Here is a 213,178-nt window from a genome sequence, read left to right on the forward strand (position 1 = left end):
AGAAGGTTTTCTATCTGTCGTTTGGGTATCTTTTGATAGCTTCAAGGTTGTTTGAGCTGAGATTTGCTGACCTGTAATCTTATACCCACGGCGAGCGTTGGTGATTTTTCTTGCGATTAGTGAGGTCACAGATCTTAGGAAGTTCTGAAAGCCCTCGCGGTACTTGAATTTAAGCTTGATGTGAAGGTGATTCCCGACATTGACGACTTCTGCGATCTGTACACCCCATTTTTTTGATTTGGATTTAAGGATTTCGCGGATGATTTGTTGATTCTTTGGAGTGAGGAAGTTCCATGGGCCTTTTGCTTTTTCTGACTTAAGGGTGAGGTGAATCCATTTCTTTTCTGAAAGTGGACGGTATTCTTTACGGCGACCTTTTGATTCTATTCCCCCATGAGTGGTTCTTCCGTACTTATGTTTTGTAGCACCAGAGTCATGATAATCAAAAAGTGGGGAGGTGGATTTCTTCATTCACGGGCAATATAATAATTTGTTGATATGGGGTCAATGGATTTAGTGCTAAGTAAATGATTTATAAGAAGATTTAAGATTTCTACTTCTCTCTATTCTTTCTTCTCTCTACGTAATTATTTGAATTCATCAGCTCCTTAAGAGGCATGTTGAGAGTTTCAATTTTTCCGTGATGTGCGATGAGACTTGCGTGCTCGCCCAGTCGCTTACTTTGCGTGGGCCATCCGTCCGTGAGAACGGGGCTGTCCGACCATCGTGGTCGGCCAGGCGAGGTTAGTTGGGGCGATTTAGATATTTTTTGGGATCGGTGAAAAGGTACCAGGTCGCTTTTCCGGATCAGATCTTGTTGGTTTGATGTGAGCTTGGTTTGGGATTCATTCCTTGCGCCTGCCTAGGTGTCGTGGCTCAAAGACGTGGGTTGCTATTTATTCGGTCTGATCAGCCGAAGGCTCACTGAGAGCCGTTAGGCGATGCTCGGTGTGAGCTTCTGCTACCTTTTCGAGGAAGATTTGCGGGCGGCGGGGCTACTTCAGGCCGAGGAGGAGGTCGAAGTCTGCTTTGCTGAGGGCGTTGCTGCCCGGGCCGACTTCGGTTTCTTTTTCGGTGTTCGTGAACAAAACTTGGAATTTGCGATCCTTGCGGTCCTTCAAGAGCTCAATCTTTTCTTCGAGCGATTCATGCATGATGTATCTAAACACCTGGACGGCTTTGCTTTGACCAATACGATGCGCGCGATCCGTCGCCTGATTTTCAACCGACGGATTCCACCAAGGCTCGAGATGGAAAACATAGCTCGCCTTCGTAAGGTTCAAACCCACACCGCCCGTTTTGAGCGTCATCACAAGGACCGCTCCCCCCGGAGTTTTATTAAACTGCTGCAAGATCGTCTGACGCTGCTTCGTCGGAATCCCACCATGCAAAGCAAATACCGGAATGCCGGCGGCTTTCATGAGAGCCACAGTGCGCTCCAGAGTTTGCAAGAACTGAGTAAACACCAAAGCGCTTTCCCCCGACTCAACAATCTCAGTGACTGAATCCATCAAGGTCTCAAGCTTGGGCGGAACTTTTTCGTATTTCACATTCGGTAACGCCGCCGGGTCCGAACACGCCTGCCGCAATCTCAATAATGCCGTCAACATCTGCAATTGCACACTGGCTTCGCCTTGAGCGGCCATAGTTTCCTGAACGCGCTGATTGTAAGAAAGCGCAATGTCACGATAGATCGACTTTTGCCGCTCTTCGAAAGCGATACTGACCTTGGTTTCTTGCTTTTCAGGCAACTGATCGAGAATTTCTTTTTTTGTACGACGAAGCATGAGTGGTTTGATTTTGAGCTTCAAATCATCCATCTCTTCACGCGTGACCATTTCGCTATTGACGAACTGGCGGCGGAAATCGTCGATCTTGCCAAGGCTCCCAGGCACGAGTAAGTCCACCAAAGAATAGAACTCGCCATAGTGATTTTCCATGGGCGTTCCGGTCAGACAAATCTTAAACTGTGCCGTCAGCGCACGGGCACTGCTCGTGCGTTTGGTAGTGATATTTTTTAAATTCTGAGCTTCATCAAAAATCAGAACTTTCCATTTGTACTGATTCAGGAAGCTCTCATGCTCCATCAAAAGTCCATAGGTCGTGATCACCACAATTTGTTCTTTGTGTTCAAGACGGCGGCCAATGCGGCCCATTTCTTTATTCGAGAAAACTTCCAGTGGAATTTCCGGCGTGAACTTTTCCACTTCTGATTGCCAGTTAAAGATCAAAGATGATGGAACGACGATCAGCACCTGCCCCATCTCGCCCTTCTCACGCAGATCATCAAGAAACGCCAGCGTCTGCAGAGTCTTACCCAAACCCATATCATCGGCGAGAAGCGCCCCTAAACGGAGCTGATAAAGATCCTGCAGCCATAAAATGCCACGCGACTGGTAAGGTTTTAACTCCGCCTTCATCGAAGACGGTAATGTTAACAACCGGCTTGCGCCCCCAAGACTGTCATAGAATTTGCAAAGCTTATCCCACTCTTCATCGCCGCGAATTCCAACACCCGAAGCGCGAAGGGCCAATAACTCCAAAGTCTGATGGCGCGGCAGATGATAAACCTTATCACCGGCTTTGCGCTTGGAGTTTTCCACTTTGCCTTTTTGCAGTTTCTGCCAGAAGTTTTCAAGACGACGCAAAGACGGCATCTGTTTTTGCGGTACCAGGAAAAGCCTTCCTTCGTACTCAATCACGCCGCCCGCACCAAGACTCAGGAATTTATCCGGGTCAACTTCTTCCCCACGCAGGAAGAATTTAGGATTCAGCTCAAACCAGTTAAAGTTCTTTTGCTCGCCCTCGACCTGCAATAAGAAATCGACATGGAATTCATCATCCTGCAGTTCCTGTAAAGGCTGATCCTTATAGTAAATGCGATAGCCATGTGGAATCACGGACTGCAAAGACTCCAGCGCTGTGTGCACGCCGCCCGCCTTCTTTTCGCCTTCCGCCGCCGGGAAATGGAAACTCACTTCATTCCACGGCTGACCCTCATCGGATTCTTGATTAGAAATCTTAGATAGCAACGACGTGCGTGACTTTTTAAAGACCTCGCCACCCGTGACGAGGGCCATCTTTTTCAGGATCTCATACAAAAGACGGAACTCACGTTCAATCACGCCCTCAAGAATAACTTCGCCATACTCTGAGTAAAAAGCTTCGCTATTATTCAGCGCTTTAAATGTCAGTTGCACGAAATCTTCAAAGCACGCAAGCACTGGACGAGAGCAAAGCTCCGTCAGCGCCAGGTCTTTGACAAAAACACCGCCTTGGCCCGCAATCAACAAACTCTGCACACGTGGATGCAAAGAGAAAAACAAATCTTCTTTCTTTACAACAGAGCCATCCGTCAGATGACCGTCAAAATGCAAAGACAGAGTTTCCAGCAAAACATATTGAAGAATGCCCAAGTGTTTGAGCATCTTCATATCCCACTCGCGCTTGGTCCGAATGCGGGTCGCAAGATCTTTCGCGTCCACGTTCAATAAGTAAGGTAACCCCTGAGACAAGGCTTTGAGATAGAGAACCGTCTTCGTGGACCAGCCACGACGAACAAGATCCTTTTGCCCGTTCACGCGCGCCTGATGCTGGATATAGAAACTGCCGTTTTCCTGCAGACGGATTTCCGTTAAACTCTGATGCGGCTGAAGCGTGCGGCTTTCGCCGTCGATCTTCACCGGAATGGCGCGTGTGCGCAGATAGCGGAGCAAAGTTTTGACTTCGAGTTCGCCGGTCAAATCCACAGTCGGCATCTGACGCTCGGTTAAGACGAGATCTTCGGAAATTCCAGAAAGTGTTTCTTGCAGCTGACTGAACTCACGCATCCACGGATGCACGAGCACCACTCCATCGACAGGATCAACGGCAAAAGACTCGTAAAAATTGAATGGCCGTTTGCGGAAGCTCATAAGCTTAAATTCCGCTTCAAGCTCTTTGCGTTCGCGGAAATCCACCCGCCAGTCGACTTCATTCACCGGATCAAATTCCACCGATTGAATTTTCATCGCTTTCTGAGCCGGGCTCTTTGCTTGCAAATAGAGGTCTATTTTACGGCGATTGTGATAATTCACGACATTCGCTAAAAGCGCCTGCATGATCTCTTCAAGTTCATGCAACGCCTGGCTGATGAATCCCGCACCGGCCTGCTGAATCAACGGCCACTGCACAAAGACCGAAGTCGGAAGCTTCGCCTGTGGCAACAACTCACCAGGCACCATGCGCTGCAGAGGATGACGTAAAATTTCGCGCGCACTGATCTGTTGGCCGTTACTGAAGTTGTAACGGATCATATCGGCCATGCGGTTTTGTTTATTCACTTCATTAAAATAATGTTCAGAGTACGCCGTGAGTTTTTTGCGAAAGACTTCTGGCAAATTCCACAGGCGTGGCGAAAGAAGCTCTTTGCCTTTTTCGACTTCAATCAGTTTGTACTTGGCAAAATGCACATCGAGCAACTCACCCAGCATCGGGCCTTTTAAAAGCGGTTGTTCATCCAGGACAAGACTCAAAGACTCCAACAACACACCCACCGTAGAGGGATCGTTATAACGAGGATTATCAAACGCGCCGAGGAAATCAGGCCCTTTGATTTCCCCCGCAAGGAGTTTCAAATCCGGGTGCTGAATATCCTCAGCCTCCATGGTGGTTGCCTGCCACAAAAGAATAAAACTCGCCCACTGGTGCGGGCACGTCGTTGCCGAGCGGCCGTTTTCTACACACTGAGAGCAAGAGAAGTTCAGGATTCCCTGGGGTTTTTCTTCCACAATCCGGACCGTGGCTTTGCGTTCGGCGTTCCAGAAGAAAATCAAGGTCATGATTCCAGGCTCGACACTTTTTAGTTCATAGCCTTCGAAAGCACCCCCCTCGATGAGTTTGAGTGCCTCCTCATAAGGCATGCGCTCGCCCAAGGGCACCCGTTCGCTCGGGTCCTTCAGATGGGAAACGCCTTGTAAAGTCATTGGAATCAGAAACAATTTAAGCCCTTCAGGCCTTGTCAGAAGCCATCCGGTAGAATGCCCAAAGAGGGTCTCAAAGTCACGCGCCATTTACAGACTAAAGACATATCTGATTACGGACCTGAGACCGTTTCTAAGGAGTCTTGAGGCGCCACAGAAAGAAACGTTCGATTTACAGACGTTGGGGAAGCCTATTTACTTTAAAAATCAGCAGCTTATGCCGTTAGTAAAGGTATATGGACCACGCAAGGGTTGAATCTTCCAAGACTATGCTGATTTTAAAGGCGCAAACTTATAGTTTGGCGGCGACGGAAGTTTTCTTGCGCAATCGCGGTTGGAAGCTTTTTATTACAACCGACGTCAAAGAAGCTTTGCTAAAGCTTGTCGAGCAAAAATTTACATACGTTCTTCTCAGCGTCGATCATCCGAATAAGAAAAACTCTCTCTTGCCACAGCTGATCCGTCACAAGTTTTCAACAGTGGTGATGTGCTATTCAGAAAACTCATCGACTCTGTCTTACAACCGCCTGAACGCTTCTGACAGCGAATACAAAATCTATGCACCGGTGACGGGCCCTGCCGTTGAGCGCTCCATCACCAAGTACTTGCGTGACTTGCAAACCCGCAGCTTGCTCACGATTAAACCCGAGGCCACTGAGTCCCTGCTCTATCGTCAGCCCCATGAAGAGCCGCGCGTAGAATCGGTCGGCGTGTTCGTTAAAGGCAAAGGGCGTTCGCGTGATTTTGGCTCCGTCACGGCAAAAGGCCGAAACTTCAACGACATCGAAGGCCGCATCCGCAATGAGCCCCGCAAAGATCCCGAGTTCCAACAGCGCCACTTTTCGCAGAGGAAGAAACGCAGTGATGCTCTGGATACCATCATCGCGCGCGGTTCGCAGCTATCATTGCTAGAGAATGTGGACTTCCAGGATGGTATTATTGAGCATCCGGTTGAGTCCACCATCAATTCCGGTTGCATCATCGTCGAATCCGAACGCTTTTCAGGCTATCTCGTCACGGCCATGGGCCACAACGAGCAAATCAGTGAAGAGTTCCTCACCGGCGTAAAGAAGAAGCTCTTTAAATACCTCAAAGACAACGGCGAGCACCTCACCGAGAGCGAAGCCTTGGATATTAAATTAAAACCCGTGGCGTTTGAGCCTTGGGCCCTTGAGTACGCGGACTTCTTAAGAACATCCGTGCACAAAGGCGATGAGGTGGCAATTGCCTTCTTCCCTCGCCGCCCGGTGCATGTGACTTTAGAAAATTCAGTCCACAAAGACATGGCGACGATTCACCTCAAAGATCTTAAAGGCGATCGCCAAGTGAATTTCGATTTGTATTTATACTTAGCTACGAACAAGAAATACGTGCTTTACACGCCTCAAGGAGGCGTTTTCTATCAAAAGCAACTGGATCGTTTGAAACAACAGGGAGTGACTCATATGCACATCCCGAAGACAGCCACAGACGCGGTGGCAAAGTACAATGCTCAGAACTACTTAAATGACCTCGTCGATGCCTTTGACCAGAGCGAGTATGCCACTCCGGCCAAAGCACCTGATAAAAGCGCCTAAATTACTGCACGCCTAAATCTTTAATCACGCCATCCACCCACTCACGGTATGCATTGATGCGCGTATAAACCCCGTCTTTATCGCAATTCCCGGCACCACGGCTGGTAACACCCCAATAGAGCAACTCACCGTTGACTTGAACAAACGCCGGACCGCCAGAGTCGATATTGCAAGTACCTGAACGGCGCTCATCGGTTTGCACTTCAGTGTCTGAGAATTTGATATCCTTAATTGGCGACTGCGTCTTTCTGAGGGTTCCATCACCCTTTTGGCTGCGGCCGTTGGTCACACCGTATCCAGCGAAAGTCACCATCGTGCCGTTTTGCAAAGCAGAGTCGTCATTTAAGAATTTTGCCGGAGTATAACCCGCCGGAGCTTCACCCTCGAACTCAACGATCATCAGGTCTTTCCAGTTTTCACGAGGACTTCCCATGGCTTTTTCATGGCCCGGGATCAAACGGTAGTTCGTCACTTGGTGACGCTCAACCTGATCGAGGGTGCCTTCAGAAACCTCAAGACCGAAAGCAACATACATTGCCTCGCCTTTGGTTTCACAGTGAGCGGCTGTCAACACCAGGTTCTTTGCGATCAAAGTACCTGTGCAGTTTTCCCATTTATTGTCGGTGATAGCGACTAAGTGCTTCGCAATTGGATCACTGGATTGAACTGGCTGACCATTAATAATGCCGGCGCTGAATTCGCCGGAAATAGAATTTTTTGGTTGAGAACACGCCCCAACAACGAACAAAGATGCAAGAACAACAACGATTTTCATCGATCCCCTCAGCTTGAAAATTGGAATTTGTAAGGGGCCTATTAATCAGCTATCGGCCCAAGATTCAAGCCGATTATTTCATAAGAAAATTATTCAATGCTTAGAGTCGACCGTCGACCCAAGGGTCGCGAGTTTTTTAGCGTCGTAAGATTTTGAGACTCGAGATCGCCGCCATCAGAACTTCAGGCTGCCAGATGGCGACTTCGACGTAGTTGTATTCAAGGCCAGCGTAAGACTCCATGAGATCCGAGAGCTCGAAGGTGAGCTCAACCACTCGGCCTTCGCCACCCCAGAGTTTTGCGGCCTCTTTGCTCGGAGAAAAAAACACGGCGTCCTTGCGGGCGGTAAAGAGTTGGTTAAGAACTTCCGTGTCGCCTTTTTTGAGTCTGGCAAAAAGCTCTGCCTGCTCCGCACTCAAGCCGCGATAGAGCTTCACACGATGACCATCGGCCATCAGAAACGGCGTCAGCAAAGGCTTCACCGTGCCGCCTCGGCGTTCTTGATAGGTGCCACTTTCTGGATGCCACTCAAACCAGGTTTCGGTTTTTGCGATGTCGGCGGTTCTGACTTTGGAGTCATAAACAACCACCTTCTGCTGGCGGAAGTTTCCTTCTGCAAACATGTTGTAGTGGAAAAACCCCACGCCCCCGGCCATGAGGCTCATTTTATTCCCGAGATACGTCGGCGCCGTTTTGCTATCTTCGATTCGTTGGGCAAAATTATAAACAGGATTTGCCAGAATCCCGATCTCTTCCTGCCTCCAGTTCGGCTCATAAAAATACTTGGATTCCGCTGGCTTCTGTAAGAGACCCGTTAAAGCCGCCACCACATGATGCATATTCGGGACGGAATGAGGAACCGGAAAGACCTGCCCACAGAGTTCCGCTGAAGCCCAAACCGGGCCTGCCAAAACCAGCACCAAAAGCCCGCTCAGCAGGCCTCGAACAAGATGGATGGTGATGGGCGAACGATACTTTTCCACTCTTTCATGATTAGCAAATGCCTGGCCTGGGATTTTCTGTTCCCAAAGAATTGCTTCCAGATAAAAGGCATTATATTGAATGCCACGAAAAGTGGCGGTCACTGTCTAAAACACCAACACCAGGTCAAAATATTTTGAATTGACCCCCTAGAGCCGGTCCCCGAGGATAGACACCAATGAAGCTCTTACTGCCCTTGCTATTGTTGTTTACTCAAGCCTCTGTTGCGGCCCCTGCCGTGGTGGCGCCGAAATCCTTTGAAGCCTATTCCGGCATGACCGAGGACTTTCCTCCATTTAACTACACCGAAGACGGCAAAGTCGTTGGCTACTCCACTGAGGTGATTGAGCTGGCTTTCGTCAAAGCGGGCCTCAAAACCAACTTCACTCTGTGGCCGTGGCTGCGAGCCTTTAACCAGGCAAAGGACACTCCAGGACACTATGTTTTTTCAACCTCCCGCTCGGCAGAGCGCGAGAAGCTCTTTAAATGGGTCGGCCCCATCACTCGCGATAGTGTCTACTTAATGGTTCTCAAAGACTCGCCAATCAAAGAGGTCTCAGACTTTAAGGCTCTGAAAAAGTATTCCGTTTCTGGCCAGCTCGGCGATCAGCCGGTGGTGTTTTTGCAGCAAAATGGCTTTGATGTTTTCATCAGTGCCGACGAAGAAGCCCGCATGAAAATGTTCAAAGATAAAAAGATGGACATGGACATCATGACCGCGGCCTCGCAAGAAACTTACGAGAAAAACTGGAACCTCAAATACCGCCGGGTTGCCTTCCTTTACGATACCGAATACTGGGCTGCCTTCAACCGCGCAACCCCCGACAGCGTCATCAACAAACTCAACAAAGCCATCACCGAACTCCGCACCAACGGCACCCTCGAAAAGCTCGCTATTAAATACAAAGCCAAATAATCGGCCCAGCTGAAAATAAAAAAGGGGGCGGTTTCCCGTCCCCTCGTTTTCTCAGTCCTTTTGGACTTACTTTGTCTCGTGTTCCTGATTTTCCTCACTCATGATCTTAGCAAGGGCCTTGTCCACGGCCTGGGCGATTTGCAGTTTCTTCTGATTCGCCATCCAGCCGGAGTTTTCTGCACGAACCTTGACGAGCTCTTGCTTCGCAATAGGATCTTTGAAGAAGTTCAGCGCATTGGTACCGGCTTCTTTAAGGTCCTTGTCGCTGGATCTCAGCAAATCCAGGATCTGAGGCAACGCCGGAGCTCCGATCTTACCAAGAGTCTGACTACACCACTTACGCACTTCAGAATCTTTATCACGCGCGCACTTCACCGCTGTTTCGAGAGTCGCATCAGGCTCTTCGGACTTAACATCCATCTCAGCCAAAGCCCGGGCCGCAATCGGCTTGTTCAGACGTTTCGGCTCGGTGACTTCCTGACGAATTGCCAAGAAGCCCGGATGTCCCAAACACTCCAGAGCATCAATCGCCGGGTCATTTTCGTCGCCAGTTTTGATGGCCGCCACGACACTCTCAATGTGCGGCTCCGCCATTTTACGACTTTCCTTCGGCAGTGAGCAAATCATGCTGATCGCACGACGATTCGACGTTGGATTGCCACCGAGATTCGTAGAAACGTACTCCGCCACCAAGTCTTCACGCTTTAAGTTCTTCACTAAGACGTGTGAAGCCACTCCGCTTGTTTTATCGTTATCCAAAAGGCCCGTCAGACGCTTCATCGTCCACTTCGCCTCATCCTCGCCGAGCTTCGGCAAAACCACCGCTGCGGCCTCGATCACTTCGAGGGGCTCTTTTTCAGAAATTCTTTTTACGATCAAGTAGCCAATGCGCTTCACGTCTTCACGCGGAAATTTCATCATGGCGCGAATCGCAGCCGCACGCACCTGCGCGCTCGGATGATCGGTCATGATTTTTGCAAGCTTCGGCAAACCCACGACGGATTTGATCTCAATACACTTCATCGCCGCAATCGCCCAGTAGACCGTGTCTTCAGGCCCGTTCGGGATCAGATTTGCTTGAACGGCTTTGCTCTCATCCTGACAAGGCTTGCCAGATTTCGCCGCTTCCTGGAACTCAATCGCAAGTTCGCTCTTGGCAACGACTTCTGTTTTCGGAGCTTCCTCTTCCGCCGGAGCTTCTTTTGCCGCTTCACCTTCCGCTGCAGATCTTGCCTGTGGAACCATCACGAACTCAGGACGGCTCGCCACATAAGCATTAAAAACCATGTTGCCGAGGAAAATCGCCGTGATCGGAACCAAAGCAAAAACTGGAATGCTTAACAAGAATGCAGAGAAGCGGCTAAACGCCACACGCGAACACCACACAAGGATCGGGCCCATGATGCTACGAACGACGACAAACAAACAGATTGTGCAGATTCCAGGCACCACAGCGCCATGCCAGATCACCGGAGCCCAAGGAGTTTGCCCGGCCATGTAGAAACCAAAAGCAATCCCCGCAGCTAAAACTGCGCGCAGCAACCAGCCCCATGGGGATCTTTTCAAAGCACTTGGAAGGGAGTGAGCAATCCAAATTCCGGCTTTACTGAGAGTTGCGAAGTTTGCATAGAGGCAGGTCGCAACCCCTACCCAGAGAGCGTACCAAACGTACGGCGCATATTTATGCTGAAAGTGGAAGTTCATCCCATCACTCACGATTGCTGCAATAATCATCACAAACAGCAGAAACCATGGGACAAGCAATGCCCGCAGCACATTCATTTTCATTAAGGCCTCCAGTTAACTCAAACCTCAAAAATAAATGAATTCGCGGGCCTAGGTCCAGCATTGATGACCTTTTGACGCGCCCCTTTATGGATGAAGGGCTCCATGAATGAGAGATTTCTCGCCGGCCGCGTACTTTTTCGCGTCTTCTTGGCGGATTCGCTCGAGAGTTTCACGCAATTGGGTGTTGGTCATCGGGCGCTGATGCTTTTGGAAATAGGCCTCGTCTTGTTTGCGAATCTCCTCCAAAAGGTTTTCAGCCACACCGTTTAGAACCGTCATAACGCCCAAAGTTTTTGCCGGAATCTCTTTGTCGATGTTGGGTGCCCCGGTCACCAGGCGCACCAGCGGCCAGAGCGGCGTCCTGCGGCTTGGCTGTACCACGTACTTCGCAGCTTTGGACTTCAGTGTGTCGTGAAAGTTATAATGCAAATCACTCATCCAGCGCATGAGCTCTGAAAGAATCGCATCCTTATGGCGAGAATCACGCATCAGGCGGTAGTCCTTCCAATCCAGCACAAGTTCAAAGTTTGGATCGGTCTCAAGATCATCCGGTGTAATGATGTTGCCTTTTTTTAGATTCATTTTACTGAGGAAGTCTGGATTATTCAGAGTCAAGTTCGCGGGATTCGTTGGAATCTTGATCTGTCCCTGCGAAGCTTTATCGTAAGCGTAAATCGCAAGCTCTACACACGACATCTTTGAATAGTCGGTGAAATCCATGCTGTAATCGTAACGGATTTTATCTTGCACGGCTTTGTTGGCAAAATAAGTGGCCTTCTGCCCTGCCACCGTGTCTTTAGGTCTTAAAACCAGCAGTCGCGCATTTTCGTTTTTAAGCGCAAAATCGATATCATAGTGAGCAACACCCGCGCCTACATAAGATTCCACCGTCCCGACTTTTTGCGTTTTTGCATCGACGTCGACAAACACCACGTGGCTGTAGTGCGAACGATTGTCACTGATTTGCGAGATGATCGCACTAATGAAAGATACGCCACGAGCCAGCATCAAGTCGCCGGCATGAAACTTAAACTGAGGATCATTCAAATCCGGACGCACAAAATACGGCGGATAAGCTTTGCGATCATAAATCGGCACGGGCTGCTTTTGGAACTCGAGCTTTGCCGGATCCTCTTGTTTTACTGAGTATGCAAAATCCCCAAGGTAATCTTCACCATCACGAAGTTTATGAAAAACATCGCGCGCAAGCAGCACGCAATCTTTATTCACTTCAGAGAGTTTTCTGTGAATATTCAAGCGAAGCTGCCAGAAGCTATTAATGGTATCCAACGCATGGGCTTTTAAGTCAGCGTTGGTGTAAGCATTCCAATCAATATTACGCAAATTTTGTTGCAAAGAAGTGAGTGTTGCTGAACACGTATTGCGGTCATAATTTGCCGAGGTCACCTCAGCTAGAAATTTTCCCATGTCTTCTTGAATGGTTCCAGAATCCACAGACGAAGGCTTCCGCAACGTCGAAGCACATCCCAAGCTGACGACCAACAAACCAAAAACCACATGACGAATCATGGAACCTCCGAACTCTACTTTCCATTCTCTATTCATCTATTTTCCAGGGCGAAGCCCTTGGTGTCTATGCGACCAAAGAAGTGATTCGTCGCCCTGCATTCGCATGGACATCGAGGGGCTGTTTGTTATGCTTAGAGGCTATGAAAAATACCGCTAAACTCGTACTCCTTCTGACACCATTTATTCTTTCAACCTCTTTTGCTGCCAAAGACACCTCGACAAAAGGTCCTGTCGCCTCTTCGGATATTCCGGCAAAGCGAGAATTCCCGCTGAACACCGACATCAACCCTTGCCAAGATTTCCATGGCTATGTTTGCTCGAAAGTCGAAAGTTCGTTCAAGCTTCGTGAAGACCGCAGCAATCACATGTTCTCATTCAGCGATTCGCGCGAAAGATTGCTTGAAAGCAAGAAGAAGTACATGAACGAAATCGGCAAAAAGAAAAACCTCGATCCGCGCACAGAGCAGATTCGTGATTTCTACATGGCTTGCATGAACGAGCGCGCCTCCGCCGTGGCTGAAAAAAAAGAGGTCGCAAACACGGTGAAGGCGGTTTCCGCATTGAAGGATTCAGCCTCCGTCATGGCTTTCTCGAATGAGAAAATGCCGAGCTCTTTTGGCAATTTCGTCTACGTCTGGACTGGTGCAAACCTCGATGATCCGCACAAGTACGATGCGATCATGGGTGCGGACTTTATGCGCCTTCAGGATCACAAGTACTATGAAAACGCCGACCTCGTAAAAGACTACGAAAACCTTCTGACCGAGTTCTTTAAGACGGTTTACGGCAGCAAGCTCACAACCGCTCAGGCGCAGAAGAAAGCCGAAGCTGTTGTTGCCTTTGAAAAAGATTTTATTCAAACCTATCCGAAAGCTGCGGTTCGCCGCCAGCGCTGGAGCGAAAAACGCGTTCAAACTCAGGGAGAGTTCTTAAAGAAGTATCCAAACTTGAAGGCCGAGATGATTTTCAAGAACTTCCCAGCAACGATGCTCGTGAATACGCCCATTCCGGAGTCTTTAGAGTTTGTGAATGCGAACTTAAACAAATACCCGGTTGAAGTATGGCAGGATTTGTATTTACTGAAAAATCTCGATGACGTTTTGGATGACGGCTACAAAAAGTACTTCACGCAGAACTTCGACTTCGAAAAGAAATACTTCGGGGGCCCGGTGAAACGCTCAGATCGCCAAGAGCGCTGCACGAAGATGTCGATGAATTACTTCACCAAGGAATTGGATGCGACACTGCTTGAGCAGCTCTTCCCTAACTTCGACGAAGCTCAAGTGCAAGAAATGGGTCAGCGTATCCGCGAAAGCATTCTGCGTGGCCTTGCCAACAACGACTGGCTCTCGAAAGATGCAAAGAAACAGGCCACTGAGAAAATTAAAACCGCGCGCTTACAACTCGTAAAACCCCACAATGACCGCGAATGGGATTTTAATCTTGTTGGCAAGTACTCAGAGACTGACAAAATAGCCAACCAGCATCAGTTCAATGAACTGCGCTGGAAAAAGATGCTAACGGAGGCTCAAGGCCCGGTAAACCAAGATGCTTGGGGTATGGGACCGCTCACCGTGAATGCGTACTATAGCGAAAACGAAAACAAGTTCGTCGTCCCTATCGGAATTTTGCAATATCCATTCTTTGACTCAAAGCAGGCCATCTATGAAAATTTGGGGGCCATTGGCACAGTGATGGGTCACGAACTCGGCCACAGTATCGATGACAATGGTTCGAAGTACGATGCCAGCGGCAAACTCAACCCGTGGATGCCGATGAAGGATTTGAATGAATTCAATAAGCGCTCTGAGCGCTTGGTGGAGTTCTTTAATAAATCCGGCCACGACGGCAGACTGACACTTGGTGAAAACGTTGCGGACCTTGTGGGCCTGACTTTCTCATACAGTGCGGCCTTCCCGACAACGAAGCCGACAAAAGAAGAACAGCAGAAGTTTTTTGTAGCGTATGCAAAGTCTTGGTGTGCAGTGACTCGCCCGGATTATGAGAAGCTCATGATGAAGACGGATCCGCATGCAATGGGCTGGGCGCGTATTAATGAACAAGTGAAGCACCAGCCGGCCTTTGCTGAAGCATTTAGCTGTAAGGCCGGGGATGCGATGAATTTACCGGATAAAGAGCGTGTCAAAATCTGGTAGAGCTAGTGAACATCTTGGCAGTTCAGGCGGTAAGTAACAGTCTTGCCGTCTGCTGATTTCATTGTGAAGCCGTCTTGATTTTCTTCATCGAAATATCTCCACAACTCAACGCCATTTTTTCTTTTTGCATCGATATTGTAAACCACATCAGCTGAAGTTGCGACAGCGTTGAATGACTGCAATTGAGTTCTTTGACCGTTTTTGATTTCGTTGATTTGAACTTTTACTTTCCAAACAGCGTCGTAGTCGATGCCATAGGCAGCCTGGCTGCGGATGTTGGCGATTTCTTCAATCACAACTTCTTTTTGAGTTGATGTCGTAGCATGTGTCTCTTTGCAGACTGTAGTGGCTGCTTGAGCTTGGAATGTCATCATGACAATTGTGAATGCTAGTGATGTAACGAGTTTCATAAATCCTCCCTCGTGTTGATAAAGAAGTTATACGCCCGCTCCTTCAAAACGTGAAATGCATGATATGACAGTTATTATTCATTTTAAGGGTTATATAAGTAGTTGAAACTACGGACAATTGGTGATGTTGATTCCGCCCTAGACCTAGTCATTCGTCTGTAACGTAATTTTATGGATAAACCGCATCCCAGCGAAGGCGGTTCTTTAGTTTTCTTATTTCGGTGCAGATCTGAAGCTCACGAGATCTTCGAGAGCGCCTAAGGTCCTCTCGAGAATTTTCACCATTTGCACATTGGGTGCATCGATTTGTTGTTTCTCGAAAAGTTTATTCAAAGTGTCCGCCATTCTTCGGCCCGCCAGAAAAACACGGGCGTCGATGGTGGGACTCGCTTTGCCATAGTAAGAATCTTGATCCTTTAAATACTTATCGTCGTAGGCGGTGTCTTGGAGGGCCATCGATTCGTTGTACCATCCACTCACATTCTCAAGGCGCTCTTTCGGAATGGCTGCGGCTTCAAACTTTGTCATGAGCTCGCGGCCATAGACAACGCTAATGTCGGGGCCTCCTTGAGTCATATTAGGTGCTAAGCGCTCCATGATAATATCAGAGTCCCACACGCGGTGCAGGTTCGTATCTTTACTGCGCCACTTTAGCGCAATCGAATTACCGCCGCGGTTCTCAGCTCGCCCTGTGTGCAAAGGCTGATGTAAATCACCGATAAAATGGATCAAGAACTTCAACGAAGATTGCTTTTCATCGCGTGTGACATTCGGATTTTGCAGGTTTTTCTGGGCGGCTAAGATCGCTTCGACAACACCGGGATTATAATTGCCGTTGGGATCCAGACCTTCGATTCCTTTTTTGTAGGCGTTTTGATTTTTACGAAGTACATCGCCTTCGATATTCGGCATATTCTGATAGTGATACGGGAGTGTGTGGGAATACTCCGCTTGGCCACGAAGACTATCGGCCCAGTTCACGGCATCAACGAGTCTCTGACCATCGAGAAGGTCTTCAACGGCGGCACGGGTTTGCGGCGTCAAATAGGCTTCCGCAATCAATGCTGTCGTCTTATGGCCGACCGGGCCCCAGGCAAAGCCTTGAGACAAACAAAATGTTGCAGACAAAACTCCAACGGCTTTAAGAATTTTTACTTCAAGAAATTTCACAGCGCCTCCCGGTATTCGCTTTTATTGCCCACGATAAAAAAGCTTTTATTAAACTTTTCCCCTCTCGAAAAAACGCCTTTCTTTGGCTTGAAAGAGCCGATTCATGACTCTTCAAAATGCATCCGTTGCAGATGAGGGCTCCAAGTCAGAGCAAAGATCACATAGAGCAAAAGCAGTGCCTTCGAGGTCTCAAGAGCCCTCATCAGAGTGAATTCGTTTCCGGGATGTTTATCAGTTCGACACTCACAGAAAAAGCCTGAGCCTTAAATCTTTCTTAGAATTTTCAGGGGGTTATCTTTCTGGATCGTCAGAGCGCGCCGTGCTCCCGCGGTTCTTAAAAAGCTTTTGGTTGCTTTATTATCTGCAGAAATTAGCATTCCCGCAGAGCTTCGCTTAAATTTTTTCTGCTTATATTTCATTTACTAATTGAAGGAGCTCTCAATGAAAAAACTTATTCTCGGCGCTTGCCTGTTAATCTCTATGAACGCTTTGGCTTTGGATCTGAGCAATGATCAAGTTGCGAACCCTGTTCAAGATGCAACGAACATCACAGCATCAATCGGTGCACGTGGTGCGATTCTTTTGTCTTCTGTGACTTGCAGGCAGTCCGGCACTGCGGATCATTTCTTTCTGACTTGCAGTGTTCAACGTCGCTTGACTTATCAAGATGGCAACATCAAGGACGAAGGCTTTGGTTGTATGATGGAGTATTCTTTGAACAAGAGTGGCCAAGACTATACTCGTGATACTTGGGAATGCCCGATCTTGTAATTGAAATAAAAAAGGGGACTTTACTGTCCCCCTTTTTTTTATTCAGCAGCGATGCGCAGTGAGTGCGCCCACTGATAGAGCATATTCTTTGCCTTCGGGAACTCGCGAAGGCCTTTTACGTAGCGAACATCTCCTTGGAAGTTCTCGCTGTGGTTCGCCCAGGCATAGTTGTCTAACCCAATAATGCGGCTCTCAGTCTGAGCATAGTCATAATGCATCTTCATACGATCCGCGATGATCTGATCACGTTGCGCTTCGGGATAGTTTTGCAGGAACTGGTCCGTACCGTCTGGAACAAGCACGATTGGCAGTGAGCTGATTCTTTTTAAACGCTCTACCGTGTCGATGACTTTGACCTTAAAGTAGTGAGCATCCGTATCCGGTGTGCCGTTCAAGTACCAATCAAAGCCCACCCAATCGAGACCCTTTGGAATCCCCCGCTGGCCTGGCAAACCGCAAGTCGCATCAAGCTCCGGTGCATTGTCGAAACAAAAACGATTCCACACGATGTAAGTCGGAATTCCTTTAAAGCGCGCCTTGAGCTCCGCAATCACCAGTTCCAGTGACTGGCGAGTGATATCAAAGCCCGATGGTTCATCAGCGATATAGAATGCAAGGATTTTGCTTTCGTGACCGTCGAAGTACTTCTTTCCTAGGTCATTGAGAACGGCTTTGTAGTTCGGATAAAGACGGCCATTGGAGTGATCAAACATGTGATCGGCAAGATCGATGAAAGCTTTCTTACCTTGAAGCGTGTGGCGGATTTTTCCAAAATACTCCGGGCCAAAGTGAGTCGCCGTCAAATGCGTTGTCGTTTCTTGCGCGTAGACGTTGCTGTCAGGATTCATCGTGCCCGGTTGCAAGTACGTAGCGATAAATTTCAGCGACGGTTTATTTGCTGAGTGCGCACTGCTCGCAAACACTGGCATTGCAAAAATAAGCGATAATAAAAGAGTGATCAGTTGAAATCTGCGCATGTAGCCCCCTCACGCGTTGAATGCGCAGGTATCTTCCACAATTGCAATTAGAGCAACGACTTTATTTTGATATTCTCTCAACACATGCTGCGAACCGCTCATGACTTGTTCCGTGAGTACTGTGTTTTATTGCGGTATTCTCTCCGAAACAGTTTTGAACTAACAACAGTTGTCTTGCTTGAGTTCAGACATCTTTGCCGCCCAAGTGCCCATCTCGCGCTGATACCGGTCGAAAACTTTCCAATCAATGCAGTAACGGGAGCGTGGGCCATCAATCGTGCCTTTAATCAAGCCAGCTTCCTTCAAAGCTTTGAGATGTTGGCTCACTGTCGATTGAGCCAGGGGAAGATCCGCCACTAACTCTCCGCAAATGCACTCACGCTTTTCCGCCAAAACTTTCAGAATCGCGATCCGAGCTGGATGCGACAAGGCTTTAGCAAAATCCGCTATTTTTAGATTTTTGTCAGGAAACTCATTTACTCTTGGCACTGCCATGGACACATTATATATCGTAAACATACGATTAAAGACAAGGGCAAATATGAAAATACTATTTATGTGTATTGCGAACTCGGCCCGCAGTCAGCTAGCTGAGGGCTTGGCGCGCGAGATTTTTCCTCACGCAGAAATTGAGAGTGCTGGCTCGAATCCCGGTAAGTTAAATCCATTTGCCGTTCAGGTCATGAACGAAATAGGCATTGATATTTCGAAACACTTTTCAAAAACGGCTGACAATTTGAGTCCAAAGTTTTTAGCTGGCCTTGATTATGTTATTACTCTCTGCGCAGAAGAAGTTTGTCCGGTCCTTCCTTCTCCCACCGCCAAGAAACTTCACTGGCCGTTTACAGACCCGGCCACCAAAGAGATTCTTCCCAACGAGGAAATGCTCAGGCGTTTTCGCGAAGCCCGGGACCACATACACTCTCGCCTGCTCGAGTTTAAAAAAGAATTGGCACAATGAAACGACGGCTGCTCTCAGAATTTCTAGGGACTGCGGGCCTTCTGATCGTCATCGTTGGGTCCGGCATTATGGGCGAAACTCTCTCGCAAGGAAATGCAGCTGTTGCAATTCTTGCGAACTCTCTTGCTACGGGCGCGGGACTCTATGCACTTATTCAGATCTTCGGACCGATATCAGGTTCCCACTTTAACCCGGCAGTAAGTTTCGCAGAATTTTTATGGAAAAAGCTCAGTGGCCGTGAAACTTTGGCGTACATAGTTGCTCAGATTCTGGGGGCTATTACCGGCGTTTTGTTGACTCACTACATATTTGGCCTAGAGATCTTCCAAACTTCCCAACACGATCGAGGAGACTTAAGATTTTTTGTCTCAGAGGTCATTGCCACTTTCGGCTTGCTGATGGTGATTGCGCTCTCCGGAAAACGAAACGTCGAAACCACTCCAACGGCGGTCGCTTTGTACATTACAGCTGCTTACTGGTGCACCTCTTCGACATCTTTTGCAAATCCCGCCGTGACCATTGCCAGAAGTATGACCAACACCTTTTCTGGGATCTTATGGACAGGTGCTCCAGGGTTCATCATCGCACAACTGGTAGGAGCTTGCCTCGCCTTACTCACGGTGCGCTTTTTAACGAAATAGGAATCCAAAAGAGGTCAAAGAACTCGGTATGAAAGAGCTTTACTCGCTCGTCGACACGAGCAACTTAACTTCGATGAAAATGCATCAGAACTTCGGTTATGTTGAAGTCTCGCCGAGGAATTTTATATAAAGATGGCAACCCGGCCGGCAAGAGCCTCCAAGATCTAAAGAGAGACCTGCCATTTCCCATTATCTATACGCAGATAGATGGGATCGACATGCAAGTGATGATACCTTACGAAAAATCCATTACTCTTCGCTTGGTCAACTCAATGAATAAATCCGAGAGTACGACGTTGACGATAAAAAATTACACCCAAGATAAAGACTTCAGCGTGAGTGCCGACCTGTCAACGTCTTCTGGAATTTATAGAATTGTTTGTAAGTAGATAAAACCTATAGAGCGCCCTACTCAAGGCGCTCATGCCCGCGTTTGCGGACGTTGTGATCACAGGTACCGGTAAAGGCGTGATCGGCCGAGCGATCTTTCGGTGCCATCTCAAAGAATCTTCTGAGACCCGGAACATTATCGGCAATAAGTTTCTTCATCTGATTTGAGTTCGGATCATGGGTTGTGCCCATTTCAAAAAGCAAAGACCAGATCCCGTGCTTCCAGTATGCATAGTCCTCAAACGCGCCATCAGCCGCATAGAGAAGTTCTTTCGAATTCCCGATGTCGTAGTGGCTCTCAACCGTTGCGGCTTTGCTGAGGCCGATAAACGCGCTGTCGTCTTTGGTCTGAGTGTCATTGGTTGAAAAGCCGAAGGGATACAATACTGCCGGAGAAAACGTGTGCAAAGTCGCAGAAGCGATAATATTTTTCGTCGCGATAAAGTCTGCAAGCAATTTCGTGTCCTTCAAACGGTGCGGTGTCGTTTGAATGCAGGGACCGGGATAATCGCGATTTGGATCGACATAAGTGCGACCCACCGGCTCTTCCCGCTCATCCGTATTGTAGCCAGTGATATTTAAAACCGGAATCACGTACACTGTGTGCCCTGGAATAGGATCTTTTGCGAAAGCCTCCGCAGTTCCCATCGCCACTGCGGTTGAGCCGTACTCATTCCCATGGTGAGTTGCCACAACAAGATCTGCCCTGTCGCCGGAGCCGATTTTAAGTCCGACGATCATTTTGCCTGAGTCCGACACCCCCAGATTGAACATCTGTGCATTTTGCGGATTCGCCTGAGCGATTTTTTGCAGATTGCTAACGACGGTGTCGTAGTTGTTAGTGGCTGCGTTTGCGGAAGGGAGGAGGAACAAGGATAATAAAGAATGTATGAGCATTCCTTAAGGCTGGTCCCGTTTCCCCAGGCTGTCAAAAGAGGCCCCCACAAACTGGATGTAAGCCACGGGACAAGTCGACACCGCGACTGTTTATCCCACTGAAAATCATTTGGATGTGCAAGAATATGGAAGCACCCATTGCCCCTGTCGAACTCCCAGACACCCTGGTAAATTTTATTCTTTCTGTCTTTGCACCTACCAAGAATTTGAATTCAGCAACAAGCTAATGTACCTTCACCGCCATGTAATTTGAAGTTGGATCCGAATTCTTCAACGGTTTCTTTCCCGTTCGGATCTGTTAGAAACTCAAATTTCTGAAAGAGACCTCTATTTGGCATCATTATGCCCAGAGGTTTCTATGTCCCAGTTCCATAATAACACTGCAAAATCTATTTCAACAGTTGCCGCTGCCTTGTTAGCGCTTGCCACGATCTTTGCACCAAAGGCATCGTTGGCCATTTCAATGCCTGGCGATGATTCAAAGCCCGTGCTCATTAAAACCGGCACGTTCACACGCGACCAAATGCGCTTTGAGGCTACCATCGTCAGCACCGGTTTTATCTGCGAGCGCGGCTGGGATTTACCGTCGGACCAATCTGGCAATATCGTTTTTGATCCAGACCACTGCAAAAACACGGGCTACAGCTGCGCTGTAATTTTGCAAACTCCTTTTAATGACGGCACAAGTCGCCCGGTAGGAATAGCTCGTCATGACTACAGCGCTGACGAAAACACCACGGACGCCGCTTGCCAAAAGAACATCGCCGATTTCTACAATTCGCTTGGTTCAGCGCCACTTCACTACTCTATTTACCGCGTTGACGAAAACGTCCGATTCATCAGCATCCCTGGCGTTGGCGAAGCCAATTATTACTTCTACAGCGGCAAATAAGTCGCGTGCCTATGTAGTTCCACATCGCGAAGGGTTGGCTGCTCCGCCAGAGTTGCCAACCCGCTTGATTTGTTGAAAGCTTTTTCTAAAGACGATCAAGATTGCAATCGGAGAGCGCGATGGAAAACGAGACTACAACGAGCCATGAAAAGACAGCGCACGAAACAAAAGGCGTGACGGTACAACTTCTCAAATCAATGGATCTCGGCCTTGAAATTCCCGGCATGGAGGGACATGAACTACGCATGCGACTCGTAACGATGGAACCCGGAGCTATTTTTGGCCCAGCTCATGACCATAAAGAAAGACCTGGCCTCGTTTATATTCTGCAAGGAACGATCACAGATTTTAGAAATGGTATCGCAACGGAATACGGTCCCGGTTTAGGTTGGCCCGAAGACCATAACACTTTTCACTGGCTTGAAAACCGCGGCAGGGTGCCTGCGATCGAAGTCTCTGTCGACATCATAAAAAGACAGCTGAAGTAAACTACTTCATAAAAAAGTCATAGCGATAGCCATAACCACCATGCCCATCGCACTTGTAAAGACCTCGGATCATCCGCATATCAACGACCGGCAGGTATTCCTGGCGAATGGGGATGCGCATCTGGCCGTTCCAGTCACCGCTTTCAGCAAAGTACTTATCTGAGAGCTGAAATGGCATGCCAAAAAGTGTTTTTGAAACCAACCCCACCAAAGATTGCAGGCGTTTTCCCAAAGCCGCTTGATCTAAGTTTTCAAGCTTCACGTTGCAGTTCTGAGTGATCAGCGTAATTTGGTCGACGGTCTTTTGGTCTTTGTAAAAAACCTGTACGTGAGACCAAATCCATTCTTTGCTTTGATCTGTCTGTGGCTTATCCGTCGGCAATTGCAAGTTAAACTCAGTCCCCGTTTTTGGAAACGGCTGCGTCTTTGCGCCCTCTATAGCAATCGTCTGAAGCTTTGCATAGATCTCTTCGGGAGTGTGGTCACCCGGCGCTTTAAAAAGGCCTGGCTTCATCGAGGCCTCCGTTGCCGCCGCGATCTCGCCGTCAGAACCACGTCCCGCTTCGGTTGCATTTTGAGGTTCTGTTCCTAACCCTGCACAACCGAGGATCAAAAAGCAAAGCGCCAGTAAATATCTCACAGCACCACCTCGGCCGGTGGATCTTGCAAGTTGTAATCAGATCTCATGACAAAGCCATAAGCACCGACATCGGCAATCACGACAAAGTCGCCCTCTTGAATTTCTGGCAATGTACGATCGGTGGCAAGGAAGTCGCCGGATTCACAGATGGGCCCTACGACATCGTATTTTTTTGCAACCCCCTGGCCTTCTTTCAAAGTCCAAACGCGGTGATGAGCTCCGTAGAGCGTCGGACGCATGAGGTGATGCATGCCTGTATCGACAATAATGAAATTCTTAACTGAGGTTTGCTTTAAATACTGCACTTGCGTCACCAGCACCCCTGCGTGCGCCACAAGCCAACGGCCTGGTTCGGTTTGGATTTTGGCTTTCAGGCCCTTGAGCACATCAAAGACAATCGCCGAATAGTCGCTCAAAAGCTTTTCTTCAGCTTCAAGCTCCTGCTCTTCGTAATAGATTCCAAGACCGCCACCGATATCAAAGGTATCGACGGAAGGAAATTCTTTTTGTAGCTCCTCATAGACCGGGCGAAGCAATTGCAAAGCATCTCTGAATCCCGATAGATTGTGCATCTGTGAGCCCAAGTGCAAACTCACCCCACGGAAGTCGACGAAGTCGGTGTTCCCGTGCAAAATTTCTTTCAGCTGTGGCAGATCCGTCAGCGCCATGCCAAATTTATTATTATGCAAACCGGTTGCGATATACGGATGGGTCTCAATGCTCACGTCAGGATTTAAGCGGAATACCACGCGGGCTTTTTTCTTCATCTCGCGGGCAATGGTGGCGATCCGGCGCAGCTCAGAAATACTTTCGACGTTGATTTGGCGGATGTCGATCTCAAGCGCTTGTCGGACCTCTTTGACAGTCTTTCCCACGCCACTATAGATCATTTCACCGGCCTTAAACCCCGCCCCCATCGCGGTGCGGATTTCTCCGCCACTGACCACGTCAGCACCAATTCCCATTTTGTGAAGGCAGCGTAAAACCTGAGGATGAAAATTGGCTTTCATCGCGTAATAAACCTGCACACCCGGCAGAGCTTTTTGCAACAGGCTTACGCGCTCTTTCAGAATGTCGAGATCATAGGCGTAAACAGGTTTTTCGTAGTTCTTCGTGAGGGATTCCAGCGATTTTTTTTGGGGGCCTAGCACCAATTTGTGATTCTCGTATTGCAAATACAACTTCGCTTTTGACATCTCTCACCCTCATGAGGTTCTATAAGGGCCTTGATTTTAGGCCCTGATTTTTAAGCTTAACGGGAGGGTGACATCGTATGCAAACATCTGTTTTTGGATATAGCTCTTTGGGACTACCCATCATAGCTTATGAATTCCGCAATTCGGGTCCCGAAGTTTTAATCCTCGGAGGCGTTCACGGCGATGAGGTCGAAGGCGTTTTGGCCGCTCAAGCTCTGCTCCACCGGTTTATGACCTCATTTCCCTATCATTTGAACCTGGTTTTGGTGCCGCAATTCAATATCGAGGGAGTTTTAAACAAAACCCGCGGCAATGCGCGCGGAGTCGACCTCAACCGCAACCTGTCCACCAAGGACTGGTCGCCTGAAGTAAAAACTCCAAGATACCATCCGGGGCCGGCCGCCGGCAGTGAGCCTGAAAATCAGGCTCTCATGAAATACATCAATGAGAAAAAACCAAAGTGGATTTTATCACTGCACTCTTGGCACCCTGTTTTGAACGTCAACGGCGATTGCCGGGCTGAGGCTGAAGTTTTGGCAAAACACACAGGTTACAAGATCGACGACGATATTGGCTACCCGACGCCGGGTTGCTTGGGCACCTATGCGGGACTTGAGCGCCAGTCGCCGACACTGACCTATGAAATTCAACGTGGTCAGGATCACGCCGAGATTTTAAAAATCCACGTGCCTGCGATTTTAGAAGCTCTGAAAGAAACTGAGAAAAGGAAATAAAAAAATGTCACTAGCCATCTCCATCCAATCTATCTGGGACGAAGCTCAAGCTGGAGTAAAGATCGACGATCTTTCTGCTGAAAAGAAAAACGCGATCGAGCAAACCATCGCAGGTCTTGATAGCGGCACCTTGCGTGTGTGCGAAAAAGGAGCAAACGGCTGGATCACGAATGAGTGGATCAAAAAAGGGATTTTGCTTTATTTCCGTTTGATGAAAATGTCTTTAATGAAGGCCGGCGATTTTAATTACTTTGATAAAATCCCCGTGAAGCACTGGACTGGCAACGAAGGCGTTCGCGCGGTTCCGCATGCAATTGCTCGCCGTGGTTGTTTTATTGAAAGCGGCGCGATCTTGATGCCATCTTATGTAAACATCGGCGCCTTCGTGGGCTCTGGCACGATGGTGGACACATGGGCGACGGTTGGCAGCTGTGCGCAGATTGGTAAAAACGTGCACTTGTCTGGCGGTGTCGGTATCGGCGGCGTGCTTGAGCCGATTCAGGCTTCTCCGGTCATCGTTGAGGATAATGCTTTCATTGGCAGCCGTTGTATTGTCGTGGAAGGAGCTGTGATCGAAGAAGGTGCGGTTCTCGGTGCTGGTGTGACAATCACGGCTTCAACCAAGATCATCGACGTGACGGGCTCTCAAGAAAAAATCTATAACGGCCGCGTTCCGAAGAACTCGGTGGTGATTCCAGGGACTGTGATGAAGAAGTTCCCGGCGGGCGAATACGGCACTCCGTGTGCGCTCATCATCGGTCAACGCAAACCAAGTACGGACTTGAAGACGTCACTGACAGACGCACTTCGCGACTTCCAGGTTTCGGTTTAGGAACTCACTGTGCACACCATGCATGGCAGTTGCTACTGCGGAAACATCACCTTCACTGCGGGGCTCACGGCCCCGGCGGAGTCTTTCGAGCCCCGCGCCTGTGACTGTGATTTCTGCACCAAGCACGGCGCTGCCTGGGTGACCGACGCCCAAGGCACGCTCGAGATTTCTGTTCGTGACGGAAGCACGCTCGGAAAATTCCGCCAAGGAAGTGAATCCGCGGATTTTCTTTCTTGCACGAAATGCTCTGTTCTTTGCGCTGTCGTTTACAATGAAAACGGCGTGAATTACGGTGCGATCAATAGTCGTGCCGTGAACCAAGTATCGTTTCCACCGGCAAAAACCGTTTCACCTAAAAAACTTCCAAACCTAGAAAAAATCGCCCGTTGGAAAGAGATCTGGTTTAAAAACGTTCGTATTACTTTTTAGCATGCTTACTTCAAAAACTGTTCGGATATGTTCGGCTGAGGGATCTTCATTGAGAATCTCATCGCCTCGTTCTCATCGTGAGAACAAAATATATCCCCGTTTTATAAACTAGCCTTGTTGAGTTTTTCCACCAACCGATAAAATCAAGAGTAATGGACGAAACCATCAAGGAGAAAATATGAAACCTATCGTAATACTTGGCGCCCTACTAATGTGTGTTTCCGCATTCGCTTCGACACTGAATAAAAGCCGCCTTCCCGCCAATGTCAACTCAGTCGCCATTCAGTGCTCGACGCCCAAAGGCTTCGCGGGACTTTCCGCCAACGTTTCCGGAAGTTTGAAATTGTCACCGATGCCAAATGGTGCCGCAAAAGCAACTGGCAAGTTAAAGATCTCCCTTATGAACCCACGCAACCCCTGGAGTGAAGAAAAAATGGTGTTGGGTCAGTACGACGACCTCACAAGTGTCGGCAGTGACCGCTACTTCCACGGCGGCGCGACTGTCAAGGATGCCAACGACATCATGGAGATTTTCGTAAACTTCACCCGCGGCGGCTTAAGCTTTGTCGAGTATGACGGTACGAACTACAAAATGGATTGCAAATAAATATAAAGATCTCTTTTCATCGTTCCCACGCAAGGGATAGATACATTATAGTTTGACCACCTCAGGGCTGACCCGCCAAAATAACAGAATGAAATTTATTTTGGCCCTGGCCCACTTTCTTTTTTCGACATCCATTTTCGCCGCCGCAAAAGGTGACGACTTCAAAGAGAAATACCTCTTTACTCACCTGCCGAAAGCAAAAGCTCATCCATCAAAGGATGAGGTCTCGAAGTGTTTCAAATTCAATAAGCCCTCGAAAGAGGTTCTACAAAGCTATCAGTCCTGCCGTAAAGATCCAAAGCTTCCGGCTCCGCTAGATGAAGCCATGGGCACGTGCGTGCGTAAAGATGGCGCCAATGCGTATTTCTTTGAAGACATGCAAGAGTGCAATGCAGCTCGTGATGAGCTGGTTGAAGCACTTGCCGACAAAGAAAACTAGTTTTTAATTCTGAGCGCTTGAGCGGGCTCGATCTCACTGGAAGTGCGCGCCGGGTACCAGGCACCGCCTAAGCAAACAAAGAAGCCGACAATGAGGACTCCCCAGATGAGCCATGGATCGACCAAGGCCGGAATCTGAGAGTCATAGTAAATATCCGGCAGAATGTTCACCGGATTTTTTTCGATATAGTAACTAATCCCCGTGCCGAGGACCAGTCCCGGAATCAAACCAAACGCCGCAAGCATCATCCCCATTTGAGTAAAGATCTTCACTGTGCGCTGATTTGATAAACCAAGAGTTTTGAGGATCGCAATATCGCGTTTCTTTTGCGACATCAGAAGGGCTAAGACCGACAAGATGGAACTTGCCGCGATCAAACCCGCGAGCCCCAGGAACACGCCGATAATAATTTTCTCGAGGCGCAACGCAAAGAACAAAACGGAGTTTCGGTCCATCCAGGTCTCAGCAATCACGTCGGAAAATTTTTCGACCTCTTTTTTGAGGTCGTTCAAGTTCTTGCCTTCCGGAGTCCACACTTCGATACCGACTTTGCGGCTCGCAGCTCCCGCCAACGTGTTGAGCGTCATGTTTCTTTGGTAAAACACAAACTGCGAATCAAGATCCGCCAGGTTCGTTGAAATGATTTTACTGACGCGAACTTTTTCAAACTTCGGAGATTCTCCCGGAGGCAGCAACAGGCCTTCGGGCGGCACGACCGTCAGGAAGTCGCCCTCAAATACGCCGAGGGAGCGTGCCAGGTCCACACCGACAACGACTTCGCCTTTGCCGGGAAGCTCTTCGGGTCTCCAAAATTGAACATTGTCGTGGCGTTTTTTCTCTTCCATCTGGTGGATTTGCTCGACCATGAACTTCAAGCTCTCGGCACTGACTCCGCGGGCGATAGCACCATGGAACTGCCCATCCATCGTGCGCAAAATCACGTCCTGAGTTTCATAGACATAGGCTTTATTCAGAGGGTTTTCTTTGAGGCGCTGAAAAACCGGGTGGAGCTCAAGAGTCGATCCACGGTTCACACCGTTCACTGTGACATAGAGATGCGGTTCGAGCGCAAGGATGCGTTTATGGATGCTCGCATTCATGCCATTCATAACAAATAGAACGACAAGGAAGGCGGTCACACTGAGAGCAATAGCTCCCACAGAGAGCCACGCGAGGCGTTTTACCAGCGCTCCCGCACGTTTTGAGAAGATAAAATGACTGAAGAAATCCCGAACGAGCATCGCTCTTATTCTGAAGTCAAAGAGGGGTCTTTTCAACTAAAGTGAAACGACCGCCCGCGCTAATCGGGTGCAAGGCAGGCGTTTTTCCGCCCCTGACTGACTTTTTGACGTTCTCAAGCTTGTGCCCCCTGGTTTATGTGCCTTTTATGGTGGCACAGGCTGTGCTTTAGAGTTTCCCGAACTAAACATAAATACAACCCCTCTTTAAGGAGAGACCCCATGAAAAAAATCGTAATGACAATGGCCCTTGTTCTTTCAGCTTCTTCTGCATTTGCGGACCAGTGTGCGTACATCACAAAAGATCAAGCAGCTAAAGCGGTTACGACATTGTTGAACGCTCAGAAGATCCAATCGCTTTGTGAGCCTTGCGGTGAAGTACGCGCAACGAGCGTAAAATCAGTGAACACGATCGCCATCAGATCTACAGGCGTTGATAACACCGTAGAAATCACCCTTGATGGCAAAGGTATCGACCTTGCTTACACATACGTCAACGGTGTGAACTTGGCATTGACATCTTCATGCCCAGCCGAAGGCGTAAGACCTTCAATCAAATAATCTGTTTTTGCGGACACCCAAAAAAGGGACTGAGCAATCAGTCCCTTTTTTTTGGCAAGAATGAAGCTCCCCCCAGAGGCATGCCGACGGCCGCTGAAACACCTCAGCCCTTCGCAGAGTTCCGCCGACCTCCAAAAACAGCACCAGAATCTCACCGAGCCTCGCCTAACGGCTCCCAACGAACCTTCCCCTGATCAGACCGAATAATAGCAACCCACGTCTTTGAAGTACGCCACCTCGGCACGCAAGGAATGAATCCCAAACCAACCTCATATCAAACCAATAAGATCTCATCCGGAAAAGCGACCTGGTACCTTTTCACCGATCCCAAAAATATGCAAATTGCCCCCACAGAACCTGACACCTCTCCCCTCCAAAAATATTTGAATCACCTCCCCCACATACCTCACCTGGCCGACCACGATGGTCGGACAGCCCCGTTCTCACGGACGGATGGCCCACGCGAAGTAAGCGACTGGGCGAGCACGCAAGTCTCATCGCACATCACGGAAAAATTGAAACTCTCACCAGGTTTCTTAAAGAGCTTATGAGTTCAAATAATCACGTAGATAGAAGAAAGAAATATAATAGAGAAATAGAAGAAAGATATAGAAAATAGAAAGAAGAGAGAGAGGTAGAAACCTTAAATCTTCTTATAAATCATTTACTTAACACTAATTCTATTGACCAACTATAAGCAAATAATTATATTGCCCTCGAATGAAGAAATCCTCCTCTCCACTTTTTGATTATCATGACTCTGGTACTACAAAACGTAAGTACGGAAGAACCACTCATGGGGGAGTTGAATCAAAAGGAAGAAGAAAAGAGTATCGACCACTTTCAGAAAAGAAATGGATCCATCTCACACTAAAATCTTCTAAAGCAAAAGGCCCATGGAGCTTCCTAACTCCAAAGAACCAACAAATCATCCGCGAGATCCTTAAATCCAAATCAAAAAAATGGGGCGTACAAATCGCTGAAGTCATCAACGTCGGTAATCACCTTCACATTAAGCTTAAATTTAAATACCGCGAGGGCTTTCAAAACTTCCTAAGATCCGTAACAGCACTCATCGCAAGAAAAATCACCAACGCTCGCCGTGGGTATAAGATTACAGGTCAGCAAATCTCAGCTCAAACAAACTCAATGCAAGGTAAAGCCAATAAAGCGGCAAACAAAACCCCATCAGAAAACAAGTTCTGGCAGGGCCTCGCCTTCACTCGCGTGATCAAAACCCGCATCGAAGAACTTCAGCTCCGTGGCTACTTCAAAGCCAACCGCCTTCAAGCCGCCAAAGGCCAGAAAGCCCGCGAGGAGTACTTACAGAAATTCAACGACTGGATCACCCGAATGCGGCAAGGGACTGCGTAAGCGCCGAGGCCGTGTGGGAGGCGAGGCGGACGGAGGCCGCCGGCGATTCGTGGGGGTGCGAGCTTCGGGGCTCGCTCCTATTATTTCGTTGGTTCAGGTGAAGCTGGCTTGCGATTTTTTGCGGCTTCTTTGGCTGCTGTGGCCGCTTCTTCTTCGCGGACTTCTTGGACACTGCCGCGGATAAACATGCTCTTCTGCATGGCTTTTAACATCACCACAGTCTCATTCAAGGCTTCCACGGCGCGCTTCGTGGCCTGTGGCAGCTCCGGTCCTACGGCATTCAGCGCCGGGCCCAGTACACGGAAGTCTTTGGTCAGACCCGCCAAATTTTTGCTCATCTCCGCGACGTCCTTCGCAAGCTCAGGATTTGCGCGGTTCAGTTCTGGCAAGATATTGTTGAGCTCTTGCGTTGTCACTGCCAAGTTGCTCACCACGTTTTGCAAGTTACCCTTGTAAGTCGCCTGACGGCTCAACTTCGTCATCTCATTGGCCATAATTTCGATATTTGCCAACAGCGGATCCAAACGGTCAAAAATACGCACCAATGATTGCGTACGATCTTTGCTCGTCAGAGCCTCCACCATGTGAGCCAAGTTTTCCAAAGTCGTGCTGAGCTTTGCCAAGTTGCTGCCCAGGGCCTTTCCGCTCAACAAGGTCATGATATCCATCGTCTCAGCCGATGCCAAAGACTGATGCTGAGGCATCTCCGGAGAAAGCTCCGAGCCCACCGTCACTTCAAGGACACGGTCGCCGATGATGAAAGGACGAATCAACGACGCCATACTGTCACGACGGATGCGCGGCTGGAATTTATCCAACACATAGAAACTCACTTTGATCTTATTGTCTGCTTGAAGCTCCACATCTTCAACGGCGCCGGCACGAAGACCCGCCATCTGCACGATGGTGCCTGGATGAACCCCGTCAGCGACTTCAAACGTTGTTGAATAGTAACTCTTCGTTGCAAACCAGCCCTGTTTAACCGCAACACTGACGGCTGTGAGGAGAACTCCGCCGACTGCTGCCAGAACAAACGCACCGGCCACTCGTTCATATTTATTGAACTTGTGCTTCATAGGTGAACTACCTTCTTCTCGTGATCCACTGTCTGCTGATAGATCTGTCCGTCATCGATATGGATAATTTGATAGTTAAAAAGACTCATATACTTTTCATCGTAAGAACTCATAAAGATATGCTTCGCAAAGCCGTCTTTACGCATTTGATGGATATAGTCCACAAAAGTGTACAGTGTATCTTGACCAAGCCCCACCGAGGGATCATCCATCACGAGAACTTGTGGTTGCATCACCAAAGCGCGTAGCAAACACGCCAGTTTTCGGACTCGGCCCGGAATATGCGCCGGTCTTTCGTTTGCAAATTTACCGATGTCGAATGTTTTAATGATCGACTCAACACGGGCTTTAGCTTCTTTCATTGGGATGAGTTTATGATACGCCAGTGGCAGCATTAAATTATCATACACCGTTTGATTACTAATCAATCCGCCGTAATCAAACGTGTAGCCGATCGCCAAACGATAAGGCAGAAATTCCTCAAACGACATCTCAAGAACGTTTTGATCGTTGATATAGAAAAAACCCGACTGCGGCACAAGCAGACCTGCAAGAACTTGCAAAAGACTCGACTTCCCCTGCCCTTCGGTGCCTTTCACCCAAACAACTTCATTCATTGGAAATTCAAAATCCGCATTTTGCAAAAGCGGAGACTGTCCCTCATGAGCAAAGGTCACATGTTCAAACTTAATAGTATCAATTTTTCCAATGCGATCTTGCTTATCCATTTAGACAACTCCTAGGCTCTGCAACTGGTTCAAATAGAACAACGTCGTGACCGTGAGATTGAAAACAATCACGTAGATCACGCTATTGACCACAGCTTGTGTGGTGACTTGTGGCACTTCATGAGGACTTTTCTTCACCGAAAGACCTTGATAACAGGAAACAACGAAAATAATCATTCCGCTAAAACTGTTCTTCGCAAAGAAAATCAAAACGTCTTCCTTCGCGAAAGCTCTCATGAGTGAATCCATATAGAAAGAAAACGGCATATCTTGCATAAACTTGGTGATAAAAAAACCACCTATCAAAGCCAATACGTTAAAGTAAAAGGCCAGACACACCACACTGATCACGCCGCCCAACACGCGGGGGAAAACAATGTAGCTCAGAGGATTAATTCCAAGACTTTCAAGAGCCTCAATTTCGCGATTGGCGCGCATATTGCCGATTTCACTGGCGACGGCTGTTCCTGAACGGGCAATCACCACCAGAGCAACAAGCAAAGGGCCTGCTTCACGCATCACCACAGCGATCAGGAAGTTTCCGATCATCTGTGTACCGCCAAGCAAACTTAAATTCGTCATGGACTGAAGAACGACCACACTGCCCGTGGCTAGTGCCATCACAGAAACCAGCGGCAAAGCCTGCCAGCCAGTGAAATAGATTTGTGCCGAGATCACGCTGACGATGGTGCGAAAGCCTTGAGCTTGATCAAGAACGGCCGCTCTCATTGACAGGTATACCATCAACAAGACACGCAAAGTATATTCAATATTTTTTGTTACGAACTGCCCGAGAGCGCACACTCTGGCATCGATCGCTGCCCATAAACTTCCCATGTTTTTTTATCGGATTTGCCACTAAAAAAACACACGGACCTAGGTCCTTTAGTAGGCCCACAGCGAATAAAAAAGTGATTTTAGTGCTTCAAAACCTGCTTCGACAAAACCGACCTCATATCGACCTGCAACAACAGCGTGTTTAAAGATCTCAATATTCTCCGGGAACGCCCCTCTAAAGGTCTTGTAAGAGCGATGCATGTGAAGCCGAGACGTGACCAAAATGATATCGCGGCAGCGAAGAGCTTCAACGATACTCAAACTCTGCTGAGCATTTCCATAGGTGGTTTCAGAGCGTTTCTCGATGACGACGTCGTCTTCTTTGAGGTTTCCGTAGAAGCTCCACACCGGCATGATTTCACGCAGCCGCGAGTTTGGATTCACACCCGAGATAATTAATTTTTTAACGTTTTGATTTGCGAGGAGATCAAAGCCCTCGCGGACCCTGCCCGCGCCGCCCGTCAGTACGACGGCACAGTCGGCATTTTGAGATTTCGTCCAATTCACCACCGGTTCGTCGATGACGTCGCGGTATTCAGCACTGAAACGAAAGACCACCGCCAGAGCGAGAATGAGCAAGGCCCAAAAAGTTCTTTTACGAAAAAAAGATTTGGGCTTTGGGGCTTCCGGCGGCTGCATAGAAAGAACCTACTAGCGATGAGCCAAGACTTCGATTTCTACGTTCACACCTTTTGGCAACGCTGCCACAGCTACAGTTGAACGAGCCGGTGGGTTTGTCGCAAAAGATTTGCCGTAGATTTCATTCACAGTCGCGAAATCAGACATGTTCGTCAAAAAGATCGTCGTCTTTACAACGTTGCTGAAGTTCATGTCAGCGGCTTTCAAAACGCCTTCGATGTTTTTGATAACCATCTCAGTTTGAGTTTTGATATCGCCAGTGAAAACTTCATTTGTTTTTGGATCGATAGGAATCTGACCAGAGCAGAACAAGAAAGAATCCATGAGAACTGCTTGAGAGTAAGGGCCGATCGCTTTAGGAGCACTGTCTGTAGAAATAATTTTTTTCATGTTTCAAATCCTCTTAGAAAAACTTTTAGAAATAGAAAGTCACAGCCGCTTGCATAGGTGTGTCGCCGACAGTTCTGAAGCGAACGTCTTTCAAAGACACAACGCCCACGCCCCCTTGGAAACTCAAGCTCAAGTTCTCAAGACCAGCGAAGAAGAACTCCGCTCCGAAAAGACCGCTCAAGTAGAATCCGGACTGCTTATCGCCCGATACTTCACGGTTGATCAAACCGAGTTCGCCACCCATGGTGAAGTTCAGGTTGTCTTCTTTGAAAACGATCCGACGAACGCCGCCGCTCAAAGCAAAGCGCGAGTTGTCTTTTTCAGTGTCGATTGCCAAACCGCCGGTCAAACCGATCTCTGTCGTTGGCCAATAGTTCACAGACAAAGCTGGAATGTTGATAGAAGTATCGTTTTTCACACCGATACCGAGGCGGTTCACAAGTTCCTTCGCTGAAGCAACATTGGCAAACGCAGTCAAACCCACGAAAATGCTTAGAATAGCAGCTGAAAAGCGCATAAGTTTCTCCTTAAACAGCTGCATATTAAAGTCGACAATCATGCGAAAATTCAAGCGTAATCAAAATATGCCCAAAAAATGGGCCCTATTTGAGAAATACCGAGTCATGCGACACTTAAAAGCGCGTTATTCATCATCCAGGGATATTCGTAAAAGCGTCAGGCCCTGCAACCCAGGGCCTTTTTTATTTCTGCAAGTGCTTGATTCTAGGGGCTTATCTTCGTCAGCCAGCTTCAGTGGGAGTTTTTGCCAGATCCTTTATTATTCCTTTCATCGGTAACGATAACAAACCAAACCAAGGAATATAAAATGAAACTCTTAACAACACTCATGACAGCAGTTCTTATGACGATGGCTCTGACGGCTCAAGCACAAACTCAGCAAACATCTCTCCCAGAATTAAAGGAAGTTCCAGAAGCTCTGCGCTTCAATATGGAGCAAGCGGTCTTCGAGCAAATCAAAAAGCAAGGCATCGAATGCCAAACTCCAAAAAACTTCATGCAGCCACAAATGTACTCTGGTCAAAAACGCTTCTACGCTGCTGAGTCTGCTGACAGTTTGACTATCATCATTGCTCACCTCTACAGCGGCCGATCTTATAACTTCGCAATCCACACGGCGGCAGATAAAAAGACGATCATCGCAATGGAAGCCTACGAATTGAAAAACACTTACCACAACAACGGAACTTTGACGAACCCACAGCCTTCTTACGATTATGATATGGTTCCAGGCTCTGTTGTCTCTTGCAAAATCACTTCAATGAAATAATGGACTCGAAAATGAAACTTTTAACAACACTCCTAATTTTACTATCAGCGACTTTCGCCCATGCCGGCACAGTGACCATGAGCGAACAAACTGTAAGAAAAATTGTTTTCACTACGGACGAGAATAAACAAGTCATCAAGCTTCGTCTTAAGAAAACACTGACGATAGCCAGCTGCAATGAATATGAATTAAGAGCGCTCTTTACAAAGACGGAGCGTGATCCCTATATTACAGTGGTTTACTTCGCTGTTAGCGTCACAGAAAACTACTGTCCGACAGAGCCAAAGACCGTGACTATCTACTCGGACGTTTATGAAATGACGCTTTCACAGTGGATCGGTCATGGAAACATTCTCTTGATCCCAAACGGCGTTGAATTAGAATTCGTCCATTAATAAAAAACACTCGGAAACTCACACACCTCAGCGGCCCTTGGAAACAAGGGCCTTGTTTTTTACTGAACGAGATCCTTCATTTCTTGCCATCGATAGATCTTTACTTTGTCCGTGGGATTCTTTGCAGCTCGGATCATGGCCTTTGCAACATCACGAACATCAATGCCTCTGTAGCGTTTCCAATGCCCGCCAAGCAGCGGATTGAGCTTTGGCCAAACTCTCATAAAGATTTTTTCCATGGGACGATGCTCTTTGCGGTTCCCCATCAACATCGACGGCTGAAAAATTTCGGTGTGCGGATAACCGAGGGCAATGATATCCCGCTCGGCCTCCCCTTTGGTGCGCGTATAGAAAATGCTGGAGTTCACATCAGCACCTACCGCCGAGACAAAGTTTACGCACTTGGCACCATTTTCACGGGCAATATAGGCAGCCTCAACCGGATAGTCGTGATCGACTTGGTAGTATTCATGTTCATCTGGAGTGTTTTTCTTGGTGGTCCCCAAGGCGATAAACACATCGTCTGCGATCAACTCGGATTTGATATCCGGCAAGGTTTTAAGATCGCCGATCAGAACTTTCAATTTTGGATTGTTGATTTGCAGAGGTTTACGAACCACCGCGATCACTTGACTATAATCCGGGTTCGCTAATAGCAATTCTAGAAGATGTGATCCAATAAGGCCTGTGGCTCCGAAGATTAAAGCTTTTTTCATAATGCTCTCCTCGGACCCCATTAGATCACTGTTTCTACAACTAGGAAAGACTTCTTAAGCTTTTCGCAATCTGCCGATGCAGGGCTTGCTCTTTGGTATGTTGCCGCTGAACAAGGAACACGCTCTGCTTGCGATCTTTCATCGGAATCGGAGATTCGAGTTCGATCAAACGAGACTCCGGCAAAAGGTGGCGATTGTGAAGACTCACAACGAACTCTGGTAAGTACGCCACACAGAGACCCTGACGACAAAGCTCCATCGCGGACTCCATCATCGCCACACGGTACTGCACCTTACGGACGAACTTGTGATCAGGCCAGCCATCAAGACCTTGTACTTTTGAAGGCGCCCCTTCCGCCGGCATCAATGGAATAGCAAAAGGCATTTCTGTCCAGTCGATGTCTTTGAACTTTTTAAGACCGAAGATGCCCATTTTAGTTTTAGTGACTTCAATGAATTCAACTCCAGCCTTCGGAATCGGCGCGTAGGTAATGCCAATATCCACTTTATCGTCGGCGATCGCTTGCTCTAAACGGCCCGGCCCATATTCATGCAGCTCCAGCGGCCCCAGCTCTACATGCTTTGTCAGATGCCCCAAGAAGTGAGTCGTAAAAACCTCAAAGGATCCAATACGCGTTGGCGGCTTTTCATCCTCCGCCTGCTGAAGGTTCTCTGATATTTTCATCCATTGATCTAAAAGAGCTGCCGTTGAGTTCTTAAAGCGAACTCCTGCGCGAGTCAGCCTGAGTCCACGCCCCTCAGATTCAAGCAATGTGGCTCCGACTTCTTGCTGAAGCAAGCGAAGGGCCTTTGACAGAGCCGGTTGAGAGATATGCAAAACCTCTGAGGCTCTTACCAAAGAGCCGGTTTCTGCAAAGACATGAAAGTAGCGGACGCGATGTATATCCATAGGTTATGGGTATATAACTTTACCAAACTTCCTTTCAAGTAAAATCGCTTCTCAGTAAAATAAGAATGGCCTGGGAATTGTACTCTTTCTCTGCGTTCATCCGTGAGGGCATTAAGCCCCTCGTAAACGCGAACTGAGGCCTCCGCCCGTGTCCAAGCTTTGGCCACCGACGGCGGAATAGGGCCTCAAAGAGAGGAAAGAACTATGAACTACCGTATTCTACTCTTAACAGCGATGTTGGCCGTTTCTATGCAGGCCTGCCAAGGTGGCAAAAGCAATGAAAAGGCAGCCCGTGCGAATGGCGCAGCGGCTGGAGGCGATGCCAATAAGACATCTCCTGGTGCTGGCAAAAGTGCCGATGGCGATACGGCCGCTCAAAAGACTTCCGCGCTCAACCTTAAGGGCGACTGCACAAACCCTATCGAAATGACAGTACAGCCTGGCGAAAAAGAGATCCAACTAAAAGACCTCGTCACCGGTAAAGACGGCTCTTATCAGCTTATTTCAACAGAGCTCTTCACGGCGATTCAAAGCGACAAGGATACCGCCAACAACCTGCACTTCTTAGGAAGTGAAATCACTGCAGACGACAATCTTAAAGAAGAATCCACAAGTGATGATAAAATCGAAGTGGTTTGTGCGACAAAAGCAAAAGAAGGCCAAGATCTGCGTCTGACAGGGTCTTTGGATGTGCCAAACGCTTTTGACACGAAAGATGGAGCTGTTCGTATCTATCGCCATGACGGAATGCAAATCGAAAATGGCAAAGAAACTCCCCTTTCAGTGGTTCTCCCAAAAACTGCGAAAATCGGTGATACACAAGAAAAAAAGCCAGAAGGTCTTAAACTTCTCGTTGTTAAAAAAGACAACTCAGATGTGACGATCAAAATGCAGTACGAAACTGTCGACCGCCAGCAAAAACACATGAGTGCAATCATTGCTGCCACTTATCGCCTGAAAAAATAGTTCTTAAATAAAAAAACGCCCTCGGGCCCATGATCCCGAGGGCATCCCCCTATAACAAACCCCATAGAGGGAGATTAATTAGTTTTGTCAAAATCACAATAGATGACTGACTTCGGATCCGCGACCCACTCGCTGGATTCCTGCGGCTCCGCCAACGTACCGACGTTCACAGATACTAGGTTTACTACAGCCCCAATCGCATAGATAATGGTCTTTTTATCAGACTTCGTGCGAACATTGTAAAGCACGGCACGATCACCGCGCTGTCTTCGAATGGTAATCGAAGTTCCCTCGTCCGTGATAAAAACCTGATGGGCATCAGCCCATTCTTGAGATCTTTCAAGTTTGTCGCCTTTAAACAGCGGACATTTCGCATCTTGTGCTTTTATTTGAGCAATTACAGCATTGATATAGAGACGTGTTTTTTCTTGAGGAACCTCTTCCGCTTTCGCAGTGAGAGCCGTTGCCATCAAGATCGTCGCCATCAGTGTCTTTAAGAGTTTCATTTTATATTCCTTGGTTGGGTTTATTGTTGTTACCAATGAAAGGAATAATAAAGGATCTGGCGAAAACTCCCACTGAAGCCGACTGACGAATATAGAGGCCTGGAATCAAATACTTGCGATCGCTTCCGACAGACGATAGCTTTGACCGTCGAACACAATCAAGCCCTTGGCTTTTCTTTGCACCCGCTGGACCAGCTGATGGAAACGGTCATCGAGGAACATCACTTCCGTGTCTGCAGGCCATAGGCTTTCACAAAGAACTTTCTTACTACGAGGGCCATCTGCGAGTAGTCGAATCAGCTGCCCTTCAAGAGACTGTGATTTCACTTTGCCAACAAGACTGCGGCCCCGCGAAAGAACACCGGTTTTAACGCTCCATAAGAGCTTTGCAGACGCTTTCGCGGCCTTCGGAGCACTAGCGCTGACCTCAAAACCTGCGCGGCGATAACGCTCGCGCCAGTGATCTGTCACGACGGCAAACGAATTCAAATCCAAAGGTTTCTGCCAAAGCTTTGCTTCGATCACCGCACGCGGGAAGCGAACACGCTCATCCACGGATTCAGGAACTTGGTCAAAGTATAAAAGCGCCTTCCGCAGATCACGCATTTGCCAGAAGCAGTCAGCAATATGGAGTAATGCCAGTTGCGAATCACTTTTCGTGAGCGCGTCCTGGCGAGCCGTCCACACGATCAGGACATCAATGGCCTCCTGATAATCGCCGTCTTCAAACAAGCGCAAGGACTGATGGCGATCACAGAGAAACTGAACCTTCGCAATATCATGCTCCACCGCGAGCGCACGGATTTCTGCAACGCGTGCGTTTTCATTCAGCATCTTTGTCGGTAAATATGTCTCGGCGATAAAGGCATTAAACAGGCTGAGAGTGTATTTTTCGAAATTCTTGTCACTCAGGTAATAACCCGCAGCTTTTACAAAGCTCGCAGCTGCGAACTCATGGCGCGAGGTCTGGGCAAAATAAGTGGCTTTTACAAAAAGGATTTCCGCTTTTAAAAAGACATTCTTTGTGAGAGATTCATCGAGGTTTTCCATTGAGTCCTGAAAATTTCCCGCCTTCATTGCCAGACGAAAAGCAATCAGATTGCGTTCAAGGGCCTCATCCGGAGACTTCTGCCACTCATCGCGATCGGCATAGGCTTGGGCCGCCGCCTCATCACGGGCGCCGCTTAAAAGCTGGTTCACTGAGGTTTGATACTTTTTGCTCATAAACCCTCCAGAATTTCGATTTCACCTAAGGCCATCTTCGCAGCCGCAGAACAAGCAAGCTTCTTGATTTGCACACTCATCACACGGTTTTTCGTATTCAACTCGATACTGAGGCGGTTTCCACCGTCGCTGTACTCCACAAGCCACGGCGTCACGCCGATAAAGCGCTCAGGCGCAAGACGGATCAGACATTGCGAACCGAGGCTCACCAGCCCCTGCCATTGCTGATTCTGATACTGGAGCTGCAACATCGACGCTTCTTTCGAGAACGTGTTTAAGCGCGTCTCTAGTGAAAGACTTTGCTTCGTCACTAATAAGCGCCCCACCGAAGGGGACCCCTTTGCTAAAACATTCTTAAAGTAATCATGGCCCGCTGGTCGCCATTCTGCCTGCTGGGAAGAAATCTTATGATTCACGGACAGATCTCTATTCTCAGACGTACCCTCCGTCATATTGAGACTAAATGCCGGCGTAGTTTCATAGCGGCCATAGTGTTGAATCAAATCCAAAGCGCGCCCTTGGTAGCGCAAATAGAACTGGCGAAGGTCTTCATTGGTAGAAAGACGAATCGCTTTTTCTCCTGGGATTTGAACGGTATTCAGAAGCTTCTGACCGCTCCAAAGACCTTGCTGACGACAGAGCCCTTTTTGCAGATAAAGTCCCATTGAAGGAACTCTCTCGAGCGCACGATAGTCTAAATTCAGATTATTGAAGCTTCCAATCGAAGTCAGCGACGTCAGGAATTCGCTGCCCATCATCGCAAAGCCATCACCACCCTCGCCGTACTCACCACCGCCATAAAGAGATTTACCCGGAGGATCTTTCGGCATCGGAACTGATTTCTTTTCTTTTAGCAGATTTTCTTTAGGGTCTAAGAAAATACGCATCTTCTGACGATCTTCAAGTTGCTTTTGAAGTTTTGGATCAATAGTAATTTTAAACTCCGCTGAATTTCTGTACTCTTCAGAGCAGGTCTCAACAAAAGACATCGCGGTATTCGCATTCTTTAATGTTAAATAACTTTGCAGGCGCGTGCGCTCCCCTTCAGCAATCGCCTGGTAGTGAACTTCAAGCCCCCGCACGATGTTCGCTGGCTTCGCCAGCACTCTCTCTTCAAGGAAGTCATAGATATCCCCGAGGGAAAGTGCCACGGTCTCTGCACCGTTATTTTTAGTTTTTACAACCATTCCAAGCACAGCCTTCGGAAGAACTTCGAGCGGCGTTATGTATTCCTCAGGCACACCAAACAATGGAGCTCCAGAAAGACCCGGCCGAACCCCGAAGTTTTCAACCCGAATCATTTGCTTCGCAAAGGCTTGGTCTTTATCGATGACTGCATGAACAAGGTCCTTAGAAAGAGCCGACATTAAAACCGGCATCTCAGAATCTTTCTCGGCAGAAACGGCAACACCGTAGCCACTCATTTTCTGTAAAATACCCTGAAGCCCCGTCGTCAATGCAAAGTGTGGCAGATTCATAAGCCAACGATTGCGCTGAATATCCGGTGAGGTAAAGAGCCTCCCATAAGCTGAGGGATTCTTCGCATCTTCAATGAACACCAACGGCGAAAGAACTTTGGCGTGAATAAGGCCCGTATGAACCAACTGCAAATAAGCGATATCTTTTTCACCGTCCACAGCTTTTGGCGCCAAATCAAAGAACTGACCGCGGCATTCGCCAACAACGGCATCCGCATTGACCACCACGTGGAAAGGCGTAACCACTCCCAAACCTTGGGGGCCAGCGACCATCCAACCGAGACCCTCTTGATGTTGAAGGCTGCCGTCCTTCGCTTTGAAAGCGCTGTGTACTTTTACGACACTGCAAGGATCCGAGGACTTTCTTGAAACAAGGTTTGTCGGATGGATATAAAAATCAAAAGCCATTGCGAAGGATGTATGGAAAAGCAAGAGCATGAGGCATCCCGCAGCCTTGATGAAAGACTGTAGAACACGACAATTTACGGCGGCACGCGCACGCGCCCACTGCAATAGATACATTATCCACCTCATTCACCAACATCTCTGCAAGCACAACGCCACGAGGGACGGAATCGCTGTCTCAAAATGAGACTCGAGCAAATTCCCGCTCCAGGCCGGAAGCGGCCACTGTGCATTTCCCTAACACCACGGTGACGTTTTAGATTTCTGGCAAGCTTGCCCGCACTGGCCCGGCCACGGCACCCGCGTAAGCCTGCAAAATATTTCGTAATTTCTCGGTCGCCCCAACAATCCGCCCGGCGCACGGATTGCTGAGTACTCAAGTACGAGGTGAACCTTGAAAACATCTATTATATTCATTTTGGCGCTCACAGCATCTTCAGCCCATGCCCAAATGATGTGCTCCGATGTCATGAAAGCACAGGTGACTGTTGCGGAGTTTGAGACTATCACCGGCAAATCGGTACAGCAGTATGTCGAAGCATTTAAAACCACGATTCGCCCTGAGGTTCTTTCGAGCAAAGAGGCTCCTCAATGGCAGGATTTCGAAAATATTAAAGGCCTCATCCTCAGCTTAAAAACTCTCCAGCAAGAATTAAAAGACAAGCCCGAGACCGCGCACTTCTTAGATTCTATTGCGACAGAATTGAAACAAGCCCTCGCTGCGGATCCTGCGTTCCAAAACCTGACGGCGCTTCATAAAGAAGTGAAAGAAAATAAGCAAACGACTTTTCAACCGACAGAACGAGAAATGAAACGTGCTTATCAGTTTTACGTGATGGAGCTTAATAAAGTTCTACCGCGCGAACTACGTATTCCGATGCTTCACCTGTACTCAGAAGGCCGTGTGCAGTCTTTAAATAAAGAGGCGGTCGAATTCATGAAACGCCTTGAAGAAAAGTATGTTGATTATTTGAAAGCACCGGAAATCGAGTCTTACGAAAAGTTTGTTGAAACCCTTCGCAAGAGTGAAGATCCAGACGTGAAACTTGCAATCAAGCTCATTGACCAAAACAAATTGCAAGTGGCTATGCGCCGGCCTGAGAACGCCCGTTTCTGGGTTCCTAAGGTCGGCTTTCAAAATCAATTCATCACCAAATCATCGCGTGGCTCTTTAAGTCCGGATGGCCGCAACAGTGCAGAAACAGCCTTGTATGCTTTGGAAGACGTGACGGCTTACTCAGCCCGCGATCCAGAGTTCAAGCCAAAATACGGAACTCTTTCTTTAAAGCCAAGAACCTCGGCGATTACGCCGGACATCTCTAGTAGCTATCAATACGGACCTGATGTCTATGGATTCAAAACTGAAGCGATCCAAGATCGCTTGACATTTTATCCCACAGACAGCCTGGGCCCCGGTTGGAGCATCAGACCTGAATACAAGACTTGGGATGCTTCTCTCATTCCTTGGAAATATCGCATGCTCATGGTTCCATTCATGGTCGAAGCTTTGAAAGCAAAAACCTTTAAAGTAGGTCGCGATGTTTTAAACCTCTTACCCCGAGGCTCTGTGAGCGGCTGGAATATCTATTTTGAAACTCAGATCCTCGGCGCTGTTCGACTTCAAGACGTCGAAACATTTACGTTCACCAATCCAGGCAACCCGCCTCGTGGAGAATTTTTGCGCGAGTTGATCAAACACGGTATCAAAATTTACGACGGCTCCGCGGGACTCGGCCCTAAGCAACTGAAAAAATGGACACCGTCCGCAGAAGATCTGGCAGCGATGTAAATAAAAATCATTGCAAGTCCGCACACAACGTGGTGTCTTGGGAGATATGCGATTTCTCGGAATTCTCCTGAGCACGATCTGTGCGGTATGTATTGCAACAGCGGCCCCCACACCCTCTCCGACTCCTGCAAAACTACGTAAAATCACCTTAGTCACCCATGAATCTGTTCCGTATATGTCTAATTCGATGCCTGAACAGGGAGCTGCTGCGCATTCTCTTCGCAAAATATTTAAGAAAATGGGTTATGACCTGAATGTCGTTATCGTCGGCTCATGGGAACGTGCCAAATATATGGCCGCAAATGATTTTAGCATCGACGGCTATTTTCCCTATACGACCGTTGAGAATAAAGAGCTCTTTGTCTTTTCAGATGGCATTTCCAAAGGACTATGGGTGCTGATCGAACGCAAGGCGAACCCCATTCACTGGAAAAAACTCGAGGACCTCGGAAAATACATCGGCGGCAACGTCGTCGGGGTGGAACTTCGCGGTGGAATGCAAGAACTGCTCGATCAGAAAAAACTCACGATCGAAGATGCTCCAGATAATATTTCAAACCTGCGCAAGCTTGCCACAAAGCGCATCGACTATGCCTTGATGAATCCACCGGCTTTCATCTACCACATCAATACAGAGCCGACACTGGCGCGTTACAAGGATAAACTGCAAGTGAATCCGAAAATCATTGCGAAAAATACTTATGGTGTGGCCTTTAGAAAAACACGTTTTGATAGTGAGTTTATGAAAGAGTTTAACAAGCTCGGCTTGGACGTCGATAAATTCGGCGAAGAATATATCATGCAGCTCTTAAATAAAAAAAAGTGAGATGATGATACCGCTTTTGATCAACAATTTTCTTTAATTCGCTGAAATCTTGCACAATATCCTGAATTCGTCACTGGCGTTGAGAAACTCAAGCCTGTAGCCTGACACTATGTCTGACAACGATATACCGAAGACCGTGAGAGATTTTGTTTTTGAGTACATCGATTCCGTGGAGCAACTAGAGATTCTACTTCTCCTCGAATCGGACTCAAACAAAAGCTGGTCCCTGGCGGAACTGAATGGACTTCTTCGTTCAAATATAAATTCCGTCGAAAAGCGTATTAGCCTGCTTCTTTCGCAAGGTCTTATTATTAAAAACGAAGATTCTCAGTTTTCATTCTTTCTGGATGACGTGGATCTTAAACAGACCATTCACAGTCTGGCTGATATTTATAAAGTTCATCGCTATAGAATCCTTGAAATGATTTTCTCGCCGATGAAGAAAAGTCGTGATTTGGCGGAAGCCTTCCGACTTTCACCCACTAAACCGAACAAAGGAGACTCCCATGGCTGAAACCGTCTATTTGTTATGCGCCGTTATGAGTATACTTTGTACTCTATTTTTATTTCGCGGCTATCGCAAAAGTGCCAACAAACTCCTCCTCTGGACGGCACTCAGCTTTGCGCTGATGGCCTGTAACAATATCTTTCTTTACATAGATCTGGCGATGTTCCCCAATATGGATCTGCACGGACCTTTTTGGCGGAATCTTTTAGGGACATTGTCTGGCGCGACTCTGCTGTTTGGACTTATTTGGGAGCTGACATGACGAGTATTAACTACACGTTCTTTCTGGCCGGAATTAGCATGGCAACGTTTGCCGCTTCAGGTATTTTCTTTTTAAAACTCTGGAAAGCCGCCCAGGATCGTTTCTTCGCTTTTTTCGCCATAGCCTGCGGCCTTTTGTCTTTGGAGCGAGTGATCGCTCTTTTCGTACAGGGTGTGCTTGATCCACAATCAGCCCCACTGCCAGAGTCTACAAGCTGGATTTATCTCATTCGTCTTTTGGCATTTTTGATGATCGTGATCGCAATCGTCGGCAAGAATATGCACAAGAAATAACTATTCCCCGAAGTCAAAACCCATTTGCTCACCTGATTGCGGTGGACGGCGAAAGTGATCGACGGACAAACGAATGCGCTGTTCGTTGAGGTGAAACTTACGGCAATATAGATCAAACATGCCGGCAAGATTGTCGGCCACAGCGCCTTGCCCCTGCATACGGCTTCCGAAGTTTGCGTCGTTGAGTTTCCCGCCACGGATATCTTTAATCAATGACAAGACTTTTTCTTTCTTGAGCGGCCGATGCACTTCGAGCCACTCCGAAAACAGGGGCGCTACAGAAAGCGGCAATCGCAGGGGCGTATAACCGGCAAAAACGGCTCCGGCATCTTTGGCCGCTTTTAAAATCGCCGGCATCTCATGATCTGTCAGCCCTGGAATGACCGGAGCAACATTCACTCCGACAGGTATCCCTGCCTTCGCTAAAGTCTCCACTGCCTTCAGGCGCGCCATCGGATGCGAAGTGCGCGGCTCTAAATCGCGTGCAAGCTCGGCATCGAGGCTCGTTACCGAGAGCATGATCGCAACCCCATTATAAGACGCCATCTCTTTAAAAATCTCAAGATCGCGCAGAATGAGCGCATTTTTCGTAATCAGCCAGGTCGGATTGCGAAACTCGAGTAGAACCTCAAGGCAACGCTTGGTAAGTTCCATTTTTCGCTCAAGCGGCTGATAGCAGTCCGTCACCCCACTCATCGCAATCGGCTCCGGCTGCCAGGATTTCTTCATGAGGGCCGCCCGCAACTGTTCAGGCGCATTTTCTTTCACGAAAATCTTTGATTCAAAATCAAGCCCCGCCGAATACCCCAGGTACTCGTGCGTGGGACGTGCGTAACAATAAGCACAGCCGTGCTCACAGCCGCGATAGGCATTGACGGAAAACCGAAACCCGATATCGGGGCTTTTGTTTTCAGTTAAAATCGTCTTCGAGTGATCCTTTAAGATTTCCGTTTGCAGGCGCGGTTGTTCCTCTTCCTGATAATTGTCAAAATCCTCAGGTGTCGGCTCATAGGAGTGCTTATCAAAGCGGTTTCCCGCGTTGCTGCTGGCTCCTCGTCCTGTGATGTTCTTTCGGAACTCTTTGGTCATCGGGATTTTATATCACAAATCGCGCACCGTGGGAAATCGTCCCTGTTAATCCTAAAATATGAGTAAGCAGATTCATGTGGGCACCGCACACTGGCAGATGCCTAAACAATATTCACACGGATTTTTGGACAAAGGCAGTCACTTGGAACGCTATGCCAGTGTCCTGAACGCCGTAGAAATCAATTCTTCATTTTACAAGGAACATCAGCAGAAAACCTACGAACGCTGGCGAGACAGCGTCCCGGCGGACTTTAAATTCTCTGTGAAGGTCTCGCACATCTTTACGCATGAACTCGAACTGAATGTCAGTTTTGATCTTTTGAAAGAATCCATCAGCCGCATTCTGGCCCTGCAATCCAAACTCGGAGTTTTATTGGTGCAATTGCCGCCGCACTTGGATTTTAAAGTGCATGATGTCGCCGATTTTTTTAATAAACTGAGAAAACTCTATCACGGGCCAATCGCTGTCGAGCCTCGGCATTATACATGGCTAAGACCCGAGGCCCTCGAACTGATGCGCGAACTGAAACTGAGTAAAGTTTTTGCTGACCCGGCTCCGTGCCCGCTGGAACTCAAGGACTCTCCACTGTCAGGGGTCACTTATTTCCGCCTGCATGGCACCCCGGTGATTTACAAATCCGACTACCCAAAGACCTTACTGCAGGAACTGGCACGGGACTTCAAAGAGCTCCCGCATAAAAACATCTGGTGTGTTTTTGATAACACCACCTATGGCTATGCCACTAAAAATGCTTTGGACCTTAGTGCGTCGCTAGGTTTGAGATCTGTGAAATCAAGAGGCGACGATCTATTGGCTTGGTTAAATGATCTGAACAACCAGCCGCCAGACAGCGGTCACGGTCTTCTTTAAGCGCATGCGCTGTTAAAGCGATGATCGGACCATCGTACCCCTTGCCCCGCAATGTGGTCGTTGCTTCGTAGCCGTCCATCTCCGGCATTTGAATATCCATGAGGATGATGCCGTACTGGCCCTTGAGTGCTTTTTCAACACCCTCCACACCGTTATTGGCAAGTTCCACTTGAGCCCCCGCTCCGGTCAGGAAGCGGCTAATGAGAATTTGATTGATAGGTGCGTCCTCAACGAGGAGGACTTTAATACCCTGAAGTGCATTGCTGTCGTTCACTGCTGGAAAATCCTGTCTGGCTTCAATAGTTTCTTGTTCGAGAGTTTCAAAATAGGGAGACAAATCCGCAGGCACACCGCTGACTTCAATCAAGAAGCAACTGCCTTGACCCGCAGAGCTGCTTTCAAGCGAGACACTCCCGCCTAAGGCTTCCGCAAGCTTGCGCGAGAGCGCTAAGCCCAGGCCTGTACCGCCAAAGCGGCGCGTGGTGGAGCTATCAACTTGCACAAACGGCTGGAAGAGCTTTTCTGCCAGCTGCCGGTCAATACCAACCCCCGTGTCTTTTACGTGGAATGAAAGCTTATTATTCTTCCATGACGCTTCCAGGACCACTTTGCCTTTTTCGGTAAACTTGATCGCGTTACTGATCATGTTCAACAAGATCTGGCGAAGACGCGTTGGATCCGTGATCACCTTCTCCGGGATCTTTGTTTTAAAATTAAATTCTAAGCCAATGCCTTTTGCCTGCGCTTTTACAAGCATCAACGTCTGCAGATCACGCAGAAGGCCCGCGAGATTCACGTCGATATTTTCAATGTCCAAGCGCCCGGCTTCGACTTTGGAAATATCCAAAATTTCGTCTATGATTCTGAGCAGCTGCTGGCCGCTACGCATGATCGTATTTAAATTCTGATTTCGTTCCTCCGCGGACATATCGGAATTCAGCATCAACTCGGCAAATCCCAGCATCGCCCCGAGCGGAGTGCGAATTTCATGGCTCATATTTGCCAAGAACTGAGTCTTTGCAACGCTCGCTGCAACCGCCGCCTGCTTGGCATCAAAGATCTCATCTTCAGCGACTTTTCTGTCGTGGATATCCATGCTGGTACCGATCCAAGAAGTCACCTTGTCGAGAATATCAAACTCCGGCACGGCACGCACTGTGTGCCAGCGAAACTCACCATCATGACGGCGAACACGGATTTCGATTTCAAAGGGAGCCCCTTTATTCATCGAATCAATCCAGGCCTTCAAGAAGATTCGTAGATCCTGAGGGTGAATCGCATCCTGCCACCCAGAGCCCACGCTCTGCTCTTGACTGAGGCCGGTGTAGTCGGTCCAAAGTTTGTTGAAATAATCTAAAGCGCCGTCGACCTTCGATTTCCAGATCATGATCGGAACTGCGTCGGCCAGATTGCGGTAACGCTTCAGCGTTTCCATCTCAAACTGCGCGAGTTGGAGGAAACGTGCTTGTCGCTCGGTTTGACGGATCATTTCATTCTGATCCTGCAGTTGCCGCTTTTTCAAATAGAAATCGACGAAGAAATTAACCTTCGATCGTAAAATCTGCGGTTCAAACGGTTTAAAGATGTAATCCACCGCGCCCACTTCATAGCCGCGGTAAATATGCATGTCGTCCTTGTTGATCGCTGTCACGAAGATGATCGGCGTATAGCGGTATTGCTCATTTTGACGAATGCGGCGAGCGGTTTCAAAACCGTCCATCTCCGGCATCTGCACATCCAGAAGAATCACGCCAAAATCAAACTGGTTTAAAAGGCGCAGGGCTTCCGCTCCGGACTGCGCCCGAACTAAGTTGACATTTGGCAAATTCAACACGGCTTCTAAAGCAATGAGTCCATCTAACCGGTCGTCAACGATAAGAATATCAACTGGAGGATGTCGCATATTTCCTATTTTTCCTTCTTAATCCACGAGTACATCACAGCTAATAAATGATTTTCATCCACTGGCTTGGTTACGTAATCCGAGGCACCGGCCTCAAGACATTTCTCGCGATCCCCCTTCATGGCTTTCGCCGTGAGTGAAATAATCGGAAGCTGCCCGAACTCTGCGATCTTACGAATGCCGCGAGTGGCTTCGATTCCATCCATCTCTGGCATCATAGTGTCCATCAAAACCAGATCCGTGTCAGGATTTTCTTTCAGAACGTGGATTCCCTGTTTGCCATTCTCTGCATAGATCACATTCATGCCGCGCATTTTTAAAATACTTGTCAACGCAAAGACGTTACGAACATCGTCATCCACAACGAGAACTTTCTTGCCGGTGAAGTCGGCATCTGCAGGAAGTGATTCCACCTCGCGCGGCGCCTCAGTTGCCTCAAGCATGCCCAAGACGTCCCCCACATATTTCTGTGGCAAGTAAAGAGTAAAGCGGCTGCCATGGCTCGGCTCAGATTCCACCTCAATGATACCACCTAACAGACGCGCGATTTCACGGCTGATGGTTAGACCCAAACCTGTCCCGCCGTATTTACGACTGGTCGTCCCGTCGGCTTGTTGGAAGGCCTCAAAGATCAGTTTTTGTTTCTCAGGCGCGATACCGATCCCGGTATCTGTCACGCGGAACATAAACGTGTTCTTTCCTTTCAGACCTAGCTCTTCAGCATGGGTTTTATCGGCCAAACCAATCTCAAGCTTCACGCTGCCTTTTTCAGTGAACTTAAAGGCATTGGAGAGCAAATTTTTAAGAATCTGCTGCAAACGGTTTTCATCGGTGAACATTGCTTTTGGCAAGTGCGCATCCATTTGAACCTTGAATTCCAGCGCCTTGTGTTCTGCCACAGGACGGAAAGTCTGCTCGAGGTACTCAAGCACGCTTTCAAGTTCCACGGCCTTCGGATTGACAGGCATTTTCCCAGCTTCAACTTTAGAAAGATCGAGGATTTCGTTGATAAGAGCCAACAAGTCCTGACCTGCTGAGTGAACCGTGCTTGCGAACTTAACTTGCTCGCTGCTGAGGTTCTTGTCGCGATTCTCCGCCAGAGTTTTCGAGAGAATGAGCAAGCTATTCAGCGGCGTGCGAAGTTCGTGGGACATGTTCGCCAAGAATTCCGATTTGTACTTCGAAATAAGTGACAACTGTTCCGCTTTTTCTTCGAGCGAGCGCGACGCGAGCTCCACTTCTTGGTTCTTCACTTCAAGAAGCTTTGCTTTGTCTTCGAGCTCTTTGGCCTGAGCTTCCAATTCGGCATTGGAACGTTTCAACTCTTGCAGGAGCTCTTCCGTTCTCATACTGGACGAGATCATGTTCAGGATAACGCCGATGGAATCCATCAACTGATCCAAGAAATTGATATAGTTCTGAGAGAACGTGCGCGTCGAAGCAAGTTCGATCACGGCTTTGAGTTCGCCCTCAAATAGCACTGGCAGCACAATCACATTGCGCGGTTTTTCTTCATGCAAGCTTGAACTGATCACGACGTAATCATCTTGCGGATGAGTTAGCAGAATGCGTTTTTTCTCAAACGCGCACTGACCGACCAAGCCTTCTTTGAGCTTATAGCGGTTAGAAACATTTTTACGTTCCATAAACGCGTAGCTTGCAATGAGGTTCAGGCTTTGCTGTTCTTCAGATTCTGTTTCCAGCATGAAGAAGGTTCCTTGATGCGCATCCACCAGCGGAGTCAGCTCTGACATAATCAACTGCGCCACCGCAGTCACAGAACGCTGACCTTGCATCATGCTCGAGAACTTCGCAAGGTTCGTTTTCAACCAGTCTTGCTCAGTGTTTTTCTGAGTCGTATCTTTCAAGTTACCGATCATGAAGTTGATATTTTCTGAAAGCGCTGCAACCTCACCTTGGGCTTCCACGGTGATGGAACGAGTCAAATCACCTTTGGTTACCGCCGTGGATACTTCTGCGATCGCACGCACCTGCGCGGTCAAGTTTCCTGCCAGCTGATTCACGTTGTCAGTTAAATCTTTCCACGTACCAGCAGCACCCGGAACCTTCGCCTGACCCCCGAGCTTTCCTTCGATACCCACCTCACGGGCAACCGTGGTTACCTGATCCGAGAAGGTTCTCAGAGTATCTGTCATGGAGTTGATAGTTTCAGCAAGGGCTGCCACTTCCCCTTTGGCTTCAAGAACGAATTTTTGATTCAAGTCACCGTTTGCGACGGCGGTTACGACCTTCACGATACCACGCACTTGAGTCGTCAGATTTGACGCCATGAAGTTTACGTTGTCAGTTAAATCTTTCCAAGTACCCGCAACCCCAGGAACGCGCGCTTGCGCTCCAAGCTTTCCTTCGATACCGACCTCACGGGCAACCGTTGTTACCTGATCGGCAAAGATACGAAGTGTATCTGTCATGGAGTTGATGGTTTCAGCAAGGGCTGCCACTTCCCCTTTGGCTTCAAGAACGAATTTTTGATTCAAGTCACCGTTTGCGACGGCGGTTACGACCTTCACGATACCACGGACTTGTTTTGTTAAGTTCGAGGCCATGAAATTTACGTTGTCGGTCAGATCTTTCCAGGTTCCAGAGACACCGCGCACTTCCGCTTGGCCTCCGAGTTTCCCTTCGGTACCTACTTCTTTCGCCACACGAGTTACTTCGGAGGCAAAAGATGAGAGCTGATCCACCATTTTATTGATGACGTCTTTGATTTGCAGGATCTCACCGCGGGCATCCACCGTGATTTTTTGGCCAAGGTCCCCGGAGGCGATGGCTGTCGCCACTTTAGATACGTCACGAAGCTGAACCGTCAAGTTCGAAGCCATGACGTTGACATTATCTGTTAAGTCTTTCCAAGTACCAGAGACTCCTTTTACTTCCGCTTGGCCGCCGAGTTTACCCTCGGTGCCTACCTCTTTCGCCACACGAGTGACCTCGGATGCGAATGAATTCAACTGATCCACCATCGTATTGATGGTGTCTTTGAGTTCCAAGATCTCGCCACGGGCATCCACCGTGATTTTTTGTGACAAATCCCCTTTTGCGACGGCGGTCGTAACTTTAGCGATGTTACGAACTTGAGTGGTTAAATTATTCGCAAGACCGTTTACGTTGTCGGTCAAATCTTTCCAAGTACCGGCAACACCTTTTACGTCCGCTTGTCCACCCAAACGACCTTCAGTCCCTACCTCTTTTGCAACACGAGTTACTTCGGCAGCAAAACTTCTGAGTGTATCCACCATGGTATTGATGGTGTCTTTCAGCTCAAGGATTTCACCTTTGGCATCCACGGTGATTTTCTGAGACAAGTCACCCTTCGCAACGGCAGTGGTTACTTTTGCGATGTTACGTACTTGGGCTGTCAAGTTACCGGCAAGACCATTCACATTGTCGGTCAAATCTTTCCAAGTTCCTGAAACCCCTTTTACCTCAGCTTGTCCACCGAGACGGCCTTCAGTTCCAACTTCCTTCGCAACGCGCGTTACTTCGGCAGCGAATGAGTTCAGCTGATCCACCATGACGTTGATAGTATTTTTAAGTTCGAAGATCTCGCCCTTCGCATCCACCGTGATTTTTTGTGACAAATCCCCTTTGGCAACGGCGGTTGTTACTTTTGCGATGTTACGTACTTGGGCTGTCAAGTTACCGGCAAGACCGTTCACATTATCCGTGAGATCTTTCCAGGTCCCAGACACACCTTTTACTTCCGCCTGGCCGCCGAGTTTTCCTTCAGTCCCCACCTCTTTCGCCACACGAGTGACCTCTGAAGCGAATGATGACAACTGATCCACCATCTTGTTGATCACGTCTTTGATCTGCAGGATTTCGCCTTTGGCTTCAACTGTGATTTTTTGTCCCAGATCACCATTCGCGATCGACGTCGCAACTTTAGATACGTCACGCAACTGCACTGTCAAATTGGATGCCATCGCATTTACGTTGTCGGTCAGATCTTTCCAAGTACCAGACACACCTTTTACGTCTGCCTGACCACCGAGTTTACCCTCAGTACCAACCTCTTTCGCCATACGAGTTACTTCGGCAGCGAAACTTCTCAGTGTATCCACCATGGTATTAATGGTGTCTTTCAGCTCAAGGATTTCACCTTTGGCATCCACCGTGATTTTTTGTGAAAGATCGCCATTCGCAACGGCAGTGGTTACTTTTGCGATGTTACGTACTTGGGCTGTCAAGTTACCGGCAAGACCATTCACATTGTCGGTCAAATCTTTCCAAGTCCCAGACACCCCTTTTACATCGGCCTGACCACCCAGTTTACCTTCAGTCCCTACTTCCTTCGCCACACGAGTTACTTCGGATGCGAATGAGTTTAACTGATCCACCATGACGTTGATGGTGTTTTTCAATTCAGAGATTTCACCGCGGGCATCCACCGTGATTTTTTGTGACAAATCCCCTTTGGCAACGGCTGTTGTTACTTTTGCAATATTACGAACCTGAGCGGTCAAGTTGTTCGCAAGACCATTCACGTTATCTGTTAAGTCTTTCCAAGTACCAGAGACGCCCTTAACGTCGGCCTGACCACCTAAGCGGCCTTCGGTACCTACTTCCTTCGCCACACGAGTCACCTCGGCTGCAAACGATGACAACTGATCCACCATGACATTGATGGTGTTTTTAAGTTCAAAGATCTCGCCTTTGGCATCCACCGTGATTTTTTGTGAAAGATCGCCTTTGGCAACGGCTGTTGTTACTTTTGCGATATTACGTACCTGATCCGTCAAGTTTCCTGCGAGGATGTTTACGTTATCAGTCAAATCTCTCCAGATACCAGAAGCACCGCGAACGTCGGCCTGACCACCGAGCTTTCCTTCGGTACCCACCTCTTTCGCAACACGAGTTACTTCGGAGGCAAACGAATTCAGCTGATCCACCATGGCATTCACCGTGGTACCGATGCGGAGGAATTCTCCTTTGACCGTCCGGCCGTCGATCTCGAGGGACATCTTTTGTGACAAGTCCCCTTTTGCGACGTGGGTGATAACGCGCGCGACTTCGGTGGTCGGCTGCACAAGGTCACCAATCAGTAAGTTTACGGAGTCGACACTGGTCGCCCAGGCGCCGCGAACAGTTCCCATGGAAACACGCTCAGACATCTTACCTTCTTGCCCGACGGTGTTTCGCACACGGGAAAATTCATTCGCCATGCTTTCATTCATTTCAATGATATCATTTAAGACTTCACCGATCTCGGCAATGATACCTTCATGAAGATGCGGCATGCGCACATTGAACTCGCCTCGACGAACTGCTTTTACAGTAAAAAGCAGCTGTCGAAGCTGTTCATGAGTTGTGCTTGAGGAAAAATCGGCTTCAGGAACTTCCCGATAAAAAGCAGTGTTGGCCGTGGGAGGGGCATTTAGTTTTTTAGACTTTGCAACACTGGCTTTTTGACTTTTACCAATCTTTGGTTTTTTCAGTTCGCCATTTTGTGAAGACTTCACTGATGATTTTTCCATGAAATCCGATCCCCCTTGAATTTTTTATATTTTTCTATGGCTAACATGGAGGACGCGTTAAAAAGTAATGACGATTTCTTCACACGGACTAAATTGTTAAGGAATTCATCTAAACTCGTCTTATTTATTTAAAGACTTTGAAGACGACGTGATGTTTTCTTCAAACAACGTGTCATTGCGCAATAGCTAAGCGCATAAATAAGAATAAAAAAAGCCCGAGAAAGACCCGGGCTTCAAAGTTTAATCTCTAGCTTATCACTAGTAAATTTCGTTACACACGGCTTCCGCATTACTATCAACCAGCGCTTGCACACTCTTCAACATTGTATTGCAAGCAGGAACCACTTCCGCTTCGAGGCGGTTGATAGGTCCATAGTGAGTGCGGCTCAAACGCAGCATCGTCATTGCATACTCCGCCGCAAATGCCGGGCAAGCTTTATTGAAAGCCTGGTAAGTCGCGCCAGCGCCTTTCCCGAGAACACTCTGAGCTTTGCAGCTCGCGCCCTGCTTAAACACGTTCAGCATGCAGCGGCCGGTGGTGCCTTGATACTCTTCGTACAGACGCTTGAGTTCGTTTGAAACTCCCATCGAGTCATAACTTGTTTGGAACAAGCCGGACTCAGCTTCTGCAGACGTGCGATTTGAGCCCGCAGACTTATCCCAGCCTTCGCAGTAAGTGCCGGAGCTTTCACGCATCCCCAGACCAATACCAAGCGTATACAGCGCACGCAAAGTGGCTTCACCAGATGTGGACACGCTCATTCCGCGCATGGCAAACGTCGATTGATAGTGAGCAATGGCGTCCTTCTTAGCGTTCTGAGTATTTGCCTGAGCCATGATGCGGGCTAACGCCGGCACAGGACTCAGACGCGTACGACAGGCACTGCGCGCAAACGAAAGTGCCATGCCTTTGATATAGCCGGCCGGCGCGCGGCCGCGGTTTTTCCAATTGTAGCTAGTGCAAGTTGAATTCGAAGCAATGGAGGTGATTTGGTCTGTGTAACGTCCGCTGATGACAGCTTCTGAGGTGAGTTGCGCAGAGGCAACATGCGCTACAGACATTACGGCGATTTGGAGAACGAGGGTTTGTATAAGTTTTTTCATACCCAATGTTTCGGATTTCTCCCATCAGAAGGTCAGGAGACGTTCATCCAGTTTTCTATTACTTTTGTGTTACACTTCACGACCAAAGAACCGTTTGTCCACCCTGGACCCGGTTTTCCCGGGCAGTTGTCCTAAGATAAATAAATGAAGTTTTTGCTGCATTTCTTTGTCCTTTTGAGCCTGGGCTTGCCCGCCTTTGCTAAGACAAAAAATAAATCCAAATCTCCGCTTCAAGCCGATGCCGTGTGGGTCGAAAAAGAACTCACCCGCATGGGACTTTCAAAAAGCTATATTGCGGAGTCGATGAAGTACTACGAGCCTGCGAGCTTTGACTCGACAGTGACGTTGAATTTATTAGGCTTCCTGCGCCCTGCCGGCGAGCACATGAATCGCGTGAACGCCGAGGCCGTGCGTGAAACACAGAGCTTTGTGCGCGAGAACCAGCCGGCGTTTGCCATTGCCGAACAAAAATACGATGTGCCTGCGAATGTGATTTCAGCTCTGCTGTGGATTGAAACCCGCCACGGCGACAATATGGGAAAATTCCATATTAACAGCGTCTATCTACACCTCTTGCAAGCCGATATTAAAAAGAACCGCGTGCTTCTGACGAAGCTCGCGTTTGAGAAAAATAAAAAAGAACAGCGCTTTACAAAGAAAGAACTTCGTAAGCTCATGGCGGAGAGAACAAAGAAAAAAGCTAACTGGGCGCGTGAGCAGATCATGGCCATGGCTGCAATTCGTAAGAAAAAGCATCTCGACATCACCACCTTGCGGGGCTCTTACGCCGGCGCCTTTGGTTTGTCGCAGTTTATTCCTTCAAGCTATTTAGAGTACGCAAAGCCCTCTAAGCCCGGCACCGTAGCAAAGCTCACCGAAGCACCGGATGCGATCATGAGTGTTGCCTATTACTTGCATCGCAGCGGCTGGAAAAACGCCAACCCCGACTCCCATGTCGAGGCTCTGATGAAATACAACAATAGCCGCGACTACGCGGACAGTATTTTGGAAATTTCAAGACAGGTTCTTGCCGCGAATCCAACAGCTGCGAAAAATCGTGGCGTCTCTTCCGTGAAAGAAAAAAATTAATATTTCTGAGTGCAGGATTGCAGGCAACCTGCAGCGTCGACTTGGGACTGTCCCATCTGTGCGCCCTCGACAGTGGCGTCGAAATCGGCGTGTTCGAAGTGAGTGCCCTTGTTGCAGTCTTTGATGTCTTTTTCTTCTTTATACCAAGCGACGTATTCCGCCGTACGGTAATCAAGCTCTTGTGAAATGCGGCAGCCGACGTAACAGTGAGCACGCTTATCGCGGGTCATTTTCTCAGCCACGGCTTTTTCCTTAGAATAAACCGCGTAGGCTCGGGCTAAAGCAATAAACCCCGGGCTTTGTGGCTCGCGGTACTTCCACTCCATGGCGGCCGAGTTGTATTCCTCTTGGCTCGCAAAGATCTTCTTTGTCTCAGGGTTGATTTCGTGCAAATAGCAATCCTCTGCCGCCAAAGCTGAGGTTGCTGCCAATGAAAGAAAAATACTTAGAAAGATTTTTGCCATTGGAAGGTTATATCATATTCCATCTAAAATCCCGCCTGTCAGGATTTTCGACAGGAGATTGCTTCACGGTGGTGACAGAAAAGGGCCTAGGTCAGCATCCCCCAGGTCTGCAGCAGATCACTATCGCGGTGCCAGCGCTCGCCGATATCGGTCCGATAGAACATATTCGGCACCTGGATGTTCTTGACCCGGGAATAGGCCTCGCGACGGGCATCATCCATGGTCGATCCGGCTCCCGTGACCACCATCGAATATCCTGAGGTTCCAGTGAGCAGCCACTCGCCGTCGACCAGCTTGATCTCACACGGATAGACGCCTTCATTGGTCGGTCGCTTAAAGACCACCGGCGCATCTTCTGAGAACTTTTTAAAGGTGTCATAGTCGGAAAACGGAAACGGCGGCACGGCCACGACCACCGCGACCTGCAGGCCTTTTTTCGTGCGAAGCTGAAAATCAAGTCCCGCGGCAAGCGCATACATGAACTCGCCCCATTTCGACAAAATGCCTTCCAGCTGCAGATTCAGCGTTGGATAACCAAAGCGCGGAGTGAACTCGAGTGGATAAATGCCACGGTTATTCACGATGCAGTTGATATCAAAATAACCAACGTAATTGCCGATACGAGATTCCATCTTGCCGAGAGTTTCCTTAAAGAGTTTTGTATCACGTGCCCAGAAACCACTGGTTCCCATCTCTCCGGTGGAGGGGCCAATATCGTTATTCATCATTTTCTTGTGCTCGAAATTGACCAGTGCCGGCAGAATAAATTTCTTGCCGTTGTAAAACGCTCCGATCGCCACTTCGACGCCCGAGACGAATTTTTGAATCTGAAAGCGGCGAATTTTTTTGCCCCAGCCCTTGCGATAGCGTTCAAGAATCGTGATGACGTCTTTGCCGTCTTCTTCCTGCCCGACATACGAGAGCACTTTGTCATTCTGAGCTTTACCGCTCGGCTTCACCACATAACGGCCCGGAGTGGTTCTGACAAAGTGGATGGCGCTGTCAAAATCGGTGAACTCCCATGACGGAATCGTCGTGAGCCCCGCGGCTTTCATCTCTTCCGTTCCGAACTCGCGGTCAAACTCAAGGCGATCTGAATAGCGCGTGCCACCGACGACCTTACAGCCTTCTTTGCGCAGCCGTTCACAGATTTCGCCGAAATCAGAGTCATCAAAGATGATGGTGTCGGCCCAGGTTTTGTACTCTTCCCAGTTTTCAACTTTTTCCACAAAACCGTCGCCGATTTCCTTCTCAGGTTTTGAGAGCACGGCGTACTTCACTTCGTGCCCCTCTTTCAGGATTTGAGTGGCTAAGGCATGCAATGACGACCAGCGGGTTACAAACAAGAATTTCATCCATCCACTTTATCGCCCCCCCCGACCCAGACGAAGGTTTTCGCTCCATTTTTGCAGATTTGCATACCGGATTTCCACGGATATGAAAAACATCGTCAGCCAATAGCTCCCCCCCTCAATCAGTGGATCCTCAAAGCCCTCTGTCCCCCTCTGATTATTGTAAACCTATAAGTTGACCATAATCAGAGGGGCCCGCGACAGCTCTGGCATGGACTTGCCTTTCACGCCTTCGGCAATCATCCTCTTGCCGGCCTCATCTATGATTTTGAGGTTGGCCGATAAATCCGACATGAAGGTCTTTTAGTTCGCCTTTCGGAAGACCGCCATAAAGTAAACCTATAAGTTGACCCTTATCTGGGGAGACCTTTAGGGTTCGCACTATGAAAACGGAATTGAATAAGGCCGAATATATTTGGCGGGAACTCCTCGCCATGGAAGACATCCAAGAACATTTACCACCGGAAGCCCTAGGCTTCATCACCCCATCAATCCCTAAAGAGGGGTGGCTGAAATACTGCCGCGAGGCTCAACACCTAGGATTGGAGCAGATCGCCCAGATTCTCGAGATTTCCAAGGCTGGGCTCAAGAAACTCGAGACCAATGAAGCCACCGGAGTTATAACGCTAAGGCGCCTGCAAGAGGTCGCAAAGGCTTTGGACTGCGAGCTCATCTATTTTATAAGGCCCCGCCAAAAAAAGACGTTTTCGTCACTGATTTGGCAACAAATTCTGCCCAAAGCACTCAAAACATATCGACGTAGATCTTCCTCTCGGCGCTTCCAGAATATCCAGCCAGCGGCTCTTGCGCGGGTTGCTCAGGAGCTGTTTAGAGATCCGCAAGTTCGACGCGAAATGCAGTGGGTTCGGAACAGGGATTCCTGACGCTCTCGTCAACTGAAATAAGTTGGTTTTTGACAGACTAAATGCTCTAATTTTCGCCTATGAATCAAGAATATTTTGAATGGATCCTCTTATTAGCTCGTTGGTTGCATATCGTTGTGGGTGTCACGTGGATTGGCACATCGATTTTCTTTATGTGGCTGGACCGTACTTTCACTCCCAACCCGAATTCCAAAAATGCCGGTCACGTCGGTGATCTGTGGATGGTTCACGGTGGTGGCTTTTATCATGTTGAAAAACTTTTGATGGGCCCTACTAAAGTTCCAGAGGAGCTTCACTGGTTTAAATGGGAATCTTATTGGACATGGATGAGCGGGATCTTTTTGCTGATTGCGATTTTCTATACAGGTAGCGGCACGTTCTTGCTCGATAGCAGCGTTTCAGGAGTTACATACTGGCAAGCTGTCGGCATTGGTGTCGGTTCGATTTTAGTTTCTTGGTTTTTCTATGATTTCCTGTGGGAGTCAAAACTCACAAAACACAAACCTATGATTGGTCACATTTTGACCATCCTGTGGCTTGCAGGCATGGCGTACTTCCTTTGTCATACACTCAGCGGCCGTGCGGCTTACATTCACATCGGCGCGATGCTGGGAACGTGGATGACAGCAAACGTTTTTCTAAGAATCATTCCACGCCAAGTGAAAATGGTTGAAGCCGCGAAAAAAGGCGAGCCAGTCAACCAAGACTGGGGTAAGAACGCGAAGAACCGTTCAACGCACAATACTTACTTCACTCTGCCGGTGATTTTCTTGATGCTCAGCAATCACTTTTCGCAAACCTACGGCAATCAGTGGAACTGGCTCATTTTACTTTTGATCAGTGCCGCCGGCGCCGCGATTCGCGAATTCTTTGTTGTGCGCCTCAAGAACCCGACGCGCTCAAAAACTTTTGGCGCAATTGGCATCTGCCTGATTCTTGGCGTTGTGATCTTTACCCGCGAGAACACTGGGAACACGGCCGTAGCTCAGGAATCTCATCACGATGCTCCGGCAGCTCAGGCGGCGGTGGCAACGACATCTGCTGAAGGCATGGGTCTTGTCAAAGGCGTTGTCGAGTTTGACGGCGATGCTCCTCAGACCGAGAAACTCCTTCTGCCATTTGCCTGCGCATCTCATTACAATGGCGATGCTTATTCCAATGAGATCCTGATTAAAAACGGTAAACTCAAAAACGTTCTTGTCCGTGTCGTAAAAGGTCTTGAAGGCAAAACGTTTACCGACGTGCCAGCAGAACCGGTCATCGTCGACCAAGTCGGTTGCCAGTACGAACCGCGCGTAGCTGCTGCTCGCGTAGGCCAGAAAGTGGAGTTCATCAATAGCGATGCTCTTTTCCACAACGTCCGTTCTATTACAAATAGCAACGAAGTGTTCAACATCGCGATGCCGAACAAAAATGATCGCTTCACCAAAGTCTTTCAGAAGCCAGAGATGTTCGTGCAAACCAAGTGCAGTGTGCATCCATGGATGAATGCTTACGTCGCCGTCATGGATAATCCATTCTACAGTGTGACTAATGAGAATGGCGAGTTCGCAATTAAAGATCTGCCGCCAGGTCATTACACTCTCGAAGCATGGCATGAAGTCTTTGGCACTCAGACCAAAGAAATTGATGTCAAAGCCAATGACACGACCAAAGAAGAATTTGAATTTAAGAAGAAGGACTAGCCATGATCAGCACTCACATTCTCGACACCAGCATCGGCAATCCTGCGGCGGACGTTTCAGTTCGCCTGCAGAAAAAAGACGGCGATGCATGGAAAGACGTTGGCAAAGGCGTTACGAACTCCGACGGCCGTTTTGTTTTTGACTGCGAAAAAGTCGCCGGCACATATCAGATTGTTTTTGATATCGAAGAGTATTTTAAAAAATCCGGCCGCGAGAGCTTCTTTATGAATACACCGGTGATTTTTAAAATCTCCGACACCGGTCGCAAATATCATGTGCCTCTTTTGTTAAATCCCTTTGGTTATTCCACCTATCGCGGAAGTTAAGGCGCTCACCATCATGTCTAAACGAGAAATCCCCTATTACCTGGACTATGCCTCTGAAAATCTTTTGAATTATTTGAAACCGGAGTTAAAGCCTGTTCCCGGCAATCCGGAATTGCAGCAAGTCGGCAGCATGGGGGGACTTGAAACACCCGAGTCCTTAAAGTTTTTGTGTGAGCTTTATGATGCGGTAAAACCAGAACTGCAAAAAGTCCTTGAGCAACGAATTGTCGATCGCAAGTTTATCGATGAACGCACCAAAGCCTGCTTTGAACTGAACAAATCGTTAGGCATTGATTTTCTCGATCAACGCTATCATACGATCCTCGGCCAAGAAGATGCCGGCGGCCGTATCGTCATGGGTCCTAAGAATGATTTTTACTGCAAGCCCGGCGGCGGAAAGCCCGTTGCTGAGATTCCAAAATTCTTGCAGGGCAATCATGTGACTTTGTTCGGTCCTCCTGACGATGCCAAGCTTTCGATCAATGCCATGAATGCTTACCATCGTAAGCTCAAAGATGAGCCTGCGGTGGTGGCTGAGCTTTTAAAAACTCACACGAGTGAAGCTAAATGGGGTGCCGACGACGAAGACTCTAAAACTCCCCTTCGCCGTGATTTGATTTCAGCCGGCGAAAACCTCACGGGATGCTTTAATAAAAACCTCCACTTCGTCGACCCAAAATCACAGAAGGAATACAAACTCGAAAAAGATCATCTTTCACTGCCGATCAAACGCTTCCCAGGTTTAGCACTGCCTTGTTTGTTCTTGTATTACAAAAGTAATCCCCTGCCTTTGCATATGTATGATTTTGCTTTGCACCTCTTTGAGCACTGGCAAAATCCTGAAGCCTTGGCGTTCTACGTGCCGAAACTGGAAAACGAAGAAGAAGCTCGCTACATCCGCGTCATGATTGAGACTGCAGAGAAAATGATCGCGAAGCTTCACCCGGCTTATAAGGTTGGGACGGTTCGCTTACTGATCGTGCTTGAAAATCCGCGGGCGGTTTTCCGCGTGAACGAAATCATGGATGAGCTTTACCCTTACTTTGCCGGCGCTTCTCTCGGCTGGCATGATTACTTGGGGTCCACCGCACGACTCTTTAAAGAGGACGCGAACTACCGCATTCCGGTGAAGGCTGATCCGAATATCGTGATTAAATATATTAAAGGCTCGCATGATCTGCTTGCCAATGTCGTTGGCCCGCGTGGCGGGATTAAGATCGGCGGCATGTACGGCATTCTTCCTGTGGACACGGACCTTGCGAATCCTTCTTTCCAAATCACTATGAAGGGCTTCATCAAAGACGTCGTCACCCAGATGAAACGTCACCTCTCGGGCTTCTGGGTCGCCCATCCCGATTTTGTGCGCTTAGGTCTTGCCTTGATTGAAGCTTGGAAATTCCATGCTTCGGGCGATTCCAGCAAACTCGAGACGATGATTAAATCCTTGCTCGATCCAAAGTACCACAAAGAGATCTTAGATTTTACTTTCGGGAATGACATCCAAGGCCTTGATATCACGGATCCTCTCTATGCCCGCTCGCTGATTGTGGCCGACATCAAGGAGTCGACTTATATTGCGAACAATCATCCGGATGAAATCCGTTACAACGTCTTTCAATCGCTGCAGTATCTGACCGACTGGCTTTCTGGGAATGGCTGCGTGGCCCTGCCAACCCAGATCGAAGGCATCCCCGCCCGCGTGATGGATGACCTTGCAACGGCCGAGCGCTCTCGCTGGGAAGTCTGGCATGAGCTTCACCATGGCCGCTTCACTATCGAAAACTTCTTAAAAATTGCGCACGAAGAACTGCATTTTATTCGTAAAGATCTTTCAAATGGAAAAAAGATCGTTCAAGTGAAGTGGAATGAGCGCACAGAAAAATGGTACCCGGTTGCAATGAATCTGATGATTCACTTAATGACAAACCCGCAACCGGTGGAGTTTGCTTCAGAATTGCTTTTGCCATTCACTTTAGACTCCATCCGCAACTCCCAGGACCCTTGGCAAGCCATCACGAAAATTGATCCAGCGAAATACGCGATCAAACCTTATGTTACGCGCTTTAATTATTACTTCTCGATGTGCGGCAGCCTAGCTTTTGCAACCGAGATGGCAAAGAACCTGACGGTGGACCTTGCGCAAGCTGAAAAAGTCATTCGCCAGTTTGATATGGCTCAAATCCTAGAAGCTGCAAGCTTCCATGGCGATATTGGAGAAGCTAAGAAAACCCTCGATGCCATGGCTTCGAAAGAACAAGCCCTCGTTCATCAAGAGGATCAAAAAATCCAAGAAGAGCTGCTCGCTCAAGGCAAAGCCTATCGCGAAAAGTTCGGCATGAAGTTTTTAATCTCAGCCCAGGGAAAATCCGGTAAGGAACTTCTCGCGGCACTTCTGGCAAGAATGAACAACTCACCGGCGGTTGAAATGGACAATGCGCGCACGGCCCTTTGGGAAATCACCAAAAAACGCCTCGCCGCTCATCCCATGAATCATCTGCAAGAGTTCATAACCGAAGCTCTCGCTCGCCACAAAGTGGATGCGGCTCAGATTTCAATCTCTACCGGCGAAGGCCTTTTACAAAATCTTGCTTTCGGCCACGCAACCACCGAGACCTGGTTTGAAGTCGCATCACTAAGTAAAACCATCGGCAGCTGTTACGCCATTGAATACTTCCACCAGAAAGGCATTCCGCTCGCGACTCCAGTGAATGAAGTCTTTGCAAAAAGTCCGTCAGGCTTTAGGCTAAAATCCCTCAATGCGCAACATCCCGAGTGGGCTGACAAAGTCACGCTGGCTCATTTGATGAGTCATGCGGCGCTCAATATGCACTATGTGATCGGCACTCCGGCAAACGAACCGATGCAGAACTTAAAAGAGCTCATCGAGAGCTCCGCCGGAGTACTGAATGAACCCGGCACGAAGTTTCAATACTCGGGCGCAGGTTTCTTAGTGCTAGAGCATCTCATTGAGGTGCTTGAAGGAAAACGCATTCAGGACCTCACCCGTCCCTTCTTGGATCAGCTGGGACTGACCGATTTTTCGTTTGAACAAAAAGATCTACCGGGCGTGCAATACGCAACGGCTTATGATGTGGCGGGAGTTGCAATCCCAGGCGGCCGTAAGCTCTTCCCGGCTTTTGCTGCTGGCGCCATGGGGACCGCCCACTCGATGGAAGTTTTCCTGACCGCGCTCACCAAGGCATTTCATAGTGTGAAGGGTTTTGGGCCAATCTCGCATGATACGGCGATACAAATGCTATTTGGGACGGACAAAGGCTGCCGTAAGTTTATGGGCACCAAAATGGGACTTGGTATTTTCACCGCTGAAGCCGGCCCCAATCGTCTTGCGATCCATCAGGGGGCGAACGACGGCTATCGTTGCTTGTTTGCTCATTGCTACGACGGCCCCGCCAAAGGCCAAGGCTTTACGATTCTTTGTAATGCCGAACTCAACGGTGTGCTTTTCATTTCTGAAGTCGCACAAGCTCTTCTGAAAGAGTTTAATATGGCGGGCATTGATTACAGCCGCTTTAAGAAAACCTTCGTGAGCTCTGAAATTCCGCAAGAGCAGATCGTTAACATCGGCTACCGTGATTTGATTTTCGATGCCTTTGAATCCGATTTACCGGAAGAAATCATCGAAAAAGGACCTCTTGATCCCCTGGCGAAATACAATCTTGCAGTGGGTGGCAAAGTTCTCGAAACCACCAATCAAGGCTTTGCCCGCGCAGCGAATCTGCTGTCGGATCATCTGCCGTTGTTTGACCCAAAACTCTTTGGCCGCCAGGGCAAGATCATGGATAGCTGGGAAACCGTCCGTCACAATCAAAAGCCTTGTGATGAATTGATCTTTGAACTTAAAAAACCTTCGGCCATTCACTACGTCGCTGTTTCCACCAAGTACCATCTTGGCAATCAGGCCCAGTTCACAAAACTTGAGGGTTTGAATAGCGCCACAAACACGTGGCAGGAAATCATTCCAAAGACGGCTCTTGAAGGCCACGCTCTTAAGCGAATGAAAACTTCGACGGGAGCCACGAAATTCAGTCAGATCAAAATGTCTCTCTACCCAGACGGCGGTATTTCACGCCTCGGGCTTTATGACGAGTCTTTGCCGGAAACAGAAAAATCCAAGTACGTTTCACCAGAGTTGGCAAAGAGCGAAGTCTTCGCTGACGAAATTCCAAAAACTCAGCGTTCTCTGGCGCCAAAGTACGATGCCAACGGCAAGGAGCTCGCAGCAAACTGGCAAGCCGCCGGTGACGAAGTCGATGTTGCGAGTCTTGCTTACGGTGCAAAAATAGTAAAAGCAACAAATGAGCACTATGGACCGGCAGCTCAGGTGATTTCGCCCTATCCACCGCTTCATATGTTTGACGGGATGGAGTCCGCTCGCAGCCGTGACAAAGGACACTGTGAGGAAGTTGTCATTGAACTAGCAAAGCCTGCAGCCATTCACCGTTTAGAACTCGATTTTACATACTTTGTGAATAACAATCCGTTAGAAGTTTCAGTCGAGGGCCTCGCCAACGGCGCTTGGCTTTCACTTGTTCCACGCACCAATGTGAAAGCCTATGCTGCGAATAAATTTGCGATGGATCTTTCCCCCATGACAAAAGTCACACAAATAAAACTTACGGCCTTTCCTGACGGTGGTATTAATAGGGTTAAAGCTTTTGCACGAAGGGGTCAGCTATGAAACAAGTCAAACTTGGCAACCAAGGTTTAAAAGTCTCACGCATGGGATTAGGCTGCATGGGCATGTCGGATTTCTATGCCGGCCGCGATGAAAAAGAATCTATTGAAACCATCCATCACGCCCTCGATCTTGGCATTAACTTCCTCGATACGGCTGACATGTACGGCCCTTTTACCAATGAAGTGCTGGTTGGAAAAGCCATCAAAGGCCAGCGCGACAAGTTCGTGGTCGCAACCAAGTTTGGGAATGTCCGTTCGGAAGACGGTCAGTTTCTTGGTATCAATGGCAAACCTGACTACGTGAAAAAATGCTGTGAAGCCTCGCTGAAGCGCCTTGGTGTTGATCACATCGATTTGTACTATCAACACCGCGTGGATCTGAACACACCGATTGAAGAAACCGTGCAGGCCATGGCGGACCTCGTGAAAGAAGGCAAGGTTCGCTATCTGGGGCTTTCGGAGGCCGCTCCAGAAACCATCCGCCGTGCTCACAAGATCCACCCGATCAGCGCTCTGCAGTCCGAGTATTCGCTGTGGACTCGCGATCCAGAGGCCGAGATTCTTAAAACCGTGCGCGAGCTGGGAATTGGTTTTGTGCCGTACAGCCCACTCGGCCGCGGTTTCTTGACGGGACGTTTTAAAACGCCGGCAGACATCCCAGAAGGCGACTACCGCCGCAACAATCCCCGTTTCCAAGGACAGAACTTCACCAACAATATGGAGCTCGTCTTGCGCGTAGAAGATATTGCGCATGAAAAGAAAGCAACGGCGGCACAAGTGGCCCTGGCCTGGGTGATGGCACAAGGTGAAGACATCGTTCCAATCCCTGGGACGAAGTCTCGCAGTCGTTTAGAAGAGAATGCAAAAGCGGCCGAGCTTCAGCTCAGCCAGAAAGATCTCGATTTCCTGAACAAAGAGTTACCTCCGGTTTCAGGAAATCGCTATCCAGATATGAGTACTGTGAATCGTTAGAATGGCATTGCCGTGTGGATTATTGGCAGCTCACGCCAGGCACTTGGATCACGTCATCGATCTTCAGTGTTTGGCTTGAGTTTGCAGTCAAGAACTGGCCGCCACCGATCGAAGAGATGTTTCTCAAGTACTTTGTTTGTGACTCAACGAAAGCTTGAGAGTAGTAATAAACCGTGTTGAGGCTGACTTGGCCTGGAGCCAACGCACGGATCGAAGAAGCATCCGGAATCACATCATCCGGGCTCTTATAATCTGTCGCTTGACCGTCAGACACCATCACAACGGCATAAGCCGCTTTTTGAGCCGCATTGGCAGCAAGGTCTGCACTGATGATACTTTTTGCCATGCTCAAAGCGGCTTTGTAAGGAGTATTACCGCTGTCGGCCGTATTCATGAAGCTGTTATAACCAGCATTCACGACAGACATGTCTTGAGAGAATACACCATTATTGCCCACTTTAATTTGAGCTTTTGCAGAAGTGCCTTGGAAAGAAATCATACCAAAATAAAAGTTACTGCGGCTTTGATAAGCGCTGATGAAATTATTGAGAGTCGCTGAACGCCATTTCTTTTGTGGGTCTGTCGCAACCGCGCCACCCTCGCCAGCGTTGGAACCTGAAGTATCCACGATGAAAAGGACTTTCACGATTTTGCTTGAACTGACCGTCGTCGGACGGCACGAAGCATCGTCGCCTCCGTTAGGATCGCCAGTCACAGCATTTAATGCATTGGCATCAACATCTGTTGTGAACTTAGCATTGGAACAGTTTTGGAAAACGAGAACCAACGAGAAAAACGTCACCCCGAGTGCTATTTTACCAAAGTTGATTTTCATATTATTTCCCCCACCTAGCTTACATTTAAACTATGCAAGTTCCGTGGTACCACATTTGGGAGCCCAGAACGAATCTGGTCGCGCTAAGTTGGTGAATGCGTCCAATAATATGAGGGCCGAAAAAGACTTCGTCGTAACAATGTGAGAATTCAGAGGCTTTATGGGGCCTTTTCAGAGCTTGGGTCGGCCTCGCGAGGGCTTATATTCGATTCCGCTCCATCCTTGAAATCCAAGTTGTGGATCTTTTGCACATCTCGTAAACGTGTCAAAGCTGCAGCCAGCATCTTAGGGAGTGCGCCGAACTGATTTCCCTCTTGGCTTATCGCCGAGCTAATGATGATTTCATTCAGCGGGATCAAACGTGGGACAGGATTGCCTCCGAGTGTCTCACATTCAGACACCGGGGTGACCACAGAATGCTTACGGCAAACCGCCGGGCGATTCTCGTAATTGCGGCAGGCATTGTCGTCGCCAAGAAGCACGCAACGATTCGATTGGATAGCCCCTTCTGCCCACTGAGAATCAAGACGCTGACGTGTCGCCTGAGCTTGCAAGCGCTCTTCATCAATGACGATTCCCTGCTGCAAGATAGATTGTGCCAAACGATCGGCATCGTCTTCGCTAATTTCCACTTCGAGGTGGCAGCAAGCGCCGCAGCCTTTTTGACAAGTCGTCTTGATATGTGAATTCAGAGAAATTTGTTCTTCGATAAGTTCGTGCGTGACAGTCGCACGTTCAGCTCCCGGGCGATAACTCGCCAGCAGATCATGATAGTGATTCAGCAAGCGATTCACTTCACGTTCAAAACTTTCGAATTCTTCAGAGTTCAGAGTTGTTTTATAGACGGCAAGAAGATTGCGGAGCTGAGGAGTCATTTTCATATACTCTTCATATTATCCCGGCGCCTGTTCGGCGGCGAGACCCGTTTTTACAAATAAGGCCGAGGTCTGGTTACTGCGCCTGAATTTCATTTTGTTTGGCCTGAATGGCGTCTTGCAAACGGCGAACTTCCACAGTCTGATTTTCAATCTCACGCTCCGCCTTTGAGATCTGCCCCGTCACCCCTTGAAGGCGGCTTTGTTCGGCGGCCTGCCCCTGTTGAAGGCGATCAATCTCGCTACGCAAAGAATAGATCTGATCTTGAGTATTTGCAGCCCCCTCCCGAAGCTCCGCTTTCGCCTGCTCTGCCAGGGACTGGATGGCCTGGGTATTGTTCAGAGCTGCCGCAGACACATTCACCCGCTCTGCACGGAGCTCTTCCAGACGGGCTTTTTGCTCATTCAACAGGGTCTGCAATCTCGCCACCTCGGCGGGCTGGTTCTGCACTTCTTGGCTTGCGGGGTTGGTCTTCCAGTAATTTAAATTGTTCTGTGTGTTGCGGATATCCTGTTCGAGCGCTTGCACATTGGTGTCGACCTGGGTCCGCGCCAGAGCAGTCTGGCTATCCTGGTCTTTCAACGCCAAGGCCGCCGACTGGTTAATCTGGTCTTCGGCGCGATGATAGCGATCCAGATCATCCAAAAGATTTTGAATTGCCAAGTCACGTGAGTCCATTTGCGAACGATAGGTCGAAGCGCCCACCATTTGGGACTGCTGACGCTGCAACTGATCCAGGGTTTGTTTTTGATTTTCCAGCGCCTGGGACTTGCGCATAAGTTCTGCTTGTAAATTCTCAAGCTCGCTCTTTAACTGGGTCCGGCGAATTTCACTGCGTGCTGGAGTTGACTTCATCGGTGGAGGAGCCGCTGCTGTTGCGGGCAGTGTTTCTTCCACCACAGGCGGAGCCACCGCCGCAAGAGCTGAGGCCTGCGTCCGCACTGCCTGATGGAAAGAACCAAAATACCAAACTCCTAACATGGACGCGATCACGATAAGGATGATCCAGATATTTGTTCGAGGCATAGGGCCCCCTGAAGACTATTTTCTCTCTGGCGCTGAATGAAAACAAGTGACCAAGCGCTGACAAGTGACAGGTACCAAGACGTATTATCTAGAAAATGAGATCATAAGAATTTCGTGGTTTCTCTACGAGCGTCTTTTACTCAATTTTACCAACGGTGCCGCCATTAAAGAACTGACGACGGCCATGACTGTCAGACTTGTAAACAGATGACCGTCAATGAGTCCTAACTTTAAGGCCATTGCGCAGAACAGAATTTCCATCGCGCCACGGGCATTAAGCACCATCGCGATAATTTTAGCTTCTGATTTTGCAATTGAAACCCAGCGTGCACTGGCGTAGACGCCGATCATTTTTGCAACCACCGCAAGTAATAAAATAGTCAAACACTGAAGCAGGTCAAAATTTTCCTGCAAGTGAATCTTCATACCCACGCCAATAAAAAAGATCGGCGCAAAAAAATATTTACTGCTAACCATGAAGCCGCGTAAAACTTTTTCTTTGCGACTGAGCCATGGCGCAAACACGAGGCCGATAAAAAAGAACAGCACCGGCAAATGACTCATGAACCAACGGTCCCGATCCCCCGCCGGAAGTAAGCAACTGAAAATCAGCCACGCCGTAATATCACAGATCGTTGCTGCAGCAATAATCGTATGGCCTAAACGGGTCTCGTACATCTTCAGGTCTTTCAAGATTTGTACAACGACCGGCAAAGCCGAAATCGCCAGTGCCACCGCAATAACCACGGCTCCTTCAGCGTCCCGGCCAAGCCCACTCATCGCATAAGCAAAGCCCACCACAAACGGCAAAGCAAATGCTCCGAGAGCAATTTTCACCGAGGCCTTCAAATCTTCCTGCAAGCGTGAAATATTTAATTCCAGGCCGGCAATAAATAAGAAACCCAAGGAAGCAATACTGAAAATAACTTCAGGCAATTCTATTTTGAGCAGACTCGGCCCCAGAATGAGGCCCACAAGAATATAGATAAAGAGAAACATCACTCGCCTTTTTTATGCTTACGCCACGCAAAGAACACAAGACTGCAAAATGAAAAAGCAATTGCGAGATACAATAGCCATGGCGTTTCATCACTGTCTGCGGACTCAAGACCAAAATACGAAATGACGAGCTTCATAACGATCAACGCTTGAAACGCAGCCCAGATATAAGGAAAGAGCTCACGCGTGCGCTTTTGATCTTCGGTCAAAATCTTTGGTGGTTTCTGCCTCTGCGTGGATTGTCCCCAGTATCGGGCCTGATGAAAGTCTCTGACGATCTTCTGCCACTCTTCCTGAATCTCCGATAAGTTCACAGCCCCACTTCGTGCGGCAAGGGCCCGCCCCAATCGACCGGCCCCTTCGCGGGCCAAATGCTCTTTGGTCTCGTTGCTGAAATAGCCATCGGTTGGCGTGAAATCGCTCTTTTGTTGGCTCGAAAGCTCTTGAAGATACTTCTGAGCGTCGGAATTCAGGCTGGAAATATTGAATGCTTGTTCGAGGTTTTCAGTAAATGCCTTTTCCAGTGAATCCATCTCTAAGACTACTTTCCTTGAATAACCTCGAAGTAGGCCCGGCAGTAATCAGACTCTGTATTAGTCCGGTTGAACTTTAAAACCTGGTCCATCTTGCGCGCCCGGCAGCGGTTCAGTGCCGGCCCAATCAAGCCCGAGGGATGCTCCTTGATGAATTGCGCGAGCTCCGTCTTACATTGAACCTCGGCGCCCTGCCAAGCCGTTTCGCAAAGTGATTTTTCAAGCGTGTAGCAACGTCCCTGAGGGCTGCTCTCTCCGCAGGGTCTTTTAGCCAGCTCTTCTTCCATGGCAGGTTCCATCACGAAAATAGAGGTTAAATGAAAAGCGAACATGATGGTAAACAAAGCCCCCGCCCCGATTTCCCAGTAAGGTTGAATGCGGAATAGCTTGGCGAGCGGCCGGAAGAAGATAAAAACGAGGCCCAAAACGAATAAAACGCTATAAAAAACGGTCATAGTCATAGGCAAAAGCATAGCACCCGAGTTGTCGCGAATCTAGTCACTTTTGGGAAGAAACTTCATGGCCGATTCCCTGTACTCGCACTCAAGGGGCTCTCAGGTTTGGTACTGGGATTGCTATATTCCGGGTGTTGATAAAAATACCCTTGGGAGGATCTATGGGAATGAATCTACTTAAATCGACACTTGCAGCCACTGTAGTTCTTGTGAGCTTAAACGCATGGAGTACTGAGAGCGATCCTGCTCTTTCTACTGAGCTGAACAACACAATGAACTCTATGAACCAACAAAAAGCGACTTTGCACCTTGAGTCTGAAGTTGTTGCTCTTGATAACGAAGAATATCAAGCCGCTGAAAAGCAAACTGTAAACGAAATCAATAAGCTGAACAGCGAGATCAAAGATCTCGAGCGCCAGCAACGTAGTTTGACAAAAGAGGCAGACCGCGCTCGTTTGAACGCAGAACTCGCGACAAAGCGCCTTCAGTTGAAGCAAACGCAAAAAGCCGATGCTCAAAGCCGTTTAGCTCAGGCGAACAATGCGAAGAAAAAGGCTGAGCATAGCCACTCGCAAGTAAAAGCAAAAGTAGAGTTGACCGAACAGCAATTGTCTCAAGCTAAGCAAAAGACGGCTGAAACAATGAATGGTCTTCGTGAAATCGAAAAAGACAATGCGAAATTGAAAAACCGCATTGAGCAAATGAAACGTTCGATCGCTCTTGAAAAGAAAAAGAAGGACAGCCTGCGTGCTAAGCGCACAAAGTTGACTTCTGAAGGTCAGCGTTTGCGCAAGCAAGTAGCCGTTCTTGAAAGACAGTAATTAGTTCCGCCTAAAAGACCGCCGCACTTTCGTCTTCGATCGGTGCGGCTTCATAGATCTCAGCTTCACGCAGGGACTTTTTGTTAAAGTAAAAATACAAAAGCCCTGCGATGATGCCTAAAATAAAGCCCACGAAGTGACTCTCATAACTAATTGAGGCATCAAAAGCTTCGGCCGGCATAAAAAGCAACAAACCCACACCCATGGCTCGTAAAAATCTGTGCATCAGTGTGCGCTTGCGATCAATCATAAAGTACAAAATCAACCACGCCCCGCCCATCCAGAACACGACTCCGGAAAGACCGATGAGGTGAACCTCCGCCGGCATCCCTTGCAGAACATACAGATTAGTAAGACCGCCAAAAATCAACGCGGACAAAAGCACGCGTGTGATTCCAAAGTAACCCGTTAAAAATGTGCCTAAGATAAAAAATAGAAATGAATTACTGAGAAGGTGTTTGCCATCGCCATGAACGAAAAGTGTCGTCCAGGCTTTCCAGTACTGGTGCTTGCTGAAAACAGCGTCGCGGCTGGCACGCATCCACTCTTCAGCTCCTGCGAAGTCTGTCCAAGCTGCGATACTTAAAAGGACAACGACAAGAGTCGCCATCGCCATGGCAACGGGTGCTAATGGATTTGGTTTTCGGCTAAGAAGAGTCTCTCGCAAAACAGAAGATGATGATTGCGCTGCAAACGAGTCCACGGGGCCTCCAGGTCCATAAACAATGGGACCGCCAGCGACTTTGTCAAGATGAGTCAAATAATCACATAAAATCCGCGACCTTAGCGACGAGCTTACCTCGCACTCTATGAGTCGCTAGCCGTTCTAAGCCAAGCGGTATATTTTCAAACGGCAAGATCTCGGTGAGTGTTGAGAATATTTTCTTGTCTTCAATCAGTTTCGAAATTTCAGCGCCGATGATACCGAGATCTTTTTTGTCGTCGTTGGATCCCAAAGTAAAAGCACCGGCTAAAAAGACCATTTGCACAGACAGCGCCTTTTCAAACATCGGTATGTTCGAGATATCCGGCACATCAACGAGGCCTACAAAGTGCCCACCGAATCCCAGCAGTTTGAAATTTTCATTAATGCTCGGGCCGCCTAAGGTATCGAGCACGAGACTCACTCCTCGCCCATCGGTGTAATCCATGACTTTCTCAAAGACATTTTCATCGCGGTAATCGATCACAAACTCGGCCCCCAAATCGCGTACGAATGAAAAATTATCTTTTGAGCACGTGGTGATGACACGAAGGCCCTGGCGTCGCGCAAATTGGATGGCAAAACTGCCGACGCCCCCTGAGCCTGCATGGATTAGTACTTTCTGACCTTCCCGCAAATTCAGTTTGCGGTTAAAAACTTGATAAGCTGTCCAGCCCGCGACTGGCACCGCCGCAGCCTCTTCAAATGAGCTCTTTGCTGGCATCAGCGCCAGAGCACTTGCTGAAGTCACTGCGTACTCGGCAAAACTTCCTGGGCGAGCAATATCAAAAAGCCCATACACGCGGTCGCCGACTCTGAAGTCTTTGACATCCGAGCCGACTTTATCCACAACTCCTGCACCGTCAGCTCCGAGCGTGTGTGGATAAATCCAGGCGACGTGCCCCCAATCCGCGGCTTTATAGTCCACGGGATTCAGCCCCACAGAATGAATTCGCACTCGCACCTCGCCGGATTTCGGCTCGGGCATGGGGACGTTTTCAATATGCAGATTCTCACGATCGCCGGCTTTATCCAACACGAAGGCTTTCATATCAATAATCCCCTTCTTTAACGTACGGTTGACTCCATAGACAAACTTGTAACAGCACCGACTTGATCCAGGCTTGATACATACACTCGACATCTTCGGCATCATGGGTGTGCTTTTTTGCTAGGAACGGCTTTAGTGTCGCTGTCAGAGGATAAGCCAGCGCGAGAATATAGCGGAAGTGGATTTTTTCCACCGAGTCCACATTATCGGTTTGATTTTTTTTCGTCAGATGTCTCAATGCAATTTCATGCTGATAATTCAACCACTTTTGATCATAGTTGGCATCGGCGGTATCTAGGATCCATTGTTTGAAACGTAGGCGAACGGCGTCCATATAGTCTTTATTGAGACGATGATCGTTTTTGTAGCTGAAATAGATCGCAAGCTGTGGCTCTACTTTTATGAAGCTATACCAGACATCGAGGATGTCATCGGTCTGGTCTTCAAGCACTTCGCGGGACATGCGAATGTACTTTTCATCCTCATCGGTCCAAAGGATGGTGTTTTTTAGAAGCTCAAACTCTTTCAGGGACACGGGGCTTCTCGCAACTTCTTTAGTGCCGTAGGTGTAGCCAGGAATCCCCTTCCCACCATGAAGAGGGGCTTTAAATTTTTTAGATCTATCATGATGAGTCGTGCCGGAATGTTGCATCGAAAATCTCCTTATATTTGAATTGCGTACTGCATAAGTGCAATGTTTAGTGAATTCAGAATAAGTTTTCGATGTCGCGAACTCCGCCGAGTTATTGGAAGATATTGGAATACAAAGTCTAGTTCTTGCCTTCGATCCACTAAATAAACCGCTACTTTATATAGCCCTGGAAAGCCTCCCGAGAAACCAGCCCTTCTCAGATTTTGCGGAGAGTTTTTTTCTGTGGTGTCCGGTGGCCCCTTTTACGAGAATTCTTTCATGGGGAAGAGATTTTAGAAATGTGATTAACTACCATGAGCTAAACGATATGGAAGCCCCTACGGAAGTGACGGAATAAGTAGTTATACTACTTCCCTCAGATTAAGGTAAACTTATAGGTTGACCTTATTCAGAGGGTGCCGTTACCTCACGCTAAGACTGACATGCTCTCCACGCCCTAGTACTGCCAAGGAAACTTCGAGAAATCTTTCGGGCGTTTCTCGAGGAAGGAGTCGCGGCCCTCTTTTGCTTCTTCAGTTCCGTAAGCCAAACGAGTGGCCTCACCGGCAAAGAGCTGCTGACCCACGAGACCGTCGTCGATCATGTTAAAGCCGTACTTCAACATGCGCATCGCTGTCGGGCTCTTCGAGTTCATTTCGCGAGCCCATTCCAAAGCCACCTTCTCTAGCTCGGCGTGTGGCACTACGGCGTTCACCATACCCATATCGAAAGCCTCTTGAGCTGTATAGTTCGCACCCAAGAAGAAGATCTCTCTCGCGCGCTTTTGACCGACCATGCGGGCGAGGTATGCGGAGCCGTAACCACTGTCAAAGCTTGCAACGTCGGGATCGGTTTGCTTAAAGACCGCGTGCTCTTTGCTCGCCAAAGTCAAATCACAAACCACGTGCAATGAGTGACCGCCACCCACAGCCCAGCCTGGGACAACGGCCATCACAACTTTCGGCATAAAGCGGATCAGGCGCTGAACTTCCAAAATGTGCAAGCGGCCAAGGCGCGCTAGGTCCATCTTATTCATCGCCGAACTGTCAGAATTTTCGTACTTGTACCCGTCTTTACCGCGGATGCGCTGATCACCACCGGAGCAAAACGCCCAGCCGCCGTCTTTCGGCGAAGGACCGTTACCGGTGATAATCACCACCCCCACATCCGGAGTCACACGTGCGTGTTCTAGAGCCGTATAAAGCTCATCCACCGTTTGTGGACGGAAGGCGTTGCGCACTTCGGGACGATTAAAAGCAATGCGAACCGTGCCCTGATCTTTGGCGCGATGATAAGTGATATCGTTGAATTTGAATTCTTTGATTTCTGTCCAAAGTTCCGGATTGAAAGACATTGCTGGCTCCTTGTTTCGAAGGGCCAAAATTTACCGCCTCCCAAGGGCTTAGGCAATGAGGACTTTTTCGATTTTGTCCAAAAATTCAGCGTTAAAACGCTTTAAAGAGACTTTTTCTTCTTCCCACACCTGCTTACGGACGAAATCATGGGTGATGATGCCGTCTTCAAGGGTGGCACGGACGCGTCGATCCATTAACTCAGAGAACAAAATCAACTTCGCTTCCATCGGAATTTTGTCCGGCGGTACCTGATTTGGAAAACCCTGTTGATCGTTGCGCTCATGAGTGCACACAATGCAGCTCTTCACGTCTTGTGAGACATCCAGGTTACGGAACATCACGCGATTGAGCGAACCCATTGGATGTGACTTCAACTTCTCTAAATCATTTGCATCCAATTGCGATTCAGGTTTCGTGAGAATATTTTTGTAATGGACCGCCGGCAAATCCATCAGCCCGATATCCGCAAGCAGTGTTGTAACGATCAGCGTGCGCGTATCGGTCAATAATTGCGCCTTTTGCGCGATTTGCAGTGCATATGCTAAAATATATATTGCACGTTCGTAACGGCAGAACTTGAAATCCAAAGCCTGTGCAATCACATTCCAAACATCAGGACAATTATTGAGATATCCCGCAAGCTCTTGGGCAGTAACAATGAACTCTTCAATCTTTGCCGATAGAACTTCCTTCTTTGCTACCTCTGAGTCAAGCAGCAACAACAGCATGAGCTCGCTGTAAAGGCCCATCAGTGTCATCATCGTAGCACGGCAGCGTTTTTTTAACGCCGCCCCCGTGGAATCATGATAGGTCTCGATGTACTTACGATACTCTTCAAGGTTCTCGCGGCGGATGTAAATCTGTTTCGCCGATTCGAGCTTACGGTATTTCTTATCACTGAAAGTAAAGCCCGAGAAAAGCACCGGCAAGAATTTCTGATTCAACGAAAGCTTATGATATGCATTGAAGGTCACTTGCGTGCTCGGGAACAAGTCTGTCACCGGCACCGGCAAGTAGGTGCCTTGAATAATCAACGCCGAAAGGTAATACAACTTTGCACTGCCACGGATTTCTTGGAACAAAATCATGTGGTGAGCGCCGGCGCCCCGCATGAAATCGCAGTCTTCAACCGTCTCGCCGCCCTCGACAACAACGACCACTTGCGTGCGCGGGAAGATCTCGCGTAAAAGCCCCAAGATACGCATGCGCTCTTGGATTGTGCTGTCACTATCAAGCTCGATCAATGTCATTAAAGGCGAGCTCTCAGTGCGTGTATCGAGCGGAATGTCTTCGACGGTCGCACACGTTTCTGAGCGGAAGTCGTAGTGTTCAGCGACATCATTGGCCACTGACAAAAGCTCGGCATTCTTAGCGATGACTAAGAATTCGATGCGTTTTGGTATTATCGAAATGACCGTTTCATCAGACATTCTCGAGACACTCCCCCATGGGAACATTTCGGCTTTTCCGAGGGCCTTCTAAATTAAAAACCGCTTTGCTTTAAAAAACGCTTCACTTAAATCCCGCGACGGAGGTCGAGTCTTGACAAGATTTAGCAAACATTGAATAGTTTTATCAACTTTGGAGGTCGCAACTATGGAAATCACTCTGAAAATGAACAGTAAAATGAAGCTTTTTGCTCTTATGGGCCCCCTGATCGCCCTGCTCACGTCCGCTGCCTTTGCTCAGACTGGGACCAGCCAGCTTGAAGGAGTCACACTTTCGACAAATGGCCTCACCAAAGACGGCCAGAAATTGCAATATGTGGGCGCAGGCCTTCGTAACAAAAAAGTGGTTATGGTCAACGTGCGCGTGTATGTCGGCGAATTTTTCGTAGGTGATACTGCGAAATTTAAAAAATCCGATGCACTCAAAACTGTCAGCGACGCCTCCCCTGCTCTGATTCAACTCCATTTCCTCAGAGACGTCGACGCCGAGAAAGTTCAGTCTTCGTTTAAAGAAGCCCTTGAAGCCAACAAGATTGATTTGAAAAAACCGGAGATTCAGAAATTCTTGGACGCGGTGAAAACCGGCGGCGAAGCAAAGAGCGGCAAAATGCTCTCAATCTATGGCGCTAAAAAAGGCGATGGCTCTGAAGTTATCACCTATGAGGATTCAAACTCCAAAGCCACCACTGTTTCAGGAGGGGCGGGATTCATTCAGGAGATCTTCGCGATTTGGCTTGGCACCCCAGCCGACGGCGGAGTTGCCAAACTCAAGGAAGACATCCTGAAATAATCCGTTAGTTCGTCACGCCCCCTTGCTGAGGGGGCTGCATCAGAGCCGTTGGTTGAATGAAAATCTGACTCATCAAATCCACATCCAAATCCAACGCCGCTTTTAAAACTTCATTCACATTCTCTACAAAGACAAATTTCATACTGTTACGAATTTCCTGTGGAACTTCGGCCAAGTCTTTTTCATTTTTCTTCGAGAGAATGACCTTCTCGATTCCCGCACGATGGGCGGCAAGGACTTTCTCCTTGATACCACCGACCGGCATCACGGAACCGCGAAGAGTAATCTCGCCGGTCATAGCCAGTTTCGGATCGACTTTGTGTTGCGAGAACAAAGAGGCCAAACTTGTCAGCAAAGTCACCCCGGCTGACGGGCCGTCCTTAGGTATCGCTCCCGCGGGCACGTGGATATGAATATCCTGCTTGCTGAAATCCACGAGTGGATTGATCAGCGGAAGCCGTGACCTTAACAAACTCAATGCGATCTGCGCGGACTCTTTCATCACTTCGCCCAATTGGCCAGTAATCATCAAATGACCACTCCCCGGCATGCGCGTGCTTTCAATGAACAAAATATCACCACCCATCGGAGTCCAAGCAAGTCCCGTAACGACTCCGGCGGCCGCGGCATTCTCGGCGACTTCGGAGGTATAGCGTTCAGGCCCCAGGATCTCTTCAAGGTCCTTGGTATCAATGGTCACCATGGACTCTTGGTTTTTCAGCACCTTCTCGGCGGCTCTGCAGAGAGCGGCAATTTTACGCTGCAATTCTCGCACGCCAGCCTCGCGGGTGTAGTGGCTGATTAAGTGATGAAGAGCTGCGTCCGTCACTTCTAATTGATCCTGACGGATGCCATGCTCAGCATATTGTTTTGCCAACAAGTGGTTTTTCGCGATGTGGAATTTTTCTTCCGTCGTGTAACCACTGACCTCGATGATTTCCAGACGATCCATCAACGGACCCGGAATGCCTTCAAGGCTATTGGCAGTTGCGATAAAAAATACATTTGATAAATCATAACCGACTTCTAAGTAATGATCTTGGAAGTGATTGTTTTGCTCAGGATCTAAAACCTCGAGCAAGGCCGCGCCTGGATCTCCTTGGAATCCGCGACCGAGTTTATCCACTTCATCGAGAACGAAGACAGGATTGTTCTCACCGGCTTTTTTCATGCCGCTGATAATTCGTCCCGGCAACGCGCCCACATAGGTGCGTCTGTGCCCGCGGACTTCCGCTTCGTCTCGTACACCGCCCAGGGAAATACGCACGTACTGGCGCCCCAGGGCTTTTGCAATGCTCTGACCGAGTGACGTCTTACCGACCCCTGGCGGACCAACAAATAACAGGATGTTTCCTTTGTTATTGTTTTTAAGTTTCATCACTGCCAAGTATTGCAGAATACGTTTTTTAATTTTGCTCAAACCATAATGATCGGCATCAAGAATCTCGCGCGCCTTTTCAAGATCGATCGTATCTTCGTGCGAAGCTTTGCTCCAAGGAAGCGTTGTCAACAAATCCAGATAGTTTTGAATGATCTGGTATTCCGGCGACTGCGGAGAAATATTTTTTAAGCGCTGCACTTCCGCCAGGGCGACTTTCTTCGCCTCCTCGGTCATACCGGCTTCCTCGATGCGCTGGGTGTATTTATCACCGCTGGCGCCTCCGCCCGCTTCTTCTTCGCCCAATTCTTCGCGGATGGTTTTAAGCTGCTCGCGCAAAATATGTTCGCGTTGAGTTTGGCCCAGTTTTGAACTGACTTTGCTGCGAATCTCGGCCTGCACTTGCAAATTCTCTTTAAAATTTTGCATGTGTACGAGAAGCGCCATCACGCGCGACTTCAAATTTGTATTCTCGAGCAATTCTTGTTTTTCACGCAAAGAGACATCAATGTGGGCGGCACAAAGATAAGACAAGAACGCAAGATCATCGACACTCTCGATCATTTCATCGAGTTGTTCGGTGTTGCTTGGAACGTATCGCAGAATTTGACGCGACTGATTCTTGAGGCTTTCCATCAGCGCTTCGCTCGTCGCTGTATCGATATCCACGATATCTTCGAGCGGCTCGGCGATGGCCTGAAAGTATTGATCCTTCAAGGTGATATCAGTGATCTTCATACGCTGGTGACCGCGTAAAATCGCTTGGAATCCGACCTCGGCATTGCCGCGAACGGATTCGACTTTACACAGAGTTCCGACTGTACAGAGATCGTCTGTAGAAAGTGCTCCTTGGTCAGGAGATTTCTGCGCGACGGCTAAAATCCAAGATTGATTCTCGTGAGCTTTATTTAGAGCAAGAATGCTCTTCTCACGTCCAATCCTGAGCGCCTGTCCCACACCGGGATAGATCACGGTATTTTTTAGAGGGAGAACAGGAAGAAAACCAGTTGGAATGGACATTTTTCAACTCCTTTGTAGAAAGGATCACTTTAAAGGATCTTTCTAAAGGTAAAGATGTGTCCAATCTTTAAAACGTCAAGTAGCGTGTTGTAACACAACGCTGCTAGAAGTGTTTATCCCATTGATCTTCTTTGAATCCTAGGAGGCCAAAATCTTTTCCTAAAACAAAGGGACGTTTGATGAGTTTGCCGTGTTTCGCTAAAAGATCCAACGCCTCGGCTTCGCTCATTCCCGACAACTTTTCTGAAATTTTCATTTCTTTATAAAGAACGCCTGAAGTGTTGAAGAGTTTTTTGATCTCTCCGCCATCTGCTTTAACGTGGGCGAGCATTTCCTTTAACTCGACCTTAGTCGGTGGTTGTTCGACGATGGGAATAGTTTGGTATTTTACTTTATTGGCATCGAGGTATTTCAGCGCCTTTTTGCAAGTGCTGCAACCGGCGTATTCATAGACTTTGATTGATGAAGATGACATGCGACCTCCGGAGATGTTGAGGTTTTAGTTTTAATGGAGGCGGCTCAATTAATCTAGAGACTTTGTGAAACTTTGTGCTTATGCTAATCAAAAACAACCCCTTTTGGAGGATTCCCAGACATGAAGTTTGCCAAGTACCTTCTCACGGCAGCATTGATTTTGCCTTTTTTCGCCCACGCTCAAGATAGCTTTCCACCACCGGATGCAGCGGCACCACCAGCAGCTCCGAGCCTTAACGATCCAGCTCTTGACGGTTTGCCTGGCGAAGGTTCTTCTGGCTCAGTAGCTCAACCATCTGCTCCTTCAACTCCGGCTTCCGAACTTGGCGAAACAAAGAAGTCTAAGAAGAAAGCCAAAAAAGAGAAGAAGTCTGCAAAGAAAGAAAAAAAGGGCAAAAAAGACTCCAAAAAAGCTAAGAACAGCAAAAAGAAAAAGAAACACCACTCTTAGTTTCCGAAAAACGAGAGATGCGTTAAAAACCCCGGCCCAAACCGGGGTTTTGTTTTTTGGTGCGGGCGCTGCGCGCTGTGGCTCGGACGGGCTGGTGGTGTGCCTTGGTCAGTACTGGCTCCGCTGGTCTTTCTCCGTCTGTGCTAGCTGCCGCCGGAGTGCCTCCGTCCATGGGACCCGAAGGGCAGCGCAGCTCATCGAGGACCTATCCTCGAGCTCCAGTAAGTCCGGCCATCCGGGCCGGCCTTGAGCTTTTCCTGGCTTTCTTTTTTCTTATAATTAGCCCATATCCCTCTAATTTAGAGTTAACCTATAAGCTCACTTTAATCAGAGGGAAGTAGTAATAGTAAAACTACTTATTCCGTCACTTCTTCGTATGCCTTGATTTCTTTTGAGAGCTTTTAGCTTTTTTCTTAGGTCTTTTAAATCCACGAGCTTCCATGTCGTTGAGTTCATGGTAAGCAATCACATTTCTAAAATCTCTCCCCCACGATAAAATCCTAGTAAAGGGGCGAAGGTCAAAAAGGCCTTTTAAAGATTTTCCTTTTAGTTTTGAAAGTAAACTTACAAGAAGTGAGGTAATCGTTCTAATGAACGCCAAATACGCTTCTCGCGATGGAAGTTTAACTAGTAAATGAATATGTGACCAGTTTAGTGAAACCTCATAGAGCTTAATGCCATATTTTTCTGCATGAGATCTAATAAGACTCTCAATTTTTCTATTGTCTGGAACAAAATAATTACTCCCAGTGCTTTTTAAAATAAGATGAATGGGATTTTTTACTGAAAGAGGTCGTGTAGTCTTTCTTTTTCCAGCAAGTGAACTCCCACCGAATTCTTTCTTATAATCTTTGATAAAACTAAATCCCGTCTGTCTCATAAAACTCCCGATGAATATTTCCTAAGAATCTTCATCTAAACAAATCATTCCCTCTTACATCGCCTGGCCGACCACGATGGTCGGGCAGCCCCGTTCTCACGGATGGATGCACTTCGCGCAGTCAAGCGACTGGGCGTAAAAAGCCCTCACCTCAAAACAGTAAGAAGCTTATAACACATGTTTTTAGAGTGAATTCTAGAGAGCAACCCTAACGCGAATCAAATCACCCACGAGAGTGCGTAATACCTTCGCCCCGAGGAGATCTCTCGTAGAAATAAAAAGACAAAGAGGCGCGCTTAATTTCTGCCTATAGAAGAGATTAAACGCGCTGAAAGTTGGTCAATATTAAATTCAATAATTCGTTTCTCGGACGGGCTTTGCTCGAGTGAATCAGCGTCGCGGGCTTTTCATTCTCTTTGCGCGCCCCGAGGGGTCTCACTACTTCAACGTGAGTAGTGACGAGCCGGTGTAGGCGGTCCAGAAGCTCCAGAGACCGAAACCTAGGAATAAGCTTGCGGCGAACCAGCGCATGTATTTCATGTTCACTTTGTGCGCTAGTTGATCACCCACGAAAACGGCGGCGCCGTCTGTTAACATCATTCCCATGGTCGTGCCCAATGTAACCGCCCACGCTGAATCGAATTTTGCGCCCAACGCCACTGTCGCCAATTGAGTCTTGTCGCCCATCTCCGCCATAAAAAACAAGAACACCGTCGTCAAAAAGGGGCCGTACTTTGAACCCTCTTTCACTTCGTCTGCTTCATCGGGTTTCAACGTCCACAGAGCGAACGCCACGAACAACGCTCCAAGGATGTTTGACATCACCATCGGGCTCACCGTCGTTGCCACCCAATAGCCGCCCCACGAGGCCAATGCGTGGTTCAGAATCGTTGCCACGAAAATGCCCGCTAAGACCGGGATTGGTTTTTTGAATTGCGCCGCAAGCGAGAATGCTAAGAGCTGGGTTTTGTCGCCCATTTCACTGGCCGCAACAAGGAGGAAAGAACTGCTGATGGATTCAAATGACATAGGTACACTCACTTCTTCTATTTTTTTGGGGGAATTTTGTAGAGTGAGGCTTGTTTCGTTAGTAACAAGACGGACCTCACGATACAAAACACCCGAGTTATCGGTTCTCTGTTTTTGTTATCGTTTGGTCAGTCTCGTCGACGGTTTGGGAAACCGCTGCTTGGCCGGAGAATGTCGGCGTTTCCGCCTTACCCTCAGTATGTCGACCAGTCATTTCAACAAATCTTTGTGATTAAAACAAAGTCCTATTTGCTGAACCAACTACTCCCTGAATCTAAGAAGAAAATAGCAAATCCCCGTCAAAACCGTCAAGTTTTGGCATGCTTTGATCTAAATTGAGAGGAGGTCTCAAGTGGAAGACACCTGGCAAATATTTATCGATGACCTGACTGAAGACAACTACACGGAATACGGTGATTTTAAACGCGAGATGGATCATCAGCTCCGCCGGCTGGTAGAGAGCTCTCCACCTTTTACCGATCAGCAAGCCCGCGAACTCTACAGACTTCGCCAGGATTATCTATGGACCGACCATCCTGACGAAGACATCGACATCATCAAACGCGATATCAAAAACCGCGTTGAAAGAATCGCGCAACTACACTGATTCGAGAATCGCCGTCACACCCATACCGCCGGCCGTGCAAACGGAGATCAACCCACGTTTGCCTTTGGTGCCTCGGAGCATTTTGCTGAGCGAGCCCACGATCCGCGCGCCTGTTGCCGCAAACGGATGGCCGGTTGCTACACTGCTGCCTTTGATATTGAGCTTGCTGCGATCAATCGAGCCCAGCGCCTTCGGCAAACCAAGACGTTTTTGGCAGTACTCATCGGATTCCCACGCCTTTAATGTGCAAAGCACTTGGCCAGTGAAGGCTTCGTGAATTTCATAGAAATCAAAATCCTGCAAAGTAAGACCGTTCCGCGCAAGCATCTTGGGTACAGCCACCGTCGGCGCCATCAAAAGACCTTCGCCATGAACGAAGTCCACGGCTGCAGATTGTGAATCCACGAAGCGCGCCCAAGGCTCTAAACCCAAATCCTTCAAACCTTTATCAGAGCACATCAATACCGCCGCAGAACCGTCCGTCAGCGGACTGCTATTTGCCGCAGTTAAAGTTCCCTGACCAGATTTTTTATCAAAAGCCGGCTTCAACTTCCCGAGCTTTTCCATCGTCGTATCACGGCGAAGGATTCCATCCTGAGTATTGCCTTGAAACTCAAAAACAAGGTCTTTAAAGAAACCTTCGTCATAAGCTTTGGCCAAATTCAAGTGACTCGCCAGCGCCAGCTTATCTTGATCTTCACGGGAGATCTTCCACTCCTTTACCATGAGCTCTGTGTGCTCCCCCATAGAAAGTCCGGTGCGTGCTTCGGCATTGCGAGGCGTATCTGGTTTAAAATCTTTAAAACCAAACGCCAAAGCTTTGGCAATGCGAGCCCCCGCATTCGGAGCATCCCGCAGATTTAAAATTTTGTGAGTGAATGAGCGCGGGAAAAGGATCGGCACATCGCTATTGGTATCAAAACCCGCCGCGATTCCCGCATCGACTTGACCGGCAGCAATCTTCAAAGCGATTTGTGCGGAGTTATCCAACGAAGTCCCACAAGCACGCTGAGAAAAATACGCTGGCGTGCATGGATTCAGCTGCGTGCTCAAGATCACCTCACGAGCAATCGGCCATTCCGTGGAACGGTTCATCACAGCGCCGATGGCAACTTCATCAAGAAGTTTTCCTTGAAGTTTGTACTGAGCAACGAGGTGATTCAAACTTCCGAGCATGAGCTCGTAGGTTTTCACATCTCTGTAGTTAGTTCCTGATTTAAAAAATGGAATACGAGCGGCTCCGGCAATGTAAGCCGGCTGTTGAGATCGAGTGGTGGCCATGACATCCTCCATGTTGTCTATGACCTTTATTTTTTCTTATTTTACACTCACTGACAAAGGAATTGTCTTAATCTCGCTGCGATCGATCAACTGAATCCAAATACGGTAGTCACCCTTGCTTGGAAAAGTGGCATGCAGCATTCCCATGGTCGGTTTATCACCTTCCATTGGGTGCACGTGGATCAGATCTTCGCCATTCGGAGACACCGCAATCACATGGGCAAACGCCCCTAAATAGGGCTCAAGCTTCGGCTCTTGTCCGTCATCACGGGAAACCGTAAAGTTTGCCATGACCATCTTCTTTGCTTTAATAAGTTTTTGCTCTAACTCAATCACAGTGCCGCGATCACTGCCTTTTCTGAGATCACCGAGGGCGGCGACCGGCCATGCGGGTTTGCCACCTGAAACCTCTGCCCGCGCCTTGGCCGAAAACTCCGTGCCATCATTGAGGGTTCCTTGAGCCCAGACAAAATACTTCCCGTTCACCGGAAGCTGTAAAGACACCGTCCAGAACTTGCCATCAAACTCCGGATGAGCATGATTGAATTCTCGCAACGAAGGGTCGTAAGCAATAAGATGCAATTTCTGAGTGTGTGAAACCACCAGGTCCTTGTCAGCTAACGGCGCTTTTGTCTTTGTATCGACAACTCGAAACTTGTAGGTGATTTTCCCCGCAGACAGTACCGCCGAAGATTCCGGCTGTAACAAAACGCGGTCCACAGACGCAGAACTCATTGCCTGCGCTGACAAAGATGCCACCAACATCAATACCATCAAAATCGTTTTCATTATTTTCCCTCTGTGATTTTGGTTTTCTTTAATAACAATGAATTACTGACCACCGAAACGGAGCTCATCGCCATAGCCGCCCCAGCAATCACCGGATTCAACAACCCCAGTGCCGCCAGCGGAATGCCAAGAGTGTTGTAGATAAAAGCAAAGAACAAATTCTGACGGATCTTTTTCAAAGTCACTTTAGAAAGTTTCATTGCTAAGCCCACGGAGCGCAAGTCATTCTTCATTAAAGTCACATCCGCAGCCTCAATGGCGATGTCAGTTCCGGAAGACATTGCAAAACTCACGTCCGCCATCGCCAGCGCCGGAGCATCGTTGATTCCATCTCCGACCATTGCCACTCTGTGTTTTTTTCTTTTCAGCATTAAAATCACATTGGCCTTATCCGCCGGGTGGACGCCGTGTTTGAACTCCGAAATACGTGCCTCAGCGGCGATCGCCTTCGCCGTGGCTTCATTATCCCCCGTCAGCATCATGACTCGGACGCCCTGGCTCTGAATCTCTGCAATCGCTTCTTTCGAACTCTCACGGATACGATCTTTGACTTCAAAATTCGCCAGCACGCGATTGTCTAACACCAAGCCCATTGGCGCACGTTCATCAACGCGACCGAGGAAATAGCTCTTTCCATCCACCGTCGCTTGCACACCTTTTCCCGGAATTGCAGAAAACCCCTGAACCGGGCGAGGAGTGAGGCCCGCTTTCCGGGCCTCTTCAATCACCGCATGCGCCAGCGGATGCGAAGAGCCCTGCTCCAGATCCAATGAAATCTGCAGGATCTGTTCGCGCGAATAGGTCTCAGCCATGATCTGCAAATTCGTAACAACGGGTTTTCCCTCCGTGATGGTGCCGGTTTTATCTAAGACGAGGACTTCAATTTTTTCCGCCAACTCAAGCGCTTTGGCATCGCGGAATAATATCCCCGCCTGAGCCGCCTTCCCGATACCAACGACCACTGCCGTCGGCGTCGCCAGCCCCAAAGCACAAGGACATGCGATCACCAAGACAGAAACCGAAGCAACAAAGGCCGCTTGAAGATTCTGAGTTAACACCCATGTTGCAAAGAAAGTGACAACGGCAATCGCCACTACCACCGGCACAAAGATGCCAGAAATTTTATCCGCAAGCCTCTGAATCGGCGCCTTGGACCCTTGGGCCGCCGTCACGATTTTAATAATATGCGCGAGCTGGGTTTGATTGCCGACGCTCGTTGCTTTGACACGAAGACTGCCCTCGAGGTTTAAAGTCGCCGCATACACGGCATCTTCTTGTTTCTTTGTCACAGGCAGGCTTTCTCCGGTGAGCATTGACTCATCCACCGAAGATTCGCCAGAGACGACAATCCCATCGACGGGAATAGATTCGCCGTTTTTGACAACAACAATATCGCCTTTTTTAAGATCGCTCACGCTGACTTCACGAATTTCTCCGGAGGCTTCCACAAAAGCAGTCATCGGCTGTAAGCGAATCAGTCCTTCAACCGCTTCAGAGGTCTTCCCCTTCGCCCGCGACTCCATTAATTTTCCAAGCAGGATCAAAGTAATGACCGCGGTGCTTGCCTCAAAGTACACGTGCTGTTCAGTCCATCCACGCAATGTGACGATGGCACTGAGGAGATACGCCATCGAAGTGCCAAGGGCGACCAGCACATCCATATTGGCTGTTTTTGCGCGAAGGGCGAAGAACGAACCGCGGTAAAAACGGTAGCCAATCCAGAACTGCACAGGCGTTGCCAGAATTAATTGCACCCAGCGCGGCAGCAGTTCGTGGTGCCCACCGGTGAACATGACGAACATCTCCACCAAAAATGGAGCGGTCAAAAGAGCTGAAATTACAAAATGCCTCAAATCGCGACGGTACTCAGCGGCGGCCTCTTCTTTTGCTCGAGCCACCTCAACTTCGGAATTGAGCGGGAATGCCTGGTAACCCACACCTTGGACGGCTTTGATAAGATCCTCAATCTGGATCGCACTCTCCGGCGCAAACACGATGTGAGCTTTCTCTGTTGCGAAATTGACCGTGGCTTGGACACCGTCCAACTCGTTGAGCGACTTCTCGATTTTCGCCGCGCAATTTACGCACGTCATACCTATCAGCTGTAGATCAGTTTCCATAATTCGTTGCTCCGTTCACGGAACATTAGGGAGTGTTTCCCCACTTTGTGACAAAGAAAACGACAATTGTAAATAACTGCCTTTTCGGCCCATGAAAGCACGCGATCTCAATGTAGGACTGGCCTCAAATTCTTTATTTGTTTGCCGATCCACTTGGTATCCTAATTCAGACGACGCAAGGGGGAAGCAATGCGCAGTCAATCCAAATGGTCAGCGGCTCTTACTATCGTAAGTATCAGTTCAATGCTTGTGCTCTTTAACAACTGTTCTAAGAATGGCTTCGGCGAAGTTTCTGTCAACCCTTCTGCCCTTGAAGCGCACGCCGCTGAAAGTGACTTCGCAGTCATCGGTCCCGATGGCAGCATCGTGAACAGCAAATCGAATTTAGACTCCAACGCCATTCACAGCGAAAAAGTTTATTGGAATGGTAACGGCAATGCAGGAACAGCTCCACGCTGGAGAAACGGCGTTGTAAACTGGTACTACAACCCAGCCGGCCAACCGAGCGTTTTCACAACCGACCAAGCTCTCGCGATTTTGCAAAAGAGCATGGCGACGTGGCAGGCGGTCTGCGGTATTAAATGGGTTTATCAGGGAACAACCACTCGCACCACAGCTCAGACTTCAGATCAATATGTCACAATCGGCTGGGGCAGTGCCCACGGTTATACTGGGGGTTACACGACAGTAATGTGGGACGGAAATCTCTATCTAGTTGATAGCGATGCGGAGTTCAGCAGCACAGGTATTCGCGATGCCACTGCTTTCTTTGGTGTAGCAAACCATGAACTAGGACATCAATTGGGACTAGATCACTCTGATGTGGTTGAGTCCATCATGTATGCGAACCCTTACCACGATGTAAATTATATGGCGACACTTCGTAATGACGACGTCACTGGATGCGTTGGTTTGTATGGTCAATCGTTGGTAGCTCCAACGCCGACACCAACACCTTCAGCAACTCCGGTGATGACACCGACGCCGACAGCAACGCCAAAACCGACTGCGACTCCGACTCCAGTGCCTACGGCAACACCGAAGCCAACAGTCACACCTAAACCAACGCCGAAGCCAACTCCACGTTGGCGCGGGCGCTAACTGCTAAAATTACAGCTTATTCACTTCTGCCAAGATGCGAGGAACTTCATCTAAGTGGTTCTTCGCATACTTGATGTACTCAACAGCTTTCGTCTGAAGCAAACGACCATCTGCCATTTTCTGGCAAAGAACCGGCTCCAAAGGATCTGTGATGTTGTAGATAGACTTGTGTTGTGGCCACAAGTTGGATTCGTCATTGCTGCCACCCATGCAAAGGGGGATGTAATGATCGATCTTGAAATCCATACGATTCATCTCACCCGTGCGGAAGCCCAATTGATCGTATTTTACGAACAGGCCTCTCTTCGTTTGAGAATCCACATTGCGATTGCAATATGGGATTTGCTCTGGGTAGCGATGCGCATCCGGATGATCGCAAAGTTTTCCCGGAGTCAGAGTAGCATCTGGTCCTGATGGAAATCTCGCGTTGTTTTGGTATGCGAATGTGTTGATTGAGAAAACGGATAATACGATAGCGACGTACAGCTTGAACAAGTTCCCCTCCAAATAGTCTGCCATTAGTTGGTGGCAGGTAGAAACGTCGGACCGTATTTCCGACATATATTTGCGCGTGCTCGGGAATAAGGACTAACAATCTGCCTAGGCGATTTCAATACATTTTACTTACATGATACAGCACGTTGGAGGACGTTGTTTCGGACGCACCAAGGATGATATGTATCAGATTAGAGGATTTTAATGCTGGAATTTATCGTTGTTATCGCCTGCCTTGTTTTAAACGCCATTCTCTCCGGCACAGAGATGGCTTTCGTCTCGACCGGAAGAGTTCAGCTCCGTGAACTTGCGCGCCAAGGCTCTGCCAGAGCTCAACACTTGATTGAAATGAAATCACGCCCGGAGCGGATTCTTTCCATCATTCAGATCGGAATCACCCTTGTCGGAGCTATTGCTGCCGCGGTGGGGGGAGCTGGTGCCGAAGAGTCCCTCTCTCCTTACTTTGAGTCTCGTTTCCACGTTTCTGCCGACACCGCCGAGAGCATTTCTTTAGCCCTGGTGGTTCTGCCTTTAACAGTTTTTAGTGTCATTTTTGGTGAATTGTTCCCCAAGGCCATCGCTCTTCGCAATCCCAATAAGATTGCCATGATGATGACCCCGTTTTTACGCATTTCTGATAAAATTCTAAGCCCCCTCATTAACCTCTTAGAAAATAGTACGAACCTCTTATTAAGACTTTTTAATATCAAGCAGAGCACAGGAATTGATAGCAGCGGCGAAGGAGAACGCCCCGGTTATGCGGTTTCTTTTGGGATCATGAAACGCCTGAACGTCAAAGACATCATGGTTCCCCTTCGCGAGGTCATCCGCCTGAATTGCAATATGGGAATTCAAGAGGTTTCTAAGATCATCTCAGAGTCAGGCCACACCCGCCTGCCGGTACAAAAAGAAAATCGCATCACCGGGATTTTAAACTCCAAAGAGTTTCATCTTTTTAAAGACTCCAATCAGACAGACTGGCTCGCCATTGTTCGCGGAGCTCTTTACCTCGAAGAAAACACCGACATTATGACAGCCCTCAAGATGCTCCAAGGGCAGCATAAGCACATGGCCATCGTCATTAGCGCCGGTGAGCCCGTTGGTATCGTCACGATTGAAGACATCATCGAGGAATTCATCGGTGACATTTATGACGAAGACGACGATAACCTTGTCAAGCAACTCGTCCGCTCTCGTGCGAACCTTCGCCGCCGCTAAAGGAATGACTATGACAACAAAAAGAATCTGCGTCTATTGTGGTGCCGGAACCGGTAACAATCCACAGTTTGCTGCCGTTGCAAAACAACTGGGCCATGCACTGGCCGCTCATCATATTGAACTCGTCTATGGCGGCGGCAAAGTCGGCCTAATGGGTATTGTTGCCGACGCAGTGATGGAAAAAGGCGGACGCGTGACCGGGATCATTCCGCAAAAGCTGATGGACCTGGAACAAGGCCATACTGGAATCACCGATCTTCGCATCGTCAATGATATGCACGAAAGAAAAGCCGCGATGGCGGCCATGGCGGATGCCTTTATTGCGCTGCCTGGCGGGTTCGGCACTCTTGAGGAGCTCTTCGAGGTTCTGACTTGGTCACAGATCGGCTACCACACCAAACCGGTTGCGATTCTCGATGTGGATAACTACTACCATCATCTTCACCAGTTCATTCAGCATGCACTCAGTACCGACTTGATCAAAAAACAATATGGGCAACTCTTTCAAGTCACCCATAGTATTGAGACGGCTTTAAAAATCTGTCTCGTTTAAATTACTTCTTTTTGCGTTCAGCTTTTTTCTCTTCGATCTCTGCTTTACAACCTGCAGAAAGCTGATCTTTGTGCTCTTTCATGCACTTCATCACGCGGCCGCCACCTTTTTTAACGTCGTGGCAGAAGTTTTCCATATCCGCATGGCAAGCTTCCGAGATCTCTTTCATTGCTTCTTTTGCTTCAGCGATGTGAGCCTTACACTCCGGAGAAAGTTTTGCTTCATTTTCTTTTAAGCATTTTACTTTTTCGCCATGACCGCCGGTCACTTTCGCGCAATAAGTTTGCGCATCCTTTTCGCAAGGTCCGCCGTGGTGGCCTTCTTTGTGATCTGCTTTTGCAATCATCGAAATGCCGAGTACAAATACACAGGTGCTAATAATTTTTGTCATTACTAAGATCCTCCATAAATCGTTGAAGTCTCACGCTAGCATGTCTGTAACGGCTGTCAAAATATGTTTGTAAGCTTATATATTGAGAGTTAGCGCCTGAACACGCGAGCATCAGAGTTATGGGAAAACTCGCTTGGCCCCTTCTCTTGCTTTCATTTCTATCCTGCACTTGATTAAGTCACGTGGAAACGTTTTAAAGCCAATTTCATGTCACTCGTCGTTCCAAATTCACAGCTCTAAGAAAGGTCGTTGCGGGCTTCGTCATAGCGTATGATCTTTCAACGACAAAAAGTGTTTATGATGGCTCGTACCGCCTTCTCTCTTAGAATAGAAGCACCAGAAGAAAGGGGTGCTCTATGACGTTCAACAAAAGATGTCTCCAAGAGATTATTCTCGCTCTTTTACTGCTGATCAGCCTGCCTCTTCAGGCAAAGCTCGAGGCGCAAAGCCAAGAACTCAGCGACCAAGAAATCGTCGACGCGTATAACTACTACTTGGGCCGCCTTTTGGTTTTGCGCCAAGAACAAAATGATTTTGATAAAGACGGCTTTAAATGGAATCAATTCGTTCATCGCGATGTCGGTGGCGTTCAATGGGCAAATCCCAATCTCGATGTCGCTTACAGTGAGGCCTGGATTGCCATCGACAAGCAAAATTGTTCTATTGTCGAAGTTCCAAAAATCACCGGACGCTACTACACCGTTCAAGTTTTAAACGGCTGGGGCGAAACGACGGCAAATATCAACGAACGCAACGACCCCGCCCATCCTAACGGCAAATTCGCATTTTGCCTCAACGAAAGCAAAGTGAACTTGCCGGAAGGAACGGAACGCATCAATCTCCCGAATGAAAAGTCCCGGGTTCTCGCGCGGGTTGAACTTGGGAAAAAGCCCCAAGAGGCCCTCCGTCTTCAGAAAGAGTTTAAAATCTATTCGACAGGAAAGCCAAAAATCAGCGCTTCGCCAAAGATCGCTCACTTCACAAACTCGCGTCTGCCGGGGGCTGAAGCTTTTGCCAATGCTCAGCAGGTCCTCACCAGCGATCCTGATATCAGCGAAGGCATGGCGAACTATCAGGCCAACGTGATGGCCATTTCACGCGCCATCGCCGACCCAAAACAAAAGGCTCGCATCAATTCGGTTATCGAAAAGCAAGCGATCCCGGAATTTCGTAAAAGCTTCGCCGATCTGGGAGCTACACAAAATGGCTGGACTCGTCCAAATCCTATTGGCAACTACGGCGCAAACTACAAAGTACGAACAGCGGTGAATTACGGCGGCATCTGGGCCAATAGCGACAAAGAGGCGGTGTACTTTAAAACCAATGTCGATAGCACCGGCCAAGAGTTGGACGGCTCTGAACACTACAAAATGACATTTCCTAAAGAAGCCTTACCGCAGTCCATGGCCCGCTACTTCTGGTCGGTCATTGTCGTTGATGCTCAAAACTTTCAAGTGATTCCCAATCAGCTGAAGCGCTACAACCTGAACAACTCTTCACCACTGAAATACGACAAAGACGGCTCACTCACTCTGGTCTTTTCCAACCGTCTGCCGTTAAACGAAGCCGAGAGCAACTGGATCCCCACTCCCCTTGGTGAGAACTACTATCTGACATTCCGTTTCTATGGCCCGAATGACAAGCTCCTCAGTGGCAAGTATTTTCCGCCACCGCTGGTAAAACAGACGAGCGCGATTAGTCAGAATACGCTGCGATAGCTATTTAACAAAACCGTCACAGAAATCTCAATGAGCCGTAGTGGTCAAAAACCTAAAATTTTGACAGCTTTGGCTCATTGCAAATGTCATATAAAACGAACGAAGGAGATTTCATGAAAAAACTTTTGATTCTTGCCACTAGCTTGTTGTTTGTAGGTGCTTTGTCGCACGCAGCAGACACTGAACACTCAAGCACCACAACCACAGACACATCAACAAACCCTGTGACAGGCACAAAAACGACGAAGAAAAAAACGAAGAAGAAACACCACGACGAAAAAGGTGAACACACTTCGACAACAACTGAAACGACCAAAGAGAAAAAAGATGGCTCTATGAGCAAATCTACGGACACCGAGACCACTGAGAAAACTGATAAAAAATAGTCCCCAAAACGGGGCGGACAGCGCCATATCGCCCGCCCCGTTTCATTTCGATAAGTCGCTCCACTCTAGGAGCGTAATCAAGTCTAAGTTTAGAATTCTTTGTTTCACTAAAAATGCTCCAAAAATACCATAGAAGAATGAGAACTTTGTTAGACAAAGTTTTAATTCTGACGTTTCTGCTGATGGGTTCCTCGGCGAACTCACAGACTCTTCCTTTTGCATTTCTAAAATCTTCGAGCGGCAAAAGCTGGGGCGTCACAGTTATTCTGACCAGTGGTACAAGCTGGACCGTGCCCGCGGATTGGAATAATGCCGATAACCGTATCCACTGCATCGGTGGTGGCGGTGGCGGCACGGTCTACACCACAAGCTTCTCCGGCGGCGGTGGTGGAGGGGCTGCCTACGCATCCGCCAGTAATATTACACTCACGATCGGAGCTCTGATCCCCTATGCCATCGGCGCAGGGGGCGCCGCCGCGACCGACGGAGGCACCACCACTTTCAACACCAGCACCTGTGTTGCTGCCGGCGGTAAAAAAGGCAGCAATGCCACTGGCGGAGCAGGCGGCACAACGGCGTCTTCAACTGGAACCATCAAATACGCCGGAGGCGCTGGCGGCAGTGCGACCTCAAGTCACGGCGCCGGCGGCGGTGGCGGAGCCGGTGGCCCTAATGGCGCCGGAGGCACCGGAGCTAGCATCAATACCTATTCCACTTGGCTCTATGGTGGAGGCGGAGGCGGTGCCAACGGCGGCGGTACTGGCGGCGTGACTACAGGAACTGCTTACTCCTCTTTTGGGACTGCTGGTGGAAATAGCTTTGCCGGCATCAGCGGCGGAGCCGGCGGAACTTCAGCGACCGTGGCAGGCACTGCGGGTACCAGTGGCAGCGGTGGCGGCGGAGGATATTCCTCAGAGACTGGAACAGCCAATGGTTCCAACGGAGGAAATGGTGGTGATGGCAATGATATCTCCACTTCGCCTGTCGTTGGCGGCGGCGGCGGTGGTGGTGGTGGCGGAGTCGGAATTGGTTCTGGTAAAGTAAGTGGGAATGGTGGCAATGGCGGAAATTACGGAGGCGGAGGCGCCGGAGTGGCACTCGCCTTTTCCAGCGCGACACTGGGAACTCCCGGTAGCGGCGCCCCGGGAGTCATCGTGATTCAGTACAATCCTTAGTTGCCGTGGAAAGTTCCCGGCGGAATCGGCGGATGTTGCAGATCTAAAACGGCATCAAGACGTTTTTGCATTTCTGCAACCGGTAAATCAGAGAACAAAATCCCAACCGCCTGACGAGTGCGAATCGAATCAAGATCTCCTTGCTCAAGTCTTAACCAGCGATAGATCGCCTCGTGCCAGAAAAGAGCGGCCTTATCTACAACTGGAATTTTATAACTGTGCCAGAGGTCTTCACGAACCAAAACGGTGCCAAACGTCGTGTAGTTGGCAAACTGAGTGTACTTCCATTTTCCTTCAGCACAGGAAGAAGCCGGTGGAATAATACGATAGAAAGCATCGTTCACTAACGAAAGCTCGACGTTCACATATTTATCATTTCGCAAAACCTCATCCATCGTCTGCAATAACTGACGGCCTTTTTTAAGACCACTCACGATATTGCCGCGATTATAGATGATTTGAACAACGTCGAGGCTGGAATCCTGAATCGTTGTCAGCTGAAACTCGGCTTTGGCTTCATACAAATCCACAAGCATGCCGTGAAGCAGTTCGCCCTTGGCATTGTAACAAGCCCAGAGGCCTCCCCCATTACCGATTTTATCACCGGCACTTGCAAAAACAGACATGAGCAGAATTGAAAGAATTAAAACTAAACGCATGTAGCCTCCTTCGTTTTTGTCAGAGGAAAAAAGGCCATTGACAGACGATAAACTTCTTCGCCAACGGGAGTTTCAACCTCTTCTGAAAAGCGATCCTGAAAAAGACGGATCATTTCTTTGGCACGAGCCATGTTTTCTTTATTCATTACAAGTGTCATCGACGTGTGGTCACGGAGATCGACAGCGACTTCTTTAATCGCCTTCTCTATCAGCTTCGTATCCTGAATGTGCGCGCTTTGCACAGCACTGCTGACAATTCCATCACTCGTTTTAAGACGGGGATGTTTGCGCACGATTTTGTCGCCGGTTTTATTCAAATACCCCAAACGGAAAAGTCGATCCCAGGCCTCTTCTACCGTGACCAGGCTCATTCCGAGGCGGCTGGCGATCCATTTCGGCTGCGGCTCAAAGTCTTTGGTTTTGACAAGATTTAAAATCGCGAAGTGCCACCACTCAGAAATAAGATGTGTGTGATCTGCATCAAGTAAGTGATATTCAACGCCGTTCTTTTTAAGATGATTTGGCAGTTCTTGTTCAAAGAACTCCATCTCTTCCAGCGGAGACAGATCGAGTTTCTCTGCCACTTTCTTTTTCAGTTGCGCTGAGAGCTTGCGCTTTCCCTGGAAGATCTCTGAGAGAGCCCCGGAGCTCAGCCCCACACGCTTTGCGAAAGCACGCTGAGACCAGCGAGCATTTTTATTTCGCCCTTCAAAATATTTCTTTAAAAGGATTGCGGATGCTTTATCTAATTCTTGCGCCATACGGTGCTTTAAGCGCCGCAAAGCTTGCGAGTCAACAAAACTTCATTTCCATAAATCTTCGCGAGTATTTCGGAAGCACCTTATTGCAATAGAAAGGAATTTTGCTCCTGCTTCGGAGCATTTTTACAATTTCCCCTCTAGAACCAAAACTTGAAGGCGGCCCCAAAGCCCGTCATAGAGCCATTTCCATAGTCGATCGTCGCCGTCGACGTGTATTGCTTCATGCGGATGGCGATATCGCGAATGAAAATCTCAAGTGTGGCGTTATCACTTAGAATGAATCCCCCGCCCCAAAAGATCCCGAGGCTCCCGTAGTAACTGACTCCACTCATATCTTCGGAGATGGTTGGCGCACTGACATTTAAGCCAAAAGGCATATAGAAAGAATCCCAGCGATAAACAGCGTTCATCTCGGCCACGAAAAATGCAATCGTTGAAGAGCTTCCGCTGCTAGTAACCGTTGTGGCGCCCGCGCTGCCTTTGATCGTTGCGGACTTAAACGCCCGCGCGCGTTCATAGAAAACATTCGCCAGATATCCCCAGCCCTGCGGATGCATCGATGCGAAACTCACTCCGACTCCGACACTGCTCTCAAGACCATAGTCCACTTCGACGCTACCCGAAGACGTCGTTGTCGTTACGTTCACGTCCTTAAAGATCAATTCGCTTGCTCCCGAGTAATGAGTCATGACCGAAAAGCGCGTTGGAATCCAGCGATCCATTTTCACTGGCGGATAATAAGGTTCGGGAGAAGCCGCAGGAACTTCGGGCGTGCTCTTCAGCGCCACCGGCTCCGCTGCGGCTACCGTGGTATCAACGAGAGCCACCTCGAGCGGCGAGGTGCGCGTGATTTCTTGAGCATTTGCGCAAGAAGAAGAGTTCAAAGTCAGCAGCGCACCCTTCTTTTCTTTTAAAATGAGCGAGCACTGCTTTTCATTTGCAAACGTCACGAGGAAAGTCTTTCCCGGTGTGATCTCTTCGTTCGGATTCGACGTCTCTGCGACGACAAGGTTTTGCGCTGAAATCACTTGCTTAATTTTATAAGTCGAAGTCGGCGCCGGAGTTGCGACCGGGGCTGGAGCCGTAGCGGGAGCTTCTCCTTGCGCGAAGGAATAGGACGAAGAAAGCAAAATCAAAACCGAAAGAACCTGTGATTTCATAATGAATCCTTTATTTATAAACAGATTTTAATTTTATAACTTTTAAGCTTTGGAGCAATTCAAGATTCCATATTCCCGATGAAGGTCGCGCCTATTCCCTCTTAAAATAGCTGCGAAACAGGTAAATAATCGCCGTAAATACCTGAATCTTTTGCAAAAGCCCTGGGACTGTTGGCAACTCGCCGGGGTTTCGGTCTATGACCTAAACCCATGGGAACTAAGTCATTTCTTCTATTGAGTCTGATCCTTCTCGCCTCTTGCCACCGTGTCGTCGTCCGCGAGGCCGAATTCCTAGAAAACCAAAGCCGCCATATCATCGGTGGCGAAAATGCCTCCACCAAAGAATTCCCGTTCATCGTCAACATCTGGCAAAACAGCCCAAAAGACAGCTTCGTCGATCATCTTTGTGGCGGAAGCCTTGTGGCAAAAAACTGGGTGCTCACGGCTGCTCACTGCGTGCTTGAAGATGTCACTGATAAAACCGTTGGCCCTGTGAAAATCGCAGAGCTCAGTCTTTTTGTCGGCAGCGATTTGATCTCGGGCGAAGGCGGCCACGAGTACAAAGTAAAAAACATCATCGTTCATCCGGACTTTTCTTGGCCAAAGCACGACATCGCTCTCATTGAACTCACGGAAGACGTCACGGACGTAACTCCTATCGTGATGAACGCAAAGAAAGATCTTGGCGCTTCTGACACGGGCCTGGTTGCTACCGTCGCCGGCTGGGGACTTACAGACTCTCAGGGCCGGATCGACGGCAAAAACCTGCAGAAGGTTTCTGTGCCGCTGATTTCACGCGCTCAATGTGACCAAGACTGGTTCCCGCAAAAGCGCGGCTGGAATATTGAATCTGATATGCTCTGTGCTTCCAGCACCGGTGACACGAAATCCGCGTGCCCAGGTGACAGTGGCGGTCCGTTGGTCGTTTCAGAAAACGGCGTTGCCACTCTGATCGGTGTCGTGAGCTGGGGCAATGCCTGCCGAGGCGCCGATGTCCTTCATCGCTCAAATGTAGAAGGTTATGCCGATGTGGCCGATGCGCTCTCGTGGATTCAAAAAACCATCAACAAGAGGTAGACCATGAAAATACTCTGCTTTCTCTTCTCGATGATGCTTCTGCAAACTGCGTTCGCGGGAATTCTTTCGGTCTCGTCTGTCGAAACTAAGTTCGCTTACAAATCAGAATTCCAAACCTCTTCAAAGGCCGATGCAGAAGAGTTAACAACTCAGCACGCGCAATTTTTCTTTGGTTATTTCCAATCTCCGACGATGGCGGAATACTTCCATGTGCCCTCTGCAACTCTCGGTATTGCGGCGATCAAGCTGCCACTACGTTTTCATGTGACAAGCGACGTTGTCGGCAAAAACGGCCAGCGCGTGATCAGTTATAAAGCGGACGGCACTTTGCTGCTTCATAAAAAGGTCGCAAAGCAGATTCTCGAAGGCGGCATCGAAGTGACGCTTCCTTACGATGTGGATAACTTTTACGAGCTCAAATGCACCGATGAGCACTACCCTTCGGCACTCGATTTTTGGTATTTCTATGATCCGTTCCGCGAAGGCTGCGCTCACCTCCGTGAAGCGCCAATGGCCAAACCAACCCTTGTGACCTTAAAGCCCATGAATCCACCGGATGAAACAATCTCAGCAGGCTTCAAGGCCCTTCGTGGCGATAACGGCAATGGTGACATGTTTGAAATCGCGACGATCAACGGTTTTTCTGAAAGCTCCACGAGCTCTGAAGACGACGGTCGTAAAAATTTCGACGACATCAACAACTGGCTTCGCGACCAAGGCTTTCAAGAAAAGACATTGGCAAGCTTCGCCAACCGCCCCGTGCTGGAGTTTACAAAAACTCTCACAAGCCGCGAGGGCCGCACCATCAACGTGCGCATCGTGCGCCTCCTAGCTGAAACCGGGATCGGCTCAAAGAATGTGACCTTTGCGAAGTTCTTCCGCCGGGCGCTTGAGAATTCAGATGTTGTTATCTATAGCGGCCACTCCGGGCTCGGAGGCAATTTGCATATTCCGTCGCTGGAAATGAAATCCGGCGAGATTCAGTTTAACCCTAAAAAACGCCAGCTGTTCTTTTTTGATTCGTGCTCAAGCTATTCTTACGACCTGGCCCCATTTGAAAATAAAAAGACTAAAGGAAAAATTGATATTCTCACGCAAGGACTACCAAGCTACTTCTGGGCTGAGCCACCGACGCACAAGATTCTCTTCAAGTATCTTTTAGACGTCGACAAAGACCCAAGTTGGCTCGAAGTGCTGAAGCAAATGGAAAAGGTCCTCGAAGGCCAAACACAAATGATGAGCGTCGGCTCTGTTTAGTTCACTGAGCAGAACCTCCACCGGACCTATAAATTACATTTAAATCATTCAAAGCGAATGTCGGAAAACTCCGCGGTCATTTCGTTCTCAGCTGTATCTATCTTGCAGTTGGGAGTGAAATGAGCGACGTCCACATGGGGATTGGCGGCCTTCGACGGCGCCTTAATTGGCAAATCGACAACATATTCCGATAAAGCCTTGTGATCTTTCGAGAACACGAATTTCTTTTGCCCCTCGACCCAGTCGAGTCCTAAGAGTGCACTCTCGCCGACCTTGACCGTGCCGAGTTCTTTTTCATAAAGAATACGGCTGGGATTTCTTCCCGGCGGAGTGTGTTCTTCGCGTAAGTAACAAGGAACTTCACACAAAAGCACCACGGCCTTCAGAGTTAATGTATCGGCTGAAGTTTTATCCTGAGATGAGCGCGCAAGACCTATCACTGTAAAAATATCCCCGCGCACATCCCGTGGGTTTTCCGAAAGGGTGTTAAAGAAAAAACCACCGATCGTGGTTCTAAGCAAGCTCTGAACCTGATTGCTATCACAAGGATCCAGCTTCAGACTATCGACGCGAACCCGGGCCTCGAGATGATTGGCGACTTTATTGCCATGACGAAAGCGCGCCACCAAGTGATTTGCCCCGGACCCCGCATCATCTTTGTTCGATGCGCGGGAGTTTAACGACATCAGAACTTTGCCATCATCAATTTTAACTGCATGAACCGGAGAATCTGTGAAAGAGCGAAAAAAGACCTTCCATTGCGGTGTCGCATAAAGAAGCTGCATCGGCTTTTCATAGGCGCTTTTTTCCTTGGGAGGCCCTGCCTTTTGTGTTCCGTGAGACTGATAATAAACCCCTGCACCCGCTAAAACAACTAGGGCCGCGACTCCTATTTTAATGGCAATTTTTTTATTCATAAATATATTCTGCGAAGGCTTCTACAGAGAAACAACTCTTTCTTTCAAGAACTGTTCTTGCTAGCATCGGATCATGATAAAACTGGTAACGCTTTTTTCATGGGTTCTCTATTTTTCTGCCGCGCACGCTTCGAATGCGATGGACTTCGACAAATCCACAAACAACGTTAGAAAACTCACTAGCACTCTCATCGAGCAGAACACGACCAATCCTCCCGGCAACGAAGCAAAAGCCGTTGAAACTCTGACCGCTCTTTTAAAGAAAGCGGGAATCTCCTATCATATCGACGAATTTGCGCCGGGGCGAAAGAGCCTCGTTGCCCGCCTGCCAGGAAGCTCCACGGGACTAAAACCTCTTCTCTTACTTGCTCACTTGGATGTTGTGGGAACAGAAAATCAAGATTGGACGACAGCCCCCCACAAACTCACCGAAAAAGAGGGCTACCTCTACGGCCGCGGAGTGATCGACGATCTTTCGATGGCGGCGGCAAGCGTTGAGATTCTTGTTCTATTAAAAAAATATAACACTCCCCTCAAGCGCGATGTGATTCTCGCGCTGACTGGCGATGAAGAAAGCGGCGGCGCGGGCTTAAGTTCACTCTTAAAGAAACATCCTGAGTGGGTGCAAGCGGGAATTGTCTTGAACGAAGGTGGCTCGCCGTTGCTGGATAAAAACGGCCGTGTTTCCATGGTCCGCTATCAAGTGGCCGAAAAAACCCAGCAGGATTATATTCTGAAAGCCAACAGCAAAGGGGGCCACTCGGCTCGCCCCTCTCAGGACAATGCGATTGTCCGGTTGGCAAAAGCGCTTAAAAATATCAGCGAAATTCAGCACCCTCGAAAACTACAACCTGTGATGAAAAACTTCTTTGAAGAAAAAGCAAAGAACGAAGAGTCCCGGTTCGCAAAACTTTTCCGCAAAATCGCTGCTTCAACAGGTTTGATTGATGAGGAAGATTTTAAACTCCTCAATGATCGCCCCGGAATAGCGGCCTCTCTGACAACGACGTGCACACCGACTTTGATTTCAGGCGGAACGCGCGCCAACGTTCTGCCGTCAGAAGCAAGCGCCACAGTGAACTGCCGGATCGTCCCTGACGAAAATCCTGAAGTGGTTTTAAAACGTCTGCAGGAGGCCACAAAGAACCAGGACATTGAAGTGACTTTGGGGCCTTCCATGGACGGGAACTCCAACATTTCACCCACGGAGGGTGAAGGTCCTGCCGCGATTCGCAAAATCGCCGGCGAAATGTGGCCAGGGGTTCCCGTGGTTGCCGGCAGCCAGCTCGGCATGACGGATGCTCGTCGCTATCGTGCTCTCGGTGTTCCCGCCTATGGTATCAATCCTTTCCCACTAAACGAAAGTGACCTTGTTCGAACCCACGGAGCCGACGAGCGAATGCCGGTCTCGAGTCTGCGCACCGGAGTGGAGTTTTACTATCGTCTAGTTAAGGAACTTTCGTCTCATTAAAAGACTGAGTTGATAAACCACATTTTACCTTCGTACGTTGTGAACTTTGGCATTTCAAATAAGCTTAATAAAGGAGATGCCAATGAAAATGATGTTCGTTTCTACCCTTGTTTTATGTTTGTTCGTAAGCCCGATGACTTTTGCAAAAAGCAAAGGCGCTAAAGCTAAAAAAGCTGAAATGATGAGACTCTGCAAAGAGGAAAATCCAGACGCAACCAACAAGCTTTTGAAAAAATGCGTCCGCGACAAAATGAAAGCCAGCAAAAAGTAATTCCACCTGAATCAACCAAATCCCAAAAGGAGTCCCATGAAAACGCACTTGTTAGCGGTTGCCTGCGCATCGCTTTTGACTTTCGGCCTTGTGGCCTGCAAATCCAACGCCCCTAAAGAAGAAGCTGTTGCAGCGGCTCTTCCAGAACCGGTCGCCACTCCGGTCGTAGAGGCGGCTCCAACACCTGAACCGGTGAAGGAAGAAGCTCCTAAGAAATCTGAAAAGAAAAAATCAAAGAAAAAGAAAAGCGCTAAAACGAGCGGAAGCTAGAAAAAAAGCCCGGTTCAACCCGGGCTTTTTTATTTAAAGACCTTGCACTCGCCCATCTGATTTCGGCGACTCTTTGCCAAACCACTGCATCACGGTCGCATGGGTGTCCATCTGAGTTACCGGATAAGTCAGATCTTTCAACGGCGGCAATGATATCCCCAAAGTCGCAACCACAAAGGGTACGGCCGTGTCGTGATCCGGCCAAGTGTCATGCATTCCAAAAGTCAAAAGCCTATGCCCGCCGTGATCTGAAGTCAGAATCACCAGCCACTCTTCACCTTCTTGAAGAGCGCGCGTTTTCACCACCGTCATAAGATCGCCAATCAACCCATCTGTCGCTGCGATCGCACCGGTATAATATTTATTGCTACCAAATCCGTGCTCATGCCCCGCTTCATCGACCTGATCAAAGACTCCCATGACAAGGCCCATTTGCGGATTTGCCATTTGTTGCTTCATCCATTCTGTCATCTTGGAATCACGTTTGGAATCATCGCTATTCCCTGCGCGACGCTCATCCAAATTACAGGAGGAGGTCATCGCAGGTGAAATCCTCATTGTTCGCGCTTCAGGTGAATCGCATTCATAATCGACAATGCCGGCTTTAATATCTTTTTTGTGGGCACTCACCATAAACGCACCGACACCCGAGGCCGCGACCTTAACACCCGCTTCATCACGCAGACGTTTTAAAAATGTCGGATAAGTTTTTGTGGACTTCATAAAGTTCAAAAACGAAGCATCACGATTGTCGAAGACTTGAGTTTTACTATTATCAACTCCCGTTAAAACCGAAGCCCAGCCTGGAGCTGTCAGCCACTGAAAGCCCCGACCTGTTTTCGGACCGCTATGAGTGCGCGCGCACTGAGTATCATAGACATCTTTGCAAACCGCAAACTTTCCGCTGGCCATGAGCTTTTGCAAATTCGGAGCCCTCTGCTGAACCCAGGCTTGATTGTAAATGAGATCCCCGCGTGCACCATCTATGCCGATGACTAATGCTCGACGAGTCTTCCCAGAGGAAGGCACGGGTTTACTCGCTGCCGTGCTCGCTACAGAAATTGAAGAAATAGTGACAAAGATGAGAAAAATTCTGAACACTCAGAAATCTTCACCACAGAAAATGACTTATTCAATCAATAAGTCTCAAGAGCCCTAAAGAATGCATTGCATCCACGAAAAAAAAGCCCGTCCCTTCGACGGGCTTAGGGGGATTCTCGTGATTATTTCACCGTGCAAACGATGTCAGTATAGAGTTTCTTCCACACTGTTTGGTAGCTCACGCCGGCATCACGATTCAATAACATGTCTGCGATTTGTCGGCCCGTTAGAGTTTCCCCATAAGGCGTTTGGAAGGCGTTGTAGATTTCCAATGAACCGTCTTCTTTGACTTTCACAGAAATAGAGCTGCCCCCGCGGGAGTCAGCGACATAGCTTGTGATTTTATTTTGCTCATCCAAGATGACGTTTTCATCATCTAATTTAAAACCCACTGAGCCCGCTGCCGTTGCAAACGTGCCAGATCCCGTCATCTTCACGGTGTAGATAGCCGGCTTACCTGTGCACCAAGGACCTTCACCATCAGACTCAAAATCACAAGGGTCGTGCTTTACAGGCCCTCCCACTTTCACGTTTTCCAAAGTATAGCTGCAAACTTGACCGTTTTGATCAACACCGTTGTACGTTTTTGCTTGAGCCAAAGACGCTGCTAGCGCTAAGCCCGCAATAGAAATCATCATCTTTTTCATGGGAAACTCCTTTAAGTGTATAGACAGGAGTGATTTATACGCCCTTTTTAGATAATTAAAATGGATGTGTTTTTATATATTATATGCAATAATGCATATATGATGAAGTACCCCCGACACCTCATAGAGTCCTTTGTGACGTTTGCGACATTACGGAACGTCTCTAACACGGCGTCGGCATTAGGTATTTCTCAGCCGGCACTGAGCCGTCAGCTCCAGCAATTGGAGGAGCTCATCGGCGAGAAGCTCTTTGAAAAACAAGGGCGCCAGAAAGTCCTCTCTCCCGTGGGACAGGAACTATTTTCACGGATTCAGCCCACCTGGCAAGATTACGACTCGATGGTTGATGGGGTGATTTCTAAATTCAAAGATTCCCCCCAACACGCAATTCGCATCTATGGCCCCACAGAAATCCTCGAACACATCGCAAGCAAAATACAATTCCCTTACCCCCTTGTCTTCGTACCGACCCGCAGCCACGCCGTGACGGCTAAGGTAATGAAAGAAGATATAAGCCTTGGCATCACACGCCTGGTACCGGATGATCTTCAGACGACGGCACGAAAGCTTTTCGAGGAAGATTTTCAAATTCTGTTTCCAACGGCATGGGATATTTCTGCAAAGAGCTTCTCAGCCCGCTTATTAGGAAAGCTGAGTAACTACCCGAGCCTTTCTTATGGGGAAGACTTCGGCTTTCCCCGCGAAGCGTGGGAGAAATACGATCTCGGAACGCCGCCAACGGTTTTACGAGTGATTCCCAATTGGATGGTTTTACAAAACCTCGTTGAAACCGGTCTTGGCTGGTGTATTGCGCCTTCGAATTTGGTTCGCAAAAGCACGAAGTTCTCGGCGCTGACTGTGCCGTCAGAATTGATGGCACCGGTTGCGTATTACCTTCTCTATAAAAAAGATCTCCACCGCATTCCATGGATGAAGTCTCTGATCAACTCAGCACTGAAATCTTACTAACGGATCTTCAGATTTTTAATTTTGCTGGCAATAAATACACAGAAGACCGCCACTAAAGCCGAAATACCTAGTGAGGTTAAGTCTATAGTTTCAAGCTTAAAGATTTTTGATAGGCTCTCAATAAAAAGAATCGCCATCAATAGAACAAGTGCCGCAAAAGAAATCACGACAAAAAATAGATTTGAGAAAACATGCTTTGACGTTTTATTGACAAATATAAGCCCCACGTTCGATAGCACAAAAGCACTGAAAGCCATAGCTCTGGCCTGAGCCTCTCCCCATCCTTGATGCAGCCCCCATAAAAACAACATAAAAATCCCGGCAAAAACAACCATTCCTTGCAAGAGACTTAAGGCAATGTCTTGAAAAGAAAAAAGCGGCTTTTCGAGTTTTCTCGGTGGGACCTTCATTGTCTTTGCACTTTCAGGCTCGGCCTCAAAAACAAGGGTGCAGGCCGGATCAATGATCAGCTCCAAAAACACGATGTGTATGGGAAAAAGTATTAAAGGACCACCGATGAGGACCGGAAGAATCGCCAATGCGGCTATAGGAAAGTGCACTGCAAACAAATACGACATCGCTCTTTGAATATTATCAAAAATTCGCCGTCCTAAACGGATCCCCGCAACGATGGAGTTAAACTGATCATCTAAAATAATAAGATCAGCCGCTTCGCGAGCCACGTCAGTCCCTCGTCCCCCCATGGCCACCCCGACATCTGCCCACTTTAAGCTAGGCGCATCGTTGACTCCATCGCCCGTCATGGCAACGGTTTCGCCGTTGGCCTTCAAGGCCTTCACAATTCTCAGTTTTTGATTGGGGACTACGCGGGCAAAGACATTGACGTATTTTATTCTGTCCCTAAGATCGTTATCAGTTAATTTCTCGATATCTTCACCTGTTAAAAAGGATCCTGAATCCTTCAGCCCGATATCGCCTGCAATTTTAGATGCAATCGCAGGATGGTCTCCTGTGATCATGATTGTACGGATTCCAGCCTGATAACACTCAGTGATGGCTTCTTTCACTCCCTCTCTGAGCGGATCAATAAAACCAATCAGGCCTAGAAATGAAAATTGAAACCCTTTTTGCTCCTTGGGAAAATCAGAACCGCTTAAGGAAGCCTTCGCAACGCCTATTACACGCAATCCCTGTTCACACATTTTAAAAACTTGCTCGAGAACAACCGATTGAAGCCGAGTTTCGAGATTGCATAAATTCACAATCGCCTCGGGGGCTCCCTTGGAAAATACGACCCGCGACTGATTTATTGGCGACCTCCAAACAAAAGACATTGTCAGCTGATCCGGGCTCAGAGGGTAATCTTTTTCAAGGGACCGTTTTGGCAGCTCATATTTCACTTTTTCGCTTTCGGTTTTAAAAGTTTTCTGAAGAGCTTTTTCCATCGGATCAAAAGAGTTTTCATAACTGGCAAGAAAGCCGGCCTCAAGCACAGAGAATATTTCTGCCGAGAGAGGCTCCACGTTCTTGTGAAAATGATACTGAGAATGCTCAGTCCAAATTTGCTCGACGGACATTTGGTTCAGTGTGAGTGTGCCCGTTTTATCCGTGCACAACGCCGTGATAGAACCTAAATTCTCTGTGGCAGATGGCTGACGAACCAAAACCTGTTTTTTGGATAAACGCCAGGCTCCTAGTGCCAGAAAAATCGTCAACACGACCGGAAATTCCTCCGGCAACAAAGAAAGAGCCGCGACAATACCGGCTAAAAGCGCCTGCAACCAATCATGGCGTGTGAATCCAAAAGCTAAAGTTATCACAATACTTGTGATAACTCCCAGGGTTCCAAAGATTCTGACGAGCCCTGCGATTTCTTCCTGCAATCGGGTTTTAGTATCCTTTGCTTCCTGCATGGTCTTGCCGATTTTTCCAAGCTCCGAATGAAGACCGGTCGCAATGACTTTCCCAGTTGCAAAACCGCGAGTCACCAGTGTGCCACTATAAATACAAAACGCGCTCGGAAATTGAAGGCGCGAACCATCGCTAGAAACAGATTTTGAGATTGGCACAGACTCACCCGTTAGAAGGGATTCGTCCACTTCGAGGCTACGTGATTCCAACAGAAGACAGTCCGCGACGATCCGTTCGCCCTCTTTCACAATCAAGGTGTCGCCGGGTACGACCTCCCGGGAAGGAATCTGAATTTCACGCTGGTCACGCCAGACACGGGCTCGCGGGCTTGATAAATCACGGAGAGCTTCGACCGCCCGTGTGCTTCGGCGTTCTTGAAAAATCGCGATAAACACAATGACGAGCACCGACGCTAAAAGAAGCAGACTGTCGTGGATCTCGCCGATAGCAAGGTAAATACCTGCCCCGGTTAAGAGAAGCAGAATCATCGGCTCCCGGAGAACTTCCCAAATCAAAAGCAAAAACGATTTTTTCTTTGCTTTTGGAAGCTCATTGTAACCATCCTTTTCCAGGAGTGCGCGCGCCTGATCGGACTTCATCAGAGCCTCCTCCGGGCCGTTTAAAAATTTAATGTCCTAAATGTGGACCGCTGATCCAAAGGTTGCATTTCTGCGACGCCAGCAAATCTTGCGTAACGCTGCCTAATGCAATTCTTTCAAAGGGTCCCGCATGGGATGCTAGTCCAATGAGCCCTACTTTTTCAGCCTTTGCAACTCTCTCAATAGCGGCACTGGAGCCTGACATAGATTCTTCAACAATGCTCTGCAATTTAATTTTCATTCCTAGTTTTTGTGCTTCTTTGAGCCACTGCTGAATCCTCTGTTCTGCCCATGCTTTTTGTTCTTCTAAAAAATAATCCGGAACTGGAATGGCGACCCCACTGGCAGACGCTGCACTGTAAGCCGGCAAAGGAAAGTTGATAATGTGACAAAGAATGAGGTCAGACGCCTTATTTTTGACAAACTTTAAAAACTCGTGAAAGGCTTTCTCCGAGCCTTCTGAGAAGTCTGTAGCAAAAAGAACTTTTTCGCCTTTCGCAAATAGTGGCTTTTGATGAGTAATGAAGAGAAGCGGCAGGTCCGACGTCTGTAAAAGCTCTTTAGCAAAGCTTCCAAGAAATAGATTCCCTAGGGCCGAACGCCCATGAGAAGTTAAAATAATAACTTCATCTTGTCTTTGATGAGCAAGTTTTAAAACTTGCTCGGCCCACTCGGCACGTTTACCGGAGTGAGATAAAAAGACATCCGAAGGAAGCATCTCGCCCATAGGTAAGGGCTTTAGAAACTCTCGAACTTTTTCCAGCGCTTTTTCTCTGGAGAGCCGGTCGTCATCATAAATATATGCTGGATGCACATGGGTAAAATCACCGCCTAAAAAATGACGCACGTTTTGCAGCGCCTCAACACTGGGACGAAGTTGAGTCTCTGTGGGATCGATGGCCCACAATGCGGGGATTGACTGAGTTGTTTTTTCCATAAGAAGCCTCCTAGATCGCTTTTTTAAAAAAATACTTCAATGTAACATGCTTTAATTCACAAACTCCGGTACGCCGTCCACAAGTCCTCCCGGTCCTCGGGATGGGCGATCTCGATCAGCGCTTGGGCCCGTTCATGCAATGTCTTGCCGTAGAGATCCGCAATCCCATATTCAGTCACAATAAATTGAACATGCGCTCTTGTGGTGACAACACCGGCGCCAGGCTTTAAGGACGGCACTAGTCGCGAACGCCCGTCTTTGGTTCTTGAAGGAAGCGCTATAATGGGTTTTCCACCTTCCGACAGTGCGGCTCCTCTCATAAAATCCATTTGTCCGCCCACACCGGAAATAATTTTACTGCCGATGGAATCCGCACAAACCTGGCCTGTTAAATCCACCTCCACCGCTGAATTGATCGCCACTACTTTTTTATTTCTGCAAATGACATTGGGATTATTGACATAATCCGATGGCAGCTGAATCACCGAAGGATTGTCATGAATGAAACGGTAGACGCGCTCAGACCCCATAACAAAAGCCGAAACGGTTTTTCCCGGATGAACGGCTTTGTGGGAGTTTGTAATGACTCCTGATTGGATCAGCGACAAGATACCATCGGACCACATTTCGCTATGAACACCCAGGTTTTTATGTGATTGCAATTGCGCGAGAACCGCATCAGGGATGGTGCCAATGCCCACTTGCAGACACGCCCCATCCTCAATAAGACTCGCCACATGACGACCGATTGTTGTGTCTTCGGCTGTCGCCACGTGAGCTTTAGACTCTGGCAACGGCATATCGACCTCGATATACGCATCGAGCTGATCAATATGAACAAAACCATCCCCATGCACCCGCGGCATTTGCTGATTGATTTGGGCAATCAGAATATCCGCACTCTCCACTGCGGCTCTGGCCACATCGACACTGGTACCTAAAGTGCAGTAGCCATGTTGATCCGGCGGTGATAAATGCAAAAGCGCCACATGAATTGGCCTACGGCGCGAACGAAACAATTGCGGAATCTCAGAAAGAAAACACGGCAGATAGTCGATGCGCTCCCCATCCATGTAAGAACGCATATTGGCCCCGACAAATAGATTGGCGATGCGAAAAGACTTCCGAAACGTCTCGGCCGCCTGCAAACAAGGACCTTCGGTGTGAAGATGAATGAGCTCCACATCCTCAAGGCGTGGGGCCTCTTCCACCAGAGCCTTTAATAAAACCGAAGGGGTTGCTGCGGCACCATGAATGAAAACCCTGTGATGAGATTGAATCAAACTTAAAGCTTCATGGGGATAACGACACTTCATTCTTTTTCCTTTTTTATTTTGCCAGGTAGATCCAAACCATCGCAGCAACCGCAAGGGCCATAAAAAACACCGTGGCCCATCCTAAAAATTTTAATCTCGGCCGGATAGTACTGCTTCCCATGATGTCCGGCCGAACCGCCATCAGCATCATCACCGCCATAATCGGTACTGAAATCACTCCATTAATAACCGCACTGATATAAAGTGCTTTAATAGGATCCACCGAGGTAAAACCAAGACCGATGCCGATCAAAGTGGATACCGCAATAATACTATAAAATCTTTTTGCCATTCGTGGATGAAGCTCAAGACTGCGGTTTTCCCAATCGAGGGCCTCGGCAATCGCATAAGCTGAAGAGCCTGCCAACACTGGAATTGCCAAGAGCCCCGTGCCGATAATTCCAAGACTGAAAAGAATGAACGTCAACTCTCCGGCAACGGGCCGAAGGGCTCGTGCCGCATCGGCCGAAGTTTGAATATCAGTCACGCCCTGCATATGCAAAGCAACAGCCGCTGTCAGAATAATGAAATAGGAGATCAAATTAGAAAATCCCATCCCGACATAGGTATCTACTTTAATACGATGAAAGTTCTGAGAAATCTCCGCCGCGGTCCTCGGTGGTTTTGAATGATGTTCACGCAGATGCCGGTCTTCAACTTCTTGCGCCGCCTGCCAAAAAAACAGATAGGGACTGATTGTCGTCCCAAAAACACCGACGACAAAAGAAAAATATTCCGCCGACCAAGTCACATTTGGCAAGAGTGTGCGGGTTAAAACCTCCAACCATGGAATACGCACAACAAATAAAGTTGCCGCATAGGCTAGTAAAGACAATGTCAGCCACTTTAAAAAACGCACATACCGACTGTAAGGAATAAAAACCTGAAGTCCCAGCGAAAGCACCCCAAATCCTGCGGCATACAAGTGCCCCGAGCCACCAAGAACCAGCTTTGCTGCTTCTCCCATCGCTGAGATATCTGCCGCGATGTTAATCGTATTTGCAAATAGTAAGAGTCCGACGATGCTGTACAAAACCCATCTTGGATAATGTTGACGGATATTGAAACTCAGCCCCTGCCCCGTCGTGCTGCCGATCCGGGCGCTGACGATTTGAATCCCCACCATCAAAGGGAACGTGAACAGAACGGTCCAAAGCATGTTGACGCCAAAGAGCGCTCCAGCTTGAGAGTAGGTCGCAATTCCACTGGGGTCATCGTCAGCCGCACCCGTAATAAGACCCGGGCCCAGCTTTTTGAGCAAGGAGTCTTCATAGGAGGCTTTTGAATGCGGCCGACTTTTAAAGTTTATCAAGGAGTAATTGCTACCTTTAAAACACCGTCTCTTTGATTTGCGAAGAGATCATAAGCTTTTTCAATATCATCGAGCTTAAACCGATGAGTGACGAGGGGCTTCATATCGACAAAGCCAGAGGCGACGACATTCATCAAACGGCGCATCCGCTCTTTTCCACCAGGGCATAAAGTGGTCACGACCTTGTGATCCCCGAGTCCTGCCGCAAAAGCATCTAGAGGCAGCGTCAGCTTTCCAGAATAGACTCCGAGACTTGACAGCACGCCGCCGGGCTTTAAGACCCGCAAGCAAGACTCGAAAGTTTGCTGTGTTCCAAGGGCCTCGATGGCCACGTCGACACCGCGGCCGTGGGTCATATCCATGATGATTTTTATGGGGTCTTCATTCTTAAAATTAATCGTGTGAGTGGCACCCATTTTTTTGGACATTTCCAAACGTTGATGGACGGCATCGACACCGATAATGGTTGTCGCCCCTTGCAGCCTTGCTCCTGCGGTGGCGCAAAGGCCGATCGGCCCTTGTGCAAAAACGACGACGGTATCACCGATACGGATATGACCGCTCTCTGCTCCACTGAATCCCGTGCTCATAATATCCGGGCACATAAGGACTTGTTCATCTGTCAGTCCTTGCGGGACCGATGTGAGATTCGCCATCGCGTTGGGGACGAGAACATATTCCGCCTGACAGCCGTCGATGGTGTTGCCGAACTTCCATCCGCCAATCGCGTGCCCGCCGCACTGGGATTGATGACCATCTAAGCAAGGACTGCATTGCCCACAGGGAGTGATGGCGCCCACGATCACTCTTTCACCGATCTGATATCCGGTCACGGCACTCCCGAGAGCTTCAATGACGCCGACAGGTTCATGACCGATGGTGAGGCCTGGCTTGACGGGGTACTCGCCTTTTAAAATATGCACATCCGTTCCACAGATGGTCGTTGTCGTCACACGGACTAAGGCATCCGTTGGACCAATTTGGGGAACGGGTTTTTCTTGGATTTCGATTTTTCCGGGACGGACAAATACGGCCGCTTTCATTGTTTTCATAAACTTAGATCCTCCTTCAATGGCAGTCAGAGTTCTCTCTTCAACTTCCCTTATCCGGGTCTAAAACTAAAGTTTCATGATAATCAAAAACATGTTTGAGACAGAATGCCTCGGGACATTTTGTCCGGAAGCTTGACGCGCATCCAAACTCCATACAGTGCGATCACTAGACCTAATATTTGAATGATCATGTTTGCCGGATTTAAGCGGAGAATGACGTTGTTGCAGGGTTTGCGTTGCCATAAGCATCTCCTTTTTGAAGGAGATGTTACCACAATCAAGTGCTCATGAACTGTGGTAAAACCGCGACTTTCGACAATACTATTGATTATAAACATAGCGATTCTGTACGGGATCTAGAACAATCGTGTTCGGGTGAGCATAAGGCGATAGGCGCCGGACGATGTTTAGAAGAAAATCACACAGGGAGCAACGTTAGCCACCTGTGAAAACAGCGAGCTGTGCCGCAAACGCACGCTGGTACGCAGGCCGAGCTTCGGCACGAGCAATGTAATCACAAATTTTCGGAAAGGCCTTCAGCAACCCTGAACTTTCCAAACGGCGCAGCACCGTGACCATCAAAAGATCACCGGCACTGAAATCACCATCGAGCCACTCCGAATCCCCGAGGAAATCAGAAAGTTCTTTCAAACGCACATTCACGCGCTCATCAAGGACTGCCAATCGCTCGCTATACCAAGGTTTGTTACGCTCAAACAGAAAGCAATTACTGCGTTCAACAACAGGCAGCTCCAAAGTATTCAGCGCTGAGAATACCCACATGATCGCGCGTGCCCGGGCATTGACCTCTTTAGGCAGTAAACCGGGAAGCTTTTCACTGATATACAAAATGATGGCACCAGACTCGAACAACACCAAATCATCTTGTTTAAAAGCAGGAATTTGCCCAAAAGGCTGAAGCTTGCGATAAGGCGACTGCTTCATTTCTTCAAATGTCAAAAGCTCCACATTGTACGGCTGCCCTACTTCTTCCAATGCCCATCGAACACGAAAATCTCGGGCAAGGCCACGCCCACGATCCGGAGAACTTTTAAATGCAGTGATTGTCGGAGTCGAAAAAGCTTGTTTCATCAGTCACCTCTAAGAAAGCAGTATACTGATTGAGTCCCTAGTTCAGTACTTATTTTTGCATTCTCGCAATACCTTTCGTTTTCTTATAAAAAACGCTTTTTCTTCTCATCCATAGATTCCTTCTTCGTGCCTAATAAGCCTTTAGCCGGAGGAACTTATGGAGCCTATTTTTGACAAACGTCGTGAATTTCTTATTTCAAGCGCCACCCTCGGTGCAGGGCTTTTGCTTCCTAATTTTGCCGTCGCAAAGAACGATAATGAGAAAAACTGGTAAACTCTCCGATCTTGTCGAAACGCTCGATATTTAACTCTTGAGGCCGCACCTTTATGCCTTCTCGACTTCCGAGGAAGGAACGACAACGACGGGCACCGGCGAAGATAGAATCATGCCTCTTGTCGAACTGCCAATAAAGTTCTTTAAAAACTTCCGTCTGGAATGAGTGCCCATCACAATAAGATCATAGACACCTTTGACTTCTTTTGAAACCTGCTCCTCAAGTATCCCGGGTTGTTCTAAAAAAAGGCTGTCCACAGAGAAGAGTTTCCGCCGAAGAGAGCTGACCTTCCGCTCTAGGCTCTTCTCGTGTTGCTTAATGTTTTTTTTTGAAAAAACTCTTAAAGAGGGTTTAATACCACGAGAAACGAAGGTTTCTCGCAGCTCATGCAGCATATCACCTGCCGAGTAGCAAACCGTAAGATGCCCGCCTAACTTCTGGCCCAACTTGACGGCCAGTTTCTCGGCGGGAACACTGGCTTTGGTTAAATCCGTGAGGCAGAGAATCTTTAAAGACTCTTCGGGATCTAGTTGGTATTTCAGATTTTGCGCTTCTGGGCCGAAGACAATAACAGGATCGCTCGAGCGTCGTAAGATCTCCTCCGAGACGCTTCCAAGAATTGCCTTTTTTAATCCCCGGTTTCCGCGACTGCCGACAACAACAAACTCGTATTCATTTTTTTGCTCCTCTCTTAAGATGGAAAGAGTGGGATCACCAATTCTAGTGGCAACGTTGGTGTGAAACACGCACCGAGAAAAATGATTTCGCAAGAAGCTTAGAAGTTTATCTTTCTTAAGCGTCAGTTTTTTCTTTTCAATATAAGGAATTTTGTAAGAATTGATATTGTCGACATAGAGAACCTGCAAATCTGAATTCAGTCGGGACGCAAGTTCTTCACAGAAATCTCGCAATAACTTCGATCTTGCAAGACCCGACCTAGAGGTATCTAAAAGGTCATCTGCCAATAGAATTGGTTTCAAGGCCACGAACCCTCCTATTGCAAGACCTTCTTAGCATTCTCAAGGCCTCCGAGATTTTCCAAGTGTTTAAAACCAAGTTCCTGCATGATCGAAACAGCCTGAGTGGACCTCCTGCCGGAGGCACAATAGACTTTATACTCATCTTCACGGCTGAGCTTTGATACTTCAGTTTTAAAATTGGGATTTTTAACATCTATATTCATGGCCGCCGCCACATGATCTTTGGAATACTCCTCGGGAGTCCGCACATCTAGTATGACAACCTTCGCAAATACAACGGAGCTCAGAGAAGAAAATAAAAACAAAAGAAGTAGAATTGCATTACGCATGAAAACTCCTTTTTCTTATAAAAGTTGTATGTTTTATTCTTCACTAAAGATAATTGACTTTTTTTACAAAAGTCATCTTGGCTTTCAACACGCTTATAAATAGAAAAAAGGCCTCTTTTGATTGTAAGCAAAACCGGCATTTTTTTCTGTCACCTCCTTAAATATTGAAAGATCTTTTAGGGATCGGAGGACGATATGCATTGGTTTGTCGTAGCCAGCCAGAAGGAAGTTAGAATCTTTATAAAAACATCGGACCGTAGCAAGATTGAGCTTATTAAAACGGTCACGAATCCTCTAGGTACGGTTAAAAAGCGAGACCTCATTCGAAAAGAAGCTGGACGTGGCACCAAATCATTGGGAGGACACCTGGGATCTACACACTATACGGAAGGCAAAAGACATGATCCCCATGAAGAGGCTGAGATTCAATTTGCAAAAGAAATTGCCCAGTTTCTTGAAACTGAGCGCTTGAAAAATAGTTTTTCATCAATGACCCTCGTTGCTGAACCGCATTTCCTAGGAAAAGTGAAAGCTGAGATGGGCAATAAACTTCAAGAAAGTGTCACTGATTGGATCAAGAAAGACCTTCAGAAAACACCTCAAAGTGAAATTGCCAATTTTATTTTGCCTAAATCCGAACCAAGCTCTTTTGAGAATTCAATATAATACGAAATTTCATACCACTAGTGCAACATCGTCTTATGAGGCAGAGGGATCCAAAAAACAAATGTGGATCCTTCACCTATTTGACTCTGAGCTGAGATTTGTCCGCCATGCTTTTCTACAATCTCTTTTGCGATGGCTAGTCCTAAACCTGTCGAGCTTTCGCCTTCTGTTGGCGACGTGCTCGTCCTGCCAAATTCGGTGAATAATAAATCCATGTCTTGCTCAGGAATCCCCTGCCCGCGATCTTGAATGGAGAAAAACAGTTTCGAATTCTCCGCTCTCACATCAAACTTTATTTTAGTTCCTCTTTTTGAAAACTTAATGGCATTTGTAATCAGGTTATCAAGGACGCGGCGAATCCTCATCAAATCAAACTCTGCCTCATCAGGAAGATCAAATCTTGGCACCCAATCAAAACTAATTTCCTTGGCTCGACCAAGGACTTCCCCGGTTTCAGTCACGTCGTTTATAAAGTCGATAAGATTCACTTTTTGAATATCTAAGGAACTGCTCGTGTCTTTTACTCTGCGTAACTCGAGAAGCTCTTCTAAAAGAACCAACATTTCTTGGGTGGTGCTATTCAACATCTGAAATACTTCTTTAACCGGCTCTTGCAGATCTTGGTACCAATCTTCCGTCGCTGCATAGTTCAAACACGCTTTAATCGTGCTGACCGGAGCCCTTAAATCATGCATCACTCTTGCAAGAGCCCTTTCCCGAGACTCACTGGCTTCAAAGTATTTTTTCAAATGGGCTTGCTCTACAACAATCGACAGCTGATCCGAGATTGCAGAGAATATTTGCACATGCTGATTTTCATACATATACGGCTGGAAACTTGAAAAAAACACAAAACCGACGGGTTTATCACCGGCTCTCAACGGACACGTCAAGCTAGACAATATTCCATCTTTTAATGCCAGGGCCGTCGACTCAGAGGTCGGGTGAAGAGAATAATAGGATCTTAAATCACTTATTATTCTCGGCTCACCTGTTTTAATAATGTTTTCTAAACTGCTGCCGTGAAGTGCGGCCGAGTAGTTTCTCGCGAGATTTAAACACTGCTTTTTCGAGCGCACCCAGATTAATCTGGCCACAGTGTTGTCTTTCTCTAAAAGTGCGATGCCAATTCGGTCATAGGGAATAAGTAAATTTAAAGAGTCGAAAATAAAATCGAGAATCTGCTCATGATTTGATCCAGAGATCATCTTTTTATTGACTTGCTGAATGACCTTTCCAAGAATGACATCCGACGCCTGAGCTAAATTTTGAGTCTCATTTTCTGATGTATTTTCCATATTGGTCTCTTACGGCCTCAAAGCATGAAGATTTCCCTCAAAGCGCCCGGACAATTTACTGACGTGAATTCGATAGATTACGGCCTCTTCAAAAAGCGCATCAAAATCCATCTCAAGAGAAGACGACTTTCCATTTGCAATCTGATGCGTGATTTTTTTTATCAGCATTCTCATCGCCGTGGCTGCTTCGTCGCCATGAAGTTCTTCATATCTTCCCCAGGCTATGGCACTTCTCCACGCGAACATATCGTAAATCTCTTCAACCTCAATGCACACTTGAGGATTCTTTCGCATCATAGAGATTTTTTTTCCATCCTTGGAGTGGCTATAGATATAAGGATTCTCAAAAACATAAGTAATAGGCACAACATAGACTTCATCGGCCAAAAAGCACCCTAAATGCCCTATACTTCCGCGCTCTAAAGTCTCTAAGACATCTGTTTTTTCTAGAAAATCAATTTTTCCATGATCAAATTTCATGAAATCTCCAAACACATTGGCCACTCAAAAACTCAGAGAGTGTTTTTCTAAAAATAAGTAAAACTTTAGAAAACGGGTTTTCAAAAAAAGGAAATTATCTAGAAATTAAGCATCAGAAATGTTCACATTGTTTATTTTATCAAAACAAAGCCGCACCTTGATTAAAAACACGATGATTCGACTCCACGAAATTGAAGGCTAACCTGGCATTTTTTACTCCTCTACCATTCTGCCGTCCTTAAGACGAATTTGCCGTGGCGCCATACTCGCAAAGTCCGGATCGTGAGTAACCATAAGAACAGTCGTGTTATTTTTTTTGTTCACCTCTTGCAATATTCCCATAACTACGTCGCTATTGGCCGTGTCTAAGCTTCCAGTGGGCTCATCCGCGAATAAAAACTGTGGCCTCATAATGAGGGCCCGGGCTATCGCGACTCGTTGTTGTTCGCCGCCAGAAAGCTGCCGTGGATAACGATGCAGTTTCTCTTTCAGGCCGAACTGGTCTAATAAGAATTCGGCATAGGGCGAAAGCTCTTTCTCGCGTTGAAACTTTAAAGTGGGCATCAAAACATTTTGTAAAGTTGTCAGTTCGTCAATCAAGTAGTGAAATTGAAATACAAATCCCATTTTTAAATTACGAAATCGGTGAAGATCCTCAGATTCCATAGACTGGATATCATTGCCGGAAATCTCGATCTTTCCTTCTGTGGGATTATCAAGACTGCTCAGAATGTAAAGCAGAGTGCTTTTTCCTGAGCCGGATCGTCCCGTTAATGCGACGAATTCGCCGTCTTGAATATCTAAATTGATGTCTGTTAAAACACGGTTTGGTGGCTTACCAATAGTTTTACCGACATGAGTGGCACGAATTCCCAAGTTCATCCTCCTGATCGAATAATTTCAATGGGAGTGAGCTTACCGGCGGCACGCGCTGGAAGGATACTGGCGATCGAAACTGAAAAATTACCTAAGATCATAGCTTGAAGATAGATCGAGAAAGACAAGGAAATATGCAAATGTCCGCTGGGGTTTGATTGACTCACCGGCATAAATGGAATGGTCTGAAGATATAGGCACAAAAAGTACCCACAAACCAACCCCATCACCGAACCGCAAACGCCAATAATCAAACCCTGGGAAAAAAATAGCATCACAATGTCGAAAGTGTCGTAACCCATCGAATGAAGAATCGCAATGTCTTGACGCTTTTGATTCACCGTCATGTTCAAAACATTATACATACCAAATCCAGCAACAATTAAAACTGTCAAAATCATCGCAAATCTGAGGCTTGTTTGAATTCTGAAAACAGAAAAGATGTTCGCATTCTGCTGATCCCAGCTCTCGGTCCGCTCTGGAGCAATCTTAGACCAGTTCGTCGCAATGGCGGCCGCCTGACTGTAGTCCTTTAATCTCACACCAATCTCGTTAACAATATTCGGAGTGCGATTCACTCTTTGCACATCACTGATGGCGCCATAGGCCTGTAAGTCAGCCCCCCTATTTCCTGTTTTAAAACGTCCAATCACTTTAAATGGCACTGGCGGCTGAGTTCCGACGGACACTAAGACTGTCTGATTCATGCCGGCCCCCAGTCTCTTCGTGAGTTCGTCGCCCAAAATCACACGGTTGCCGCCGGTAGCAATGTCAGTAAACTTACCGTCGATCATGTATGCGGCAATACTTGTGACTTTCGCCTGCTGCTCGGGATTACAGCCAATTAAATTCGCCGAAACCGAAATTTTCGACAGTGTAAACAGTGCTGGCGCCGTCAAAAGGGGCGAAAATGCTTCAACACGAGGATCTGCTCGAAGCCGCTCGTACCAACTTTGGGGGTTTTGAACCTCAATGTACCCCTCCACTCCAGAAGGGGGGCTCACCCAAAAAATATGGCCAAAGAGCTTTCCAAAAAAGGCTTCATCTAGTTGATGCTCCGTCAGATAATCTTGTCGTGCTTGAATATGAATTTGCGCCTGGTTATTCACCAACTGCTCGACAATAAATCCCTGAAACCCCAAAAAGAATCCGGAAACAGAAACATAGGCCATCGTACCAAAGAACACGCCTAGCAAAGTCAAAAGGGTCTGCCGCCTTCTTTCTAAAAGGTATCGTATCGCTAAAAAAATCATCCGCCGACATTCTTTCTTATAAGGAGACGATCGCCTTCTTGAACATCTCCAGAGACGACCTCTGCCATATCTTTATCGATGAAGCCCAGCTTTACCGAAACTTGTTTCACTCTTCCCTGCCCGCCGCGCCTAAGCCATACAAAATCGCCCTCGATGGCGGCCACCGGAATAACGATAACATTGTCATGCTTTTGAATTTCAATAGCGACGTCGGCGGTCATTCCCGGCAATATCTGTCGAGGCAGATGAGGCACATCAATTCGAGCTAAAAAATTGTTGTCGTTTGAGTAAACGGATTCAACCGTCCCGGAGTAATTGTTTTCGCGAATGCTATCAAAACTGAGTTTTACATTTTGGCCTTTTTTTACCTGCAATGCTCCTTGCTGTTCTAAAGAAACGACGACATAGCGGTCCAGCAAATCCACAAGAATCAAAGCTGGCAGCGGGGCAAAGACATTTTCTCCAACTTTATTGGGAAAATAAGTGATGGTTCCACTAAATGGAGCTCGATACACCATTTGTTCAATATGAACTAACTTATCGCCTTTTTGAACGTAATCGCCCTCTTTAACAAAGACCTCTTCAATATGGCTGGTAATACCAACTTTGAGCTGGAAACTGCGATTTGCGGTAACGGTTCCTATGCCGTAAACTGATTGAGTAATAGAGCCTTTTTTAACAGGCTCTGATAAGACCCCCTCGTTTCTTAAAGCGTTTCTGCGAAAAATGAAAACAGCTGCAATCAGTGCAATTAAGATAAATCCACTCAGCAAACGATGACGATCAATGCCCTTTACAATCGCTCTCAAAAAATTCATGGAGTCTCCTCACAGGAGGATCGTGATTTTCAAGATCCAAAGCGAGGGCCACAGACCCACAAGTTAAACTTTTGTGAGCTCATCAGATCCCGCGTCACACTGCCAATAACAAGTTTCTCAATAGGACCGACATGCGATACCAAACCGATAAGAGCGACCTTTTCTCGTTCTGCGATAGCTTTTATGGAGTGTGCAGGTGCCGATAAAGATTCCTCCATAATGTTATTAAGTCGAATGTTGATGTCTTTTCCTTCAGCTTCTTTAATCCAACGCTGAGCTTCTCGCTCGGCCCACTCCTTTTGGTCCTCTCGGTAATAATTTAGCAAGGGCATCGACATTCCATAGGCATCCACATATTCGTAGGGAAAGCTGAGGACATGACACAAAATAATTTCACTGGTTTTCCCCCTGACGAGATTCAAGAACTCTTGAAAAGCGACTTTGGACTGTTCTGAAAAATCAGTGGCAAACATCACTTTGTCGCTGACCACATAACTGCTCGTATGGGGATTTATAAATATAATCGGGATGTCTGATTTATTTAAAAGATCGCGAGCGAAGCTTCCTAGAAAAGTAGCTCCCAGTGACGAGCGTCCGTGGGATGTTAGTAAAACAACCTTCGCATTATGTTCATGGGCAATATTCAACACTTTTTCAACTCGCTCAGACCTGTCGCTCGAAGGTTCACTATAGACATGAAAAGGTTCTGTATCCCCTAAATCTAAGAACATCATAAAGTTCTGCATTTGATTGCGAGCTTCACCTAATCCCTGATCTGACTTAGGACAAACATATATTGGATGAACTTTCGAAAACCCACCCCCCAATAGTCGAGCAATCACTTTTAAAGTACTTTTATGAGGGGCCATTTTTTGTTCATAGGGATCTATTGCCCAGACAGCGTTGACGAATTCTTTTTCTTTGATGGTTTGCGGTGTCAGTTCCACGCTAAAATCCTTTTCAATCAGATTTAAATACCAATCGATAAAAGGGCCAAAAATTTCATCTTTTGCCAAAACTCTGCCACTAATTTTGTTATTTGGTCAGTGATGTTTTCGTCAGATCGATTTCCATGCCTTCAGGCAAAAGACTGAAATTTTGTAGTTCTTAGGCCCTCCTTATGAAAAGATATATTCATCTTTAAAACCAAATAAGAGGTGCGAAATGCAAAACTCCTCACCAGATTCTCAAGAATCTAGAATTCTTTGGCTCAACCAAATTCGTGCAACAGATGTCAGCGTGGTCGGTGGTAAGACTGCCTCACTTGGAGAAATGTACAACCGGCTTTCACCAATGGGAATTCGCGTACCCAATGGCTTCGCAATCACTGCGCAAGGCTTTCAAGATCATCTTGAAGCGCACAAACTCACCGCTCCGCTCAAGGAACTCTTCGATGAAATAAATTTAAGCAGCCCGGAAGACATCTCTCAGAAAGCATACTGGGCCAGACAGCTGATACTGACCTCTCCTTTGCCGGCAAAACTAGAGATAGACATTATCAATGCCTATACTAAGCTCAGCCAAGAATTCGGTGAGACTGCGACCGACGTCGCAGTTCGAAGCAGCGCCACCGCCGAGGATCTGCCCAACGCCAGTTTCGCCGGCCAGCAAGAAACCTATCTCAATGTTCGGGGCAAACATCAGCTCATTGAAGCGTGCCGTAAGTGCTTCGCTTCTCTTTACACGGAGCGAGCAATATCTTACAGAAACAAGCTTGGTTTCGATCAATTGAAAGTTCGTCTTTCAATTTGCATTCAAAAAATGATTCGCTCAGATTTAGGAGCTTCTGGTGTGATGTTCACGGTCGACACCGAAACGGGCTTCTCGAATCTTATCTTAATTAGTGCCTCATATGGTTTGGGTGAAAATGTCGTTCAAGGGCTGGTGACGCCGGATGAGTATTGTGTTTTTAAACCGACTCTCGCAGACTCCTTCCGTCCCATCTTGAGGAAAGAACTCGGTAGTAAAGAGACAAAGCTCGTCTATGATACCAATGGCGAAAAGCTCACCAAAAACATTCCGGTCTCTTCTGAGGACCGAGCGAAATTTGCTCTCTCCGACGATGAAATACTAGAGCTCGCACGCTGGGGTCTGCTTGTCGAAGAGCATTATGGTAAAATCCATGGTCGCTGGACGCCGATGGATATTGAATGGGCCCGCGATGGTCAAGATGGCAAGCTCTACCTTTTGCAGGCGCGCCCAGAAACTGTCCAGGCCCGGCGGCAACTTGCAAAAGTGACCGAGAGCCATCTCCAAGAGCAAGGGGCCTTGTTAATTCAGGGTCACAGCGTCGGACACAGAATCGGTCAGGGGCAAGTACGGATTATTCAGCATTTGACAGAACGAGACCAATTAAAGCCCGGCGAAGTCCTAGTTGTCGACAAAACAGATCCGGACTGGGAACCGATCATGAAAAATGCCGCTGCCATCATCACCAATAGCGGCAGTCGCACATGCCATGCCGCTATTATCAGCCGCGAACTTGGCATTCCGGCGATTGTCGGAACAAAGAATGCCACAACGGTCTTGCGTAACGGCCAGGATGTGACAGTCAGTTGTTCGGAGGGGGAAGTTGGCAATGTCTACGAAGGCCTGCTAAAGTTTACCACTGAGGAAATTAACTTATCCCAGCTAAAGCGCCCAAAAACCAAGATCATGCTCAATATCGCAGATCCTTCGAAAGCTATCTCGCTTTCTTTCTTGCCTCAGGACGGAGTGGGTCTTGCGCGAGAAGAATTTATTATCACAAATCACGTCAAAGTTCATCCGCTAGCTCTTGTTCATTACAATGAGCTTAAAGATCTCCGCGCGAAATCCGAAATTGCAAAACTCACTGCTGGATACGCCGACAAAACCCGGTACTTTGTCGATAAACTCGCAGAGGGGATCGCCATGATCACCTCAGCATTTTATCCTAAAGACGTGATCCTCAGACTCAGTGATTTTAAAACAAGTGAGTATGCTCACCTTTTGGGGGGTGAACAATTTGAGCCCCACGAAGACAATCCTATGATTGGATTCCGTGGAGCTTCCCGTTATTACCATCCGCAGTACCAAAAAGGTTTTGCATTAGAATGTGAAGCCGTTAAAAAAGTCCGCGATCAAATGGGGCTTGTTAATTTGAAACTCATGATCCCTTTTTGCCGAACTCCTGAAGAGGGCGAAAAGGTGATCCAAGAAATGGCAAAAAATGGCCTCATCCAAGGCAAAAATGGTCTTGAAGTTTATATGATGTGTGAGGTTCCCAGCAATGTCATTCTCGGCGATTCCTTTGCCGATATCTTTGATGGCTTCTCGATTGGTTCAAATGACCTGACACAGCTCACACTGGGGGTCGACAGAGACTCTCATCTGATATCCCAGCTGTTTGATGAACGAAATGATGCGGCAAGAATGATGGTTGCCTTCGCCATTCGCGCGGCGAAAAGAAACGGCAAAAAAGTGGGGCTCTGCGGGCAGGCCCCTAGCGACTTCCCTGAATATGCAGCGTTTCTCGTTCGCGAAGGTATCGACAGTGTCTCCTTAAATCCGGACGCGGTATTTAAGACTTCAAAAGTTATATTGGAAGAGGAGCAAAAAATGCAAGAAGCCGAATTTAAAGAAAATCCAATGGCTTTACACTAACTTTAGTCATTCACTTTTTTAACCAGCTCCTGCATCGTCTTTAACTGAGTTGAGACAGCCTCTGGGATTTGAGCACCTTTCGTACCGGTAAAAGTCACGGCAATAAGGTCCTGATATTCCGTCAAACACTTTTTGGCAATGGGACTCTTTGGAAACTCAAGCACGCATTGCTTTAAGTAAAGCTCCGGAAAAGAATAAAAGGCGTCATGACTGTAACGTGATTCGCTGAGTGAAAGCCAATAGAGAATATCCGGTTTAAGATGCGTACCGGGATAATTTTGCAGATACTGATGAAGCACGCTGGAAACTTTCAAATAACTTAATTCCCTGTCGGCACTATTAAAGTTAAACTTGCCTGCCAATTCGTCTTTTAAATTAGATTCCGCGTACTTTCTCAACTCTTCTTCATTTGAGCTCTTAAACGCCGGATACTTTTCTTTCTTCAATTTCTCGGCGGCCCCTTTGAGGTCTTTAATTTTTTTACTAAGATGTTCCGGAAGATTTTGATTTTTAGAATCTTCGCTAAGAGCATTTATAAGTCCCGCGAAATCTCTCTTGACACGCACGTAGTAAAACAACTGGCGCAGAACGACCTTTTCCGCATCTTCGGCCGACAAATTGCTCGGGTATGCTTTGATAGCTTTATCATAGGCTTTCATCGCCCCGGAAAAATCACGCACGACAAAAAGAAACTCACCCTCTTCAAACGAATTTGTCAGTGTCTGATTCTTATTAAACTCACTAAAACGTGTGGAACTTCCTGGACCTTGAGTATGACAACTCATGCAAACGCTTAACGTAGATTTAAGAATCAACAGGGAATAAGCCGACTGGCCATTGTCATAGACAGCCTCCGCTTCTCTGAGTTGCTGATTGAGAACATCACTAGAGACCAAGAGTCCCGATCGGCGAATCATGGACTCATGATTCATTTTTTGACTGAGTTCAATCATTCTCTTAAGAGAACCATCAACAACATCATGGTTTTTTGGATCGGTGTATTTCACTTCAGAAACAATATAGGGCTTTAACTTGAACAACTCGATCTGCATTTGATCCATAAGCGGCTTGACTTGCGTAAAAGCAATCGACCCGACTGCAAAGACCACCCAGTAAGGAATTAACTTTTTCATTTTCCCTCCACGCAAGATTTGTTCCTTTTTTTAAACTCCTCCTGGCCATGTTTCAGGGAGCTCTTGAGTAGTTTTAATCGTTGGAATTGAGCGCAGCGCCGAGGTTCTATCGATATACACAAACGCATCGTAACGTTGAGCCATGACCGATGGTACGTAATTTCTGCCATGATTCTCAAAGCGGGGCTCATAAACAACGCCGACAGCGCGATGACCATACCTTCTTTTTCCTAAAATCGAATTCCTAGCTGCGGAATCAAAGGTCATATAAAATCTCTGAGAGTTGATTGTTTTAGAAGCTTTATGACAATAAAACTCAAATGAGGACTCTCGGGCTTCAGGAAGTGACGTCACGGTTTCGGGACTATCCCATGCTGGGCTTGCTAAAACTTCTCCTTGATAACTCCCAAAGCCCACGAGTGCCACTTGATCTTGTCCAAATTTTTCCCGCGCCAGGCCTCCAAGATTTACATAGCCTTCTTCAAGCATACTCGTGGCGTGATAGTCGCCAATGTGACTGTTATGTGCCCAAACGATCGCTTTACGTGGTTGGGGTCCTCGGTGCAAAAGTAAATCCAGCGTTTCAATCATATGCTGGTCGCGCACATTCCAGGAATCGGCTCCGCCGAACACCATCGACCGATAATACTCTTCGGCATTTTTGACGATTCTTGCATTTTGTTGCGCACTGAAGAGGCCCAAATTGCCTTCACCAACATCCGCCAAACGCACTCTTAAAAGTTCTCGCAGGTTTTGAATAACTTCACCGCGAAATCCTTCAGGAAACTTTAGCAGGAATTGGGCATAAGCTTTTTCATTTCTTTCAAAAGGATCAAAACCGGCATAGCGTTTTTGAATAGCCTCAGCCAAAGCTGGTTCTAAATTCTGCTGCGCATAGGCTTTCACATAGTCCATAGACTCAAATAAAGAATAAACATCTAATCCAAAGAAACCGGCCTGAAAACTCTGCATCCACTCAATTAAAGAGGCCGTCTCATTATTGGCCCACATCCACGTCGGCCATCGATGAAACTGTCTCATAATGTTTTGTGCAGATCCCCCCGCACCGGTTCGGATGTATTCATTTAATTTCTGGCAATCCGGCCAATCTCCCTCCACCGCGATAAAATCAAAGCCGTGATCACGGATCAGTTTTTCGGAAATCATACGACGAACACTGTAAAACTCGGCACTTCCATGGGTGGCTTCTCCGAGCATCACGACCTTGGCCTTTGCAATCTGCTGAATCAGATTGTTCCAAGCCCCCTCACTCTTTATAGGCTGAGCAAGACTTTGAATCTCACGAACCACACCTTCCACTGGATTTAACGTTACTTTGGGCTGTGGCGAAAACTGTTCCAGCCAATCTAGCGAATACTCAACAACTTCCTCTAAAGTGCCCGGCTCTTCAAATAAATGAGTCGCGCGCGGCACCAATACAAGTTTCACATTTTTAAGTCTTTCCGCCGCGGACTGATTTAATGGAATCACTTGGCTGTCTTCCGCACCGACAATTAAGAGCGTCGGGGCTTTGACCTGTGAAAGATAGGTCCTGGCCAAATCCGGCCGCCCGCCTCGGCTGATGACAGCAAAGATCTCGCGCGGACTTTTTGCGGTGGCCCCCAGAGCGGCTGCAGCTCCCGTACTTGCACCAAAATAGGCGATAGGAACATCAAACGACGGCAGGTAAGGCATCATGGTGTCCGTCGCCTTCAAAACTCTTTGCACTAAAAGATCTATATCAAACACATTTTTTCGATCACTCGCTTCCTTTTCCGTCAACAGATCTGCAAGCAAGGTCCCATAACCTGCCTTATTCAGCTCTTGAGCCACATATTTATTTCGCGGGCTCTGCCGGCTACTGCCGCTGCCATGAGCAAAAACCACAACACCCTTCATCTCCTCGACAAGTTGCAAGTCCGCCTTGAGCTCGGCATCTCCGTCCCTAAAAACCATTTCTCGGTAAAATGGCTCTTCTTGCTCCTGCGAAGCAGATTGAATCAGTTTCTTTACTTCTTCATTAGCAACTTGCTTGAAATCAGAATAGTAGTCACTGACGGCGTAAAACGGTGACGGCGTTAACAAGCAAATGAGTTCATCGGCAATTTTAGAGAGCTCTTTGACGGTCTCTTTAGGAGCCACGGGGGTGGCCACGATGATCTTTTTTGGCTTACGCAATAAAAGTAAATCCATCGCGGCCTTTAAAGTAGTCCCCGTCGCAATTCCGTCATCGACGATGATCACCGTTCGCCCTTCCACAGAGACGGCCGACTTCATTCCACGAAACTCGCGAATTTGCTCCCGAAGTTCTTCCTTCTTCTTTTCAACCAAAGGTTTCAAAGACGATTTCAAAATTCCCAATCGCTTCATCAGAGACTCGTCATACCGAGGCCGTCCATCCTCGCTCACCGCCCCGATGGCTACTTCGGGATAGTCAGGAGTTCCAATTTTTTTAACCATTAGCAGATCTAAATCAGTTTCCAGACCTTGAGCAACCTCAAAGGCCACCGGGACTCCTCCGCGCGGAATCGCTAGAATCAGAGGATGATCCTTCTTAAAAGAATTTAACCTCTCAGCCAGAGCGAGCCCAGCCTCCTTACGATTTTTAAATTGAGTCAAAGAAGCCTCCTTAACTTAGAAAAATGCATCTCGATGTTTTGATAAATCCTAAGAAAAGCGTTGGATAGTACTGCGTTCTTCCAATGAAAATTTACGGAAGAAATAAAACTAAAAAAAGTAAGATGGAGCCCATCTATGCCACTTGAAATTGCGTTTCTTTTAGCAATTTTCACGGCGGCGACTTGCAGACAAAATAGAAATTAATATGATCTTCTTCAAAAAGGAAACTCATGCATCCCTTGATGAAAACCATGGTTTTAGAAGAACAAGCCGTTATTGAACAAAAGCCGCTGGCTCTAAAGCTTCTTCCTCGGCCTTCGCCGGGCCCTGAGGAGGTTCTTATTCGAGTCTCTTGCTGTGCCATTTGCCGTACAGATTTACATATTATCGAAGGCGACCTCCCCCTAAAAAAAATGGCGATCATACCGGGACATCAGGCGATTGGAACTATTGAAGCTTTAGGAACTCACGTAACCGGACTCCGCTTCGGTCAAAAAGTTGGCGCCGCATGGCTTGGATATACCTGCGGCAATTGCCCCTACTGTGCTGTCGGCAAAGAGAATCTCTGTGTATCGCCAAAATTTACGGGATATGACTTCGATGGTGGTTATGCCGAATACATGGTGGCTCATCAAAGTTTTATCTATCCCCTAGTCGAAAACACAAATGACATTCTCACGGCTCCCTTACTCTGCGCCGGAATTATCGGATATCGGGCTCTAAAACGAAGTAACTTCAAGCCAGGTGATCATCTGGGGATTTTCGGATTTGGTTCTTCCGCACATATTACCGCCCAAATCGTTCTTCATGAAAAAGGAAAAATATCCGTCGTAACTCGAGGCGAAGAACACCAAAAACATGCGCGTGATATGGGAGCCTTTTGGAGTAGCGGCTCCACCGAAGGAATCCCCGAAGAAACCGACGCGGCTATTCTCTTTGCTCCTGCCGGCGAACTCGTACCAAATGCACTGAGCACATTAAAACGTGGCGGTACCTTAGCTATTGCCGGGATTCATTTGAGCGATATACCAACACTGAATTATGAAAAACACCTATTTTATGAAAAAGACCTTCGCTCCGTGACGGCAAATACTCGAGAGGACGGAAAAGAATTGCTTAAAAAGCACAGTGAAATGAATCTTCAACCTGAAGTGACTGTTTATAGTCTCGAAGATGCCAACAAAGCCCTTTTGGATCTAAAGAACGATAAAATCAAAGGCACAGGGGTCCTGCAAATCACATCTCAGCACTCATAGAAGACTCGCGGTGTCTTTCTGTTTCGTGGAGAATGACACAGTAAAAAACAACGACTCCTGCTACGCCACACACCAAGGTTAAATTGCAAATGCTCAGAAATAAATTCGACTTAAAAAGAAGAGCAAACAGGAAGATCATTTAGCAATGGGTCTTACCGAATCAGAAATTACGATATTTAAATCTGCACGGCCTCACGATGGACTTGGCGAAGAGGAGGCCGCCCAAGCCGCTAAGGAGTTTGGCGCCAACGAATTTTCCGAAACACCCAAGTTCGAGCTTGCGCGCGAATTTATTCGCCTCTTTCTAAGCCCCTTGGTTCTGATTCTTATCATTGCAAGCATCATCTCCGCGGCTCTTCACCAACCCGTCGATGCCACAATCATCCTCCTTATGGTCGTAATAGGTATTGTGATCAATTTCATTCAAACTTATCGTTCGCAAAGAGCGATTAAAGATCTTAAAAAAAGTGTCGCCCCCACGGCCACAGTCATCAGGAACGCCCAAAAGCGAGAAATCCACAGAAGCGAACTCGTTCCCGGCGATATCATCGAGCTCTCGGTGGGGGATCTCATTCCCGCCGACGCAGGTATTTTAAGCTCTTGCGATTTTCATGTGCAAGAAGCCCTTCTGACCGGCGAATCTTTTCCGGTGGAAAAAAATGTTTCAAATACCGAAGAGCCGACAGTCATCTATTTTGGCAGTTCGGTAGTGAATGGCACAGCAACCGCCGTGGTCCTATCCACGGGGCTGCGAACTAAGTTCGGGCATATTGCCGAACGTCTGACAGCTCCGCCGCCCGAGACTGAGTTTGACCGTGGCGTACGTACTTTTGGCTACCTCATCCTCAAGACGATTATTGCCTTAACCCTTTTTGTATTCGTCGCCAATGCATTAAAACAACATGAAATTCTTGAGTCTCTTCTTTTCGCTGTCGCTCTCGCCGTGGGGCTGACACCTGAGTTCCTTCCGGTCATTTCGGCAGTCACCCTGACCCGCGGGGCCTTACAACTCGCAAGCTCCAAGGTGATTGTAAAGCACCTCTCCGCTTTACAAAATTTCGGCAGTATTGACATCCTTTGCAGTGACAAGACCGGGACGATCACTTCTGGTATCATGAGCCTTGACCAAGTTTTAAACCCCAGAGGACTTCCGACAGAAGATGTATTTCGTTTAGCATATATCAATAGTTTTTATGAAAGTGGCATTCATAGTCCGCTGGATCAATGCCTTTTAAAAGCAAAAGAAGTCAATCTCGATAATATCAAAAAAATTTACGAAATCCCTTTTGATTTTGAAAGACGTAGAGCTTCCGTCATTGTCGAACAAGATAAAGACCTTTCTCTGATTCTTAAAGGCGCTCCGGAAAGCGTTTTAAAAGTCTGTGAATTTTACACCAGCGAAGCAGGAGAAAAAGCTCTCACCACAGAAGACCGAGCTGAGATCACAGCCGTCTTTAATAGCCTGCATGAAAAAGGCTTACGCACTCTGGCTGTAGCATCTAAAAAAATAGATTCAAAAACCACGGTATTTTCCCGGGAAGAAGAACAAGACCTCGTGTTTAATGGGTTTATCACTTTCTCAGACCCTCTTCTGCCTGGCATCGTGCAAGCCATTCGGAAGCTTGAAGAAGATGGGGTTCAAATAAAAATACTGACGGGAGATAACGAACTCGTCGCGAAGTATCTCTGCGAACAGATTGGCTTAAATACCAAGAATTTTATTCTTGGGGATCAATTGGATGCTTTAGATGATTTGAGTCTTGCCGAGACCGCCGAAAACACCGCTTTATTCGCGCGTGTTTCTCCCGTTCAAAAGCACCGCATTTTATCATCTCTGAAATCGAAAAAGCACGTGGTTGGATTTATGGGAGACGGAGTTAACGATGCTCCCTCACTTCACACTGCGGATATTGGCATCTCATTTTCTACTGCGGCCGACGTAGCCAAAGACTCTTCGGACATTATTTTACTCGAAAGAAATTTAGAAGTGCTACACAAAGGCATTATTCAGGGCCGAATGGCCTTTGGAAATATGATGAAGTACCTGCTGATGGGCACAAGCTCCAACTTTGGCAATATGTTTAGCATGGCTGCGGCCTCGGTTATTTTACCGTTTTTACCTATGCTGCCGGCGCAGATTATTCTTAATAATTTTCTTTATGACCTCGCCCAGATCTCTATTCCCACAGACCGCGTTGACGAGACTTTTACGATTAAGCCAAGGCGCTGGGATATCTCGCTGATTCGAAATTTTATGCTATTTATCGGACCGCTCAGTTCGATTTTTGACTTTATCACATTTTTTATACTTCTAAGAATCCTTCACGCTTCCGCAGAGCTCTTTCATACAGCTTGGTTTTTAGAATCTCTCGCGACACAAACCCTTGTTATTTTCAGTATACGAACCGCAGGAAGCGCTTTTCGAAGTCGCCCAAGCCTTTTATTAACTGTCACAATCCTCTGTATTGTTTTTATCGCCTTCATGATCCCTTACTCTCCGCTAGCGACAGATTTAGGTTTTGTTCCAATCTCAGGGGAATTAATTTTATTGATTTTGATCGTAACGACTATCTATCTTTTCCTGGTCGAAGCCGTAAAGCGTAAGCTCATGCGAAAATTCATGCCCAGTTAAATAGGCCCCGTAAATCTCTGCAAAGGATCATGAGACTTCTATAACCACAGTCTTTTTATAAAGCTCTTCTATCTGCGAGGCCGATCCCAAAGTCGTTCCCTCTTCGCTCAAGGTGGCAGCGGCGGCGGCAAGCCCCCATCGCAATATATCTGAAGCAGATGAGTTGCCTTTGAAAAGCTGAGCCACCATGGCACCAACCATCGAATCCCCGGCACCGACCGTGGATCTTATTTTCACTCGCGGAATCCGGCCAAAAAAACAACCGGAGGACGTCACCAAAAGAGCTCCGCCCTCGACAGAAGAAACGCAGACATAAGACACGCTCTGCAAAAGCTGAAGAGCTTTCTTTTTTACTGCGGAGAGAGTCCGCACCCGACTTTGAGTCATTAACTGAAACTCTTCTAGATTGGGCTTTATCAACAAAAGCTTATGTTTTGTCAGATGCCGAAGAATCGCCCCCGGGCAGTCGATAACCACACTTGCATTTTTCTTTTGCGCAATCGAAATGAATCCTGTGAGATCTCGAACCGAAAAATTTGGAGGTAGGGATCCGCCGATGACGAGTATTCCCATGTGATGCTGACTTCGTACAAATCTTGAAAGCTGATCCTTTTCCCGAGGCTCAATTCTGGGGCCTGAAAAACTTAAGCGGGTCTGCTGATGATGATGCCGGCTAGAAATCGTTACATTGGTCCGCGTGGGTTCTTTGATCGCTATAAAGTGCTGACGAATATTTTCTTTTTTTAGAAGACTCGCGACTTCATATCCCGCGGCACCGCCCAAAAAACCAGAAGCAACAACCGGAACTTTGAGACGGCACAAAATACGGGCGACATTGATAGCATTGCCACCAGGTGCATGGGCCTCATCCTGAACATAGGTTTTCTCGTTGGGAATAATACGATCCACAAATCCACTAATATCTAGCGAAGGATTGGGCGTGATCGTGAGAACGGCATTCTTCATAGCCCGACAATACCACTTTATTTTGACCAGCATTTACGATTTATAAGAGAAAAAGAACTTCGCTGTTTTTTTCTGTATTTGGGATTTTCTTTAGAAAATACTTCGGCAACGCCGAATTAAACAACGGGCAGTATATTGAGGGAGGAATTTTGGTCACGCTCGTAAAGACGCTGATGACTCTTCGTGGAGTCAATCAAACAGAGCTATCCAAGCAAACTGGTGTATCAGTCACCGCAATTTCGAGGTTTTTAAATAACTCATCGGAACTGCGCTCTGAAGCCATGCTCAACATCCTCTCCTCTCTTGGCGCGGATGTGACGTCAGTTGTGAAAAAGGAAATCAGTAAAGCACTTGGAGATGAAGACGATCTTTCCATTGGCGAGGACATTCGTTTCCTGCTGGAGCAGACTGCACCGATCACTAGAAAGACCATCACTGATACGTTGATTGCGAATTTTAGAAACGACAAGAATCCCGATACGAAAAACAGAATTAAACGACTCAGAAAATATCGTGATTCAATTAAAACAGTAAGGAGGCAGCCTTGCTAGACACTAAGACAAATAACCATACAGAGCCGACACTGGCTTCTGGGGCCGCATTAAGCCCCATTAGTTATGCTGACGCTCTTGAAAACTATCGGAAGAACACAGATTGGTGGGTTGTATTTGCAGCCTTCGACCTTCCCGACTTCCAACCGTCACCTCTTTGGGTTTCTCAACGAGTTAAACTGCCTGTTGACGTTGTTGTAGAAGCCATGGAAGGACTTGCCGTCCTGGGTTATCTCAGAAAAGAAAACGGCGCCTTCTACTCCATCAAAGGTAAAGATTTTGTTAAATTCAACGTCACGAGCCAGAAAAAGACTGAAGTGATTGAAGAACATTCTTTGATCTCTCACCAAATCATAAATCAGCTTACAGAAGACGCTTTAATGGCAGTTGATCACAGATGTTTCGCATCAAATGTTGAAATATTGAAGGAACTTTACTCTGATGTCGCCAAGGCCTTCGAGAAGGCCTACCAAGCTTCGACAGAAGCCAAAAACAAGGATCGTATTTTTAAAATGACTTTTACAGCCGTTGACGTACTCCAAGGGAGGGATCAATAAATGAAATCTCTAGTCACTCTACTTATCACAGTATTTGCATCCGCAGCTTTCGCCGGAGGATCTGGCGGCGGCGGCGTTATGATGAACAACTTCATGGTTCGCCCAGACAGAACGTTTGAGCTTGGCGGAGCTGGTGGCGGCGGTGGCGTTCGCCCAGGAATGCAAACCATGGCAGCAAAACAGCCTGAAATCGTATACAGTATTCGACAATCCGAAGAATCAGTGATTTTTGCACACGCTCAACTCATCAATAATAAATGGCAAATTGAACGGTTTTCTTTACCAAAAACTGAATTTACGATGAATGAAGAATTCGAATCGGCTTTGAAATTATCTCAACAAACTAAACAATGGATTGAGATTAAGTAAATGGCAATTCAGATTCCGCGCCCTAAGACTACAGTTCTTCCAGAGTTAAAAGCTGGTGCCTTTACATGCCCTCACTGCAACGTAATGGCACAAATGCATTGGCTGCATACAGAAGCGAATGGTGAAGGGCGCTTTAAACAACGAATCAGACTGTCCACTTGCCAAACCTGCCAAAATACGTCTGTATGGTTAGTCCGTTCCGAGTTCATCAACGAAGAAACCGTATTGATCGGCGAAATTGTCTACCCTAATCCCGTAAAACACTTTCCACATGATAATTTACCGGACGACGTAAAAAAGACTTCGTGGAAGCAGCGAGTTTGATCGCAATATCCCCCAGAGCGTCTGCGGCCTTACTACGATTGGCTTTGGAGAAATTGCTCGCACATGCAGGATCTAAAGAAGCTAACCTTAACGACACAATTAAAGCGTTTGTGTCTAAGGGCCTGCCCAAAGAAGTTCAACAGGCCCTAGATATCGTTAGAGTTACGGGAAATAGCGCTGTTCATCCTGGAAAAATGGATGACGCCGATGTTGCTGAAATCTCCATTAGTCTATTTGAACTAATTAACTTCCTTTGCGAGGAACTGATCGCCCGCCAGCAAAGACTGAACAACTTGTACAACAAACTTCCGAGCAGTATCTTAGCGCAAATTTCACGCAGAGACGGCCATACAATAGGCTCTAATCAAGAAATGGCATAAAATGGAAATCGAAAGTATATCTAAAACAGCGGAGGCAGTTAAAAGCGCTTCAGAATTTGGCACAGAGGCTATCAAATTTGTTCGTGTGCTTACCGATGAGCCGACAAAGGAACTTGCGGGCATTTTAACAGACAAGCTAAAGTTCTATAGGTGGAAAAATCAGCAGAAAATGCTTTTAAAAGCAGCCGCGTTCATGGAAGAAAAAGGTCTAGATGTCCCATCAAGATATCTCCCAATTAAAGAACTTGTTCCTCTGTTAGAATACTCATCACTTGAAGACGACGAATATCTGCAAACTCTCTGGGCGGCATTACTAGCGAATTCGGCCGACACAGAAACAACAAATTCCAACAATCTGATGTTCATTGAAATCCTCAAAAATCTTTCCAAATTGGAAGCACAAATTTTAATGACGGTTTTTTCAATTCCAAACTGCGTAAATGAAAATGGAATGATTATTACATCTGACCTACCAAATAGTGCCACGATGATGAGTCCACTACCTAACGCAAGACTTGAGCCCGGCCCAAGCGAAGAAGTAAAGATGGCGTTGGCAAATTTAGACCGCCTAGGATGTATTTATATTGTTGAAACAATTGGAGGTGACCAGAGATTTGAGACTATCAAAGCCCGTGAACTCGGTCGCCAACTTGTTAAAGCCTGCACTATCATTGAAATGGCTGATTCCGTAGAACGATCTTAATTGGCTTTATTAAGATTGTTTTCTCAGCACCTCTTCAGCCTGGAGAACAAGGTCTTCCTTACTTTTTACCTCTACCTGCAGATCACTTTTTTCTTGTGACAATGCCGACATAGTTTTTACTAAATCGTTCTTTTCCAGATTAGCTTTTTCGATATAGGACTCAACATATAGTTTCTGTGTGGAGTAACTACTTTTCTTCGCGATGAGATCATCCCGGCTTCTCAAAAAATCAAACAATCGAAGTGTAATCAAAAGCCAAATCAGTTTTCTATAATTCAATTCAATAGTCTGCGATTGATTTAACAGTTCAATCAATCCTCTTCTCTCCTCGTGGCTCTTTAAAAGAAGCGCTTCAAGCAAAATAACTTGGTCTTGAGATTTTTTAAGTTCATATGCCAATACTGCTTCACGCTTCTTCGACTCAACAAGTTCATCCTGCAAGATTTTTAGCTTGCCTTGAAGGTCGGCTATCTTCTTATCTTTCTTGTGAGCAACAACGGCACCGCCACCACCAGCCCCACCCAGCAGGGACAACAACGCGATGATCCCAACAGTGACTGGCTCCATATTATCTAGCCCTCCCATTAGCAATCAACTTTTGCGCCTCATTACTTAATAGCACATCTTCATCTACTAAGGATTCAATGCGGGAGCTCAAATCTTTCTGTCGACTAAGAACTGAATTTTCAAACTCATTGACCAAAGAGCCATAAGACAAGACAACCTCTTGATTCCTTTCGATAATCTTGAGGCAATGCTCTAATTGCTTACTATCGGTCATCTGATTTTTTAAAAGGTGAAATAAAGCATTTGATGCAAGACCAACTGATGGCCAGTTAGCGCTTGCAATAGATTTTGGCGACAATGACAGTCCACCGAACACACAAAAACTATGCGAAAAAAATCGAACTGCCGATTCTCTCGTGGAATTTCTTTGTTTCGAATCACAGCCCTTTGTGTGAACAGAGAGATAAAGCTTAATTAGTCCCTCTACTAACATTGAGCCAGCAATATCACGTCCCTTAATGGTCAAGTATTTCTGATAAACCTCCTTATCAGGAAGACCATTTTTTTCAAAATAATCTCTAAAATAACTACTCCCGGGAAGGGGCATGCCCTCCTTTGAAAAGGAATCCATGAATAGATGAGACAGCCAAGCGGCCAATCCTTTCATAGGACTGCCGTAATGTTCAGCATTAAGGTTGAAAACTTCTTGGGGGTTAAGTATATCATGACCAAATCTCAGCCGATGCAAATATCCTCTGACGGAGTCCACAGGAGCGTTGCCGTGCCCAAAGTACTCACTTTGATGTGCTTTCTTATGAAGATGAACACCCGGCTTCGCCAGGGCAATAGAACTCAACGCACCTGCCGATCCAATTAAGACAGAAAGTACTAGATCGTCTACCCCGAAATCTGCCGAAGTAAGATTTTGAGTGGTTGGAGGTAGGGATTCTAAATCAACCCCTCTCAATAAATCAGACCAGGCCTCTTGCGAATTGAAATCAATTTTCTCCATTCTATGATTTTACGAAAGTCAGTCCAATCCTTATACAAAAATCACTAGGCCCTTTTCAAACTGAGATCCAAGTTAGCAATGGGATCTCATTTTGAGAAAGCTTTCGTTAATAATAGTAAGCCAACCATTTCTCCCAATGGCGAACGAACAATAGTCCTCTCACACCATCACTATGGTGCGCAGCATATAAACAAATAACTAATCAGGATGAGGGCTTGCCGTACAGCAGGCCTTTTCTTATGCTAAACATCTAGATTTTAAAGAGAATACCCAAGTTAACCACGGAGGGCCCTTGGGAGCAGAAACACAGCCTGTGAACACATCTATCCCTATTGTTGGTAACCTTGTCGAAGTTCGCCAAAGACGCTATCTCGTGGAAGCCGTTAAGACGAGCGCAAAGACAAAACTCACCACTCTTACCCTCGCCTGCATCGATGATGACGACCAAGGGAAGAAATTAGAAGTATTTTGGGAAAAAGAGCTCGATAGAAAAATTATCGAAGCAGACAACTGGGATAAAATCGCCGAAAAAGGATTCGATCCGCCAGAGAAGTTCGCAGCATATCTCAATACCATTCGCTGGAATTGTGTAACGGCGACAAATTCTAAACTTTTCCAAGCACCGTTTCGAGCTGGTATTAAAATTGAAACTTACCAACTTGAACCTCTCCGCCGTGCTCTGCAAATGCCACGAGTGAACTTGTTCATCGCCGATGACGTGGGGCTCGGAAAGACTATCGAAGCCGGCCTGATCATTCGTGAGCTTCTTTTACGAAGAAAAGTAAACTACGTAGTTGTGGCGGCACCTCCATCAATGATTCCACAGTGGAAGTCAGAGCTAGAAAATCGCTTCGGATTGTCATTTCAAATTATTGATCGAGAGTTTATCAGGGACCTACGAAAAGAGCGTGGTTACGCCATCAACCCTTGGTCAACAAACACTCGCTTCCTGATTTCACAAAAACTTTTAATTGATGAATCATACATGTCGGGACTTCGCGATCTATTAGCCTCAGAACGAATGGGCTCACTATTTATCATGGATGAAGCCCACCACGCAGCCCCAGCAAGTGGTGTTAAGTTTGCAGTCGACTCAGAGCTAACAAAAGCTACTCGCGAACTTGCATGGCTATTTGAGCATCGAATCTTCCTATCCGCTACTCCACACAACGGTCATAGCAATAGTTTCTCTGCTCTATTAGAAATTCTTGACCCACATCGCTTCACACGGGGAATTCCGGTGAATCCAAAACTCCGTCAAGAAGTCATGATTAGAAGGCTTAAGGATGATTTGCGAAGTGTCGTAGGCGGATTGCCAGTACGTGAAGTTATTCAAGTCGATATTGCAGATACTGGGAGCGAAGTTCCAGAGATCAAACTTTTCGAACTCTTAAACAAATACATTGAGTTACGAGAACGACGTCTTAAAGCATCCCGCAAGTCTATTCAAAATGCATCAACCCTGGTGATGTCGAATCTTCAACAAAGACTTCTGTCTTCCGTGGAAGCTTTCTACCGAACACTTAGGGTCCACAAAAAAACGGTAATCAGCTCATTAGAGCAACAACTAAAAGAAGTCGAAACTGAAGACACACAACAAACTCTTGAGCTCCTTGAGCAGGGAGTCGGCGCTGATGATGATAGAGCTCTTTCCGATGAAGAGACCTTGGCACTTGAGTCAGATGCTCAAACTATAAGTGCTTCAAAAATTGGCCTTGGACCCAAAGAAGGCATTGAGCAAGAAATTAGACTTCTTGAAGATATGGAAACCCTTGCGAACAAATCGCGCGGGCTACCTGATCAAAAAATCCTCAAGCTGCTTGAGTGGATTAAAGAACATCAATGCCCTGAACTCGGGGACTCAAAATCCAAGAATAAAAAATGGACAGATAAAAGAGTTATTATCTTTACCGAATGGGAAGATACCAAGAGATACATCAAAGAACAGTTACAGTCCGCTATTGAAGACACGGATCAAGCCGACAAGAGAATAGAGGTTTATCAAGGATCTACTTCAATTGAAAAGCGTGAACTTATTAAAAAAAGATTTAATGCTGATCCTGAAAAAGAGCCTCTTAGAATCCTAATATGTACCGATGCAGCAAGAGAAGGTCTCAATCTTCAAAAATATTGCTATAATCTTTTCCACTTTGACGTCCCTTGGAATCCAAGTCGTATGGAACAGCGAAACGGTCGTATCGACAGAAAACTTCAAGAGTCAGAAGCTGTTTTTTGCTACTACTTCTTCTACCAAGCTAGACCGGAAGACCGCATCTTAGAGGTCCTAATTAACAAAACCAAACTCATCAGGGAGCAACTTGGAAGCCTAGCTGAAGTTATTGAAGATCGTCTAGCTCAAGATCTCAAAGGATCAATCATCAGAAGAAAGACCATTGACGATCTTTACCAAAAGATCAGCGACTCTCAACTTGATGAAGAACGAAAGAAAACATACAAAGCAGAATATTTGGACGAAGATGACCGAAAGGATTTAATCTCCAAAAATATTCAAGATCTTCGAAAGCAGCTGGATTCTTCAATGGATTGGCTCGGATTCTCCAAGGATCAGTTCCGTCAAGCTGTCGAAGTTGGACTTGATGTAATTAAAGCACCAAAACTGAAAAAGACAGAAATCCGCGACCATGAAGCCTATCTGATCGAGACATCCGAGGACAGCCTTACCAAAAAAACAAGCTGGCTGGAGACCATCGATCAATTGCGAGAGCCTATGGCAAACGAACGATCCGTTGGTGAATGGAGACGATCAGCTCCAATCCGCCCAATCGTATTTGAAGACATCGGCGTGATGGATGACTCTGTCGTCCATTTGCATCTTGAACACAAATTATCTCAAAGACTTCTTGGGCGCTTACTTACACAAGGCTTTGCACATGACGATCTGTCCAGATCTTGCTTTGCCAGCTCTGAAGACGCAGTTCCAAAAGTAGTCCTTATTGGACGAATTGCCCTTTACGGCGACCGTGCGACCCGTCTCCATGAAGAAATAGTTAGTGTTTCTTCTGAATGGATTGAAGCGAAGGTTCGCAAAGGAAAAAAGCTTAAGGTTGAAGCAGAAGCTGCAAGCACAAAAACCAAAGATTCTCTATTCAAAGCAATCTCGAAGAAAAAACATTCCATCAACAAAAAGGTAGTGGAAACCCTTCAAGATGGCCTTAACGCTGACATCGACGACTTAAAAGAGCCTCTCTTGAAAAAGGCGCACAAGCACACTGAAAAGGCTTATGCCGATCTTGAGAAAAGGGCCCAAGAGGAATCTGACAATCTTAAAGCAATTATAGAAAGACAGATCGAAGCTGTTCAAAAGTTCCAACAAAAGCTTTCAAACAAGGATTATGCTGGAACTCCATATCTTCCAACCTTCGAAGAGCAACTTGAGGCGAAGGAGAAAGAACAGCTAGAAGCAAACAAGAGATATTGGGCCTCCCGATTGCAAGCACTAAAACAAGAGCTATCGGACGAACCTAAAAAAGTTAAAGAATCATACTCAGTACGCGCCACCCGTTTTGAACCCGTTGGCATTGTGTATTTGTGGCCGGAGACGAACTAGATGAGTGAGAACTACGTATTAAAAGAACACCGTGAATGGATAACATCCTTGCAACCAGTGGGCCTGGTTGTATCAGCAAATGCCCTAGAGCACGCACAGTTACGACTTCAAAAGGATGTCTTTGAGGCGCAAGAAACTTTTAAGTCTCTCTTAGATCCCAAAGGTCAGCTATTACCCCTTCGCGTCGTTAATCTTTTTACTCGTTTCCTAGGTTGGCGCCAAGAGGATTTGGCTTCAGGCGATGACATTAGAGATCTCCAGGCGTACTTGCCAGAACGGGAAACGCTCTTAAAGCCAGACCATGCAGTTAGGAATATCGATACGGGTGAATTTGACATCTTAGTTAAATATGTCGATAGCCTTCAGTTTGATGCAAATGAAGAAGTGACCGGACGAGCATGGGACGCATCTCCCCACACCAAATTTGAAAGACTACTTCGCGAAAAAAATATTTCGCTTGGTATTCTTATCAATAACAACTTTTTACGAATTGTGTACTCTCCAAAAGGCGAAACTTCAGGTTATATGACATTCCCCTTCGCATTTATGCGAGAGGTTCAGGGAAGACCAATTCTTGCTGGATTGAAGCTATTGCTTGGCGAAGATCGCCTATTTAAGGGTGATCCAAAACAGCGACTTCAATATCTTTTAACGGAGAGTCGAAAATTTCAAAACGATGTATCTACGAAGCTATCGCAGCAGGTGTTGGCAGCATTGTATGAATTGATTCGCGGATTCCAAGCAGCGCATGAAGAAACAAAGGGGAAATTACTTAAAAATGTTCTAAAAGAAGATAAGAATGAAGTCTACCATGGCCTGTTAACTGTTTTACTTAGAACAGTTTTCACTCTTTACGCAGAAGATCGCGATCTTATTTCTTCAGACCCAGTTTTCCTAAACAACTATTCTATCAATGGATTATTCACGAAACTCCGTGAAGACTTCAGTAAGCACCACGACAGCATGGATCTTAGATATGGGGCATGGGCACACCTGCTTTCTCTATACCGATTGATTTATGACGGAATCGAATTGGAAACTGATTCTATTCCGGGCCGAAAGGGCCATCTTTTCGATCCAGACAGGTTCCCTTTCCTTGAAGGTAGAACGACTGAGAGTCCTCACTTCAATCCACCCAAAATATCTGATGGAGTTGTTTGGAGAGTACTTTCAAACTTAATGACCTTAGATGGCGAACGAATTTCTTATCGCGCCCTCGACGTAGAGCAGATTGGCTCAGTTTATGAAACTGTAATGGGCTTCCAACTAGAAATTGCCACAGGGCCATCAATCGCTATCAAACCCGCAAAGAGCCATGGTGCACCTGTTGTAGTAAATCTAAATGAAATCCTACATGTAACTCCTGCCAAAAGGACGGCTAAACTAAAAGAACTCACAGACAATAAGTTTGAAGGCCGAATTGGTGATGCCATTAAATCTGCGACCAATTGTGACGAACTTGTATCGGCACTGGGCACAAAGGTTGCTGATTGGGCAACCAGAACTGTTGTTGAAAAAGGCGCAATGATTCTCCAGCCAAGCGATGCACGCCGTAGATCGGGATCTCACTATACACCGCGATCACTAACTGCACCTATTGTAACCAAAGCATTAGGACCAACACTTGACCGACTTGGAAAGAATCCAACACCGGAGCAGATTCTTGCATTGAAAGTTTGCGATCCCGCGATGGGTTCTGGCGCTTTTCTAGTTGAGGCTTGCCGTCAACTCAGCGAGATCCTCGTAAAGTCTTGGGCCATTCATACCCCAAATATTCGCAATAAAATTCCGCTTGATGAGGATGAACTTTTATATGCACGCCGAATGATTGCTCAACGATGCCTTTATGGCGTTGATAAAAATCCAATGGCAGTAAACCTCGCAAAGTTATCATTATGGCTTGCGACGTTTGCCAAACAGCATGAGTTTACGTTTTTAGATCATTGTCTGAAGTGCGGAGATTCTTTAGTTGGTTTAAGTATTTCTCAAATTCTTGCTATTACATGGGAAAGTGGACCTAACCCCTCATTGCCCCATGCCTCAATTGCACAACGACTGAATCGGGTGCGTGAAATACGGAGCCTTATATCAACCTCCGCAGATAATACACCGGTTGAACAGCTACATGCTCTTAAATTGGAGGAAGATGTTTTACTCAATGACCTTCGATGTATTGGCGATGCGGTTATTTATACATTTTTTGCCAAAGACAAACTAAAATCTCGCAAAGAAGAGCTCGCAAGAATTCAGATAGTAATTGAAGCTTGGTTTGCATCAGGTATTCCATTTACACATTTCAAAGGTCTAGATCACGAAATTTCTTGGTTAAGGAATACTCAAAACCTTAAACCATTCCACTGGGAATGTGAGTTCCCGGAGGTCTTTCAAAACCCATCTAATAGTTCAGAATTTGGATTTGATATTTTTGTGGGCAACCCTCCTTTTGCTGGGCGGTCAACAATTTCAATCGCAAACGGAGAGGGCTTTATTGATTGGCTTAAGTGCATTCATGTAGATAGCCATGGTAATTCTGATTTAGTTGCTCATTTTTTTAGAAGAGCATTTAATCTTCTAAACGGGAGTGGCTGTTTAGGATTTATTGCAACCAATACTATTGCTCAAGGCGATACCAGGGAAAGCGGGCTCGGATGGATCTGTCAAAACAATGGAACGATATATTGTGCAATCAAGCGACTTAGATGGCCAGGACAAGCCGCTGTAGTAGTCAGTGTTGTTTGGTTAAGTAAATCAAATTTGATCAATTCTAAATTTATAGACAATCGGCAAGTTGAAAATATTACTGCTTTTCTGTTCTCGGGACAAATTCATTCCAGCCCCGTCCAACTTTTGAGAAACCAGGGAACGAGCTTCCAAGGATGCGTAGTTGTCGGTACCGGTTTCACGTTTGCAGAAGATAGCGGAAATAAAAGCTCAACGTCCTTTGATCAAATGCATCGAATAATCGAGAAGGATAAAAGAAACAATGAGTGTATCTTTCCGTATATTGGCGGAGAGGACGTCAATACTAGTCCGAAACACGAAAATTCAAGATATATAATTAATTTTGGCGAAATGAGCGAGAGTGACGCTCGTCAAAAGTATCCAGATTTAATCTCTATCGTCGAAGAAAAAGTACGTCCAGAAAGAGAAAAGGATGGAAAGAGACTAAGCCCTGACCAAGCGAAGAGAGCCGAAAAATGGTGGCAGTTTGCCAGAACTGCAATTGATCTATACTCCTCTATAAAAAAACAAAATCTAACCAGAGTTATCGTCACCTCACAAGTTAGTAAACATAGAATGTTTACATTTCTACCATCCGATTGGGTTTTCGATCAACGTTTGATAGTTATAACTCAGCAGAAGTTTTGTTACTTCGCTACCCTTCAATCTACTGTTCATGAAGTTTGGGCTCGTTTCTTCGGATCAACCATGAAGGACGACTTAAGCTATACTCCAACTGACTGCTTTGAAACATTTCCATTTCCACAATATTTTGAACAAAACACAATGCTGGAGGAAATCGGGCGCGAATACTTTGAGTTCCGCCGCGATCTAATGATTAAAAGCAATGAGGGAATGACAAAAATATATAATCGTTTTCATGACTCATCTGAAAACACCCCGGATATTATTCACCTTCGAAAACTTCATAATCAATTAGATGAAGCAGTACTGAGCGCTTATGGCTGGTCAGACTTCAAACCAATTGCTGAGTTTCTAGCTGATTTTGACGATGAAGATGGTGACTCACCTACTCGCTTAAGATGGTCCGACTCTGATAGAGATCAGATTCTTGGTCGATTGATGGATTTAAATGCTAGATATGCTGCACAACAAGCCATGCAAGGGGATGAGCAATGAGGTCTCATGATGTAAGAGAAAATATTGTTAAATCTGTTCGTCTAGATTTAGTTGGTCCTGCAAACAAAGAAGAACACAAAGAAGAAGTTCTCAACTTGGCTCCTTCCAAAATGTATCTTTCGGGCTTTCTTGCACCTAAAGGAGCTCCTTTAGAAACGAAATCCGATGAAGAAAGCTCAAACGACGAACTTGATCTAATAGACGACAAAGGTGGCATCGATGACAACGGCTCTCCAGAAAAACCACCAAAAAAGAAAAATTTCTTCCCGTCATCTATCGGTACAAGTTGCATTATTGATGGCGATGCTCAGACCTTATCTGTAAAAATTCAGTGGGGACAATACAACTCACTTCCTAAAGAAGAAGCAGCAAAACTTGATCCCGGATATGAAGAAAATAGAGTTTATTGGAAGAGAACACCCCGCACTGAAACACTTGTTATCGATCTCGGGAAAGATCTATCAAAGGCTATACCAGTCCCCAACGCTATTGGTCTGTCGTTAGTGTTGTCACGACAATCTATTCCAAACGACTGGACATCACTGGGAAATATTCCAAAGGACGCCAAGGCACTTTCAGTATTTCTAGTAAATGAGAAAGAAATAGTCGCAGATCAATTTTTCCGTGATTTAGGATTTATCTTCCAAGTCTCATTGGAAGTCTGCGCTGATAAGCCATTTCTTGCTCGCCCCAATCTTAAAGGCCTAATCCTGGATGATTCGGACGAAAAAATTGCGGATGTTCAGTACCGCGATACATGCGAGTTTTCCGTAGGTCATGGTGTTGCAACAAAAAATCATTTTAACGATAAGAATGAATGTATTTGCATTGAAACGACATGGATCCCAGAAGCCATCGTCGAAAAGGTTGTAGCTTCAAATGACATTAAAGATGTTCCTCTTGAAATGGAGGCTCTTGCGACTTACACATCCCCTGACAACCTGATCTCCGATCTTTCCAAATTAAGTACTCAATACGCCGATTGGATTAAGACTCAAGAGGAAATTGCCAAGTCACTTGATAAGAGAAGATCCCAGGCTGGGGACCTACTGGTATTTAATCAAGAAACTGCCCTTAAGCGCATTGATGATGGCATCAAGCTGCTGAAAGACCCAACAGTTTTTAAAGCTTTCTGCCTTGCCAATAAAGTCATGGCTACCGCAGCAAGAAGAAGGAATTGGTTCACGAATAAAAGTAAGTACAAATCTCCAGAGGCAACTGACAAGCCGAAATGGCGTCCATTCCAGTTGGCATTTGTTCTTTTGAATCTTAAGGGCATAGCTGATCCAAAATCTTCTGAAAGAGATATCGTAGATCTTCTATTCTTCCCTACCGGTGGTGGTAAAACTGAAGCATATCTAGGTTTAGCCGCATTCACACTGATTTATCGTCGCCTTACTAATCCCGGCAAATCTTCCGCTGGTGTCAGCGTCCTAATGCGCTACACGCTTCGCCTGCTCACACTTGATCAGCTTGGCCGTGCAGCTGGTTTGATCTGTGCATTGGAACTTGAAAGAAAGGCCGAGCCTAAACTTCTTGGTGAATGGCCATTTGAAATCGGCTTATGGGTCGGACGTGCCGCCACTCCAAATCGTCTTGGCGAAACTGGTGACGGCCAAAGAGAAACGGCCAAGGCTAGAGTTTCTTCGTTTAAACGAAACTATCCCCATAAGCCTGCGCCAATACCTCTTGAAGCTTGCCCATGGTGTGGGGAAAAATTAGGAAGTAATTCTTTTAATTTACATCCTGATGACCAGCACCCAACACGATTGCTTGTTACCTGTGCTTCACGACCAAATGAATGTAATTTCGCCGGTCAAAATCACCTTCCAATTTTGGGAGTTGACGAAGAGATTTATGAACGCCTGCCCGCTTTCTTGATTGCAACTGTAGATAAGTTCGCAAGTCTTCCTTGGTTGGCGGAAACAGGACAATTATTTGGAAATGCCACACGCTCCGATGGAAACGGATTTTACGGCGAAGCATTTCCGGGCAAAGGTACTCCTATCAATGGCACCAATCTAAGTCGCTTACGCCCACCTGACCTGATTATACAAGATGAACTCCATTTGATCTCAGGTCCAATGGGAACAATGGTTGGTCTTTTTGAAGGTGCTCTCTATAAGCTTTCAGAGATGAAAACTGGTGAGAAATCTTTTGGCCCTAAGATAATTGCATCCACTGCGACTGTCCGTAGAGCACAACGACAGATACATGCGCTCTTTGGTAAAGATAAAGTTGATATCTTCCCTCCGCCCGGTCTAGATCTTCGAGATTCCTTTTTTGCAAAGACCAAAACTGAGCGTGAACTTGGGCGTCTTTATGTTGGCGTTGCTGCACAAGGTAGAAGTACAAAAGTAATCCTGCTGAGGGTCTTCACCGCCCTACTGGGAGCCGCAAATAAAATTCATGCGTCTTATCAAGGCAATGGCCTTAATCCAGCAGATCCTTATATGACTCTGCTGTCCTACTTCAATAGTTTGAGGGAGCTTGGTGGTGCGCGCCGAATTGTTGAAGATGAAGTCACAAGTTGGCTTCAAAGAATTGAATCTCGCAAACGTGTGGGACAAACCGAAGGTAGTTTTAAGAACAGAGAGATCGATCGCAATCTTGTCGAGCTTACATCACGAGTAAACACCAGTGATGTAACAGAGGCAAAGAGAAAACTAGGACTTAACCACGGCCACGAGGAATCTGTCGACGTTGCACTTGCAACTAATATGATTTCAGTGGGCTTGGATATTACCCGACTCGGGCTAATGGCTGTCTTCGGGCAACCAAAAACCACTTCAGAATACATCCAAGCAACTTCACGGGTTGGCCGAGACGAAAATCGTCCAGGGCTTGTCGTGGCATTATACAACGTTCATAGACACCGCGACCGTTCCTTCTATGAACGTTTTGAATACACACACAAAACATTCTATCGAAATGTCGAAGCGACAAGTGTAACTCCCTTTTCACCTCGTGCACTAGATAAAGGATTCGCTGGAGCCGCAATCGCCCTTGCTCGTCACGGCCTGCAAGGGATGACGGCACCACGCTGTCCTCAGACAATTCGAGAAAGAAGGCGAGAAATAGAAACTCTTTTGGTGGAAACATTCATTGCCCGAGTGAGCAGCCTAAGAACCCGTCCGGAATCCGAAGTTGAAATCATGAAGTCGGATTTAATAAACCGAATTACGGACCTTTTAGACTCATGGGAAAGAATATGGACATATTACGAGTCTGCCGACGGTGGCCTACAATATGCACATGAAGCAGGGAATGTTCCAAATTTGATTTCTGACTTCTTGGACGCGGATTTAGATAGCTCACCACTTGCAGATCAACTTCGTAAATTTAGAACCGGACGATCAATGAGGGATGTTGAAGAATCGGTTGATATTTTTGTCTCCACTCGCGGAGAAGCTGATGAAGAGGTAACCAATGAGTAAAAGCCAAATAAGAAAAAGTCAGGTTGTGACCACTTTTGGACCTGGCGCAATGGTGGATCTCCCAGATCACTCGGTCATTATTGGTGGACTGAATAATTGGAGATTCGGATCAGTCCCGCCAAAGAAGATTGAGGAGGATCGCCTAGCATCCCTAGTAAGAAATTGGTTTCAACTTGGCCACGTTGAGTTTTGGGAGCCACCTATTTCAAGAGAAGACTATGTCGAAAAAAGCGGCAATATCTTCGCTTATAAATTTCCCGTCTACTTCGTCACCCAGCAGAGTTACGATTTAGTAGAAGGATATAAATCACGCTACCTAGTTCATATTGATTCCCTACAAGGTGGAAAGTATTTCAACCATGAAAAAAGAAAGAAAGTTGATGTAGTCCCGGTACGCTTCGTTAGAGCATGTACTCACGGTCATATTGGCGACATCAATTGGCGAAAATTTGTTCACGGGGAACAATTGTGCTCCCAGCGAACAATGTACTTTGACGAAAAGGGGGCTTCCGGGGATCTCGCGGATATTGTTGTAAGATGTGAGTGTGGAGCAAAACGCAGGCTTCTAGATGCCACGACTTTCAATAACAATAATCCTCCCTTAGGATGGTGCGATGGTCTTCGCCCTTGGCTTGGCGCAAACGGCAAGGAACCTCAGTGCAATCAGATGAGTCGTTTACTGGTACGGACTGCAAGTAATGCATATTTCCCACAAGTTATTAGCGTTATTTCCATTCCTGAAGCGAAGAAGACTGTTAAGAATGCAGTTGATAGCATTTGGCAAACAATCGGTAACCTTAGATCTATTGATCGAATAAAAATGTATCGTGAGGATATTCCCGCTGTTGATAAAGCTTTAAAGGACTTTTCAGATGAAGAGGTCTTTAAAGAAATCCAAAATAGACAGAGTAATATTTTTTCACCAACTAAACCTCCAAAACATGCTGAAATTGAACGTTTCATGTCCGAGGCTGATGACATAGGAACCGGCATTCAGGATCAATCATTTTGGGCTCGATCTTTGCCCAAATCAGAATGGCAAGCGCAATGGACCAAAAATATTCAAAAGGTTGTTTTAGTTCACCGTCTAAAAGAAGTCGTCGTTCAAGTTGGTTTCACAAGATTTGAAGCAGCCACCCCAGATATCTCTGGCGACCTGGATCTTGACGTACAAAGAGCTGCGCTTACAAGCGAAAACCAAACCTGGTTTCCCGCTTATGAAAATAAAGGCGAAGGCGTATTTATCGGCTTCTCAAAGGAAGCAATTAAAAAGTGGACTGAAAAGCCCGAAGTTAAAGCTCGTGAAGCGACTTTAAAACGAGGTTTTGAAATCTGGGCTGAGCAACACTCTAATTCAAATCGGAAATTCGCAGGGATGCCTTACGCGCTCTTGCATTCATTGTCTCACCTACTGATTTCATCGGTATCTTTAGAGTGCGGATATCCTGCCAGCTCACTCAAAGAAAGAATTTATGCTGATGAGACCTATGGATATGGAATATTGATCTATACCGGAACATCTGACGCCGAAGGAACTATGGGCGGTCTTGTCGAGATTGGTCGATCTATCAAAGAGCATCTGCGAATTGCTCTGGAAGGTGGAAAGCTTTGTTCCAACGATCCCGTCTGTGTTCAGCATAATCCATCGAATGAACATGATCCTTCGAATCTATTGGGCGCGGCTTGCCACGGATGCCTTCTAATTTCTGAAACATCTTGCGAAATGGGTAATGAATTCCTAGACAGATCTCTTGTGGTCCCAACACTTGGACATGAGGGTGTTTGTTTTTTTGAGGGGGTTTAGTGAAAGGGATTTCAACACTTACTGATACGACAATAGACTCTATTCTTTCTGCAATAACAGAAGGAAGAATCAAAAGTTCTCTCAATCGTATGATATTGGAGCAGGTCATCGGCAAATACGCTGCGGATGCATCCTACGTTGATTTAGAAGAGCTATTATCCGCGGCCGGTCCAACAGGAACTTCAAAATGCCTAGCCCTAATCAAGCAGGACCGCGCTCAACGCGCTCAAAACATTGATGCCCTACTTGATCTCGTGTGGACCGGACCAGAAATTCCTGGTGTACACAATCGCGACACGAAGGTGGTTGTAGCGGACCTTTTTAGATCTGCTACCAAATCGGTTATCATTTCCGGCTATTCTTTTTATATGGGACAGGAGATTTTTAAGGATCTTGCACAACACCTTTCATACATGGAAGATTTCAAAGTGATTATTTTCATGAATCTTTCGCAGGATCATAAAGTTACGGGTGATGAACTTTCTTTAGCCGCCAAAAGGAAGGAAGAATTTTTTAGATACAATTGGCCGTGGCCCAAAAAACCGGAAATCTATTACGATCCAAGAGCCAACAATAGCGTTAACTCCGAAAAAGCAGTTCTACACGCGAAATGCATTATTAAGGACTCTTCTGAACTCTATATTGGCTCAGCCAACTTCTCCGAGGCGGCACATTCCCGCAATATCGAGGCCGGTGTTTTGATCCGAAATGAGGGGCTGGCAAAAAAGCTTGAGAAGCATTTCTTAAGTTTGATTGAGGCTAATTTGGTTAAAGAACTTTAAGAAACGTGAATCACTGGAGATAAGTTGTGAAATTTCGTCGTTACGTTGAGACAAGTGAGATTTGCTCCAAAAATCTTAGAGAGAACATAAATACTTTAACCAAAGATAGTTTGGCTCATCTGATGCCAACTGAGAATATCCACAACTATGAACATGGCATCAAGGTCGAGTATAAAGACGTCGACCAAAATGTTCGACAAACAGAGTTCAAACGACACCACACATCAGCAGGCATTCAATTCTCCGCAATTACTAACGGCGATTTTTCTAATGCCATCCATTTTATCGATACCATTATCGAAGGGCTTTCAAGTGCTTTAGCAAAGACTTTCTTCGCCAAAATTGATGAAGTAACGGAAGAAACTGGTCAGATAATCGACAATAAGGGCCAACCAATATCCGGTGATATGATCTTGAAAAGCCTTGAGATGACAGGCGTAAGGGTGACTAAAACTGGCTCTATCTCTGCCCCTCAAATAGTTGCAGGACCTGCTTTGGCGCAAAAGCTTCAGGAAGTACAAAAAGACCCTGAATTTCAAAAGAAATTTCAGGAACTATACGAAAGAAAAGCACTAGAGGCTATTCAAGAGGAGCAAACCAGAAAATCAAAGTTTCCACATTCTGGAGATAAGAAATGAAATGCTGTATTGTAATCGGGTCAACGGAATATCGCGACACTCAATGCCTCCTCAAGCTTCCAGCAGCTGAAAATGATGCAAGCACTCTCTTTGATCTGTTAACAGATCCGGCGGTCGGAGGCTATTCTCCAGAAAAAAGCCACCAGTTGCTTTCGCCCACCCTACAAGACGTTAAGGAGGCTATGAAAGTAATTTCGGATAAAAAATCTCCAGATGACTCAATCTTCACATTCATATTCTCAGGACACGGAGGAGTTAAGAACGAGTCCTTATATTTATGCCTACAGGATACAAAAGGAAATTTACTCAGCACCACAGCTTTACCTGTTCATGAAGTGATATCTTTTGCTCTTGAGCTAGGATTTGGAGAAATCAACCTTGTCATTGACGCTTGCGAGTCTGGAGGATCTATATCAGACATATCTAAACTGGCATCGATCAACAATCTTGCTCTCGACCACTCCCCATCACTTGGAATTTTAGCAGGCTGCTATGCAAACCAGATGGCTTCTGAAGGAGAGGTATACGGACTTTTAAGTGAACACTTAATTAAATGCCTAAAGGGCGAATATGTAATCAGTCAACTGCGCCCCCACCTCTCTTTATCAGAGATCGCAACGCATATTTCACAACTGCCAGATTTCTCAGATGACCAAACCCCTGTATTTCACGGAGTGAGCCTAGCAGGCCCAGGCCAGTTTTCCATAAATCTAAATTACTCTGGAATCCAGGCAGAGAATTCTGCGGAGTTAGTAGAACTACATAAAACTTCAAAAAAGATATTTCATGAGAATCCAAATATCCAAAGGCAATTTCTAAAAATCGTCTCAACGCTTGAAAAATTTGATTCTTTTGAATTGAATAGTTTTTTAAAGTCAGTACACGCTATTACACAGCAGGAAAAGCAATTTCAGGAAATAGCAATCGGCATATTTTTAAATCTAAAACAGCACTGCCAAAACTTGAATGACTCTTCAATATTCTTAGACGTAACAAGTGTTTTCCATGGATTTTCGCTATTCCTTTCTGAATTGCCAATTCGAGACAGCTACCAATCTTTTTTTCTTGCTGAGGTGAGGATTGCATACGATAACTGCTTATCTCAGATCAAAGACGAACTTGCGACGGAACATCCTTTTAGCTATGCAGAGGATGGAATAGCTGGCTTTGTTTCATATCCGAAGCGTATCACTGAATCTGCAGCGCTAATTTCTCAATATACCCTGCTATTTCCGAACGAAGGCAATCAAGAATACTTAAAGCAACTTGCGATAGAGCTTGCCTCAAAATGTCGATCTGGATTCAGAATCGTTGATGATGAGCAAGCACATCACATTTCTAGCTTGATCTCAGCTATTCAACAGGGATCGTGCCCTTTTGAAAAAGACATAACTCAAATAATTTCAAGCCTTTACCAGGATCTAAATTTAAGCAGATGTAAAATCTTGAACATCAGGAAGGATGATGATGATGTCTATCGCTATATCCTTTTCCGTGGCGCCCCAGATAGAATTCCATTCCCTCACGAAGTGTTCTCGCGACCATGTATTTCTTTATCGATCGTACTGATGGGTCTATTCCTACTTCAGCAGGATAAGGAAATTGATGAGCATATTGAACTGTTTGATCACTTAGAGTCTCGCGTATTCATTCCAAGTTCGTACTTTAATTTCTCTGAGCCTATTATCCGAGACGGCCTAAATTACGAGTTCGGAATAGGAAGAGATATTTTCGCATCTTCAGATGTCGAAGTATTCATAAAAAAGGTTTTACAATCAGTTGCAGAAGCTAAAAAAGATCTTTCACCGAAGGACATTGCGGCCTGCTTATCAAACTCCACGGCTTACAAAGACAGACAGACTCTTACTTATTGGATATAACCCTATTTAAAGTAAAAACCGATTTCTCCTTCTTTCTAATATTGTCTGTCTCTTCAGTTCGAGCTCCTCTCGTACCCTTACAAGAGTGGCGAATTCGTTTAGGATGGCTTCGAACTCTTGAACTCGAGCCACATCGTCACGAAGTCTCTGAACCAAACCAAGTTTTGACTCCAACATAATATAGTTTCTTTTTCCACTAGAATCCTTCGGCAACAGCCACCAAACGACCTCTATCTCACTTTCTCCTGACCTAATGCGATCACCAAAGTCAAAAAATACTGGTACATCACTATCTGCCCAATCACCAACTAAAGCACAGTCGTGACTATTCAGCTTCCGAATAAATAATGGCGCATCACTCACCACACCACCATAATTTATAGCGTCTATAAACTTTTGATAATCTCGTTTACGACGTTTACCATCCACCACCCAAATAAGTTTTTTGTAAAAGTCTTCGCGGGATTTCCGCTCACTCGGATCTAGGTAAGAATGTTGAATTTCAACTACCCACCCAAGATTTGTTTTAATATCTGCGATGTGCTTCTCCCCCGACTCTGAGTGATGCACAACTTCTTGCCACTCCACTGGATAACGTGATTTCCAATTACGATGCCACTCAGTCTCATTTTCCCACCAAGGATCGCACGTTCTTGCACCCTTATGAGCCCAATGCCAAATCTTGATAGATCCGCACTTAGGAATCATTGGCTGCGAACATCCAATACATATGCCTGATAAGCCTTTAGCAGCCTCTTGACGCTCTCCATTAACTAGCGAAAACTTCATACTCTCTCCTCCATCTTCCTTCCTCTAAAAAATGTAACATGATAAGAGCATGTAACCCGTTACATCTTCAAGATGGGAAATTAATGGAAAAAGTGTTACAGAATTGCTTTTATGTTCAGAATACCGATAAAAATGGAAATACCGGTGGGAAACCACCAATCAGATATGACAGAAGATTTACAACTTATCTTACCGAGGGTGCTAATAACCATATTAAGCAGCTAAAGGATCGAGATCAGATACAAATAGCTCACGACGATTTTATTTATTGGTGCATGAATGAATACCTAAAAAACGGCGCTTCTACAGTTTTAGTTAATACTTTGAATAAAAACATTTGTATTATAGGACACCAGTGTCACGTCATGAATTCTGCAAAAAAGATGGCAGCAATGTTCGTGGCTCATATTCCGCACAAACCTCCTCCAACAGTCTTCGCTGCATACATGTTTTCAAATATGGTATCGCTTGGATGGCTTGAAGGGCTCAAGCGATGTAAGAACCCTGAGTGCCAGCAGTTTTTCATCGGGAGATCAAACGTAAAATGGTGCTCGACGTCTTGTGGATCTCTTTATCGCGTGCGACAGAAACGTAAAAGAGATAAGCAATAGGCAGATACCGTGAACCTCCCTACGCTAAGTAATGCTTAATTCCCTTCTAAATCAAGGTGGCTAACAACGTGTGCATCTATCCAACCCATAACAGCCTTCTGCGAATTGGTACGCCATGCATTCTCAAGATTTGCCGCATTCCAACTCTCTCGAAGCGAGATTCCTTTTTTACTAAAAAAATCATCGACCTCAGAAAATGAAATTCCGTTGGCTATCAAATTGGCAGCCGCCAGTAATACAAATCTCTTTTTATGGCTAAAATTGTACCACTGCTCGCTTACTACCGAAGACCATTCCTCTTTAAAGATGGCCGGAATATATGCAAAAGATTTAAGATAAATATGATCATCTATTCGCACTAACACATTGTAGTTGTCGTATAAGAGCACCTGATGCTCTTGAGCCAACTTCCAGAGGTCTTCGATCTCAATATTTGTCTTATGATCGCCAAAAATATCTATCATCGCAAATTCCAGGGAAATCAAAAACTTGCTTGCTGCAAGGTCATCATGGCCCGATCGGCCAAAAATTAAACTTCCTCTTTGCGGATACAAATCTTTCCAAAGTGCTTTCAATTCATCTAAAGACACTTTCGAATTATAAATGACGGTCGCGACTTTTTGGTAGCTTGCCACTCTTACTTTCGAAAATTCATTTGCCATCGACGTAATTAGGCTCTGCTTAGCACACATTAATTCTCTAAGCCACTGAAACAGAAGTTCAAAGTCAGCTTGGGTTTTCGCCAACTCAATTGCCACAAAAAAAGCATAGCCCTTTGTATAGTGGTCAAGACTAATTAAAAACCTATCAATTTCTTTAAAACGTTTGAGAATGAATTCAGAGGTTATTCCACGATGAGATAATTCGGCAATCAATGCGGTATAAATAGCTAAAGAAGGACTACTTTCACCATCATCGCGCACCTCCAGATGGTAGACACTTCTAGCCAACTCCATGGCTAAATCAATACTCACTAAAATTCCGCCACGAGCATTTAAAACCACTCCAAGGAATTCCTCGAAAAACTTAGGCCTTTCATCATTTTCAATATTTTTTATTTCAGTCTCAGCTCTTTGAATCCAATGCTTCGTCTTTTCGTCAAAAGATGCATTTCGCGATGTCATCTGAAGCGTCGACACTAGATCTTTATAATAGCTAACTCCCGATTCAACCAATAAGGGAGCTAGGACTGATTTGCTTAGCTGCCTTTGGTTAACTCCAAAATCAACGAACTTAATCAATGCCATAGCTAAGTCTCTATCCTTATCAACATCCAGAGACTCAAAAACCGCCAATTGAAACGGAACGTTCTTTATTGCTTCAAACCATGTGACAAATTCTTTGGGGAACATCCTAGCCATTAGACGAAACTTGAGACTATAGTTTGCCTTTATCGGAGAATGACCAAACTCTCGAGAAAATGAGCTTATTTGCCCGGGTCCAGTATAATAAATTTCTGAATCTATTTCTTTCTCGTTAAACTCTCCACGCGAAAATCTAGTTTCAAAATAGTCCTTTCTCTTGCGCGGACCTTTACAGAGCAAGTTTAACCATTCTTTTGAGGGTGCGATTCTAATTTTATTTTCAGCAATTTCAAGAAACTCGGAATAAAGGTGCAGCTTTAAAATTGCCTTCAATAATTTCTCGAAATTTTTTATAGAAAGTGAATTACGAATAAAATCTAAGACAACTGTTTTAAAAATAAAATAATTTTCGGTATGTGAATTTGAAGTCGTCAAAACATCAATTAAGTCTTCTCGACTCATCACCTTCTCAATTTTCAATTGGGAAGCTTTTGTTAAAAATTTTGATGGGTCTACTTCACTTTTTGAACTGGCAGCAAGTGATGTTAAATATTTTGATAAAAACCTCTCGATATCTTTATCACCCAGAAGTGGCTTTGCGCGGACTTGTCCCTTTTCTTCAGAGACCTTCAAATGACCTCTATACAAATCATTTATCCAGTTAAAGCGTCGATCCATCACTTCTCCCACAAATTTTTAAATATTTTCACAAACTTCTCTGAGTCCCAACCTCTAGTCGCAGCGCCGACCCCGGGGTATCCACCGCCAACAGTCGAACCAAAATGCCAAAGTTCATTGTCTAAAAGGGCGAATCGATCATGAATGGGAAATGTATTTTTTGAATATTCTCTCCATTGAATTTCCACCTGTGGCTCCCAGGTCTCTTTAATTCTATCTTTCAGCCACTGATTTGGCTTCTTTTCACAACTAATAACTCTTATGTCTTGGGCACTTGTAAAGCAGAACGCCTCCCAAAGAGCGCTAAGTCCGTGAATCTCATTGAAATAACCATCTAAAATCCAAATCGCTCTATCACACTTAATAAATGCCTCTGCAAATTCCTTAATTGCCATCGGCTGGAAAGATACCTTATCGCCTTCCTGCAGCTTCTTTCGCGGAAATCCACCATCATTGAGATAAATCCAATAAATATCCTTCTCTAACTTCTGAGAAACCTCGACCTCTAAAGTTCTCATTTCTTAGAGACCTTTACTTTTTTCCGAATTTTCTTAACTGGCTTCTCTGAGACCGGGCGCGTTTTAATATAATCTTCAAAACGCATACTTTCCGCCCACACAGATTCTATTTTCATAGAAATAGGATCCGGATATGGTGCTTTCATAACTACTGTGCCCCTGGATCCAAATTCATTTAACGAAGTTCCGACTATCCAAACTTCTGAGTCTATCGCAAAAAAGCGATCATGGATGTCCGGCTTTCTCCCCATCATTACTCTGATTTCGATTGGATTGATTTGGCTATCCAAATCTTTGATTTCCTTCAATGCCTTGACCATGTTCTGCGCGCTCTGTCCTTTATTCAAATATTCTTTAGACGTTAAAATTTGAATAGGAATAGTTGAATTACTAAGAGACGTCGCAAATCTATATATCTCACTACTACCGAAATATGGATCTACAATTCTAATCGTGCTTAGACCAGAATTTAATATTTTACGAATTTCACCATTAGGATTTTCACTGTCTTTATCAAACCACTTCTGGCCTAAGCTTTCGGCCATCTTTTTCTTCTTGATCAGACTTTCCTCTTTTGAAAGCAGAAGATTGGTGACTCGATCATCTCTTTGCTCACCAACACTCGACTTCATCGACTGTCCATGGACTGCCACAGAGAATTCATCAACAGAGTCATCTCTATCTTTAATTCGTACATTTCTCTGCTTGTTAATAATGTTCATATTGAAGTTTATAGATTTAATATAAGGAGTTGGCTTGGATGAATATAATAGGCCACGTTGAGTACAAAGCACCTCTAGTCCAATGGCATCCACTTCTGACTTGAGAGGAATCGTCATTTCAGTCTGAACTTCATCACTAGATATTACGATTCTATTTTTTATTCCAACGACAGAGTCCTCTCTAACCAGGATATTTATAGAAGACAAATCTGCTTTAGATGTTGGGGACAATGATACCCGAAGGGACTTCCAATCATCTGTTGGACCATAGGAAATTTCTTTAAGAACTGGATTTGTTAGAAACAGATGACAAGATCCCAAAAGATATCTTCTTTCAGAGAACTTCATTTGCAATGTTTTATCAATCCACTCATTTATTGGCTTTGCATACTCATCATTTCCAAAAATATTTGGCAAAACTTCAATATCTGTTCGCAACTGAAACCATCTAGCTCCACATGGTCTATGCCCATATATCGGCATTTCTCCCCAGAAGGTATTGTAAGGATACAAAAACTGTGGAAATTCAAACGGAGCAGTTAGATTTAAAGCATGAACGATTCTTTCTCCAGGAGGGCTGTCCGCTTGCCTTTCTTTTGAAGTCAAAAAAAGGTTCACCTGACCTTTCGAGCAGTCTTCGATCCACTTCAAGCATTCCGCCGTCGAAAGAACACTTCGTCGAACATTGAATTCAATTTTCTTTGAAGCGGTCCTAAATTTTTCATGGGTATCTAGTTCTGTTGGGCGCTCAACCCAATCAGCTAACATTTCGATTGAACAATAAATTAATGTTCGAAAGTTTTTGTCATCTCTACTGTATACAAGAGTGATACAGCCTTCTTGAAAGTCTCGAAGAATCTCTTCAACTTTTGCTTTTGCTTCGAAAGTATTTAAATCGATGGCCATATTCGCCCTGCAATTTCATAATAAACTATATTCAGACATCAATTAGATCACAAACAAAATATAAATCATCAATTGTTTTCTATTTTTGTCTAAAAAACCCAATCTATTGCACATTAAAGATAATTTTCAAACTATTCGTGCAAAGTGTTTTACTCCATATGAAGAAAACAAAAACGCCACAGATCTCCCGTGGCGTTTCTATGTATTTTGCATTTTTGTAGTGGAATGATTTACTACTCGGCCAGTCGTTGCATGATCTGCTGAAATGCCTGAGGCTCTTCCTTCGCAATTTGAATCAACCGTGCAGAGCTCCCACTTGGCTTATTCGCACCACGCTCCCATGCCTTCACAGTATCATCAGAAACACCTAAGATTTTTGCAAAAATAGGCTGACTGACATTTAAGCGCTCGCGAACTGCTTTAACTTCCGTCTTATTAAATTCTGGCGGCACATCTGGAATTTCCATAGTCGTAGTTCTGAGATCCATTTTCTTATTTTCAAATGCAACCGCTTCTTTGAGGCCCTTCAAAAGTCCCTGACCAAGCTTCGTTTGTTTTTCATTTGTTTTCTTCTTCATAGGTCCCTCTACTTTTTAAGAAGTTGTGCCACTTCTTTGAGTTCTTTTTTCTCTTCAGCGCTTATGTTCTCTGCCTCAGACTTTTCTAAAATAAAAAGGAGGTAGCATTTTTCTTTGGTTGGAATGTCGAGATAAAACACCCGGATTCCACCACTCTTCCCTTTTCCTTTAGCGCCAACACGAAATTTTCTGATTCCGCCAGTCCCCTGCACTAAAACACCAGTCTCCGGGTCCTTTAAAATTTCGCTTTGTATCGTCTGCAATAAGCCTTTTTCACCTAAAGCGTCGACTTTGTCTTTAAAGTCTTCAGCCTCTACGAATACCCTTTTCATATATCTTTTCGGAACTATATCCGTACTACTTGATAGTATACTATTAAATACTACCCCGCAAGAGCCAAGAGAAACCCCTGTCTCATTTTGAGATGGTTTAATACAAGTCCGGTATAATTCAGCTCTCCTTCGATTTGTTTAAATTACAGCTAAAACCCAATTATTTCTGTTGTTTACGGATAGCGGCGCTAGTCTAAGCACCTGGCCCTTAATCTCTGTTCACATTTACCAAATACGCCCTAGCCTCAGGGTACTTCTTAATGCAAACGCATTTTCCTACCCTAAGGGACTTAATGGTATTGGGGTGAATACAAAACTCCTCAACCTCGCGCCGACTCCCGCCCCCCGAGTCCACCTCAAAGAACCCCAACCGCTCCGTCTGCCGGGTCTGCTTCCAGACCGTCCGAGTCCCTGCAATGCCGGAGATGATCTCTGCGCTCTCCGGACGCTTCTGGAGGAACGAATACAAGGTTGAGGTGTTTCCCATGAGCCTGCCTGCAAACTCGGGGCTAATGCGCTGTAAATCGCAAATCTCTTGGTGTGCGACCACCACCGACATCCGACTACTTCGGGCGCGGTCGAGGAAACCAATGAAGTCTTCTTGGGCTAAGTCTGCGAACTCGTCGATAATCACCGAAAATGGCTTTCGTTGTTTTTTTGGGACTTCGCCGTCAACTCTTGCCGAAACGGATTTTAAATCCTGCAAAACGAAACGACCTAATGCTTTGGCTGTTTCGCCATACCGGCGGGAATCCAAAAATAAGAAGATGATCTTTGATTGGGTGTAGGCCTCAAACAAATTGATACCTGGAATCTCGGAGGTCACCAACTCCCCAAAGTCAGAAAGAACAATACTTTCCAACTGAGTTCGCAGCCCTTGCAAAGAATTGAAGTGCTCTTTTGCATCCAAGAACTCTTTCAAATTCTGGGCATGAAGCTTCAACTTCGTTTCAGCCATGGGGATCTTATTCCCTACCTCAATGATCTTCGCCGGATTACTTGCGCACTCCAAAACGGTGCCCAAATGAAATCGCTCCTGTTTGTTATCTCGAAGCCAGCACAGCAAAATCATCAACTTCAGAATGAAGCTCGAAGATTGATTCTTATAGTACTCCTCAGACCAATTGAGGCTATTGATGATTCGATCCCGAAGTTGGGTGGCTGTCCCATCCTCGATCAAATTATATGACAAGGACATTTGCTTTTCCGTAAGGGAAAAGATCATTAAATCGTCAATACGGTTAGCTTCTGCCACGTGCTTGGAGAACTTTAGCAGAGTCTCCATATCCGATTTTAAATCAATAAAGAGCAAACCTTTCCCCTGTTCGATTCGCTGCTTGATAATATGGGAAAGTAAAACCGTCTTCCCATAACCAGAAGCCCCAACGACATGAACATGATGATTCAACTGTCCTTCCGTTAATTCTTCCTTTCGCCACATAGATCCAGAGACCTTACCCAAAACAACACGATCCTGGGCTGCAGGTGAATTTCTCAAAAATAAGTTTTTAACTTGTTCCATTTTCAAACCCTCCCTACTCGCCCAAAACTTCGCTCAACATGGTAAAACGAAATAGCGGTTGAAAAAGTTGAGTGTGGTCTTGAATCAGATTCCAAACAGCTTCCTTCTCGCAAACATAGTGAACTTCCTCAAAAAGACGTTCAGCATCTGGCGCCGCCGTCATCATATGAATGTAGCGCTTCACCTTTTGCTGATAACGCTCTTTAGTTTTACGAGCGATCTCAAGTTCAAAGGCAACTCTTTTACCTTCTGGAGTTACATAGATAGCGTCAGGGCGAAACTCCGTCGGTAAACACTTCCGATACTCGTCAATTTCAGAAAGTTGCCTTTCAGAAATCCATTCTTTAACGACGCCAGAATTTTCAAGAACAATCCTAACCTGCGCCACACGCTGATCGTGATCAAAAAAGCGACCATCGACATCCAGCAGAGGACGACAATAGTTTTTCTGCGAACGAGAGTTTCGCAAAAACAAGTAGCCTTTTTGAGTGATCACGTAGAGCGGTCTCGCACACACATCGGTTAAAATCTGAAGCATTTCAGATTTTACTAATTTATGGACTCGCTGCCTTGCCCAGATCAGCGAGTTACTAACGGTCCCAAGCTTGGTAACTTTAAAAAATTTCGCGTGCAAATCTTCAAGTGTGGAGAATTTCATTTCTAGAACGAACTCCAAAACATCCAACTCTCGCTCGGTAAGTCGATACCCCTTTTGCGAAGTCACTTTTTGCACAACATACGGTAAATCAAAAAAACTATAAGCAGTCTGCATACTCTTTCCCTTCGCCAACCTTTCGATTTGCAAACACAAACCATTCAACAGGCCGGACTGATGAAAGATGAAGTGGCTGAGGTAACCCCCGGCACTCCATCTTGTTGTTATTCTCAAAACTAAAAACAACCTCTCCCAACTAGGAAAATGAGCTCCCTTGCCAGCTTTTTGTTACCTAAGTAATGGGGGACCTGCCTTGCTGACCACCTGCTCTCAACACGTTGGGAGTGGGTGGTCAGCAAGTTAAAGCAGGTCGCCCCAACGCCTAAGGCGTTGAAAAAGCTGGCAAGGGAGCGGCTAGAATCCCCAGAACCCCCATCGCGGTGGATGGGAGTTTTGATGGACGACAAGATGGGCTTATTTCTGCCTGGAAAATGCAGAAAAATTGAAAAAAGAAGAGCTTCGTAGGATCGGGAAAAAGTGGCAGACAAATGGTAGCCAATGGCAGCCAACGCCCGTCCCCCAGTGTCCCTTCCAGTCCCTGGAACTGGAAAAAGCCTGTCTAAGCCTGCGTGAGCAGGTTCTACGTTGTTTCTGATACTTAGGTTTTTGCTTATTTTTTGAGAAGGGAAAAATGGGGTGGAGGTCGTTTCCACTCCTATTTTCACTGACTTAGCTACAAAGTCAGCACCGAGATTTCTAAAAACTGTGTATTTTAATAACTCCATACCTAGAAGTCTCTCTTTTTAGCCTCGTAGTTATAGTTCTTCGTCGCGATTCGGTACGTACTTTTTTGCCATTCTGAAATCGGTAAGACTCGCAACTTTTTTCTCACCAATCTCCGGAAGCACGAAGTTTAGCCCCTCGGTTGCTCCCCTAACATCGATACCGGCCAAGCGAATATATCGAGTCATGACCTTCTCATCAGTCCAGCCACAGATCTTTTTAACCACAGGGCTGGATACCCCGGCGTTTAAAAGATGCGTTGCAAAACAAGCTCTGAGTGCATGAAAATTTACGGAGTGAACTCCAATGGACTCACAGAACTCCCTTAGTACTCTCGCCGCTTCTCCACGTCGCCACTTATTAATCCTAGGCAGTACGTGAATATTGTCGTGATTCCCCTGTGCTCGAAGATCGACTAGCTTTGCCTCAATCTCTTTGTTCATTGGAATCTTGCGCCAGTACCCGGCCTTGGTGGACTTAATAATTTTCATACGCCCATTGTAAGACTTGGAGCAGGTAATCATTTTTGACTCAAAGTCTATATCGTTCCACTCTAAGGCAAAAAGTTCTCCAGACCTCATTCCAGTATGCAGAGCCATGAACCAAATTGGATACCATTCGTGATCCATTTCTTTGGCGACATCCAAAAGCTTTTGAATCTCATGCAACGAAAGAATTTGGGGTGGCTTATCATCATGGTATTTACCCAGCTGAATATCAAAGGCCGGGCTGTGGCGCACGCCCATGATTGCCCCCTCTTCAATACCCCACTTAAAAATCGTATTGATTGCAGACTTCACTGCACGCAACCGACTTCTTGAGTACCCCTGCTCCAGCATTGCTTGAAGCACCTTACGAGCGTCTCCGGCATTGAGCTCATTGCACATCTTATTATCCCAAGAACTCGTGAATCTTCTTAAGGTCGCAATCGTGTCCCAAATTGTACTCGTTTGGATTTTCTTAACTCCAATTCCGCCTTTGCGATGTGTAAGTTCGTATTTTTCTAAAAGATCTGCCCAAGGTAATCCAGAGCCCTCTTGCCTTGCCACATCTATTGAACAATCCCTGATAAGGTCTTTCTCAACATTTTGGGCTTCTTTCAGAGTCTTAATTCCGGCCTTTTTCTTTTGCGATCTAAATCTACGATTTACATTGCTTCTAATATGTACGGAGACTTCATATGTCTTTGTACCATCTAGTCCAACTTTTTCTTTTATTCCCATTTCGTTCTCCTTCTCGGTTTAGGAATTTCAATTCCTTTTCGAGGCGCGACAGGTTGAAGTCCTGCCACAGAGTTTTCAATGAGTAGATCAAGCTGCTCTCTGTCGAAGTAAAGTCGCCCACAAAACTTGTTAGCGGAAATTTTACCTCTTTGATAAAGCTTTTTTACGGCTTCCCGAGTTGACCCTAAATACAAAGCCACTTCATCAGTTTTTAACCATCTCTTAATTTTCAAAGATCTTAGCTTTGCCTCAGCAATATCTAATTCTAGTTGATGCTGAGTCATCGCTGTTGTCCCCAAATTTAGCATAAATACCTCCAAGGGTTCAATCCTTGATCGAACCCTTTATTCTAATTTTTGATTTCTTTATGCTGAGCGCGAAATTCTCCGGCCAGCAACTTACCAATAAATTGATCTAATGAAATCTTACCATTGGCCCTTTGATACTCTTCATGAGCAATATGAAGACGGTCCTTCTCACTGAGAGTTTGGTTTTGAAGTTGCTGGATATGATCCGTAGTAATAAGCGAAAGACCTAGCGCTAAAATCTCAGAGTCTCGAACTTTTCTTCCGAATACTTTTTTATTAGCTTTGTCTTTCAGAACCTGCAAAGCCTTCGCAGAATCAGGGTCTAACTTTTTTAAAACGTTCTTCTTCTTAGGTGCCGTTGCCTTTTTTGTTGCCTTTTCCTCTGATATTACCTCTGACATATATTTCCTCCTATTCGACTATTTTTGGTTGTTCTGTAATAAGAATTTTGATTTCAACTGGCCCCTCAAGAACTGAGTACTCCGGTGAGGCCTTTATTTTTTCTGAAAACTTCTCCGCCGTTTTTGACATAGCGCTACTTAGAGCTTTTTTACTTGCTGTATCCACTGTTGGCGCATCGACGTAGTTGCCAAAAACATTTTGCCCGCGCTCAATGCTGGCATCGGCAAAACCTGCAGCTGCCGATGTAAAGAACTCAGCGGCAAAGAACTTACTTTCTTGATTTACATACTGCCCTTCAAGTCCAAGAATTCCCTTTGGATCTAAAACAGATGCCGACACTTGGTAGTCGTCAAACCCAAACCCTGGATGAAATTTCTTAAACTCAATGAGTATACGTTTTGAGTTCTTCTCCAAACTTGCTTCGCCCAAGAATATAGACCCCCTAAGCTCTCCCGATTTAATCTTTGCTCGAACTGGTGCCTTACTATCCGGAAATGCAAAAAGACTCTCGGGGATCTCTGCGTTGACAACATCTCCAATCCGAAGACCTTTGAGGTGGATCCCCTTTGCTGTACTTGGCAAAACAATCTGACTATCTTCGGAACGATATGATGAAGACGCTACTAAAATCTCGGCATCTAAATTTCCACGCCCCGCGAAACTATTATATTGCGCGCTTTGAGAAATCTTCTTTTTTTTGTTCTTTGCCTCTTCTATATTTGGAACAACTTTTACTTCAGGTTTGGTATACAAGTTTGAACGAACTTGAGCATGAGCTTGAAAACAAATGAGTAAAATTGGAATGAACATACTATTCACCTCCCATTTTAATGTTTTCAATTATCCTACCTTGAGACTTTGATAGAGAAGGCGCTAGCACTTGATTCTGTGCCGGACTTTGAGTTCCGCTAAAGCTGGGCCCCCCATAACTACCACTAATCTTTACATAGTCTTGATGGGATGTTTTTGAAGGAATAATATCAAAAACATAAAAACGTTTCTCCGACTTAACAATGAGGTTAGTTGGCTCCACTGCCTGTTGGCTAAGATATAGAGTCAATTCCTTCGAAGAGACCTGAGACAAAACAGCCTTAATACTCTTAGGATTACCAATCCGAACCTCGACAATATTCTGCGGGAACTCTAAAACTGAGATAAGGCCGCCATGAAGATAGATTTTCTGACTCTGGCTCAAATCTTTGTAGATGGAGGAAATTCTTTTAATTTCAGCATGCCCTGTAGAGCTCAAAAACAATGCCAAAATGAAAGTCTTAAATGACTGCATCACTCAACTCCGTTACCTCAAAACCCCAAGGATTCTTTTCGTTTCGATCGTTTTTTTTGAACTCTAAATTGACTTTTAAACGCACCTTTTGCTGATTCATGCGCGAATGTATGTTTATACCTAAGATTGCTTCAACCTTTCCTGGTTCGACTAAATCTATACTTTCAATTTCCATCGTTTGGGATAGAGGCGTATTTTGAAGCTTCTGGTGCAGGTCCAACAGACGATCCTTGTTTCTCTGCCAAAGGTCGTCTGTCATAATCTCGGTAGCGCTGCCAATTTTATGTAAGAAGTTTTTTTCATCATATACATAATAGGAATCAAAGAATGCTTTTAAAAAGTTCTTCAATTCCGATTGTATTAAGCGATCTTTGTTTTCAGTTATGATCCTTGCGCCCGCATCATCAATACCAATGAGAATCACTTTCTCGCTTTTCGTAAGGGCAATGACAGAAACCGAAAAAGCCCATATTGAAAGACTAACAACCAAGACCCAATGCTTAATTTGCTCTCTCAAGAGCTTACTTTTAAAAACTAAAGACATTCATTACCCTACAATTGAAATAACTTTTGAAATTGCCTGTGATGGCGATAGCGTTCTAAACAAGAGAACACAAAAGAGCGGCGAAAATAACTGCAGGACCTGGATTACAAGCCAGAACACAACTGAACTTACCGGAGAACTACTTAGATTGGGCCACAGCTCCCGTCCCAACAAACCTAAGAGATTCCAAAGAACCGGCCACATGCAAAGAGACAATAGGCTAGAAAAATAGGCCCCAATCCCTTGTGATATTCCTAACATTGTCGAGAAAAAAATCATTACAGGGGCTATTGCTAAAAGTAGAGAAATGAAGACTGTATATATCGACTGAGTGAATAGATTCATAAGAATGTCGCCAACTTTTCCAAAGACTTGAAATAAGACAATCTCGCTGAAAAGCTTCCTCATAAACTCCTCGATTGAAGATTGAGCAGCCGTCATTGGCGCATACGATATACTCAGGGCAAGCCCCCCAGTTGCTAAAACAATTAGTTTCACGATAATTGGGTATAAGTAGGTAATTCCGAAATATTTGACTGTATCTCCTATAACTTCGACATACTCATAGACATTGGCAATTCGGATCGAAAGAAAGCAAATTCTCATTACAAATATCAGTCCAACAAATGCGGATAAAATCACTGATACTTTTGAAAACAGTGTAAGTGCTGCCTGAAGCATAGTCTCATTCATAGGCGTCAACGGATTCATAGTCGATTCACCCTTAATCCATCGATCCTATTAACCTTTACCTCTCCGCGTTCTTGATCAACGATCTCTTGCATAAAGATATTTCTTCTTGCTTTTGCCTCTCGGTCTTCAAGATAAGACAGGAACTGAACTCGCCTTAACCCTTGGAGCTCTTCTAGAATCATAGAGTTGATACGAATCTCCTGAATAGTAGCTGCTTTTTCCCCTGCTTTTGGTCGAATACCCATTACTGCGGCAATTCGTTTTGATGCGGAAATCATGTTTCTTAGCGCCTTTATTTTTTCAGCAATAGTTGTTGCTCTTTTAAGGTCGTAATCAATTGCATTTCGCACATCATCGCGACTCCATCTAAGGTCTCGGGCTCTAGAATTTAAATCCTCAAGACGAGCAACTGCATTTCTAACCTCTCCATCACCTTCTGACTCAATACCGAGTTCTGATAGTAGGTCACCTAACGCAAAACCTAGATCCGCAGCCTCATCTGCTTTTTCAAGGCCCCCAACAATCCCAGAAACGGCTTGGGCCCCCATGGCAACAGTTGTTGGATCAAAAGAGAAACTCCTTTGGGAAAAAAAGAGCATGACCGTGAATAGGAAACCTAAATAGCGGCCAAACATGCAACCGCCTCCCTAAGACTAAGTCCAGGGACAGCCTTCATTAAATCTATTAGCTTTTCTTTATCTACTCTTGAAGTCGTTAAGCGCCAGTACTCCTCGGGCGTTACTTTAATATTCAATTTTCTGGTGGTCTCGCTTGCTTGCAGCAGAACTTCGGAAAAAGAGCCTACAATTGATCTCAGCGATTTGATCTCGCCAATGTCTCGCTCTTTCAGATTGAAGCGCTCTTTAAATTGAGTTTCATCGCCATCGATAGAAAAAATGAATCTTTGCGGTGAGTTTTCAATGATACCAGTATCACCTCCAACAATGAAATCCGTTGAAAGTTGACTAATTAAAACAACAGCATGACCGTACTTTCGAACATTTGCCGTTGAAAATTTGAAAAAGTCGAAACAGGACTTGATGAAGAATGGAGTTTCATCACAGACAAGAACTAAACGCTGCCCATTTGAACGCAGCATTTCAATATTGAATTGCGCCAAGACAGCTGCGATCCCAGCTTGAGCAAACTCAGGATCTGCCGCTTGAAAAATTTGTGAAAAATTGTAGTATCGAAGTCTAGCAAGACTCTCTAAATTACAATCGTTGGCATCCGTCAACTCAAAGGCTGATTCATAAACTCCCCCACGAACCCATCTTTTCAATAGTTCGCGCCGCGGAAAATCACTCGCAAAATTGTAAAAGTCATCGAGACTTGGGTCTGTCGGTTTTGAATCAACATAAAGCCTTACCGAATTTTCAATCTCGGCACGCAATCTTTTAGAAAGTGTCAATTCGCCCTGTTCTTGGATCAGAGAGGCAAGGAACTTAGACAGAATTCCCAGTTTGTCATTGTCCGAGGCAGATTCGATACTAAGTACTAGAAATGGATTGATACCAGAAGGTTTGTCCAAATTAAGTTGAAACTCCTGTCCTCCAAACAGTTCACACTCTTTTGAATGAGAGCCGCCGACATCTAACTTAATTATCGTTACTCTTGGATCTTGAAGCAAAGACGACGATAGTAGACCCGTTAAGACACTTTTTCCTTTCCCGCTAGTTCCAATAACCAATGTATTAAAAACATTAAATGCAGGATTAAAGAGATCGAAATGGTGGAGGGTTTGATCTTGGCGAAACAAGCTGAGAGCTCTCTCTTTGCTAATGATCCCATTTGTAGTCTCTCCCTTTGACCAAATTGGCAGAAAGTTCGATAAAGCCTGATCTCCTTCTATCAAAGTAACATGCTGCTCAGAACCAGGTAACGCCGCCACTAAACTTTGAGCAACACCAAAAGTCTCAATTACGCAGTCTGAAAAGAGAGACATCTCAGAAATGATTTCTGACAATGCCGACGAGAGTTCCGTCTGGCTTGGGCGTTCGACCACGACTAAGATTTCTATTTCAAAAAACTGCGTTCCAGACTGAAAATTTTTGACGATTAAATCCTCGGTAGAGTCCCCTTGAAGTTGAGATGTAATATCTTTTCCGGACTTCGTTTGTTTCAATCTCCTTGCTAAAAGCAATTTCGCTTTCGCTTCATCCATCTTTCGAAACGAGACATTTACAAAAGAAGGAGCACTAATCTTGTCTAGAACATAGCCCCAGTCATATTCAGAAAAGGGCTCTAATGGTTGTTTTAATAGACGTATGACGCCAATACTCTTTGTACCAGTTTCAACAGATCTTTCGGTTCTGACCCAAGTAGAATGTTCTCGATCAAACAGCTTAAATACATCGTCATTAGAGAGGGTTTCTAACCTAAAACCGAATTGTTCAAAGAGCGCCTTAGCTTGAAGGAGCGCTCTAAATTGCGCTGGATCTGTAGTCTTCTTGTCTTGGAAAATAGTATTCTTAATTTCCGCCAAAGCTTTAAAGCCGCCGGTAAAATCGAAGTATAGAAAAATATTTTTTCTTTTAAATCCTAGGCTATTGACCGCGGCAGATCGAGGATACTCAGTTTCTAAATCTTTACATTGAAGAGGCTCCATTTTTATTCGTCCAAGAATTCTTGGATCGATCTGCCTCAACACCTGGACCAAGCGTATTCCAAAATCCTCAGAGTCTTGGGTTTCAATATCACAAGATCCAATTTTAAATCCCACTCCGCAAATGCCGTCTGTAGTGATCCAAATATTTAACCCTTGATATTCTTCAATATGTGAAAGAACTGGCAGCATTGCTCCCCCTAGTTAAGAGTCTTTGACCCCAATTTAGACTTTAAAAAGTCACGAATTGTTTTTGGTCGTGATTTTAGTCGAATACGTAGGAGAATTAGGAAAGCCGCGCCCGCAATTAGAAAAGCCAATAGCTCGAGTCCAAATGGACGAAGTACCGCGTGGGAAATTATTAAAACATACCCTAGCGCTCCTAAGTCCCAAACGGAAAGCCCTAACCATCCCGGACGCTCATTCAGCAGGCGGGCCCCCTTAGTCTTCATACACTGGCTCCAAAAATACGCCCAAGTAAACTGATCATAGCAGGTGCTCCAAGCACCGCTGCCGCACCGATGAGGCCACTAAAAAGGACCATTCGACCGATATGTGCAATTCCCAGGGCATACAGAATGCCGCCAATCGTAATTCCAATGCTAATTGCGGCGACTCCAATACGATTAAACATGGTTTGCGCACTTTGAGCCGCATCAACTAAGTCTCTTGCTAAAGCGATATCAGAGAAGCTCAGACACGCTAAACCAACAACCAGATAAATCATTAAATATTTCATTTTAGTTTCTCCTATTTTGAACTTGGTATAAGTGATGGAGGCGTTAGCTCCATAATTTTGTCTTGGTGAATGAGGCGATTGTCACCGTCTTCAATCCATTGATTAATTTCATATACTCGCCACTCACCTGGATTGATCATTGACTTGTACTTATTTGGAACTTTAGCCCCGAAAGTTGCCGGAGTCTGCGTGGCAAGTCGGGGCTCTCCAATCTGATCCAACTGAGTCTTCATTACTCGAATCTCCTCTCGAAGTTTTTCAGCCTCTTTATCTGGATCGTTTAGGTAGAGAGTTATGGCTCCCGCAACTGCTGCAGCCATTCCCCCATACATAGTTGAATAAGTCGTTTTATAGTCCTCTTTCTGCTGACCCAAAACTACACCTGTAGCACCAGCGATCAGCATGTTTTGAAAGACTCTTTCCTTTGTTGTGTGGGCACATCCCGTTGTCAGAGCAATGATCAAAATTCCAAAATTACTACTTACTCTCACTAGGTTTTTTTTACTGGCAGACATATTCCTGCTCCGATGACATTTTGAGACACACTTGTCCCTTGCCACCGGCTTGGCCATCCACCCCTTCTGGATAATCACGATCACAAGGAGGATTGACTACCTCGTTGGCCGGACCCATTGGTACCGATCCTCGGACGCCGGCCGGACCTAATTTTCCTTCTTGATTCAAAAAGCTAATATTTAAACTTTTGCCATCGGAAAAATTCACATTCAGATTTCCGGCGTTGCCACCATTGCCTCCGTTGGCACCCGCACATCCCGGATGTCGTCCGGGAAATGTAATAGCACCATTACGCCCATGACCGCCCTGCTCGCCTCGAAGAATGACCTGCAGGCTTCCTTTCGCCTTTTGCGAAAGAATATTAATTGTCCCGCCGGATCTGCCGTTTTTGTCCCAGAATGCTTGTGTTCCTTCTGGAAAATTTTGAACTAATCCGCCATCTGAAATGAACTCTTTAGTAACAATCGTCAGATTCTTATCCAACGTAGTTACGACTGCTTTATTTGTAAGAAAAACTCTGGCAGCTTCAATCTTTTGATGGTTCGCTAACTCTACCGGACCATCCCATAAAATATCCGTCGGAATTTTTACGAAAACCGGAATCGACGACGATACACGTCCATCGTCCGTCAATTGTTCTACGAGATAAGAAAGTTCCGATCCTCCGGACACCTGAGCATGTACAAACTTTTTGTCCGAACCGGACACTACACCAAGAATTTTCGATTGTTCCGATACTCGGACAGTACCCTGAGCGTCCGGCCAAGATAAATCCACTTCGTAAGAATTTGGTTGATCCGAACCAACAATCTCTACCGCGATTTGGTCCGTCGACAATTGTTGAATCCGTGGATCAATGGCCGGCTTTTCTTTTTTTAATTCGTTAGTACATCCGGACAATCCAAAATTTGACAATAGCAGGCCCGCGAGGAGCCATTGAGCTTTTTGCATAGCATCTCCCTTAAATAAGTTTTCAAAATGTGTCCGAAAATCGGACCACCCTCTTGAAATTTGGAGATGCTACGTGCTAAATCTTGAATGCATTTATCCGGTGCACGCTCATCCTCACTTGTGATTACAGTCACATTTTCCCGAGGGTGGGCTTTTTTCGTTTCTGGGCCTAGAAATACTCAGCGTTAGTTTTTAAGTAAAGCTTTATTTCATAATAAATACATATAGTTACGCCATACGTATTCATGAAAAATCATAATTATTTATAGAATTCTATGTTTTTATCTTGAAACTTATGTGCTTAAAAAGTACTCATTAAACCAAATTTTATGAGAAAGAAACTCAGCCTCGCCGAAAAAATCGCACTCCTCGCAAAACACTCTGGTGTGAGCCAGTCTGCCATTGCCGATCAAGTAGGAGTACCTGCAAGTCACGTGAATCATTTCTTCCGTGGCAAAGGCGACGTTCGCTCTGAACTCTTCATTGAAATTCTAAAGACACTCAACATTGACATCGAAGCACTGATCAACAAAGAAGTTGCTCGTATGAATGATTTAGATCTCGAAGAAAAACAAAATGCAGGCGAAGTTTTCGAGAGGCTTGTGAAGTCTTTCGATAAAACTGATAGAGAAGCAATCGTTCAGTATATTGACGGCTTCGCTGTAGCCCAGTTGGGTTCTAAAGCTAAGAAACAAACGAAAGTATTAAAAGAGTTAATTTAATTGGGGGGATCTTTGGAAATACAGACGCAAGCCATCGCCTCAGATGAATCTCTGAAGGTGAAGTTTAGGAAGGACTACAAATTCCTACGCTTTTATCTTCTGCCATTTTTAAAAGACTTTTCAGCTGACGTGCGCTGGATGGCTGAGAAAATTGGCACAAATGTCGAGCAAGCTTTTGAATATCAAGATTTGCTTATCGCTTCGGAATATTGGGTGCGTCATCCAAATGGCGGCATCTCTGTAAAAGAAAATTACCCAAGATTCAGAAAGAATTTCGACGATTTTTTGAATACGGCAGAGTTCATGACTCTCAATGCAAATATTAGCACGAGAATAACTGACGACGGACAATGCTGGTACGAGACATTTACGATTCCCACTACAAAAGAGCTTGAAACGGAATTCATTGGAAAATTAGACTCTCTTTTGAAGGAATTCAGAGAAAAGTCTGAGAAAACACCTGGCGACACGATTGTTTCTTGGTCTCAGATTTACACTCATGCCCTGAACGGCACGAACGCCAACAAGGAGGTACAACAATGAAATTCACCCTAGCAATCCTTACTGTATTAGTTCCGTTCTTCGTCCATGCTGGCGGCGGTGGTGGTCTTCGTCCGGGAATGGAATCTGGTATGGTCCGTCCGGAAATCGTATATCACTTAGGCGAGTCTAACGGCGTAACGTCCTTTGCTTTTGGACAGCTCGATAACAATGAGTGGAAAATCCAAAACATCACATTACCGACGAGTGAAATTGAGCTTGATTACAATACAAAACAAGCACTTCAGGTTTCTAAGAAGTTAAAAAATTGGGCTGAGGTAAAATAAATGATTCAATTACCAGGCCGAGTTAAATCGGTTAAGCCGACATTTCAAGCTGATTCATTTACTTGTCCGCATTGTGGTGTCTTCTCTCAGATGACCTGGTCAGAAACTCAAGCAAATGGCTCTAACAACTCCGAGAGAATTTGCCTTTCTAAGTGCGAAAGCTGTGATAGATTCGCAATTTGGACAGCATTTTTAACATATAATAGTGATAGAAGAGCAAACTGGAATGCAACATTGGTGCACCCAAGAAGTGCAAAACATCAACCACACGATCAACTTCCAGCCGACGTTAAAAGAGATTTCGAGGAAGCTGCCAACGTACTGTCATTTTCTCCAAAGGCTTCTGCAGCACTTCTTCGATTAGCTGTTCAAAAATTAATCCCGCATGCCGGTGAGACAAATTCAAATTTAAATGAAGCAATTAAATCTTTAGTTTCTAAGGGCCTTTCGCCACAAATTCAACAGGCTCTAGATATTGTTAGAATTACCGGAAACAATGCAGTTCACCCTGGTCAAATGGACGAAAAAGACATTTCTGAAATTGCAGACGCGTTGTTTGAAATCATTAATTTGATTTGTGAAGAATTCATTGCCAAGCCCGAGCGAATTAAGAGCCTTTATGAACGGCTGCCAAGTGAATCTCTAAAGCAAATTAAGCGAAGAGATGCGAATTAGGCATTAGTAGGCCAAATGAATCCAGAGGATATTAAAAACGCATCAGAAGCGATTAAAAATGCAAGCGCGTTTGGAATTGAAGCCATAAAATTCATTCGTGTATTAACTGATGAGCCCATGAAAGAGCTTTCTGGGATCCTTTCTGATAAGTTAAAATTTTATCGTTGGAGAAATCAGCAACAAATTCTTTTGAAAGCCGCTGAATATTTAAGATCAAATAACATCCTCACTAGAAAAATTCCGCTAAGAGAATTAATTCCACTTTTAGAATATAGTTCTATGGAAGACGAAGAGTTATTGCAGGATCTTTGGGCCGGGATTTTAGCAAATTCCGCAAATAGCAACAGCTCAAACCGCAGCAACTTGGTATTTATCGAAATTTTAAAAAGCCTTTCAAAAATGGAGGCTGAAATACTCCAGGTTATCTCTTCGATTCCAAATTGTATGAATCCAAATGGAGTAATTCTTACCACGTACTTACCTGCAACAGCTCAAATGATGACCCCGCCGCCATCAGGGGCCAGATCTTCCCTGTTGCCAAACGATGACGTCACATTAGCTTTGGCCAATCTCGACAGATTAGGATGTATCTCGATCGTAAAGTCGATTGGTGGGGATCAGATGTTTGAATTTATAAAATGTACTGAGCTGGGAATTAGACTAGTCCAAATATGTACTGTGGCAAAAACAGTCTAGTTCTAGCAATAGAAATGCTGAGAACAGTCCAACCACACAAATTTTAAAAAAACATATTTTTCAATTGACCGTACATTTCCCGTACTTTATTTCTATAGATGGAGGAGCACTAAAGGAGTTAACCAATGGGTTACTACAAAGAGCTCGACATCGAAAGAATTCATAGTGAAGAAGCTGAAAATAGGTTGTTGGCTTCTATTCAACCTACATTTAGCGAAGACTTACTAAGTGAAGTTTGCGAAACTTCTAACTTGGAATCCTTTCCCTATTCGCCATCTAAATCCGGAATTCAGTCTTTAGCTTTCTATCAGTAGTTGGTGGTGATTATATGGTTGGTCGTAGATATCAAGCCGATCCTCGGCTTTTACTTTCTATATGGAAGAAAGATGGCACTCTTTGGTATGCAGAACCAGACGATCTTCGTGCTGTTATTTTGGCAGAAGCGGCTCCTGAGGAATTAATACGATCTCGCATGGGATACGGTTATCATTTAATCCAAGAAGCTCTTGAAGGAAAAAGACTGAGTATCTGGTCCATTTCATTTATTGAACATGGAATATTGATACAATCACAAAATACAAATAGTCCTCTGAAATATTGAACACAATAAAATCATGATTTCAAAAACTCCAGAGGACAAAGCTTCTAATCAACCTTCAACAGTCTTAGCGCATTTAAAATAACGATAAGAGTCGCACCAGTATCTGCAGCCACCGCCATCCACATACTAGAATATCCTAATAGGGCTAAAGCCAAAAAAATAATTTTAAGAACCAAAGCAAAGCCAATATTAAATCTTATAATACCCAAAGCTCTTTGCCCTTGTTCTATTGCGACTGCCAACTGACTTAAGTCATCTTTAACTAGAGTTACATCTGCCGTTTCGACCGCAGCATCAGTTCCAGCAAGCCCCATTGCGATGCCAACTGTAGCTGAAGCTAAGGCCGGGGCATCATTTACGCCGTCCCCCACCATCCCTACATATTTGTACTTTTGAACAAGCTCTTTAACTTTTTCAACCTTATTCTCCGGCAAAAGATCACCAAATGCTGCATCAACGTTGACACTACTACCGATGGCAGTAGTTGTTCTTTGATTATCGCCACTCAAAATGACCACAGCTTCACAACCTAAACTATGAAGCTTATCTACGGAAAGCTTTGCGTTGGCTTTTAGCTTATCACCCAGCCAAATTATACCCATAACCTCTCCCTCGCAGTCCGCGTGGGGCTTATGCCCTACAACGATAACGGAGAGAGACTTATCTTCTAACTTCGCTAAATAAGACTCGAGCTCAGTGGAGCAAACTCCCAACTCATGAACAAATCGATGATTGCCAAGAAAATACTCATGTCCATCCAATTTTGCAAATACGCCTCTACCGTGTGCACTTTGCACTTCACTAACTGGGCTTGCAGATATTTTATTTTCTTTCGCATATCGAACTACAGCTTGAGCCAAAGGGTGATTTGAAGACGCCTCAATAGAAGCCGCAACCTTCAAAATATCCTCTATACTTTTGGTTTGATCCCAAACTCTAACAGAAACTACTTGAGGCGTGCCTTCAGTGAGCGTTCCTGTTTTATCAAGAGCTACTGCGCGTAGCTTTCCAAGACCTTCTAAAAACTTCCCACCCTTAACTAGAACCCCTCGTCTAGCCATTGCAGTGAGTGCAGATGCTATTGAAACGGGAGTTGAAATAACTAGCGCACAAGGGCAAGCGATCACAAGCAAAACTAAAGACTTATAAATCCAGTCATTCCAAGCGCCCTGAAAAACAAGAGGCGGAATCATCATAATTGCAAGTGCTAACAAAAACACGGCAGGAGTATAGATCCTAGCAAATTGATCGACGAAGGTTTGGAGAGGCGCCTTTGATTTTTGAGCGTCCTCTACAAGTTTAATAATCTGCGATACCTTCGAATCTTTAGAAAGCTGACTAACTTGAATATCTAGCACTGCAGAGCTATTAATAGTGCCGGCATATACGATGTCGCCAAAGGCTTTTTTAACCAATTTAGACTCACCAGTGAGGGCAGCTTGATTTACATCAGACTCTCCGGCCTTTACCGTACCGTCTGCGGGTATTAGGTCTCCGGCTCTTGCAACAACTACGTCACCAATTTTAAGAGATGAAGCTTCTACTTCAGTTAGTTCTCCGTTACCAGCTCTAAGTAAAGCGCTTTTAGGAGTAATTTTTAGCACTTCAGAGATAGCTTTTCTTGCTCTAACGACACTATACGCCTCAAGAAGTTCAGAGAGGGCAAATAGAAAAATAACTGCCGCGGCTTCTGCATAGTCTCTCAAATAAATGGCGCCTAAAGCAGCAACAACAACTAGCACATTCATATCAAGATGAAATTTCCGAAGAGCTCTAGTCGCTTTTGGAACAACTAAGATACTTCCAAAAGCTATGGAAATTAAGAAACCTGACATTGTCAGAAATTCAGAAACACCGTTTATGTAACTTATTACAAATGAAGCTAAAAACAATGCGCCCGAAATGCAAACATATAGAAGGCGGTGAAATGGAATCGTAACTGTCTTTCCTTCTTTAGAGACAACTTTGACGCCAGATCTATTAATTCGCCTCTCAACATCTTCTTTTTTTGTTTTATCGGAAAATACTACTTTCACAGTAGAAGACATCAGATTGGCTTCTACAATATAGATGTCGGGAGCTTTTAAGGAGCTATTGATTGCCGCTATTTCATCCGCGCAATCCATCCCACTAACTTTAAATTCTTCCTCTACAGCATCAGAAGGAAGGTTGCTTCGGTCATACCCGTTGTTACTCTCAACAACTTTCTTACTTGAATGACTATGAGAATGGTGATGGCCATGCCCGTGATTACAATTATCATGTCCCATAGGGAGCTCCCGTCATCTATACGTCAAACTACAAACTAATTCTGACCGCACTCTTTTGGATTAGTCTCGCAGTGTTTTTCAAGCTTAAACACATACCCTTCTTTTATCTGAAGACCATTGTCTGGCTTAGCAAACGACACCACTTCTTCAACTTTAGATAAAGTCAATGTACCTACTAAGCTAATCCTGCAACGACTTCCGCCTCTCGTGCCACCGTTACATTTATTTTCGTAGACATTAACTTTATCGCCAACATGAACGCCTTGCTGCGACCCGAATTCGATTTTTACATCCCCGTCCGGAGTTGTGTTCTCTGCTTTATGATAAGAGAGTGTGGCACAACCAGTTAAAAAAACCATTCCTATAGCAAAAACCAAAATACTTTTTGTCATGTGATACTCCTAATTAGTGCGCCACGCGCGCTTTAAATTTATGTTCAAAAATCGAATATAAGATTGGCAAAACAAATAACGTAAGTAGCGTTGAAGAAACGATTCCACCAATAACCACAGATGCCAATGGCTTCTGAACTTCCGCACCAATGCCAGTTGAAAGCATCATTGGCAAAAATCCAAAAATAGCAACAAGAGCCGTCATTAGCACCGGACGCAGACGAATTAAAGTTCCCTTAACAACCAACTCCTTACCTGACTTCCCTTCAAGCTTCAGCTGATTAAAGTAGTTCACAAGAACCACACCATTTAATACTGCGATCCCCGACAGCGCGATGAAACCGATTCCAGCGGAAATACTGAACGGCAAACCATTCAAGATAAGTCCGATGACACCGCCCACGAGTGCAAATGGAATGCAGCAGAAAATCAACAGAGTTTGGCCAACACTTCTAAATGCTGCAAAAATCATAAGAAGAACTAACCCTAGAGCGACCGGAGTCAATACTAAGAGTCTTGTTCTTGCCTCTTGCAGATTCTTAAAGTTGCCGCCCCATTGAACGTAATAACCTTGAGGAAGTGCGACCTCTTTCTCTACGATTTTCTGCGCCTCATTGACGAAGCTCTCCGTATCTCGACCACGCAAATTGATCAGAACTGCAGAGCGACGGTTCGAATCTTCTCGATTAATAGAACCAAAAGTCTCAGCAAATTTAGAGCTTGCAATGGTAGACAATGGGGTTGTTGTGTTTGAGCCAATCCCAACTGGAAGCGCCCGAATAGTCGCTAAATCTGAACGTTCTTCTTCACTCAACCTAACAACGATTGGGAATTTCTTTTCATTTTGATAAAGGTAACCAGCCTCCTGCCCGCCGAGCGCAATTGAAATCGTGCTCAAGATATCTGAGACACTTGCTCCATATCTTTTGACGGCCCCCTCGAGAGGCTCAACGCGCAATACAGGGCTTGTTCCTGCTAAATCGACCTCTACGTCACCGGCGCCAGGTACTTTGGAAACTACCTCTTGAATTTTCTTTGCAATCTCCATATTTTTTTGCAAATCAGGCCCAAAAACTTTGACAGCTACATCTGCACGCGTGCCTTCAAGAAGCTCATTGAATCTCATTTGAATGGGTTGAGATGCCAAATAAGACTGGCCTGGCAGATCTTTTTCAAGCCTTTCAATCATCGTTTTAACCAGGCTATCATAGGTATGCTTCTTACCTTGATTATTCGCACCCCAATCATTACGAGACTTAAGCATAATATAGGTATCCGAAATATTGACACCCATAGGGTCGGTTGCGACCTCACTAGTACCAATTCTCGAAAATACAGTGTCCACCTCTGGAAACTCTTTAATTATTCCCTCGGCTTTCAACTGAAATGCAATGGACTGATCAAGGCTGAGATTTACCGGGCGAATCATGTGGAAAGCGTAAGAGCCTTCACTGAGCTGTGGTAAAAACTCTGAACCTAAGCGAGCAAACAACACCCCACCCAAAATGACAGCACCCAAAGATAGAACGATGGCTGTCTTTCTGAATACGAATGTGGCCTCGAGAATCGGCTTGTAGGCCGCTCGAATCCAGCTCATAAAGCGTGGTTCTTTGTCTTCTGCCTTAGACGACAAGAATAAACTTGCCAACGCTGGCGCCGTTGTAAACGAGAGAACCAATGCTGCTAAAACTGCAATGGAGAACGTCGCAGCCATTGGCTTAAACATTTTTCCTTCAACGCCAACAAGCGCAAAGACCGGCAAGAAAACCATAACAACGATCAATTGACCAAAGCCGGCCGCTTTACGAATTTCAATGGACGCCTCTACGATCGCTTCCTTGACTTCGTGTACACTCAATTTACGCTTATGATGTTTCGCCCGCTCATGAATGAGCCGAACGCAGTTGTCCACCAAGATTACAGTTCCATCGACTATGATACCAAAATCCAAAGCACCAAGGCTCATCAGATTACCGGATATTCCAAGTGGTTTCATGATCAAGAATGTAACAAGTAGAGAAAACGGAATTGTAAGCGCTGTGATGATCGCGGCTCTAATATTACCCACGAGCAGAAAGAGCACGATGATTACAAGACCTGCGCCCATCAATAAATTATGCTCGACGGTGCCGAGAGTTGCATTTACTAGGTCAGAACGATTGTACACTGTTTCTAATACAAAGCCCTTTGGAAGAGTCTTTCGAATCTCTTCAACTTTGTCATGAACTCGCGTTGAAACAGTTCTGCTGTTTTCTCCAAGTAACATCATAACTGTTCCAAGAACAGTTTCTCGACCATTAAACGTCGAAGCTCCAGTTCTCAACTCTTTACCAAGCCGAACTTTTGCAACGTCTCCAATCTTTACTACCCTAAAAGAATCGAGCTGTTTTACAGGAGCTTGCTCGATATCTTCAGGCCCCTTAAAGAGACCAACGCCCTGAACTAAGAACTGCTCAGCTGTTTGAGATATATAGCCGCCACCAACATTTTTATTAACCTTTTCAAGGGCACTCACGATGTCTTCGAAGTGAACCCCATACGAAACCATCTTTTTAATGTCGGGCTGAACGTGATACTGTCTCTCAAAACCACCTGTAGTATTGATTTCTGCAACCCCTTCAACAGTTAGAAGGCGCGGTTTTACAAACCAATCCTGAACTTCCCGAATCTGCATCATTTGTTTCATGCGCTCTTCGGGATCATGAGATGGCTTCTCAACATCTAAAACGTATTGGAAAATCTCACCGAGACCTGTTGATATAGGACCGAGCTTCGCTTGGGCACCAGACGGCAATTCGGGCAAAACCCCCTGAAGCCTTTCTGTTACCATCTGCCTTGCACGATAGATATCAACCTCATCTTTAAAAACAATCGTCACTTGAGACAGACCGAATCTAGTGATTGACCGGACTTGCTCAACTCCGGCAATACCTCTCATCGCAGACTCAACAGGGTAAGTAATTCCACGTTCAATTTCTTCAGGCGCCAAGCCCTCAATCACTGTATTTACTTGAACCTGGTTATTTGTAATATCTGGTACGGCATCAATTGGGAGATGCTGAAAGGCAAATAGCCCCGCGGCAGCAATACCCAAAGTAAGGAGTAGCACCAAGACTCTATTGTATACTGAAAATCGAATAATATTATTAATCATAACAACCTCTAATGACCGTGCCCTTCATCACCGGAAGAAAATGCAGACAACTCCGCAGCACGTAAAAATCCAAGGCCAGTGAAAACGATTTCGTCTCCGCCTTTTAGATCTTTTGATTTAATTTTCATTTTGCCAATCGACTTCGAGATGATTTCAAAATCTACACGCTTGTAAAAACCATCGCGAAGTCTATAGATATTTACTTCTTCTCCTGAAACAAGAACTGCAGAACTAGGTATCTCCCACAACTGCGCACTAGATGAGAGTTTCAGAGTTTGCATAGCAAAGTTCTTGATAGCTTCTTTAGATAATTTAATTCCCTCATGCTCATCAGCTGATGTAATACCCTTATCTGGACCTACAGAAGGCGCAGCGGCCTCATCTTCCCCAGCCATTGAATAGAAAGGCTTCAAAACCATAAAAATACTGACTGCGATTAAAAATATTTTTCTCATAGAGCAAACTCCACTGCCTCACCGTCTACAAATCGTAGATCTAAATAGTTTTCTAGCGCTTTGAGTTCTCTTTCATTTCTGGTTTTCTCAAAATCCACTAGACTTCGATGTGCCTCGATAACCAAACTGCTTGGAACTAAGCCACGATAAAAATGTGACTCAATTTTTTTGTGACGCTTTTCTTGAGTCGCCCCGGTGGAAGCACTTTTTAACAACTTAATTGATTTCAGGTATTGCTTAACCAGTGCCTCCCTGAGAGTTTTCACTTCTTCAAGAGCTAAATTGCGCTTCATCTCAGCGGCCTTAAGATTCGCTGTTGCAGTTGCTCTTCCGCCTTGATTAGCGTTCAGAATTGGCAACGGCATGCTAATGTTTAATCCCACTTGGCTTGAAGTTTGATCGCCATCAGACACTCGTTTAATTGATGGACCAACACTCAATGATGGAAGTATTTCACTTCGAGCTTTGGCGAGCTCCGCCTGAGACATACCTATTTCCGCCTCATATATCGCAAGCAAAGGAGAGCCATTTACTTGGTCTACTTTCTCAGATACATCCGGCCACTTTACAATTTTCCCTGGAATGCTACCTCGAATGTCATCAGCACTTTTCCCCAATGTAATTTTAAAATAAGAACTAATCTTTGAAATTTCCTCCTCTAGTTCTTGCTTTTTAAAATTGTAATCAGACTTCGCGAGATCGAAGACCTCACTGGTTACTTCATGCTCAGGAGACAACTTCGGACGCTGTTGATATTGATGAACAAGTTTCGTAAAAACGTTAATTGACTCATCAACTAGTACAGACTCTTCATTCAACTGACGTAAGCGAGTTAGGTTTAAAATAACCTGTTTCCTAACTTCAGCGCGTGCTTTATTTAATTCCGCTTCAGCTCTCTTTACTTCAAATTCAGCCAAAGACTTCCTTGCAGATCGACCGCCTCCTACTTCAATAGGAAAAGCTAAACTCATATCTAGCTCTGATTGATTTTGACCCGCCGACTTACCCGCCACATACTCGGATGAAAATTCTGGATTCAAAAGTTGGGTGGCTTGATCGACTCCAGCTTTCTTAGCATTTAAATTAGACTCCGCCTTCAACACCTCAGGCGATCTACTTTCTGCACATAAAACGATTTGACTAGCATTCTTAACAGCATCACAAGGGTTCTCTGCAGCCAAAATAGTTATTGGGCAGAAAATCGTTATGAATGCCGCTATCCTTAAAAGCGACATAAAAACCTCTATAAAATGTGTTTACGAAAAAAAAAGACTCTTAACGAATGTTAAGAAAGCTTAGGAGGCTGAAAAGGAACGTCTAAGAAACGGCTATGTGGTCTCTCAAACTTCGTAGGATAGTTGATTTCCATAGAGTGCGAAAAGTTGACCCCAGAAATCAATGGCAAAACTAGATTTGGACAATGACCAAAGTGGCAAACACTTTGAGAACAATCATCGATAGGAGCACCTTTGCTATTTTGGGCTTTTTCAATGCTCACAATTTTAATAGTGCTATTTTGATACGAGGACGCAACTGATGCCCCGTCTTCATGTTCACAAACGACAAACGACGACAAAATGAGCGTGCTCAAAAGCAAACTAATTGAAAACCATGTAAGTAAGAGAAACGATCTACATTTTGTCACTTTGAACAATATACCAATCTTCAGATAGAGCATCAACATCTTACGCTGAAACAATCAAAATGAGATTATTCACGTCCTAATAACAACCTGGAGTAGCGACTCCAGGTTGTTATTAGCTATTAACTAAAAGCTCGCTAACATACTAACACTGTAAGTGATGTCTTCAGCGCGATATAAACTAGACTGTAAACTTCTTGAGTCAGGTTTGACTCCAGCTTGTCTTGTTGCAATCGAATTCGTAATATCCGGAATCAACAAAACTGGACCAAGAGTTATGTACATGCCAGTACTGATATCTACCGACTCATCTAGTAGTGTTAAGCTACTAGACTTCCAATCCTCAGTAGTCCCGACTCCTTGATAGAAAGAGACGCTGTCTGATAAGTTATATGACAAACTCACGCCGTGAATTAATGTAGAATGAGAAAATCTTTCTTTACCATCCTCACTAATCGATGACGGTGTAAATCCTTGTCGCGGATCGAAAAAGTAAGTCACTCCCCACTTAGGGTTCAAAGTCCAATTTACATAAGCAGTAAATCTAACTTTGCCATTACTTCTTTCAGCAAGAGCTTTCTCTGTCACTGGGATATAGTACCAGAACAAAGGCACGATCTCATCAGACCCCAAGATACCTTTAGTCTTAAACGAGTACGTCACCACAGTATTAGATCTCTCAAATTTACTTCCGTTGTCAGTATCTCTTAAATAAGTAAAATACTGACGAAAACCTATCTTTGAAGTATCACTTGTTTTGTAAGTTAAACCTAAGGCATTTGTCGTATTTACTGCAGCATGATTGTTACGATCGCGTATATCGGCAGCACCAACTTCCATTGCCGAAATCGCCACAAAACCGAAATTCGACTTTGGTTTTTCTGGATCTTTCGCAGTCGTTGTAGTTGTGGTGGTCACACTCGCCGCTGGAATAGACGTTGTCGAAGAAGTAGTCTGCTCTTGAGCAAACACTTTTGCCGACAACATAACAATCGGTAAAATAATAAGTTTCTTCATTATTTTGCCTCGCCTTTAAGAACTTCAAACTCAGTTTCTGCGCCAATTGCAGTACCTTGCTTAAATTCAACGGTAACAATTTCCTTGTTAACTCCTACAACCTTACCGATAGACGCGAGTTTACGAATACAATTAAGTCTTTCACGCTCTTTAAAGTACTTCGTAGTGCAAGTTTTATTTAAGGCAGTAACTTCTGTACCCGTAGCTGGACTGCTTTCATCATCAAATTTAAGCTTTACTTGAGTAGACCCATCTTCAAAGTGAACAGGGGTGTTTTCTGCGCGATGGTAAGTTGTTGTACATGCTGTAGTAACGAAAGGAAGGCAAAGTAATACCAATAAGTAGTTTTTCATACATCTCTCCGAGCCAAATGAATTGCCTAGCAATTGGTGGCAACCCAATTTGACGAATTTAATTTTTATTTAAAATAGGACCTAGTTAATCGAACTTAACTAGGCAATTGGAGGACGCTTTTGTGCTTCAATAATTGCGCTGAGGTAACTAAAGACATAGTCCCTGTGAAAATCTTGAATCTGAAGACCCAATGAAACAGATACTTCTTGTGTGTAACTAAAAGAACAATGGCCTGAGTGCCCGAAATGGCAAACATGATCACCTTGGGCATCATCAACTGGATCAGTTTGATGGGTTGAATCCATCGAAACGATAGACGAACCCACAGATTTTTCATTTTTATTAAAATTAGAATTGCAGTGAATGCCGGTCAGAGACGACATAAAGAGGATCACAAAAGTAAGAAAAAGTGCCACCGCAGCTTTCATTGCGAACTATTTTTAACTTTAATTTGTTGGAATTTCAACCATTTAAAATTTGGACCCAATCCAAAGCCCCTTAACAAACCCACAAACTACTGTTTTTACTATTTTTTTAAGAATTCAGATTCATTCCAACATCTAGTTTTTGAATTCAATATTGAGTTTATAACTAAATTCTCTAAAAAATATAAATACTTAAGGAGATTTTATGTATTCGTCCATTCGAGCTCTAACTTTTGTGTTCATAACTACTATTGCAACAAATGCAATGGCTGAAAAGATTAAGGACAATTCCTTCCTAATTGAAGAGGCCTACAACCAAGAAGCTGGAGTAGTTCAGTTTATCAATGGTTATCAATATTCGCAGCTAACAAAAGAATGGAACTATACTTTCACAAATGAGATCCCTATTCATGATGAGACACATCAATTTTCATATGTACTTCCGATGTCTAAAAAAGCCGGCCCACCTGAAGAGACCGGAATTGGGGATATTCTGTTAAATTATAGATATCAACTCGTGAATAACGAACACCTTGCTATGGCTCCAAGGTTCTCTTTAATCATACCGTCGGGTGACTACAAAAAAGGTCTCGGGAATGGCGCTGTCGGATTCCAATTTAACCAAGCTGTTTCAATCACAATAAATGACAAATGGACCAATCACTGGAACGTAGGGTTCACACTTACTCCAGATGCCAAAAACGCTAACGATGATAAAGCAACTCTCTTTGGCTTTAATTTTGGAACTAGTGTTGTTTACGATATTACAGAAAAGACAAATTTCCTTTGCGAGTTTGTCTTCAATAGCAATGAATCAATAGACAGCACCGGCCAAAAAAGCTCGGGCTCCACTTATTATGTCGCCCCCGGATTGAGAACTGCATTTGAAGTAGGAAAAGACACTGAGATTGTTCCCGGAATTGCCGCTTTAATTGGTGCAGGCCCTTCTGCTGTAGATCACGATACAGGATTCTTTGCTTATTTATCTTTTGAATCTAAATTGTGGTAAAAAAGACTACTTCTAGCCTTTTCTAAAAAAACTGCAGTTCCGACAAGAAGACATGAACAAATCACTAGTTTATGTCTTCTTTTATTTTAGTTTAGTATCATTACCATTTCACGCTCTCGCTCAAGATGAAGCTTCATTTTATCCTGAAGAGACCTCCGATTTTTCTATTTCCACGCAGAGCTGCAAAAAAGCTAGCACCAATCAATTGGCGATCGTGAATATAGGTAACACAAAAGCACAGACCTTTTACAATGAATGCCTTAAAAAAACTAATAGTTCAAAATGGTGTTCTCAAGTATTGCGACCGAATCCAGCTAGTATCGCAACTTTCAAGTGTACCTATGGCGACCAGCAACCACACCAACTTATCAATCCTCAAGACACAACTTGGAAAAATGCCTTCTATGGAGTTCAGCTTGTTCAAGAGCTTTCTAGTCTGGGAATAAACGCATGCCAGATCTATAATTGGTGGCGTCCTGAACCTTACAACGCTAACGTTGGTGGTGCTGCTGGAAGACACCCCTATGGAACATCTATCGACGTTAAATTCTGTACAAAACTTGATATGGAGAGAGCATTCGCAAAGTTATGCGATTGGCGCGCCCAAGGTAGACTTCGTGCCGTTGGTTACTATGGCACTACTTCACTTCATCTGGGAATTGGAGATAAGACTGCGAACACGTGGGGGAAAAGCTGCCCTAAATCTGCTATTTTTTAACCGATACTAAATATTTAGTCCCTTTGATTCATGAAAATGAATCTATCAACCAATTCTCAAATTTGAATACTGGTCTTACAAAATTCGTGGGTGTTTCATCCATCGGGGCCTGAATCAAAAATATCAAATCCTATAGCCATCTTTAACTTTAACTTCGAAATTGCTCTCCCGAAACACAATTGCGCTTTGCATAACCTCTAAAATTGACGAAAACAGAATATTAAGTAAACTCTCTTACGCTATTTGAACCGCAAAAGCAGGGATTCTTATGCTTGAAGGTATAGCCCACGCAAATCTGTTTCCAGTCGCACTTAAGTTGGCCAATGTTAATACAAAACAGGAGCAATGAAAAATGAGAGTAAAAATAAATATTGAAACCTTAAATTCACCAGCGTTTTTCGGATTTCTTTACCTTTTGCTCATCCCAATATTTGCTTGCATTTTTTCTTACCTACCCAAATATTCATTTCATCATACAACTATTCAATTCGAAAAGTCTGTTTTTGATGCTCGTAATACCGCAAGAGATGCTACCCTTGCTGCAATTCAAAGTTCGCTTAGCGAACGTCTTGATGGAAAAATTCTTGAAGTTGATGGGTTTACTATGAACCCAAAGGAACTCTACCTTCAGGATTTCGATTGCGAAGGTAGCAGCTGCAAATTTATGTTGATTGCAAATTTCAGAAGAAGCCCTCAATACCATATTCCACTTGCACTTGAAGTTGATATGTTTACCCCACCAATTACACCTGAAACTAGATTCGAAGAATTCAATCCTGGAGGATCAAATTTGCGTCAGGTATCTGTAATTCCTTGGCCACAAAATAGTTTACTTCAAATTGCCGAACGCGCTCCTAAGGTTAATCTTCAAATCTTGCTGAATGAAAAAACCGATCCACAACTTGGAACTGTCTTTGAGATAGATAATAAAATCGAATATAAAATTAGGGACTACAAATACGCCAAGGCTGGCTTTCCTTCGGAGATACAAAATAGTTTTTTGAGAATGCTGTACTTCAGCGCTTCAAATGTAACGTTGGGATTAGGAGATATTCTGCCTATAACTGATTTGTCCAGATTCCTAGTGCTCACAGAGACTATTTCTGGAATGATATTAATCGGATTATTTTTTAATTCTTTAACAACTAAAAAAGATTAAATTCTACCTAATAAGAGCAATGAAACCTTTATTGGATAATCAAAAAATGACAAACGATGAAAAAAGGAATTTTCTTTTCAATTCTTGGATTGGGCCAATATTCAATGAATTTGAACTAACCACCGGCAAGATCCTCAACGAAACTGAATTAGATTTTTATATACAAAATTTACTTACTTCATATGAAAAAGTAAGTAGACCACGCCTTTGGCTTGAGAAAACTATTGAAGCATCTCACCGGCTTGAGAATTCAGATCATGTAACTTCCTTGGATTTAGATTCCTTTTTTATTTGTATAAACGGAGTAATTGACGAAATTCCAAAATTTTATAGAAAAAATATTGATACATGGAAAGAACATGATCTTTACGATCAATTGAAAGCAACTAGTTTTGGCAATTTTATTGTCAAAATAGTTGAGGCAAGCGAATCCTTTAACAAAGAGTTTAGCGAAGACGAACTACTATATATTGATGTTCAACGCCAATTCTCGTCACACGTGAATCCAACAGGGTTTGAAATAAAAATCAATGTATCAAAAAACGGTGAAATCTCTTTAAACCGAAAATACAAAGACGGAAAGGACGCACATGAGGTGGATAAAGTTATTAGTGATATGCATAGAGCTCACACCGACCGATTGGGCGCTGCAATTTACCTAAAAAATAAATCTGTCGATTCCTTCAATCGACTTGTAACCGCTATTAGTGACTATACTACACAAAAATAGAACGATAATTTGACTTATTTAAAAATCGCGATGGCTGATATAATTGTCGATACTACTGCAACCCAAATTGCAATAAGACTAAGTTTCCTATTTTCTCGATAGCGAAGTAGTTCAACTCGTTCTCTTTCTTTTGAGGCACGCTCAATAGAAAAAGTTCGCATTTCTTCTAATCGAACTTTTTCGAGCTCACTTTCAGTTTTCATTCGAGCCTGAGCCGCGAGAGCCGCTCTTTGCTTTTCTTGATAGTCATAAAAGGCTGCCACATCTTTTGCAGATGTCATATGCCTAGAAGCTTCCTTCCTTTTCATCGGATCGTCTAACCCTAAAATATCTAAGTCATCGTGTCTGTTCATATAAATTGTCCTATATCGCAGGTTTCGTAGTAGTAAGTAGATAAAGCGATTCCTTATACTCTACTTTTGTGCAGGCTGACTTTATTTAAATAGAAATATATTTAAATCATATGCTATACATTGCTTATAGAGTCTAAAATTGAGAAAAAATGCACAGGTACTGGTATTTACAAGGAAAATATGGCAAATTCAGAGAATCGTGGTCAACCATTGACCAAAGCTGCCGATAAGAAGAAAGGCAGTAAAAAAGGAAAAAAACGGGCATCACAAGCTAGCAAAGCAGTTTTGCCACCAAAGATAGAGGCCGTTGACGTTAAAGCAAGTGCAGCAGCAAGAGCGAGTACATTACTATTTGATCCGCACTTGCATAAGAGACAAAAAAGTCGCCCAGGAATTACGGATATGGATATAGAGTATGCACTGAAAAGATGTCGACGAGATTGGAATGGAGATCGCTTTCACAATGGAAAGAAAATTTGGCAATATAGCCTTATTGGACCAAATGTTGACGGACACAACATATGTATCGGCGTAGAAATTCATGGTAGTGTTTTGGTAGTAACTGCATATAGAGTTTAAAAAGAGGAAAATATGGAAAAAGTTATTAAAAATTTTCGTTGGAATGGTTTTGGCTTTCCAGTTATTTTTTCAGAAATTCCAGCAGTTAAATTGAATGGTAAACTTGTACCAAACGTAAATTGGAAAATGGTTCGTACATTTGTTTTGGCCGCAATATGCGCCCAGCAAGAAACCGCTCTTACCGGAGATCAAATTCAATTCATTCGAAAACATTTCGAAATGACAATTCGTGAATTTGCAAAGTGGATCGGAGTTTCACATTCAATTATTGTAGAATGGGAAAAAAAAGGAGCAAAACCTGCTAAAATTGAATCACATACAGAATTTGTTTTGCGACTATATGCTATTAAAAGATGTCACGATGATAATCTTCCAATAGAAGCAGATAATACAATTGAAACCGCGGTAGAAAGCATTAAGCTCGACGTCTTAAAAAAGAAGGAGCGGGCAACTAAACCATTTCCGGTCAGACAGCTTTCACCTAGCTTTGCGATGGAAGCGACCTTGTAAAGAATTTTAATAGTTACATTGTTGAATTTGAAATACATCTATCTTTAAAAGAGTCGGCCCACAATCGCCGACTCTTTTTTCGTTTTCAATTCAAAGAAACGAGCAAAAGATCAGAGAACATGAATTTAGATTTCATCGTAATATTCCATTTTACAGCCGTATTAGGCATAGGCACAAAAGCCTGCGGCCCAGAAGTACATAAGCCTTTTCAGTGGCCTAATCGCTGTTTGCTACCCGTACAATATATGCTTCAGCCAAAGGATATTTCTTTACACACACGCAATGCCCCACGCCGAGCGACTTGATAATATTTGGATGAATATTAAATTCCTCCACCTCCCTCAAAGATTTATTTCCGGTTGGCAAATCCCACCAAAGCACCTTTGAGGACTGCATGGTTTCCTTCCAAGATTTTTTCGTTCCGGCCATCGAAGATATTAACTCTGCACTCTCGGGCCGCTTTTGAAGAAATGCATAAAGAGTTGACGTATTTCCCATTAACCGGCCAGCAAACTCGGGACTAATTCTCAACAAATCGCAAATTTCTTGATGTGAAACTACAATCGAAATTTTTGATGACCGAGCTCGATCAAGAAAACCAATGAAGTCCTCTTGAGCAAGATCCGCAAATTCATCGATAATCACTGTAAACGCTTGCCGTTGATTTTTTGACAATTCGGCGTCTATTCTAGCAGAGACCATTTTTAAATCCTGTAAAATAAAACGTCCAATCACTTTGGCAGTCTCACCATATCGACGAGAGTCTAAAAATACAAAAATAATTTTTCCACTAGAAATAGTCTCGAATAAATTTATTCCATCCGCCTCTGAAGTTATGAGCTCGCCAAAATCAGAAAGCACCAAAGACTCTAACTGAGTTCTTAAACCCTGGAGAGACTTAAAGTTATCACTGCTATTTAGAAAATTGTAACAATCTTCCAACGCAGCTTTAGCTCTTTGGTCACTTTCAGGAACTCTCATAGATATCTCTTCAAGAAATTCAGAATTATTTACGGCCTCAAGTACAGTACCTAAGTGAAAACAATAATTTTGCTTATCTCTTAAATAACAAAGTCCAATTAAGACTTTCAAAAGAAAACTGGCAGATTGATTTTTATAGAACTCTTCTGACCAAGTTAGAGCTAACATAATTTTATCACGTAGCTGAGTAGGCGTTCCGTCTTCAATTAAATTGTATGAAACTGACAAGTTCTGGTCAGTTAAAGAAAATATTTGAAGATCTTCTATACGTTCACTTGCTGCTACGAAATTTGAAAACTTTGAAATCGTATCAATATCACCTTTTAAATCGATAAATAGCAGCCCCTTACCCTGCTGGATACGCTGCTTAATAATACTTGATAAGAATACTGTTTTACCGTATCCAGACGCTCCAACAACATGAACATGGTGGTTAAGCTGTCTATCAGTTAATTCTTCTTTTCTCCAAAGGGAGCCACTAACCTTACCAATTACAACTTTTTCTTGCTGAATACTTTTCACCTTTTCCTTCTTTAGAGGTTTTAAGTTTCCGCCACCTCCACTCACCATCTCTTGAAAAGCTTTTAGCTTACCCAACCTCTACCTCTTTCCTTTTGGTATAAAAATCTGTCAATAGGATTATCTGAAACAGTTCGCCATATATTCTAGTTTCTTTAATTAGGAACCGCGCAACAGATTCCTTCGAGCATACAAACTGCACCCGATCGAAAAATTTGTTTTTCAAATTTGCAGATCGCATATGTTGAACATACTTTCGGATTTTATCTTGGTAGCGAGATTTTGCCTTAAGTGCTATCTCTAGCTCAAACGCGACTTTGACCTCCGAGGAAGTGATATAGATGGAATCGGGTATGTATTGAGAAGCTAAAACACCGGTAAACTCACTTGAAGATCTTAGTTTTCGTTCTGAAGCCCAAGATTTAATTTTCTCGTTAGACTCTAGAAATAGCCTTGCCTTCAACACCTCTCTGTCATGAACAAAAGTTCTTTGGTCAAATCCGCCGGAAGGCTTATTTACAAATTTCTCTGGGCTATATTGTGTAAGTGCATAGTATGCTTTGAACGTTGCCGTAAAACATCTTGCTGGTTCCGAAAATGGTCTCACCGAATTCAGAAACTTAGCCTTTTCCAATTGCATGAGTCGCTTCTTTGCCCACAAAGAACTTCTAGCTTGCTCGTTCGACAATGTAACTTTGAAATACTTTTCGAATACTTCTTCGACTCCCGCAAATTTCATATCCATTATAAATTCGAGAATTTCAAAATCTCTATCAGTTAGAATGACTTTCTTAATTTTGTTTCTCGTCTCCGGATTCTCTCCCAACACTCTACTCATTGCTAATTGCATATCAAATCTCCTTAAAAGTTAAGTTTGCCCGCCCTAATCCATGTTCCAAGCTTGGGCTGACTGGCGAGTTTCCTCTGCTGACCACCTGACCTCGTAGAGGGCGGGTGGTCAGCAGAGATAAGGAAACGAGCCAGTCAGCCCTCCCCAGTCCTATCGAGGGCTTACAGGGCGGGCCTGGTCCCCAAGATAGGAGTTTTGCGAGATGGATAAAAAGATGAGTGGATTTGTAGAGGGTGAAAATCAGTCAGCACAAACTCAGCACAAGTTAGCACACAGGAGTCCCTGCATGTCCCTTGACGTCCCTAATGCTGAAAACAGCCTGGTTAACCCATTGATTCTAGGTTTAGTGAAGTTTCTTATACTTAGTTTTTTTAGATTTCTCGGTCATTTTTCTAGGAAAGAAAAATGGGGTGACTAACGGGACTTGAACCCGCGACCCTCGGAATCACAATCCGATGCTCTAACCAACTGAGCTATAGTCACCACAAAGAGTCCGTTGTTATAGAGCGTCTCGAAGCAAAGTGCAATGGAAAATTTCGCCGAGTAAGGGCTTTTTTATAGAAACCCCTCTGCGCCTAAATAGCCGATTTTACGGCAAAAATGATGAATTAATAGTCACACTCTTTAACCACAGGGCGGACTCCACAAAGAGCGCCGGCCTTGTCTTTAGGAACTTCGGTCGCCTCTGCCCACTCCCCGTTGGCGTTACAGCGCTTGCGCAAACACTGCACTTCCGCAAGATCCAGGCGACAGGCTTTCTTCTCTTTTTTCGGGTTGTTCTCACAAACCCAGGCGCACTGGTTCAACCGGCCGTCAGGCTGCGCACAGATCGCATTCTTGTCGTGCGGTTTTTCTAACGCCTTTTTCTCGGCCGCCTCTTTTTTGTGGCGAGCCTCGGCCTCTTTCTTTAGACGCACTTCCGAGTAGAGATTCTTTTCCTCCGCCGAAAATGGCTGCACAAGGCCCAATTTCCCCCGCGGGATTTTTTTACCCTTCAAAAGCACATCGTAAACGATCTCGTCGTTTTCGCGCACGCCTTGGAACTGCACCTTTTGGCCTTCCATCACCAGCGCACTGTCTTCGGCATTCATCGCTGAAAACTCCATCGAGCCTTTAATGACCTTGGCTTCGGCAACGGCCGTCTTGGGATCGTAGCGCAAAACCACGTCACCCACGGGGCTAATGAACTCAAACAGGTCCGACCGTAGAGCAATGTTGTACTTTTTCCCCGGCTCTTCCTTCCAGCGGATCGAACCGAATTTCAAAACCACTAAGGGACTGTCGCCGGTCTCCCAGCTGATAGAAGGGAACTCGACACGGCTATTTGGTAAAAGGCGCAAAGTCCGGTGCTCATCGATTTGCACCACGACCTCGGACTTTTCCGCCGTCTCCAGCGCCGCCTGTTCAATCAGCACGTGCTTTGCTTTCAGCTTTCCATCTTTTTTATCTTTATCAGTCCAATGCACTTTGCCTTGGATCTCCGTCACCAGCGGATACCTCGGAGCAGCCCCCGCTGCACTCACCATCAAGAAGGTCGTAAAACATAAAGTAAAACTTAAAGTTCTCATGCTTTCTTCTTTCTCATCTTGATTTCCCAGAGTTTGGCATGGCGAAGGAAAATCGAATACCCCGCCCCCACCGCGATGATAAATCCCGGGAGGCCATCCAAAAAGCCGAGCTTTAAGAAGTAACATTCCACAAACTTGGACCACGGTTTAAAGATGAGTTTTAGCAAAGAAAAGTTCTTCCCGGCGTTGGCCAAATTCCCCGCGCCAAGGCTGGAGTACTTATCATTTGTCAGCACCTGATCGCTCAGATCCTCAAACACCCAGTGAAGCATGTCATGACTTAAACGCTCTTTAGACTTTACTTGAACTTTTTCATGTAAGGCTGCTTCCGACCACTGTGAATGCTTACGATTAAATAGCCTGAGCTGCGCATCCGGGTACCATCCGCCATGGTTGATCCAGCGGCCGAGGTGATAGCTCCGGCGTGGAATTTCATAGCCCACTTCAGGATTCAGATTCGCAAACTTCTCAAGAATTTCTTGCTGCAACTCAGGGCTCAGAGCCTCATCGGCATCCAGCGACAGAATCCAGTCGTTTTTAGCCTGAGAAACGGCAAAAGCTTTTTGCGGGCCATAGCCTCGCCACTTTTCTTGGATCACCTTTGCGCCCAAGTTTTGAGCAATTTCAGCCGTCCGGTCGGTAGAGAAACTATCCACCACCACAACATCGGAGGCAAAAGGCACCGAACGCAGACAACGTTCGATATTCGCTTCTTCGTTGAGGGTCACAACTACAAGACTTAACGGTAAAGCTTGGGGCAAGTTTGTCGACATCTTTTAAAAGTCCCAACACTTCAATGTCTTGTCAAACATAAGTCGAGTCGTTAACATCTTACTTTAACTAGAAAGGAAGGTCTCATGAGAGTTTTATTCGGCCGTTGGACACTCATTATGGGCATGCTGCTTGTTTCGTCATCATCTCTAGCTTACCTCACCATCAGCGAGACCGCGGAGCTTCCGCCTGCGACTTACTACCAACTCGGTTTTGAACCACAGTTTTTGACCAACAAAGGGGGCGGCACCAACGTGACCGCGTTCTTTGATGCTCCCTTTTCTGACTCAACCTCAGGACGTCTGTGGCTGGGGGCCGGTGTCATCGACTTTAACGTCGGAGCGACCTTCAAGTACGTGCCATTTCCGGATGTTGATAACCAACCTGGAATTGGTTTCCGTGCCGGCGGTTTCTTTGCACGGAAGGATTCAGAAAACTTCCTAACTCTGCAATTAGCACCTATTTTCTCGAAAAAAGTAAACACCGATAACGGCCTGTTTACTCCGTACGCGGCGGTGGCTCTGGACTTCACCAACACCAAAGAGAAAAACTTCACCGGCTCACAAGTCGTGTTCGGTACAGAATATAAATCGCCTGAGATTCCAAAAATGTATTTTGGCCTTGAAGCTGGAATCGAACTCAACGATTCTTATTCATATATCTCCGGGACTGTGACTTTCCCGTTTGATTCCAGCAAAGGACTTTTTGAATAGTATGGAGCTTTTCTCTTGGTTAACGAAATCCGACTCTAACGCTGCTGCTGATATTTACGTTGACCTGGGGACAGCCAATACGCTGATCGCCGCTCGCGGAAAAGGCATCATTCTCAACGAACCTTCTCTGATCGCCTACACCCAACCAAGCCCCGGCAAAAAGAAAATCATGGGCGTCGGAGTCGATGCCCAAGAGAAGCTCGCAAAAACCGCGGGCAATATCATTGCGCAAAAACCCATCCGTGACGGCGTGATCGCTGACTTTGAAACCACTCAGACGATGCTAAGACACTTCCTCAGCAAACCGGGTGTGAAATCTGTCTTCTCTCGCCCACGTGTTGTTGTGTCTTTGCCTTATGGCGTGACGGACGTTGAAAAGCGCGCCGTGGTTGAAGCCTGCAAATGGGCAGGCGCTAAGCAAGTATTCCTGATCGACGAGCCCATGGCGGCGGCGATCGGTGCCGGCATTCCAGTGAAAGCTGCTAAAGGCAACATGGTGATCGACATCGGTGGTGGCACGACGGAAGTGGCCGTGATCGCCCTTGCTGATATCGTGTACTGCCAAGCGGTTCGCGTTGGTGGTCACAGACTTGATGAGGCCATCGCAGATTACTTCAAACGCTACAAGAAATTCATTATCTCTGAAGCTACGGCGGAGTACTTGAAAGTTTCTATCGGCACAGCCGTTCCTAAAAAAGACATTCACACAGCCACTGCTAGCGGCCGCGATGTGGATACGGGTTTGACGAAAACCATCGAAGTCTCTTCCGAAGAAGTCGGCTTTGCGATGAACGATGCGATTCAAGAAATTATCGATGCTGTTCACAGAGCGATTGAAAACACGCCGCCAGAGTTGGTTTCAGATATCATTGAAAATGGCATCGTCCTTGCCGGCGGCGGCGCTTTGATCCGCGATTTGGATTTACGCATTCAAAACGAAGTGCGCCTTGAAGTCCGTGTCGCTGAAAGTCCACTGACTGCGATTGCTAAAGGCGGCGAAGCTGTTTTGAGCGATCCAGAGCTCTTAGAAAAAATCCAACTCGAAATCTAACCCCTGAACCAAATGGTATAATAGACGACTCGCTCGTATATTATACCATTTGCAAGAAACACCCACTCTATCGAGTCGTCTATAAGACGACCTTCTCGTCTTATAGACCATTTACCCCAAAGACTCTCTATTTCATATCTTCACGAAGAAGACGGCGCAGAGTTTGCGCGACAAAGCCCACTTTGCCCTCACCGATTTTCTGCCCTTCGTACGAAGTCACTGGCAATACATCCAAAGTAGTCCCCACCATCATGACTTCTTTGGCAGAGAGTAAGTCCTTCTCATGCAGATCTTTTTCAACGACACCCTTGACTTGGCCTTGGCGAACGAGATCGCTTGCTAAGTGCAACGCTCGCATCATCGTGGTGCCACGCAAGATCTGACGTAAGTGCGGACGCACAAGCTCGCCATGCGAGTTCACAAGAATGATATTCTCTGTACTGCCTTCAGTGACAAACCCCTGAGAGTCAAAACCGATCGTAAAATCCAACTTTCGATCCACGGCTTCTTTTTTCATCATCACATTCGGAAGATAGTTACAGGACTTAATCACTGCAAACCAAGGATCTTTCGGCGGCACCGCGCTTTTACCAATCAGCGCCCCTTCAGTGTATTTCGCTTCAGGCATGGCTTTAAAAGCCGTCACGACACAATACAATTGCGTGCCGACCGAGTCGTAAGGATTTGTCGTAAAACCACCCGGCCCGCGCGCCATAAATAAACGCACGATTGCGTCACCGGCTCCCGACGCCTTCACCGTCTCGTGCACGATCTCCACGAGCTTTTCGCGTGAAAAAGGCCACGCAATTGAAAGCTGAGCCGCTGAAGTTTCAAGACGATCCAAGTGGTCGTTCATGAGGTATACCTTCCCCTGAACGACCTTCATAGCCTCAAACACCCCATCACCACGATGGACCAAGTGGTCATCCACAGGAACCATCATTAAAGAAGGATCACGCACAATCCCGCCATACCAAGAAGAGTACATCGCGAGATAAGTCTTTTTTTGTTCATAGGAGTAAAGGCTTAGTTTTTTAAAAATATCATCGGACGACAGAAGAGGAATGCTCACAAAGACTCCTATTTACGGTTCCAGTTTTAAAACATGCGGATGAGTACGATGTCTTATGGTAATCGCTTTAACCTGCGGAGGAAAATAATTTATGCGTCACTGCCTGGACCATAAATAGCCGCGCTGACGCAGGGAGCCCATAGTAATGTGATTAGAATCGCAAAAGATTTAGTGGATACATCACAAATCGTGCGTGACGCAGTGAACTCTGGTGAGGTAAAAATTCAGACAGCTTTGTATCACTTGAGCTCGGGAGTCATAGAGTTCAAATAACCAAAAAGGGAGGCCTCCTGGACGCAACTTCTTCATCACCACGCAAAATTCTGATGACGACGGCTCTCCCCTACGCCAATGGTTACATCCATATTGGCCACTTAGTGGAGTACCTTCAAGCCGATTACTGGAACCGCTTCCAAAATATGCGCGGCCATCAGTGCACTTACATCTGCGCTGATGACACCCACGGCACACCGATCATGGTAAAAGCCCGCGAACAAGGTATTACTCCAGAGCAGCTCATTGCAAAATCTTACGAAGAGCACACGGCGGACTTCCGCGACTTCCAAGTGGAGTTCGCTCACTATGGTTCAACCAACTCAGACGAAAACCGCAAGCTCATTGAGCACTTCTATGCAAAGTTCAAAGAAGGCGGCCACATCGTCACGCGCGCAATTAAGCAGCTCTATTGCAATCACGATAAGATGTTCTTACCAGATCGCTTCGTAAAGGGCACGTGCCCGAATTGCGGCGCTAAAGACCAATACGGCGATTCTTGTGACGTGTGTGGCGCAACCTATGCTCCGTCTGACATGAAGGACGTGCACTGTTCACTTTGCGGAACTCCGCCGGTTTTGAAAGACAGCGAAAGTATTTTCTTCAAGCTCAACGATTACAAAAAATACCTCGAAGAGTGGATCCCAAAACACACAGCGACTGATATCGGCAAAAAGATGCTCGAGTGGTTCAATGAAGATCTTCACGACATCGACATCTCCCGCGATGAACCTTACTTCGGCTTCCCGATTCCAGGAACGAATAACAAGAAGTTCTTCTACGTGTGGGTGGACGCCCCGATGGGTTATATGTCTTCAACCGAGCAATGGGCTCGTAAGCAAGGCAAAACCTTGAACGACATTTGGCAGGACCCTGCCCGTGAAGTTTATCACTTTATCGGCAAAGACATTGCCCGTTTCCACACGATCTTCTGGCCAGCCTTCTTGAAGGCGGCGGATTTCCGTGCGCCAAATCACGTCTTCGTTCACGGTCACTTGATGGTGAATGGCGAAAAGATGTCGAAATCAAAAGGCACTTTCATCGCGGCTCGCACTTACTTGAATCATTTGAATCCTGAATTCTTGCGCTACTACTATGCAACAAAACTAAATGGCACGGCCGAAGACATTGATCTCAATCTTGAAGACTTCGTGACTCGCGTGAATTCAGACCTCGTGGGTAAGATCACAAATCTTGCCTCCCGTGGCGCGCAGATGCTGAAAAAGAAAATGGACGGTGTCATGACATCTCCGGATGCTCAAGGGGCTGATCTCATTCGCTATGCCCAGGAAAAATCCGAAGAGATCGCGAAATACTACGAGGCTCGCGATTTCGTCAAAGCGACGAATGAGATTCGCGCGCTTGCGGATAAAGCCAATCAGTACTTTGACGAAAAAGCTCCGTGGAAAACTCTCGAGGCCGATCCAAAAGGCACGAAAGAGGTTTTGACGACGACTTTGAATGTCTTCCGTATTTTAGCAATTTATCTAAAGCCGGTTCTTCCGCATTACACAGCGAAAGTTGAAAAACTCTTCGGTGAAAAGCCTTATCAATGGGCTGACACGAAAAAGGTTCTCACAAACGCGACAATTCAAGATTACGAACATCTTGCAAGCCGCGTAGAAGCTGACAAAGTGAAGGCCATGGTTGAAGAAGCCAAAGCCTTGAACGAAAAAGTCGCGGCTGAAAAGAAAGCCGCCAGCACGGCAGCACCAAAGCCAGCGGCAGCTGCAACCTCTGCTAGCACAGATGGCAAGTCCGGCGAAATCACTTTTGATGACTTCATGAAAGTCGATCTCCGCGTGGGCACCGTGGTTGATGCTGAAGAAATCAAAGAAGCTGATAAACTCCTTCGCCTCAAAATTGATATTGGCGGTGGAGAAATCCGTCAGATCATCTCCGGCATCAAGGCTGCTTACGCACCTGACAAGCTCAAAGGCCGTCAGGTTTTGGTCTGCGTGAACCTGGCTCCTCGCAAGATGAAATTCGGCATGTCTGAGGGCATGGTGCTCGCAGCGGGTGAAGGCGGCAGTGACCTGTTCGTTCTTTCTCCGGACGCGGGCGCCAAGACCGGTCAGCGTGTAAAATAATTTAAACCGAGCATACTGTTTGCAATACCACTCCCTGTTTTTCCAAAAGAAAACAGGGAGTTTTTATGTCCGGCCATTCGGAAATCGTCCGCGACTACGTCGAACTTCGGAATTATCTGGCGCAAAGCCATCCCCAGCCAAATATGGAGTTTGAAATTTGCTTCAAAATTAAATCGGAAAGCCTTATCGCTTTTAGTTCGCAAAGCAAGGTGGGCTCTGAAATTGCGAAAGTTCAGCCTATATTTTTTCAGCTATACACACCTCACTATGGAGTGCGGTTTGAAAGCTATGCTTCCGATCTCATCAAATATGTTAATGATAATTACAAAAAAAATGGCGCCCCCAAAGATCCGGTGGGAAGAATACTTCATCTATGTCAAGAACATCGCAAGAGCTTAAAATTAAAAAGTGGATATGAGCCTATGAGTTAGCAAGAAATTTTATAATCTGTTGCCAGTCTTTGCCGATTTCAAAACGGCGTTCAGCAACAGATCTTTCGCGAATATTAAAATCATCCACTTCGCGCAATACCCACTGCCCTTTTTCCAAAACAAACTCCGCCATCATCTGTGGCGCGCGAATTCCCAGGGTTGTTTCGAAAGGATCAACCTGAACGAAGCCATAAAACAAACCTTCGCTAGCGGCCTCCATAGCAAAATCCCATTGGTCGCCGTCAAAGACCCGGTTGTCTTTTCTAAACTCAAATACGCCCGGGCTAGGTTCTTTGATCTTAAAATGCATCCAACCCTGATCATGAGAAAACTCCTTGGGGTCTACTAAAAGCCCCAAGAGTTTAATCAGTTCATAGTGATCAGCGGCGGTCATTTTTTCCAGCATGCCTCCCTTTTCGGCTGAAATAGGCGCCTTTTAAAGGCTAAGAATTGACCGAGGACCCTGTCTCGGCCTAAAAGATTCCCTATGAATCCTAAGGACTTAAAAGCCCTTCAACACATCCATAAACTCATGCTGGACCTTGAGAAAAAAGGCCCGAACCCCCGCTTTAGTCCAGAGGAGCTCAGCCCTATCCAAGAAGCGCTACAAGCCTTCGTGAGCCACGAAGAGCACGTCTTTCAGAAAATCGGCGCGATCGCTCCGCATCTGCATGAGGGCATGACGCTCAAACAATTCACTTCATGGATCGTACCGATTGAGCGCCTGCTGCAAAAAGAACTGCGCGATGATGAGTTTCTGATTTACTCCGAAGACGGCACCGCAAAAGCCGTCGAAAAGATTCCTCTTGTTTTCGTTCTTCATAACTTACGCTCGGCTTTCAACGTAGGTTCGATCTTCCGCACCGCTGAGTGCTTTGGTGTCAGCAAGATTTATCTCTGCGGCTATACGCCCCTGCCGACACAAGACAAGCTCGCTAAAACCTCGATGGGAACGGCCGAGCTGATTGAATGGGAAGAAGTTCTTAGGCTCAATGACGTTCTGACTTCGCTCCGTGCGCAGGGCTATCACGTCGTGGGCCTTGAGACGACCTCGCACGCAGTTCCTTTGCAGAAGACCTTTGTTCAAGGTCCCACGGCGTTTGTTCTCGGCAATGAGCGCTTCGGTATTGATCCCGAGTCGCTAAGCCTTTGCAATGAAGTCCGTAAAATTGAACTTCGCGGGCAAAAAAATTCTCTCAATGTCAGTGTGGCGGCTGCGATTGCGACTTACGAGTTTTCCCGCCAGTGGAGCTCATCAGGGAATTCTGCCGGGAGCCCGTCGTGAATTTCGAGCCAATTGGAACTTACCATTCCGATGCCAAAGCTCCTTACGAGGCCGCTCGCCAGCCGCTCGATCGCATTGCCACTATTGGCGAAATTCGCTTACAACCTGGCCAACAGTTTGAACAGGCCCTTGAGGATCTCGAAGGCATTGAGCGCCTGTGGCTCATCTATGTGTTCCATCACAACACGACTCACTGGAAGCCAAAGGTCCTCCCACCACGTGGCAGCGACAAAAAGGTCGGCGTCTTTGCAACACGTGCCCCCTATCGTCCGAACCCGATTGGCATGAGTTGCGTAAAGCTTCTTAAAATCGACGGCCTCAAGATTTATGTCGAAGGCGCAGATCTGCTGGATGGCTCTCCGATCCTTGATATTAAACCTTATCTTCCGTATGCAGACGCCTTTCCGGAGTCAAAAACCGGCTGGCTAGGAACTCCGCAAAAGTACGCAGTTCTGTTATCACAGTCGGCGCGCGAGCAGATTGATTTCCTGAAGTCCCGTGGAGTTTCTCAGCTCGAAGATTTTATTCTCAATCAGCTGGAGTACGATCCGACAAATAGTGATAAAAAACGGGTCGTCGCTGACGGCGATGACTTTGTGCTGGCCTATAAAACCTGGCGCATCCGTTTTTCATTGAACGAAGAAAAATCCGAAATCACCGTGAAGGGCCTTTTCTCCGGTTATAGCGAAGCGGATCTGGCAGAGACTGCAGACCCTTACGCAGATAAAAATACTCATAAAGAATTTTTAAGACGCTTTTAGCACGGCTTCGTGCTCTTGATCGGAAATCTTTTTCCAGTTACGAGACTGCTTCACCACGGGGATGCAGAAGATCACACGCAAAAGCGCGCCCCCGGCAAACAGACTCCAGTAAACCGTCTTCTCCGCACCAAAAGCACTGAGCACCCGGGCTCCGAAGAAAGTTCCGATAATGATGGCGAGTGAATTTAAAAGATTATAAATCGTAATCACCGGAACCTTCTCGTCTTGGCGAAGGTCTTTAAAGAAAACCAGCGACAGGCCATTTTCAAAGCATGCCCAGCCCATGCCACTCATGATTTGCAAAGCCACCACGTAGTAGTAACTTTCACTCACCGCCCAGAGTGCCGGCAGTGGCGACACTAAAAGCAGGCCCGCGATCATGACCTTAAAGCCGTCAAAGTTGCCTTTAAGACTTTGCATAATAGATAAAGAAATAATCTTACCCACCATCAGAGCCGCAATGGCCCCCATGTACTGGCCGTAATTCATTTTCATTTGCGCCAGCATGTAGGGAGTAACAAACGGAGAAGACACGTAAACCGCGATCTGATACGGCACCAGATACGCAAAGAAGCGCTTCTTGTGCTTTCCGCTCCAGAAGACTTTCCAGGAATCTCGCAAACGATGCACTTGATCTTTCAGCACCCACTCGCTCTGATACATTTTCCTTGAAAGAACCAGCGACGACGTCAGACGACAAATAAACGCAAACACAAAGAGCATCGTAAAGACCGAGGTGAACGGGCCGAGAGAGACTTTGTTGTGCAAAGCCACTCCACCGCCGACAATGCCAAAAAGAATTCCGAATTGCTGAATGCGATTGCGAACTGAGAAAAACTTGCTACTGCGATTTTCCGGCACGAGCTGCCCCATCCAGAAATTCCACGCCGAACCCGCCGAGAAGCCCGCTCCCCAATACAGTGTCAGAATAAAAAACATAATCCAGAAATTCGGCGCCCGCGTTGCAGAGAAATAAATTAACGGCAAGAATGCCGTGGCTTGCAACGCTGTTGAGAGCACCACCCAGTACTTGTGTGAATGAACTTTATGAAGGAGTCGCGGAGTCACAAGTTGCAGAAGCGCGCCACTCACAAGCGGCAGCGAAGCCAGAATTCCCGCAAAGGCCTCGCCCATTCCGATCGACAGCGAGTACGCCGGCAGATAGGATTCCCCGGCACCAACCATCAAGCTATAAAGAAATGCATCCAGATTCGAAAGCTTGAGGCTTTGCTCTGTACTACGAACGCTTCGACCGAAAATCATGGGGAATCACCTTGGGGTTCTTACGAAAGATGATTCTATTATATCCCGGGTTTTCAAGACTGCTACGGATTTAAAAGGGGCTGGCCCAAGGTCTTTGCGCAAAACTCCACGCGCCGGCACCGAGCGAGTAGAAGAAAAGTAGCATCAAGCACGAAGCCGCGTAGCTAAAAAGAATGAGAAAGCCATCGTCTTCCAACTGAGCAAAAACAATCGACAAAATCACAATCGCAGGAACGGTGTTGCTAAAGGGAATCGGCAAAGGCAACGCCAGCAAGAATGCGCTCACAATCAGAAGTAACAAGTTAACGAACCGAAACGCGCGAGCGCGGGTTAAAAACAACAGTCTAGGATGCAGGTATTTTTCCAGACGCGACCAGATTTTCCGGGCAATTCCCGAAATTTTATGCAGAGCTTTTTGCGGGATCTCACGATCGCGAAATCGCCGTGGAATCCATGGTTTCTGATTTAAAAACTGCAAGGTCGAAGAAATGATAATGATGATTCCGATGGGCGTGGAAATTCCCGGCAACGGGATTGGCTGAAGAAAGAATAGACACAAAAGCAGAATGAGAACTCCATGCCCCATCTCGCCCAATAAGTCGACGAGCTCTCCGAGCGTAAGGCTTTTGCTGGTGCTCTCTGCCTCAATCAGCGCAATGGCTCTGAGCAAGCGACTTTCTTCTCTGGTATTTGCAGCGTGAGACTCTTGTTGTGTTTCTGCCATAAGTTCAACTATAGTATCCTTTTTAGGGAAGGCTATGACAGCGAAAAATGATCAAGATTTACTACTGAGTCTTGCACAGGGCGATGACAGTGCGCTTGATCATTTTTTTAAACGCCACTCTAATAAAGTCTATAACTATGCGTTGAAACGCGGCCTCAATGGCGAGCAAGCTCAAGACCTGGTTCAAATTGTTTTTATGCAAATTTATCGGAAGCGCTCAAAATACAATCCAAAGTATGCAGCCCTGGCATGGCTTTATGTGATCTCCAGGTCAGAGCTAAAAGACTATAGATTACGCGAAGTTAAAGATTTTGCAGAATTTGACGATTCCGTGTCACAAACCCCATCACAAGCTCCTAATAGAGAGCAGAGTGAAGAGGTCTCACATATCATGGCGGATCTTTCCGACAAAGAACGCCAGATCGTTGAGGACCGATACATTAACGAACTTGAGTACGAGGAAATTGCTAAAAAACTCAACGAAAGCGAAAGCAATATCAGGCAAATCGTCAGCCGGAGCTTAAAGTTTCTACGCAAGAAACACGCTGGCAAAATCACTGGAGGTGACCTATGAAAGATTTCGAATCCTTTTTAGAATCCGGTCATGCTCAGCTCGCTCCGGAAGCTCTCGACAATCTCAAAAAAGAAATTTTTCCGTCACTCTCTCGTGTCGCAATCAAGCTCGGCCTGGTTCACCTCGTCAGTTCTTTCCTCACACTGATGGCGTGTCCTCAGTTTGGCTTAAGACTTTTCTTTAACGGTCACGGACTCATGCACTACTTCATGAAAGCCGGCAGCGTCGCATGCTTTGGCTTCTGCGGAGCTTTTTACCTCGGCACCACTTTCTGGATTGCTAAGTTTGTCTTTGGCGAATTCGAGTGGAGTGTCTTAAAAAAGAACTCTGTCTTGAGCCTTGGTACTGTTGCTCTGGCATCCTTGGGCGCTTTTGCCATGCTCAACAGCCGCGAGTTGACCTTTGAAGTGGGCTTTGTATGGCTTTTAGGTGCGATCGTGAGTGCAACGATTCCGCTGCTCACTCAAGTGCGCCACCGCCCGCTTTTGAAAATCTAAAAAATCTCAGAATGAGATTTCTTGAATAAATTTTGTTAGACTTTCGACTGGAGTTTTCGCGAACTTCGACCGTTAGTTAAGTATGCGGTTTGTAAGCGGAATTTCAATATTACTTTGTTTATACTTCGTGCTTCCAGCTAGCGCCTTCGACCCCGCCTCCACCAATATGTTCTTGCGCGGGGAATGCCAACAATTCCTCGATAACAAGTGCACAAAAATGTCGACGGGTGTGCGCCGCTCGCTCGAGGCCTGTGCGATCAATCAAAAGGCTCATGAGTGTGATAAGATCGCCGCCGAAAATCCTGAGATCAAAGATCTCATCGTGAACTGCAACGCCAAAGAATTCTGCGAACAGCAAACCTACTCACCCACCGATGAAGCCCTTGCCTGCTGGAATGGCCTGAAGGGATCGGTCGTCGATACCGCAAAAGCGATTAGCTCGATCTTTACCGGCGCCTGGGACCGCATCAAAGCCGATCGTGAAAAGCGCGCCGCTTTTGTTGCTTCGTGCGACAAATCCATTGCTTGTAAGCGGGATCTCACCAAAGACTTTCCGTATCATGCAAAACTCAGCGACGCCGAACTCAACAAGTACTCCGCCGATCAACTTCTCCGCATGGTGGAGTATGATGCCATTGCAAGAAGTTACAAAGCCTACAACTACGGCGGCAAATCCGATGCAGTTCCAGCAGCAACAAAAGATCCCAACGAGGGTCTAAAAAAACTCCAGGCGCTTTGGGCGACGGCCAGCGAACTTGCTTCACAAAAATACCATCGCTATAGCTGCTACACGCCTGCTGCGAAAGAGGAACTCAAGTGCTACATCTTTGCCACCATCGTTGACCCCACATTTGTCGCTGGCAAAGGCGCAAAACTCCTCAAAGCCCGTCGCCTCCTTGAAGCCGTCGAAAAAGAAAAAGAGGTCACCGCAATCGCCGCCCGCGAAGTGCGCGCCCCTGTCAGATCCATCGGCAAAACGGAGTTCTCTAGCAAGTATTTGAACTACTCCCCGACGACGAAAGAGCAAAACCTGCAATGGATGGCCTTAGCTGAGAACGCACCAAAGAACACGAAATTCTTTGAAGTCGAAAACTCCGTCATGAAAAACTTGAACGACACGATGAAGGATAAAAACCTCGTCACCAGCCTCACCAACTACCACAAAGAGATTCTGCAAACTAAAACTGAAAAACTCATGGCCGACCTCAAAGCAGAGTTCCCGGATCTTGAGGTGGTTGCTTACTCCGATTTTAAAGCCAGCCGTTTTGCCTTTAAAGGGCAAGCCCCGCCCGATTTGCAACAACGCCTGAATCAGATCTTAAAAGACACCAATCAAGAGTTTTCGGATTTCGTTGTTAAAAATGGCATCGTCAAAGAATCCGAGCATCCCGAAAACTGGTTCCGCGCCGGTTACGGTGAAACCGCCGACCAAGCAAGTCTTGCTTCCCGATACTCACGACAAAGCAGCGAAAACTCTCTGCAGAGCTATGCCGCTTCCGAACTAAAATCCACAATGACGATGAAAGTGCGCTCGGTTGAGTCCATGCGCACGCAATTACAATCAGAGTTGGGACACACATCTCTGCTTGAGGGCACGACCAAGAAAACACTTTCCGCAGATGCCATTGATATTATCCGTAAAAATGGCAACGACGTCGCGAAAACTCAAGCAGACCTTAAAAATCGCTTTGGTCTTTCTGAAATCTCTGAAACTTCCGTCCGAAAAATGCAAACCTATGTAAAATCCGTCGACGAGTTCTCGCCAAGCATTCACATTGCTCAGCGCGAGATTTCACACTTAGATGAAGCCCAGTTCGGCGGTCTTTCTGCGGACATGGCCGGCATGGGCTCTAAAAACCTAAATGCCACGGCAAAAGCTCTCAGCGAATCAAAGAGCCTTGATGAGGCCCTCGCTCAAACTCGCAAATCCGAAAAGGCCATAACAACTCAGTTTAATAAGCAAAAAGAGACTTTCAAAAACGTCATCCAGGATGTGGTCGGCAAAGACCGCATTAAAACCATCTGTAGTGGGGACGACTGCACGGCCATTCCAAAGCAACTTTTGAGCGATACTGAAAAAGAAAAAATTCTGCAAAAATTAACAGATGCGGGATACTCGTCAGAATTCCGCCTGGCGTTTATTCCTGAAAATATCGCCGATGCCTCCGCCCGCACCCAGATGGCGGTTCACGGCGAAAGTATCGAAAAAGCCCTCCGTAAGAATCTGGCTGATAAGATGGAGCCGGCAAAACTCAAAGGCATTGTCTTTGGGGTTGATATGAAAACAACGAAGCTCAATCAGGGCGGAGTCAAACTGATCACCGCGAGTAGTTCGCAAGTGCGGCTGTCTTCAAGTGAAGAGCGACTTATTTCTGACAGCTTTCAAAAAGCCCTCGAGCAAGTGAACCAAGACCTTGCCAAAAGCGGCGCCAATGCGGGTTATCGCAGTTGGAATCCTTAGCCCTATTCAAAACTCAGAATGATTTCTAACGGAGTGTGATCGGAGCCTTTAAAGCCGTGCAGGACCTGGTTTTCATGGACATTAATTCCGCGCACAAAAATATGATCCAACTTAAAGAATCGATTATCGCCCTTAAAGTCCACTGGATAAAGTTTTAGCTGTGATAGCATTTGCACGAGTAAAATCCAGCGCCGCGTATTCCATGTATTAAAATCGCCGGCAAAAATAAGTGGCCCTTTGTGGGCCTCTATCTGTTGGATTTTTTCTTCGATGGATTTAATGAATAAATTCGTTGTGGTGAAATTGAGCGAATGCGTATTAATCACCATGAGCTTGTCTTCGCGGCCTTCGATTTTAAACTGAGATAGTAGCGCAATCTTAGGTGTCAGCAAAAACAACTCACGGCTTTTGGTGCGCACGAATTTTAAGTCATAGCTTTCCGCCCGGGCGCCAATCACCACGCCGGTGGCGTGATCGGGGTTCAGGTGAAAACTCGCCGCCATATTCCAAGCATAGCGCGAAAAATCATTGCGCCAGATATTCGGCATTTTGTGATCGGTGATGGCTTCTTGCAAAAGAACGAGATCATGACCTTTGATGATGTCACGGAATTCCGCTTCCCAGCGAGGATCTTTCCCCTTCCACACATTCCAGACGAGGACCTTCACATTTTTCTCTGGCAAGGTTTTTTCGCTATAGGCCCCGATCGTGATCAAACTCTCGTGGGCCGAGGGAACATAAAAAGGCGTTGTGAATAACTTCGACTTAGGTGACTTTGGCAAGGTACTCATCCAAAACAGTGGCCACTGGAAGTGCCTGGGCTTCATTGCGCTCTTGTTCCGCCAACAAGGTCGACAAATAGCGCTCCGTATAGCTTGGCACAATCACTACGATGTTCTTACCGCGGTTTTCTTCTCTGGCTGCGACTCGAAGTCCTACAGCGATTGCTGCCCCCGAGCTAATCCCCACAGGAATGCCTTCTTTTTTAATCACTTCCCGCGCCATTTTCATCGCGTCTTCTGAAGAGATCGTTTCAACACTGTCGACAACATTTCTGTCGAAATTCTTCGGCACAAAACCCGCCGCGAGACCTTGTATTTTGTGTGGCCCTGGCTTGCCACCAGAAAGCACAGGGCTCTCAGTCGGCTCAACTGCGATCATTTTCACTGCAGGCTTCTTAGCCTTCAGCACTTGACCGACACCCGTGATCGTTCCCCCCGTCCCAACACCTGAGACGACGATATCGACTTTTCCGTCGGTGTCGTTCCAAATTTCAAGGGCCGTTGTTTCACGGTGAATTTCAGGATTTGCCGGGTTCTCAAACTGACTTGGCATGAATGCATTTTTATTCTTATCAACGAGCTCGAGCGCCTTAGCAATGGCCCCCTTCATTCCCAGCGGGCCCGGAGTCAATACGATCTTCGCGCCTAAAAGCAGCAACAAAGTTCTACGCTCTTGCGACATTGTCTCTGGCATTGTCAGAGTCAGATTGTAACCGCGAGCCGCACAGATAAACGCCAGCGCAATGCCGGTATTGCCGCTTGTCGGCTCAATGACATCCATGCCCGGTTTTAATTTTCCCGCTCGTTCCGCAGTTTCAATAATATTCATGCCGATGCGATCCTTCACGGAGCCCAGCGGATTAAAAAATTCAAGCTTCAGTAACAACTTTCCCGGAAGATCTTTTCCGAGGCGTTGCATTTGTACGAGGGGGGTTCTGCCGATTGTTTTTGTAATATCTGAGTATATTTTCATGGCTGTCTCGCTCTCTCTGAGAAGAATGAGACTCTAGCTTAGCTTTTATTCCCTGCTAATTCCAGAATATGCAGATGTGTCATTTGTCATGATTATGTTTCAGGACTGAGGGCCGTGCGACAGTTCACAATGAACTAAGCCGCACGGATTTTGGCAGCAAGAGCCGCTTGCTGAGCAGCGGCCTCTTGTTTTTGCTCATGGTCTTCGATCATGTCATTCAAATAGTTCTGCGCTTGATACTTTGAAATCGCTGCGACAGCGTCCTTCTGCACATGCATGTGAGTGACACCTTGTTTTTTCAAGCGGTCCATTTGTTTGTTATAAAAGACCCCGCCCTTGGGAGTGTACAGGACGTATTTATTATTGTTTGGCAAATAGACATAGAGATCGAACTCCACTTGCCGGTCTCCTTGAAGTTCATTGAGGCTGATCTTAGCCATGTCTTTTTGATGAGAATCTTCAAGGATTGCTTTAATCGGACGGCGCGGAAAGAAGGCCATCGCCACTTCGTTTCCTTCGTGCACCGACTTACGCAAGAACTCTGCGTACTCCAACGCCCAAGGCTCGAAGTCCACTTGCTTGATTTTGATTTCCATTCCATCGTTATCAGAGACTTCCTCTCCGTTGTCTTTGAGGAATTTGAAAAGCTTTGCTTTCACCGAATCAATAAACACCTGGTCTATCTTGCGGTTTTTACCCATGACGGCGACGAGGTATCCCGAAAAACGCTCGGATTCAACGATGATGCACGCGGCACTGGTATTGTCCTGGGCCTTTTCTTTAACAACTCCATCACGAACCATCACCGACTCTTCAAGAGACTTCTGGGTTCCACGAGCGATCAAAGTTTGATTGGCATCACTGCGGGCGCGTTTTTCTCTAATGCGCTCGACGTGAGCGCGATCATCTTGCATCGGCGCCCAGTTGGAAGCCGCTTGGCGACGACGGTATTCACGCGAACCTAAACCCTCTTTAGGAATGCCGTCGCTGTCTTTGCCAGAAGAATTGTCGCCAGTACCTTCAGCACCCGGCGCACCACCACTCCAGCCATTTTCTCCATCAGCGCCAGGCTGCCCTGGATACCGAGGCTGACCGTTTCCGCCATCTTGCGGGTTGATGTAATTAGAACCGAAGCCATTGGGATTTTGAACATTGCCAAAGCCACCTTGGCCACCTGCTGGCGGAACGTAAGTGCCACCAGGCCCCGAGGAGCCTTTTTGCACGTAAGTTTGGCCGAAACCATTCTGCCCATTTTGCATTCCACCGGAGTTCTCTCCTTTGCCTTGCAAGTATGGGGGCAGAGAATTTTCCTGATTTTTATTTCCAGAGTTCATCGTCGGAATAAAATTCGACTCTGTCGGACGAACGTCGTCGTCATCAATGGCTGTGGCGACGATGTTGTTGTTATCGACTTTGTTGCTGGTCGCGGTCGTAGTGATGCTGCCCTCTTCGCCCAAGAGCTGAGCGAAAAGTTTGCCGGCATCGCCACCCATCTCGCCGCCGCCTTTGATTTCGATATTACCGTTACCACCACCCTTGATGGAGATCATATCGTTGCCGTCGGCGTCTTTCTGACCTTGGAACTTGTCGTTGGCATTCTGAACAGTCGCGCGAGTTTGTTGATCTTTGAGGTACTTATTCACGCAACGCTCGATCGCAGGGCCCGTGACTGGCGGATACACACGATACTCGGTCGCAGCTTCGTTCAGCATTTTGAAAGAAGTGGAGTTTTGATTTTCAGCAAAGGCGATGCAGGCAACTGGGAAAGCTTGAGCAAGAAGTTTAGGAAGAGCGCGGACTTTTTTATTGGGGTGATCAACGCTGATCAAGATGTAGCTAGGTTTGTTTGAAACGATTTGAACGAGGGCCTCTTTGAGATTCGCTGTGGAATAAAGTCTCCAGCCACGATTTCGCAAAAACGTTTCTACCACTGCCAACGATGAAACGTTGGATTTGAGGATAAGCATCGTCTTGGGTATTTCTACCCCTTGAGTTTCACTCATAACCTGCCTGTTCTTCCCTTTATTCCAGTAAGTCATTCAGTCTACTTAACGGAATATTTACCGGATCTTTACAGGTCTTTGACAGGGCCTAGGACTAACTATCGAACAGTTTATTGCGGTCGATGTGGTAAGGTCGTGCCAGAACACTTCAGAAGCCCGACCTTGCCTTGAGGAGA

At 46.1% G+C, this 213,178-nt stretch carries 201 protein-coding genes, 1 tRNA gene, 1 pseudogene and 1 riboswitch; of the genes and pseudogenes, 86 read left to right on the forward strand and 117 right to left on the reverse strand.

Annotated elements, in window-relative coordinates; all coding sequences use genetic code 11:
- Together JSU04_19490 and JSU04_19495 are read right to left on the reverse strand one after the other, a co-directional pair.
- Positions 1-471: hypothetical protein (locus tag JSU04_19490; GenBank protein ID MBS1972499.1), on the reverse strand; the 471-nt coding region annotated here is incomplete at its 3' end.
- A 524-nt stretch (positions 472-995) separates the two neighbouring features.
- Positions 996-4,964, reverse strand: coding sequence for a DEAD/DEAH box helicase (locus JSU04_19495; protein ID MBS1972500.1), 3,969 nt, complete (start codon positions 4,962-4,964; stop codon positions 996-998).
- 266 nt (positions 4,965-5,230) lie between these two features.
- Here JSU04_19495 and JSU04_19500 point away from each other — a divergent pair, with 266 nt between their 5' ends.
- Positions 5,231-6,538, forward strand: coding sequence for a hypothetical protein (locus tag JSU04_19500; GenBank protein MBS1972501.1), 1,308 nt, complete (start codon positions 5,231-5,233; stop codon positions 6,536-6,538).
- 1 nt (position 6,539) lies between these two features.
- Here JSU04_19500 and JSU04_19505 read toward each other — a convergent pair whose 3' ends face one another.
- Together JSU04_19505 and JSU04_19510 are read right to left on the reverse strand one after the other, a co-directional pair.
- Positions 6,540-7,313 carry a trypsin-like serine protease gene (locus tag JSU04_19505; GenBank protein ID MBS1972502.1) on the reverse strand — a complete coding sequence of 258 codons (774 nt, stop codon included), beginning with the start codon at positions 7,311-7,313 and terminating at the stop codon, positions 6,540-6,542.
- 136 nt (positions 7,314-7,449) lie between these two features.
- Positions 7,450-8,397, reverse strand: a complete 948-nt coding sequence (locus JSU04_19510) for a hypothetical protein (GenBank protein ID MBS1972503.1) — start codon at positions 8,395-8,397, stop codon at positions 7,450-7,452.
- A gap of 74 nt (positions 8,398-8,471) precedes the next feature.
- Between JSU04_19510 and JSU04_19515 the strand changes: the two genes are divergently transcribed.
- Positions 8,472-9,209 (forward strand): transporter substrate-binding domain-containing protein, encoded by a 738-nt coding sequence (locus JSU04_19515; protein ID MBS1972504.1) that lies wholly within the window; start codon positions 8,472-8,474, stop codon positions 9,207-9,209.
- A gap of 66 nt (positions 9,210-9,275) precedes the next feature.
- Here JSU04_19515 and JSU04_19520 read toward each other — a convergent pair whose 3' ends face one another.
- Together JSU04_19520 and JSU04_19525 are read right to left on the reverse strand one after the other, a co-directional pair.
- The gene (locus JSU04_19520) at positions 9,276-10,997 is read right to left on the reverse strand and encodes a hypothetical protein (protein MBS1972505.1); all 1,722 of its coding nucleotides are present in this window, start codon (positions 10,995-10,997) and stop codon (positions 9,276-9,278) included.
- An 84-nt stretch (positions 10,998-11,081) separates the two neighbouring features.
- The gene (locus JSU04_19525; GenBank protein ID MBS1972506.1) at positions 11,082-12,563 is read right to left on the reverse strand and encodes a hypothetical protein; all 1,482 of its coding nucleotides are present in this window, start codon (positions 12,561-12,563) and stop codon (positions 11,082-11,084) included.
- A 104-nt stretch (positions 12,564-12,667) separates the two neighbouring features.
- Here JSU04_19525 and JSU04_19530 point away from each other — a divergent pair, with 104 nt between their 5' ends.
- The gene (locus JSU04_19530; protein MBS1972507.1) at positions 12,668-14,683 is read left to right on the forward strand and encodes a M13 family metallopeptidase; all 2,016 of its coding nucleotides are present in this window, start codon (positions 12,668-12,670) and stop codon (positions 14,681-14,683) included.
- 2 nt (positions 14,684-14,685) lie between these two features.
- Here the strand turns inward: JSU04_19530 and JSU04_19535 are convergent, their stop codons facing one another.
- Together JSU04_19535 and JSU04_19540 are read right to left on the reverse strand one after the other, a co-directional pair.
- On the reverse strand, positions 14,686-15,093 hold the full coding sequence (locus tag JSU04_19535) for a hypothetical protein (protein ID MBS1972508.1): 408 nt from the start codon (positions 15,091-15,093) through the stop codon (positions 14,686-14,688).
- A 213-nt stretch (positions 15,094-15,306) separates the two neighbouring features.
- Positions 15,307-16,263, reverse strand: a complete 957-nt coding sequence (locus JSU04_19540) for a S1/P1 nuclease (GenBank protein MBS1972509.1) — start codon at positions 16,261-16,263, stop codon at positions 15,307-15,309.
- 441 nt (positions 16,264-16,704) lie between these two features.
- On the opposite strand from JSU04_19540, the gene JSU04_19545 reads away from it, so the two are divergent.
- Positions 16,705-17,034 (forward strand): hypothetical protein, encoded by a 330-nt coding sequence (locus tag JSU04_19545; GenBank protein ID MBS1972510.1) that lies wholly within the window; start codon positions 16,705-16,707, stop codon positions 17,032-17,034.
- Positions 17,035-17,072: 38 nt separating this feature from the next.
- Here the strand turns inward: JSU04_19545 and JSU04_19550 are convergent, their stop codons facing one another.
- Both JSU04_19550 and JSU04_19555 read right to left on the reverse strand, forming a co-directional pair.
- Positions 17,073-18,011 (reverse strand): hypothetical protein, encoded by a 939-nt coding sequence (locus tag JSU04_19550; protein ID MBS1972511.1) that lies wholly within the window; start codon positions 18,009-18,011, stop codon positions 17,073-17,075.
- Between the two features lie 159 nt (positions 18,012-18,170).
- On the reverse strand, positions 18,171-18,506 hold the full coding sequence (locus tag JSU04_19555) for a winged helix-turn-helix transcriptional regulator (protein MBS1972512.1): 336 nt from the start codon (positions 18,504-18,506) through the stop codon (positions 18,171-18,173).
- 46 nt (positions 18,507-18,552) lie between these two features.
- On the opposite strand from JSU04_19555, the gene JSU04_19560 reads away from it, so the two are divergent.
- From JSU04_19560 to JSU04_19570, 3 genes are all read left to right on the forward strand, one after another.
- Positions 18,553-18,972, forward strand: coding sequence for an arsenate reductase ArsC (locus JSU04_19560; protein ID MBS1972513.1), 420 nt, complete (start codon positions 18,553-18,555; stop codon positions 18,970-18,972).
- On the forward strand, positions 18,969-19,613 hold the full coding sequence (locus tag JSU04_19565) for an aquaporin family protein (GenBank protein ID MBS1972514.1): 645 nt from the start codon (positions 18,969-18,971) through the stop codon (positions 19,611-19,613). The genes JSU04_19560 and JSU04_19565 overlap by 4 nt, the downstream gene beginning before the upstream one ends.
- 218 nt (positions 19,614-19,831) lie before the next feature.
- Complete coding sequence (locus tag JSU04_19570) at positions 19,832-20,002, forward strand: hypothetical protein (protein ID MBS1972515.1); 171 nt, start codon at positions 19,832-19,834, stop codon at positions 20,000-20,002.
- Between the two features lie 19 nt (positions 20,003-20,021).
- On the opposite strand, the gene JSU04_19575 is transcribed toward JSU04_19570, so the two are convergent.
- Positions 20,022-20,900 carry a carboxypeptidase gene (locus tag JSU04_19575; protein ID MBS1972516.1) on the reverse strand — a complete coding sequence of 293 codons (879 nt, stop codon included), beginning with the start codon at positions 20,898-20,900 and terminating at the stop codon, positions 20,022-20,024.
- A 358-nt stretch (positions 20,901-21,258) separates the two neighbouring features.
- Between JSU04_19575 and JSU04_19580 the strand changes: the two genes are divergently transcribed.
- Positions 21,259-21,792, forward strand: a complete 534-nt coding sequence (locus JSU04_19580; GenBank protein MBS1972517.1) for a hypothetical protein — start codon at positions 21,259-21,261, stop codon at positions 21,790-21,792.
- A 119-nt stretch (positions 21,793-21,911) separates the two neighbouring features.
- Positions 21,912-22,280 carry a hypothetical protein gene (locus JSU04_19585; GenBank protein ID MBS1972518.1) on the forward strand — a complete coding sequence of 123 codons (369 nt, stop codon included), beginning with the start codon at positions 21,912-21,914 and terminating at the stop codon, positions 22,278-22,280.
- A 1-nt stretch (position 22,281) separates the two neighbouring features.
- Here JSU04_19585 and JSU04_19590 read toward each other — a convergent pair whose 3' ends face one another.
- Both JSU04_19590 and lysA read right to left on the reverse strand, forming a co-directional pair.
- A complete protein-coding gene (locus JSU04_19590; GenBank protein ID MBS1972519.1) occupies positions 22,282-22,920 on the reverse strand; it encodes a hypothetical protein in 639 nt (212 codons plus the stop codon).
- On the reverse strand, positions 22,917-24,095 hold the full coding sequence (gene lysA / locus JSU04_19595) for a diaminopimelate decarboxylase (GenBank protein MBS1972520.1): 1,179 nt from the start codon (positions 24,093-24,095) through the stop codon (positions 22,917-22,919). The genes JSU04_19590 and lysA overlap by 4 nt, the downstream gene beginning before the upstream one ends.
- A 98-nt stretch (positions 24,096-24,193) precedes the next feature.
- Between lysA and JSU04_19600 the strand changes: the two genes are divergently transcribed.
- From JSU04_19600 to JSU04_19620, 5 genes are all read left to right on the forward strand, one after another.
- Positions 24,194-24,850 (forward strand): succinylglutamate desuccinylase/aspartoacylase family protein, encoded by a 657-nt coding sequence (locus JSU04_19600; GenBank protein MBS1972521.1) that lies wholly within the window; start codon positions 24,194-24,196, stop codon positions 24,848-24,850.
- A gap of 4 nt (positions 24,851-24,854) precedes the next feature.
- Complete coding sequence (locus JSU04_19605; GenBank protein ID MBS1972522.1) at positions 24,855-25,682, forward strand: 2,3,4,5-tetrahydropyridine-2,6-dicarboxylate N-succinyltransferase; 828 nt, start codon at positions 24,855-24,857, stop codon at positions 25,680-25,682.
- A gap of 9 nt (positions 25,683-25,691) precedes the next feature.
- Positions 25,692-26,111: a hypothetical protein gene (locus JSU04_19610; GenBank protein ID MBS1972523.1), complete on the forward strand. Its 420-nt coding sequence runs from the start codon at positions 25,692-25,694 to the stop codon at positions 26,109-26,111.
- Between the two features lie 178 nt (positions 26,112-26,289).
- A complete protein-coding gene (locus JSU04_19615; protein MBS1972524.1) occupies positions 26,290-26,718 on the forward strand; it encodes a hypothetical protein in 429 nt (142 codons plus the stop codon).
- An 88-nt stretch (positions 26,719-26,806) separates the two neighbouring features.
- Positions 26,807-27,157 (forward strand): hypothetical protein, encoded by a 351-nt coding sequence (locus JSU04_19620; protein ID MBS1972525.1) that lies wholly within the window; start codon positions 26,807-26,809, stop codon positions 27,155-27,157.
- Here JSU04_19620 and JSU04_19625 read toward each other — a convergent pair.
- Positions 27,154-28,398: an FtsX-like permease family protein gene (locus JSU04_19625; GenBank protein ID MBS1972526.1), complete on the reverse strand. Its 1,245-nt coding sequence runs from the start codon at positions 28,396-28,398 to the stop codon at positions 27,154-27,156. The two genes, JSU04_19620 and JSU04_19625, sit on opposite strands and share 4 nt — an antisense overlap.
- Positions 28,399-28,617: 219 nt before the next feature.
- Here JSU04_19625 and JSU04_19630 point away from each other — a divergent pair, with 219 nt between their 5' ends.
- On the forward strand, positions 28,618-28,956 hold the full coding sequence (locus JSU04_19630) for a hypothetical protein (GenBank protein MBS1972527.1): 339 nt from the start codon (positions 28,618-28,620) through the stop codon (positions 28,954-28,956).
- 720 nt (positions 28,957-29,676) lie between these two features.
- A complete protein-coding gene (locus JSU04_19635) occupies positions 29,677-30,330 on the forward strand; it encodes a hypothetical protein (protein ID MBS1972528.1) in 654 nt (217 codons plus the stop codon).
- A gap of 80 nt (positions 30,331-30,410) precedes the next feature.
- On the opposite strand, the gene JSU04_19640 is transcribed toward JSU04_19635, so the two are convergent.
- Genes JSU04_19640 through JSU04_19665 form a run of 6 tightly spaced genes read right to left on the reverse strand, consistent with a single transcriptional unit; the run spans position 30,411 to position 34,517 of the window.
- Positions 30,411-31,406, reverse strand: a complete 996-nt coding sequence (locus tag JSU04_19640; protein ID MBS1972529.1) for an MCE family protein — start codon at positions 31,404-31,406, stop codon at positions 30,411-30,413.
- Positions 31,403-32,134 (reverse strand): ATP-binding cassette domain-containing protein, encoded by a 732-nt coding sequence (locus JSU04_19645; GenBank protein ID MBS1972530.1) that lies wholly within the window; start codon positions 32,132-32,134, stop codon positions 31,403-31,405. The genes JSU04_19640 and JSU04_19645 overlap by 4 nt, the downstream gene beginning before the upstream one ends.
- Positions 32,135-32,971, reverse strand: coding sequence for an ABC transporter permease (locus JSU04_19650; GenBank protein ID MBS1972531.1), 837 nt, complete (start codon positions 32,969-32,971; stop codon positions 32,135-32,137).
- Positions 32,972-33,019: 48 nt separating this feature from the next.
- Positions 33,020-33,610, reverse strand: coding sequence for a YdcF family protein (locus JSU04_19655; GenBank protein MBS1972532.1), 591 nt, complete (start codon positions 33,608-33,610; stop codon positions 33,020-33,022).
- A gap of 12 nt (positions 33,611-33,622) precedes the next feature.
- Positions 33,623-34,000, reverse strand: a complete 378-nt coding sequence (locus JSU04_19660) for a RidA family protein (protein MBS1972533.1) — start codon at positions 33,998-34,000, stop codon at positions 33,623-33,625.
- Between the two features lie 25 nt (positions 34,001-34,025).
- Entirely contained in the window at positions 34,026-34,517 is a 492-nt protein-coding gene (locus JSU04_19665; GenBank protein ID MBS1972534.1) for an organic solvent tolerance protein, read from the reverse strand.
- A gap of 309 nt (positions 34,518-34,826) precedes the next feature.
- On the opposite strand from JSU04_19665, the gene JSU04_19670 reads away from it, so the two are divergent.
- Both JSU04_19670 and JSU04_19675 read left to right on the forward strand, forming a co-directional pair.
- Positions 34,827-35,288, forward strand: a complete 462-nt coding sequence (locus tag JSU04_19670; protein ID MBS1972535.1) for a hypothetical protein — start codon at positions 34,827-34,829, stop codon at positions 35,286-35,288.
- Positions 35,289-35,299: 11 nt separating this feature from the next.
- The gene (locus JSU04_19675) at positions 35,300-35,683 is read left to right on the forward strand and encodes a hypothetical protein (protein ID MBS1972536.1); all 384 of its coding nucleotides are present in this window, start codon (positions 35,300-35,302) and stop codon (positions 35,681-35,683) included.
- A 59-nt stretch (positions 35,684-35,742) separates the two neighbouring features.
- Here the strand turns inward: JSU04_19675 and JSU04_19680 are convergent, their stop codons facing one another.
- Both JSU04_19680 and JSU04_19685 read right to left on the reverse strand, forming a co-directional pair.
- A complete protein-coding gene (locus tag JSU04_19680) occupies positions 35,743-36,399 on the reverse strand; it encodes an oxidoreductase (protein ID MBS1972537.1) in 657 nt (218 codons plus the stop codon).
- Positions 36,400-36,439: 40 nt separating this feature from the next.
- Entirely contained in the window at positions 36,440-37,309 is an 870-nt protein-coding gene (locus JSU04_19685; GenBank protein ID MBS1972538.1) for a LysR family transcriptional regulator, read from the reverse strand.
- Positions 37,310-37,513: 204 nt separating this feature from the next.
- Here JSU04_19685 and JSU04_19690 point away from each other — a divergent pair, with 204 nt between their 5' ends.
- Positions 37,514-38,275, forward strand: coding sequence for a hypothetical protein (locus JSU04_19690; protein ID MBS1972539.1), 762 nt, complete (start codon positions 37,514-37,516; stop codon positions 38,273-38,275).
- Positions 38,276-38,349: 74 nt separating this feature from the next.
- On the opposite strand, the gene JSU04_19695 is transcribed toward JSU04_19690, so the two are convergent.
- The 3 genes from JSU04_19695 to JSU04_19705 all read right to left on the reverse strand — a co-directional run bounded on the left by JSU04_19695 (position 38,350) and on the right by JSU04_19705 (position 42,005).
- Positions 38,350-38,781, reverse strand: coding sequence for a hypothetical protein (locus tag JSU04_19695; GenBank protein MBS1972540.1), 432 nt, complete (start codon positions 38,779-38,781; stop codon positions 38,350-38,352).
- A gap of 105 nt (positions 38,782-38,886) precedes the next feature.
- Positions 38,887-40,005, reverse strand: a complete 1,119-nt coding sequence (locus JSU04_19700; protein ID MBS1972541.1) for a hypothetical protein — start codon at positions 40,003-40,005, stop codon at positions 38,887-38,889.
- Positions 40,002-42,005: a hypothetical protein gene (locus JSU04_19705; protein ID MBS1972542.1), complete on the reverse strand. Its 2,004-nt coding sequence runs from the start codon at positions 42,003-42,005 to the stop codon at positions 40,002-40,004. Before JSU04_19705 ends, JSU04_19700 begins: the two co-directional genes overlap by 4 nt.
- Positions 42,006-42,282: 277 nt before the next feature.
- Here JSU04_19705 and JSU04_19710 point away from each other — a divergent pair, with 277 nt between their 5' ends.
- The 5 genes from JSU04_19710 to JSU04_19730 all read left to right on the forward strand — a co-directional run bounded on the left by JSU04_19710 (position 42,283) and on the right by JSU04_19730 (position 45,566).
- The gene (locus tag JSU04_19710; GenBank protein MBS1972543.1) at positions 42,283-43,677 is read left to right on the forward strand and encodes a hypothetical protein; all 1,395 of its coding nucleotides are present in this window, start codon (positions 42,283-42,285) and stop codon (positions 43,675-43,677) included.
- A 46-nt stretch (positions 43,678-43,723) separates the two neighbouring features.
- A complete protein-coding gene (locus tag JSU04_19715) occupies positions 43,724-44,503 on the forward strand; it encodes a transporter substrate-binding domain-containing protein (GenBank protein ID MBS1972544.1) in 780 nt (259 codons plus the stop codon).
- A gap of 109 nt (positions 44,504-44,612) precedes the next feature.
- Positions 44,613-45,017, forward strand: a complete 405-nt coding sequence (locus JSU04_19720; protein MBS1972545.1) for a hypothetical protein — start codon at positions 44,613-44,615, stop codon at positions 45,015-45,017.
- Entirely contained in the window at positions 45,010-45,273 is a 264-nt protein-coding gene (locus tag JSU04_19725) for a hypothetical protein (protein ID MBS1972546.1), read from the forward strand. The genes JSU04_19720 and JSU04_19725 overlap by 8 nt, the downstream gene beginning before the upstream one ends.
- Positions 45,270-45,566: a hypothetical protein gene (locus JSU04_19730; GenBank protein ID MBS1972547.1), complete on the forward strand. Its 297-nt coding sequence runs from the start codon at positions 45,270-45,272 to the stop codon at positions 45,564-45,566. The genes JSU04_19725 and JSU04_19730 overlap by 4 nt, the downstream gene beginning before the upstream one ends.
- Here JSU04_19730 and JSU04_19735 read toward each other — a convergent pair whose 3' ends face one another.
- Positions 45,567-46,655, reverse strand: a complete 1,089-nt coding sequence (locus tag JSU04_19735; protein ID MBS1972548.1) for a PA0069 family radical SAM protein — start codon at positions 46,653-46,655, stop codon at positions 45,567-45,569. It abuts the gene before it with no gap.
- A 58-nt stretch (positions 46,656-46,713) separates the two neighbouring features.
- Here JSU04_19735 and JSU04_19740 point away from each other — a divergent pair, with 58 nt between their 5' ends.
- Positions 46,714-47,526, forward strand: coding sequence for a DUF72 domain-containing protein (locus tag JSU04_19740; GenBank protein MBS1972549.1), 813 nt, complete (start codon positions 46,714-46,716; stop codon positions 47,524-47,526).
- Here JSU04_19740 and JSU04_19745 read toward each other — a convergent pair.
- From JSU04_19745 to JSU04_19755, 3 genes are all read right to left on the reverse strand, one after another.
- Positions 47,417-49,429, reverse strand: coding sequence for a response regulator (locus JSU04_19745; GenBank protein MBS1972550.1), 2,013 nt, complete (start codon positions 49,427-49,429; stop codon positions 47,417-47,419). The two genes, JSU04_19740 and JSU04_19745, sit on opposite strands and share 110 nt — an antisense overlap.
- Positions 49,430-49,434: 5 nt before the next feature.
- Positions 49,435-54,414: a HAMP domain-containing protein gene (locus JSU04_19750; GenBank protein ID MBS1972551.1), complete on the reverse strand. Its 4,980-nt coding sequence runs from the start codon at positions 54,412-54,414 to the stop codon at positions 49,435-49,437.
- Positions 54,415-55,185: 771 nt separating this feature from the next.
- Positions 55,186-56,031, reverse strand: a complete 846-nt coding sequence (locus JSU04_19755; protein ID MBS1972552.1) for a hypothetical protein — start codon at positions 56,029-56,031, stop codon at positions 55,186-55,188.
- A 144-nt stretch (positions 56,032-56,175) separates the two neighbouring features.
- Between JSU04_19755 and JSU04_19760 the strand changes: the two genes are divergently transcribed.
- Positions 56,176-57,120, forward strand: coding sequence for a lytic murein transglycosylase (locus JSU04_19760; protein ID MBS1972553.1), 945 nt, complete (start codon positions 56,176-56,178; stop codon positions 57,118-57,120).
- On the opposite strand, the gene JSU04_19765 is transcribed toward JSU04_19760, so the two are convergent.
- On the reverse strand, positions 57,117-57,584 hold the full coding sequence (locus tag JSU04_19765; protein MBS1972554.1) for a hypothetical protein: 468 nt from the start codon (positions 57,582-57,584) through the stop codon (positions 57,117-57,119). The genes JSU04_19760 and JSU04_19765 overlap by 4 nt on opposite strands.
- 86 nt (positions 57,585-57,670) lie before the next feature.
- Entirely contained in the window at positions 57,671-58,939 is a 1,269-nt protein-coding gene (locus tag JSU04_19770) for a hypothetical protein (protein MBS1972555.1), read from the reverse strand.
- 380 nt (positions 58,940-59,319) lie between these two features.
- Between JSU04_19770 and JSU04_19775 the strand changes: the two genes are divergently transcribed.
- Genes JSU04_19775 through JSU04_19795 form a run of 5 tightly spaced genes read left to right on the forward strand, consistent with a single transcriptional unit; the run spans position 59,320 to position 67,501 of the window.
- Positions 59,320-59,820, forward strand: coding sequence for a helix-turn-helix domain-containing protein (locus JSU04_19775; protein MBS1972556.1), 501 nt, complete (start codon positions 59,320-59,322; stop codon positions 59,818-59,820).
- 59 nt (positions 59,821-59,879) lie between these two features.
- Positions 59,880-61,505: a urate hydroxylase PuuD gene (locus JSU04_19780; GenBank protein ID MBS1972557.1), complete on the forward strand. Its 1,626-nt coding sequence runs from the start codon at positions 59,880-59,882 to the stop codon at positions 61,503-61,505.
- Positions 61,506-61,507: 2 nt separating this feature from the next.
- Positions 61,508-61,831 (forward strand): hydroxyisourate hydrolase, encoded by a 324-nt coding sequence (gene uraH, locus JSU04_19785; protein ID MBS1972558.1) that lies wholly within the window; start codon positions 61,508-61,510, stop codon positions 61,829-61,831.
- A 13-nt stretch (positions 61,832-61,844) separates the two neighbouring features.
- Positions 61,845-66,530, forward strand: coding sequence for a serine hydrolase (locus tag JSU04_19790; GenBank protein MBS1972559.1), 4,686 nt, complete (start codon positions 61,845-61,847; stop codon positions 66,528-66,530).
- Complete coding sequence (locus JSU04_19795) at positions 66,527-67,501, forward strand: aldo/keto reductase (GenBank protein MBS1972560.1); 975 nt, start codon at positions 66,527-66,529, stop codon at positions 67,499-67,501. The genes JSU04_19790 and JSU04_19795 overlap by 4 nt, the downstream gene beginning before the upstream one ends.
- Positions 67,502-67,520: 19 nt before the next feature.
- On the opposite strand, the gene JSU04_19800 is transcribed toward JSU04_19795, so the two are convergent.
- From JSU04_19800 to JSU04_19825, 6 genes are all read right to left on the reverse strand, one after another.
- Positions 67,521-68,336 carry a hypothetical protein gene (locus JSU04_19800; GenBank protein MBS1972561.1) on the reverse strand — a complete coding sequence of 272 codons (816 nt, stop codon included), beginning with the start codon at positions 68,334-68,336 and terminating at the stop codon, positions 67,521-67,523.
- A 158-nt stretch (positions 68,337-68,494) separates the two neighbouring features.
- Positions 68,495-69,217: a YkgJ family cysteine cluster protein gene (locus JSU04_19805; protein MBS1972562.1), complete on the reverse strand. Its 723-nt coding sequence runs from the start codon at positions 69,215-69,217 to the stop codon at positions 68,495-68,497.
- 70 nt (positions 69,218-69,287) lie between these two features.
- A complete protein-coding gene (locus JSU04_19810; GenBank protein MBS1972563.1) occupies positions 69,288-70,238 on the reverse strand; it encodes a hypothetical protein in 951 nt (316 codons plus the stop codon).
- A 123-nt stretch (positions 70,239-70,361) separates the two neighbouring features.
- Positions 70,362-71,237 (reverse strand): cation:proton antiporter, encoded by an 876-nt coding sequence (locus tag JSU04_19815; GenBank protein MBS1972564.1) that lies wholly within the window; start codon positions 71,235-71,237, stop codon positions 70,362-70,364.
- Entirely contained in the window at positions 71,237-71,770 is a 534-nt protein-coding gene (locus tag JSU04_19820) for a hypothetical protein (GenBank protein ID MBS1972565.1), read from the reverse strand. The genes JSU04_19815 and JSU04_19820 overlap by 1 nt, the downstream gene beginning before the upstream one ends.
- A gap of 8 nt (positions 71,771-71,778) precedes the next feature.
- Positions 71,779-72,231, reverse strand: coding sequence for a hypothetical protein (locus tag JSU04_19825; protein ID MBS1972566.1), 453 nt, complete (start codon positions 72,229-72,231; stop codon positions 71,779-71,781).
- Between the two features lie 155 nt (positions 72,232-72,386).
- Between JSU04_19825 and JSU04_19830 the strand changes: the two genes are divergently transcribed.
- The gene (locus JSU04_19830) at positions 72,387-73,046 is read left to right on the forward strand and encodes a hypothetical protein (protein ID MBS1972567.1); all 660 of its coding nucleotides are present in this window, start codon (positions 72,387-72,389) and stop codon (positions 73,044-73,046) included.
- 10 nt (positions 73,047-73,056) lie between these two features.
- Here JSU04_19830 and JSU04_19835 read toward each other — a convergent pair whose 3' ends face one another.
- The 5 genes from JSU04_19835 to JSU04_19855 form a co-directional block, all read right to left on the reverse strand.
- A complete protein-coding gene (locus tag JSU04_19835) occupies positions 73,057-73,749 on the reverse strand; it encodes a rhomboid family intramembrane serine protease (protein MBS1972568.1) in 693 nt (230 codons plus the stop codon).
- A 61-nt stretch (positions 73,750-73,810) separates the two neighbouring features.
- Complete coding sequence (locus JSU04_19840) at positions 73,811-74,800, reverse strand: zinc-binding dehydrogenase (protein MBS1972569.1); 990 nt, start codon at positions 74,798-74,800, stop codon at positions 73,811-73,813.
- Position 74,801: 1 nt separating this feature from the next.
- Positions 74,802-75,452 carry a hypothetical protein gene (locus tag JSU04_19845; protein MBS1972570.1) on the reverse strand — a complete coding sequence of 217 codons (651 nt, stop codon included), beginning with the start codon at positions 75,450-75,452 and terminating at the stop codon, positions 74,802-74,804.
- Between the two features lie 436 nt (positions 75,453-75,888).
- On the reverse strand, positions 75,889-76,785 hold the full coding sequence (locus tag JSU04_19850; GenBank protein MBS1972571.1) for a 1,4-dihydroxy-2-naphthoyl-CoA synthase: 897 nt from the start codon (positions 76,783-76,785) through the stop codon (positions 75,889-75,891).
- Positions 76,786-76,833: 48 nt separating this feature from the next.
- A complete protein-coding gene (locus JSU04_19855) occupies positions 76,834-78,216 on the reverse strand; it encodes a hypothetical protein (protein MBS1972572.1) in 1,383 nt (460 codons plus the stop codon).
- A 196-nt stretch (positions 78,217-78,412) separates the two neighbouring features.
- Here JSU04_19855 and JSU04_19860 point away from each other — a divergent pair, with 196 nt between their 5' ends.
- The gene (locus JSU04_19860) at positions 78,413-79,024 is read left to right on the forward strand and encodes a chalcone isomerase family protein (GenBank protein MBS1972573.1); all 612 of its coding nucleotides are present in this window, start codon (positions 78,413-78,415) and stop codon (positions 79,022-79,024) included.
- 4 nt (positions 79,025-79,028) lie between these two features.
- Here the strand turns inward: JSU04_19860 and lon are convergent, their stop codons facing one another.
- Both lon and JSU04_19870 read right to left on the reverse strand, forming a co-directional pair.
- The gene (gene lon, locus JSU04_19865; GenBank protein MBS1972574.1) at positions 79,029-81,422 is read right to left on the reverse strand and encodes an endopeptidase La; all 2,394 of its coding nucleotides are present in this window, start codon (positions 81,420-81,422) and stop codon (positions 79,029-79,031) included.
- 103 nt (positions 81,423-81,525) lie between these two features.
- On the reverse strand, positions 81,526-81,897 hold the full coding sequence (locus tag JSU04_19870; GenBank protein MBS1972575.1) for an arsenate reductase family protein: 372 nt from the start codon (positions 81,895-81,897) through the stop codon (positions 81,526-81,528).
- 120 nt (positions 81,898-82,017) lie between these two features.
- Between JSU04_19870 and JSU04_19875 the strand changes: the two genes are divergently transcribed.
- On the forward strand, positions 82,018-82,347 hold the full coding sequence (locus JSU04_19875) for a hypothetical protein (protein ID MBS1972576.1): 330 nt from the start codon (positions 82,018-82,020) through the stop codon (positions 82,345-82,347).
- A 364-nt stretch (positions 82,348-82,711) separates the two neighbouring features.
- Here the strand turns inward: JSU04_19875 and JSU04_19880 are convergent, their stop codons facing one another.
- Positions 82,712-83,227: a transposase gene (locus JSU04_19880; GenBank protein ID MBS1972577.1), complete on the reverse strand. Its 516-nt coding sequence runs from the start codon at positions 83,225-83,227 to the stop codon at positions 82,712-82,714.
- A gap of 438 nt (positions 83,228-83,665) precedes the next feature.
- Complete coding sequence (locus JSU04_19885) at positions 83,666-84,256, reverse strand: TMEM165/GDT1 family protein (GenBank protein ID MBS1972578.1); 591 nt, start codon at positions 84,254-84,256, stop codon at positions 83,666-83,668.
- Between the two features lie 352 nt (positions 84,257-84,608).
- Here JSU04_19885 and JSU04_19890 point away from each other — a divergent pair, with 352 nt between their 5' ends.
- The gene (locus JSU04_19890; GenBank protein ID MBS1972579.1) at positions 84,609-84,863 is read left to right on the forward strand and encodes a hypothetical protein; all 255 of its coding nucleotides are present in this window, start codon (positions 84,609-84,611) and stop codon (positions 84,861-84,863) included.
- On the opposite strand, the gene JSU04_19895 is transcribed toward JSU04_19890, so the two are convergent.
- Genes JSU04_19895 through cadA form a run of 3 tightly spaced genes read right to left on the reverse strand, consistent with a single transcriptional unit; the run spans position 84,855 to position 89,053 of the window.
- Entirely contained in the window at positions 84,855-86,144 is a 1,290-nt protein-coding gene (locus JSU04_19895; protein ID MBS1972580.1) for an acetyl-CoA C-acetyltransferase, read from the reverse strand. The genes JSU04_19890 and JSU04_19895 overlap by 9 nt on opposite strands.
- Positions 86,145-86,180: 36 nt before the next feature.
- Positions 86,181-86,933: a hypothetical protein gene (locus JSU04_19900; protein MBS1972581.1), complete on the reverse strand. Its 753-nt coding sequence runs from the start codon at positions 86,931-86,933 to the stop codon at positions 86,181-86,183.
- Positions 86,933-89,053, reverse strand: coding sequence for a cadmium-translocating P-type ATPase (gene cadA / locus JSU04_19905; protein MBS1972582.1), 2,121 nt, complete (start codon positions 89,051-89,053; stop codon positions 86,933-86,935). The genes JSU04_19900 and cadA overlap by 1 nt, the downstream gene beginning before the upstream one ends.
- Positions 89,054-89,242: 189 nt before the next feature.
- Between cadA and JSU04_19910 the strand changes: the two genes are divergently transcribed.
- Complete coding sequence (locus JSU04_19910; protein ID MBS1972583.1) at positions 89,243-90,154, forward strand: matrixin family metalloprotease; 912 nt, start codon at positions 89,243-89,245, stop codon at positions 90,152-90,154.
- 9 nt (positions 90,155-90,163) lie between these two features.
- Here the strand turns inward: JSU04_19910 and JSU04_19915 are convergent, their stop codons facing one another.
- Positions 90,164-90,673: a hypothetical protein gene (locus JSU04_19915; GenBank protein MBS1972584.1), complete on the reverse strand. Its 510-nt coding sequence runs from the start codon at positions 90,671-90,673 to the stop codon at positions 90,164-90,166.
- A riboswitch (purine riboswitch) is annotated at positions 90,643-90,741 on the reverse strand. (Overlaps the previous gene by 31 nt.)
- 112 nt (positions 90,742-90,853) lie before the next feature.
- Here JSU04_19915 and JSU04_19920 point away from each other — a divergent pair.
- Together JSU04_19920 and JSU04_19925 are read left to right on the forward strand one after the other, a co-directional pair.
- The gene (locus tag JSU04_19920; protein MBS1972585.1) at positions 90,854-91,867 is read left to right on the forward strand and encodes an HlyC/CorC family transporter; all 1,014 of its coding nucleotides are present in this window, start codon (positions 90,854-90,856) and stop codon (positions 91,865-91,867) included.
- Positions 91,868-91,877: 10 nt separating this feature from the next.
- A complete protein-coding gene (locus JSU04_19925; protein MBS1972586.1) occupies positions 91,878-92,420 on the forward strand; it encodes a TIGR00730 family Rossman fold protein in 543 nt (180 codons plus the stop codon).
- Between the two features lies 1 nt (position 92,421).
- Here the strand turns inward: JSU04_19925 and JSU04_19930 are convergent, their stop codons facing one another.
- Entirely contained in the window at positions 92,422-92,811 is a 390-nt protein-coding gene (locus tag JSU04_19930; GenBank protein ID MBS1972587.1) for a cysteine rich repeat-containing protein, read from the reverse strand.
- A 356-nt stretch (positions 92,812-93,167) separates the two neighbouring features.
- Here JSU04_19930 and JSU04_19935 point away from each other — a divergent pair, with 356 nt between their 5' ends.
- The 3 genes from JSU04_19935 (at position 93,168) to JSU04_19945 (ending at position 96,090) form a co-directional block, all read left to right on the forward strand.
- Complete coding sequence (locus JSU04_19935) at positions 93,168-94,529, forward strand: DUF1254 domain-containing protein (GenBank protein MBS1972588.1); 1,362 nt, start codon at positions 93,168-93,170, stop codon at positions 94,527-94,529.
- A gap of 113 nt (positions 94,530-94,642) precedes the next feature.
- Positions 94,643-94,915, forward strand: a complete 273-nt coding sequence (locus JSU04_19940) for a hypothetical protein (GenBank protein MBS1972589.1) — start codon at positions 94,643-94,645, stop codon at positions 94,913-94,915.
- 137 nt (positions 94,916-95,052) lie between these two features.
- Entirely contained in the window at positions 95,053-96,090 is a 1,038-nt protein-coding gene (locus JSU04_19945) for a hypothetical protein (GenBank protein MBS1972590.1), read from the forward strand.
- On the opposite strand, the gene JSU04_19950 is transcribed toward JSU04_19945, so the two are convergent.
- The 3 genes from JSU04_19950 to JSU04_19960 form a co-directional block, all read right to left on the reverse strand.
- Positions 96,087-96,749, reverse strand: coding sequence for a hypothetical protein (locus JSU04_19950; protein ID MBS1972591.1), 663 nt, complete (start codon positions 96,747-96,749; stop codon positions 96,087-96,089). The genes JSU04_19945 and JSU04_19950 overlap by 4 nt on opposite strands.
- Complete coding sequence (locus tag JSU04_19955) at positions 96,740-97,510, reverse strand: TIGR02147 family protein (protein ID MBS1972592.1); 771 nt, start codon at positions 97,508-97,510, stop codon at positions 96,740-96,742. Before JSU04_19955 ends, JSU04_19950 begins: the two co-directional genes overlap by 10 nt.
- Before the next feature lie 137 nt (positions 97,511-97,647).
- The gene (locus tag JSU04_19960) at positions 97,648-98,670 is read right to left on the reverse strand and encodes a hypothetical protein (GenBank protein ID MBS1972593.1); all 1,023 of its coding nucleotides are present in this window, start codon (positions 98,668-98,670) and stop codon (positions 97,648-97,650) included.
- Positions 98,671-98,880: 210 nt separating this feature from the next.
- On the opposite strand from JSU04_19960, the gene JSU04_19965 reads away from it, so the two are divergent.
- Together JSU04_19965 and JSU04_19970 are read left to right on the forward strand one after the other, a co-directional pair.
- Entirely contained in the window at positions 98,881-99,747 is an 867-nt protein-coding gene (locus JSU04_19965; GenBank protein MBS1972594.1) for a serine protease, read from the forward strand.
- A 3-nt stretch (positions 99,748-99,750) separates the two neighbouring features.
- The gene (locus tag JSU04_19970; protein ID MBS1972595.1) at positions 99,751-101,004 is read left to right on the forward strand and encodes a hypothetical protein; all 1,254 of its coding nucleotides are present in this window, start codon (positions 99,751-99,753) and stop codon (positions 101,002-101,004) included.
- A 44-nt stretch (positions 101,005-101,048) separates the two neighbouring features.
- On the opposite strand, the gene JSU04_19975 is transcribed toward JSU04_19970, so the two are convergent.
- Positions 101,049-101,921: a hypothetical protein gene (locus JSU04_19975; protein ID MBS1972596.1), complete on the reverse strand. Its 873-nt coding sequence runs from the start codon at positions 101,919-101,921 to the stop codon at positions 101,049-101,051.
- 73 nt (positions 101,922-101,994) lie between these two features.
- Between JSU04_19975 and JSU04_19980 the strand changes: the two genes are divergently transcribed.
- From JSU04_19980 to JSU04_19990, 3 genes are all read left to right on the forward strand, one after another.
- Positions 101,995-103,392, forward strand: coding sequence for a M20/M25/M40 family metallo-hydrolase (locus JSU04_19980; protein ID MBS1972597.1), 1,398 nt, complete (start codon positions 101,995-101,997; stop codon positions 103,390-103,392).
- A gap of 82 nt (positions 103,393-103,474) precedes the next feature.
- A complete protein-coding gene (locus JSU04_19985) occupies positions 103,475-103,663 on the forward strand; it encodes a hypothetical protein (GenBank protein MBS1972598.1) in 189 nt (62 codons plus the stop codon).
- Between the two features lie 36 nt (positions 103,664-103,699).
- A complete protein-coding gene (locus tag JSU04_19990; GenBank protein MBS1972599.1) occupies positions 103,700-103,933 on the forward strand; it encodes a hypothetical protein in 234 nt (77 codons plus the stop codon).
- 33 nt (positions 103,934-103,966) lie between these two features.
- Here the strand turns inward: JSU04_19990 and JSU04_19995 are convergent, their stop codons facing one another.
- Both JSU04_19995 and JSU04_20000 read right to left on the reverse strand, forming a co-directional pair.
- The gene (locus JSU04_19995) at positions 103,967-105,034 is read right to left on the reverse strand and encodes an alkaline phosphatase family protein (GenBank protein ID MBS1972600.1); all 1,068 of its coding nucleotides are present in this window, start codon (positions 105,032-105,034) and stop codon (positions 103,967-103,969) included.
- Positions 105,035-105,156: 122 nt separating this feature from the next.
- The gene (locus tag JSU04_20000; GenBank protein ID MBS1972601.1) at positions 105,157-105,681 is read right to left on the reverse strand and encodes a hypothetical protein; all 525 of its coding nucleotides are present in this window, start codon (positions 105,679-105,681) and stop codon (positions 105,157-105,159) included.
- Between the two features lie 99 nt (positions 105,682-105,780).
- On the opposite strand from JSU04_20000, the gene JSU04_20005 reads away from it, so the two are divergent.
- Positions 105,781-106,650, forward strand: coding sequence for a LysR family transcriptional regulator (locus tag JSU04_20005; protein MBS1972602.1), 870 nt, complete (start codon positions 105,781-105,783; stop codon positions 106,648-106,650).
- Here JSU04_20005 and JSU04_20010 read toward each other — a convergent pair.
- The 8 genes from JSU04_20010 to JSU04_20045 form a co-directional block, all read right to left on the reverse strand.
- Positions 106,647-109,121, reverse strand: a complete 2,475-nt coding sequence (locus JSU04_20010) for a cation-translocating P-type ATPase (GenBank protein MBS1972603.1) — start codon at positions 109,119-109,121, stop codon at positions 106,647-106,649. The two genes, JSU04_20005 and JSU04_20010, sit on opposite strands and share 4 nt — an antisense overlap.
- A gap of 28 nt (positions 109,122-109,149) precedes the next feature.
- Positions 109,150-110,058 carry a universal stress protein gene (locus tag JSU04_20015; GenBank protein ID MBS1972604.1) on the reverse strand — a complete coding sequence of 303 codons (909 nt, stop codon included), beginning with the start codon at positions 110,056-110,058 and terminating at the stop codon, positions 109,150-109,152.
- A gap of 56 nt (positions 110,059-110,114) precedes the next feature.
- Positions 110,115-111,374, reverse strand: a complete 1,260-nt coding sequence (locus JSU04_20020; protein MBS1972605.1) for an acetyl-CoA hydrolase/transferase family protein — start codon at positions 111,372-111,374, stop codon at positions 110,115-110,117.
- Positions 111,375-111,387: 13 nt separating this feature from the next.
- Complete coding sequence (locus tag JSU04_20025) at positions 111,388-112,635, reverse strand: divalent metal cation transporter (GenBank protein ID MBS1972606.1); 1,248 nt, start codon at positions 112,633-112,635, stop codon at positions 111,388-111,390.
- A 47-nt stretch (positions 112,636-112,682) separates the two neighbouring features.
- Positions 112,683-113,738, reverse strand: a complete 1,056-nt coding sequence (locus JSU04_20030; protein ID MBS1972607.1) for an NAD(P)-dependent alcohol dehydrogenase — start codon at positions 113,736-113,738, stop codon at positions 112,683-112,685.
- A 435-nt stretch (positions 113,739-114,173) separates the two neighbouring features.
- On the reverse strand, positions 114,174-114,830 hold the full coding sequence (locus JSU04_20035; GenBank protein ID MBS1972608.1) for a glutathione S-transferase family protein: 657 nt from the start codon (positions 114,828-114,830) through the stop codon (positions 114,174-114,176).
- 325 nt (positions 114,831-115,155) lie between these two features.
- Complete coding sequence (locus JSU04_20040) at positions 115,156-116,091, reverse strand: universal stress protein (GenBank protein ID MBS1972609.1); 936 nt, start codon at positions 116,089-116,091, stop codon at positions 115,156-115,158.
- An 8-nt stretch (positions 116,092-116,099) separates the two neighbouring features.
- Positions 116,100-116,414, reverse strand: coding sequence for a rhodanese-like domain-containing protein (locus JSU04_20045; GenBank protein ID MBS1972610.1), 315 nt, complete (start codon positions 116,412-116,414; stop codon positions 116,100-116,102).
- A 195-nt stretch (positions 116,415-116,609) separates the two neighbouring features.
- Between JSU04_20045 and JSU04_20050 the strand changes: the two genes are divergently transcribed.
- Entirely contained in the window at positions 116,610-117,080 is a 471-nt protein-coding gene (locus tag JSU04_20050; GenBank protein ID MBS1972611.1) for a host attachment protein, read from the forward strand.
- Positions 117,081-117,097: 17 nt separating this feature from the next.
- On the opposite strand, the gene JSU04_20055 is transcribed toward JSU04_20050, so the two are convergent.
- The 6 genes from JSU04_20055 to JSU04_20080 form a co-directional block, all read right to left on the reverse strand.
- The gene (locus JSU04_20055; GenBank protein MBS1972612.1) at positions 117,098-118,378 is read right to left on the reverse strand and encodes a GAF domain-containing sensor histidine kinase; all 1,281 of its coding nucleotides are present in this window, start codon (positions 118,376-118,378) and stop codon (positions 117,098-117,100) included.
- A 9-nt stretch (positions 118,379-118,387) separates the two neighbouring features.
- The gene (locus JSU04_20060) at positions 118,388-118,858 is read right to left on the reverse strand and encodes a pyridoxamine 5'-phosphate oxidase family protein (GenBank protein MBS1972613.1); all 471 of its coding nucleotides are present in this window, start codon (positions 118,856-118,858) and stop codon (positions 118,388-118,390) included.
- A gap of 213 nt (positions 118,859-119,071) precedes the next feature.
- The gene (locus tag JSU04_20065) at positions 119,072-119,734 is read right to left on the reverse strand and encodes an ABC transporter ATP-binding protein (GenBank protein ID MBS1972614.1); all 663 of its coding nucleotides are present in this window, start codon (positions 119,732-119,734) and stop codon (positions 119,072-119,074) included.
- A 2-nt stretch (positions 119,735-119,736) separates the two neighbouring features.
- Complete coding sequence (locus JSU04_20070; protein ID MBS1972615.1) at positions 119,737-120,987, reverse strand: ABC transporter permease; 1,251 nt, start codon at positions 120,985-120,987, stop codon at positions 119,737-119,739.
- Positions 120,984-121,805 (reverse strand): HlyD family efflux transporter periplasmic adaptor subunit, encoded by an 822-nt coding sequence (locus JSU04_20075; protein ID MBS1972616.1) that lies wholly within the window; start codon positions 121,803-121,805, stop codon positions 120,984-120,986. The genes JSU04_20070 and JSU04_20075 overlap by 4 nt, the downstream gene beginning before the upstream one ends.
- A 29-nt stretch (positions 121,806-121,834) precedes the next feature.
- Positions 121,835-122,821, reverse strand: a complete 987-nt coding sequence (locus tag JSU04_20080; GenBank protein ID MBS1972617.1) for a universal stress protein — start codon at positions 122,819-122,821, stop codon at positions 121,835-121,837.
- A 148-nt stretch (positions 122,822-122,969) separates the two neighbouring features.
- On the opposite strand from JSU04_20080, the gene ppsA reads away from it, so the two are divergent.
- A complete protein-coding gene (ppsA, locus tag JSU04_20085; GenBank protein ID MBS1972618.1) occupies positions 122,970-125,429 on the forward strand; it encodes a phosphoenolpyruvate synthase in 2,460 nt (819 codons plus the stop codon).
- A 2-nt stretch (positions 125,430-125,431) separates the two neighbouring features.
- Here ppsA and JSU04_20090 read toward each other — a convergent pair whose 3' ends face one another.
- Together JSU04_20090 and JSU04_20095 are read right to left on the reverse strand one after the other, a co-directional pair.
- A complete protein-coding gene (locus JSU04_20090; GenBank protein ID MBS1972619.1) occupies positions 125,432-126,562 on the reverse strand; it encodes a hypothetical protein in 1,131 nt (376 codons plus the stop codon).
- Positions 126,563-126,592: 30 nt separating this feature from the next.
- Complete coding sequence (locus JSU04_20095; protein ID MBS1972620.1) at positions 126,593-129,181, reverse strand: erythromycin esterase family protein; 2,589 nt, start codon at positions 129,179-129,181, stop codon at positions 126,593-126,595.
- Positions 129,182-129,411: 230 nt separating this feature from the next.
- On the opposite strand from JSU04_20095, the gene JSU04_20100 reads away from it, so the two are divergent.
- Together JSU04_20100 and mgtA are read left to right on the forward strand one after the other, a co-directional pair.
- Positions 129,412-130,437, forward strand: coding sequence for a zinc-dependent alcohol dehydrogenase family protein (locus JSU04_20100; GenBank protein ID MBS1972621.1), 1,026 nt, complete (start codon positions 129,412-129,414; stop codon positions 130,435-130,437).
- A gap of 145 nt (positions 130,438-130,582) precedes the next feature.
- Entirely contained in the window at positions 130,583-133,069 is a 2,487-nt protein-coding gene (gene mgtA, locus JSU04_20105; GenBank protein MBS1972622.1) for a magnesium-translocating P-type ATPase, read from the forward strand.
- 27 nt (positions 133,070-133,096) lie between these two features.
- On the opposite strand, the gene JSU04_20110 is transcribed toward mgtA, so the two are convergent.
- Complete coding sequence (locus tag JSU04_20110) at positions 133,097-134,035, reverse strand: hexose kinase (protein MBS1972623.1); 939 nt, start codon at positions 134,033-134,035, stop codon at positions 133,097-133,099.
- Positions 134,036-134,184: 149 nt separating this feature from the next.
- Here JSU04_20110 and JSU04_20115 point away from each other — a divergent pair, with 149 nt between their 5' ends.
- The 5 genes from JSU04_20115 (at position 134,185) to JSU04_20135 (ending at position 136,919) form a co-directional block, all read left to right on the forward strand.
- The gene (locus JSU04_20115) at positions 134,185-134,586 is read left to right on the forward strand and encodes a helix-turn-helix domain-containing protein (GenBank protein MBS1972624.1); all 402 of its coding nucleotides are present in this window, start codon (positions 134,185-134,187) and stop codon (positions 134,584-134,586) included.
- Positions 134,580-135,143: a hypothetical protein gene (locus JSU04_20120; GenBank protein ID MBS1972625.1), complete on the forward strand. Its 564-nt coding sequence runs from the start codon at positions 134,580-134,582 to the stop codon at positions 135,141-135,143. Before JSU04_20115 ends, JSU04_20120 begins: the two co-directional genes overlap by 7 nt.
- On the forward strand, positions 135,144-135,512 hold the full coding sequence (locus JSU04_20125; GenBank protein ID MBS1972626.1) for a hypothetical protein: 369 nt from the start codon (positions 135,144-135,146) through the stop codon (positions 135,510-135,512).
- A 305-nt stretch (positions 135,513-135,817) separates the two neighbouring features.
- Positions 135,818-136,216 (forward strand): DUF4145 domain-containing protein, encoded by a 399-nt coding sequence (locus JSU04_20130; protein MBS1972627.1) that lies wholly within the window; start codon positions 135,818-135,820, stop codon positions 136,214-136,216.
- Between the two features lies 1 nt (position 136,217).
- On the forward strand, positions 136,218-136,919 hold the full coding sequence (locus JSU04_20135; GenBank protein MBS1972628.1) for a DUF4393 domain-containing protein: 702 nt from the start codon (positions 136,218-136,220) through the stop codon (positions 136,917-136,919).
- A gap of 9 nt (positions 136,920-136,928) precedes the next feature.
- Here the strand turns inward: JSU04_20135 and JSU04_20140 are convergent, their stop codons facing one another.
- The gene (locus JSU04_20140) at positions 136,929-137,486 is read right to left on the reverse strand and encodes a hypothetical protein (protein ID MBS1972629.1); all 558 of its coding nucleotides are present in this window, start codon (positions 137,484-137,486) and stop codon (positions 136,929-136,931) included.
- 1 nt (position 137,487) lies between these two features.
- Entirely contained in the window at positions 137,488-138,438 is a 951-nt protein-coding gene (locus JSU04_20145) for a hypothetical protein (protein MBS1972630.1), read from the reverse strand.
- Between the two features lie 292 nt (positions 138,439-138,730).
- On the opposite strand from JSU04_20145, the gene JSU04_20150 reads away from it, so the two are divergent.
- The 7 genes from JSU04_20150 to JSU04_20180 are packed head-to-tail and all read left to right on the forward strand — an operon-like array spanning position 138,731 to position 154,408.
- Complete coding sequence (locus tag JSU04_20150; GenBank protein MBS1972631.1) at positions 138,731-142,006, forward strand: DEAD/DEAH box helicase family protein; 3,276 nt, start codon at positions 138,731-138,733, stop codon at positions 142,004-142,006.
- Positions 142,007-145,867 carry an N-6 DNA methylase gene (locus tag JSU04_20155; protein ID MBS1972632.1) on the forward strand — a complete coding sequence of 1,287 codons (3,861 nt, stop codon included), beginning with the start codon at positions 142,007-142,009 and terminating at the stop codon, positions 145,865-145,867.
- Positions 145,864-149,304 carry a hypothetical protein gene (locus JSU04_20160; protein MBS1972633.1) on the forward strand — a complete coding sequence of 1,147 codons (3,441 nt, stop codon included), beginning with the start codon at positions 145,864-145,866 and terminating at the stop codon, positions 149,302-149,304. Before JSU04_20155 ends, JSU04_20160 begins: the two co-directional genes overlap by 4 nt.
- Entirely contained in the window at positions 149,297-151,108 is a 1,812-nt protein-coding gene (locus JSU04_20165; GenBank protein ID MBS1972634.1) for a DUF1998 domain-containing protein, read from the forward strand. The genes JSU04_20160 and JSU04_20165 overlap by 8 nt, the downstream gene beginning before the upstream one ends.
- Positions 151,108-151,890, forward strand: a complete 783-nt coding sequence (locus JSU04_20170) for a hypothetical protein (GenBank protein ID MBS1972635.1) — start codon at positions 151,108-151,110, stop codon at positions 151,888-151,890. The genes JSU04_20165 and JSU04_20170 overlap by 1 nt, the downstream gene beginning before the upstream one ends.
- 26 nt (positions 151,891-151,916) lie before the next feature.
- Entirely contained in the window at positions 151,917-152,528 is a 612-nt protein-coding gene (locus tag JSU04_20175; protein MBS1972636.1) for a hypothetical protein, read from the forward strand.
- Positions 152,525-154,408, forward strand: a complete 1,884-nt coding sequence (locus tag JSU04_20180) for a caspase family protein (protein ID MBS1972637.1) — start codon at positions 152,525-152,527, stop codon at positions 154,406-154,408. Before JSU04_20175 ends, JSU04_20180 begins: the two co-directional genes overlap by 4 nt.
- Before the next feature lie 6 nt (positions 154,409-154,414).
- Here JSU04_20180 and JSU04_20185 read toward each other — a convergent pair whose 3' ends face one another.
- The gene (locus tag JSU04_20185; GenBank protein ID MBS1972638.1) at positions 154,415-155,197 is read right to left on the reverse strand and encodes a hypothetical protein; all 783 of its coding nucleotides are present in this window, start codon (positions 155,195-155,197) and stop codon (positions 154,415-154,417) included.
- Positions 155,198-155,280: 83 nt separating this feature from the next.
- Here JSU04_20185 and JSU04_20190 point away from each other — a divergent pair, with 83 nt between their 5' ends.
- Positions 155,281-155,808, forward strand: coding sequence for a CGNR zinc finger domain-containing protein (locus JSU04_20190; GenBank protein MBS1972639.1), 528 nt, complete (start codon positions 155,281-155,283; stop codon positions 155,806-155,808).
- A gap of 35 nt (positions 155,809-155,843) precedes the next feature.
- Here the strand turns inward: JSU04_20190 and JSU04_20195 are convergent, their stop codons facing one another.
- From JSU04_20195 to JSU04_20285, 19 genes are all read right to left on the reverse strand, one after another.
- A complete protein-coding gene (locus tag JSU04_20195) occupies positions 155,844-157,790 on the reverse strand; it encodes a hypothetical protein (protein MBS1972640.1) in 1,947 nt (648 codons plus the stop codon).
- Complete coding sequence (locus JSU04_20200; GenBank protein MBS1972641.1) at positions 157,790-158,308, reverse strand: hypothetical protein; 519 nt, start codon at positions 158,306-158,308, stop codon at positions 157,790-157,792. Before JSU04_20200 ends, JSU04_20195 begins: the two co-directional genes overlap by 1 nt.
- A complete protein-coding gene (locus JSU04_20205; protein ID MBS1972642.1) occupies positions 158,305-159,936 on the reverse strand; it encodes a hypothetical protein in 1,632 nt (543 codons plus the stop codon). Before JSU04_20205 ends, JSU04_20200 begins: the two co-directional genes overlap by 4 nt.
- A gap of 233 nt (positions 159,937-160,169) precedes the next feature.
- On the reverse strand, positions 160,170-160,514 hold the full coding sequence (locus tag JSU04_20210) for a hypothetical protein (protein ID MBS1972643.1): 345 nt from the start codon (positions 160,512-160,514) through the stop codon (positions 160,170-160,172).
- An 8-nt stretch (positions 160,515-160,522) separates the two neighbouring features.
- The gene (locus JSU04_20215) at positions 160,523-160,777 is read right to left on the reverse strand and encodes a type II toxin-antitoxin system RelE/ParE family toxin (GenBank protein ID MBS1972644.1); all 255 of its coding nucleotides are present in this window, start codon (positions 160,775-160,777) and stop codon (positions 160,523-160,525) included.
- Positions 160,778-161,054: 277 nt separating this feature from the next.
- On the reverse strand, positions 161,055-162,368 hold the full coding sequence (locus JSU04_20220) for a TraM recognition domain-containing protein (GenBank protein ID MBS1972645.1): 1,314 nt from the start codon (positions 162,366-162,368) through the stop codon (positions 161,055-161,057).
- A 13-nt stretch (positions 162,369-162,381) separates the two neighbouring features.
- Positions 162,382-163,269 (reverse strand): replication-relaxation family protein, encoded by an 888-nt coding sequence (locus tag JSU04_20225; GenBank protein MBS1972646.1) that lies wholly within the window; start codon positions 163,267-163,269, stop codon positions 162,382-162,384.
- 569 nt (positions 163,270-163,838) lie between these two features.
- Complete coding sequence (locus JSU04_20230) at positions 163,839-165,029, reverse strand: site-specific integrase (GenBank protein MBS1972647.1); 1,191 nt, start codon at positions 165,027-165,029, stop codon at positions 163,839-163,841.
- Positions 165,020-165,337: a helix-turn-helix domain-containing protein gene (locus JSU04_20235; GenBank protein ID MBS1972648.1), complete on the reverse strand. Its 318-nt coding sequence runs from the start codon at positions 165,335-165,337 to the stop codon at positions 165,020-165,022. The genes JSU04_20230 and JSU04_20235 overlap by 10 nt, the downstream gene beginning before the upstream one ends.
- 41 nt (positions 165,338-165,378) lie before the next feature.
- Positions 165,379-165,738: a hypothetical protein gene (locus tag JSU04_20240; protein ID MBS1972649.1), complete on the reverse strand. Its 360-nt coding sequence runs from the start codon at positions 165,736-165,738 to the stop codon at positions 165,379-165,381.
- A gap of 10 nt (positions 165,739-165,748) precedes the next feature.
- A complete protein-coding gene (locus tag JSU04_20245; protein MBS1972650.1) occupies positions 165,749-166,549 on the reverse strand; it encodes a hypothetical protein in 801 nt (266 codons plus the stop codon).
- 1 nt (position 166,550) lies between these two features.
- Entirely contained in the window at positions 166,551-167,024 is a 474-nt protein-coding gene (locus JSU04_20250; GenBank protein ID MBS1972651.1) for a hypothetical protein, read from the reverse strand.
- Complete coding sequence (locus tag JSU04_20255) at positions 167,011-167,568, reverse strand: hypothetical protein (GenBank protein MBS1972652.1); 558 nt, start codon at positions 167,566-167,568, stop codon at positions 167,011-167,013. The genes JSU04_20250 and JSU04_20255 overlap by 14 nt, the downstream gene beginning before the upstream one ends.
- Before the next feature lie 3 nt (positions 167,569-167,571).
- Positions 167,572-168,279: a hypothetical protein gene (locus tag JSU04_20260; protein ID MBS1972653.1), complete on the reverse strand. Its 708-nt coding sequence runs from the start codon at positions 168,277-168,279 to the stop codon at positions 167,572-167,574.
- Entirely contained in the window at positions 168,276-168,896 is a 621-nt protein-coding gene (locus JSU04_20265) for a hypothetical protein (GenBank protein MBS1972654.1), read from the reverse strand. The genes JSU04_20260 and JSU04_20265 overlap by 4 nt, the downstream gene beginning before the upstream one ends.
- A complete protein-coding gene (locus JSU04_20270; GenBank protein ID MBS1972655.1) occupies positions 168,878-171,058 on the reverse strand; it encodes a hypothetical protein in 2,181 nt (726 codons plus the stop codon). The genes JSU04_20265 and JSU04_20270 overlap by 19 nt, the downstream gene beginning before the upstream one ends.
- A gap of 256 nt (positions 171,059-171,314) precedes the next feature.
- Complete coding sequence (locus JSU04_20275; GenBank protein ID MBS1972656.1) at positions 171,315-171,605, reverse strand: hypothetical protein; 291 nt, start codon at positions 171,603-171,605, stop codon at positions 171,315-171,317.
- A gap of 11 nt (positions 171,606-171,616) precedes the next feature.
- Entirely contained in the window at positions 171,617-172,120 is a 504-nt protein-coding gene (locus tag JSU04_20280) for a hypothetical protein (protein ID MBS1972657.1), read from the reverse strand.
- Positions 172,107-173,072: a hypothetical protein gene (locus JSU04_20285; GenBank protein ID MBS1972658.1), complete on the reverse strand. Its 966-nt coding sequence runs from the start codon at positions 173,070-173,072 to the stop codon at positions 172,107-172,109. The genes JSU04_20280 and JSU04_20285 overlap by 14 nt, the downstream gene beginning before the upstream one ends.
- Positions 173,073-173,401: 329 nt before the next feature.
- On the opposite strand from JSU04_20285, the gene JSU04_20290 reads away from it, so the two are divergent.
- The 7 genes from JSU04_20290 to JSU04_20320 all read left to right on the forward strand — a co-directional run bounded on the left by JSU04_20290 (position 173,402) and on the right by JSU04_20320 (position 176,593).
- Complete coding sequence (locus JSU04_20290) at positions 173,402-173,794, forward strand: helix-turn-helix transcriptional regulator (GenBank protein MBS1972659.1); 393 nt, start codon at positions 173,402-173,404, stop codon at positions 173,792-173,794.
- A gap of 12 nt (positions 173,795-173,806) precedes the next feature.
- Positions 173,807-174,337, forward strand: coding sequence for a hypothetical protein (locus JSU04_20295; protein MBS1972660.1), 531 nt, complete (start codon positions 173,807-173,809; stop codon positions 174,335-174,337).
- Positions 174,334-174,621: a hypothetical protein gene (locus tag JSU04_20300; protein MBS1972661.1), complete on the forward strand. Its 288-nt coding sequence runs from the start codon at positions 174,334-174,336 to the stop codon at positions 174,619-174,621. The genes JSU04_20295 and JSU04_20300 overlap by 4 nt, the downstream gene beginning before the upstream one ends.
- Positions 174,622-175,296, forward strand: coding sequence for a DUF4145 domain-containing protein (locus JSU04_20305; protein MBS1972662.1), 675 nt, complete (start codon positions 174,622-174,624; stop codon positions 175,294-175,296). It begins immediately after the preceding gene.
- Positions 175,297-175,311: 15 nt separating this feature from the next.
- Positions 175,312-175,992 carry a DUF4393 domain-containing protein gene (locus JSU04_20310; GenBank protein ID MBS1972663.1) on the forward strand — a complete coding sequence of 227 codons (681 nt, stop codon included), beginning with the start codon at positions 175,312-175,314 and terminating at the stop codon, positions 175,990-175,992.
- 125 nt (positions 175,993-176,117) lie between these two features.
- Entirely contained in the window at positions 176,118-176,306 is a 189-nt protein-coding gene (locus JSU04_20315) for a hypothetical protein (protein ID MBS1972664.1), read from the forward strand.
- Between the two features lie 14 nt (positions 176,307-176,320).
- Complete coding sequence (locus JSU04_20320) at positions 176,321-176,593, forward strand: hypothetical protein (GenBank protein MBS1972665.1); 273 nt, start codon at positions 176,321-176,323, stop codon at positions 176,591-176,593.
- Positions 176,594-176,637: 44 nt separating this feature from the next.
- Here JSU04_20320 and JSU04_20325 read toward each other — a convergent pair whose 3' ends face one another.
- From JSU04_20325 to JSU04_20360, 8 genes are all read right to left on the reverse strand, one after another.
- A complete protein-coding gene (locus JSU04_20325) occupies positions 176,638-178,863 on the reverse strand; it encodes a cation-translocating P-type ATPase (protein MBS1972666.1) in 2,226 nt (741 codons plus the stop codon).
- Between the two features lie 35 nt (positions 178,864-178,898).
- Positions 178,899-179,255: a hypothetical protein gene (locus JSU04_20330; protein MBS1972667.1), complete on the reverse strand. Its 357-nt coding sequence runs from the start codon at positions 179,253-179,255 to the stop codon at positions 178,899-178,901.
- A 13-nt stretch (positions 179,256-179,268) separates the two neighbouring features.
- Positions 179,269-182,409: an efflux RND transporter permease subunit gene (locus JSU04_20335; GenBank protein MBS1972668.1), complete on the reverse strand. Its 3,141-nt coding sequence runs from the start codon at positions 182,407-182,409 to the stop codon at positions 179,269-179,271.
- An 8-nt stretch (positions 182,410-182,417) separates the two neighbouring features.
- Positions 182,418-182,864, reverse strand: a complete 447-nt coding sequence (locus tag JSU04_20340; GenBank protein MBS1972669.1) for a hypothetical protein — start codon at positions 182,862-182,864, stop codon at positions 182,418-182,420.
- Complete coding sequence (locus tag JSU04_20345; GenBank protein ID MBS1972670.1) at positions 182,861-184,099, reverse strand: TolC family protein; 1,239 nt, start codon at positions 184,097-184,099, stop codon at positions 182,861-182,863. The genes JSU04_20340 and JSU04_20345 overlap by 4 nt, the downstream gene beginning before the upstream one ends.
- 533 nt (positions 184,100-184,632) lie before the next feature.
- Positions 184,633-185,523, reverse strand: coding sequence for a hypothetical protein (locus tag JSU04_20350; GenBank protein MBS1972671.1), 891 nt, complete (start codon positions 185,521-185,523; stop codon positions 184,633-184,635).
- Entirely contained in the window at positions 185,523-185,876 is a 354-nt protein-coding gene (locus JSU04_20355) for a hypothetical protein (protein MBS1972672.1), read from the reverse strand. Before JSU04_20355 ends, JSU04_20350 begins: the two co-directional genes overlap by 1 nt.
- Before the next feature lie 99 nt (positions 185,877-185,975).
- On the reverse strand, positions 185,976-186,305 hold the full coding sequence (locus tag JSU04_20360) for a hypothetical protein (GenBank protein MBS1972673.1): 330 nt from the start codon (positions 186,303-186,305) through the stop codon (positions 185,976-185,978).
- Positions 186,306-186,507: 202 nt separating this feature from the next.
- Between JSU04_20360 and JSU04_20365 the strand changes: the two genes are divergently transcribed.
- From JSU04_20365 to JSU04_20380, 4 genes are all read left to right on the forward strand, one after another.
- Positions 186,508-187,311: a transporter gene (locus tag JSU04_20365; protein ID MBS1972674.1), complete on the forward strand. Its 804-nt coding sequence runs from the start codon at positions 186,508-186,510 to the stop codon at positions 187,309-187,311.
- Between the two features lie 52 nt (positions 187,312-187,363).
- Positions 187,364-188,029 carry a hypothetical protein gene (locus tag JSU04_20370; GenBank protein MBS1972675.1) on the forward strand — a complete coding sequence of 222 codons (666 nt, stop codon included), beginning with the start codon at positions 187,364-187,366 and terminating at the stop codon, positions 188,027-188,029.
- 352 nt (positions 188,030-188,381) lie between these two features.
- Positions 188,382-189,188 (forward strand): two pore domain potassium channel family protein, encoded by an 807-nt coding sequence (locus JSU04_20375; GenBank protein MBS1972676.1) that lies wholly within the window; start codon positions 188,382-188,384, stop codon positions 189,186-189,188.
- A 19-nt stretch (positions 189,189-189,207) separates the two neighbouring features.
- Positions 189,208-189,918 (forward strand): hypothetical protein, encoded by a 711-nt coding sequence (locus JSU04_20380; GenBank protein ID MBS1972677.1) that lies wholly within the window; start codon positions 189,208-189,210, stop codon positions 189,916-189,918.
- 14 nt (positions 189,919-189,932) lie between these two features.
- On the opposite strand, the gene JSU04_20385 is transcribed toward JSU04_20380, so the two are convergent.
- Positions 189,933-190,271, reverse strand: a complete 339-nt coding sequence (locus JSU04_20385) for a hypothetical protein (protein MBS1972678.1) — start codon at positions 190,269-190,271, stop codon at positions 189,933-189,935.
- A gap of 180 nt (positions 190,272-190,451) precedes the next feature.
- Here JSU04_20385 and JSU04_20390 point away from each other — a divergent pair, with 180 nt between their 5' ends.
- Positions 190,452-190,850 (forward strand): DUF4258 domain-containing protein, encoded by a 399-nt coding sequence (locus JSU04_20390; GenBank protein MBS1972679.1) that lies wholly within the window; start codon positions 190,452-190,454, stop codon positions 190,848-190,850.
- A gap of 12 nt (positions 190,851-190,862) precedes the next feature.
- Positions 190,863-191,360: a hypothetical protein gene (locus tag JSU04_20395; protein MBS1972680.1), complete on the forward strand. Its 498-nt coding sequence runs from the start codon at positions 190,863-190,865 to the stop codon at positions 191,358-191,360.
- 216 nt (positions 191,361-191,576) lie between these two features.
- Here the strand turns inward: JSU04_20395 and JSU04_20400 are convergent, their stop codons facing one another.
- The 5 genes and pseudogenes from JSU04_20400 to JSU04_20420 form a co-directional block, all read right to left on the reverse strand.
- Entirely contained in the window at positions 191,577-192,938 is a 1,362-nt protein-coding gene (locus JSU04_20400) for a DUF853 family protein (GenBank protein ID MBS1972681.1), read from the reverse strand.
- Positions 192,931-193,710 carry a hypothetical protein gene (locus tag JSU04_20405; protein ID MBS1972682.1) on the reverse strand — a complete coding sequence of 260 codons (780 nt, stop codon included), beginning with the start codon at positions 193,708-193,710 and terminating at the stop codon, positions 192,931-192,933. Before JSU04_20405 ends, JSU04_20400 begins: the two co-directional genes overlap by 8 nt.
- A 406-nt stretch (positions 193,711-194,116) precedes the next feature.
- Positions 194,117-194,193: transfer RNA gene (locus tag JSU04_20410), tRNA-His, on the reverse strand.
- Positions 194,194-194,318: 125 nt separating this feature from the next.
- Positions 194,319-195,236, reverse strand: coding sequence for a hypothetical protein (locus tag JSU04_20415; GenBank protein ID MBS1972683.1), 918 nt, complete (start codon positions 195,234-195,236; stop codon positions 194,319-194,321).
- A 38-nt stretch (positions 195,237-195,274) separates the two neighbouring features.
- Positions 195,275-196,108 (reverse strand): annotated as a pseudogene (locus tag JSU04_20420) (glycosyltransferase family 2 protein).
- Between the two features lie 27 nt (positions 196,109-196,135).
- On the opposite strand from JSU04_20420, the gene JSU04_20425 reads away from it, so the two are divergent.
- Positions 196,136-196,762, forward strand: coding sequence for a hypothetical protein (locus JSU04_20425; GenBank protein MBS1972684.1), 627 nt, complete (start codon positions 196,136-196,138; stop codon positions 196,760-196,762).
- 1 nt (position 196,763) lies between these two features.
- On the forward strand, positions 196,764-197,813 hold the full coding sequence (locus tag JSU04_20430) for a rod shape-determining protein (GenBank protein MBS1972685.1): 1,050 nt from the start codon (positions 196,764-196,766) through the stop codon (positions 197,811-197,813).
- Between the two features lie 127 nt (positions 197,814-197,940).
- Here the strand turns inward: JSU04_20430 and JSU04_20435 are convergent, their stop codons facing one another.
- Positions 197,941-198,885, reverse strand: coding sequence for an aminotransferase class IV (locus JSU04_20435; GenBank protein ID MBS1972686.1), 945 nt, complete (start codon positions 198,883-198,885; stop codon positions 197,941-197,943).
- A 326-nt stretch (positions 198,886-199,211) separates the two neighbouring features.
- Between JSU04_20435 and metG the strand changes: the two genes are divergently transcribed.
- Both metG and JSU04_20445 read left to right on the forward strand, forming a co-directional pair.
- A complete protein-coding gene (gene metG / locus JSU04_20440) occupies positions 199,212-201,248 on the forward strand; it encodes a methionine--tRNA ligase (GenBank protein ID MBS1972687.1) in 2,037 nt (678 codons plus the stop codon).
- A gap of 65 nt (positions 201,249-201,313) precedes the next feature.
- Complete coding sequence (locus JSU04_20445; GenBank protein ID MBS1972688.1) at positions 201,314-201,679, forward strand: hypothetical protein; 366 nt, start codon at positions 201,314-201,316, stop codon at positions 201,677-201,679.
- On the opposite strand, the gene JSU04_20450 is transcribed toward JSU04_20445, so the two are convergent.
- On the reverse strand, positions 201,669-202,085 hold the full coding sequence (locus JSU04_20450) for a hypothetical protein (GenBank protein ID MBS1972689.1): 417 nt from the start codon (positions 202,083-202,085) through the stop codon (positions 201,669-201,671). The two genes, JSU04_20445 and JSU04_20450, sit on opposite strands and share 11 nt — an antisense overlap.
- A gap of 81 nt (positions 202,086-202,166) precedes the next feature.
- Here JSU04_20450 and JSU04_20455 point away from each other — a divergent pair, with 81 nt between their 5' ends.
- Positions 202,167-202,964 (forward strand): RNA methyltransferase, encoded by a 798-nt coding sequence (locus tag JSU04_20455; GenBank protein MBS1972690.1) that lies wholly within the window; start codon positions 202,167-202,169, stop codon positions 202,962-202,964.
- Positions 202,961-203,725 (forward strand): tRNA (N6-threonylcarbamoyladenosine(37)-N6)-methyltransferase TrmO, encoded by a 765-nt coding sequence (gene tsaA, locus JSU04_20460; GenBank protein MBS1972691.1) that lies wholly within the window; start codon positions 202,961-202,963, stop codon positions 203,723-203,725. Before JSU04_20455 ends, tsaA begins: the two co-directional genes overlap by 4 nt.
- Here the strand turns inward: tsaA and JSU04_20465 are convergent.
- Entirely contained in the window at positions 203,711-204,988 is a 1,278-nt protein-coding gene (locus JSU04_20465) for an MFS transporter (protein MBS1972692.1), read from the reverse strand. The two genes, tsaA and JSU04_20465, sit on opposite strands and share 15 nt — an antisense overlap.
- A gap of 70 nt (positions 204,989-205,058) precedes the next feature.
- Positions 205,059-205,712 carry an exopolysaccharide biosynthesis protein gene (locus JSU04_20470; protein MBS1972693.1) on the reverse strand — a complete coding sequence of 218 codons (654 nt, stop codon included), beginning with the start codon at positions 205,710-205,712 and terminating at the stop codon, positions 205,059-205,061.
- Between the two features lie 34 nt (positions 205,713-205,746).
- On the opposite strand from JSU04_20470, the gene JSU04_20475 reads away from it, so the two are divergent.
- From JSU04_20475 to JSU04_20485, 3 genes are all read left to right on the forward strand, one after another.
- Positions 205,747-206,286 carry a sigma-70 family RNA polymerase sigma factor gene (locus JSU04_20475; protein ID MBS1972694.1) on the forward strand — a complete coding sequence of 180 codons (540 nt, stop codon included), beginning with the start codon at positions 205,747-205,749 and terminating at the stop codon, positions 206,284-206,286.
- Positions 206,283-206,783 (forward strand): hypothetical protein, encoded by a 501-nt coding sequence (locus JSU04_20480; protein ID MBS1972695.1) that lies wholly within the window; start codon positions 206,283-206,285, stop codon positions 206,781-206,783. Before JSU04_20475 ends, JSU04_20480 begins: the two co-directional genes overlap by 4 nt.
- 217 nt (positions 206,784-207,000) lie before the next feature.
- Positions 207,001-209,244, forward strand: coding sequence for a hypothetical protein (locus tag JSU04_20485; GenBank protein MBS1972696.1), 2,244 nt, complete (start codon positions 207,001-207,003; stop codon positions 209,242-209,244).
- A 2-nt stretch (positions 209,245-209,246) separates the two neighbouring features.
- On the opposite strand, the gene JSU04_20490 is transcribed toward JSU04_20485, so the two are convergent.
- The 3 genes from JSU04_20490 to JSU04_20500 all read right to left on the reverse strand — a co-directional run bounded on the left by JSU04_20490 (position 209,247) and on the right by JSU04_20500 (position 213,002).
- The gene (locus JSU04_20490; protein ID MBS1972697.1) at positions 209,247-210,026 is read right to left on the reverse strand and encodes an endonuclease/exonuclease/phosphatase family protein; all 780 of its coding nucleotides are present in this window, start codon (positions 210,024-210,026) and stop codon (positions 209,247-209,249) included.
- Positions 210,010-210,999 (reverse strand): cysteine synthase A, encoded by a 990-nt coding sequence (gene cysK / locus JSU04_20495; GenBank protein MBS1972698.1) that lies wholly within the window; start codon positions 210,997-210,999, stop codon positions 210,010-210,012. The genes JSU04_20490 and cysK overlap by 17 nt, the downstream gene beginning before the upstream one ends.
- 134 nt (positions 211,000-211,133) lie before the next feature.
- Positions 211,134-213,002, reverse strand: a complete 1,869-nt coding sequence (locus JSU04_20500) for a hypothetical protein (protein ID MBS1972699.1) — start codon at positions 213,000-213,002, stop codon at positions 211,134-211,136.
- Positions 213,003-213,178 lie beyond the last annotated feature (176 nt).

The organism is Bdellovibrionales bacterium, assembly GCA_018266295.1.
Classification (GTDB): domain Bacteria; phylum Bdellovibrionota; class Bdellovibrionia; order Bdellovibrionales; family Bdellovibrionaceae; genus JACMRP01.

Coding starts and splice junctions, on each gene's coding strand:
- JSU04_20160 (MBS1972633.1), top strand. CDS start 145,864: ATGAGGTCTCATGATGTAAGAGAAAATATTGTTAAATCTGTTCGTCTA.
- JSU04_19915 (MBS1972584.1), bottom strand. CDS start 90,673: ATGGCAGACTATTTGGAGGGGAACTTGTTCAAGCTGTACGTCGCTATC.
- JSU04_20270 (MBS1972655.1), bottom strand. CDS start 171,058: ATGCTGCCAGTTCTTTCACATATTGAAGAATATCAAGGGTTAAATATT.
- uraH (MBS1972558.1), top strand. CDS start 61,508: ATGATCAGCACTCACATTCTCGACACCAGCATCGGCAATCCTGCGGCG.
- JSU04_19760 (MBS1972553.1), top strand. CDS start 56,176: ATGAAGTTTTTGCTGCATTTCTTTGTCCTTTTGAGCCTGGGCTTGCCC.
- JSU04_20275 (MBS1972656.1), bottom strand. CDS start 171,605: ATGAAATATTTAATGATTTATCTGGTTGTTGGTTTAGCGTGTCTGAGC.
- JSU04_20140 (MBS1972629.1), bottom strand. CDS start 137,486: ATGGAGCCAGTCACTGTTGGGATCATCGCGTTGTTGTCCCTGCTGGGT.
- JSU04_20470 (MBS1972693.1), bottom strand. CDS start 205,712: ATGGCAGAAACACAACAAGAGTCTCACGCTGCAAATACCAGAGAAGAA.
- JSU04_20050 (MBS1972611.1), top strand. CDS start 116,610: ATGCATTGGTTTGTCGTAGCCAGCCAGAAGGAAGTTAGAATCTTTATA.
- JSU04_19515 (MBS1972504.1), top strand. CDS start 8,472: ATGAAGCTCTTACTGCCCTTGCTATTGTTGTTTACTCAAGCCTCTGTT.
- JSU04_19585 (MBS1972518.1), top strand. CDS start 21,912: ATGGAAAACGAGACTACAACGAGCCATGAAAAGACAGCGCACGAAACA.
- lon (MBS1972574.1), bottom strand. CDS start 81,422: ATGTCCATTCCAACTGGTTTTCTTCCTGTTCTCCCTCTAAAAAATACC.
- JSU04_19575 (MBS1972516.1), bottom strand. CDS start 20,900: ATGCTCATACATTCTTTATTATCCTTGTTCCTCCTCCCTTCCGCAAAC.
- JSU04_20385 (MBS1972678.1), bottom strand. CDS start 190,271: ATGAACAGACACGATGACTTAGATATTTTAGGGTTAGACGATCCGATG.
- JSU04_19875 (MBS1972576.1), top strand. CDS start 82,018: ATGAAGTTTGCCAAGTACCTTCTCACGGCAGCATTGATTTTGCCTTTT.
- JSU04_20135 (MBS1972628.1), top strand. CDS start 136,218: ATGGAAATCGAAAGTATATCTAAAACAGCGGAGGCAGTTAAAAGCGCT.
- JSU04_19745 (MBS1972550.1), bottom strand. CDS start 49,429: ATGCGACATCCTCCAGTTGATATTCTTATCGTTGACGACCGGTTAGAT.
- JSU04_19765 (MBS1972554.1), bottom strand. CDS start 57,584: ATGGCAAAAATCTTTCTAAGTATTTTTCTTTCATTGGCAGCAACCTCA.
- JSU04_20345 (MBS1972670.1), bottom strand. CDS start 184,099: ATGTCGCTTTTAAGGATAGCGGCATTCATAACGATTTTCTGCCCAATA.
- JSU04_19635 (MBS1972528.1), top strand. CDS start 29,677: ATGAAGAAATCCTCCTCTCCACTTTTTGATTATCATGACTCTGGTACT.
- JSU04_19535 (MBS1972508.1), bottom strand. CDS start 15,093: ATGAAACTCGTTACATCACTAGCATTCACAATTGTCATGATGACATTC.
- JSU04_20390 (MBS1972679.1), top strand. CDS start 190,452: ATGGCAAATTCAGAGAATCGTGGTCAACCATTGACCAAAGCTGCCGAT.
- JSU04_19685 (MBS1972538.1), bottom strand. CDS start 37,309: ATGGATATACATCGCGTCCGCTACTTTCATGTCTTTGCAGAAACCGGC.
- JSU04_20075 (MBS1972616.1), bottom strand. CDS start 121,805: ATGAATTTTTTGAGAGCGATTGTAAAGGGCATTGATCGTCATCGTTTG.
- JSU04_19805 (MBS1972562.1), bottom strand. CDS start 69,217: ATGAAAATGACTCCTCAGCTCCGCAATCTTCTTGCCGTCTATAAAACA.
- JSU04_20060 (MBS1972613.1), bottom strand. CDS start 118,858: ATGAAATTTGATCATGGAAAAATTGATTTTCTAGAAAAAACAGATGTC.
- JSU04_19640 (MBS1972529.1), bottom strand. CDS start 31,406: ATGAAGCACAAGTTCAATAAATATGAACGAGTGGCCGGTGCGTTTGTT.
- JSU04_19625 (MBS1972526.1), bottom strand. CDS start 28,398: ATGCTCGTTCGGGATTTCTTCAGTCATTTTATCTTCTCAAAACGTGCG.
- JSU04_19895 (MBS1972580.1), bottom strand. CDS start 86,144: ATGGCCACCACTCGATCTCAACAGCCGGCTTACATTGCCGGAGCCGCT.
- JSU04_19495 (MBS1972500.1), bottom strand. CDS start 4,964: ATGACTTTACAAGGCGTTTCCCATCTGAAGGACCCGAGCGAACGGGTG.
- JSU04_20360 (MBS1972673.1), bottom strand. CDS start 186,305: ATGAAAGCTGCGGTGGCACTTTTTCTTACTTTTGTGATCCTCTTTATG.
- JSU04_20370 (MBS1972675.1), top strand. CDS start 187,364: ATGAACAAATCACTAGTTTATGTCTTCTTTTATTTTAGTTTAGTATCA.
- JSU04_19930 (MBS1972587.1), bottom strand. CDS start 92,811: ATGACAAAAATTATTAGCACCTGTGTATTTGTACTCGGCATTTCGATG.
- JSU04_20445 (MBS1972688.1), top strand. CDS start 201,314: ATGTCCGGCCATTCGGAAATCGTCCGCGACTACGTCGAACTTCGGAAT.
- JSU04_19700 (MBS1972541.1), bottom strand. CDS start 40,005: ATGAGCAAAAAGTATCAAACCTCAGTGAACCAGCTTTTAAGCGGCGCC.
- JSU04_20245 (MBS1972650.1), bottom strand. CDS start 166,549: ATGTTCATTCCAATTTTACTCATTTGTTTTCAAGCTCATGCTCAAGTT.
- JSU04_19680 (MBS1972537.1), bottom strand. CDS start 36,399: ATGAAAAAAGCTTTAATCTTCGGAGCCACAGGCCTTATTGGATCACAT.
- JSU04_19900 (MBS1972581.1), bottom strand. CDS start 86,933: ATGAAAACGATTTTGATGGTATTGATGTTGGTGGCATCTTTGTCAGCG.
- JSU04_20290 (MBS1972659.1), top strand. CDS start 173,402: ATGAGAAAGAAACTCAGCCTCGCCGAAAAAATCGCACTCCTCGCAAAA.
- JSU04_20380 (MBS1972677.1), top strand. CDS start 189,208: ATGAAACCTTTATTGGATAATCAAAAAATGACAAACGATGAAAAAAGG.
- JSU04_19560 (MBS1972513.1), top strand. CDS start 18,553: ATGAAAATACTATTTATGTGTATTGCGAACTCGGCCCGCAGTCAGCTA.
- JSU04_19735 (MBS1972548.1), bottom strand. CDS start 46,655: ATGACCAAAGAGTTCCGAAAGAACATCACAGGACGAGGAGCCAGCAGC.
- JSU04_20235 (MBS1972648.1), bottom strand. CDS start 165,337: ATGCTAAATTTGGGGACAACAGCGATGACTCAGCATCAACTAGAATTA.
- JSU04_19810 (MBS1972563.1), bottom strand. CDS start 70,238: ATGCCTCGAACAAATATCTGGATCATCCTTATCGTGATCGCGTCCATG.
- JSU04_20005 (MBS1972602.1), top strand. CDS start 105,781: ATGATGAAGTACCCCCGACACCTCATAGAGTCCTTTGTGACGTTTGCG.
- JSU04_19675 (MBS1972536.1), top strand. CDS start 35,300: ATGAAACTTTTAACAACACTCCTAATTTTACTATCAGCGACTTTCGCC.
- JSU04_19650 (MBS1972531.1), bottom strand. CDS start 32,971: ATGGGAAGTTTATGGGCAGCGATCGATGCCAGAGTGTGCGCTCTCGGG.
- JSU04_20260 (MBS1972653.1), bottom strand. CDS start 168,279: ATGAATCCGTTGACGCCTATGAATGAGACTATGCTTCAGGCAGCACTT.
- JSU04_19950 (MBS1972591.1), bottom strand. CDS start 96,749: ATGCGTTTAGTTTTAATTCTTTCAATTCTGCTCATGTCTGTTTTTGCA.
- JSU04_19775 (MBS1972556.1), top strand. CDS start 59,320: ATGAAAACGGAATTGAATAAGGCCGAATATATTTGGCGGGAACTCCTC.
- JSU04_20265 (MBS1972654.1), bottom strand. CDS start 168,896: ATGTTTGGCCGCTATTTAGGTTTCCTATTCACGGTCATGCTCTTTTTT.
- JSU04_20220 (MBS1972645.1), bottom strand. CDS start 162,368: ATGGAACAAGTTAAAAACTTATTTTTGAGAAATTCACCTGCAGCCCAG.
- JSU04_20320 (MBS1972665.1), top strand. CDS start 176,321: ATGGTTGGTCGTAGATATCAAGCCGATCCTCGGCTTTTACTTTCTATA.
- JSU04_20200 (MBS1972641.1), bottom strand. CDS start 158,308: ATGAGAACTTTAGAGGTCGAGGTTTCTCAGAAGTTAGAGAAGGATATT.
- cysK (MBS1972698.1), bottom strand. CDS start 210,999: ATGAAAATATACTCAGATATTACAAAAACAATCGGCAGAACCCCCCTC.
- JSU04_20240 (MBS1972649.1), bottom strand. CDS start 165,738: ATGTCAGAGGTAATATCAGAGGAAAAGGCAACAAAAAAGGCAACGGCA.
- JSU04_20305 (MBS1972662.1), top strand. CDS start 174,622: ATGATTCAATTACCAGGCCGAGTTAAATCGGTTAAGCCGACATTTCAA.
- JSU04_20070 (MBS1972615.1), bottom strand. CDS start 120,987: ATGATTTTTTTAGCGATACGATACCTTTTAGAAAGAAGGCGGCAGACC.
- JSU04_19615 (MBS1972524.1), top strand. CDS start 26,290: ATGAAACCTATCGTAATACTTGGCGCCCTACTAATGTGTGTTTCCGCA.
- JSU04_19665 (MBS1972534.1), bottom strand. CDS start 34,517: ATGCGCTTTTCAGCTGCTATTCTAAGCATTTTCGTGGGTTTGACTGCG.
- JSU04_19725 (MBS1972546.1), top strand. CDS start 45,010: ATGGCTGAAACCGTCTATTTGTTATGCGCCGTTATGAGTATACTTTGT.
- JSU04_19955 (MBS1972592.1), bottom strand. CDS start 97,510: ATGGCGCAAGAATTAGATAAAGCATCCGCAATCCTTTTAAAGAAATAT.
- metG (MBS1972687.1), top strand. CDS start 199,212: ATGACGACGGCTCTCCCCTACGCCAATGGTTACATCCATATTGGCCAC.
- JSU04_20455 (MBS1972690.1), top strand. CDS start 202,167: ATGAATCCTAAGGACTTAAAAGCCCTTCAACACATCCATAAACTCATG.
- JSU04_19620 (MBS1972525.1), top strand. CDS start 26,807: ATGAAATTTATTTTGGCCCTGGCCCACTTTCTTTTTTCGACATCCATT.
- JSU04_20015 (MBS1972604.1), bottom strand. CDS start 110,058: ATGGAAAAAACAACTCAGTCAATCCCCGCATTGTGGGCCATCGATCCC.
- JSU04_20000 (MBS1972601.1), bottom strand. CDS start 105,681: ATGAAAAAGATGATGATTTCTATTGCGGGCTTAGCGCTAGCAGCGTCT.
- JSU04_20365 (MBS1972674.1), top strand. CDS start 186,508: ATGTATTCGTCCATTCGAGCTCTAACTTTTGTGTTCATAACTACTATT.
- JSU04_19850 (MBS1972571.1), bottom strand. CDS start 76,785: ATGTCTTTCAATCCGGAACTTTGGACAGAAATCAAAGAATTCAAATTC.
- JSU04_20500 (MBS1972699.1), bottom strand. CDS start 213,002: ATGAGTGAAACTCAAGGGGTAGAAATACCCAAGACGATGCTTATCCTC.
- JSU04_19505 (MBS1972502.1), bottom strand. CDS start 7,313: ATGAAAATCGTTGTTGTTCTTGCATCTTTGTTCGTTGTTGGGGCGTGT.
- JSU04_20340 (MBS1972669.1), bottom strand. CDS start 182,864: ATGAGAAAAATATTTTTAATCGCAGTCAGTATTTTTATGGTTTTGAAG.
- JSU04_19855 (MBS1972572.1), bottom strand. CDS start 78,216: ATGTCTGATGAAACGGTCATTTCGATAATACCAAAACGCATCGAATTC.
- JSU04_19795 (MBS1972560.1), top strand. CDS start 66,527: ATGAAACAAGTCAAACTTGGCAACCAAGGTTTAAAAGTCTCACGCATG.
- JSU04_19695 (MBS1972540.1), bottom strand. CDS start 38,781: ATGAAACTCTTAAAGACACTGATGGCGACGATCTTGATGGCAACGGCT.
- JSU04_19800 (MBS1972561.1), bottom strand. CDS start 68,336: ATGAAAATCAACTTTGGTAAAATAGCACTCGGGGTGACGTTTTTCTCG.
- JSU04_20465 (MBS1972692.1), bottom strand. CDS start 204,988: ATGATTTTCGGTCGAAGCGTTCGTAGTACAGAGCAAAGCCTCAAGCTT.
- JSU04_19730 (MBS1972547.1), top strand. CDS start 45,270: ATGACGAGTATTAACTACACGTTCTTTCTGGCCGGAATTAGCATGGCA.
- JSU04_19655 (MBS1972532.1), bottom strand. CDS start 33,610: ATGCAGCCGCCGGAAGCCCCAAAGCCCAAATCTTTTTTTCGTAAAAGA.
- JSU04_20010 (MBS1972603.1), bottom strand. CDS start 109,121: ATGAAGTCCGATCAGGCGCGCGCACTCCTGGAAAAGGATGGTTACAAT.
- JSU04_19945 (MBS1972590.1), top strand. CDS start 95,053: ATGAGAACTTTGTTAGACAAAGTTTTAATTCTGACGTTTCTGCTGATG.
- JSU04_19690 (MBS1972539.1), top strand. CDS start 37,514: ATGAACTACCGTATTCTACTCTTAACAGCGATGTTGGCCGTTTCTATG.
- JSU04_20185 (MBS1972638.1), bottom strand. CDS start 155,197: ATGAAGTTTTCGCTAGTTAATGGAGAGCGTCAAGAGGCTGCTAAAGGC.
- JSU04_19645 (MBS1972530.1), bottom strand. CDS start 32,134: ATGGATAAGCAAGATCGCATTGGAAAAATTGATACTATTAAGTTTGAA.
- JSU04_20045 (MBS1972610.1), bottom strand. CDS start 116,414: ATGCGTAATGCAATTCTACTTCTTTTGTTTTTATTTTCTTCTCTGAGC.
- JSU04_19870 (MBS1972575.1), bottom strand. CDS start 81,897: ATGTCATCTTCATCAATCAAAGTCTATGAATACGCCGGTTGCAGCACT.
- JSU04_19980 (MBS1972597.1), top strand. CDS start 101,995: ATGATAAAACTGGTAACGCTTTTTTCATGGGTTCTCTATTTTTCTGCC.
- JSU04_19990 (MBS1972599.1), top strand. CDS start 103,700: ATGAAAACGCACTTGTTAGCGGTTGCCTGCGCATCGCTTTTGACTTTC.
- JSU04_19820 (MBS1972565.1), bottom strand. CDS start 71,770: ATGGATTCACTGGAAAAGGCATTTACTGAAAACCTCGAACAAGCATTC.
- JSU04_19630 (MBS1972527.1), top strand. CDS start 28,618: ATGAAAAAAATCGTAATGACAATGGCCCTTGTTCTTTCAGCTTCTTCT.
- JSU04_20250 (MBS1972651.1), bottom strand. CDS start 167,024: ATGCAGTCATTTAAGACTTTCATTTTGGCATTGTTTTTGAGCTCTACA.
- JSU04_19960 (MBS1972593.1), bottom strand. CDS start 98,670: ATGAAATCACAGGTTCTTTCGGTTTTGATTTTGCTTTCTTCGTCCTAT.
- JSU04_19880 (MBS1972577.1), bottom strand. CDS start 83,227: ATGAGACAGACGGGATTTAGTTTTATCAAAGATTATAAGAAAGAATTC.
- JSU04_19530 (MBS1972507.1), top strand. CDS start 12,668: ATGAAAAATACCGCTAAACTCGTACTCCTTCTGACACCATTTATTCTT.
- JSU04_20330 (MBS1972667.1), bottom strand. CDS start 179,255: ATGACAAAAAGTATTTTGGTTTTTGCTATAGGAATGGTTTTTTTAACT.
- JSU04_20405 (MBS1972682.1), bottom strand. CDS start 193,710: ATGCAATTAGCAATGAGTAGAGTGTTGGGAGAGAATCCGGAGACGAGA.
- JSU04_19975 (MBS1972596.1), bottom strand. CDS start 101,921: ATGAATAAAAAAATTGCCATTAAAATAGGAGTCGCGGCCCTAGTTGTT.
- JSU04_20145 (MBS1972630.1), bottom strand. CDS start 138,438: ATGGAGAAAATTGATTTCAATTCGCAAGAGGCCTGGTCTGATTTATTG.
- JSU04_19750 (MBS1972551.1), bottom strand. CDS start 54,414: ATGTCCCTCGAGATCGACGGCCGGACGGTCAAAGGAGAATTCCTCCGC.
- JSU04_20230 (MBS1972647.1), bottom strand. CDS start 165,029: ATGGGAATAAAAGAAAAAGTTGGACTAGATGGTACAAAGACATATGAA.
- JSU04_19500 (MBS1972501.1), top strand. CDS start 5,231: ATGCTGATTTTAAAGGCGCAAACTTATAGTTTGGCGGCGACGGAAGTT.
- JSU04_19935 (MBS1972588.1), top strand. CDS start 93,168: ATGACGTTCAACAAAAGATGTCTCCAAGAGATTATTCTCGCTCTTTTA.
- JSU04_20325 (MBS1972666.1), bottom strand. CDS start 178,863: ATGGGACATGATAATTGTAATCACGGGCATGGCCATCACCATTCTCAT.
- JSU04_20285 (MBS1972658.1), bottom strand. CDS start 173,072: ATGCAAAAAGCTCAATGGCTCCTCGCGGGCCTGCTATTGTCAAATTTT.
- JSU04_19555 (MBS1972512.1), bottom strand. CDS start 18,506: ATGGCAGTGCCAAGAGTAAATGAGTTTCCTGACAAAAATCTAAAAATA.
- JSU04_19840 (MBS1972569.1), bottom strand. CDS start 74,800: ATGAAAGCCTTCGTGTTGGATAAAGCCGGCGATCGTGAGAATCTGCAT.
- JSU04_20355 (MBS1972672.1), bottom strand. CDS start 185,876: ATGAAAAACTACTTATTGGTATTACTTTGCCTTCCTTTCGTTACTACA.
- JSU04_19525 (MBS1972506.1), bottom strand. CDS start 12,563: ATGAATAGAGAATGGAAAGTAGAGTTCGGAGGTTCCATGATTCGTCAT.
- JSU04_20090 (MBS1972619.1), bottom strand. CDS start 126,562: ATGAAAAAGTTAATTCCTTACTGGGTGGTCTTTGCAGTCGGGTCGATT.
- JSU04_19910 (MBS1972583.1), top strand. CDS start 89,243: ATGCGCAGTCAATCCAAATGGTCAGCGGCTCTTACTATCGTAAGTATC.
- JSU04_19600 (MBS1972521.1), top strand. CDS start 24,194: ATGCAAACATCTGTTTTTGGATATAGCTCTTTGGGACTACCCATCATA.
- JSU04_19815 (MBS1972564.1), bottom strand. CDS start 71,237: ATGTTTCTCTTTATCTATATTCTTGTGGGCCTCATTCTGGGGCCGAGT.
- JSU04_19780 (MBS1972557.1), top strand. CDS start 59,880: ATGAATCAAGAATATTTTGAATGGATCCTCTTATTAGCTCGTTGGTTG.
- JSU04_20280 (MBS1972657.1), bottom strand. CDS start 172,120: ATGTCTGCCAGTAAAAAAAACCTAGTGAGAGTAAGTAGTAATTTTGGA.
- JSU04_20110 (MBS1972623.1), bottom strand. CDS start 134,035: ATGAAGAATGCCGTTCTCACGATCACGCCCAATCCTTCGCTAGATATT.
- JSU04_19830 (MBS1972567.1), top strand. CDS start 72,387: ATGGGAATGAATCTACTTAAATCGACACTTGCAGCCACTGTAGTTCTT.
- JSU04_19985 (MBS1972598.1), top strand. CDS start 103,475: ATGAAAATGATGTTCGTTTCTACCCTTGTTTTATGTTTGTTCGTAAGC.
- JSU04_20395 (MBS1972680.1), top strand. CDS start 190,863: ATGGAAAAAGTTATTAAAAATTTTCGTTGGAATGGTTTTGGCTTTCCA.
- JSU04_20210 (MBS1972643.1), bottom strand. CDS start 160,514: ATGAAGAAGAAAACAAATGAAAAACAAACGAAGCTTGGTCAGGGACTT.
- ppsA (MBS1972618.1), top strand. CDS start 122,970: ATGCAAAACTCCTCACCAGATTCTCAAGAATCTAGAATTCTTTGGCTC.
- JSU04_20190 (MBS1972639.1), top strand. CDS start 155,281: ATGGAAAAAGTGTTACAGAATTGCTTTTATGTTCAGAATACCGATAAA.
- JSU04_19920 (MBS1972585.1), top strand. CDS start 90,854: ATGCTGGAATTTATCGTTGTTATCGCCTGCCTTGTTTTAAACGCCATT.
- JSU04_19670 (MBS1972535.1), top strand. CDS start 34,827: ATGAAACTCTTAACAACACTCATGACAGCAGTTCTTATGACGATGGCT.
- JSU04_19965 (MBS1972594.1), top strand. CDS start 98,881: ATGGGAACTAAGTCATTTCTTCTATTGAGTCTGATCCTTCTCGCCTCT.
- JSU04_19545 (MBS1972510.1), top strand. CDS start 16,705: ATGAAAAAACTTATTCTCGGCGCTTGCCTGTTAATCTCTATGAACGCT.
- JSU04_19845 (MBS1972570.1), bottom strand. CDS start 75,452: ATGCAACATTCCGGCACGACTCATCATGATAGATCTAAAAAATTTAAA.
- JSU04_20195 (MBS1972640.1), bottom strand. CDS start 157,790: ATGGATCGACGCTTTAACTGGATAAATGATTTGTATAGAGGTCATTTG.
- JSU04_20310 (MBS1972663.1), top strand. CDS start 175,312: ATGAATCCAGAGGATATTAAAAACGCATCAGAAGCGATTAAAAATGCA.
- JSU04_20020 (MBS1972605.1), bottom strand. CDS start 111,374: ATGAAGTGTCGTTATCCCCATGAAGCTTTAAGTTTGATTCAATCTCAT.
- JSU04_19550 (MBS1972511.1), bottom strand. CDS start 18,011: ATGCGCAGATTTCAACTGATCACTCTTTTATTATCGCTTATTTTTGCA.
- JSU04_20375 (MBS1972676.1), top strand. CDS start 188,382: ATGAGAGTAAAAATAAATATTGAAACCTTAAATTCACCAGCGTTTTTC.
- JSU04_19520 (MBS1972505.1), bottom strand. CDS start 10,997: ATGAAAATGAATGTGCTGCGGGCATTGCTTGTCCCATGGTTTCTGCTG.
- JSU04_20475 (MBS1972694.1), top strand. CDS start 205,747: ATGACAGCGAAAAATGATCAAGATTTACTACTGAGTCTTGCACAGGGC.
- JSU04_20180 (MBS1972637.1), top strand. CDS start 152,525: ATGAAATGCTGTATTGTAATCGGGTCAACGGAATATCGCGACACTCAA.
- cadA (MBS1972582.1), bottom strand. CDS start 89,053: ATGGAAACTGATCTACAGCTGATAGGTATGACGTGCGTAAATTGCGCG.
- JSU04_19790 (MBS1972559.1), top strand. CDS start 61,845: ATGTCTAAACGAGAAATCCCCTATTACCTGGACTATGCCTCTGAAAAT.
- JSU04_20030 (MBS1972607.1), bottom strand. CDS start 113,738: ATGAAAACAATGAAAGCGGCCGTATTTGTCCGTCCCGGAAAAATCGAA.
- JSU04_20430 (MBS1972685.1), top strand. CDS start 196,764: ATGGAGCTTTTCTCTTGGTTAACGAAATCCGACTCTAACGCTGCTGCT.
- JSU04_19770 (MBS1972555.1), bottom strand. CDS start 58,939: ATGAAATTCTTGTTTGTAACCCGCTGGTCGTCATTGCATGCCTTAGCC.
- JSU04_19970 (MBS1972595.1), top strand. CDS start 99,751: ATGAAAATACTCTGCTTTCTCTTCTCGATGATGCTTCTGCAAACTGCG.
- JSU04_19940 (MBS1972589.1), top strand. CDS start 94,643: ATGAAAAAACTTTTGATTCTTGCCACTAGCTTGTTGTTTGTAGGTGCT.
- JSU04_19580 (MBS1972517.1), top strand. CDS start 21,259: ATGTCCCAGTTCCATAATAACACTGCAAAATCTATTTCAACAGTTGCC.
- JSU04_20125 (MBS1972626.1), top strand. CDS start 135,144: ATGAAATCTCTAGTCACTCTACTTATCACAGTATTTGCATCCGCAGCT.
- JSU04_20100 (MBS1972621.1), top strand. CDS start 129,412: ATGCATCCCTTGATGAAAACCATGGTTTTAGAAGAACAAGCCGTTATT.
- JSU04_19755 (MBS1972552.1), bottom strand. CDS start 56,031: ATGAAAAAACTTATACAAACCCTCGTTCTCCAAATCGCCGTAATGTCT.
- JSU04_19740 (MBS1972549.1), top strand. CDS start 46,714: ATGAGTAAGCAGATTCATGTGGGCACCGCACACTGGCAGATGCCTAAA.
- JSU04_19885 (MBS1972578.1), bottom strand. CDS start 84,256: ATGTCATTTGAATCCATCAGCAGTTCTTTCCTCCTTGTTGCGGCCAGT.
- mgtA (MBS1972622.1), top strand. CDS start 130,583: ATGGGTCTTACCGAATCAGAAATTACGATATTTAAATCTGCACGGCCT.
- JSU04_20055 (MBS1972612.1), bottom strand. CDS start 118,378: ATGGAAAATACATCAGAAAATGAGACTCAAAATTTAGCTCAGGCGTCG.
- JSU04_19720 (MBS1972545.1), top strand. CDS start 44,613: ATGTCTGACAACGATATACCGAAGACCGTGAGAGATTTTGTTTTTGAG.
- JSU04_19570 (MBS1972515.1), top strand. CDS start 19,832: ATGCAAGTGATGATACCTTACGAAAAATCCATTACTCTTCGCTTGGTC.
- JSU04_20165 (MBS1972634.1), top strand. CDS start 149,297: ATGAGTAAAAGCCAAATAAGAAAAAGTCAGGTTGTGACCACTTTTGGA.
- JSU04_20450 (MBS1972689.1), bottom strand. CDS start 202,085: ATGCTGGAAAAAATGACCGCCGCTGATCACTATGAACTGATTAAACTC.
- JSU04_20035 (MBS1972608.1), bottom strand. CDS start 114,830: ATGAAACAAGCTTTTTCGACTCCGACAATCACTGCATTTAAAAGTTCT.
- JSU04_19925 (MBS1972586.1), top strand. CDS start 91,878: ATGACAACAAAAAGAATCTGCGTCTATTGTGGTGCCGGAACCGGTAAC.
- JSU04_19715 (MBS1972544.1), top strand. CDS start 43,724: ATGCGATTTCTCGGAATTCTCCTGAGCACGATCTGTGCGGTATGTATT.
- JSU04_20480 (MBS1972695.1), top strand. CDS start 206,283: ATGAAAGATTTCGAATCCTTTTTAGAATCCGGTCATGCTCAGCTCGCT.
- JSU04_20315 (MBS1972664.1), top strand. CDS start 176,118: ATGGGTTACTACAAAGAGCTCGACATCGAAAGAATTCATAGTGAAGAA.
- JSU04_20485 (MBS1972696.1), top strand. CDS start 207,001: ATGTCGACGGGTGTGCGCCGCTCGCTCGAGGCCTGTGCGATCAATCAA.
- JSU04_19705 (MBS1972542.1), bottom strand. CDS start 42,005: ATGTATCTATTGCAGTGGGCGCGTGCGCGTGCCGCCGTAAATTGTCGT.
- JSU04_19860 (MBS1972573.1), top strand. CDS start 78,413: ATGAAGCTTTTTGCTCTTATGGGCCCCCTGATCGCCCTGCTCACGTCC.
- JSU04_19825 (MBS1972566.1), bottom strand. CDS start 72,231: ATGACTATGACCGTTTTTTATAGCGTTTTATTCGTTTTGGGCCTCGTT.
- JSU04_19660 (MBS1972533.1), bottom strand. CDS start 34,000: ATGAAAAAAATTATTTCTACAGACAGTGCTCCTAAAGCGATCGGCCCT.
- JSU04_19605 (MBS1972522.1), top strand. CDS start 24,855: ATGTCACTAGCCATCTCCATCCAATCTATCTGGGACGAAGCTCAAGCT.
- JSU04_19565 (MBS1972514.1), top strand. CDS start 18,969: ATGAAACGACGGCTGCTCTCAGAATTTCTAGGGACTGCGGGCCTTCTG.
- JSU04_20155 (MBS1972632.1), top strand. CDS start 142,007: ATGAGTGAGAACTACGTATTAAAAGAACACCGTGAATGGATAACATCC.
- JSU04_20425 (MBS1972684.1), top strand. CDS start 196,136: ATGAGAGTTTTATTCGGCCGTTGGACACTCATTATGGGCATGCTGCTT.
- JSU04_20255 (MBS1972652.1), bottom strand. CDS start 167,568: ATGTCTTTAGTTTTTAAAAGTAAGCTCTTGAGAGAGCAAATTAAGCAT.
- JSU04_20300 (MBS1972661.1), top strand. CDS start 174,334: ATGAAATTCACCCTAGCAATCCTTACTGTATTAGTTCCGTTCTTCGTC.
- JSU04_20415 (MBS1972683.1), bottom strand. CDS start 195,236: ATGGTGAGTGCAGCGGGGGCTGCTCCGAGGTATCCGCTGGTGACGGAG.
- JSU04_20350 (MBS1972671.1), bottom strand. CDS start 185,523: ATGAAGAAACTTATTATTTTACCGATTGTTATGTTGTCGGCAAAAGTG.
- JSU04_20205 (MBS1972642.1), bottom strand. CDS start 159,936: ATGGCCATCGATTTAAATACTTTCGAAGCAAAAGCAAAAGTTGAAGAG.
- JSU04_20335 (MBS1972668.1), bottom strand. CDS start 182,409: ATGATTAATAATATTATTCGATTTTCAGTATACAATAGAGTCTTGGTG.